The organism is Pseudomonas sp. Tav-5-1A, from assembly GCF_055755055.1.
The window spans coordinates 5,176,261-5,400,071 of the sequence record NZ_CM146901.1; the positions used below are offsets into that span (position 1 = coordinate 5,176,261).

The 223,811-nt window shown below is 64.5% G+C and carries 220 protein-coding genes, 10 tRNA genes and 1 pseudogene (2 of these 231 only partly in view); 118 read left to right on the top strand and 113 right to left on the bottom strand.

Annotated features, from left to right (window positions below; genetic code table 11):
- Positions 1-1,532, top strand: the end of a protein-coding gene (locus AC0J42_RS23690) for a DEAD/DEAH box helicase (RefSeq protein WP_473004121.1). Its footprint begins 2,755 nt before the window's first position; only the last 1,532 of its 4,287 coding nucleotides appear in the window; its start codon lies beyond the left edge, outside the window; it ends in the stop codon at positions 1,530-1,532.
- Positions 1,533-1,599: 67 nt separating this feature from the next.
- On the opposite strand, the gene AC0J42_RS23695 is transcribed toward AC0J42_RS23690, so the two are convergent.
- Complete coding sequence (locus tag AC0J42_RS23695) at positions 1,600-2,925, bottom strand: APC family permease (RefSeq protein ID WP_473004122.1); 1,326 nt, start codon at positions 2,923-2,925, stop codon at positions 1,600-1,602.
- 97 nt (positions 2,926-3,022) lie between these two features.
- Positions 3,023-3,841 (bottom strand): carbon-nitrogen hydrolase family protein, encoded by an 819-nt coding sequence (locus AC0J42_RS23700; protein WP_416426267.1) that lies wholly within the window; start codon positions 3,839-3,841, stop codon positions 3,023-3,025.
- Between the two features lie 179 nt (positions 3,842-4,020).
- Here AC0J42_RS23700 and AC0J42_RS23705 point away from each other — a divergent pair, with 179 nt between their 5' ends.
- Genes AC0J42_RS23705 through AC0J42_RS23715 form a run of 3 tightly spaced genes read left to right on the top strand, consistent with a single transcriptional unit; the run spans position 4,021 to position 6,724 of the window.
- Positions 4,021-4,812: a helix-turn-helix transcriptional regulator gene (locus tag AC0J42_RS23705; protein WP_473004123.1), complete on the top strand. Its 792-nt coding sequence runs from the start codon at positions 4,021-4,023 to the stop codon at positions 4,810-4,812.
- 33 nt (positions 4,813-4,845) lie between these two features.
- Positions 4,846-6,456, top strand: coding sequence for an FMN-binding glutamate synthase family protein (locus tag AC0J42_RS23710; protein ID WP_416426269.1), 1,611 nt, complete (start codon positions 4,846-4,848; stop codon positions 6,454-6,456).
- Between the two features lie 40 nt (positions 6,457-6,496).
- Entirely contained in the window at positions 6,497-6,724 is a 228-nt protein-coding gene (locus AC0J42_RS23715; RefSeq protein ID WP_416426270.1) for a YheU family protein, read from the top strand.
- 87 nt (positions 6,725-6,811) lie between these two features.
- Here AC0J42_RS23715 and csrA read toward each other — a convergent pair whose 3' ends face one another.
- The 3 genes from csrA to AC0J42_RS23730 form a co-directional block, all read right to left on the bottom strand.
- Positions 6,812-7,012 (bottom strand): carbon storage regulator CsrA, encoded by a 201-nt coding sequence (csrA, locus tag AC0J42_RS23720; RefSeq protein WP_416426271.1) that lies wholly within the window; start codon positions 7,010-7,012, stop codon positions 6,812-6,814.
- A gap of 179 nt (positions 7,013-7,191) precedes the next feature.
- Entirely contained in the window at positions 7,192-7,524 is a 333-nt protein-coding gene (locus AC0J42_RS23725) for a YnfA family protein (protein WP_416426272.1), read from the bottom strand.
- Positions 7,525-7,597: 73 nt separating this feature from the next.
- Positions 7,598-8,410 (bottom strand): SDR family oxidoreductase, encoded by an 813-nt coding sequence (locus tag AC0J42_RS23730; RefSeq protein ID WP_416427447.1) that lies wholly within the window; start codon positions 8,408-8,410, stop codon positions 7,598-7,600.
- 262 nt (positions 8,411-8,672) lie between these two features.
- Here AC0J42_RS23730 and AC0J42_RS23735 point away from each other — a divergent pair, with 262 nt between their 5' ends.
- Entirely contained in the window at positions 8,673-9,812 is a 1,140-nt protein-coding gene (locus AC0J42_RS23735) for an OpgC family protein (protein ID WP_473004125.1), read from the top strand.
- Here AC0J42_RS23735 and nadA read toward each other — a convergent pair.
- Entirely contained in the window at positions 9,809-10,867 is a 1,059-nt protein-coding gene (nadA, locus tag AC0J42_RS23740; protein ID WP_416426274.1) for a quinolinate synthase NadA, read from the bottom strand. The two genes, AC0J42_RS23735 and nadA, sit on opposite strands and share 4 nt — an antisense overlap.
- Before the next feature lie 462 nt (positions 10,868-11,329).
- On the opposite strand from nadA, the gene AC0J42_RS23745 reads away from it, so the two are divergent.
- From AC0J42_RS23745 to AC0J42_RS23780, 8 genes are all read left to right on the top strand, one after another.
- The gene (locus AC0J42_RS23745) at positions 11,330-12,355 is read left to right on the top strand and encodes a glycosyltransferase (protein ID WP_416426275.1); all 1,026 of its coding nucleotides are present in this window, start codon (positions 11,330-11,332) and stop codon (positions 12,353-12,355) included.
- Positions 12,355-13,479, top strand: coding sequence for an NAD(P)/FAD-dependent oxidoreductase (locus AC0J42_RS23750; RefSeq protein WP_473004127.1), 1,125 nt, complete (start codon positions 12,355-12,357; stop codon positions 13,477-13,479). Before AC0J42_RS23745 ends, AC0J42_RS23750 begins: the two co-directional genes overlap by 1 nt.
- Entirely contained in the window at positions 13,463-14,947 is a 1,485-nt protein-coding gene (locus AC0J42_RS23755) for a hypothetical protein (protein ID WP_416426277.1), read from the top strand. Before AC0J42_RS23750 ends, AC0J42_RS23755 begins: the two co-directional genes overlap by 17 nt.
- Positions 14,944-15,741, top strand: coding sequence for an NAD-dependent epimerase/dehydratase family protein (locus tag AC0J42_RS23760; RefSeq protein WP_473004129.1), 798 nt, complete (start codon positions 14,944-14,946; stop codon positions 15,739-15,741). The genes AC0J42_RS23755 and AC0J42_RS23760 overlap by 4 nt, the downstream gene beginning before the upstream one ends.
- Positions 15,732-16,574, top strand: coding sequence for a sugar phosphate isomerase/epimerase family protein (locus tag AC0J42_RS23765; RefSeq protein ID WP_416426280.1), 843 nt, complete (start codon positions 15,732-15,734; stop codon positions 16,572-16,574). The genes AC0J42_RS23760 and AC0J42_RS23765 overlap by 10 nt, the downstream gene beginning before the upstream one ends.
- A complete protein-coding gene (locus tag AC0J42_RS23770; protein ID WP_416426281.1) occupies positions 16,571-16,927 on the top strand; it encodes an EamA family transporter in 357 nt (118 codons plus the stop codon). Before AC0J42_RS23765 ends, AC0J42_RS23770 begins: the two co-directional genes overlap by 4 nt.
- Positions 16,928-16,948: 21 nt before the next feature.
- The gene (locus tag AC0J42_RS23775) at positions 16,949-17,761 is read left to right on the top strand and encodes a glycosyltransferase family 2 protein (protein WP_473004130.1); all 813 of its coding nucleotides are present in this window, start codon (positions 16,949-16,951) and stop codon (positions 17,759-17,761) included.
- 103 nt (positions 17,762-17,864) lie between these two features.
- A complete protein-coding gene (locus AC0J42_RS23780; protein ID WP_473004132.1) occupies positions 17,865-18,938 on the top strand; it encodes a hypothetical protein in 1,074 nt (357 codons plus the stop codon).
- 6 nt (positions 18,939-18,944) lie between these two features.
- Here AC0J42_RS23780 and AC0J42_RS23785 read toward each other — a convergent pair whose 3' ends face one another.
- From AC0J42_RS23785 to AC0J42_RS23795, 3 genes are read right to left on the bottom strand one after another with little or no spacing between them, the layout of a single operon-like run.
- Positions 18,945-19,826, bottom strand: coding sequence for a DMT family transporter (locus AC0J42_RS23785; protein ID WP_473004134.1), 882 nt, complete (start codon positions 19,824-19,826; stop codon positions 18,945-18,947).
- A 2-nt stretch (positions 19,827-19,828) separates the two neighbouring features.
- Positions 19,829-20,578: a 2OG-Fe dioxygenase family protein gene (locus AC0J42_RS23790; RefSeq protein WP_473004136.1), complete on the bottom strand. Its 750-nt coding sequence runs from the start codon at positions 20,576-20,578 to the stop codon at positions 19,829-19,831.
- Entirely contained in the window at positions 20,575-21,813 is a 1,239-nt protein-coding gene (locus tag AC0J42_RS23795) for an argininosuccinate synthase-related protein (protein ID WP_473004139.1), read from the bottom strand. The genes AC0J42_RS23790 and AC0J42_RS23795 overlap by 4 nt, the downstream gene beginning before the upstream one ends.
- 145 nt (positions 21,814-21,958) lie before the next feature.
- Here AC0J42_RS23795 and AC0J42_RS23800 point away from each other — a divergent pair, with 145 nt between their 5' ends.
- A complete protein-coding gene (locus AC0J42_RS23800) occupies positions 21,959-22,852 on the top strand; it encodes a LysR family transcriptional regulator (RefSeq protein ID WP_416426288.1) in 894 nt (297 codons plus the stop codon).
- A 76-nt stretch (positions 22,853-22,928) separates the two neighbouring features.
- Here the strand turns inward: AC0J42_RS23800 and AC0J42_RS23805 are convergent.
- The 18 genes from AC0J42_RS23805 to AC0J42_RS23890 all read right to left on the bottom strand — a co-directional run bounded on the left by AC0J42_RS23805 (position 22,929) and on the right by AC0J42_RS23890 (position 36,290).
- Positions 22,929-23,004 (bottom strand) — tRNA-Lys (locus AC0J42_RS23805).
- A 137-nt stretch (positions 23,005-23,141) separates the two neighbouring features.
- Positions 23,142-23,217: transfer RNA gene (locus AC0J42_RS23810), tRNA-Lys, on the bottom strand.
- Positions 23,218-23,281: 64 nt separating this feature from the next.
- Positions 23,282-23,956, bottom strand: coding sequence for a 7-cyano-7-deazaguanine synthase QueC (queC, locus tag AC0J42_RS23815; RefSeq protein ID WP_027978755.1), 675 nt, complete (start codon positions 23,954-23,956; stop codon positions 23,282-23,284).
- Between the two features lie 105 nt (positions 23,957-24,061).
- Positions 24,062-24,709, bottom strand: coding sequence for a 7-carboxy-7-deazaguanine synthase QueE (queE, locus tag AC0J42_RS23820; protein ID WP_416426289.1), 648 nt, complete (start codon positions 24,707-24,709; stop codon positions 24,062-24,064).
- A gap of 163 nt (positions 24,710-24,872) precedes the next feature.
- Positions 24,873-25,697, bottom strand: a complete 825-nt coding sequence (ybgF, locus tag AC0J42_RS23825) for a tol-pal system protein YbgF (RefSeq protein WP_416426291.1) — start codon at positions 25,695-25,697, stop codon at positions 24,873-24,875.
- Between the two features lie 6 nt (positions 25,698-25,703).
- Positions 25,704-26,201 carry a peptidoglycan-associated lipoprotein Pal gene (gene pal, locus AC0J42_RS23830; RefSeq protein ID WP_027978757.1) on the bottom strand — a complete coding sequence of 166 codons (498 nt, stop codon included), beginning with the start codon at positions 26,199-26,201 and terminating at the stop codon, positions 25,704-25,706.
- Positions 26,202-26,253: 52 nt separating this feature from the next.
- Positions 26,254-27,555, bottom strand: coding sequence for a Tol-Pal system beta propeller repeat protein TolB (tolB, locus tag AC0J42_RS23835; protein ID WP_416426292.1), 1,302 nt, complete (start codon positions 27,553-27,555; stop codon positions 26,254-26,256).
- On the bottom strand, positions 27,552-28,640 hold the full coding sequence (gene tolA / locus AC0J42_RS23840; protein WP_416427449.1) for a cell envelope integrity protein TolA: 1,089 nt from the start codon (positions 28,638-28,640) through the stop codon (positions 27,552-27,554). The genes tolB and tolA overlap by 4 nt, the downstream gene beginning before the upstream one ends.
- A complete protein-coding gene (gene tolR / locus AC0J42_RS23845) occupies positions 28,637-29,089 on the bottom strand; it encodes a protein TolR (protein ID WP_008366529.1) in 453 nt (150 codons plus the stop codon). Before tolR ends, tolA begins: the two co-directional genes overlap by 4 nt.
- Positions 29,090-29,103: 14 nt before the next feature.
- Positions 29,104-29,799, bottom strand: coding sequence for a protein TolQ (tolQ, locus tag AC0J42_RS23850; protein WP_027978760.1), 696 nt, complete (start codon positions 29,797-29,799; stop codon positions 29,104-29,106).
- Between the two features lie 2 nt (positions 29,800-29,801).
- A complete protein-coding gene (gene ybgC, locus AC0J42_RS23855) occupies positions 29,802-30,257 on the bottom strand; it encodes a tol-pal system-associated acyl-CoA thioesterase (protein WP_473004145.1) in 456 nt (151 codons plus the stop codon).
- A gap of 136 nt (positions 30,258-30,393) precedes the next feature.
- Complete coding sequence (gene ruvB / locus AC0J42_RS23860; protein WP_416426295.1) at positions 30,394-31,452, bottom strand: Holliday junction branch migration DNA helicase RuvB; 1,059 nt, start codon at positions 31,450-31,452, stop codon at positions 30,394-30,396.
- Positions 31,453-32,061, bottom strand: a complete 609-nt coding sequence (ruvA, locus tag AC0J42_RS23865; protein WP_416426296.1) for a Holliday junction branch migration protein RuvA — start codon at positions 32,059-32,061, stop codon at positions 31,453-31,455.
- Positions 32,062-32,157: 96 nt separating this feature from the next.
- Complete coding sequence (gene ruvC, locus AC0J42_RS23870; protein WP_416426297.1) at positions 32,158-32,682, bottom strand: crossover junction endodeoxyribonuclease RuvC; 525 nt, start codon at positions 32,680-32,682, stop codon at positions 32,158-32,160.
- Between the two features lie 109 nt (positions 32,683-32,791).
- Entirely contained in the window at positions 32,792-33,538 is a 747-nt protein-coding gene (locus AC0J42_RS23875; RefSeq protein ID WP_416426299.1) for a YebC/PmpR family DNA-binding transcriptional regulator, read from the bottom strand.
- Between the two features lie 196 nt (positions 33,539-33,734).
- Entirely contained in the window at positions 33,735-35,510 is a 1,776-nt protein-coding gene (aspS, locus tag AC0J42_RS23880; RefSeq protein ID WP_416426301.1) for an aspartate--tRNA ligase, read from the bottom strand.
- Between the two features lie 94 nt (positions 35,511-35,604).
- Positions 35,605-35,826: an FmdB family zinc ribbon protein gene (locus tag AC0J42_RS23885; protein WP_027978767.1), complete on the bottom strand. Its 222-nt coding sequence runs from the start codon at positions 35,824-35,826 to the stop codon at positions 35,605-35,607.
- A 131-nt stretch (positions 35,827-35,957) separates the two neighbouring features.
- Positions 35,958-36,290 (bottom strand): ribbon-helix-helix domain-containing protein, encoded by a 333-nt coding sequence (locus tag AC0J42_RS23890; protein ID WP_416427450.1) that lies wholly within the window; start codon positions 36,288-36,290, stop codon positions 35,958-35,960.
- Positions 36,291-36,887: 597 nt separating this feature from the next.
- Here AC0J42_RS23890 and AC0J42_RS23895 point away from each other — a divergent pair.
- Positions 36,888-37,490 (top strand): cold shock domain-containing protein membrane protein, encoded by a 603-nt coding sequence (locus AC0J42_RS23895; protein WP_416426303.1) that lies wholly within the window; start codon positions 36,888-36,890, stop codon positions 37,488-37,490.
- A 108-nt stretch (positions 37,491-37,598) separates the two neighbouring features.
- Here AC0J42_RS23895 and AC0J42_RS23900 read toward each other — a convergent pair whose 3' ends face one another.
- On the bottom strand, positions 37,599-37,805 hold the full coding sequence (locus AC0J42_RS23900; RefSeq protein WP_416427451.1) for a SlyX family protein: 207 nt from the start codon (positions 37,803-37,805) through the stop codon (positions 37,599-37,601).
- Positions 37,795-38,232 (bottom strand): HIT domain-containing protein, encoded by a 438-nt coding sequence (locus AC0J42_RS23905; protein WP_473004149.1) that lies wholly within the window; start codon positions 38,230-38,232, stop codon positions 37,795-37,797. Before AC0J42_RS23905 ends, AC0J42_RS23900 begins: the two co-directional genes overlap by 11 nt.
- Before the next feature lie 912 nt (positions 38,233-39,144).
- Between AC0J42_RS23905 and AC0J42_RS23910 the strand changes: the two genes are divergently transcribed.
- The 3 genes from AC0J42_RS23910 (at position 39,145) to AC0J42_RS23920 (ending at position 43,319) form a co-directional block, all read left to right on the top strand.
- Positions 39,145-40,470 carry an OprD family porin gene (locus tag AC0J42_RS23910; RefSeq protein WP_416426307.1) on the top strand — a complete coding sequence of 442 codons (1,326 nt, stop codon included), beginning with the start codon at positions 39,145-39,147 and terminating at the stop codon, positions 40,468-40,470.
- Between the two features lie 164 nt (positions 40,471-40,634).
- Positions 40,635-42,350, top strand: coding sequence for a proline--tRNA ligase (locus AC0J42_RS23915; RefSeq protein WP_416426309.1), 1,716 nt, complete (start codon positions 40,635-40,637; stop codon positions 42,348-42,350).
- Positions 42,351-42,368: 18 nt separating this feature from the next.
- The gene (locus AC0J42_RS23920; RefSeq protein ID WP_416426310.1) at positions 42,369-43,319 is read left to right on the top strand and encodes a hypothetical protein; all 951 of its coding nucleotides are present in this window, start codon (positions 42,369-42,371) and stop codon (positions 43,317-43,319) included.
- A 79-nt stretch (positions 43,320-43,398) separates the two neighbouring features.
- On the opposite strand, the gene dinB is transcribed toward AC0J42_RS23920, so the two are convergent.
- Entirely contained in the window at positions 43,399-44,466 is a 1,068-nt protein-coding gene (dinB, locus tag AC0J42_RS23925; RefSeq protein ID WP_473004152.1) for a DNA polymerase IV, read from the bottom strand.
- Positions 44,467-44,727: 261 nt separating this feature from the next.
- On the opposite strand from dinB, the gene AC0J42_RS23930 reads away from it, so the two are divergent.
- The 5 genes from AC0J42_RS23930 to AC0J42_RS23950 all read left to right on the top strand — a co-directional run bounded on the left by AC0J42_RS23930 (position 44,728) and on the right by AC0J42_RS23950 (position 49,583).
- Positions 44,728-44,804 (top strand) — tRNA-Met (locus tag AC0J42_RS23930).
- 197 nt (positions 44,805-45,001) lie between these two features.
- Positions 45,002-45,078 (top strand) — tRNA-Met (locus AC0J42_RS23935).
- 231 nt (positions 45,079-45,309) lie between these two features.
- Positions 45,310-45,386 (top strand) — tRNA-Met (locus AC0J42_RS23940).
- Between the two features lie 322 nt (positions 45,387-45,708).
- Complete coding sequence (mprF, locus tag AC0J42_RS23945) at positions 45,709-48,285, top strand: bifunctional lysylphosphatidylglycerol flippase/synthetase MprF (RefSeq protein WP_416427452.1); 2,577 nt, start codon at positions 45,709-45,711, stop codon at positions 48,283-48,285.
- Entirely contained in the window at positions 48,285-49,583 is a 1,299-nt protein-coding gene (locus AC0J42_RS23950) for a virulence factor family protein (RefSeq protein ID WP_473004154.1), read from the top strand. The genes mprF and AC0J42_RS23950 overlap by 1 nt, the downstream gene beginning before the upstream one ends.
- Before the next feature lie 163 nt (positions 49,584-49,746).
- Here the strand turns inward: AC0J42_RS23950 and AC0J42_RS23955 are convergent, their stop codons facing one another.
- Both AC0J42_RS23955 and AC0J42_RS23960 read right to left on the bottom strand, forming a co-directional pair.
- Positions 49,747-50,892 (bottom strand): integrase core domain-containing protein, encoded by a 1,146-nt coding sequence (locus tag AC0J42_RS23955; protein WP_473003419.1) that lies wholly within the window; start codon positions 50,890-50,892, stop codon positions 49,747-49,749.
- Positions 50,893-51,014: 122 nt separating this feature from the next.
- Complete coding sequence (locus AC0J42_RS23960) at positions 51,015-51,899, bottom strand: LysR family transcriptional regulator (protein WP_473004156.1); 885 nt, start codon at positions 51,897-51,899, stop codon at positions 51,015-51,017.
- Between the two features lie 102 nt (positions 51,900-52,001).
- Here AC0J42_RS23960 and AC0J42_RS23965 point away from each other — a divergent pair, with 102 nt between their 5' ends.
- The 4 genes from AC0J42_RS23965 (at position 52,002) to nhaA (ending at position 56,499) form a co-directional block, all read left to right on the top strand.
- The gene (locus AC0J42_RS23965) at positions 52,002-52,601 is read left to right on the top strand and encodes a short chain dehydrogenase (protein WP_416426315.1); all 600 of its coding nucleotides are present in this window, start codon (positions 52,002-52,004) and stop codon (positions 52,599-52,601) included.
- Between the two features lie 62 nt (positions 52,602-52,663).
- Complete coding sequence (locus AC0J42_RS23970; protein WP_416426316.1) at positions 52,664-53,341, top strand: COG3650 family protein; 678 nt, start codon at positions 52,664-52,666, stop codon at positions 53,339-53,341.
- 113 nt (positions 53,342-53,454) lie between these two features.
- On the top strand, positions 53,455-55,068 hold the full coding sequence (locus AC0J42_RS23975; RefSeq protein ID WP_473004158.1) for an NAD(P)/FAD-dependent oxidoreductase: 1,614 nt from the start codon (positions 53,455-53,457) through the stop codon (positions 55,066-55,068).
- Positions 55,069-55,326: 258 nt separating this feature from the next.
- Positions 55,327-56,499 (top strand): Na+/H+ antiporter NhaA, encoded by a 1,173-nt coding sequence (gene nhaA / locus AC0J42_RS23980; protein ID WP_473004160.1) that lies wholly within the window; start codon positions 55,327-55,329, stop codon positions 56,497-56,499.
- A 63-nt stretch (positions 56,500-56,562) separates the two neighbouring features.
- Here nhaA and AC0J42_RS23985 read toward each other — a convergent pair whose 3' ends face one another.
- From AC0J42_RS23985 to dinG, 6 genes are all read right to left on the bottom strand, one after another.
- A complete protein-coding gene (locus AC0J42_RS23985; protein WP_416426319.1) occupies positions 56,563-57,027 on the bottom strand; it encodes an outer membrane lipoprotein in 465 nt (154 codons plus the stop codon).
- A 202-nt stretch (positions 57,028-57,229) separates the two neighbouring features.
- Positions 57,230-57,877, bottom strand: coding sequence for a pyridoxamine 5'-phosphate oxidase (pdxH, locus tag AC0J42_RS23990; protein ID WP_473004163.1), 648 nt, complete (start codon positions 57,875-57,877; stop codon positions 57,230-57,232).
- Positions 57,878-57,895: 18 nt separating this feature from the next.
- Positions 57,896-58,903 (bottom strand): OmpA family protein, encoded by a 1,008-nt coding sequence (locus AC0J42_RS23995; protein ID WP_416426321.1) that lies wholly within the window; start codon positions 58,901-58,903, stop codon positions 57,896-57,898.
- A 116-nt stretch (positions 58,904-59,019) separates the two neighbouring features.
- Positions 59,020-60,165 carry a serine hydrolase domain-containing protein gene (locus AC0J42_RS24000; RefSeq protein WP_473004165.1) on the bottom strand — a complete coding sequence of 382 codons (1,146 nt, stop codon included), beginning with the start codon at positions 60,163-60,165 and terminating at the stop codon, positions 59,020-59,022.
- 189 nt (positions 60,166-60,354) lie between these two features.
- Positions 60,355-62,625 carry a beta-agarase gene (locus tag AC0J42_RS24005; protein WP_473004167.1) on the bottom strand — a complete coding sequence of 757 codons (2,271 nt, stop codon included), beginning with the start codon at positions 62,623-62,625 and terminating at the stop codon, positions 60,355-60,357.
- An 84-nt stretch (positions 62,626-62,709) separates the two neighbouring features.
- Positions 62,710-64,854: an ATP-dependent DNA helicase DinG gene (dinG, locus tag AC0J42_RS24010; RefSeq protein WP_473004170.1), complete on the bottom strand. Its 2,145-nt coding sequence runs from the start codon at positions 64,852-64,854 to the stop codon at positions 62,710-62,712.
- Between the two features lie 96 nt (positions 64,855-64,950).
- Here dinG and AC0J42_RS24015 point away from each other — a divergent pair, with 96 nt between their 5' ends.
- A complete protein-coding gene (locus tag AC0J42_RS24015) occupies positions 64,951-65,415 on the top strand; it encodes a CopD family protein (RefSeq protein WP_473004171.1) in 465 nt (154 codons plus the stop codon).
- 6 nt (positions 65,416-65,421) lie between these two features.
- Here AC0J42_RS24015 and AC0J42_RS24020 read toward each other — a convergent pair whose 3' ends face one another.
- From AC0J42_RS24020 to AC0J42_RS24035, 4 genes are all read right to left on the bottom strand, one after another.
- A complete protein-coding gene (locus tag AC0J42_RS24020; RefSeq protein ID WP_473004172.1) occupies positions 65,422-66,180 on the bottom strand; it encodes a collagen-like protein in 759 nt (252 codons plus the stop codon).
- Positions 66,173-66,451, bottom strand: coding sequence for a DUF1145 domain-containing protein (locus AC0J42_RS24025; RefSeq protein WP_473004173.1), 279 nt, complete (start codon positions 66,449-66,451; stop codon positions 66,173-66,175). The genes AC0J42_RS24020 and AC0J42_RS24025 overlap by 8 nt, the downstream gene beginning before the upstream one ends.
- 204 nt (positions 66,452-66,655) lie before the next feature.
- Complete coding sequence (locus AC0J42_RS24030) at positions 66,656-67,381, bottom strand: PA1041 family peptidoglycan-binding anchor lipoprotein (protein ID WP_473004174.1); 726 nt, start codon at positions 67,379-67,381, stop codon at positions 66,656-66,658.
- A gap of 88 nt (positions 67,382-67,469) precedes the next feature.
- On the bottom strand, positions 67,470-68,171 hold the full coding sequence (locus AC0J42_RS24035) for a PA1041 family peptidoglycan-binding anchor lipoprotein (RefSeq protein WP_416426335.1): 702 nt from the start codon (positions 68,169-68,171) through the stop codon (positions 67,470-67,472).
- 152 nt (positions 68,172-68,323) lie between these two features.
- Here AC0J42_RS24035 and AC0J42_RS24040 point away from each other — a divergent pair, with 152 nt between their 5' ends.
- Both AC0J42_RS24040 and AC0J42_RS24045 read left to right on the top strand, forming a co-directional pair.
- Entirely contained in the window at positions 68,324-68,821 is a 498-nt protein-coding gene (locus AC0J42_RS24040) for a DUF6231 family protein (RefSeq protein WP_473004176.1), read from the top strand.
- Between the two features lie 4 nt (positions 68,822-68,825).
- Positions 68,826-69,302, top strand: a complete 477-nt coding sequence (locus AC0J42_RS24045; protein WP_416426339.1) for a YchJ family protein — start codon at positions 68,826-68,828, stop codon at positions 69,300-69,302.
- Here the strand turns inward: AC0J42_RS24045 and AC0J42_RS24050 are convergent.
- Positions 69,292-69,828, bottom strand: coding sequence for a hypothetical protein (locus AC0J42_RS24050; RefSeq protein ID WP_473004179.1), 537 nt, complete (start codon positions 69,826-69,828; stop codon positions 69,292-69,294). The two genes, AC0J42_RS24045 and AC0J42_RS24050, sit on opposite strands and share 11 nt — an antisense overlap.
- Before the next feature lie 126 nt (positions 69,829-69,954).
- Here AC0J42_RS24050 and AC0J42_RS24055 point away from each other — a divergent pair, with 126 nt between their 5' ends.
- Positions 69,955-70,434, top strand: a complete 480-nt coding sequence (locus AC0J42_RS24055) for an LEA/WHy family protein (protein ID WP_473004181.1) — start codon at positions 69,955-69,957, stop codon at positions 70,432-70,434.
- An 8-nt stretch (positions 70,435-70,442) separates the two neighbouring features.
- Here the strand turns inward: AC0J42_RS24055 and AC0J42_RS24060 are convergent, their stop codons facing one another.
- Together AC0J42_RS24060 and AC0J42_RS24065 are read right to left on the bottom strand one after the other, a co-directional pair.
- Positions 70,443-70,733, bottom strand: a complete 291-nt coding sequence (locus AC0J42_RS24060) for a helix-turn-helix domain-containing protein (RefSeq protein ID WP_473004183.1) — start codon at positions 70,731-70,733, stop codon at positions 70,443-70,445.
- A complete protein-coding gene (locus AC0J42_RS24065) occupies positions 70,733-71,047 on the bottom strand; it encodes a hypothetical protein (RefSeq protein WP_473004185.1) in 315 nt (104 codons plus the stop codon). The genes AC0J42_RS24060 and AC0J42_RS24065 overlap by 1 nt, the downstream gene beginning before the upstream one ends.
- A gap of 167 nt (positions 71,048-71,214) precedes the next feature.
- Between AC0J42_RS24065 and AC0J42_RS24070 the strand changes: the two genes are divergently transcribed.
- The 3 genes from AC0J42_RS24070 (at position 71,215) to AC0J42_RS24080 (ending at position 74,786) form a co-directional block, all read left to right on the top strand.
- On the top strand, positions 71,215-71,418 hold the full coding sequence (locus AC0J42_RS24070; RefSeq protein WP_027977214.1) for an SEC-C metal-binding domain-containing protein: 204 nt from the start codon (positions 71,215-71,217) through the stop codon (positions 71,416-71,418).
- 122 nt (positions 71,419-71,540) lie between these two features.
- On the top strand, positions 71,541-72,185 hold the full coding sequence (locus AC0J42_RS24075) for a glutathione binding-like protein (RefSeq protein WP_416426345.1): 645 nt from the start codon (positions 71,541-71,543) through the stop codon (positions 72,183-72,185).
- A gap of 147 nt (positions 72,186-72,332) precedes the next feature.
- Complete coding sequence (locus tag AC0J42_RS24080) at positions 72,333-74,786, top strand: penicillin acylase family protein (RefSeq protein ID WP_473004186.1); 2,454 nt, start codon at positions 72,333-72,335, stop codon at positions 74,784-74,786.
- A 151-nt stretch (positions 74,787-74,937) separates the two neighbouring features.
- Here AC0J42_RS24080 and AC0J42_RS24085 read toward each other — a convergent pair.
- The 4 genes from AC0J42_RS24085 to AC0J42_RS24100 all read right to left on the bottom strand — a co-directional run bounded on the left by AC0J42_RS24085 (position 74,938) and on the right by AC0J42_RS24100 (position 75,444).
- Positions 74,938-75,014, bottom strand: a tRNA-Asp gene (locus AC0J42_RS24085).
- Between the two features lie 19 nt (positions 75,015-75,033).
- Positions 75,034-75,109, bottom strand: a tRNA-Val gene (locus AC0J42_RS24090).
- Positions 75,110-75,278: 169 nt separating this feature from the next.
- Positions 75,279-75,355 (bottom strand) — tRNA-Asp (locus tag AC0J42_RS24095).
- 13 nt (positions 75,356-75,368) lie between these two features.
- Positions 75,369-75,444, bottom strand: a tRNA-Val gene (locus AC0J42_RS24100).
- 162 nt (positions 75,445-75,606) lie between these two features.
- Between AC0J42_RS24100 and rdgC the strand changes: the two genes are divergently transcribed.
- The 3 genes from rdgC (at position 75,607) to sugE (ending at position 78,002) form a co-directional block, all read left to right on the top strand.
- A complete protein-coding gene (gene rdgC, locus AC0J42_RS24105) occupies positions 75,607-76,527 on the top strand; it encodes a recombination-associated protein RdgC (protein ID WP_416426349.1) in 921 nt (306 codons plus the stop codon).
- A 101-nt stretch (positions 76,528-76,628) separates the two neighbouring features.
- Complete coding sequence (locus tag AC0J42_RS24110) at positions 76,629-77,561, top strand: bile acid:sodium symporter family protein (RefSeq protein ID WP_473004188.1); 933 nt, start codon at positions 76,629-76,631, stop codon at positions 77,559-77,561.
- Between the two features lie 126 nt (positions 77,562-77,687).
- Positions 77,688-78,002 carry a quaternary ammonium compound efflux SMR transporter SugE gene (gene sugE / locus AC0J42_RS24115; RefSeq protein WP_416426351.1) on the top strand — a complete coding sequence of 105 codons (315 nt, stop codon included), beginning with the start codon at positions 77,688-77,690 and terminating at the stop codon, positions 78,000-78,002.
- Positions 78,003-78,019: 17 nt separating this feature from the next.
- Here the strand turns inward: sugE and AC0J42_RS24120 are convergent, their stop codons facing one another.
- The 3 genes from AC0J42_RS24120 to AC0J42_RS24130 all read right to left on the bottom strand — a co-directional run bounded on the left by AC0J42_RS24120 (position 78,020) and on the right by AC0J42_RS24130 (position 82,413).
- A complete protein-coding gene (locus tag AC0J42_RS24120) occupies positions 78,020-79,894 on the bottom strand; it encodes an MFS transporter (protein WP_473004190.1) in 1,875 nt (624 codons plus the stop codon).
- A 95-nt stretch (positions 79,895-79,989) separates the two neighbouring features.
- Positions 79,990-81,138 carry a TDT family transporter gene (locus AC0J42_RS24125; protein WP_473004192.1) on the bottom strand — a complete coding sequence of 383 codons (1,149 nt, stop codon included), beginning with the start codon at positions 81,136-81,138 and terminating at the stop codon, positions 79,990-79,992.
- Positions 81,139-81,228: 90 nt separating this feature from the next.
- Positions 81,229-82,413 (bottom strand): MFS transporter, encoded by a 1,185-nt coding sequence (locus tag AC0J42_RS24130; RefSeq protein WP_473004195.1) that lies wholly within the window; start codon positions 82,411-82,413, stop codon positions 81,229-81,231.
- A gap of 88 nt (positions 82,414-82,501) precedes the next feature.
- On the opposite strand from AC0J42_RS24130, the gene AC0J42_RS24135 reads away from it, so the two are divergent.
- Together AC0J42_RS24135 and AC0J42_RS24140 are read left to right on the top strand one after the other, a co-directional pair.
- Positions 82,502-83,062 (top strand): TetR/AcrR family transcriptional regulator, encoded by a 561-nt coding sequence (locus AC0J42_RS24135; protein ID WP_416426356.1) that lies wholly within the window; start codon positions 82,502-82,504, stop codon positions 83,060-83,062.
- Between the two features lie 163 nt (positions 83,063-83,225).
- Positions 83,226-86,699, top strand: a complete 3,474-nt coding sequence (locus tag AC0J42_RS24140) for a hybrid sensor histidine kinase/response regulator (RefSeq protein ID WP_473004198.1) — start codon at positions 83,226-83,228, stop codon at positions 86,697-86,699.
- Here AC0J42_RS24140 and AC0J42_RS24145 read toward each other — a convergent pair.
- Positions 86,670-88,046 carry a DNA recombination protein RmuC gene (locus tag AC0J42_RS24145; protein ID WP_416427453.1) on the bottom strand — a complete coding sequence of 459 codons (1,377 nt, stop codon included), beginning with the start codon at positions 88,044-88,046 and terminating at the stop codon, positions 86,670-86,672. The genes AC0J42_RS24140 and AC0J42_RS24145 overlap by 30 nt on opposite strands.
- A 1,204-nt stretch (positions 88,047-89,250) precedes the next feature.
- Here AC0J42_RS24145 and AC0J42_RS24150 point away from each other — a divergent pair.
- The 3 genes from AC0J42_RS24150 to AC0J42_RS24160 all read left to right on the top strand — a co-directional run bounded on the left by AC0J42_RS24150 (position 89,251) and on the right by AC0J42_RS24160 (position 91,752).
- Positions 89,251-89,472 (top strand): hypothetical protein, encoded by a 222-nt coding sequence (locus AC0J42_RS24150; RefSeq protein WP_027977204.1) that lies wholly within the window; start codon positions 89,251-89,253, stop codon positions 89,470-89,472.
- Between the two features lie 381 nt (positions 89,473-89,853).
- Positions 89,854-90,336 carry a hypothetical protein gene (locus AC0J42_RS24155; RefSeq protein ID WP_416426360.1) on the top strand — a complete coding sequence of 161 codons (483 nt, stop codon included), beginning with the start codon at positions 89,854-89,856 and terminating at the stop codon, positions 90,334-90,336.
- A gap of 144 nt (positions 90,337-90,480) precedes the next feature.
- A complete protein-coding gene (locus AC0J42_RS24160; protein ID WP_416426361.1) occupies positions 90,481-91,752 on the top strand; it encodes an OmpP1/FadL family transporter in 1,272 nt (423 codons plus the stop codon).
- Between the two features lie 51 nt (positions 91,753-91,803).
- Here the strand turns inward: AC0J42_RS24160 and AC0J42_RS24165 are convergent, their stop codons facing one another.
- A complete protein-coding gene (locus AC0J42_RS24165; RefSeq protein ID WP_416426362.1) occupies positions 91,804-92,355 on the bottom strand; it encodes a glutathione peroxidase in 552 nt (183 codons plus the stop codon).
- 132 nt (positions 92,356-92,487) lie between these two features.
- Between AC0J42_RS24165 and AC0J42_RS24170 the strand changes: the two genes are divergently transcribed.
- The 9 genes from AC0J42_RS24170 (at position 92,488) to pdeM (ending at position 102,801) form a co-directional block, all read left to right on the top strand.
- On the top strand, positions 92,488-93,495 hold the full coding sequence (locus tag AC0J42_RS24170; RefSeq protein WP_473004203.1) for a ligase-associated DNA damage response exonuclease: 1,008 nt from the start codon (positions 92,488-92,490) through the stop codon (positions 93,493-93,495).
- Entirely contained in the window at positions 93,492-95,141 is a 1,650-nt protein-coding gene (locus AC0J42_RS24175; RefSeq protein WP_473004205.1) for an ATP-dependent DNA ligase, read from the top strand. The genes AC0J42_RS24170 and AC0J42_RS24175 overlap by 4 nt, the downstream gene beginning before the upstream one ends.
- 197 nt (positions 95,142-95,338) lie before the next feature.
- Positions 95,339-96,118 (top strand): transporter substrate-binding domain-containing protein, encoded by a 780-nt coding sequence (locus AC0J42_RS24180; protein WP_416426365.1) that lies wholly within the window; start codon positions 95,339-95,341, stop codon positions 96,116-96,118.
- A gap of 66 nt (positions 96,119-96,184) precedes the next feature.
- Positions 96,185-96,913, top strand: a complete 729-nt coding sequence (locus AC0J42_RS24185; RefSeq protein ID WP_416426366.1) for an ABC transporter permease — start codon at positions 96,185-96,187, stop codon at positions 96,911-96,913.
- Entirely contained in the window at positions 96,910-97,620 is a 711-nt protein-coding gene (locus tag AC0J42_RS24190; protein ID WP_473004207.1) for an ABC transporter permease, read from the top strand. Before AC0J42_RS24185 ends, AC0J42_RS24190 begins: the two co-directional genes overlap by 4 nt.
- A gap of 9 nt (positions 97,621-97,629) precedes the next feature.
- Positions 97,630-98,748 carry a succinylglutamate desuccinylase/aspartoacylase family protein gene (locus AC0J42_RS24195; protein WP_473004209.1) on the top strand — a complete coding sequence of 373 codons (1,119 nt, stop codon included), beginning with the start codon at positions 97,630-97,632 and terminating at the stop codon, positions 98,746-98,748.
- 13 nt (positions 98,749-98,761) lie between these two features.
- Positions 98,762-99,526 carry an ABC transporter ATP-binding protein gene (locus AC0J42_RS24200; protein WP_473004210.1) on the top strand — a complete coding sequence of 255 codons (765 nt, stop codon included), beginning with the start codon at positions 98,762-98,764 and terminating at the stop codon, positions 99,524-99,526.
- A 156-nt stretch (positions 99,527-99,682) separates the two neighbouring features.
- Positions 99,683-102,121, top strand: coding sequence for a ligase-associated DNA damage response DEXH box helicase (locus AC0J42_RS24205; RefSeq protein WP_473004212.1), 2,439 nt, complete (start codon positions 99,683-99,685; stop codon positions 102,119-102,121).
- On the top strand, positions 102,118-102,801 hold the full coding sequence (pdeM, locus tag AC0J42_RS24210; RefSeq protein ID WP_473004214.1) for a ligase-associated DNA damage response endonuclease PdeM: 684 nt from the start codon (positions 102,118-102,120) through the stop codon (positions 102,799-102,801). The genes AC0J42_RS24205 and pdeM overlap by 4 nt, the downstream gene beginning before the upstream one ends.
- Here pdeM and AC0J42_RS24215 read toward each other — a convergent pair.
- Positions 102,774-102,989 (bottom strand): hypothetical protein, encoded by a 216-nt coding sequence (locus AC0J42_RS24215; protein ID WP_416426377.1) that lies wholly within the window; start codon positions 102,987-102,989, stop codon positions 102,774-102,776. The genes pdeM and AC0J42_RS24215 overlap by 28 nt on opposite strands.
- A gap of 100 nt (positions 102,990-103,089) precedes the next feature.
- Positions 103,090-103,656 (bottom strand): dCTP deaminase, encoded by a 567-nt coding sequence (gene dcd, locus AC0J42_RS24220; protein ID WP_003184751.1) that lies wholly within the window; start codon positions 103,654-103,656, stop codon positions 103,090-103,092.
- A 361-nt stretch (positions 103,657-104,017) separates the two neighbouring features.
- Here dcd and AC0J42_RS24225 point away from each other — a divergent pair, with 361 nt between their 5' ends.
- Entirely contained in the window at positions 104,018-104,227 is a 210-nt protein-coding gene (locus AC0J42_RS24225; protein ID WP_008365925.1) for a cold-shock protein, read from the top strand.
- 98 nt (positions 104,228-104,325) lie between these two features.
- Here AC0J42_RS24225 and apbC read toward each other — a convergent pair whose 3' ends face one another.
- Positions 104,326-105,420 carry an iron-sulfur cluster carrier protein ApbC gene (gene apbC / locus AC0J42_RS24230; protein WP_416426379.1) on the bottom strand — a complete coding sequence of 365 codons (1,095 nt, stop codon included), beginning with the start codon at positions 105,418-105,420 and terminating at the stop codon, positions 104,326-104,328.
- 224 nt (positions 105,421-105,644) lie between these two features.
- Between apbC and metG the strand changes: the two genes are divergently transcribed.
- From metG to AC0J42_RS24250, 4 genes and pseudogenes are all read left to right on the top strand, one after another.
- Complete coding sequence (gene metG / locus AC0J42_RS24235) at positions 105,645-107,687, top strand: methionine--tRNA ligase (protein ID WP_416426381.1); 2,043 nt, start codon at positions 105,645-105,647, stop codon at positions 107,685-107,687.
- Positions 107,688-107,775: 88 nt separating this feature from the next.
- Positions 107,776-108,307: pseudogene (rsxB, locus tag AC0J42_RS24240) on the top strand (electron transport complex subunit RsxB); the annotation flags it as partial.
- Between the two features lie 154 nt (positions 108,308-108,461).
- Complete coding sequence (nth, locus tag AC0J42_RS24245) at positions 108,462-109,100, top strand: endonuclease III (protein WP_416426382.1); 639 nt, start codon at positions 108,462-108,464, stop codon at positions 109,098-109,100.
- 107 nt (positions 109,101-109,207) lie between these two features.
- The gene (locus tag AC0J42_RS24250) at positions 109,208-109,387 is read left to right on the top strand and encodes a PA3496 family putative envelope integrity protein (protein WP_416426384.1); all 180 of its coding nucleotides are present in this window, start codon (positions 109,208-109,210) and stop codon (positions 109,385-109,387) included.
- A gap of 44 nt (positions 109,388-109,431) precedes the next feature.
- On the opposite strand, the gene AC0J42_RS24255 is transcribed toward AC0J42_RS24250, so the two are convergent.
- On the bottom strand, positions 109,432-110,058 hold the full coding sequence (locus tag AC0J42_RS24255) for a response regulator (RefSeq protein ID WP_416426386.1): 627 nt from the start codon (positions 110,056-110,058) through the stop codon (positions 109,432-109,434).
- A gap of 601 nt (positions 110,059-110,659) precedes the next feature.
- Between AC0J42_RS24255 and AC0J42_RS24260 the strand changes: the two genes are divergently transcribed.
- On the top strand, positions 110,660-111,340 hold the full coding sequence (locus AC0J42_RS24260) for a hypothetical protein (RefSeq protein ID WP_473004216.1): 681 nt from the start codon (positions 110,660-110,662) through the stop codon (positions 111,338-111,340).
- A 67-nt stretch (positions 111,341-111,407) separates the two neighbouring features.
- Here AC0J42_RS24260 and AC0J42_RS24265 read toward each other — a convergent pair whose 3' ends face one another.
- On the bottom strand, positions 111,408-112,625 hold the full coding sequence (locus tag AC0J42_RS24265; RefSeq protein ID WP_262147423.1) for an argininosuccinate synthase: 1,218 nt from the start codon (positions 112,623-112,625) through the stop codon (positions 111,408-111,410).
- A gap of 207 nt (positions 112,626-112,832) precedes the next feature.
- Entirely contained in the window at positions 112,833-113,777 is a 945-nt protein-coding gene (locus AC0J42_RS24270; RefSeq protein WP_416426389.1) for a flagellar protein MotY, read from the bottom strand.
- 131 nt (positions 113,778-113,908) lie between these two features.
- Here AC0J42_RS24270 and pyrC point away from each other — a divergent pair, with 131 nt between their 5' ends.
- From pyrC to AC0J42_RS24295, 5 genes are all read left to right on the top strand, one after another.
- Positions 113,909-114,955 carry a dihydroorotase gene (pyrC, locus tag AC0J42_RS24275; RefSeq protein ID WP_416426391.1) on the top strand — a complete coding sequence of 349 codons (1,047 nt, stop codon included), beginning with the start codon at positions 113,909-113,911 and terminating at the stop codon, positions 114,953-114,955.
- Positions 114,952-115,623 carry a ribonuclease T gene (gene rnt, locus AC0J42_RS24280; protein ID WP_416426392.1) on the top strand — a complete coding sequence of 224 codons (672 nt, stop codon included), beginning with the start codon at positions 114,952-114,954 and terminating at the stop codon, positions 115,621-115,623. Before pyrC ends, rnt begins: the two co-directional genes overlap by 4 nt.
- Positions 115,624-115,853: 230 nt before the next feature.
- Positions 115,854-116,072 carry a bacterioferritin-associated ferredoxin gene (locus tag AC0J42_RS24285; RefSeq protein ID WP_473004220.1) on the top strand — a complete coding sequence of 73 codons (219 nt, stop codon included), beginning with the start codon at positions 115,854-115,856 and terminating at the stop codon, positions 116,070-116,072.
- Positions 116,073-116,273: 201 nt separating this feature from the next.
- Positions 116,274-116,750, top strand: coding sequence for a bacterioferritin (gene bfr / locus AC0J42_RS24290; RefSeq protein ID WP_416426394.1), 477 nt, complete (start codon positions 116,274-116,276; stop codon positions 116,748-116,750).
- Positions 116,751-117,084: 334 nt separating this feature from the next.
- Complete coding sequence (locus AC0J42_RS24295) at positions 117,085-117,267, top strand: hypothetical protein (protein ID WP_416426396.1); 183 nt, start codon at positions 117,085-117,087, stop codon at positions 117,265-117,267.
- 71 nt (positions 117,268-117,338) lie between these two features.
- Here the strand turns inward: AC0J42_RS24295 and AC0J42_RS24300 are convergent, their stop codons facing one another.
- The 7 genes from AC0J42_RS24300 to AC0J42_RS24330 form a co-directional block, all read right to left on the bottom strand.
- Positions 117,339-117,878 (bottom strand): DUF2058 domain-containing protein, encoded by a 540-nt coding sequence (locus AC0J42_RS24300; RefSeq protein ID WP_416426398.1) that lies wholly within the window; start codon positions 117,876-117,878, stop codon positions 117,339-117,341.
- 25 nt (positions 117,879-117,903) lie between these two features.
- Positions 117,904-118,737 (bottom strand): nucleoside triphosphate pyrophosphohydrolase, encoded by an 834-nt coding sequence (mazG, locus tag AC0J42_RS24305; protein ID WP_416426399.1) that lies wholly within the window; start codon positions 118,735-118,737, stop codon positions 117,904-117,906.
- A gap of 131 nt (positions 118,738-118,868) precedes the next feature.
- The gene (relA, locus tag AC0J42_RS24310) at positions 118,869-121,115 is read right to left on the bottom strand and encodes a GTP diphosphokinase (RefSeq protein WP_416426401.1); all 2,247 of its coding nucleotides are present in this window, start codon (positions 121,113-121,115) and stop codon (positions 118,869-118,871) included.
- Positions 121,116-121,200: 85 nt separating this feature from the next.
- Positions 121,201-122,583: a 23S rRNA (uracil(1939)-C(5))-methyltransferase RlmD gene (gene rlmD, locus AC0J42_RS24315; RefSeq protein ID WP_416426403.1), complete on the bottom strand. Its 1,383-nt coding sequence runs from the start codon at positions 122,581-122,583 to the stop codon at positions 121,201-121,203.
- Positions 122,583-123,485 carry a cysteine synthase CysM gene (cysM, locus tag AC0J42_RS24320; RefSeq protein ID WP_416426405.1) on the bottom strand — a complete coding sequence of 301 codons (903 nt, stop codon included), beginning with the start codon at positions 123,483-123,485 and terminating at the stop codon, positions 122,583-122,585. Before cysM ends, rlmD begins: the two co-directional genes overlap by 1 nt.
- A gap of 80 nt (positions 123,486-123,565) precedes the next feature.
- Entirely contained in the window at positions 123,566-124,921 is a 1,356-nt protein-coding gene (locus AC0J42_RS24325; RefSeq protein ID WP_473004224.1) for a histidine kinase sensor domain-containing protein, read from the bottom strand.
- 1 nt (position 124,922) lies between these two features.
- On the bottom strand, positions 124,923-125,642 hold the full coding sequence (locus AC0J42_RS24330; protein ID WP_416426408.1) for a response regulator transcription factor: 720 nt from the start codon (positions 125,640-125,642) through the stop codon (positions 124,923-124,925).
- Between the two features lie 157 nt (positions 125,643-125,799).
- Here AC0J42_RS24330 and AC0J42_RS24335 point away from each other — a divergent pair, with 157 nt between their 5' ends.
- Genes AC0J42_RS24335 through AC0J42_RS24350 form a run of 4 tightly spaced genes read left to right on the top strand, consistent with a single transcriptional unit; the run spans position 125,800 to position 130,452 of the window.
- Positions 125,800-128,559, top strand: coding sequence for a response regulator (locus tag AC0J42_RS24335; RefSeq protein ID WP_473004227.1), 2,760 nt, complete (start codon positions 125,800-125,802; stop codon positions 128,557-128,559).
- A gap of 25 nt (positions 128,560-128,584) precedes the next feature.
- The gene (locus AC0J42_RS24340; protein WP_473004229.1) at positions 128,585-129,574 is read left to right on the top strand and encodes a 2-hydroxyacid dehydrogenase; all 990 of its coding nucleotides are present in this window, start codon (positions 128,585-128,587) and stop codon (positions 129,572-129,574) included.
- A gap of 42 nt (positions 129,575-129,616) precedes the next feature.
- The gene (locus AC0J42_RS24345; protein ID WP_416426413.1) at positions 129,617-130,054 is read left to right on the top strand and encodes a hypothetical protein; all 438 of its coding nucleotides are present in this window, start codon (positions 129,617-129,619) and stop codon (positions 130,052-130,054) included.
- 23 nt (positions 130,055-130,077) lie between these two features.
- Positions 130,078-130,452: an META domain-containing protein gene (locus tag AC0J42_RS24350; RefSeq protein WP_416427454.1), complete on the top strand. Its 375-nt coding sequence runs from the start codon at positions 130,078-130,080 to the stop codon at positions 130,450-130,452.
- An 88-nt stretch (positions 130,453-130,540) separates the two neighbouring features.
- Here the strand turns inward: AC0J42_RS24350 and AC0J42_RS24355 are convergent, their stop codons facing one another.
- Positions 130,541-130,996 (bottom strand): TlpA disulfide reductase family protein, encoded by a 456-nt coding sequence (locus tag AC0J42_RS24355; RefSeq protein WP_416426415.1) that lies wholly within the window; start codon positions 130,994-130,996, stop codon positions 130,541-130,543.
- A gap of 104 nt (positions 130,997-131,100) precedes the next feature.
- Here AC0J42_RS24355 and arsC point away from each other — a divergent pair, with 104 nt between their 5' ends.
- From arsC to AC0J42_RS24380, 5 genes are read left to right on the top strand one after another with little or no spacing between them, the layout of a single operon-like run.
- A complete protein-coding gene (gene arsC / locus AC0J42_RS24360; protein WP_416426417.1) occupies positions 131,101-131,454 on the top strand; it encodes an arsenate reductase (glutaredoxin) in 354 nt (117 codons plus the stop codon).
- A complete protein-coding gene (gene wrbA / locus AC0J42_RS24365; RefSeq protein ID WP_416426419.1) occupies positions 131,451-132,056 on the top strand; it encodes an NAD(P)H:quinone oxidoreductase in 606 nt (201 codons plus the stop codon). Before arsC ends, wrbA begins: the two co-directional genes overlap by 4 nt.
- Positions 132,049-132,465 (top strand): DUF2069 domain-containing protein, encoded by a 417-nt coding sequence (locus AC0J42_RS24370; protein WP_416426421.1) that lies wholly within the window; start codon positions 132,049-132,051, stop codon positions 132,463-132,465. The genes wrbA and AC0J42_RS24370 overlap by 8 nt, the downstream gene beginning before the upstream one ends.
- The gene (locus AC0J42_RS24375; protein ID WP_416426423.1) at positions 132,466-133,137 is read left to right on the top strand and encodes a DNA-3-methyladenine glycosylase I; all 672 of its coding nucleotides are present in this window, start codon (positions 132,466-132,468) and stop codon (positions 133,135-133,137) included.
- A gap of 15 nt (positions 133,138-133,152) precedes the next feature.
- Positions 133,153-133,986, top strand: a complete 834-nt coding sequence (locus AC0J42_RS24380) for an SMP-30/gluconolactonase/LRE family protein (protein ID WP_473004236.1) — start codon at positions 133,153-133,155, stop codon at positions 133,984-133,986.
- A 78-nt stretch (positions 133,987-134,064) separates the two neighbouring features.
- Here AC0J42_RS24380 and ttcA read toward each other — a convergent pair whose 3' ends face one another.
- Positions 134,065-134,889, bottom strand: a complete 825-nt coding sequence (ttcA, locus tag AC0J42_RS24385) for a tRNA 2-thiocytidine(32) synthetase TtcA (RefSeq protein ID WP_027977162.1) — start codon at positions 134,887-134,889, stop codon at positions 134,065-134,067.
- A gap of 213 nt (positions 134,890-135,102) precedes the next feature.
- On the opposite strand from ttcA, the gene AC0J42_RS24390 reads away from it, so the two are divergent.
- Both AC0J42_RS24390 and AC0J42_RS24395 read left to right on the top strand, forming a co-directional pair.
- Positions 135,103-135,702, top strand: coding sequence for a Yip1 family protein (locus AC0J42_RS24390; protein WP_416426428.1), 600 nt, complete (start codon positions 135,103-135,105; stop codon positions 135,700-135,702).
- A gap of 83 nt (positions 135,703-135,785) precedes the next feature.
- Positions 135,786-136,280, top strand: coding sequence for a SprT family zinc-dependent metalloprotease (locus AC0J42_RS24395; RefSeq protein WP_416426429.1), 495 nt, complete (start codon positions 135,786-135,788; stop codon positions 136,278-136,280).
- Between the two features lie 55 nt (positions 136,281-136,335).
- Here the strand turns inward: AC0J42_RS24395 and AC0J42_RS24400 are convergent, their stop codons facing one another.
- The 3 genes from AC0J42_RS24400 to AC0J42_RS24410 form a co-directional block, all read right to left on the bottom strand.
- On the bottom strand, positions 136,336-137,652 hold the full coding sequence (locus AC0J42_RS24400; RefSeq protein ID WP_416426430.1) for a dicarboxylate/amino acid:cation symporter: 1,317 nt from the start codon (positions 137,650-137,652) through the stop codon (positions 136,336-136,338).
- A gap of 387 nt (positions 137,653-138,039) precedes the next feature.
- Positions 138,040-139,386: an ATP-binding protein gene (locus AC0J42_RS24405; protein ID WP_416426432.1), complete on the bottom strand. Its 1,347-nt coding sequence runs from the start codon at positions 139,384-139,386 to the stop codon at positions 138,040-138,042.
- Positions 139,383-140,060 (bottom strand): response regulator, encoded by a 678-nt coding sequence (locus tag AC0J42_RS24410; RefSeq protein ID WP_268149043.1) that lies wholly within the window; start codon positions 140,058-140,060, stop codon positions 139,383-139,385. Before AC0J42_RS24410 ends, AC0J42_RS24405 begins: the two co-directional genes overlap by 4 nt.
- 193 nt (positions 140,061-140,253) lie before the next feature.
- On the opposite strand from AC0J42_RS24410, the gene AC0J42_RS24415 reads away from it, so the two are divergent.
- Both AC0J42_RS24415 and AC0J42_RS24420 read left to right on the top strand, forming a co-directional pair.
- A complete protein-coding gene (locus tag AC0J42_RS24415) occupies positions 140,254-141,045 on the top strand; it encodes a dienelactone hydrolase family protein (protein ID WP_416426433.1) in 792 nt (263 codons plus the stop codon).
- An 80-nt stretch (positions 141,046-141,125) separates the two neighbouring features.
- Positions 141,126-141,833 carry a 4'-phosphopantetheinyl transferase family protein gene (locus AC0J42_RS24420; protein WP_473004241.1) on the top strand — a complete coding sequence of 236 codons (708 nt, stop codon included), beginning with the start codon at positions 141,126-141,128 and terminating at the stop codon, positions 141,831-141,833.
- A gap of 97 nt (positions 141,834-141,930) precedes the next feature.
- Here AC0J42_RS24420 and fhuF read toward each other — a convergent pair whose 3' ends face one another.
- Positions 141,931-142,608: a siderophore-iron reductase FhuF gene (gene fhuF / locus AC0J42_RS24425; protein ID WP_473004244.1), complete on the bottom strand. Its 678-nt coding sequence runs from the start codon at positions 142,606-142,608 to the stop codon at positions 141,931-141,933.
- A 476-nt stretch (positions 142,609-143,084) separates the two neighbouring features.
- On the opposite strand from fhuF, the gene AC0J42_RS24430 reads away from it, so the two are divergent.
- From AC0J42_RS24430 to AC0J42_RS24455, 6 genes are all read left to right on the top strand, one after another.
- Positions 143,085-145,964: a ribonucleoside-diphosphate reductase subunit alpha gene (locus AC0J42_RS24430; protein ID WP_473004245.1), complete on the top strand. Its 2,880-nt coding sequence runs from the start codon at positions 143,085-143,087 to the stop codon at positions 145,962-145,964.
- A 138-nt stretch (positions 145,965-146,102) separates the two neighbouring features.
- A complete protein-coding gene (locus AC0J42_RS24435; protein WP_416426439.1) occupies positions 146,103-146,273 on the top strand; it encodes a YhfG family protein in 171 nt (56 codons plus the stop codon).
- The gene (locus AC0J42_RS24440; protein ID WP_416426441.1) at positions 146,273-146,872 is read left to right on the top strand and encodes a putative adenosine monophosphate-protein transferase Fic; all 600 of its coding nucleotides are present in this window, start codon (positions 146,273-146,275) and stop codon (positions 146,870-146,872) included. Before AC0J42_RS24435 ends, AC0J42_RS24440 begins: the two co-directional genes overlap by 1 nt.
- Positions 146,873-147,474: 602 nt before the next feature.
- Positions 147,475-148,722, top strand: coding sequence for a ribonucleotide-diphosphate reductase subunit beta (locus tag AC0J42_RS24445; protein WP_416426443.1), 1,248 nt, complete (start codon positions 147,475-147,477; stop codon positions 148,720-148,722).
- A gap of 1,060 nt (positions 148,723-149,782) precedes the next feature.
- Complete coding sequence (locus tag AC0J42_RS24450; protein WP_473004248.1) at positions 149,783-150,277, top strand: hypothetical protein; 495 nt, start codon at positions 149,783-149,785, stop codon at positions 150,275-150,277.
- Positions 150,274-150,516 carry a hypothetical protein gene (locus tag AC0J42_RS24455; protein ID WP_473004249.1) on the top strand — a complete coding sequence of 81 codons (243 nt, stop codon included), beginning with the start codon at positions 150,274-150,276 and terminating at the stop codon, positions 150,514-150,516. The genes AC0J42_RS24450 and AC0J42_RS24455 overlap by 4 nt, the downstream gene beginning before the upstream one ends.
- 112 nt (positions 150,517-150,628) lie before the next feature.
- Here AC0J42_RS24455 and AC0J42_RS24460 read toward each other — a convergent pair whose 3' ends face one another.
- From AC0J42_RS24460 to AC0J42_RS24475, 4 genes are all read right to left on the bottom strand, one after another.
- Complete coding sequence (locus tag AC0J42_RS24460) at positions 150,629-151,774, bottom strand: S8 family peptidase (protein ID WP_473004252.1); 1,146 nt, start codon at positions 151,772-151,774, stop codon at positions 150,629-150,631.
- Positions 151,775-151,997: 223 nt separating this feature from the next.
- On the bottom strand, positions 151,998-152,423 hold the full coding sequence (locus AC0J42_RS24465; protein ID WP_473004253.1) for a DUF1493 family protein: 426 nt from the start codon (positions 152,421-152,423) through the stop codon (positions 151,998-152,000).
- Positions 152,420-152,854 carry an STM2901 family protein gene (locus AC0J42_RS24470; protein ID WP_473004256.1) on the bottom strand — a complete coding sequence of 145 codons (435 nt, stop codon included), beginning with the start codon at positions 152,852-152,854 and terminating at the stop codon, positions 152,420-152,422. The genes AC0J42_RS24465 and AC0J42_RS24470 overlap by 4 nt, the downstream gene beginning before the upstream one ends.
- A gap of 126 nt (positions 152,855-152,980) precedes the next feature.
- Positions 152,981-154,189, bottom strand: coding sequence for a hypothetical protein (locus AC0J42_RS24475; RefSeq protein ID WP_473004257.1), 1,209 nt, complete (start codon positions 154,187-154,189; stop codon positions 152,981-152,983).
- A 422-nt stretch (positions 154,190-154,611) separates the two neighbouring features.
- Here AC0J42_RS24475 and AC0J42_RS24480 point away from each other — a divergent pair, with 422 nt between their 5' ends.
- Both AC0J42_RS24480 and AC0J42_RS24485 read left to right on the top strand, forming a co-directional pair.
- Entirely contained in the window at positions 154,612-155,109 is a 498-nt protein-coding gene (locus tag AC0J42_RS24480) for a hypothetical protein (RefSeq protein WP_416426450.1), read from the top strand.
- Positions 155,110-156,625: 1,516 nt separating this feature from the next.
- Positions 156,626-157,672, top strand: a complete 1,047-nt coding sequence (locus AC0J42_RS24485) for a PDDEXK nuclease domain-containing protein (protein ID WP_473004259.1) — start codon at positions 156,626-156,628, stop codon at positions 157,670-157,672.
- A gap of 438 nt (positions 157,673-158,110) precedes the next feature.
- On the opposite strand, the gene AC0J42_RS24490 is transcribed toward AC0J42_RS24485, so the two are convergent.
- On the bottom strand, positions 158,111-158,773 hold the full coding sequence (locus AC0J42_RS24490) for a UPF0149 family protein (RefSeq protein ID WP_473004260.1): 663 nt from the start codon (positions 158,771-158,773) through the stop codon (positions 158,111-158,113).
- A 123-nt stretch (positions 158,774-158,896) separates the two neighbouring features.
- A tRNA-Val gene (locus AC0J42_RS24495) sits at positions 158,897-158,973 on the bottom strand.
- Between the two features lie 124 nt (positions 158,974-159,097).
- Between AC0J42_RS24495 and AC0J42_RS24500 the strand changes: the two genes are divergently transcribed.
- Positions 159,098-159,349: a hypothetical protein gene (locus AC0J42_RS24500; protein ID WP_473004261.1), complete on the top strand. Its 252-nt coding sequence runs from the start codon at positions 159,098-159,100 to the stop codon at positions 159,347-159,349.
- Positions 159,350-159,443: 94 nt separating this feature from the next.
- Positions 159,444-160,040 carry a DcrB/PsbP domain-containing protein gene (locus tag AC0J42_RS24505; protein WP_473004262.1) on the top strand — a complete coding sequence of 199 codons (597 nt, stop codon included), beginning with the start codon at positions 159,444-159,446 and terminating at the stop codon, positions 160,038-160,040.
- Positions 160,041-160,075: 35 nt separating this feature from the next.
- On the opposite strand, the gene AC0J42_RS24510 is transcribed toward AC0J42_RS24505, so the two are convergent.
- Positions 160,076-160,255, bottom strand: a complete 180-nt coding sequence (locus AC0J42_RS24510; protein WP_473004263.1) for a hypothetical protein — start codon at positions 160,253-160,255, stop codon at positions 160,076-160,078.
- Positions 160,256-160,349: 94 nt separating this feature from the next.
- Positions 160,350-161,009 (bottom strand): UPF0149 family protein, encoded by a 660-nt coding sequence (locus AC0J42_RS24515; RefSeq protein WP_416426456.1) that lies wholly within the window; start codon positions 161,007-161,009, stop codon positions 160,350-160,352.
- A gap of 271 nt (positions 161,010-161,280) precedes the next feature.
- Between AC0J42_RS24515 and AC0J42_RS24520 the strand changes: the two genes are divergently transcribed.
- On the top strand, positions 161,281-162,894 hold the full coding sequence (locus AC0J42_RS24520; protein ID WP_416427455.1) for a methyl-accepting chemotaxis protein: 1,614 nt from the start codon (positions 161,281-161,283) through the stop codon (positions 162,892-162,894).
- Between the two features lie 116 nt (positions 162,895-163,010).
- On the opposite strand, the gene AC0J42_RS24525 is transcribed toward AC0J42_RS24520, so the two are convergent.
- Both AC0J42_RS24525 and AC0J42_RS24530 read right to left on the bottom strand, forming a co-directional pair.
- Positions 163,011-164,189 carry a hypothetical protein gene (locus tag AC0J42_RS24525; RefSeq protein ID WP_416426457.1) on the bottom strand — a complete coding sequence of 393 codons (1,179 nt, stop codon included), beginning with the start codon at positions 164,187-164,189 and terminating at the stop codon, positions 163,011-163,013.
- A gap of 30 nt (positions 164,190-164,219) precedes the next feature.
- Positions 164,220-165,212: a diaminopimelate epimerase gene (locus AC0J42_RS24530; protein ID WP_473004265.1), complete on the bottom strand. Its 993-nt coding sequence runs from the start codon at positions 165,210-165,212 to the stop codon at positions 164,220-164,222.
- Between the two features lie 101 nt (positions 165,213-165,313).
- Here AC0J42_RS24530 and AC0J42_RS24535 point away from each other — a divergent pair, with 101 nt between their 5' ends.
- Both AC0J42_RS24535 and AC0J42_RS24540 read left to right on the top strand, forming a co-directional pair.
- On the top strand, positions 165,314-166,189 hold the full coding sequence (locus tag AC0J42_RS24535) for an alpha/beta hydrolase (RefSeq protein WP_416426460.1): 876 nt from the start codon (positions 165,314-165,316) through the stop codon (positions 166,187-166,189).
- 73 nt (positions 166,190-166,262) lie between these two features.
- Positions 166,263-167,132, top strand: a complete 870-nt coding sequence (locus AC0J42_RS24540; RefSeq protein WP_416426461.1) for a formate/nitrite transporter family protein — start codon at positions 166,263-166,265, stop codon at positions 167,130-167,132.
- A 68-nt stretch (positions 167,133-167,200) separates the two neighbouring features.
- Here the strand turns inward: AC0J42_RS24540 and AC0J42_RS24545 are convergent, their stop codons facing one another.
- The gene (locus AC0J42_RS24545) at positions 167,201-168,268 is read right to left on the bottom strand and encodes an MBL fold metallo-hydrolase (RefSeq protein WP_473004267.1); all 1,068 of its coding nucleotides are present in this window, start codon (positions 168,266-168,268) and stop codon (positions 167,201-167,203) included.
- Positions 168,269-168,537: 269 nt separating this feature from the next.
- Here AC0J42_RS24545 and AC0J42_RS24550 point away from each other — a divergent pair, with 269 nt between their 5' ends.
- The 3 genes from AC0J42_RS24550 (at position 168,538) to AC0J42_RS24560 (ending at position 173,630) form a co-directional block, all read left to right on the top strand.
- The gene (locus AC0J42_RS24550) at positions 168,538-169,596 is read left to right on the top strand and encodes a diguanylate cyclase (RefSeq protein WP_473004269.1); all 1,059 of its coding nucleotides are present in this window, start codon (positions 168,538-168,540) and stop codon (positions 169,594-169,596) included.
- Positions 169,597-169,712: 116 nt separating this feature from the next.
- Entirely contained in the window at positions 169,713-172,289 is a 2,577-nt protein-coding gene (locus tag AC0J42_RS24555; protein WP_473004272.1) for a bifunctional diguanylate cyclase/phosphodiesterase, read from the top strand.
- A 165-nt stretch (positions 172,290-172,454) separates the two neighbouring features.
- Complete coding sequence (locus AC0J42_RS24560) at positions 172,455-173,630, top strand: GAF domain-containing sensor histidine kinase (protein ID WP_416426466.1); 1,176 nt, start codon at positions 172,455-172,457, stop codon at positions 173,628-173,630.
- Here AC0J42_RS24560 and AC0J42_RS24565 read toward each other — a convergent pair.
- Positions 173,627-174,112: an SRPBCC family protein gene (locus AC0J42_RS24565; protein ID WP_416426467.1), complete on the bottom strand. Its 486-nt coding sequence runs from the start codon at positions 174,110-174,112 to the stop codon at positions 173,627-173,629. The genes AC0J42_RS24560 and AC0J42_RS24565 overlap by 4 nt on opposite strands.
- Positions 174,113-174,380: 268 nt before the next feature.
- Between AC0J42_RS24565 and AC0J42_RS24570 the strand changes: the two genes are divergently transcribed.
- Positions 174,381-176,036, top strand: coding sequence for a phosphoethanolamine transferase (locus tag AC0J42_RS24570; RefSeq protein WP_416426469.1), 1,656 nt, complete (start codon positions 174,381-174,383; stop codon positions 176,034-176,036).
- A gap of 13 nt (positions 176,037-176,049) precedes the next feature.
- Here AC0J42_RS24570 and AC0J42_RS24575 read toward each other — a convergent pair whose 3' ends face one another.
- Positions 176,050-176,535, bottom strand: a complete 486-nt coding sequence (locus AC0J42_RS24575) for a GyrI-like domain-containing protein (protein WP_473004274.1) — start codon at positions 176,533-176,535, stop codon at positions 176,050-176,052.
- A gap of 139 nt (positions 176,536-176,674) precedes the next feature.
- Here AC0J42_RS24575 and AC0J42_RS24580 point away from each other — a divergent pair, with 139 nt between their 5' ends.
- Entirely contained in the window at positions 176,675-177,463 is a 789-nt protein-coding gene (locus tag AC0J42_RS24580) for a helix-turn-helix domain-containing protein (RefSeq protein ID WP_416426471.1), read from the top strand.
- A gap of 272 nt (positions 177,464-177,735) precedes the next feature.
- Here AC0J42_RS24580 and AC0J42_RS24585 read toward each other — a convergent pair whose 3' ends face one another.
- Positions 177,736-178,383 (bottom strand): LysE family translocator, encoded by a 648-nt coding sequence (locus AC0J42_RS24585; RefSeq protein WP_473004276.1) that lies wholly within the window; start codon positions 178,381-178,383, stop codon positions 177,736-177,738.
- A 249-nt stretch (positions 178,384-178,632) separates the two neighbouring features.
- Here AC0J42_RS24585 and AC0J42_RS24590 point away from each other — a divergent pair, with 249 nt between their 5' ends.
- Both AC0J42_RS24590 and AC0J42_RS24595 read left to right on the top strand, forming a co-directional pair.
- Positions 178,633-179,700, top strand: coding sequence for an NAD(P)H-dependent flavin oxidoreductase (locus AC0J42_RS24590; RefSeq protein ID WP_473006898.1), 1,068 nt, complete (start codon positions 178,633-178,635; stop codon positions 179,698-179,700).
- A gap of 27 nt (positions 179,701-179,727) precedes the next feature.
- Positions 179,728-180,915 (top strand): trans-sulfuration enzyme family protein, encoded by a 1,188-nt coding sequence (locus tag AC0J42_RS24595; RefSeq protein ID WP_473004278.1) that lies wholly within the window; start codon positions 179,728-179,730, stop codon positions 180,913-180,915.
- Between the two features lie 67 nt (positions 180,916-180,982).
- Here AC0J42_RS24595 and AC0J42_RS24600 read toward each other — a convergent pair whose 3' ends face one another.
- From AC0J42_RS24600 to AC0J42_RS24610, 3 genes are all read right to left on the bottom strand, one after another.
- Positions 180,983-181,609 (bottom strand): DUF998 domain-containing protein, encoded by a 627-nt coding sequence (locus AC0J42_RS24600; protein WP_473004279.1) that lies wholly within the window; start codon positions 181,607-181,609, stop codon positions 180,983-180,985.
- A 106-nt stretch (positions 181,610-181,715) separates the two neighbouring features.
- Positions 181,716-181,970, bottom strand: coding sequence for a DUF2790 domain-containing protein (locus tag AC0J42_RS24605; RefSeq protein ID WP_416426477.1), 255 nt, complete (start codon positions 181,968-181,970; stop codon positions 181,716-181,718).
- 213 nt (positions 181,971-182,183) lie between these two features.
- Positions 182,184-182,939, bottom strand: coding sequence for an IclR family transcriptional regulator (locus tag AC0J42_RS24610; RefSeq protein ID WP_473004281.1), 756 nt, complete (start codon positions 182,937-182,939; stop codon positions 182,184-182,186).
- 80 nt (positions 182,940-183,019) lie between these two features.
- Here AC0J42_RS24610 and AC0J42_RS24615 point away from each other — a divergent pair, with 80 nt between their 5' ends.
- The 5 genes from AC0J42_RS24615 to AC0J42_RS24635 are packed head-to-tail and all read left to right on the top strand — an operon-like array spanning position 183,020 to position 188,258.
- The gene (locus AC0J42_RS24615; RefSeq protein ID WP_416426481.1) at positions 183,020-184,540 is read left to right on the top strand and encodes an MFS transporter; all 1,521 of its coding nucleotides are present in this window, start codon (positions 183,020-183,022) and stop codon (positions 184,538-184,540) included.
- Complete coding sequence (locus AC0J42_RS24620; protein WP_473006899.1) at positions 184,531-185,568, top strand: HlyD family secretion protein; 1,038 nt, start codon at positions 184,531-184,533, stop codon at positions 185,566-185,568. The genes AC0J42_RS24615 and AC0J42_RS24620 overlap by 10 nt, the downstream gene beginning before the upstream one ends.
- Before the next feature lies 1 nt (position 185,569).
- Positions 185,570-186,967 carry an efflux transporter outer membrane subunit gene (locus AC0J42_RS24625; protein ID WP_473004283.1) on the top strand — a complete coding sequence of 466 codons (1,398 nt, stop codon included), beginning with the start codon at positions 185,570-185,572 and terminating at the stop codon, positions 186,965-186,967.
- A complete protein-coding gene (locus tag AC0J42_RS24630; RefSeq protein WP_473004285.1) occupies positions 186,964-187,374 on the top strand; it encodes a GNAT family N-acetyltransferase in 411 nt (136 codons plus the stop codon). The genes AC0J42_RS24625 and AC0J42_RS24630 overlap by 4 nt, the downstream gene beginning before the upstream one ends.
- A gap of 59 nt (positions 187,375-187,433) precedes the next feature.
- A complete protein-coding gene (locus tag AC0J42_RS24635) occupies positions 187,434-188,258 on the top strand; it encodes a class I SAM-dependent methyltransferase (RefSeq protein ID WP_416426485.1) in 825 nt (274 codons plus the stop codon).
- A gap of 117 nt (positions 188,259-188,375) precedes the next feature.
- Here AC0J42_RS24635 and def read toward each other — a convergent pair whose 3' ends face one another.
- The 3 genes from def to AC0J42_RS24650 form a co-directional block, all read right to left on the bottom strand.
- The gene (def, locus tag AC0J42_RS24640; RefSeq protein WP_473004287.1) at positions 188,376-188,915 is read right to left on the bottom strand and encodes a peptide deformylase; all 540 of its coding nucleotides are present in this window, start codon (positions 188,913-188,915) and stop codon (positions 188,376-188,378) included.
- Between the two features lie 19 nt (positions 188,916-188,934).
- Positions 188,935-189,888 carry a YihY/virulence factor BrkB family protein gene (locus AC0J42_RS24645; protein WP_473004288.1) on the bottom strand — a complete coding sequence of 318 codons (954 nt, stop codon included), beginning with the start codon at positions 189,886-189,888 and terminating at the stop codon, positions 188,935-188,937.
- 191 nt (positions 189,889-190,079) lie between these two features.
- Positions 190,080-190,259, bottom strand: a complete 180-nt coding sequence (locus tag AC0J42_RS24650; protein ID WP_416426490.1) for a CsbD family protein — start codon at positions 190,257-190,259, stop codon at positions 190,080-190,082.
- A 248-nt stretch (positions 190,260-190,507) separates the two neighbouring features.
- On the opposite strand from AC0J42_RS24650, the gene AC0J42_RS24655 reads away from it, so the two are divergent.
- Both AC0J42_RS24655 and AC0J42_RS24660 read left to right on the top strand, forming a co-directional pair.
- A complete protein-coding gene (locus tag AC0J42_RS24655) occupies positions 190,508-191,989 on the top strand; it encodes a right-handed parallel beta-helix repeat-containing protein (protein ID WP_416426491.1) in 1,482 nt (493 codons plus the stop codon).
- A gap of 128 nt (positions 191,990-192,117) precedes the next feature.
- Positions 192,118-192,498 (top strand): hypothetical protein, encoded by a 381-nt coding sequence (locus AC0J42_RS24660; protein WP_416426493.1) that lies wholly within the window; start codon positions 192,118-192,120, stop codon positions 192,496-192,498.
- 69 nt (positions 192,499-192,567) lie between these two features.
- On the opposite strand, the gene AC0J42_RS24665 is transcribed toward AC0J42_RS24660, so the two are convergent.
- On the bottom strand, positions 192,568-192,969 hold the full coding sequence (locus AC0J42_RS24665) for a DUF2177 family protein (protein WP_416426494.1): 402 nt from the start codon (positions 192,967-192,969) through the stop codon (positions 192,568-192,570).
- Positions 192,970-193,054: 85 nt separating this feature from the next.
- Positions 193,055-193,891 carry a CvfB family protein gene (locus tag AC0J42_RS24670; protein ID WP_416426495.1) on the bottom strand — a complete coding sequence of 279 codons (837 nt, stop codon included), beginning with the start codon at positions 193,889-193,891 and terminating at the stop codon, positions 193,055-193,057.
- A 317-nt stretch (positions 193,892-194,208) separates the two neighbouring features.
- On the opposite strand from AC0J42_RS24670, the gene AC0J42_RS24675 reads away from it, so the two are divergent.
- Positions 194,209-194,397: a hypothetical protein gene (locus AC0J42_RS24675; RefSeq protein WP_027977102.1), complete on the top strand. Its 189-nt coding sequence runs from the start codon at positions 194,209-194,211 to the stop codon at positions 194,395-194,397.
- A 167-nt stretch (positions 194,398-194,564) separates the two neighbouring features.
- Complete coding sequence (locus AC0J42_RS24680) at positions 194,565-195,290, top strand: TorF family putative porin (protein ID WP_416427458.1); 726 nt, start codon at positions 194,565-194,567, stop codon at positions 195,288-195,290.
- 81 nt (positions 195,291-195,371) lie between these two features.
- Here the strand turns inward: AC0J42_RS24680 and aceK are convergent, their stop codons facing one another.
- Positions 195,372-197,093, bottom strand: coding sequence for a bifunctional isocitrate dehydrogenase kinase/phosphatase (aceK, locus tag AC0J42_RS24685; RefSeq protein ID WP_473004291.1), 1,722 nt, complete (start codon positions 197,091-197,093; stop codon positions 195,372-195,374).
- Between the two features lie 228 nt (positions 197,094-197,321).
- Here aceK and AC0J42_RS24690 point away from each other — a divergent pair, with 228 nt between their 5' ends.
- Positions 197,322-198,191 (top strand): DMT family transporter, encoded by an 870-nt coding sequence (locus AC0J42_RS24690; RefSeq protein WP_473006900.1) that lies wholly within the window; start codon positions 197,322-197,324, stop codon positions 198,189-198,191.
- 96 nt (positions 198,192-198,287) lie between these two features.
- On the opposite strand, the gene AC0J42_RS24695 is transcribed toward AC0J42_RS24690, so the two are convergent.
- From AC0J42_RS24695 to AC0J42_RS24705, 3 genes are read right to left on the bottom strand one after another with little or no spacing between them, the layout of a single operon-like run.
- Positions 198,288-199,577: an NAD(P)/FAD-dependent oxidoreductase gene (locus AC0J42_RS24695; RefSeq protein WP_473004293.1), complete on the bottom strand. Its 1,290-nt coding sequence runs from the start codon at positions 199,575-199,577 to the stop codon at positions 198,288-198,290.
- 20 nt (positions 199,578-199,597) lie between these two features.
- Positions 199,598-200,686 (bottom strand): polyamine ABC transporter substrate-binding protein, encoded by a 1,089-nt coding sequence (locus AC0J42_RS24700; RefSeq protein ID WP_416426499.1) that lies wholly within the window; start codon positions 200,684-200,686, stop codon positions 199,598-199,600.
- Positions 200,687-200,726: 40 nt separating this feature from the next.
- Entirely contained in the window at positions 200,727-202,085 is a 1,359-nt protein-coding gene (locus AC0J42_RS24705; protein ID WP_416426500.1) for a glutamine synthetase family protein, read from the bottom strand.
- Between the two features lie 181 nt (positions 202,086-202,266).
- On the opposite strand from AC0J42_RS24705, the gene AC0J42_RS24710 reads away from it, so the two are divergent.
- Positions 202,267-203,169, top strand: a complete 903-nt coding sequence (locus tag AC0J42_RS24710; protein WP_416426502.1) for a helix-turn-helix domain-containing protein — start codon at positions 202,267-202,269, stop codon at positions 203,167-203,169.
- Between the two features lie 4 nt (positions 203,170-203,173).
- On the opposite strand, the gene AC0J42_RS24715 is transcribed toward AC0J42_RS24710, so the two are convergent.
- A complete protein-coding gene (locus AC0J42_RS24715; protein WP_473004294.1) occupies positions 203,174-204,034 on the bottom strand; it encodes a DMT family transporter in 861 nt (286 codons plus the stop codon).
- Between the two features lie 339 nt (positions 204,035-204,373).
- Positions 204,374-205,033, bottom strand: coding sequence for an alpha/beta hydrolase (locus AC0J42_RS24720; protein ID WP_473004295.1), 660 nt, complete (start codon positions 205,031-205,033; stop codon positions 204,374-204,376).
- Positions 205,034-205,168: 135 nt separating this feature from the next.
- Between AC0J42_RS24720 and AC0J42_RS24725 the strand changes: the two genes are divergently transcribed.
- A complete protein-coding gene (locus tag AC0J42_RS24725) occupies positions 205,169-205,573 on the top strand; it encodes a heme-binding protein (RefSeq protein WP_416426506.1) in 405 nt (134 codons plus the stop codon).
- A gap of 38 nt (positions 205,574-205,611) precedes the next feature.
- On the opposite strand, the gene AC0J42_RS24730 is transcribed toward AC0J42_RS24725, so the two are convergent.
- Complete coding sequence (locus AC0J42_RS24730) at positions 205,612-206,550, bottom strand: aspartyl/asparaginyl beta-hydroxylase domain-containing protein (protein ID WP_416426508.1); 939 nt, start codon at positions 206,548-206,550, stop codon at positions 205,612-205,614.
- Positions 206,551-206,761: 211 nt separating this feature from the next.
- Positions 206,762-207,736 (bottom strand): cysteine synthase A, encoded by a 975-nt coding sequence (cysK, locus tag AC0J42_RS24735; RefSeq protein WP_416426510.1) that lies wholly within the window; start codon positions 207,734-207,736, stop codon positions 206,762-206,764.
- Between the two features lie 124 nt (positions 207,737-207,860).
- Here cysK and AC0J42_RS24740 point away from each other — a divergent pair, with 124 nt between their 5' ends.
- The 3 genes from AC0J42_RS24740 to AC0J42_RS24750 all read left to right on the top strand — a co-directional run bounded on the left by AC0J42_RS24740 (position 207,861) and on the right by AC0J42_RS24750 (position 211,089).
- Positions 207,861-208,940, top strand: a complete 1,080-nt coding sequence (locus AC0J42_RS24740) for a DUF748 domain-containing protein (RefSeq protein ID WP_473004296.1) — start codon at positions 207,861-207,863, stop codon at positions 208,938-208,940.
- Between the two features lie 114 nt (positions 208,941-209,054).
- A complete protein-coding gene (locus AC0J42_RS24745; RefSeq protein ID WP_027977089.1) occupies positions 209,055-209,900 on the top strand; it encodes an AAA family ATPase in 846 nt (281 codons plus the stop codon).
- Between the two features lie 10 nt (positions 209,901-209,910).
- Positions 209,911-211,089, top strand: a complete 1,179-nt coding sequence (locus tag AC0J42_RS24750; RefSeq protein ID WP_416426514.1) for a vWA domain-containing protein — start codon at positions 209,911-209,913, stop codon at positions 211,087-211,089.
- 124 nt (positions 211,090-211,213) lie between these two features.
- Here AC0J42_RS24750 and AC0J42_RS24755 read toward each other — a convergent pair whose 3' ends face one another.
- From AC0J42_RS24755 to AC0J42_RS24765, 3 genes are read right to left on the bottom strand one after another with little or no spacing between them, the layout of a single operon-like run.
- Entirely contained in the window at positions 211,214-211,741 is a 528-nt protein-coding gene (locus tag AC0J42_RS24755; protein ID WP_416426515.1) for a DUF2937 family protein, read from the bottom strand.
- A 10-nt stretch (positions 211,742-211,751) separates the two neighbouring features.
- Positions 211,752-212,528: a class II glutamine amidotransferase gene (locus AC0J42_RS24760; protein ID WP_416426516.1), complete on the bottom strand. Its 777-nt coding sequence runs from the start codon at positions 212,526-212,528 to the stop codon at positions 211,752-211,754.
- Between the two features lie 18 nt (positions 212,529-212,546).
- On the bottom strand, positions 212,547-213,053 hold the full coding sequence (locus AC0J42_RS24765) for an MFS transporter (protein ID WP_473004297.1): 507 nt from the start codon (positions 213,051-213,053) through the stop codon (positions 212,547-212,549).
- A 120-nt stretch (positions 213,054-213,173) separates the two neighbouring features.
- Here AC0J42_RS24765 and AC0J42_RS24770 point away from each other — a divergent pair, with 120 nt between their 5' ends.
- Together AC0J42_RS24770 and AC0J42_RS24775 are read left to right on the top strand one after the other, a co-directional pair.
- Positions 213,174-215,228, top strand: coding sequence for a S9 family peptidase (locus tag AC0J42_RS24770; RefSeq protein ID WP_473004298.1), 2,055 nt, complete (start codon positions 213,174-213,176; stop codon positions 215,226-215,228).
- Positions 215,229-215,339: 111 nt separating this feature from the next.
- Positions 215,340-215,810, top strand: a complete 471-nt coding sequence (locus tag AC0J42_RS24775; protein WP_416426521.1) for a cyclic nucleotide-binding domain-containing protein — start codon at positions 215,340-215,342, stop codon at positions 215,808-215,810.
- Positions 215,811-215,933: 123 nt separating this feature from the next.
- Here the strand turns inward: AC0J42_RS24775 and AC0J42_RS24780 are convergent, their stop codons facing one another.
- Complete coding sequence (locus AC0J42_RS24780) at positions 215,934-216,212, bottom strand: hypothetical protein (protein ID WP_416426523.1); 279 nt, start codon at positions 216,210-216,212, stop codon at positions 215,934-215,936.
- An 83-nt stretch (positions 216,213-216,295) separates the two neighbouring features.
- Here AC0J42_RS24780 and AC0J42_RS24785 point away from each other — a divergent pair, with 83 nt between their 5' ends.
- The 4 genes from AC0J42_RS24785 to AC0J42_RS24800 all read left to right on the top strand — a co-directional run bounded on the left by AC0J42_RS24785 (position 216,296) and on the right by AC0J42_RS24800 (position 218,421).
- The gene (locus AC0J42_RS24785) at positions 216,296-216,982 is read left to right on the top strand and encodes a spermidine synthase (RefSeq protein WP_473004299.1); all 687 of its coding nucleotides are present in this window, start codon (positions 216,296-216,298) and stop codon (positions 216,980-216,982) included.
- A 157-nt stretch (positions 216,983-217,139) separates the two neighbouring features.
- A complete protein-coding gene (locus AC0J42_RS24790; RefSeq protein ID WP_473004300.1) occupies positions 217,140-217,505 on the top strand; it encodes a YajD family HNH nuclease in 366 nt (121 codons plus the stop codon).
- A gap of 6 nt (positions 217,506-217,511) precedes the next feature.
- Entirely contained in the window at positions 217,512-217,982 is a 471-nt protein-coding gene (locus AC0J42_RS24795) for an RNA methyltransferase (protein ID WP_027977079.1), read from the top strand.
- Positions 217,983-218,046: 64 nt separating this feature from the next.
- Entirely contained in the window at positions 218,047-218,421 is a 375-nt protein-coding gene (locus tag AC0J42_RS24800; RefSeq protein ID WP_416426528.1) for a YgaP family membrane protein, read from the top strand.
- Positions 218,422-218,551: 130 nt separating this feature from the next.
- Here the strand turns inward: AC0J42_RS24800 and AC0J42_RS24805 are convergent, their stop codons facing one another.
- Positions 218,552-219,001: a YcgN family cysteine cluster protein gene (locus tag AC0J42_RS24805; protein ID WP_416426530.1), complete on the bottom strand. Its 450-nt coding sequence runs from the start codon at positions 218,999-219,001 to the stop codon at positions 218,552-218,554.
- Between the two features lie 179 nt (positions 219,002-219,180).
- Between AC0J42_RS24805 and AC0J42_RS24810 the strand changes: the two genes are divergently transcribed.
- Positions 219,181-219,774 carry a nitroreductase family protein gene (locus AC0J42_RS24810; RefSeq protein WP_473004302.1) on the top strand — a complete coding sequence of 198 codons (594 nt, stop codon included), beginning with the start codon at positions 219,181-219,183 and terminating at the stop codon, positions 219,772-219,774.
- Positions 219,775-219,839: 65 nt separating this feature from the next.
- On the opposite strand, the gene AC0J42_RS24815 is transcribed toward AC0J42_RS24810, so the two are convergent.
- The 4 genes from AC0J42_RS24815 to AC0J42_RS24830 all read right to left on the bottom strand — a co-directional run bounded on the left by AC0J42_RS24815 (position 219,840) and on the right by AC0J42_RS24830 (position 222,987).
- A complete protein-coding gene (locus tag AC0J42_RS24815) occupies positions 219,840-220,772 on the bottom strand; it encodes a D-2-hydroxyacid dehydrogenase (protein ID WP_416426532.1) in 933 nt (310 codons plus the stop codon).
- A gap of 57 nt (positions 220,773-220,829) precedes the next feature.
- Positions 220,830-221,123: a YcgL domain-containing protein gene (locus AC0J42_RS24820; protein ID WP_416426533.1), complete on the bottom strand. Its 294-nt coding sequence runs from the start codon at positions 221,121-221,123 to the stop codon at positions 220,830-220,832.
- Entirely contained in the window at positions 221,120-222,253 is a 1,134-nt protein-coding gene (gene rnd, locus AC0J42_RS24825; RefSeq protein ID WP_473004303.1) for a ribonuclease D, read from the bottom strand. Before rnd ends, AC0J42_RS24820 begins: the two co-directional genes overlap by 4 nt.
- A gap of 83 nt (positions 222,254-222,336) precedes the next feature.
- On the bottom strand, positions 222,337-222,987 hold the full coding sequence (locus AC0J42_RS24830; RefSeq protein WP_416427460.1) for a class I SAM-dependent methyltransferase: 651 nt from the start codon (positions 222,985-222,987) through the stop codon (positions 222,337-222,339).
- Positions 222,988-223,242: 255 nt separating this feature from the next.
- Between AC0J42_RS24830 and AC0J42_RS24835 the strand changes: the two genes are divergently transcribed.
- Positions 223,243-223,509, top strand: coding sequence for a hypothetical protein (locus AC0J42_RS24835; RefSeq protein ID WP_416426536.1), 267 nt, complete (start codon positions 223,243-223,245; stop codon positions 223,507-223,509).
- Positions 223,510-223,609: 100 nt separating this feature from the next.
- Here AC0J42_RS24835 and yiaY read toward each other — a convergent pair whose 3' ends face one another.
- Positions 223,610-223,811, bottom strand: the 3' end of a protein-coding gene (yiaY, locus tag AC0J42_RS24840) for an L-threonine dehydrogenase (RefSeq protein WP_473004304.1). 947 nt of this gene lie beyond the right edge of the window; only the last 202 of its 1,149 coding nucleotides appear in the window; its start codon lies beyond the right edge, outside the window; it ends in the stop codon at positions 223,610-223,612.

The window sequence follows — 223,811 nt, forward strand, 5'->3', positions numbered from 1 at the left end:
GGCAAGGCTGGCTGCAGGCCCTGGCGGCGGGCGGCCGCGCAACGCTGATGGACGCCGGCAACGGCCAGCTGCTGTGGCTGGCGGTGGAGCGCCTGCCGCTGCTGCAGGCGCTGTACCCCGCCGCATACTGCACGCCGGCCTTGCAGCCGCTGCCCGGCTTCGACGAGCCCTGGGCCAACGACGCTGCCTGCCAGGAACTGCTGCGCGCGCGCCTGAGCGGTTTCGCGCCGCTGCGCCTGGGGGAAATCGCCGGGCCGCTGAACCTGCCGCTGCCCCAGGTGGAGCAGGCGCTGGCGCGGCTCGAAGGCCAGGGCTACCTGCTGCGCGGCCAGTTCCGCCCCGGGCTGCGCGACAGCCAGTGGTGCGAGCGCCACCTGCTGGCGCGCATCCATCGCTACACGGTCAAGCGCCTGCGCCGGGAGATCGAGCCGGTCAGCCTGCAGGACTTCATGCGCTTCCTGCTCGACTGGCAGCACCTGGGCAGCAGCACCCGCCTGCAAGGCCAGGCGGCCCTGGGCCAGGTGCTCGACCTGCTGGAGGGTTACAGCGCGCCGGCCGGCGCCTGGGAAAGCGACCTGCTGCCCTGCCGCCTCAAGGGCTACAGCGGCCAATGGCTGGACGATGCCTGCCGCACCGGCAAGACCCTGTGGACGCGCCTGGCCGCCAGCGGCAAGGCGCTGACCGCGACCTTGCGCAGCACGCCCATCGTGTTGCTGCCGCGGGCGCGGGCCAACCTGTGGCGCGGCCTGTCGCCGGCAGTGGGCGTGGATGAACTGTCACCGCGGGCGCGCAAGGTGCACGAGGTGCTGGGGCAACACGGCGCACTGTTCTTCGACGAACTGGGCAGCGACGCGCACCTGCTGCGCAGCGAGCTGGAAACCGCCCTGCAGGAGCTGGTGTCGGCGGGCCTGGTGAACGCCGACAGCTTCGCCGGCCTGCGCGCGCTGATCACCCCCGCCAGCAAACGCCAGGCCCGCAGCCCCCGGCGCGGGCGCGGCGCGTTCATCGGCGGCATGGACGACGCCGGACGTTGGGCGCTGCTGCGGCCAGTGGGCAACGACGAGCGTGACCCGCTGGAAGAGGTGGCCATGACCTTGCTGCGCCGCTATGGCGTGGTGTTCTGGCGGTTGCTGGAGCGCGAGGCCGACTGGCTGCCCAGCTGGCGCGAGCTGCTGCGCACCTACCATCGGCTGGAGGCGCGCGGCGAGATACGCGGCGGGCGTTTTGTCAGCGGCCTGGCGGGTGAGCAGTTCGCCCTGCCCGAGGCCATTCCGGTGCTGCGCGAGGTACGCAGGCGGCCGCTGGACGACAGCCTGGTGGCCATCAGCGCCAGCGACCCGCTGAACCTGGCCGGCACCTTGCTGCCCGGCGCCAAGGTGCCGGCCATCAGCGGCAACCGCCTGGTGCTGCGCGACGGCTTGCCGGTGGCGGCGATCGTCGCCGGCAAGCCGCAATATTGGGAACCCGAAACCCCAGCGCTGCGCGCCGCGTTGCTGCACAGTGTGGGAGCTGGCTTGCCAGCGAGCTGTTGAGGCCCGGAAAATCTCGCTGGCAAGCCAGCTCCCACAAAGCCGCGGTATTTGTCATGAACGGGGCGTGTCAAACCGCTTCCTGGAAATCCATCTCCGGCGGCTGGCGGCGCAGGCCGCCGGTCAGCACCATCAGGTACACGCAGCCCAGCGCCAACCAGCTGACGCCGAGGATGATCGCCAGGTGGTCGAGGCTGATCATCAGCCACAGGTCCGCCAGCAGGCCGATCAACGGGCACAACAGGAACAGCAGCACTTCTCGCGGCCCGCGTTTGTCGCCGTTGATCCAGTAATGGAAGATCACCGACAGGTTCACCAGGCTGAAGGCCAGGAAGGCGCCGAAGTTGATGAACGAGGTGGAGGTGGTCACGTCCATTTTCAGCGCCAGCAACGCCACCACGCCGCACAGCAGGATGCTGTTGACCGGCGTGCCGAAGCGCTCGCTGAGCCTGCCGAAGAACGCCTTGGGCAACACGCCGTCGCGGCCCATGGCAAACAACAGCCGCGAACCGCTGGCCTGGGCCGACAGCCCCGAGGCGAACTGGCCGACGATCAGGCCAATCATGAAGATCGACACGAACAGGTCGCCACCGATGTTGCGGGCAATCTCATAGGCCGCCGAGTCGACGTTGTCGAACACGAACGAGGGGTGCGCCAGCTGCACGAAGTACGACACCGCCACGAAGATCAGCCCGCCAATCAGGGTGATGAGCATGATCGCCCGCGGGATGGTGCGGCGCGGGTCACGGGTCTCCTCGGTGAGGGTGCTGACCGCATCGAAGCCCAGGAACGAGTAGCAGGCGATGGCCGCGCCGCTCATCACCAGGGGCATCTGCATGTCGCCGTTGAAGAACGGCGCCAGGGTCCACAGCGGCGTGCTGGCGTCACCGGCGACGTAGTGCACGGCCAGCGCGACGAAGGCCACCAGCACCAGGAACTGCACCAGCATCAGCAGCGCGTTGACGGTGTTGGCCAGCTTCAGGCCCACGCAGTTGATCAGGCTGGTGACGCCGATGAACGCCAGCACCCACAGCCACTGCGGCACGGCGGGGAACGCCGAACCCAGGTAGGCGGCGCCGATCAGCCAGATGGCCATGGGCAGGAACAGGTAGTCCAGCAGCACCGCCCAGCCGGCGAGGAAGCCCAGCTTGGGGCTGATGGCCTTGCGCACGTAGCTGTAGGCCGAGCCGGCCACCGGGAAGGCCGCGGCCATGCGCCCGTAGCTCATGGCGGTGAAGAACATCGCCACCAGTGCCGCCAGGTAGGCGGCCGGCACCATGCCGGCGGTGGACTGGGCGAGGATGCCGAAGGTGCCCAGGACGATGATCGGGGTCATGTAGGCGATGCCGAACAGCACCACCGAACCCAGGGAAAGGGTGCGTTGCAAACGAGCCATGTACGACTACTCCGCGAATTATTGGATTTATGGCAGAACCGAGGTCGGCAAAAACAGTGGGCGGCAGGCCTCTGCGGGCCCGCGCGCCAAGGGTGGATCAGCGTGGGATCAGCAGCTCGCGCAAGCCGTTGGCATGCTCTACCACCTCACCGGGCAGGCGCAGGCGCTGGTCGTCCAGGTAGCGGTAGTCCTTGCGCGCGGCTTGCAGGCGGGCCAGGTCCAGCTCGACGCTGAACTGCTGCTCGTCGCGCCCGGCTTCTTCAAGCAGGGTGCCGAACGGGTCGACCAGGGCGCTGCCACCGGCGAACACCAGGCCGCCGTCGCCGTTGCCGACACGGTTGACCATCAACGCGAACGCCTGGTTTTCCTGGGCACGGGCCATGATCGCGGTGCGGTGGGTGGGGCCGTAGGGGTCCATGTTGCCGTTGGTGACGATGATCAGTTCGGCGCCCAGTTGCCCCAGGGCGCGGGCGCTTTCCGGGAACTCGATGTCGTAGCAGATCAACAGGCCCACCCGCACGCCCTGCCACAGGGTGGTGGCGAAGCGGTCACCGGCGCTGAACACGCCACGGTCCGAGGCCCAGAGGTGGGTCTTGCGGTACTTGAGGGCGATGCCTTCGGGGGTGATCAGCAGCGTGGTGTTGTAGAACCTTCCCTGGTCGTGCTCGGCCACGCCAATCACCACGGCGATGTCGCGCTCGCGGGCAGCCTGCTCGATGGCGCGCACGGTGGGGCCGTCCAGCGGCTCGGCGACGGCGGCCACGGTGTGGGCGGAGGGGAAGCCCATCAGGTGGGTTTCCGGGAACACCACCAGGCGAGTATCCTCGGCGCACGCGGCAATGGCCGCCAGGGCGCGCTCCAGGTTGTACGCGGTGGCATTGTCCTGGCCAGCCAGCTGGGCAAGTTCGACCTTCATGGGTTCTCCTTGTTGAATAACGAATTCCCCGTAGCAGCGGCCGCAGGCCGCGTCACTGCCAACGCCGTGCTGGCGCCGGACGCCGCCTGGCGGCAGCTGCTACGGGATTGAGCCAGTATGCGCAGCACAGCCCCGCCAGGGGAATTACGCAGCCGGGGTAACCCGATAGGGGTAGTTGCATGAGTCTTTCGCTGGACGACGTGGCCTGGCACCGGGCCGTCGGGCAATTGATCGAGGGCCTCGACAAGGCCAATTTCTGGACCCGCCTGGTGCGCCTGCTGGGCGAGTACGTCAGCTTCGACAGTTGGGTAGCGCTGCTTTTCAGCAGCAACCAGCGGCCGGTGGTGTTCGCCGAGTGCCCGGGTGAGGACGGCAGCCCCGACCAGTTGTTCCAGGACTACCTCAAGGGCCTGTACCTGTTGGACCCGTTCTACATCGCCAGCCGCGAGCCCACGCCTGACGGCCTGTACCGCCTGGCCGAGGTGGCGCCCGAGCATTTCGAGCTGACTGAATACTACCAGCGCTACTTCCGCCTGAACGTGGTGGCCGACGAGATCCAGTTCAACTGCCGCATCGACGCCGACCGCACCCTGTGCCTGTCCCTGGGCAGCACCCAGCGCTTCGGCAATGAGCAGATTGCCCTGCTGTCGCTTGTCCAGCCGTGGGTGCTGGCGCTGCTGCGCCAGCGCCTGGCGTTCGAGGACAGCAACCCGCCCGCGGTGGCCGCCGCCCCGGACTGGCGGGTGCAGCTGGAGGCCTCGGTGCAGCAGCTCAAGGGCGCGCAGCTCACCGCGCGCGAGCTGGACGTGGGCCGGCTGATGCTCAGCGGCTGCTCCAGCAAGGAGATCGCGCGCAAGCTGGATATTTCGGTGGAAACCGTGAAGGTGCACAAGAAACACATGTACAGCAAGCTGGGCATCAAGTCGCAATCCGAGCTATTTTCCATATTCCTGCAGGCCCAGAACACCTGAGCCTGACATGTACTGGTCACCCGGGGATATTGCATGAGCCTGTCGCTGTTGAGCCGCTACGCCTTCTTTGCCGCCTGTGTCCTGTTCACCCTCGCCTGCATGCCGTTCATGCAGCACGACTGGCTGTGGCCGTTCGCGTTCGGCAGCGGCGTGCTCAGCCTGATCGGCATTTTCGACCTACTGCAGACGCCGCACGCGGTGCGCCGCAACTACCCCATCCTGGGCAATATCCGCTACCTGGTGGAGGGCATACGCCCGGAGATCCGCCAATACCTGCTGGAGTCCGACAGCGACGCCCTGCCCTTCTCCCGCGCCCAGCGCTCGCTGGTGTACGCCCGGGCCAAGAACGAGACCGCCGACAAGCCCTTCGGCACCCTGATCGACGTGTACCACCCCGGCTTCGAGTTCATCGGTCACTCCATGCGCCCGGCGCCGCTCAGCGACCCGGCCAGCTTCCGGGTGATCATCGGCGGGCCGCAGTGCACCCAGCCCTACTCGGCGTCGATCTTCAACATTTCCGCCATGAGCTTCGGCGCCCTCAGCGCCAACGCCATCCGCGCGCTGAACCAGGGCGCCAAGCTGGGCAACTTCGCCCACGACACCGGCGAGGGCAGCATCAGCCCTTACCACCGCGAGCATGGCGGCGACCTGACCTGGGAGCTGGGCAGCGGCTACTTCGGCTGCCGCACCAGCAGCGGCCTGTTCGACCCGGAGAAATTCGCCGTGCAGGCCCGCGAGCCGCAGGTGCGCATGATCGAGATCAAGATGAGCCAGGGCGCCAAGCCCGGCCATGGCGGCATTCTGCCCAAGCACAAGGTCACCCGCGAAATCGCCGACACCCGCGGGGTGATGATGGGCGAGGACTGCGTGTCGCCGTCACGCCACTCGGCGTTCTCCACGCCCATCGAGATGATGCATTTCATCGCCCAACTGCGCGAACTGTCCGGCGGCAAGCCGGTGGGGTTCAAGTTCTGCATGGGCCACCCGTGGGAGTTCATGGGCATCGCCAAGGCCATGCTGGAGACGGGCATCCTGCCGGACTTCATCGTGGTGGACGGCAAGGAAGGCGGCACTGGCGCCGCGCCCGTGGAGTTCACCGACCACATGGGCACGCCCATGCGCGAGGGCCTGCTGTTCGTGCACAACACCCTGGTGGGCATGAACCTGCGCGACAAGATCAAGCTGGGCGCCAGCGGCAAGATCGTCAGCGCGTTCGACATCGCCAGCGTGCTGGCCATCGGCGCCGACTGGGCCAACTCGGCGCGCGGCTTCATGTTCGCGATCGGCTGCATCCAGTCGCAGAGCTGCCACACCAACAAATGCCCCACCGGCGTCGCCACCCAGGACCTGCTGCGCCAGCGTGCGCTGGTGGTGCCGGACAAGGCCAACCGGGTCCTCAACTTCCACCACAACACCCTCAAGGCGCTGGCGGAAATGCTCGCCGCCGCCGGCCTGGTGCACCCCTCGCAGCTGGAAGCCAAGCACCTGGTGCGGCGCATGTCGGCCACCGAGGTGAAGCTGTTTTCCCAGCTGCATGTGTTCCTCAAGCCCGGTGAACTGCTCAGTGGCGAGGTCAGCGGCGAGTTCTACCAGCGCATGTGGGCCATGGCCCGCGCCGACAGTTTCGAGCCGAATGCCATTTGACCCGCGTGGTAAGATGCCATGACATTTTGCGAGAGCTGCCATGCTGATTCCCCACGACCAACTGTCGCCCGAGACCCTGACCCTGCTGATCGAGGATTTTGTCACCCGCGACGGCACCGACAATGGCGACGAGACGCCTTTGCAGACCCGCGTGGAGCGGGTCCGCCACGCCCTGGCGAAGGCCCAGGCCTTCATCGTGTTCGACCCCGAGAGCCAGCAGTGCACGCTGATGCTCAAGCACGATATTCCCAAGGAGCTGTTCGACTGAACAGCCGTGCCGGCCATGTGGGAGCCGGCTTGCCGGCGAGCTTTTAGCGCCTCAACAGCTCGCTGGCAAGCCAGCTCCCACAGGCTGTCAACCTGGGTGCATCACCGCCGCTGCTTCGCGCGCCGTCTGCGCCATGATGCGCCGGTACACTTCGGCACGGTGAATCTCGATGTGCTTGGGCGCCTGGATGCCAAACCGCACCTGGTTGCCCCGCACCTCGATAATTTTTACCCAGATGTCATCGCCTATGGCAATGGCCTCGCCCACCGATCGCGTCAATACCAGCATCGTCCAACCCTCACGCTCATTGAATGAACCCTGAGACTGCGCCGGGTATTGACCGCTATCAATGCTTACGGATCAAAACAGGATCGCCCTACAAGCTTTGTCGACTTTGCCTACAGAAAAGTCTGAGGAAATGCCGTAGGAACGAACCAAATCACACCAATTCGAACGCCATTCAACCCTTATGAACTGTGCAGTTTCGGGCCCCACAGGATGATGCTCGCGCCGATCACGCACAGCACCGCGCCGAGCCAGTCGCTACCGGCCGGGCGCACCCGCTCCACCAGCGCCAGCCAGGCCAGCGAGGTCACGATGTACAGGCCACCGTAGGCGGCGTAGGCACGCCCGGCGTAGGCAGCTTCAACGCGGGTGAGCAGCAGCGCGAAGCAGGTCAGGCTGAGCAATGCGGGCACCGTCCACCAGGCGCTCTTGCCCAGGCGCAGCCACATATAGAAGGCGTAGCAGCCGGCGATTTCGAAGACCGCCGCCAAAAAGAACCACAGATAGTTGAGCACAGCGCCTCCCGTGTAGAAAAAAGCCCGGGCGTCTGGCCCGGGCTTTTCAAGGATACTCAGGATAGCGCCGTGGTTACGAGCCCTGCCGCGCCTTGGCGCGCATTTTCTCCGCCATGCTCGCCATCTCGTCGTACAGCGCCTGCGGGTGCTGCTGCTTCAACGCCCAGGCCTGACGCCCCTGCTCATGGGGCAGGATCATGAACACACCCTGCGCCACCTGCTGGTAAACGTAATCGGCAATGTCGGCCGCGGTGATCGGCGAGCTTTCCAGCAGCTTGCCCACCTGCACCTTCATGGCCGGGGTAGGGCCGCGGAACGAGTCGAGCAGATTGGTCTGGAAGAACGACGGGCACACCACGTGCACCCCCACTTCCTGCTGGCGCAGTTCCACCAGCAGGCTTTCCGACAGCGCCACCACGCCCGCCTTGGCGACGTTGTAGTTGCTCATGGCCGGCCCCTGCATCAGGGCTGCCATGGAAGCGATGTTGATGATCGTGCCCTTGCTCTTCTCCAGCAGCGGCAGGAAGGCCTTGCAGCCCTTGACCACGCCCATGAGGTTGATTGCTATCTGCCAGTCCCAGTCTTCCAGCTGCAGCTCGCTGAAGAAGCCGCCCGACGCCACGCCGGCGTTGTTGACGATGACGTCGATGCCGCCCAGTTTCTCTTCGCAGGCCTGGGCCAGGGCCGTGAGCTGGCTGTAGTCGCGCACGTCGCAGCGCTGCACGAAGCCGTCGCCACCCGCCTCGCGCACCAGCTTCAGCGTTTCTGCCAGGCCCGCCTCGTTGACGTCAGCCAGCGCCAGGTGCCAGCCCTCGCGGGCCCAACGAAGTGCGATCTCGCGGCCCAGCCCCGAGCCGGCGCCAGTGATCATCATGCGATTGTGCATAGCCAATGCCCTGTGTTCCTTGAATGGTAGAGGCCAGTCTAGTGAAGGAAGCGGCCAGGCTCATGCACCATCAGGTTAGTGAATGGGTGATGCAAACATTCGTTTTGCGACGCTTTTGTGACATTCGGTAATAACCCGGTTTTGCATTCGCCGGCAAAAAACGCGACCCTCCCCGCCGCTGATCGGTCGTCATGCTTCACGCGGAACCTGCCTGCCGAATGCCTATCCTTATTCCATCACCTTTCGTTCAAGGCCACTCATCATGATCACTCGCCGCGACCACCGCATCGACTTCTATCGAGGGCTGGCGTTGATCTTCATTTTCTGGGATCACATACCGCAAAACCCGCTCGCCAACTTCACCGCGCGCAATTTCGGCTTCAGCGACGCGGCCGAGATCTTCGTGTTCCTGGCTGGCTACGCGGCGGTGCTGGCCTACGGCAAGATCGCCCTGCGCAGCGGCTACCTGATCGCCACGGTGCGCATCCTGCGCCGCGCCTGGGTGCTGTACATCGTGCACATCTTCCTGCTGGTGCTGCTGATGGGCATCATTTTCGTCGCCAACAGCCATGTCGAGACCCGCGACATGATCCAGGAGATGAACCTCAACTACTTCATCCTCAACCCCCAGCAGGCGCTGGTGGATGAGCTGCTGCTGCGCTTCAAGCCCAACCTGATGGACCCGCTGCCGTTGTACATCGTGTTGCTGGCGGGGCTGCCGCTGGTGCTGCCGGTGCTGATCAAGCACACGGGGCACGCGGTGGGCGTGTCGCTGGCGGTGTATGGCCTGACCCAGTGGTTTGGCTGGAACATTCCCGCCCACGGCAACGGCCTGTGGTATTTCAACCCCTATGCCTGGCAGGCGCTGTTCGTGCTGGGTGGCGCCGCGGCCCTGCACGCCCAGGCGCCGCAGGTGGCCGCTACCCGGCCGCTGCGCCAGCAGCCGCTATTCATGGCCTGCGCCATCGCGCTGGGCGTCAGCGCGGTGGTTGCGCTGAGCTGGAAGTGGCCGGCGTTGCACGACGCCTTCATGCCCACCTGGATCGCCGAGCGCCTGTACCCCATCAGCAAGACCAACCTGGCGCCGGTGCGCCTGCTGCACTTCCTGGCGCTGGCCTATTGCATGGGCAAACTGGTGCCGGACGGTGCGTGGGTGCAGCACTGGCTGGTGCAGAGGGTGGCGATGATGGGCCGCTATTCGCTGGAGATCTTCTGCCTGAGCGTGCTGCTGGCGCCGCTGGCGGACATGGCCAACGCACTGGGCGATGACCGCCTGCCCATGCAGGTTGCCACCGCGTTGGCGGGCCTGGGCCTGATGCTGGCCCTGGCGCAGTGGCTGGACTGGAACAAGCGGCTGACCAGCCCGGCGCCGGTGGCGACGGGCGTGCCCAGCCGGGCTTAGGCGTTGCCGGACAGTTTCATCCGCGCCGCCTGGGTGAAGTCGAGCATGCGCTTGAGCGGCCGGATGGCCTGGGGAATCAGCGCCGGGTCGACGAAGATTTCATTGCGGCCCTCGCGCAGCGCCGTCAGCGTGCGCTCCAGGGTGTTCATGGCCATCCACGGGCAGTGCGCGCAGCTGCGGCAGGCGGCGCCGTTGCCGGCGGTGGGGGCTTCGACGAAGATCTTGTCCGGGCACAGCTGCTGCATCTTGTAGAAGATGCCGCGGTCGGTGGCGACGATGAAGGTCTTGTTCGGCAGGCTCTGGGCAGCGGCGATCAGCTGGCTGGTGGAACCCACCGCGTCGGCCAGTTCGATCACCGATTCCGGCGACTCGGGGTGCACCAGGATGGCGGCGTCCGGGTACAGGGCCTTCATATCGGCCAGCTGGCGCCACTTGAACTCTTCGTGAACGATGCACGAACCGTCCCACAGCAGCATGTCGGCGCCGGTCTTTTTCTGGATGTAGCGGCCCAGGTGCTTGTCCGGCCCCCAGATGATGGTCTCGCCGTTGTCCATCAGGCTTTCGACGATTTCCAGCGCGCAGCTGGAGGTCACCACCCAGTCGGCGCGCGCCTTCACGGCAGCCGAGGTGTTGGCGTACACCACCACGGTGCGCTCGGGGTGCTGGTCGCAGAACGCCGAGAAATCCTCCACCGGGCAACCCAGGTCCAACGAACAGGTGGCGTCCAGCGTGGGCATCAGCACGCGCTTTTCCGGGGTAAGGATTTTCGCCGTCTCGCCCATGAAGCGCACGCCGGCCACCACCACGGTCTTGGCCGGGTGGTTCTTGCCGAAGCGGGCCATTTCCAGGGAATCGGACACGCAACCGCCGGTTTCCTCGGCCAGGGCCTGGATCACCGGGTCACAGTAGAAATGCGCGACCAGCACGGCGTCCTGAGCCTTGAGCTCGGCGGCGATGGCGGCACGGTAGTCGGCTTCCTGCTCGGCTGTCAGCGGCTTGGGCTGCTTGGCATCGAGGTGGGCCTGGACCAGAAGGCGTTCGGAAATCTGCGTCATTATTGTCAAGACCTGCAGGCGCTTGTGCGCGAAAGTCGAGTATACCACCCGGGCTTACGCGAGCCTGGGCGTTGTTTCCCTGGTGGTACAAACCGCCGGGCCGGGGAAGGCTACAGCCAATGATGTGATTTCCAAAGATTTTTTTACCGGGTGCGGGCACCCTTGGCCGCCGCTGACGACGGATGGTGGCAGCAGCCTGGCACTTTTCATCTTGCCCCTGTAGCCAAGGGCCCGCCACTTGCGCTAGCCTCGGCTGTAACAGGATGTTTAATCAAGGGCTCCCTGCCCTGCTGCGTTACGCCCATGACAGGCGCCCGGGCACTCCCCCGCCGCTGCGCGTCGTGGGTTGCCATGGCGGTAGCTTGCCTGCCTCGCCCTTCGCCTGCGTCCCCCCCACTCTGCCTTCGCCCAGCCCATTCCCCGGGCTGTTTTCGTCGTCCTGTCGAAAAGAGAACCTCCATCATGGCCCAGGCCCCAAGCTTCCTGTCGGTGGTGTTTGTCGTGCGCAACCACGCCGACGCACTCGAAACCTTGCTGCTGGACGCCACCGCCGTGGTCAGCACCATGGTGCGCGACTACGAGCTGATCGTGGTCGACAACGCCTCCACGGACGCCAGCATCGCCATGCTCAAGACCCTGACGGCCGAGGCCGGTATCGCCAACCTGCAGGTCTACGCCCTGACCAAGGAGGTGGACCTGGACACCGCCTCATGGGTGGGGGTAGAGAACGCCCTGGGCGACCACGTGGCGGTGATCGACCCCATGACCGATGACATTCACTATCTGCCCCACCTGTTGGACCAGGCGCGCCAGGGCGCCGACGTGGTGTTCGTCTACAACGAGCAGCGGCCGCGCCAGGGCCCGCTCTACCGCCTGGCGTTCCGGGCGTTCCACTGGTGGTACCAGCGCTTCAACGGCATCAACCTGGCCCGGGAGGCGCCGCCCTATCGATTGATGTCCCGGGAAGTCATCAACTTCATCCTGCAGCACCCCAAGCCGGTGATCGGCTACCGCCACCTGCCGGCCACCGGCGGCTTCGCCCGCGCCAACCTGCGCTACAGCGAACCGCCCAGGCCCCAGCGGCGCAAGCGCCTGCGCGACAACGTCGACCGCGGCGTGGGCCTGTTGCTGTCCACCACACGCGCGCCCATGCGCGTGGTCACCGCCTTGTCGTTGTTCGGCGCGGTGACCAACCTGATGTATTGCGTGTACGTGGTGGGCATCGGTTTCTTCAAGGCCGACGTCGCCCCGGGGTGGGTGAGCCTGTCGTTGCAGCAGTCGGGCATGTTTTTCCTGATATCCCTGGTGCTGATGGTGCTGGGCGAGTACCTGATGAACATGGCCGGGGCCGCCCAGCAGGGGCCCGTGTGCCACGTGGCGCAGGAATTCACCAGCGCGCGCATGACCCGCCGCGACCACCTGAACATCGAGGAAGCCGTGGCCGGCCCCGCCGAGAGCACCGTGGTCGTCAGCGGACGGTTTTCCTGATGGCGGGCAACGACGAGGCGTTCGATGCGGTGGTCATCGGCGGCGGTTTCTACGGTTCGGCCATCGCCGTGTACCTGGCGGCCCAGCGCGGCCTCAAGCGCGTGCTGCTGGTGGAGCGCGAGGCAGCGCTGATGCAGCGCGCCTCGTACAACAACCAGGCGCGGGTGCACAACGGCTATCACTACCCGCGCAGCTACACCACCGCCTACCGCAGCCGGATCAACCTGCCGCGCTTCGTGCAGGACTGGCCCGGCGCGGTACGGCAGGACTTCACCAAGCTCTACGCCATCGCCCGGCAGAACTCCAAGGTCACTGCGCGCCAGTTCGAACGCTTCTGCCACGACATCGGCGCGGCCATCGAGCCGGCGCCCGCGCACCTGCGCGGGCTGTTCGAGCCGCGCCTGATCGAGCAGGTGTTCAAGGTGCAGGAGTACGCGTTCGACACCCGCCACCTGGCCGATTGGGCGCTGCACGAACTTCAGCGCCAGGCCGTGCAGGTGCACTACCGCACCCGCGCCACGGCCATTGAGCGCCAGCCCGGGCCGGCCCTGCGCGTGCACTTGCACCACCACGGCGGCACCGGTAGCAGCGTGCGCTGCCGCTACGTATTCAACTGCACCTACAGCGGCACCAATCAACTGGGCGGTGACTTTCCCGGGGTGAGCACCGGGCTCAAGCAGGAAATCACCGAAATGGCGCTGGTGGCCATGCCTCCGGCGCTGGCCGGGTTGGGCATCACGGTGATGGACGGGCCGTTCTTCTCATTGATGCCGTTCCCCGCGCGCGGGCTGCACACCCTGTCCCACGTGCGCTTCACCCCGCACCTGCACTGGCAGGACCAGGCCGGGCTGGACCCCTACGGCAAGCTACACGACTACCAGGCCGTGAGCCGCGTGGAACGCATGGTGCGTGACGTGGGGCGCTACATCCCGGCGGTGTTCGACGCCCGGCCGGTGGACTCGCTGTATGAGGTCAAGACCGTGCTGCAACGCAACGAAGGCGACGACGGCCGGCCGATCCTGTTCGAACGGCACGCCACGTTGCACGGCTGCTACTCGGTGCTGGGCGGCAAGATCGACAACCTCTACGACGTGCTGGAGAAGCTCGATGACGAAATACTTTGACCTGCCCAGGGTGTGCACGCTGCTGGCCCTGCTGGTGCTGGCGAGCATCTTCCTGACGCTGGCGAGCCGCTCGGTGTGGCTGGACGAGGCGATGCTGCTGAAGAACATCATCGCCATCGACAACCCGGCCGATTTCGCCGCGCCCCTGCCCTATTACGACCAGGCGGAGCCGGTGCTGGCGTCGGTGTTCTTCAAGGCGATGACGGCGGTCTTCCATTACGACATCCGCGCCCTGCGCCTGTCCGTGCTGGGGCTGTCGCTGTTGCTGGTGGCGCCGGTGGCGCTGCTGTTTCGCCAGCAGCGCTGGGGGTTGTTCGTGTTCCTGGTGGCGCTGATCGGCAACTCGTTTTCCACCGGTTTCCACTTCACCGAGCTCAAGTTCTACTTCCTGGAAATGAGCGGCAGCTTCCTCGCCATCCTGGCGATCCGCGAGGCCGAGGAGCACCAGGACATCTACTGGACGCTGCTGGTGGCCGCGCTGGTCAGCCTGCTGGGGTTCTCCACGCTGATCATCGCCGGTGGCCTGCTGGCCTATGCCTGCCTGTGGTTCGTGACCCGCGACGACGGCCGCCAGCGCGGCTACAAGATCGGCGGCTTTCTGCTGGCCAGCGCCTGCGTGGCGCTGTCGTACCTGTACATGAAGTACCTGACCATGTACCAGTTGGGCAACTACAACAGCTACGCCGCCAGCAGCCACCTGGACGCCCTGAAGGATGTGGTGCGCGCGCTGCTGGGCGCCTACGGCAAGGCGCTGATGACGGTCTCGGTGGTGGCCAGCCTGGCCCTGCTCAGGTACGGCCAGCGCGACTACCTGTACCGGGTGAACCAGTTCTTCTGCGCCCTGGTCGTGGTGGTGCTGGTAGGCAAGGTGGCGGGCTTCTACCCTGCCGTCTACCCGCGCCACGTGATCTGGCTGGTGCCCCTGAGCCTGGTGATTTCCACCTTCGCCATTGTCCGCTTCAGCACAAGCTCGCGCCTTGGCCTGAAAGTGCTGGGCTGGGCGCTGTTCGCGGTGCTGGGGCTGCAGGCCGCCAAGGCCTGCTACAACAACCTGGAGGGCGAGAACTACCAGTACACCGACAACAACCGCCTGTACCAGTACATCTCCGGCATGCCGCCCAGCGATATCCTGGTGCACCCCAACGCCGAGCCGTCGCTGGAATACTACCGGTTGATCGACCCCGGCCTGAACCAGCAGCGCTTCATCACCAGCCTCGACGAGAGCACCCACCGCCGCGACCCCAACCAGGAGATGGTGGCCATGGCCGCCGACGTCGACCGCCTGTTCGCCGAGCGCCCCGGCGACTCGGTGTACTTCCTTACCTCGCACCTGGACCTGCAGCCCGGCGAGACCGGGGTAGGCAACCTGATGCAGCGCGCCCTGGACCGCTACCACTGCAGCTACACCTCGGTGCTCAGCGTCACCGATGCCGAGCTTCTTCACCTCAACTGCCGAGGTACTCCATGAACAGCACCCGCCACGGGCTGATCGGCCATACCGGTTTCGTCGGTTCCACCTTGCTGCGCCAGGCCCGCTTCGACGCCTGCTACCGCTCCACCACCATCGCCGATATCGAGCATGAGCAATTCGATACCCTGGTGTGCGCCGGCGCCCCGGCGCAGAAGTGGCTGGCGAACCGCGACCCCGCAGGCGACCTGCGGGCGATCGATACCTTGATCCACCACCTGTGCACCGTGCGCTGCAAGGTGTTCGTGCTGATCAGCACCGTGGATGTGTTCGCCCATCCCATCGGCGTGGATGAAGGCAGCCCGGTGGACGAGCAGGGCCTGCAGCCCTACGGCCTGCATCGGCGGCGCCTGGAGACCTTCGTGGCCGGGCACTTTCCCCGTCACCTGATCGTGCGCCTGCCTGGCCTGGTCGGGCCAGGGCTGCGCAAGAACGTGGTGTACGACCTGCGGCACGATAACAACCTGGCGGCCGTGGACAGCCGCGGGGTGTTCCAGTTCTACCCCATGGTCAACCTCTGGCACGACATCCAGGTGGCGCTGCAGGCCGGGCTGTCGCTGGTGCACCTGTGCGCCGCGCCCATCAGCGTGGCGGACCTGGCGTGGCAAGGCTTTGGCCGCGCGCTGGAGCAGCACCTGCCGCCGCCGCCGGCCCGCTACGACCTGCGCAGCCGCCACGCGCAACTGTACGGCGCCAACGGCCCCTACCCCTACAGCGCCCGCGATACCCTGCTGGCCGTGCGCGCCTATGCGCAATCCGAACCGTCCCTGGCGGTGAGCGAGGCATGCCCATGAGGCTGGCCATCTCCAACATCGCCTGGGACCGGCCCCACGACAACGCCGTCAGCCTGTTGTTGCAGCGCCTGCAGGTGGATGCCATCGACGTGGCGCCCGGCAAGTACTTTGCCGACCCGGCACGCACCAGCGAAGCCCAGATCGCCCAGGTGCGCCGCTGGTGGCGCGCCCGTGGCGTGCAGATCACCGGCATGCAATCGCTGCTGTTCGGCACCCAGGGCCTGAACCTGTTCGGCGGGCGCGACAGCCAGGCAGCGATGCTGTTGCACCTGGCGGCGGTCTGCCGTATCGCCGCGGGGCTGGGCGCCAGGCGCCTGGTCTTCGGTTCGCCGAAGAACCGCGACCGCAGCGGCCTGGACGACCAGCAGAGCCTGGAGATTGCCTGCGACTTCTTCTGCCGGCTGGGGGATATCGCCCACGACCACGGGGTGATCATCTGCCTGGAACCGAACCCCGCCTGCTACGGCGCCAACTTCATGCTCACCAGCGCCGAGACGGCGCGCGTAGTGCGGCGCGTGGCCCATGGCGCCATCCGCATGCAACTGGATACCGGGGCCCTGACCCTCAACGGCGAGGACCCGGCGCAGGTGCTGCACGACTGCGCCGACTTGATCGGCCATGTGCACGCCAGCGAACCCCACCTGCTGCCCCTGGGCGATGGCACCACCGACCACGCGCGGATGCGCCAGGCCTTGCGCACTCACCTGCCCGGGCACGTGGTGACCATCGAGATGCTGACCCAAGCCGGCGCGCCACCGCTGCCGGCGATCGAACGCGCGCTGCTGGCGGCGAGCCGTCATTACCGCCACATGGGAAACGGGGTGAGCGCATGAAATGGGCAATTTTGATCCTGGGCATCCTGTCCAACGCCTCGGCCAGCGTGCTGGTGAAGATGGCGATGATGCCACCGCGGCGTTTTCCGTCCCTGGCCGAGCCGCTGCAAGCGCTGGCCAACTGGCCGTTCTGGCTGGGCCTGGCGCTGTATGGCAGCGCCTTCCTGCTGTATGCCGCAGCCCTGGCGCGCCTGCCGTTGAACGTGGCGCACCCGGTGTTGACGGCCGGCGCGGTGGCCACAGTGGCGCTGTCCTCGGTGCTGTTCCTGCGCGAGCCTTTTCATTGGACCACCGGTGCCGGGGTCTTTCTGGTGATTGCCGGCGTGGCGCTGATTACCGCGCGCGTGGCCTGAGTCGTACAGGAGATCCACCCCATGAGTTCAGCTGAACTGATCCCCGCCGACCTGGCACCGCGGCAGGTGCCGCGCTTCGACACGCCGCTGTGGCTGGGGCGCCAGCACGCCTGGTGCGTGGTGATCCCGGTGATCAACGAAGGCCCACGGATTCGGCGGCTGCTGGAGCGCATGGCCAACCTGGCCCTGGATCGCCTGGCCGACATCATCATCGTCGACGGTGGCAGCCAGGATGGTTCGCTGTCGCCAGGCCTGCTGCAGGCCACGCGGGTGCGCGGGCTGCTGGTCAAGACCGGGCCCGGCCAGCTCAGCGCCCAGTTGCGCTGCGCCTACGCCTTCGCCCTGGACCAGGGCTACGAGGGCGTGGTGACCATCGATGGCAACGACAAGGACGACCCCCAGGCCATTCCCGACTTCATCCAGGCCTTGCGCCACGGCGCGGATTTCGTCCAGGCGTCGCGCTTCATCGCCGGGGGCGTGGCCGAGAACACCCCGGCCGCGCGGGACCTGGCCATCCGCTTCATCCATGCGCCGCTGCTCAGCTGGGCCTCGGGCTTCGCCTGGACCGACACCACCCAGGGTTTCCGGGCCTACAGCCGGCAGCTGTTGAGCGACCCCAGGGTAGCGGTCTTTCGCGATGTGTTCATGACCTACGAACTGCTGGCGTACCTGTCCTACAAGGCGCCGCGCCTGGGCTACAGCTGCATCGAACTACCCACGGTGCGCCGTTACCCCAAGGGCGAGGTGCCGACCAAGATCAGCAGCGTGCGCGGCAACCTGGCCGTGCTGGCGGTGCTGGTACGCGCCTGCCTGGGGCGCTACGACCCAACGTAACGCCGCCCCCGTACAGGTCGCGTAACGGCGCCCCCGGACGCGGCCTCGCGGCCGCTGCTACAGATCGCGTGCCCAGACGCGGCCTGGCATGAGGAACTGCATCATGAACGCCTTCCTTCCGGCCCGCGCCTTCGCAGCGCCCGGGCTGCTGGCTTTGCTCTACCTGTGCCTGTGTTTCGCCCCGCTGGGCAGCGGCCTGCCGTTCTCGGTGGTCTCCCTGCGCCTGTGGGCGCTGGCGATCGCCGTGCTGCTGGCCGCCGCGCTGGGCCAGCTGTTGGCGCCCTGGCGCGGCGCGCGCTGGTTGCTGGCCCTGGGCCTGGCAGGCCACTGCCTGGGCAGCCCGGTACTGTTCCCCGAACTGACCTTCCACCTGCTGGCGCTGAGCAGCGGCCTGCTGTTGATACTGGCGGTTGCCGCCAGCCAGGCCGGCCGGCGGATCGAGGGCGGCCTGTGGCTGCTGAGCGCGTTGTTGTCCTGGCGCTACATGCAGCCACACAACCTGGCCGACACCGACGCCCTGGCCGCCGCCATGGGCGCCTATGGCCTGCCCCTGCTGGTGATTTCGCTGGCCGCCCACCTGGCGCTGCTGGCAGGTTTCGGCCAAGGCCTGGCGCGCAGCCTGAACCGCGCGTTCGTACTGGCCCTGTGCGTGCTGCTGTTCACCCACGCAACGGGCCTGTTGCCGTTAGGCAACCCCCGGCAATGGCTATGGCTGGTCGCAATGAGCCTGGTAATCGACGCCCTGGTGATCGCCGAACTGCTGGGGCAACCGGGGCGGCTGCCCAAGCTGCTGGCCTGGACCCTGGCCGGGGTGCTGATGCTGCAAGGCTGGCCGTTCGCCGAGCACAGTGCCTACCGGCTGTCTCGCGCGCCCGGCGTGTATGAATGGCTGGCGAGCCTGCCGCCCAGCAATATCCTGGTGCAAGGCTGGGCCGCCGCGGCGGTGTCGCGCTACCGCGAGCTGGACCCAGCGCTGGCAAGGCATCGATTTTTCACCGACACCGCCGACCCGGGCCCCGCCAGCACCGCCTACCTGCTGGGCCCGCCCCTGGACCTGGCGCACAACCCCAGCGGCCTGGACGCGCCCTTGCAGCAACAGGTCGACCGCCACCGCTGCCGCTACACCTGGCAGGCGGCGATCACCGATGCCAGCGTGCTGCGCCTGTCGTGTGGATGAGCCGGCTCAGGCCACTGCCGGCGCCTTGACGACCTTCTCCGGGCGCCCGCCTACCAGCGCAGCAATCAGGATCAGGCCACCACCACACCAGGCCAGCGGAGTCAGTTGCTCGTTGAGCCACAGCACCGCGAAGCAGGCCCCGAACAGCGGCTCGGAGCCCATCAGCAAGGACGCACGGGTGGGGCTGGCGTGTTGCAGCGCATAGTTCTGGGCGAAGAAGGCGAACAGCGTGCAGAACAGCACCAGGTACACCGTGGCCGTCCAGAACGACCATTCGGTGGGCAGCGCCGGCACGCCGCCGGTGGTCACCAACAGGATCAGCAGGCTGCCGAACCCCACCACCCCGACCTGCACCGCGGTCAGCGCCAGGGCTGGCACCTTGACGTTCTGCAGCAGGTACTTGGTGGAGCAGACCATGAACGCGCGCAGGACGGCCGCGACAATCATCAGCCAGTCGCCGGTGTTCATTTCCACCTGGGACGCGCCCGTCAGCATCATCGCCCCCACCACCGACAGGCACGCAATGCCAATGGCCTCGGCGCTGGGCCTGCGGCGGAACACCGCCCACTCCACCAGCGGCGTCAGCACCACGCACATGCTGATCAGGAAGGCCGCGTTGCTGGCGGTAGTCAGGTGCACGCCATAGGTCTCGCTGAGGAAGATACCCAGCAGGATGGTGCCCAGCGCCAACCCTGGCAGCAGCGCCGTTTTCAGGTGGCCGCGAAGCGCCGGCAACAGCAGCACGAAGGTCATGATGAAGCGCACGCACAGGAAGCCCATGACCGGGTAGAACACCAGGGCGCCCTTGGCCACGCCGTAGCTGGTGCCCCAGATGCAGGCCACCAGCAGCAGCATGATTTCGGCGATGCGCGTTTTCGATAGAGACATGTTCAGCTCCCCTTGCGGGTAAAGGCAATGACCAGCGCGTCGCGATGGCCCTGGCGCCCGATTTCCAGGCTATTGATGGGGGACACTTCGTGCATGATCTGGTGGTCGTCACCCAGGATCATGTCCAGGCCATTGGCCAGCGTCACTTCGCACAGCGTCTTGTTCAGCGGCGTGGACACCCGTGTCGTGCCGCCGGTGATACCCACCCGGCGAATCAGCAGCATGACGATGTAGTCCACGCCGTCACGGTGGCGGCCCTCGGGCGTCGGCTTGCCCTGTTCCTCGTCATTGCTGACGATGCGATACGGGTGCAGGCGGATGTTCCAGTCGCAGGTGGTGCCTTCGGCGGCGTCGAAGATCCGCGCCATGCCGCTGAGCAAGGCGTTGAAGAACGGATGCTCGACCATGCCCTGTTCCAGCGGCAGGAAATGCCGCGCCACGCCACCGTTGAGGGTGTTGATGTACCTGGCCTGCTCGTAGGGTGCGTGGGGCAGCTTGTGCAGGCTGCCACCGTCCCTGAAGTCGAACTCGCTGTAGCGGCGGTAGCGGTAGGTGCCGCGGTCGGCCATGTACTCGTCCAGCACCAGGCCGTCCCAATAGCCGGCGAATTCGGCCCAGCTCTCGGCGTCGAGGTTGAAGTGCCGGGCCAGGCCGTCGCCGTCCCGGTACGCCCAGCCCTGCTTCTTGATGTCGTCGCTGATCGACTGCACGGCAGGTGCATCCAGCTCGATGTCGGCACAGACGAGGCTCATGGGTGCACTCCTTCTGCCACGCTGGCGCCCCGCAGCGGGCGGCGGCCATGCTGCTCGGCGAGGCTGCGGCTGCCCCGCTCCCTGGCAATGTCCTTTTCCCATTGGTCGCGGTCGGTCAGGTACAGCGCCGCAGGGGCCTTGATGGCAGCCAATTGCGCACTGCCCTCGCTGAGCTGCAGGGTGACCTTGCCGGTCACCGCGGTAGCCGTTTGCGCGATGAACGCGCTGGCCGCGCCATGCAAGGCGCCATACCAGCGACCCTCGATGGCCTCGCGCACCCACACCTGTTCGAGGCTGATCTTCTCGCGGATCAGCTCGGCGTCCAGCACCGCGGTTTCAAGGGTGCGATACGCCTGCAGCAGGATGGCCGCGGCAGGTGCCTCGCGTACTTCCAGCACCTTCTCGCCGCCTTCCAGGTGCTCAAGCCCGCTGTAGCGGCCAATCTGGAAACAGCCAGCCAGATGGTTGACCTGGTGGATCAGCTCGATCAGCGGCAGGATCTGCCCGTTCAAGGCAAACGGCCGGCCGCCGCGGAATTCGATTTCCAGCTGGTCGACCTCACGGGGCTGGCGAGGACGAGTCCAGCGGTAGATGTCGGGCGAGACCTTGAAGTCTTCCGGGTTGTCCAGGCTGCCCGACTCGTACTCGCGCACCCACAGGTTGGCGTCGCCGCTCATGCCACGGGACTGAAAACCGGTCAGGCCGACCTCGCTCAGTTGCGCCACCTTTTCCTGACGGCTCAGCGCCGAATATTCGTACGGGCTGCCGGTAAACCCGGTGTAGCCCAACTGCTTGATGGCACCGTTGAGGCGGCGCAGGCTGTTCTGCGACTGGTTGGCGGTGTGCAGCAGTGCCCCGCAGCCCAGCTTGTGCGCGGTCTCCACCGCGAAGCGGGCAATGATCGGACGTGACAACGACGAGCTGACCGGGTACATGCCCAGGTACTGCGCCTGGGCCTGGATGGCCGGCAACACCGCCTGTTCGACGAACGCAGAGCGGCCATCGACCACCATCAGCGTGGCCCCGAAGAAATTTGTGATGCGTTCCAGTTCCGCGTAATCTGCCCCTTCATCCAGATCCACTGCCAGTGCAGTGACCTTGCAGTCCAGTTTCGACAGGTGGTACAGCAGGTAGCTGCTGTCCAGGCCACCGCTGAACAGGGTCAGCACATGGGGCGTGCGCTCGGCGACAAACGCCAGGTCGTCCAGGCTTCGAACATCCATTTCTCGGGTCATGCAGCGGGCTCTCCTTGGGCCAATCAGTGGGAATGCAGCGAGTGCCCCGGAATTATCGATGGCCCGGTGGCTGGCTATTAGCCCACCTTTGGGGACAACAGTTTTGCGCCACGAGAACGAATCAACCAATCGGCTGATGCCGTATATGTCGGTGTTTGTGAAGGTGGTTGAGCTGGGCAGTTTCTCTGCGGCGGCCGAGCAGATAGGCCTGACGGCCTCGGCAGTAAGCCGGCAGATCGCAACCCTGGAAAGCGCACTCAGCGTCAAGCTGTTGGAACGCACCACCCGCAAGCTGCGCCTCACCGAGGTCGGCACCCAGGTGTTCGCCCGCTGCCAGGAGATGGTGGATTCGGCGCGCGCCGTGCAGGAAATAGCCGAACGCTTTGTCAGCAGCCCCCAGGGGCTGATCAAGGTCAGCGCGCCCAAGGCGCTGGGCAAGATCATCATCAGCCCGTTGATTCCGCAATTCCTGCGCCTGTACCCACAAGTCGACGTGCAGTTGATGCTCAGCGACCAGCCCAGCGCCCTGATCAGCGACGACTTCGACCTGCTGATCCGCATCACCGACACCCCGCCCCTGGGCCTGGCAGCCCGGCCGCTGCTGGACGTGCATCACGTGCTGTGCGCCACCGAGCACTACCTGGCCCAGGCCGGCACGCCACAGCACCCTGACGACCTGGCGCGCCACAGCTGCATCTACCTGGGCGAAACCCCGAGCGACAACCGCTGGCAGCTGCGCCATGGGCCCAGCGGCGAAAAGGTCACGGTGAACGTCAAGGGCCGCTTCGTCAGCAACCACAGCGAGGTGCGCCTCAACGCGGTGCTGGCCAACCTGGGCGTGGGTTGCCTGCCGTACTTCACCGCTGCCCAGGCGCTGGCGAACCAGCAGATCGTGGAGGTGCTGAGCGACTGGCGCTACGAGACCACCTACCACGGCAGGGCCTGGATCCTGTACCCGCCCAACCGCTACCTGCCGCCCAAGTGCCGGGCGCTGATCGACTACCTGGCCGAGCACATCAGCCAGCCCTCGATGCCCTAGCCTGGCAGGGCAAAAAACCGGGACGAAAAAAAGCCGGAGAGCACTGAGTGCTTTCCGGCTTTTTTCTTCTTGCATATGGTGGGTCGTGTGGGACTCGAACCTACGACCAATTGGTTAAAAGCCAACTGCTCTACCAACTGAGCTAACGACCCGCTGTGTTGGGGTGCGCATATTACTGGTTTATGGCGCGAATTCAAGGTTTTTTTTCATTGATTGCCCCGCGACAAAATCGAGGACGAAAAAAAGCCGGAGAGCACTGGGTGCTTTCCGGCTTTTTTCTTCTTGCATATGGTGGGTCGTGTGGGACTCGAACCTACGACCAATTGGTTAAAAGCCAACTGCTCTACCAACTGAGCTAACGACCCGCTGTGTTGTGGTGCGTATAATACTGATTTATAACGAGAATTCAATACCTAATTTGAAAAAAGATCAAAAATATCTGGTTGGGTCGCTGACACCAGCCGCGGCGAAGCCTTCGGCGCGCAGGCGGCAGCTGTCACATTTCCCACAGGCACGGCCCTGGTCGTCCGCCTGGTAGCAGGAAACGGTCAGGCTGTAGTCCACACCACGAGCGATGCCGGCCTTGACGATATCGGCCTTGCTGAGGTTCTGCAGCGGCGCCTGGATGGTGAATCCCTGCCCTTCCACGCCAGCCTTGGTGGCCAGGTTGGCCATGCGCTCGAACGCTTCGACGAACTCGGGACGGCAGTCCGGGTAGCCGGAGTAGTCCACGGCGTTGACGCCGATGAAGATGTCACGGGCACCCAGCACTTCCGCCCAGCCCAGGGCCAGGGACAGGAACACGGTGTTGCGCGCCGGCACGTAGGTGACAGGAATGCCTTCGGTGGGCGCCTCGGGCACGTCGATGCTGCTGTCGGTCAGGGCCGAGCCACCAATGCCATTGAGGTTCAGGCCAATGACTTTATGCTCCACTGCACCCAGGTCCTTGGCGACACGGGCAGCGGCGTCAAGCTCGGCGCGGTGGCGCTGACCGTAGTCGAAGCTCATGGTGTAGACGCTGTAGCCCTCGGCCTTCGCCATGGCGACGACAGTGGCCGAGTCCAGGCCGCCGGAGAGCAGGATTACCGCTTTTTTGTCAGTCATGTCTGGTGTCCTTGAAGAAAATCGACCTGTAGCAGCGGCCCCCAGGCCGCGTCACAGGCGCCGCGGTGCGGCCTGACGCGGCCTGACGGCCGCTGCTACGGGACCTTAGCGGCCGGGTTCGTCGTTCCACAGCAGTTTATGCAGTTGCACCTGGAAGCGTACCGGCAGGTTGTCGGCGACAATCCAGTCGGCAAGGTCGGTGGCGTTCAACTGGCCCTTGCTCGGCGAGAACAGTACATCGCTGACGCGACGGTCGAGGCCGTACTGGATCAGCTTGGAGACCGCCCAATCGTAGTCGTCCCGCGAGCAGATCACGAACTTGACCTGGTCATTGGGGGTCAGCAGTTCGATGTTCTCGTAGCGGTTGCGGTGCGACTCTTCCGACGCCGGGGTCTTGAGGTCCAGCACGCGGCTGGCGCGGGTGTCGACCTTGGAGATGTCCAGGGCGCCGCTGGTTTCCACCGACACTTCATAGCCGGCATCGCACAGCTGCGCGATCAGGGGAATGGCGTTGGGCTGGGCCAGCGGTTCGCCGCCGGTGACACAGACGTAGCGCGGCTTGAAGCCGGCCACCTGCTCCATCAGCGAATCGAGGGTGCGAATGGTGCCGCCGGTGAAGGCGTAGGCGCTGTCACAGTACTGGCAGCGCAGGGGGCAGCCGGTCAGGCGCACGAAAACCGTGGGCAGGCCCGCCGTACGAGTCTCCCCCTGCAGCGAGTAGAAGACTTCGGTAATGCGTAGTGTGTCTTGCATAGGGTCCACGGGCGTGACAGCTAAACAGGCTGACCGCCTCCGTTGGGCACTTCGATGAACCCGCAAACGCGTAGTCCAGGGAAGCGTGTTCGAATAAAAGGGCAACAATTCTAACGAAAAAACCCGCGGCAAGCGCGGGTTTCTTCAAGTTGGCAGTGCCAGCTTACATTTTCTGCAGGTCGCGCTGGGCCAACTGCGCAGCGGAAGTACCAGGGTACTGGCTGACAACCTGCTGAAGGATGCCCTTGACCCGGTCGGTATGACCCAGGCGGCGCTCGACATCGGCCAGTTTGTACAGCGAATCAGGCACCTTGGCGTGTTTCGGGTACAGCTGGCTGACCTTGGCGAAGGCCTGGCCGGCGCCTTGCAGGTCACCCTTGGCCAGGTTCACCTCACCCAGCCAGTACTGGGCGTTGCCTGCGTACTGGCTGTTGGGGTATTTGCGCAGAAAGGCGGCGAACGCCAGGCTGGCTTTGTCGAAGTCCTTGGCCTTGATCAGGTCGAAGGCGGCATCGTAGTACAACTTTTCTTTTGCCGGGTCACCCGGCTCGGTGCTTGCGGCAGGCGCCTGGGCGGCTGACGGAGGTACCGGCGAACCAGCGGCGTTGATATCGCCACCGGCTGGAGAATTCTCGGAAGGTGCGGCGGCTGCAGGTGCAGTGCCGGTTCCAATGCGACGATCGAGATCCTGATAACGCTCCAGGCTCTGCTGTTTCAGCTGCTGGATATCGTTTTGCTGGACTTCGACCTGTCCGCGCAGACGCGCGATGTCTTCCTGCATTTGTTGCAGCTGCATGAACAGCTGGCCCTGCGCGGAAACCGGGGCTTGCGCCCCGGCATCAGCGTAGGCGCCGCTCGTGCCATAACCCGATGGCGGAGTACTGCTGGTACCGTTGGTACCATCACCATCAACCACAGGAACCTCTGCCCAGGCCACGAGTGGCAGGGCAAGAGCCAGAATAGTTACAGCACGGCGGCACGTTCGCATATCGAATTACTTACGCAGTTCGACGCGACGGTTCTGAGCCCACGACTGCTCGTCGTTGCCAGTTGCAACTGGACGCTCTTCGCCGTACGAAACGATTTCCAGCTGAGCTGGCGAAACGCCTTGCAGGACCAGGTAGCGTTGAACGGCTTTCGCACGACGCTCGCCCAGAGCCATGTTGTACTCGCGGGTACCGCGTTCGTCGGTGTTGCCTTCCAGTACGACGTGAGCGCCATTGGCTTTCAGGTCTTTAGCGTGGACGTCCAGAGCGCGCATGGCTTCTGGTTTCAGGTCCGAGCTGTCGTATTCGAAGTAGAAGGTGGTGATTGCGCGCAGAGCAGCTTCTTCGCTCAGGGAGCCATCAACGGCACCGGTGTTTGCGCCGTAACCAGCGTTAGGGTCAACAGCTGCTTGACCAGCGTTGTCGCCGCCTTTCGAAGAGCAACCTACAGCTACGGCCATGGCCAGAGCCAGCGCAGCAAACTTACCAAACTTCAGCATTTCCATCGTGAAACTCCTAATGAACCCCAATGTGTTAAGTAAAACGTGTAGCGCCGCGTCAGTTCAGGTAAGGGGACCAGGACGGTTCTCTGACTTCGCCTTGAGCGGTAGGAAGCGGGAGCCTCACGCGGCCGTTTAGCGACACGAGCATCAAGACTCCCCGGCCCTGCTGGCGGGTGGCGTAGATTACCATGGTGCCGTTGGGCGCAACAGTAGGCGACTCATCAAGACTTGAATCTGTGAGGATCTTTACAGTTCCGCGTTCCAGGTCCTGCGAGGCCACCTTGAAGTTGGTGAAACCATCCTGACGGTGGATCATCACCAGGGTCTTTTCATCAGCCGACAGTTTCGGGTTGGCGTTGTAGTTGCCAATGAAGGTCACGCGAGTTGCACCACCACCGCCCAGCGACTGTTTGTAGATCTGTGGCTTGCCACCGCGGTCGGAGGTGAAGTAGATGGTCGAGCCATCCTTGCCCCAGAACGGTTCGGTGTCGATGGCCGGATCATTGGTCAGGCGGGTGAGGTTACGCGAGGCCAGGTCCATCACGTAGATCTCCGGGTTGCCGTCCTTGGACAGCACGAACGCCAGCTTGCTGCCGTCAGGCGAGAACGCCGGGGCACCGTTGAGGCCTTCGAAGTTGGTGATCTGCTGGCGGGCACCGGTGTCGACGTTCTGCACGAAGATGCGCGGACGCTTCTGTTCGAACGACACGTAGGCAATGCGCTTGGCATCCGGGGCGTAGCGTGGCGACAGGATCGGCTCGCGCGATTGCAGCAGGGTCACGGCGCGGGCGCCGTCGTAGTCCGAGCGCTGCAGGGTGTAGCGGGTGCTGTTGGTGCTGAAGCGTTCGGCAGTTACATAAAGAAGGCGAGTGGAGAACGCGCCTTTCACGCCGGTCAGCTTCTCGAACGACTGGTCGGAGATGTAGTGGGCCATGTCGCGCAGTTGGTCCACGCTACCCGACACGCTGCCGGTCAGCACGGGCTGCTGGCTGCTGACGTTGAGCAGTGCATACGACACCTGCAGGCGGCCGCCGGCGGGCACGATGCTGCCGACCATCACGTACTGGGCGCCCAGGGCCTGCCAGTCGCGCCATACCACTTCGCTTGGCTGCGACGGGGTGCTGATCATGTTCTGCTTGTCGATCGGCGAGTAGTAACCCGAGTTGCGCAGGTCGTTGGCGATGATCTGGCCCATGTCCTCGGGCAGCACGGAGCCGCCCTGGAAGCCGAACGGCACGACGGCGATCGGGGTGGCCCGGTCGCTGCCGCTGGTGACCAGAATGTTCTTTTCATCTGCCTGGGCAACGGCTGCGACGCAGCACAGTGCAACCAGCAGTCCTCGAAGAAGGTTAATCACAAGGCAAGGTCCTCAGGGGTGAATGTCATCTTGAAATTGCGGTAAGGGTTGAAATCACTGGGTTTCAGGCCCTGCATTTCGGTCAAACGACCAATGTTCTTGACCGCTGCCACTGCCGACGCATCGAACGGACCGTCACCGCTGGACTTGGCCACGGTCACGTTGGTCACGGTGCCGTCAGGCAACATGTTGATCTGCAGCACGACCGTCATGTTCTTGCGCGCGGAGGGCGGACGGGTCCAGCCTTCGGCGGCACGGGAACGGATCAGGTCATCGAAGTTGCCGGCGGTCTGGTCGCCCTGCTCGTCCGCCAACGCCTGCTGACGCTGCGGCGTATCGGACAACAGGTCGGCCAAGGCCTGCGCCTTCTTGTCTTCAGCGGCCTTGCGGGCTGCTGCCTGGGCCTTCTTCTTGGCGTCGTCGGCCGCAGCCTTCTTCGCATCCTCGGCGGCTTTCTTCTTCGCCTCTTGCGCAGTTTCGGCGGCTTTCTTGGCGTCGTCAGCGGCTTTCTTCTTGGCGTCCTCGGCGGCTTTCTTCGCAGCCTCGGCAGCCTTCTTCGCGTCTTCCTCGGCCTTTTCCTTCGCCGCTTCCTCGGCTTTCTTCTTGGCTATGTCGGCCTGCTCGGCTTTCTTGGCTTCGGCAGCTTTCTTGGCGTCGTCGGCTTTCTTGGCAGCATCCGCCGCGGCCGCCTTGGCCTCGTCGGCAGCAGCCTTCTTGGCGTCATCGGCCTTCTTGGCTTCCTGGGCCTTTTGAGCGGCTTCTTCCTGCTTTTGTTCCGCGGCCTTCTCAGCTTGCTCCTGCTTCTCCTGCTCGACCTTCTTCTGCTCCATCTGCTCGACTTCGGTCTGCTTGGCAGCCGACTTCTTGGCCTCCCCGGCAATCTTCTGATTGGTCTGGGTGGTGGCCTGGCTCTTGGACTTCAGCTGATACAGCGTAGCCTGAACGATGGGCCTGGCAGGGGGCAGATCCGGGGTCATGGCGAAGCTTACGAACAGCATGCCAAAAATCAGGATATGCAGGGCAATGGCCCAGACACTGGGCCAGAAATAGCTTTCCGAGGCGGAGGGCTCTCGTTGTCGCATCAGGGCGCCTCGGTAATCAGGCCAACGTTACCGACACCCGCCTTCTGCAACCCACCCATGGCGCCCATCACGGCGCCGTAGTCCACGGACTTGTCGCCGCGGATGAACACCTGGGTGCGCTTGCCGCCTTCGTTGCCGGCGCGAATGATCTTGGTGACGGCGTCGGTCATGGCAGGCAGGGTCATCGCCTTGTCCTGCACCTTGTCGGCGTCGACTTCGCTGCCAAGGTTCCAGTAGTAGGTCTTGTCGGCCTTGATCGAAATGGTCAGGACCTGGGTGTTGTTGTCCTGCGGCAAGGCTTCGCTGGAAACCTTGGGCAGGTCAACCTTCACGCCCTGGTTGAGCATCGGTGCGGTGACCATGAAGATAACCAGCAGTACCAACATCACGTCGATGTAGGGCACCACGTTCATCTCGGCGACCGGCTTGCGTTTCTGGCGAACTCGGGCCATGGGTAATTACCTGCTCACTCTTCGCTGGTGTGCACTTTACGGTGCAGGATGGCCTGGAACTCGTCAGCGAACGTGTAGTAACGGCTGATCAAGGTTTCGCTGCGGGCGGCGAAGCGGTTGTAGGCGATAACCGCCGGAATGGCCGCGAACAGGCCGATGGCGGTGGCCACCAGGGCTTCGGAAATACCTGGGGCAACGGTGGCCAGGGTGGCCTGCTGGGCGCCAGCCAGGCCGCGGAAGGAGTTCATGATGCCCCACACGGTGCCGAACAGGCCGATGTAGGGGCTGACCGAACCCACGGTGGCCAGGAACGGCAGGGTCTGCTCGAGCTTTTCTTCCTCGCGGGAGATGGCCACGCGCATGGCACGGCCGACGCCGTCCATCACGGCGTCAGGGTCGACGCCGGGCTGCTGGCGCAGGCGCGAGAACTCCTTGAAGCCGGCGCGGAAGACCTGCTCCACACCCGAATCCGGGTCCGGGTTGCTGCCCGCCTGGCGGTACAGCTTGGACAGGTCGATGCCCGACCAGAAACGCTCCTCGAAGGTGTCCAGGGCCCGGCGGCCGGCACGAATCAGTGCGCTGCGCTGGAAAATCATGACCCATGAAGTGACCGATGCGGCTACCAGAATCAGCATCACCAGCTGTACAACCACGCTGGCATTGCTGACCAGGCTCCACATGGAGGTATGGTCGACGACGTTAGCTTCCACGCTTAATCTCCTGCTTGTGAGTGTGTACCCGGGCCGTCTGCCGCGGCGAAGGCCGCGCGCAGAGCTTCGGGAATGGCCCGGGGTTTGAAAGTATCGGCGCGCACGCAGGCCACCAAAAACTGCCCTTCGCAGAGCAGCGTCATATCCGCTGCGCGCCAGACCTGCTGCTTGAAGCGCAGACTGGCACGGTTCAATTCAATTACTTGCGCAGTGACGAGCAACTCGTCGTCCAGGCGGGCCGGCACCAGGTAGCGCGCCTCGCTGGAATGCACCACGAACAGCAGGTTCTCGCGTGCCAGAACCGACTGCACGTACCCCAGCCCACGCAGCCTTTCGGTGCGTGCCCGCTCCATGAACTTGAGATAGTTGACGTAATAAACGACGCCGCCCGCATCGGTGTCCTCGTAATAGACGCGACAGCGATGTGCGAACGACTCAACCCCATTTTGCGCGCGCATACTCTAGTGCTTACTCCTCAGGTTGCCAATCCGGCCAGGCAACTGTTTTTTCATCGTTTTTGCGCCGTTCAGGTAGGGCAAAACACTGCTCGCACCCTAGGACCGCAAAAACTCCAATTAAATCGCCACCATGGCGTTATTCGTCAGCCGGATCGACGAACTGCTCGCTGGCCGGCATTTCACCCAGGCGGTTGGGAATGTTCAGGCCGAAATGCAGGTACGCATGACGGGTGACCACCCGGCCGCGCGGGGTGCGCATGATGTAGCCCTGCTGGATCAGGTACGGCTCCAGCACGTCCTCGATGGTGTGGCGCTCCTCGCTGATGGCCGCGGCCAGGCTGTCGACGCCCACCGGGCCACCGTCGAACTTCTCGATCATGGTCAGCAATAGACGCCGGTCCTGGTGGTCGAAGCCACGTTCGTCGACGTCCAGCAGGTTCAGCGCCAGGTCGGCGATGGGCTTGGTGATATGGCCCTTGCCCCGCACCTCGGCGAAGTCGCGCACGCGGCGCAGCAGGCGGTTGGCGATACGCGGGGTGCCGCGGGCACGACGGGCGATTTCGAAGGCGCCCTCGTCTTCCACCGGCAGGCCGAGGATATTGCCCGAGCGGCTGACGATGGTGGCCAGGTCCGCGGTGCTGTAGAACTCCAGGCGCTGGACGATGCCGAAGCGGTCGCGCAGCGGGTTGGTGAGCATGCCGGCGCGGGTGGTTGCACCCACCAGGGTGAACGGCGGCAGGTCGAGCTTGATGGAGCGCGCCGCCGGCCCTTCGCCGATCATGATGTCCAGCTGGAAGTCCTCCATGGCCGGGTACAGCACTTCCTCGACGATGGGCGACAGGCGATGGATTTCATCGATGAACAGCACGTCGTGCGGTTCGAGGTTGGTGAGCAGCGCGGCCAGGTCACCGGGGCGCTCGAGCACCGGGCCCGAGGTGCTCTTGATGGACACGCCCATTTCCTGGGCAATGATGTTCGCCAGGGTGGTCTTGCCCAGGCCCGGCGGGCCGAAGATCAGGGTGTGGTCCAGGGACTCGTTGCGCCCGCGGGCGGCCTGGATGAACAGTTCCATCTGCTCGCGCACGGTGGGCTGGCCGATGTAGTCGGCCAGGCTGAGCGGGCGAATGGCCCGGTCCTGTTGTTCTTCCCGGTCGCGGCCACTGGTGGCGGCAATCAGGCGGTCGGCTTCGATCACTTAAATCATTCCCTTCAGGGCGTGGCGGATCAGCTCTTCGCTGCTCAGGCCTTTGGTCTTGATGGCGGCAACGGCCTTGCTGGCCTCCTGGGGCTTGTAGCCCAGGGAGATCAGCGCGCTCACGGCGTCGCTCTCGGCACTTGGCACCGGCGCCGCGGTATTAGGCCCGGTAGGCATCAGTTCGAACATCGCCGGCGCGGTTTCCCAGGCCTTGAAGCGGTCCTTGAGCTCGACCAGCAGGCGTTCGGCGGTTTTCTTGCCCACGCCCGGCACCTTGGTCAGCGCCGACGCATCCTGGGCCTGCACGCAACGCACCAGCTCATCCACGTCCAGGCTCGACATCAGCGCCAGGGCCAGCTTGGGGCCCACGCCGTTGAGGCGGATCAGCTCGCGAAACAGCTCGCGCTCGCGCTTCTCGAAGAAGCCGTAGAGTAACTGAGCATCCTCGCGCACCACCAGATGGGTATGCAAAGTCACCGCTTGCCCGACCGGCGGCAGGCGATACAGCGTGGTCATCGGCACTTCCAGCTCGTAGCCCAGGCCGTTGACGTCGAGAATCAGGTGCGGCGGCTGCTTTTCCGCCAGGGTGCCGCGCAAGCGTCCAATCACGTTTCAATCCTATGTTCGATACCAGGCAAGCAATGCTCGCCATCATTGCAGGCCCGGCGGGCCATGCAAGTCAAAAATCTTCAGCAGATAATGCTATCAGAGCCGCAGGCGCCCACCGCGGCTGCGGGCGGTGCCCAGGCCGTGGGGAATCAGGCTGGAACGGGTGTGCGCGTGGGTCAGGGCAATGGCCAGGGCGTCGGAGGCGTCGATCTGCGGCTTGGCCACCAGTTTCAGCAGGTGCATGACCATCATCTGCACCTGTTCCTTGTTGGCGCCGCCAGTGCCGGCCACGGCTTGCTTGACCTGGGTGGCGGTGTACTCGGCCACTTCCAGGCCCTCCTCCATGGCCGCGACGATGGCGGCGCCACGGGCCTGGCCCAACTTGAGGGCGGAGTCGGCGTTGCGCGCCATGAACACCTTCTCGATGCCCATGGTCACCGGCCCGTAGGTCTGGATAACCTCGCGCACGCCACGGAAGACGATCTGCAGGCGCTCCTGCAGTTCGCCGCTGCCGGTGCGGATGCAGCCCGAAGCCACGTACTCGCACCCGCGCCCGGTGTCGCGCACCACGCCGTAGCCGGTAATGCGCGAACCGGGGTCGATACCAAGAATTAACGTCATAAAGCCTGCAGCTCGAAGGGTGCCGAAAAAGCAGAAACCGGAGCGGCAAAGTCGCGTTGTTCAACGCGATTCTGCTGCTCCGGCCTCAAGAGTAGAACGTGGCGCGGGATCAGCCGAGCTTTTCCATTACCTCGTCCGGGATCTGCGCGTTGGAATAGACGTTCTGTACGTCATCCAGGTCTTCGAGCATGTCGATCAGCTTGATGACCTTTTCCGCGCCATCCAGGTCCAGCTCGGCGCTGGTGCTCGGCACCATGACGATCTCGGCGTCGGTGGACTTGAAGCCCGCCGCTTCGAGGGCGTTGCGCACTGCGTAGAAGCTGGCGAACGAGGTGAACACGTCCATGGAGCCGTCTTCGTGGGTGGTCACGTCGTCGGCGTCGGCTTCCATCGCCGCTTCCATGAGCGCGTCTTCGTCGGTGCCGGTGGCAAAGCTGATCTGGCCCTTGCGCTCGAACAGGTAGGCCACCGAACCGTCGGTACCCAGGTTGCCGCCCGACTTGCTGAACGCATGGCGCACGGCTGCCGCGGTGCGGTTGCGGTTGTCAGTCATGCACTCGACCATCACCGCCACGCCGCCCGGGCCGTAGCCTTCGTAGGTCAGCTCGACCACGTCGTCGCTGGCCGCGGCGCCCGTGCCGCGCGCTACCGCGCGGTCAATGATGTCGCGGCTCATGTTGGCGCCCAGGGCCTTGTCCAGGGCCAGGCGCAGGCGCGGGTTGGAGCCCGGATCGCCGCCACCCTGACGGGCAGCGACGGTCAGCTCACGAATCCACTTGGTGAAGATCTTGCCTCTCTTGGCATCCTGACGCTCTTTGCGGTGCTTGATGTTCGCCCACTTGGAATGGCCAGCCATAACAACTCCGAAATTCTTTTTTCAAAACACCTGGAGGTGTTTTTTGTGGGAGCTGGCTTGCCAGCGAGCTTTTTGGAAAGCCCTGAAAACTCGCTGGCAAGCCAGCTCCCACAGGAACAGTGCCCCACTTTGGATGGGGAGGCAGAACCCTCTGCCATGTAAAAAGCGCATCCGAAGATGCGCTCTGGTGCAGCTCTTACTCAGCCTTGGGCTGTTCGCGCAGGCGGATGTGCAGCTCGCGCAGGGCCTTGGCGTCGACCAGGCCAGGGGCCTGGGTCATCACGCACGCGGCGCTCTGGGTTTTCGGGAAGGCGATCACTTCGCGGATCGACTGGGCGCCGGTCATCAGCATCACCAGGCGGTCCAGGCCGAAGGCCAGGCCACCGTGCGGCGGTGCGCCGTACTTCAGGGCGTCCAGCAGGAAGCCAAATTTCTCTTCCTGTTCGGCTTCGTTGATGCCCAGCAGGCGGAACACGGCCTGTTGCATTTCCTTGCGGTGGATACGGATCGAACCGCCACCCAGCTCGGTGCCGTTCAGCACCATGTCGTAGGCGCGCGACAGGGCGGTGGCCGGGTTGGCCTCCAGCTCTTCAGGCGAGCACTTCGGCGCGGTGAACGGGTGGTGCAGCGCGGTGAAGCTGCCGTCTTCGTTCTCTTCGAACATCGGGAAGTCAACGACCCACATCGGTGCCCATTCGCAGGTGTGCAGGTTGAAGTCGTTGCCAACCTTGATACGCAGCGCGCCCAGGGCCTCGCTGACGATCTTGGCCTTGTCGGCGCCGAAGAAGACGATGTCGCCATCGACCGCGCCAACGCGGTCCAGGATGGTGTTCAGCGCAGCTTCAGGGATGTTCTTGACGATTGGCGACTGCAGGCCTTCGACGCCTTTGGCGCGCTCGTTGACCTTGATGTACGCCAGGCCCTTGGCACCGTAGATGCCAACGAACTTGGTGTAGTCGTCGATCTTGCTGCGCGGCATGCTCGCGCCGCCAGGCACGCGCAGGGCAGCAACGCGGCATTTAGGGTCGTTGGCCGGGCCGCTGAACACCTTGAATTCAACGTCCTTCAGCTGGTCGGCAACGTCAACCAGCTCCAGCGGGTTGCGCAGGTCCGGCTTGTCGGAACCGTAGCGGCGCATGGCCTCTTCGAAGGTCATGTGCGGGAATTCGCCGAATTCCAGGTCCAGCACTTCCTTGAACAGGTTGCGGATCATGCCTTCGGTCAGGCCCATGATGTCTTCCTCGTTGAGGAAGCTGGTCTCGATGTCGATCTGAGTGAACTCAGGCTGACGGTCGGCACGCAGGTCTTCGTCGCGGAAGCACTTGGCGATCTGGTAGTAGCGGTCGAAGCCGGCCACCATCAGCAGCTGCTTGAACAGCTGGGGCGATTGCGGCAGGGCGAAGAAGCTGCCGGCGTGAGTACGGCTAGGCACCAGGTAGTCGCGGGCACCTTCAGGGGTGGCGCGGGTCAGGATCGGCGTCTCGACGTCGAGGAAGCCGTTCTCGTCCAGGAAGCGACGGATGCTGGTGGTCATGCGCGAACGCAGGCGCAGCTTCTCGGCCATTTCCGGACGACGCAGGTCGATGAAGCGGTAGCGCAGGCGGGTTTCCTCACCGACGTCGGAGTATTCGTTGAGCGGGAACGGCGGGGTTTCCGCTTCGTTCAGCACTTCCAGCTCGTAGCCCAGCACTTCGATCATGCCCGAAGCCATGTTGGCGTTGCCGGCACCGGCCGGGCGCAGGCGCACCTTGCCGGTGACCTTGACCACGTATTCGCTGCGCACGCGGTCGGCGGCGGCGAAGGTCTCGGCGCGATCCGGGTCGAAGACCACCTGGGCCAGGCCCTCACGATCACGGATATCGAGGAAGATAACCCCGCCATGGTCACGACGGCGGTGGACCCAGCCGCAAAGGGTGATTTCCTGACCGTCCAGGGTCTCGTTCAGTTGGCCGCAATAATGGCTGCGCATCATGATGGTGGTTTCGCTTCTCGTATTCGGTATTCGGGGAAGGCCTTGCAAGCCTTGGCTGGCCTAATAGTGCAAGACCCTGCGGGTGCAGTTCAACTCAATCGGCTTTGTCGCCACCCGCCAGATTCTTTTTGCTGCCGGTCTTGAAGTCGGTTTCGTACCAGCCCGTGCCACTCAGGCGAAAGCCTGGCATGGAGAGCATCTTCTTCAGCTCCGGGGCCTGGCAGGCCGGGCAGTCCGTCAACGGCGACGCACTGATCTTCTGGATGACTTCCATCTGGTGACCACAGGAAGCGCATTGATAGTCATACATGGGCATGGGAACGTCTCGGCAAGCAGGTACACGGCACAGGCCGCACTTTGCGGCAAAGAGCGGGATTATATCCTTATACCGCGCGCCTGTGCAGCCGTGACGACACCCCGAATGTCGCCCTCCCCCTACAAGCCCGCTCACTGGGCCCTGGCACACCGTTCGAGCAGGTGCACCACGCAGACCACGCGCACCAGCCCGCTGAAGTTCTTTACCCCACCGTGACGCAGGTGCACCTCGCGATCGACGTGGGACAGGATGGCATTGACCGAACAGCCATTGGCCCTGGCGATGCGCTCCAGCACCTTCCAGTACACCGACTCCAGGCGCAGGCAGGTGGCAAAGCCGTTCAGCCGCACCGACCGCGACAAAGGCTGCGCCAATTGCATATTGAAATCCGCAAGAAAAGGATCATGGGGTATCTTTCCCGTTCTGGCCACTGTTCGACTAATTGGAAGTATTTCGCTGGGCATATTCATCACCACATCCTTGTGTAAAACAACACTGAGAAAAAACAGTTACAGTTTTAGCAATTCCCTCTCCCCATGAAGCCCTAACTAAATATCTACAACCAGCGGAAGCGCCACTTCAAACCGTAGGAACACGCCGCCAAACACAAGTAAATTATTTACCTCAACACCACTTCAAAACCCTGCCCATGCAGCTTAAAGCCAAGCTGGCTGGTGCCTGCAGGCCGACGCCCGGCTTCGCGGCGAGCGGCTCACCACGCGCGCGCCAACCGAATGTTTTAATCGCCGACCAACAAGTAGCCCTACTGGTAAATGGCGCGCCCCCTACAACATCAGCAGCCTGTTCTTATTGCAGCGCCACACCACCCTGCAGGCAGACCGCAAACGTTTGGTGACTCGTCGTCGAAATGACCGTCCGATGCGCTGATTTGAGTACCTACCGGCTTTGCTGTTAAATAGAACACCTGTGCCACGTACACCTTCATTGCGTGCGTGCGCACAGGCTGAGCCCGCCCCGTGAACTGCGTCTCATTTTGTTCCGATGCGCACCGTGTCGTGCCAGCTCTTCCTCGTGATCCGTCTGAACGTGAGTTAAATAAAATGTTGAAAATTGTTCACCTCCTAACGGGCGCTGCAGCCTTGCTGCTGTCGTTCATACCCAGCCTGCGGGCCGAAGCCGTGCCTTACCTGCAACAACCCGAAGCTATCTACCTGGCACTGTTCGGCCTGCTCAACCTGACCCTGGCCCCAGTGATTCCCTACTGGAACAAAGGCCCTCGCCATCAGGCGCAAAACCTGGTCAGCGTGCTGCTGATCCTGGCCGTAGTGACGCAGACCGTGGCCCTGCTGGCCGAATGGCCGACCATCGCCGGCTTCCCGGCGCAACTGCCAGGCCTGGCCTGCGCGGTGCTGGCGGTGCTGGTACACCTGGCGGTCAGCTTCTACAAGTCGTCGCCTGCCGCTGCCGCGCCGTCCTACGACATGAGCAACCGCGATACCGGCACCGTGAAGTGGTTCAATACTTCCAAGGGGTTCGGCTTTATCTCCCGCGATTCGGGCGATGACATCTTCGTGCACTTTCGCGCCATTCGTGGCGAGGGCCACCGTGTATTGGTCGAAGGCCAGCGCGTCGAGTTCTCGGTCATGAACCGCGACAAGGGCCTGCAGGCCGAAGACGTGATCGCCGCCTCGCCGCGGCGCTGATCGCCAGCCACAAAAAAACCGCGCCTGGCGCGGTTTTTTTATGCCTGCAAATCCCCCCCGTAGCAGCTGCCGCCAGGCAGCGTCCCGGACACCGCGACGGGGCGGCGCTCAATAGTGCGGCGGCGGCGCCTCATGCTCACTGACACCGAACTGCCCCACCATCTCCTCCTGGCGCTTGAGCAAGGCGGCCATCTGCAACTGCAGGCGCTCCACTTGCCGCTGCTGCTGCACCAGCTCGTCGTTGAGCGCCTGGATGGTGTCATCCTGGAACGCCAGGCGACTCTCCAGCTCCATTACCCGCGCCTCAAGCGTCATCATGAGCCTCCAGGAACACGAAGTCCGCCGGCAACAGCCCTTTCAGCCGCTCGCGAATAGCCACTACTTGTTCTGCGCTGTAAGGCTGGCCAACAACTTTGCCCCAGATCGGCGCCGGCCATGCGGCATCTTCCTTGTAACGAACTATGACGTGCATATGTAACTGACTGACAACGTTACCCAGGGTGGCGACATTCATCTTGTCGGCTGAGAAATGTTGGTGAAGAAGTTTCGCCAGAGAGTTGGTTTCTTCCCACAGTTGCAGTTGCTCGGTGTCATTGAGCTGAAACAGCTCGCTGATACCGTCGCGGCGTGGCACCAGGATAAACCATGGATAGTTGGCGTCGTTGCTCAGCAGCAGCCGGCTCAGGGGAAAATCCCCGATGACGTGGGTGTCGTGCTGCAGGCGCGAATCTAAAGAAAACACCGCGAGATCTCCGGCAAGGTGAAAATTTTTTTAGCCCCATGAACCAGGAGGGACCATGCACCGACAGGATACCCGCGATCACTCCTGCGTTCACGGAGAACGTGCTGGCGCCTCCGGAGAAGGGTCGCCAGGACCTTTGAAAATCGCACCACTACAGTGCGTGACGCACCAAAAAACCACCTTCCCTTCAAGCTTTTTTGGCCGGCCCCTCACCTCCCGCCAGAGCCCGCCGCGCAATCGTTTAATTCGGAAACACTCCCGTCCGGCGGGGCGGTTTGCCAAAGTGCAACTGTGGGCTAGGCTGCCTGGGGCAACCGCTACTTTTCGCACCAAAATAGACCGGAGTGAGTAATGCCAGTGCGCCAGTCATCCGCCAAGTTCCCACTTGCGCACGACAACGGTAACGTTTCCGTCACGCCCTGGAAGCGCACCCGATCTTCACCACCGCGTCAAGTTCCCCGGCGCACCCCCGATTTCATGAGGCGGCAGGGCCCTACCGCAAAAAAAGTGAAAGAAATGTCATGCTCTGGCACGTTTGGGCGCGCTTGTTGCATTCCTACCCACCCAAGTCGGCAGGCAGCCCGGGACGGGATGACTTGCGACAAATAACAACAGCTGCACGGAAGACCAAGGAGTTTTCAGGCAGGAGCTTAGAACCATTTTTCCTATGCTCGCCCCCTTGAAAACAGCGCTGTAGTTGTGCAGCTTGTGTTACCCGAAGCTGTGGTTTGCGACACGGACGGAAGTTTTTGCGACAGGCTCGAGAAGAAGCCGGACGATTGAGCTTAGAAGTATCGCCATAAAGCGTCAGCGTGATATAAGTTCACGCCGACACAAAAAGAAAGAGCCGCCCAGATAATAAACCAGGTGGGACGGCAGTACTCTTCCTAAAAACCAAAGGAGCAAATCACGATGAAAGTGATTAAGTGGAGCGCAATCGCACTGGCAGTTACCGCAGCTAGCACGCAGCTGGCCAGCGCCGCAGCATTCGTTAGCGATCAAGCAGACTCGAAGGGCTTCGTCGAAGACGCCACCCTGAACATGCTGCTGCGCAACTACTACTTCAACCGCTACTCGTTCGGTTCCGACCACAAGTCGGCTGACTGGACCCAGGGCATCCAGGGCGTATTCACCTCCGGCTTCACCCAAGGCACCATCGGCGTCGGTATCGATGCGTTCGGCTACCTGGGCCTGAAACTGGACGGCTCCAAAGGCACCACCGGCACCAACAACCTGACCGTGGGCGAAGACGGCCCGAACGACAGCTACGGCAAGGCCGGCGCCGCGATCAAGTTCCGCGTCTCCAAGACCATGTTGAAAATCGGTGACCAGCAGCCAAGCACCGCGCCGGTATTCGCCGTGGGCGGCTCGCGCCTGACCCCGCAGACCGCGTCGGGTATCTCCCTGATGAGCAGCGAGATCAAGGGCCTGGACCTGGAAGGCGGTCACTTCTACTCGGCTTCGAGCGAAAGCAGCACCAACCGTGATGGCTCCCTCTGGGCCACCTACGCCAACGTGCCAGCCGACTCGATCGACTACGCTGGCGGCAAGTATGCGTTCAACGACAACTTCACCGCTTCGCTGTATGGCGCCAAGCTGGAAGACATCTGGAACCAGTACTACACCAACCTGAACTACGTGCTGCCACTGGCTGATACCCAGTCGCTGACCTTCGACTTCAACTACTACCGCACCACCGACACCGGTAGCGCGAAAGCAGGCACCATCGACAACAACACGTTCTCGCTGTCGGCTGCCTACTCGTTCCTGTCGGCACACACCATTACCCTGGGCTTCCAGAAGGTCAACGGCGACACCCCGTTCGACTACATCGGTGTGGGTGACAACAACCGCGGTGGCGACTCGATCTTCCTCGCCAACTCCATCCAATACTCCGACTTCAACGGCCCAGGCGAGAAATCGTTCCAGGCTCGTTATGACCTGAACATGGCTACCTTCGGCGTGCCTGGCCTGAGCTTCATGGCTCGTTACGCCCACGGTGATGACATCGACGGCACCAAGATGGCTGCTGACAGCCCTTACCGCGCCTACGGCTACGGTGAAGACGGCAAGCACCACGAGACCAACGTCGAGGCCAAATACGTAGTACAGGAAGGCCCAGCCAAAGACCTGTCCTTCCGTATCCGCCAAGCCTGGCACCGCGGCAACGCCGACCAGGCCGAAGGCAACGTCGACGAGTTCCGCCTGATCGTCGACTACCCACTGTCGATCCTGTAACCACAGGGCACTCGCCAGCGGTAACGACAGCTATATAAAGAAGCCCGGCGCACGCCGGGCTTTCTTTTGCTCGCGACACCTCATGACCGCTACCCTGTACGTCGCCGGGCGTGCACCGTACAATGCCCAGCTTCGATAAAATTCAGCAACAGACACGGCCTATCATGCGCACCAGTCAATATTTGCTCGCCACCCAGAAAGAAATCCCCAACGACGCGGTCGTCATCAGCCACCAGCTGATGCTGCGCGCCGGCATGATCCGCAAGCTTGCCTCGGGCCTGTACACCTGGCTGCCGATGGGCCTGCGCGTGATGCGCAAGGTGGAAAACATCGTGCGCGAGGAAATGGACGCCGCCGGCGCCCTGGAAGTGCTGATGCCCGGCATCCAGCCTGCCGAGCTGTGGCAGGAATCGGGCCGCTGGGAACAGTATGGCCCTGAGCTGCTGCGCCTGAACGACCGCCACGGTCGTGATTTCTGCGCCGGCCCAACCCACGAAGAAGTCATCACTGACCTGGCGCGCAACGAGCTCAACAGCTACAAGCAGCTGCCGATCAACCTGTACCAGATCCAGACCAAATTCCGTGACGAGATCCGTCCACGCTTCGGCTTGATGCGCGGCCGCGAATTCATCATGAAGGACGCCTACTCCTTCCACGCCGACCAGGCCTCGCTGCAGCAGACCTATGACCGCATGCACCAGGCCTACTGCAACGTGTTCACCCGCCTGGGCCTGAAGTTCCGCCCGGTGGAAGCCGACAACGGCTCGATCGGCGGCGCCGGCTCCCACGAGTTCCACGTGCTGGCCGAGTCCGGTGAAGACGATATCGTCTTCAGCGACACGTCCGACTACGCCGCCAACATCGAGAAGGCCGAGGCCATCCCGCGCGAAACCGTACGTGGCGCCGCCACCGAGGAACTGCGCCTGGTCGACACGCCGAACGCCAAGACCATCGCCGAGCTGGTGGAAAACTTCGGCCTGGCCATCGAGAAGACCGTCAAGACCTTGATCGTGCACGCCGCCGAAGAAGGCAAGCTGATCGCCCTGGTGGTCCGTGGCGACCACGAGCTGAACGAAATCAAGGCCGGCAACCACCCACTGGTTGCCAGCCCGCTGGTCATGGCCAGCGACGCCGAACTGCGTGACGCCATCGGCGCCGGCGCTGGCTCCCTGGGCCCGCTGAACCTGCCGCTGCCGTGCATCATCGACCGCTCCGTAGCACTGATGAGTGACTTCGGCGTGGGCGCCAACATCGACGACAAGCACTACTTCGGCGTGAACTGGGAGCGCGACCTGCCGCTGCCGGAAGTCGCCGACCTGCGCAACGTCGTCGAGGGCGACCCAAGCCCGGACGGCCAGGGCACCCTGGTAATCAAGCGCGGCATCGAAGTGGGCCACATCTTCCAGCTGGGCACCAAGTACAGCGAAGCGATGAAGTGCCAGGTGCTGGGCGAGAACGGCAAGCCGGTCACCCTGACCATGGGTTGCTACGGCATTGGCGTGTCGCGCGTGGTGGCTGCGGCCATCGAGCAGAACAACGACGCCGGCGGCATCATCTGGAACGACACCCTGGCGCCGTTCCAGATCGCCCTGGTGCCGCTGCGCTACGAAACCGAGCAGGTTCGCGAGGCGACTGACAAGCTGTACGCCGACCTGACCGCCGCAGGCTTCGAAGTGCTGCTGGACGACCGCGACAAGAAGACCAGCCCCGGCATCAAGTTTGCCGACATGGAGCTGATCGGCATTCCGCATCGCATCGTCGTCAGCGACCGCGGCCTGGCCGAAGGCAACCTGGAATACAAGAGCCGCACCGAAGGCGAGGCCCAGGCCATTCCGGTCGCCGACGTGCTGTCGTTCATCCAGGCCCGCGTGCGTCGCTGATCCAGACTCAGGGAAACCATGTACAAGCGAAGTGGCTTAAAACTGGGGAGCACCGCCTTGTGCGGTGCTCTGCTGCTGGGCGGCTGTGCCAACCACATGTCCCAGCGCAGCGAACATGACGAGCGCGTGGAGCGCAAGCTGATCGACCACAGCCTGCAGATCGACGCCGGCAGCCCGGCGGCCCTGGAGCTGCCGCAACGGCGGGTGCGCATCCACGAACAGAAGACCTTCGAAGTCACCGAATTCGAGGTAACCCGCCGTTACGATCGCTACACGCCCTACCAGCCCTGGCGCGAGTTGTACGAAGTGCCGTTGGGCGCGGTGGCGGTGGTCGCCGGCGTCGGCGCCAACGTGGTGAACGTGCTGATGTTCGGGCAACTGCCTGACAGCGTCACCAAGGACTGGATCAACTACGGTTTCGCCGGCCTCAACCCGTTCATGAACGTGCAGTCCAACGGCCGCGCGCAACAGAATCTCGCGGGTGTCGACCAGGTGCAGAAAGACAAGCGCCTGGAAACCACCAGCCTGCCCTGGAGCGAGCGCCCGGTGGACGTGCAGTCGGGCAAGCAGACCTATGAGCTGACCACCGACCGCAACGGCGTGCTCAAGATCAACCTGCTGGACAGCCCCTTCGCTGACCAGGACCTGAAGAACGTCAACCAGCTGAAGATCAGCGTCGAGGACGCCGACGACAACGTGCGCGCCGATGCGACGCTGGGGCTGGGCAGTGACCTGCGCGGCAAGCTGGTGGAGGCCCATGGCCTGATCTACGACGACCTCGAAGGCGAGGACGTGCGCCAGTGGGTGCACCGGGTCAAGCGCCTGTCCGACCTGGGCATGGAAGAGGAAGCCAGCGAACTGGAGCAGAGCCTGATCGAGCTGACCCGCAACGATCCGGAACTGCAACAGCAATTCCTGCGCTCGCTGACCCGCGACGCGGGGCGCCTGGTGGCTGATCCCGGCTTGTAGCCGGGACGCAGATGGACGCGGCCTGCGGCCGCTGCTACGGGATCACGTGTAGCAGCTGCCGCCAGGCGGCGTCCAGCCGTTACCCATTCTCACCAAACAACTCCAACTGCTCCAACGCGCCACGCAGGTCCTGCAGGCGCACGCCAATTCCCAGCAGGCGCACTGGCTTGCCGCCGCGCGCCACCGCCTGGCTCAACAGCTGTCGGTAGCTGTCCAGGTCCCTGCCCGCCCCTGCCTGCTCCAGGGTGGTCTGGCTGAAATCATGAAACTTGACCTTCACGAACGGCTTGCCCGGCTTGTAGCTGCTGTCGATGCGCGCCATGCGCGTGGCCAGGGTTTCCATCAGCTCCGGCAATTTCGCCAGGCAGGCCTCCACGTCCGGCAGGTCAGTGTCGTAGGTGTTTTCCACGCTGATCGACTGCCGGCGGCTGTCGTTGTGCACCGGGCGCTCATCGATGCCACGGGCCAGCCCCCACAACCGCTCGCCAAAGCTGCCGAACTCGCGCACCAGGGCCAGCTTGCTCCAGTCCCGCAGCTCCAGGCAGCTGCTGATGCCCAGGCGTGCCAGCTTGTCGGCGGTGACCTTGCCCACGCCATGCAGCTTGCTGACCGGCAAGGCGGCGACAAAGTCCTCCACCTCCCGCGGCGTCACCACAAACAGGCCGTTGGGCTTGCGCCAGTCGCTGGCGATCTTGGCGAGAAACTTGTTGGGTGCAACCCCGGCCGAGACGGTGATGTGCAACCGCCGCGACACCTTGCGGCGAATATCCTCGGCAATGCGGGTGGCGCTGCCGGCAAAGTGCGCGCACTCCGACACGTCCAGGTAGGCCTCATCCAGCGACAGCGGCTCGATCAGGTCGGTGTACTCGCGGAAAATGCCATGAATTTCCCGCGACGCTTCCTTATAGGCCTCCATGCGCGGCTTGACGATGGTCAGGTCGGGGCACAACTTGAGCGCGTGGCGCGACGACATGGCCGAACGCACGCCATAGGCGCGGGCCTCGTAGTTGCAGGTCGCAATCACGCCGCGCCGGTCCGCCGAACCACCCACGGCCAACGGCTTGCCGGCCAGGCTGGGGTCGTCGCGCATTTCGATGGCGGCGTAGAAGCAGTCACAGTCGACGTGGATGATTTTGCGCTGCGTCATGGCCCAAATGTGTCTGTGTATAAAGGAGGCGTTTTCGTACGAAACGCTGACCAGTATCTCACCCAGCCTGCCGCCATGGCGAACCCAAGGCGGATCCGATATTTATTTTTTTAATTGAACAGCGCCTTACGATAGGGCTGAAACCCCCGCCCCGCCTGCCTCGCAGCCTTTTTTCGGAGTGCTAAGCGCTTGAACGAAAAGACTTTTCCTGCAGCGGGCGTTTGACACGCCTGGGGAAGTCTGTAGAATCAATCCCACAGACGCGGGATGGAGCAGTCTGGTAGCTCGTCGGGCTCATAACCCGAAGGTCGTCGGTTCAAATCCGGCTCCCGCAACCAAACATCGAAGAAGGCCACTTGAAAAAGTGGCCTTTTTTGTTTCCGTTTGTTTCAAATAATACGCTCCCCCGTAGCAGCTGCCGAAGGCTGCGTTGCTCCTGGACGCAGCCTTCGGCAGCTGCTACGGGAATTATTTGGTAGTTCAAGGAGTTAACGGTTGACACACTGCCGCTGTGCTGTAGAATCCGCCCCACAGACGCGGGATGGAGCAGTCTGGTAGCTCGTCGGGCTCATAACCCGAAGGTCGTCGGTTCAAATCCGGCTCCCGCAACCAAACATCAAAGAAGGCCACTTGAAAAAGTGGCCTTTTTTGTGCGCGTGTATTTTGCATCCCGTAGCAGCTGCCGAAGGCTGCGTCGCTCCTGGACGCAGCCTTCGGCAGCTGCTACGGAGATTGATGAATTCCTAAGCACTTCAAAGACTTGCCTAAAGCGCGCCAGTTTGTCGCAGCACTGGATTAACGGTTGACACCCGGCCGCCGTGCTGTAGAATCCGCCCCCACAGACGCGGGATGGAGCAGTCTGGTAGCTCGTCGGGCTCATAACCCGAAGGTCGTCGGTTCAAATCCGGCTCCCGCAACCAAATATCGTAGAAGGCCACTCGCAAGAGTGGCCTTTTTCGTTTGCGCGCAGAAATAAAATCGGCACAAACCTGCCGTATTGTTGTCCACCCTTGCGGGACCTGCAGGTGGAAGAAACATGAAACTTCCCCTATAGATAAAGCGTCCGAGCCCGATAAAAGGTCAAACGGGTTAATATATTCCGAATTATTTTTGTATAGGGATTGGTAACTTGACTGGATACCTTCATCCTGTTGCGCACAATCCACGAGGTGATTGATGCGCCCCGACTCGCCAGAACTGCCTGAAACCGTGACTGCCCCACATCCGTTGAACCCAAGCAAAATGCGCTGGCTGGAACTGCTGAGCAAGTACCGCCAACCCATCGGCCTGGTCGTGACCCTGTTGCTGTTCGGTATCGCCCTGATCGCCTGCCGCCACCTGCTGGCGGAACTCGACATCTATGCCCTGCATGATTCGGTACTGAGCACGCCCAAGGCTTCCCTGTTCGGTGCATTGGCTGCCGCCGCCGCCGGTTTCGTCGTGCTGCTGGGCTATGAATGGTCGGCCAGCCGCTACGCTGCCGTGACCCTGCCACGCCGTACCCTGGTGCTGGGCGGCTTCACCGCGTTCGCCATTGGCAATGCCATCGGCCTGTCGCTGCTGTCCGGTGGCTCGGTGCGTTACCGCCTGTACGCCCGCCACGGCATCGGCGCCGCCGAAGTGGCGCGCATGACCCTGTTCGCCAGCCTGTCGCTGGGCTGCGCCCTGCCGCCCCTGGCTGCCCTGGCCACCCTCAGCAATCTGCCGGCCGCATCCGCCGCCTTGCACATCGCCCCCGGCGTGCTGGGCGCCATCGCGGGTGCCGTGATTGCCCTGACCCTGCTGCTGGCCGCCGGCATCTATCGCCGCCGCCTGGGCGAGCAACCGATTGCGGACAACCTGCTGGTCAAGGTCGGCCGTCGCACCCTGCGCCTGCCGGGCGTGCGCCTGACCCTGCTGCAACTGGTGATCACCGCCCTCGACGTGTTGCTGGCCGCTACCGTGCTGTACCTGCTGTTGCCCGAAGCGCCGCCGTTCGGCGCCTTCGTGCTGGTGTACCTGCTGGCCCTGGCGGCTGGCGTGCTCAGCCACGTGCCGGGCGGGGTCGGCGTGTTCGAGGCCATCCTGCTGGCCGCGTTCACCAACGAACTGGGCGCCGCGCCCCTGGCCGCCGCCCTGCTGCTGTACCGCCTCATCTACGTGATGCTGCCGCTGCTGCTGGCCTGTATCGTGCTGCTGGCCACCGAAGCCAAGCGCTTCTTCTTCGCCCAGCAGGCCATTCGCGTGGCCTCGGGCATGGCGGCGCCGATCCTGGCGCTGCTGGTGTTCCTGTCCGGCGTGGTGCTGCTGTTCTCGGGCGCCACCCCGGAAATCGATACGCGCCTGGAGCACCTGGGCTTCCTGATCCCCCACCGCCTGATCGACGCCTCGCACTTCGGCGCCAGCCTGATCGGCGTGCTGTGCCTGCTGCTGGCCCAGGGCCTGCGCCGGCGCCTGTCCGCCGCGTGGATGCTGACCACCACCCTGCTGCTGGTGGGCGCGCTGCTGTCGCTGCTCAAGGGCTTTGACTGGGAGGAAGCCAGCCTGCTGATCTTCACGGCGGGCCTGCTGGCGATCTTCCGCCGCTCGTTCTACCGCCCCAGCCGCCTGCTGGAGCTGCCGTTCTCGCCGTTCTACCTGATGGCCAGCGCCTGCGTCGTGGGTGCCTCGATCTGGCTGCTGCTGTTCGCCTACCAGGACATTCCGTACAAACATCAACTGTGGTGGCAGTTCACCCTCGACGCTGACGCACCCCGTGGCCTGCGTTCGGCCCTGGGCAGCGCCGTGCTGCTGGTGATCGTCGCCCTGACCTGGCTGCTGCGCACTGCGCGGCCGGTGATCCACCTGCCCGACAGTGAGGAACTGCACAAGGCGGCGAAGATCCTGATGACCTCCGATCAGCCGGACGGTGGCCTGGCGCTGACGGGTGACAAGGCCCTGCTCTTCCACCCCAACGATAACGCCTTCATGATGTACGCCCGCCGCGGGCGGAGCCTGGTGGCGCTGTACGACCCCATTGGCTCGACCCAGCAACGGGCGGAAATGATCTGGCAGTTCCGTGACCTGTGCGATTTCCATCATGCCCGCCCGGTGTTTTACCAGGTGCGTGCCGAGAACCTGCCGTTCTACATGGACATCGGCCTGACTGCGATCAAGCTGGGCGAGGAAGCCCGGGTGGACCTGGAACGCTTCGACCTGGAAGCCAAGGGCAAGGAGATGAAGGACCTGCGCTACACCTGGAACCGCGGTACCCGCGACGGCCTGTCGCTGGAGATCCACGAACCGGGCCAGGCGCCACTGGACGAGCTGAAGGTGATTTCCGATGCCTGGCTGACCGGCAAGAACGTGCGGGAAAAAGGCTTCTCCCTGGGTCGTTTCAGCCCGGAGTACCTGCAGCATTTTCGTATTGCAATCATTCATTTCGAGGGACGCCCCGTGGCGTTCGCCAACCTGCTCGAGACCCACAGCCATGAGCTGGCCAGTCTCGACCTGATGCGCGCACACCCCGAGGCACCAAAGCTGACCATGGAGTTCATGATGGTCGGCCTGATTCAACATTATAAGAGTCATGGTTACGCGCGCTTCAGCCTGGGCATGGTGCCGTTGTCGGGCCTGCAACCACGTCGCGGCGCACCGCTGACCCAGCGCCTGGGTTCGATGGTGTTCCGCCGTGGCGAGCAGCTCTACAACTTCCAGGGCCTGCGGCGCTTCAAGGATAAATTCCAGCCCGACTGGGAACCCCGTTACATGGCCGTGCCCGCAGGACTCGATCCGCTGGTGGCACTGGCCGATACCGCCGCCCTTATCGCGGGCGGCCTGACAGGATTGGTGAAACGCTGATGATTCGACGCAACTGGCGTAAAGGGCTGGCGGTCGTGGTGGTAGTGATCGCTGGCGCCGCGGCGGTCTACTGGTACATGAACCGCCCCGCCCCCGCGCCCCTTCTAGAACAGGTGAAGCTGGACGACGGCAACACCGTGACCCTGGTCACCCCCGGCAGCCACATCAAGGCCCGGGTCGTGCTGTCGGTGCCGGCCGAACAGGCGCTGACCGACAAGCAACTGACCGACCTCAGCAAGGACGGCTCGGCGCAGTTGGTGCAGGTACTGTTGGCCAAGTCCGACTGCGACGAGCAGGAAAACGACATCAAGGCCGCCGCCCAGCACCTGGACGGCCCGGTGACCGTGTTCGGCGGCATTGGCTCCGGCGCGGCCGAAGCCTGGTCGTGGCTGGCCAAACAGACCGACGACAAGGCCACCGCCGTGTCGGTGGGCTTCAGCCTGGAACAGCCTGGCTGTGCCACCCCGCTGCCGAAGAAGGCCGACCACGGCCACTGGATCGTCGCCTGGAACGACAACCCGGACGACGCCAGCGCCTCGTTCGTGCGCGACACCCCCAACGCCGAGACCAGCATCAGCGACTACGACGTGCACCTGCCGCAGGTGCTCAAGAACGAGCTGACCAAGCTGCTGGTGGGTGACAACAAGGACGCCCTGAGCATGCCCGTGGTGGAAGTGCCGGCTGGCCAGGCCACCGACACCGTGACCCTGTTCCTGTCCGGCGACGGCGGCTGGCGCGACCTGGACCGCGACGTTGCGGGCGAGATGGCGAAGATGGGCTACCCGGTGGTGGGCATCGACATGCTGCGCTACTACTGGCAGCACAAGACGCCTGAGCAAAGCGCCGAGGACCTGTCCGCGCTGATGCTGCACTACCGCCAGAAGTGGGGCACCAAGCGCTTCATCCTGGCCGGTTATTCGTTCGGCGCCGACGTGCTGCCTGCGACCTACAACCGCCTGCCGGCCGATGACCAGAAGCGCATCGACGGCGTGCTGCTGCTGGCCTTCGCCCGCAGCGGCAGCTTCGAGATCGAGGTCGAGGGTTGGCTGGGCAACGCCGGCAAGGAAGCACCGACCGGGCCGGAAATCGCCAAGATGCCGCAGAACAAGATTCTGTGCGTGTACGGTGTCGAGGAGGCCGATGAAACCGGCTGCACCGACAACAAGACCTACACCGGCGAGACCCTCAAGCTGCCTGGCGGCCACCACTTCGATGAAGATTACCCGGCGCTGGCCAAGCGCCTGATCGACGCCATCGAGAAGCTGCAAGGCAAGCCACCGGTGGCCAAGGCCAACTAAGGCCCTGCCCCACCGTTAAAAAAGCCTCCCTTGTGGAGGCTTTTTTGTGCGCACAACCAACTTGTGGGAGCTGGCTTGCCAGCGAGCTGTTGAGGCCCCAAAAGCTCGCTGGGTGCGAGCGGGACATCCTTTACAAAATAAACCGGAGACATCGTTTACATCTTTACAGGCTTGAGAAGCGCTTTGCACCGCGCTCAAGCCTGCCTAAACGATGATTGCACAGATACAGATCCCACACCTCATCATCAACTTCCCGCATCCCAACCGCTTCCCCGATCAAGGCCTCGCTCAGGAATAGCGATTTCCCCTTCCATTTTATGTGCCCGTTCAATCGCACCCGTCTGACGACATCCTCCGACGAGTAGTCGAACGCAGGAACCTTGCCATGGTATTGCCTAACCGAGGGTGTGTAGATTCGGGCAGGAGTCATCATGTCCAGTGCTTCGTGCGGCCTGACGTAGTTGAACTCTTCCCGGAAACGCTCAAAGGCCAGTTGCTGCTGGATCAATGTGGTTTCAGGAGCGCACAAAAGGTCATCTTTCAGGGTACGGTGCATACGCTCATGGCGCCCATTTTGATCAGGCCTTCCAAGCTGTATGAGCTCTGGAAAAATACCAAGACGAATCCACCAGACTGACAGCGACGAAAGGCGAGAAAAGCCTGTCGAGGCAAACGGCGACCCATTGTCGGTGCGAATAACATCAGGCAAGCCGAATTCGTGAAACGCCCACTCAAAGCCTTCACGTGCATTGCTGACGTCAGGCTGGGCCTTGCATAACAGCAAAAAGCGGCTGGCATGGTCAGTGATCGTCAGGGGATGGCAGCGCTGCCCGCCTTTGAGCTTGAAGCTGCCCTTGAAGTCCGCTGCCCAGGTCTGATTCGGCTCGTCTGCTGGCCGCATGGTCTTGGGGCCTGTGGAAGGCCTGTTGAACTGCCGCCTGGCCTTCACCAAGCCAAATTTCCTCAGCCACTCCCCAGCTGTACTAGGCGCCGGCACCGTCATTTCAGGATGCTCACGCTGAAGCAGGGCAACCAGCTTTTTAGGGCCCCACGTTGGATGCTGGCGCTTCTGTTCAAGAAGAAGTTGAAGGAGGTGGTCGCTGGTCTGCGCGGGACAGGAAGAGGGGCGCCGAGAAGCCTCCTTGAGGCCGTCGACACCCTGCTCGGCGTAACGAGCAAGCCACTTGTCCAATGTCGGCCGTGACAAGCCATGGCGAGCGGCAAGCTGGGTTTTTGAGTAAAGGCCGGAATGCCATTCGGCAACCAGAGTGATTTTTTGATCCATCACGGATTCTCGATTCCAGGGCATGGTCAGGACCTCCTGACCATGGTTAATAACCTGTAAACGATGTCTCCGGTTTAAAACGTAAAGGATGTATCCGGTTCACACCCTGGCAAGCCAGCTCCCACAAGGACAATTACAGCCACCGCCTACTGCGTCGACCAGGCCGCCAGGTAATCCGCCACCACCTGCACCCGGCGTGGCAAGCCACCCTGGTAAGGATGCACCAGGAAAAAAGGCGCGCTGGAGGTCTGGTACTCACGCAGCAGCCACACCAACCTGCCCTCTGCCAGGTCCTCGTGCAGCATGTATGACGGCAACCTGGCCACCCCGGCCCCCGCCAGCGCAGCTTTCTTCAGCAGGCTGTAATGGTTGCTGGCGAACGGCCCGGCCACGGCCACGCGGATCAGCTCATGCTGCAGGTGGTAGCGCCACTCCTCCCGTCCACTGTAGTGGCTGTTGAGCAGGCAGGCGTGCGCGGCCAGGTCCTGCGGGGTTTGCGGGGCCGGCCGCGCAGCCAGGTAGGCCGGGCTGGCGCAGGTAATCTCCTGCATGGTCAACAGCGGCCGCGCCACCAGGCGCTCGTCGCTGGCCACGCTCTCGCGCACCGCCAGGTCAAAGCCCTCGCGGGCCAGGTCGCGGTAGGCGTTGCTCAGGTCCAACTCCAGGCTGATCTGCGGGTAATCGCGGCCCAGCGCCAGCAGCAACCCTTCGAAAAAAGTCTCGCCCAGGGACACCGGCACCGTCAGCCGCACGGGCCCGGCCAGCTCGTCCTTCAGCTGCGCCAAAGCCCGATGGGCGCGCTGCATCTGCGCCACAAGGGCCTGCGCCTCCGGCAACAGCGCCGCGCCCGCCGCTGTAAGGCTCAAACGCCGGGTGCTGCGGTGCAGCAGTTGCACGCCGTGGCCGGCCTCCAGGGCGCTGATGCGCTTGGACAGCTGCCCCTTGCTCCAGCCCAGCTGCTCGGCGGCCCGGGTAAAGGTGCCCGCCTCGACCAGCATGGCGAAGGCCGCCAGGTCATCAAGTTCACTCATGGATTGTTTCCACACGAAAACCAAAGGTTGCCTATTAGAGGGATTATCCGCGAAAAGCAAATGCCTACACTGGTCGCACACTCTCCCCACGAGGATTCAGCCATGAAGATTCTGTTGCTGGGTGCCAGCGGCACCGTCGGTTCCGCCATCGCCAGCGAGCTTGCCCAGCGCCACGAGGTCGTTCGCGTGGGCCGCACCAGCGGTGACTTCCAGGTGGACATCAGCGACCCGGCTTCCATCCGCGCGCTGTTCGAGCAGACCGGGCGTTTCGATGCCCTGGTCAGCGCCGTAGGCAGCGTCACCTTCAAGCCACTGGGGGAAATGACCGACAGCGATTTCAGCCTCGGCCTGCACAACAAGCTGATGGGGCAGGTAAACCTGCTGTTGATCGGCCGCGAGTTCGCCAACGACGGCGCCTCGTTCACCCTGACCTCGGGCATTCTCAACCGCGACCCGATCCGCAGCGGCGCTTCGGCGGCCATGGTCAACGGCGCGCTGGACGCCTTCGTTCGCGCCGCAGCCATCGAACTGCCTCGCGGCCTGCGCATCAACGCCGTCAGCCCTACGGTGCTGGTGGAAGCCATGGGCAGCTACGCGCCTTACTTCCGCGGCTACAAGCCGGTGCCCGCCGCCGAGGTGGCACTGGCCTACGCCAAGAGCGTGGAAGGCCTGCAGACCGGCCAGGTGTTTATCGTCGGCTAGCGGGCCGCAGAATTTTCACTTCTGCTGTGCTAGGGTGCGCCCCACTGACCAGGAGGCCCCCGATGCGCGTTGCCCGTAATCTGCTGTGTTTTGCCCTGCTACCGCTGTTCGCCGGTTGCCAGCTGTTCGCCTCCGCGCCCAGCCAGCCTTCCCACGCCGACCTCACGCGCATGCAGGGCGTGCTGATGGGCAATAACGGCCACTTGCTGTTCCAGCCCTGCGGCGAACAGCGCCACTACACCGTCACCGATGTCGGCAATACCGGCGTGCTGCAGGAAGCCGCCGGCATCGTCGGCAAGTCCGGGCAGGTCTACGCCGACGTGCGCGGGCGCTTCGAGGCCAGCAAGACCGGTGGCCTGGACGGCACCATCGACCTGCGCCAGTTCTACCGCCTGGAACGCTCCACCACCGCCTGCAACGACCCCAACTTCAAGCTGCTGACCCTTCGCGCCGCCGGCACCGAGCCGTCGAAGTGGGAGCTGCGCGCCAGCGGCAAGGGCCTGGAACTGAGCCGCGCCGACCAGCCACCGCTGGCCGTGCCCTTCGTCGAGGAAACCCTGCCCGACGGCCGCCTGAGCCTGAGTACCGAGGCCAACGGCCTGAAGGTGGAATTGTGGGTGGCCCCCCAGCGCTGCGTAGACCCGACCACCGGCGGGGTGATGCAGATGAGCGCCGAATTGCGCGTCAATGACCAGCCATACCGGGGCTGCGCCTACTTCGGTGGCGCCCGCAACGACTGAAGATCTGCCGTCGGGCAGTTAAAACCTGACGGCAACCGCCTCCGAACGCTTATAATGGCCGGTTAGTGCAAAGCTGCCGGGTCAACCCTGTGGCCCGGATATTGGACCCTGTCATGTTACGAATCACCGAACTCAAACTGCCCCTGGACCACGCCGACGAGGCCCTGCGCCCGGCCATCGTGCAGCGCCTGGGGATCGCCGACGCCGATCTGCTGGACTTCACCCTGTTCAAGCGCAGCTACGACGCGCGCAAGAAGAACAGCGAGCTGCAATTCATCTACACCATCGACCTCAACGTGCGCGACGAAGCCGCCGTGCTGGCGCGCTTCGCCGAGGACCGCAACGTCGGCCCGGCGCCGGACGTCAGCTACAAGGTGGTGGGCCATGCCCCCGAAGGCCTGGAAGAGCGCCCACTGGTGGTCGGCTTCGGCCCGTGCGGCATCTTCGCCGCCCTGCTGCTGGCGCAGATGGGCTTCAAGCCGATCGTGCTGGAGCGTGGCAAGGAAGTGCGCCAGCGCACCAAGGACACCTGGGGCCTGTGGCGTAAAAGCGTGCTCAATCCCGAGTCCAACGTGCAGTTCGGCGAAGGCGGCGCAGGCACCTTCTCCGACGGCAAGCTGTACAGCCAGATCAAGGACCCGCTGCACCACGGCCGCAAAGTGCTGCACGAGTTCGTCAAATCCGGCGCGCCGGAAGAGATCCTCTACGTCAGCAAGCCGCACATCGGCACCTTCCGTCTCACCGGCATGGTCGAGACCATGCGCAAGGAGATCGAGGCCCTGGGCGGCGAGATTCGTTTCGAGCACAAGGTCACCGACCTGCTGATCGACAATGAACAACTGCAAGGCGTGGTGCTGGAGAATGGCGAACAGTTGATGTCCCGCCATGTGGTCATGGCCCTGGGCCACAGCGCCCGCGACACCTTCCGCATGCTGCACGCCCGCGGCGTGTTCATGGAAGCCAAGCCGTTCTCCATCGGCTTCCGCATCGAGCACCCACAAGGCCTGATCGACCAGGCGCGCCTGGGCAAGTACGCCGGCCACCCGAAGCTGGGCGCTGCCGACTACAAGCTGGTGCACCACGCCAAAAACGGCCGCTCGGTGTACAGCTTCTGCATGTGCCCGGGCGGCACCGTGGTAGCCGCCACTTCCGAGCCAGGCCGGGTGGTCACCAACGGCATGAGCCAGTACTCGCGTAACGAGCGCAATGCCAACTCGGGCATCGTCGTTGGCATCACCCCTGAGGTCGACTACCCGGGTGGCCCGCTGGCCGGCATCGAGCTGCAGGAAAAGCTGGAGTCCACCGCCTACCTGCTGGGTGGCAGCAACTACCAGGCGCCGGCGCAACTGGTGGGCGATTTCATCGCCAACACGCCGTCCACGGCCTTGGGTGACGTGGAACCTTCCTACAAACCGGGCGTGTCCCTGGGCGACCTGGCGCTGTCGCTGCCGGCCTTCGCCATCGAGGCGATCCGCGAAGCACTGCCGGCCTTCGACAAGCAGATCCGCGGCTTCGCCCGCCCGGACGCGATCCTCACCGGCATCGAGACCCGCACCTCGTCGCCGCTGCGCATCACCCGTGATGCCAGCTTCCAGAGCCTCAACGTCAAGGGCCTGTTCCCGGCCGGCGAAGGCGCTGGTTACGCCGGTGGCATCCTGTCCGCCGGCGTGGACGGCATCCGCATCGCCGAAGCCGTAGCCCGTAGCATGCTGGGCATCGACGCCTGATAACCCCTGTAGCAGCTGCCGAAGGCGGCGTCCGAAGCACTTGGGTGCTCAAGACGCAGCCTGCGGCAGCTGCTACGGGAAATGTCCTACATCCGAATCAGACACGTCCTATCTCCCCTGGCGTCCTTCGCTGTTAGGGTCCACTACCCTGCCTTGCCTGCCATTTTTGTTATAACAAAAACGAATATAACTTTTGTTTTAACAACTGCCGGTACGGGTTAGGGTGTCCCCCTTCGAACACCAGGATGGAGCGCGACCGTGCCTCTGCGTAGTACTTTGACACGTTTCTTTCAGTTGGAAGCGGCCAGCGGCCTGCTGCTGATCGCGGCCGCCGTGCTGGCGCTGATCATCAACAATTCGCCGCTTTCCGGCCTGTACAACAGTTTCCTCGACACGCCGGTAGTGGCCCAGGTTGGCGCCTTGCAAATCGCCAAGCCGCTGCTGCTGTGGATCAACGACGGGCTGATGGCGCTGTTTTTCCTGATCATTGGCCTGGAGGTGAAACGCGAAGTGCTGGAGGGCCAGCTGTCCAGCGTCTCGCAGGTAGCCCTGCCGGGCGCCGCAGCCATTGGCGGCATGGTGGTGCCGGCGCTGATCTTCTGGGCCCTGAACAAGGACAACCCCGCCGCCCTCAGTGGCTGGGCCATTCCCATGGCCACCGACATTGCCTTCGCCCTGGGCGTGCTGGCCCTGCTGGGCAAGCGCGTGCCGGTGTCGTTGAAGCTGTTCCTCATGACCCTGGCGATCATCGACGACCTGGGCGCCATCGTGGTCATCGCCCTGTTCTATTCGGGGGCCATCTCCAGCCTGGCGCTGATGCTGGCGGGCGCTTGCCTGCTGGCCCTGATCGCCATGAACCGCCTGGGGGTGGTGAAGCTGGCGCCCTACTTGGTGGTGGGCGCCATCCTTTGGGTGTGCGTGCTCAAGAGCGGCGTGCACGCGACCCTGGCGGGCGTCACCCTGGCCTTCTGCATTCCCTTGCGCACCCGCAACGCCGAGCCATCGCCGTCGCGCAGCCTGGAGCATGCCCTGCACCCCTGGGTGGCCTACGCCATCCTGCCGCTGTTTGCCTTCGCCAACGCCGGCGTGCCACTGGCGGGCGTGACCCTGGAAAGCTTCACCCACCACGTGCCGTTGGGCATCGCCACCGGCTTGCTGGTGGGCAAGACCCTGGGCGTGTTCGGCCTGACCTGGCTGGCGATCAAGGCAGGCCTGGCGGCACTGCCCGAAGGCGCCAGCTGGAGGCAGCTGCTGGGGGTGTCGATACTGTGCGGCATCGGCTTTACCATGAGCCTGTTCGTCGGCTCGTTGGCCTACGTGCCGGGGCAAAGCCCGTTCGCCGGCGAGGACCGCATGGGCATCCTGACGGGTTCGATCCTGGCGGCGTTCATCGGTTATGCGGTGACGGCGATGGCCAGCCGCAAAGCCTGACCTGGCCATGCGGCACAAAAAAACCCGGCCTAGGCCGGGTTTTTCGTGTGCTGCGTGCGGGTATCAGTGCGAAACGCGGCTGGTACCGTCCACGGTCATGATGCGCACACGCTCGCCGACGCGGAAGATCTCGTTTTCCTGCACCTGCTGCACGTAGGCACGCATGCTGCCGTCGTCTTCGCGCACGGTGATTTCCACGCCCTGGGCGCGGGTCATGCCTTCTTCGGCAGCGGAGCCTACCAGGCCACCGGCCACGGCGCCGATCACGGCAGTGATGATGCTGCCACGGCCGCCACCGATGGCGCTACCGGCCACGCCGCCGACCACGGCGCCGGCGCCAGCGCCGATCGGGGTCTTGGTGCCTTCGATTTTCACCGGGCGCAGGGACTCGATGGTGCCCATGCGCACGGTTTGCACACGACGTGCTTCATCACGCGAGTAGGTGTCGCCCTGCAGGTTGGAGACGCAACCACCCAGGAACAGGGACGAAGTCGTGAAGCAGGCAAGAAGCAGTGCGGATTTACGCATGAAAATTCTCCGTGGGGCGTAGGTGCCCATTAAACGCTGGCCGTCGCAGGGTGTCACGACGCCAGCTGTAATAAATTGCGTCCATTCAGCTGAAGTACAGCCGTTCTGGCGGGCTTTGGAGGGCCGACGAAATGGCACGCTTGCGTGCAATCATGCCACATCGTCTGGACAACTGAGGAGAGGAAAAGGTCTGCCGCGCCGATCAGGGGGCCAGGCGCTCGCGCTGCCAGGCCTGGTCCACCAGGCGGTAGTTGAGCCGATCGTGCAGGCGGCTGGAGCGCCCCTGCCAGAACTCGATGCGCTCGGGCACAAGGCGGAAGCCGCCCCAGTGCTCGGGACAGTGGGGCTGGGTGTCGCTGAAGCGCTGCTCGGTGGCCTTGAGCAGGCCCTCGAGTTCAGCGCGGTCGGCGATCACTCGGCTCTGCGGCGAGGCCCAGGCACCCAGGCGGCTGCCCAGCGGGCGCACCTGGAAGTAGGCGTCGGACTCGTCATGGCTGACCTTGCTCACCCGCCCTTCGATGCGCACCTGGCGCTCCAGGGTGGGCCAGAAGAACGTCATGGCGGCAAAGGGGTTGGCGTCCAGCTGCCGGCCCTTGTCGCTTTCGTAGTTGGTGAAGAAGGTAAACCCCTGGGGGTCCAGGGCCTTGAGCAACAGCACGCGGCAGTGTGGCCGGCCCTGTGCATCGACGGTGGCCAACGTCATGGCGTTGGCCTCCACGGGCGCTTGCTCGGTGGCAAGCGCTTCTTCGAACCAGCGCGTGAACAGCGCAAACGGCTCGACCGGGGCATTCGCCTCGGTCAGGCCGTCACGGGTGTAGTCACGGCGCATGTCGGCGAGTGCCTGGGTCATTGCGCGCTTCCTGGACTATCAGTTCTGGGTCTGGGCTACCGCGTCAGCCTTTTTCTTGGCCGGCGCTGCCGCCTTGGCAGGGGTCACTTTCTTCTTGGCCGCGGGTTTGGCCGGGGCCTTCTTCGCGGTGGCTTTCTTGGCCGCGGCTTTCTTGCTGGCCGGCGCCGGTGCTACCACTGGCTTGACGTCCTGGGTGGCGACCATTTCGGCCACTGGCGGCGTTGGCGAGTTGTACTTGGCAACCAGGGCCACCATGGTTTCCTGCGGTGTCAGCAGGATTTCGACACGGCGGTTCAGGGCACGGCCCTGAGCGCTGTCGTTGGCGGCACGTGGCATCAGCGAGCCCATGCCACGCATGGCCAGGCGCTTACGGTCCAGGCCGCTCAGGTGGAAGATGGCAGCCACGGAACCCGCACGCTTCTGGCTGATTTCCTGCACGTCGGCGGCGCCGCTCGCGTCAGCGTGGCCCAGGACCAGCACGGCGGTCTTGGGGTCGTTCTCGACGGCCTTGGCGATGTTGGTGATGGGGCTCAGGGTGATAGGCAGCAGCAGTTCGGGACGGCGCGGGTTGAAGCTGCTGTCGATCGGGGCGATGACCACCAGCACGTCTTCGCGGCGCTCGACCTGGAAGTTGCTGCCCTTGACCGCTTCACGCACTTTCGGCTCGTAGCTGTCGAGCCACGCCTGGGTCATCTTGGTGTCGATCTTGGGCACCACGGCAACAGCCGGGGCGGCTGGCTTGGCGGCATCGCTGCTGCCGCCGAACGGCCAGTACCAGTGCTTGCCGGTGTCGGCAGGCGCGGCAGCAACGGCAGGGGCAACTACAGGGGCGGCTGCAGACTTGGCTTCATCCTTGGCAACTTTGTCGTTGATCGCGCCGGCCACGTTCTTGTCGGCCGCGTGGTCCGCAGCACCGAACGGCCACCAGCGGAAGCCGCTGTTGTCTGCCGTGCTGTTCTGTGGAGTCTGGGCGCAACCGGTCACGGCCAGGCACAGGGCAAACGCGATGGATTTATTGGAGTACATAAGCTTTCCACAAGGATGAGGTTGATACAAAGCGGGTTAGAAAACCCGTTTAAACCGTTGATTTGATATTAGATGAATCGACCGCTTGCAACTGCCCGTCGGTCGATTCGCGCAGTTTATAGACAAGTGGCAAGTACCCGCACCAGCTTTTGTGCGCGCGGGTCCATCAGGATGTACGGGCCCAGCGTGTTGGTGACGAAACCGAAGGCCACGTCGTGCTCGGGATCGGCAAAACCAACCGAGCCACCGGCGCCAGGATGGCCGAACGCCTTGGCCCCGAGGCCGAAGGTGGCGTTGGCCAGGGCCGGCTGGTCGAGCATGCAGCCCAGGCCGAAACGGGTCGGGGTCAGCAGGGTCTTGTCCGGGCCAACGCTGTGCTCGCGGGTCAGTTCGCCCAGCAGTTCGGGCTCCAGCAGGCTGCCGTCGAGCAGCCCGCTGTAGAAGCCCGCCAGGCTGCGGGCATTGCCGTGGCCATTGGCCGCTGGCTGCTGCATGCGCCGCCACTCGGGCTTGTTGGTGCTGGTGAGTACCGACGGCGGGTTGGTGAAGGCACGGGTGCTCATGGCGGTGGGCTCGCGCATGGTGACCTGCAGCAGGCGCTGGGCGGCTTCGTCGCCCATGTTGCCCTTGCCACGGGCGATATGCGCGACGCGATGGAACTCCGAGTCGGCCAGGCCGACGTGGAAGTCCAGTCCCAGGGGGCGGGCGACCCGGGCGACGATGGACTCACCGGGGCCGCGGCCATCGGCACGGCGCAGCAGCTCGCCCACCAGCCAGCCGTAGGTGATGGCGGCGTAGCCGTGGCCGGTGCCCGGCGTCCACCAGGGCGCCTCGGCCGCCAGCGCATCGACCATCACCTGCCAGTCATACAGGGCCTCGGGCGGCAGCAGCTCGCGCAGCGCCGGCAGGCCGGCCTGGTGGCAGAGCAGCTGGCGCAGGGTGATGTTTTCCTTGCCGGCCGCAGCGAACTCGGGCCAGTAGCGGGCCACGGGCAGGTCGAGGTCGAGCTTGCCCTCGCCCACCAGTTGCAGCGCCGTGACGGCCGTGAAGGTCTTGGTGCAGGAGAACAGGTTGGCGATGGTGTCGCTGTGCCAGGCTTCCTGGCCGTCCTTGTCGGCGGTGCCCGCCCACAGGTCGATGACCGTCCGCCCGCCCACCTGGATGCACAGCGCTGCGCCACGCTCCTGGGGATCGTCGAACAAGGCGGAAAACGCCTCGCGCACCGCTTCGAATTGAAGCTCGTAATGACCCTGAATCTGCACCCAGTGACTCCTGCACGACATTGAACGAAGTGGCCGGCATTGTTTCAGCCCTTGGGGCTTTTGTGAACAGATGCCGGTCAGTTGGTGGGTATCTTTCTGCATACAGCGTGTAACTGCTGCTGCGAGGGAAATGGCCTGGACCGCAGGGCGCGGCCTTCCCGCGGATGGCCGCCCCGCCGCTGCTACAGGTTATTTGTGGGCTGCGCTGCCTTTGTCGCCTTTCTCGGCCGGGGCTGGTGCGGGCAGGGTCTTGGCCAGTTGGTCGAGGGTGTCCTGGTTGCTCTTGCGCACCGCGGCGATGAAACCCTGGTACGGCACGTCGGTGATGCCCACCAGGCCGAAGTGGCCGTTCTCGCCGTCCAGCAGGCGGCCCGTCACGGGCTGGTCGAGGTACTGGAACCAGTGCACGCCGACGATCGTCGGTTCCTGCAAGGCCGCCTTGAGGAAGCCGGCGTAGGCGTTGCCACGGTCCTCTTCCTTGGCCACTTCCATGGGGCCAGGCCAGAACGGGCCGCGGTCGCGGGAGCCGAAGGTGAACTCGGAGACCAGCACCGGCTTGTCCAACTGGCGCAGGCGGGCGAAGTCATAGCCGTCCTGGGGCTTGGGCGTATAGAAATTGAAGCTGAGCACGTCGCAGTACTGCGCGCACGAGTCCACCGCCTCGGGGCTGGACACGGCGTAGCGGCCACCCAGCAGCAGGTGGTTGGGCGCATGCCACTTCAGGGCGTCGGCGATGGTCTTGAAGTAGGTGTCGGCGAACACGCGCTGGAACTGCTTGAGGTCGGCCTCGATCTCCGGGTGTTCCGGGTTGGGCAGCGGCGCCTCGAAGCCGGGGTCTTCCATCAGTTCCCAGGCCGGCAGGCTGATGCCCCAGGCCTTGGACAGGCCCTCCTGGTTGCGGTATTTGTCACGCAGCTGCTTGAGGAACGCGCGCTTGGCCGGCACGTCGGTGGTCTGGCGCAGGGTGCCGTAGGCCAGCGCATAGCGCGATTTCGGGTCGTTGCCGGGGCCGGCCCAGGCCAGTTCGTTGTCGGCGAAGTAGCCAATCAGGAATGGGTCGTCGCGGTGGTCGCGGGCGGCGATGGCCACGGCACGCTCGGTGGCCATGGCGAAACGCGGGTCGAACGGGTCAGGCATGCGTCCCCACCAGTCCATGCCGGTGCTGATGCTGGCGTAATCGCCGACAATCGACAACGGCAGCACGTAGGGCACCCGCTGGTTGCCTTCCAGCGCCGGCGCGCTCCAGTTGCCCAACGTGTTGAAGCCCCAGGCCTGCAGGCGGTCCAGGGTGTGCTGCTGCCAGCGCATGGCATCGAACGGCTGCTTCGCGCACGGCGCCTGGGCCGTTGGCGTGCACGGCGTGGCATAGGTGCGTTGCAGGTTGGCGCCATAGAAGTCGAACCAGCGACCGCTGCCGAACCCACGGCCCACGGACGAGCCGTTGCCGTCCTGGTTGTTGCTTTGCCCGTAGTACTGGGCCTCGGGCTCGTCGGCCTTGGGCAGGTGGGTGAACATCCACTCACGGCCCTGCACGTAGGTGCGGTCGTTGTCGGCGGCCACGGCGTTCACGCCCAGGGAATAGAACGGGTGCCCTTCGGGGGTCACCAGGTACCAGCGGCCATCGCGCTTTTCGGTGCGGAAGAAGCCACTGGCGTTGAACGCCGGCCCCTGGACCAGGCCACCGAACTTGTCCAGCGGTGCCTTGCCGCGCTCGGCCAGCCAGCCCTTGAGCTGCTGCTGTTCGCGGCTGGCGGCGGCCTTGAGCTGATCGTCACTGCTGACCTTTTCCGGCCAGCGCCCACGGTTGAACTGCCCGTACTCGTCGACCAGGTCGGCGTAGGCAGCCTTCTGCAGCTCATCGCCCTCCACCACGCCGAAGCGTTCGAGCAGGATGTTCTGGGCCACCGCCGGCTTGTCCATGGACAGGGTCACCGACACCACCTGGCTGGCGGTCAGCTCGCCCTGGCTGCTGGCCAGCAGGGTGCGCTGACCGTCATGCATCCACGGCATCGGCGGGCCTGCGCGCATGCCCTGGCTGAGGGCCGAATTGGCCTGCAGCGGGATGACCAGGGTCTGCGCCGGGCCGGCCGGCAGGTCGATGCGGCTGGTCAGGGTCTTGCCGTCGTTGCTCTGGATTTTCACGTACAGGGTCACCGCCCAGTCCATGGCGCTCTGGGCACGCAGGGTCATGGCGCTGTCGGCAGACCAGTCCCAGGCCCCGGCCTGGGGCTTGAGGGTGAGGCTCGGCGCGGCCACCGGGTTGAACGTCACCCGGCGCAACACCTCCCCTTCGGCCGTCTGTTCGGCGTTGTACTGCGGCAGGCTGGCATCCGCGACCGTCACCTGTACCACATCGGCGGGACGGACGAAGTTGAACAGCGTCTGCTGCGCACCGGGGGCCGCCAACAGCGGGGTGGTGCACAGCAGTGCGAATACAGCGGGTAACGAACGGCGAATCATGGGGTTCCAGCTCTCCTTGATGGCCGGTGTCGGCCTCGGTCAGGGTTATAGACAGCAAAGCAGGGATTTTTCACCCTGCGTGCTTCAGGAAATTTCGCGACGGAATGGCGGCAGCGCGTTGAGGATTGCCTTGCCGTAGCGCTGGGTGACCAGGCGGCGGTCCAGCAGGGTGATGGTGCCGCGGTCCTGTTCGGTGCGCAGCAACCGGCCACAGGCCTGGATCAGCTTCAGGGACGCGTCGGGCACGGCGATTTCCATGAACGGATTGCCGCCCCGCGCTTCGATCCACTCGGCCAGGGCCGCTTCCACCGGGTCGTCCGGCACGGCGAAGGGGATCTTGGCGATGACCACGTGCTCGCAGTAGGCACCCGGCAAGTCGACACCTTCGGCGAAGCTGGCCAGGCCGAACAGCACGCTGGAATCGCCGCCATCGACGCGCGCCTTGTGCTTGTTCAAGGTTTCCTGCTTGGACAGGTTGCCCTGGATGAACACCTGCTTGCGCCAGTCGCGGTCCAGGCCGTCGAACACGTCCTGCATCTGCCGGCGCGAGGAGAACAGCACCAGGGTGCCGCGCGAGCCTTCCACCAGGCCGGGCAGGTCGCGAATGATGGCCGCGGTGTGCGCCGTGGCGTCGCGCGGGTCGGCGCGCAGGTCTGGCACGCGCAGCAAACCAGCATCCGCGTGGTGGAACGGGCTGGGCACTACGGCGGTAACAGCCGTCTTGGGCAGGCCCGAGCGCATGCGGAAACGGTCGAACTTGCCCAGCGCAGTCAGGGTGGCCGAGGTCACCACCGCACCATGGGCGACGTTCCACAGGTTGCGCCGCAGCATCTCGGCGGCCAGGATGGGGCTGGCGTTGACCTCGATGTCGAACATGGCGCCGGCCTCGGCCAGGGTCAACCAGCGCGCCATGGGCGGGCTGTCTTCCGGGTCCTCGGCGGTGAAAGCGGTCCACAGCTCCCAGTTGCCCTGGGCGCGGGACTGCAGGCTGCCGAACAGCGGATACCATTCCTCGGCCTGGTGGCTGGGGATGCCGATACTCTTCTCGGCGTCCATGCCTTCCTTGAGCAAGTCGGCCAGGCGGGTGAACAGGTCATTGAGACGGGCAAAGCCCTTCTTCAGCTCGATGCCCATTTCACGCATGTGCTCGGGCACCACGCCGCCGACGAAGCGATGGCGTGGGCGTTCGCGGCCTTCCATGTCCTCGCCGGCGCGGAAATCGGCCAGTTGCTCGCAGGCACTGAACATGAACTGCTGGTGGGTCTTGATCTCGCGCGCCAGCTCCGGCACCTGCTCGATCCACTTGCCCAGGTCACCCGGCAGCGGGTGCTGGGCCAGCAGTTTGGTAAGGTTCTTGGCCGTGCTTTCCAGCCAGTCGGCGGTGGAGCGCAGGCGGGTGTAATGGGCGAAATGGCCGATGGCCTTGTCCGGCAGGTGGTGGCCTTCGTCGAACACGTACATGGTGTCGCGCGGGTCGGGCAGGACGGCGCCGCCGCCCAGGGCCAGGTCGGCCAGCACCATGTCGTGGTTGGTGACGATCACGTCGACCTTGCCCATGCCTTCGCGGGCCTTGTAGAAGGCGCACTGCTGGAAGTTGGGGCAATGGCGGCTGGTGCACTGGCTATGGTCGGTGGTGACGCGCGCCCAGTCCTTGTCTTCCAGGGCGGTTGCCCAGCTGTCGCGATCACCGTCCCATTTGTTGCCGGCCAGCTTCTCGATCATGCTGGTGAACAGCTTCTGGCTGGCTTCGTCCACCTCGATGCGGAAGCCCTCCTCCTCGAACAGCTGGGCGGTGGCGGTCTGCGCGTGGCCTTCCTGCAACAGGATGTCGAGCTTGGACAGGCACAGGTAGCGCCCACGGCCCTTGGCCAGCGAGAACGTGAAGTTCAGGCCGCTGTTCTTCATCAGGTCCGGCAGGTCCTTGTAGACGATCTGCTCCTGCAGGGCGACGGTGGCCGTGGCAATGACCAGGCGCTTGCCCGCTTCCTTGGCAGCCGCGATCGCCGCCAGGCTGTAGGCCACGGTCTTGCCGGTGCCGGTGCCGGCCTCGACGGCCACCACGGCGCATTCGCCCGAGCGACGCCCTTCGTCGTCACACTCGATGTCGCCCAGTACCTTGGCGACTTCGGCGATCATCAAGCGCTGGCCATAGCGAGGCTTGAGGCTCTTGGCTTCGAGGAAACGCGTGTAGGCGCCCTGGATCTGGGTTTTGAGTTGGTTGCTGATCATGATTCTGGGGCGTGAACGCCTGGATAAATTTTCAGTGTTTCATTAAGGGCCGCTATCATACCCCGCTAAACCCTCGCGCGCTGAACGGAGATCCACATGGCTGCATATGCCCCCCTCTACACCTTGCATGTCTGGGCAGCACTCATCTGGGTGGGCGGCATGTTCTTCGCCTGGCTGGTGCTGCGCCCGGCGGCGGTTACAGCCCTGGAGGCACCTGCGCGGCTGAAGCTGTGGGTGGAAGTTTTCCGACGCTTTTTTCTCTGGGTCTGGCTGGCCGTGCTGATTCTTCCGATAAGTGGCATCGCCATGATCCAGATCAGCTTCAGCGGGTTCGAGACCGCGCCGCGCTACGTGCAGGTGATGATGGGCCTGTACCTGGTGATGGTGGCGTTGTTCATTCGCATCACCCTGCTGCAGTTGCCGACCTTCAATACGGCGGTCCAGGCCCAGGACTGGGCCACGGCGGGTACCAGCCTGGCGCAGATACGCCGGCTGGTGGGCATCAACCTGATCATCGGGTTCCTGCTGGTGGCGGTGGCCGCGGCGCGGCCACCGTTCTGACGCTGCCTACAGGCGCTGCACCGTCAGCGCGCCCGGCTGGCCGGCAATACCGGGTTCGCCCGGCTGGCCAGGGCGGCCGGCCTTGGCACCGGCAGTGCTATAGATGAAGCAGCCCTTGGCCTTGCCACCGGCACCGGCCTTGCCCGCTGCGCCCGCCAGGCCGCCGACGCCGCCGTCGAGTTGCACCTTGATGGCGTCGTTGGGATAGTCGCGTGGCACCTGCAGGCGCACTTGCGCGCCGTTGGCGCCGTCATGGCCATTGCCGCCATTGAGGCCATCGGCACCGCGGCCGGCCTCGCCCCACAGGCAGCCCGGCGCCTGGCCATTGGCGCCGTCGAGGCCGAAGTAGCCCGGCGCGCCGGCGCCACCACGGGCGTCCACCGCCAGTTGCGGGCCTTGCAGCGCTTGCAGTTGCAGCACCAGGTTGCGCCCAGGCAGCGCGGCCTTCTCGTAGGTGCCGGGGGCACCACGGGCAAGAATCTGGCTGCCTTCGCCCAGTTCGGCGCGGCGCGCCTCGATACGCAGCTCCTGCTGGCCCGGCACGATGGCGATGCGCGCCTCATGGCCCAGGCGCAGCTCGCCCACCTTCAGTTCCACCAGGTTGTCCGGCACCAGCAGGGTGGCGTAGTCCTCCACCACCAGGCGGTCGAGGGTCAGCACGCCGTCCTTGCCCGGCAGACGCATCAATGAATGAGGTTCGACACTCAGGCTTTCGGCCATCGCCAAAGGCGTGAACAACGCCGCTACCAGACACAACCTACGCATTGTTGCTCTCCTGCACCGACCGGGTCGGAATTGAACGCACATGAAATATACCCACCAGCAGGATCTGCAGGCGGTCAAACCAGGGATGGGTGCGGCCACGCAGGCTGGCCTGGAACAGCAGGACTTCCAGCACGTGCAGAAGCATCAGCGTCGCGCCGGTGAAGTTGATCAGCGTGCGGAACGGATGTGTCATGGGCATGAGCAGATTCACCAGCACCACCCACCAGAACAACACCGTCAAGGCCTTGCCCAGGGTACACCACCACGCCATGCCCGCCCCCATTGATTATTCTTTCCCCGCACAGTAACGCCGGGGTGGTGTTTGTGCCATATCTGCATGAACAAAAAATGACAGTATTGTGCTGACAATCCGTAGCCGCTGCCGCCAGGCTGCGCTGGCCGGTGTGAACCCTGAAGAACTTCAGCGCAGCACAGGACCAGCGCAGCCTGGCGGCAGCGGCTACAGCACGCGTGACTAGCGGTTGATGTGCAGCTCCACGCGGCGGTTTTTCGCCCGGCCCTCGTCGGTGTCGTTGTCGGCCACCGGCTTGCGTTCGCCGTCGCCTTCGCTGGTCACCTTGTTGGCAGGCACGCCCTGGCTGATCAGGAACTTCGCCACGCTGTCGGCACGCCGCTCCGAGAGCTTCTGGTTGTAGGCATCGCTGCCCTTGCTGTCGGTATTGCCCACCACCTTGATGCTCACCACGTCGGCGGCCTTGAGCTTGTCGAGCAAGGCGACCAGCTGGTTGCGCGCCTCCTGGGTCAGGGCCGAGGAATCGAAGGCAAACAGCACGTTGCCGGCGTCGCTCAGGGTGATCACTTCCTCGGGTACGGGGTTGGGTTCAGGGGCCTTCACGGTTGCCGGGTACTGCGGCAACGGGCAACCCATGTGGTCCACCGGGGTGTTGGGCGGGGTGCCCGGGCAATGGTCGCGGCGGTCGAACACGCCGTCGCCGTCCTCGTCGCCATCCTGCGCGTAACAGATCAAGCCACCGGTGATCGCGCCCAAAACCCCCAGGCCGCCGGCCCAGGAAGAGCTCTTGATGGCGCCTAGGCCGCCACCCACCACACCACCGATAAGGCTGCAGATAGGCCAGTTCCTATGATTGAGCGGGGCACTGCCATCACTGGTAGTGGCGCAACCGGAGAGAACACTGCTGACCAGAAGAACGGGAAGTGCTGCCCGCCAGATTAATCTCATATGAATGCTCCTGTGTCACCGGCCGGTGCCGGTAACACAGGAGTAAAGACCGGCCTGTGAAATTCACAAGCCGCGCGGGGCGAGGTTTTCAGCGGTCGATGCGGATCTCCACGCGACGGTTCTGCGCGCGGCCATCGGCGGTCTTGTTGCTGGCCACCGGCTGGGTCTCACCGGCGCCACTGATGGACACGAAGCTTGAGCGAGGAATGCCTGCGCCTACCAGGTAGTCGACAACCGAATGGGCGCGGCGGTCGGACAGCTTTTTGTTGTAGCCAGGCTTGCCGACGCTGTCGGTATGGCCGGTCACGGTCAGCTGGGTAGAAGGCGCCTCGGTCTTCAGCTTGGTGGCGACCTTGTCCAACTGCATCTTGTCAGGGCCGGTCAGCTTGGCCGAGTCGAACTCGAAGTGCACGTCACGAATGACGATGACTTCCTGCTTGGGCAGCGGCGCCGGCTCCGCGACAGGCGCTGGGGCCGGTGGCGGGAATGGGCAGCCGGTGGCATCCACCGGGGTGCCTTTAGGCGTGTGCGGGCACTTGTCGCGGCTGTCCGGCACGCCATCACCGTCCTCGTCGCCATCGCCGTGCACCCAGCAGTAGGCCGCTGCCACGCCGCCGCCCACCAGCACGCCCCAACCGGCGTAGGTGGAGTTCTGCAGCGAGCCCAGCGCCGCACCGGTAACACCCCCGACAGCCGCGCACTTGGGCCAATCGGTCTTCTGCAACCCTGCGCAACCAGTCAACACACTGGTTAGCAGTACCAAAGGTAATGCCTTACTCACTATGCTCATCAGGTCTCTCTCCAGATGGGGGGTAAATCGGCGCATGAACCGATGCATTGGGAGTAAAGACGGCACTTTGCAGATGCGCCAGCAATAAGCCATATGGCTAGGCTGCCGGCGTGAACAACGCTACCCTTGGCAGCTCTGACCGAGGACGTTCAATGACCGCACGCTTTTCTTCGCGCACGCCGCAACAAGCCCTGGCCGCCCTGCTGGACCGCTACGCCCCGCAGCGCCTGCTGGTGGTGGGCGCCAGTGATTTCCCGGCCCTGGCCGCCTTCAAGGACGCCCACCCCGACAGCGTCGTCGCCCAGGCCGCACCGGGCGTGCTGCCGCCGGAACTGGCCAGCCAGCGCTTCGACCTGGCGGTAGTGGTCGACTGCCTGGAACATGTGCCCAAGCGCACGGCCCTGGAGCTGCTGGGCGGCATCCGCAACCTCAACGCCAGCCGCCTGGCCGTGCTGGTGGACCTGGCGGCCAGCGGCTGGAGCGAAACCGACTTCTATGCCCTGGCGCTGCAGGCCAACGAACGCTTCCAGCGCGACGACCAGGTGCTGACCCTGTTCAACTACGACCTGCGTGAATACAAGCAGGTGCCTGACTGGCTCAACTCGCGGTTCTGGGCCAACCCGGAAAACTTCGGCAAGTACTGGTGGTGATGCAATGAGTACAAGCATTTGCCCGTGCGGCAGCGGCAACCTGCTGGACGCCTGCTGCGGCCATTACCATGGCGGCGTACCCGCCCCCGACGCCCAGGCATTGATGCGCTCGCGCTACAGCGCCTATGTGCTGGGGCTGATCGATTACCTGGTGGCCACCACGCTGCCAGTGCAGCAAGCGGGCCTGGACCGCCAGTCCATCAGCGACTGGAGCGCGCAAAGCACCTGGCTGGGGCTGACCGTGGAAAGCGCCGAGGTGTTTGGCGGGCAGCCGGAGCATGCGTTCGTGACCTTCGTCGCGCGCTGGCATGACCTGGGCGGGGAACACAGCCACCGCGAACGTTCATCCTTCGTACAGAACGGCGGGCGCTGGTACTTCATCGACCCGACCGTGCCGCTGAAGGCTGGCCGCAACGACGCCTGCCCCTGCACCAGCGGGCAGAAATTCAAGAAGTGCTGCGCCGCCTACGTCACGGCATAAGCTTGATATGCCCGGTGTCCGGCGCCGGCGGCGCAACGGGCGCGCGGGCCTGGCCCATGTCGCTGCCGGCCGGCGCCAGGCTGAACTGCGACAGGTTCAGGCGCGGCGGCTCCACGTCGGGCTTCTGCGGCTGCAGGTCGGCACCCGCCTCGGCCACTTCATAGCCAGGGGCCTGCACCTCGACGAACGCCGCCATGTAGCAATCACGTGGCACCCACGGCTCTACCATCTTGCTGGGCTTGCGCACAAAGCCGGGAGCGTCCGGCGGCGGTGCCATCTCGATTTCTTCCATCTGCACCGGCACCGCTTCCACCGTGACGATGATGCCCGCGCGTTCCAGGGTAGAGCGATATTTTTCCGCTGCCTGGGGGTCCAGGTCACTTTTGAGCACCAGCCGCCGGCCGCTGAACAGCGCATCGATACGCGCGCCATCGGACTGGAACAGCTTGGCCAGGTTGGCCTTCACCAGCGCCAGCTGCGCGCCGGGCACCAATTGGCCCCTGAAGACAATTTCGAACAACCCCATCCTGTGCCTCCTGCCTGACGGGCACTGGCCCACCGAGAGTAATGGCATCAGTATGGCCCATCTGCGATTTTGCCAACAAGCGAGCCGTGGCATTGGGTAGACTCAAGGCATCGCGAGGGATCAGCCATGCACACACGGACACTGCGCCAGCTCACCTTCTGCCTGTTCCTGGGCCTGGGCGGCTGCGCCAGCTGGTTTGCCGACGACAGCCAGGCCCCGCAGGTGCACCTGCTGGCCGTGGAGGTGGTAAAGGCCAAGCTGGTGCAGCAGAAGTTCATGCTGCACTTCCGCATCGACAACCCTAACGACAGCACCCTCACCGTGCGCGGCCTGCATTACCGCGTGCACCTGGCCGATATTCTGCTGGCCGACGACGAATACGACGAATGGCTGCGCGTGGACGGCCACTCCAGCGCCCGCTTCAACGTGCCGATCCGCACCAACCTGTGGCAGCACCTGCGCGACGTGGTCAAGCTGCTGCGCCACCCCGACCGGCCGATTCCCTACCGGCTGGAGGGGGAACTGAAGACCGGGTGGTTCTGGGGCGATGACGTGGTGCTGCGGCGCAGCGGGGAGATCATGCCTGGGGAGTTGATGGGTAAGTGAACCGGACTCTAACGGCGCAGCGCGGCCAGAACATGTTCCGGGTCGTTATGAATGGCACGCAATAAAGCGCGAGCCGGCCCCTCTGGTTCGCGGCGGCCTTGCTCCCAGTTCCGCAAGGTCCCCACGGCCACATCGATGGTCCGGGCAAACCTTTCCTGGGACAAACCTGTTGATTGGCGAATTTCCTTCACCTTCAATGCATCAACGTGAAACATTCGGGACGGTTCGCGGATTCCCCGATCAATTTCATCCATCTCCTGCATGCCTTGCAACAGGCGATTGAACAGTTCTTTTTCCATTATAACCAACCTCGATTCAGCGCTTTGAGCTGACGTACCTCATCCTCGCGCAAATCATCCTTGATGCCTTTTCGATAGCTCAGGATCAAGCGCAGTTGATCCTTTGGCATCACGTAATAATAGATGACCCGCACCCCTCCACTTTTCCCCCGGCCCGCAACAGACCAGCGGATTTCCCTCAAACCTCCAGTGCCAGGAATTCTGTCACCGGCTGCCGGATTACTGGCGAGAAAGACCTGAAACTCCCGGTATTGCGAGTCACTGAGATAATTAGGCAGATCCTCTGTAAAAACCCTCGCTTCGATAAAAATCATCAGGCACTCAGCTGCGTCATTGGCGTATAAAAAGCCTACGAGGTCAAGCCTCTCGCGACCATCAGCGCATTCCTGACCTTGCGCAGGACATTTCTTTTATCCCCGCCCTCCCCACCCCCCACCAGCAATGAGATAATTCCTCCCAGTTCTAATTCGGAGACACCCAGATGACCCAGCAACCCCATGTCCATGGCCCTGACTGCAACCACGATCATGACCATGATCACCACCACGACCACGGCCATGTACACGGTCCGCACTGCAACCACGAACCCCAGGAGCCTGTGCGCAACGCCCTGAAGGACGTTGGCCGCAACGACCCGTGCCCCTGCGGCAACGGCAAGAAATTCAAGAAGTGCCACGGCGCCTGATTGAATGATCCACGGCCAGGCGCCCGCGCCCTGGCCGTGGAATACTGAAATGCTTTGAAACAAAAACGCTGGCGCAGTACAACAGTCGTTCTTGATGTAGCCCCCTCAACGTGGAGCGTTTCATGATCGACCTGCATTACTGGACCACCCCCAACGGCCACAAGATCACCCTGTTCCTGGAAGAAGCCGGGCTTGAGTACCAGGTCCATCCGGTGAACATCGGCAAGAACGAGCAGTTCGCGCCGGCCTTCCTGAAGATTTCCCCCAACAATCGCATTCCGGCCATTGTCGACAGCCAGCCTGCCGACGGCGGTGAGCCGATTTCGCTGTTCGAGTCCGGGGCCATCCTTTTATACCTGGCGGAAAAGACCGGCCAGTTCCTGCCCAAGGACCTGCGTGGCCGTGAAGAAGTGCTGCAGTGGCTGTTCTGGCAGATGGGCGGCCTGGGGCCGATGGCGGGGCAGAACCACCACTTCAACGTGTTCGCTCCGGAAAAAATCCCCTACGCCATGAAGCGCTACATCGACGAGACCGCGCGCCTGTATGGCGTGCTGGACAAGCGCCTGGCCGACCGTGCCTTCGTGGCGGGCGAGGCCTACAGCATCGCCGACATGGCCATTTACCCCTGGGTGGTGCCTTACCAGCGCCAGAGCCAGGACCTCGACGATTTCCCGAACCTGAAACGCTGGTTCCTGGCCATCCAGGCGCGCCCGGCCACCGGGCGTGCGTACGCCTGGGTCGAGCGGATCAACCCGCCAAAAGCCTGATTTTCGTCGCGCCCCCGGACCTTGCCTGCAAGGCCCGGGGCACCGGCCGTCCTGCCATGCAAATAAAGCTGGCCGCCCGCTTGCGTGGCGTGTGCGCGCTCACTAACGTAGCGCCTTTTAGCCGCCAGCCCCGCAGGAGCTTCCGCCATGGCCTCGCCAGCCTTTACTCACTTCATTCCCCGGTTCGGCGCCGCCGCGACCCTGGCCGGGCTGATCAGCCTGAGCGGTTGCCAGGCCTGGCTCGACAGCCGCTACGCCGACAGCGTGCCGCCCGACAGCGGCGTGCAGCCACTCAAGGGGCTGGCCCAGAACGTCTCGGTGCGCCGCAACGCCAGCGGCATGCCGCTGATCGAAAGCAGCAGCTTCCATGACGCGCTGTTCGCCCAAGGCTACGTGGCCGCCAGCGACCGCATCAGCCAGATGGTGGGCATGCGCCTGCTGGCCCAGGGGCGCCTGTCCGAGATGGCCGGCCCGCAGATGCTGGATGTCGACCGCTTCATGCGCGCCGTCAATCTCAAGAAGAATGCCGATGAGCTGTACGCAGCGGCGTCGCCGCGCCTCAAGCGCTTCTTCGAGGTGTACGCCCGCGGCGTCAACGCCTACCTGTTCCGCTACCGCGACAAGCTGCCGATGGACCTGGCCGAGTCGGGCTACAAGCCCGAATACTGGAAGCCGGAAGACTCGGCGCTGATCTTCGCCCTGTTCAATTTCAGCCTGTCGGTGAACCTGCGCGAAGAGCTGGCGTCGCTGACCCTGGCGCAGAAAGTGGGCGTCGACAAGCTGGCCTGGCTGATCCCCACCTACCCGGACGAACCGCTGCCCTTCGACGAGACCGACAAGCTCAAGGGCGTCAGCCTGGCGCAGATCCCGGGCCTGGCCAACGTCGACAAGGTCGCCGGCGACCTGGCGGGCCTGAACCTGTCGAGCATCAGCAGCGGCGACAACTGGGCCATCACCCCGGCCCGCGCCCGCAGCGGCCGCAGCCTGCTGGCCAACGACACGCACCAGCCGCTGGCCAGCCCGTCGCTGTGGAACTACGTGCAGCTCCGCGCGCCGAAGTTCCAGGCCGCAGGCGTCTCCCTGGCGGGCATCCCCGGCATCATGGCCGGCTTCAACGGCAAGGTCGCCTGGGGCATGGCCCCGGCCATGGGCGACAACCAGGACCTGTTCCTGGAAAAGCTGCAACGCCAGGGCAACCAGCTGCAGTACCTGGCCGACGGCAAGTGGCGCCCAGCGGGCGTGCGCCAGGAGACCTTCTTCATCAAGGGCCAGGCGCCGTTGCGCGAAGCCGTGTACGACACCCGCCACGGCGCACTGCTCAACAGCGCCCTGGCCGGCGCCCCGCTCGCCAACGGCCTGGGCCTGGCGCTGCAAACCCCGGACTACAAGGACGACAAGAGCCTGGACGCGCTGTTCGACCTGTCGCGCGCGCAGTCGGTGGAAGCGGCGTCCGATGCCAGCCGTGAGGTTCGCGCCATCGCCGTCAACATGGTCTTTGCCGACGCCCAGCACGTGGGCTGGCAGGTGACCGGCCGCCTGCCCAACCGCCGTGAAGGCCGCGGGCTGGTGCCGTCGCCGGGCTGGGATGGGCGCTACGACTGGGACGGCTACGCCGACGCCATGCTGCATCCCTACGACCAGGACCCGCCGCAAGGCTGGCTGGGCACCGCCAACCAGCGCACCGTGCCGAAGGGCTACGGCATGCAGCTGTCCAACTCCTGGGACTACCCGGAGCGCAGCGAGCGCCTGGCCGAACTGGCCGGCGCCGGCAAGCAGGACACGCGCAGCATGATCGCCATGCAGTACGACCAGACCACCACCTTCGCCAACAAGCTCAAGGCGATGTTCCAGGCACCGGGCATGGCTCAGCCGTTGAAGCAGGCCATCGACGCCCTGCCCGCCACCGACCGCGCCAAGGCCCAGGAAGCGCTGACGCGCCTGCTGGCGTTCAACGGCAACCTGGCGCCGCAGTCCGCGGACGCCGCCCTGTACGAACTGTTCCTGCAGGAAAGCGCCAAGCAGACCTTCCTCGACAAACTCGGCCCGCAGGACAGCCAGGCCTGGAAAGCCTTCGTCACCGTGGGCAGCCTGTCGTACTCGGCCCAGGCCGACCACCTGCTGGCGCGCGAGGACAGCCCGTTCTGGGATGACTCGCGCACCCCGCAGAAGGAAGACAAGCCGGCCATCCTGGCCCGCAGCCTGGCGGCGGCGGTCAACGAAGGCGAGCGGCAACTGGGCGCCGACCACAAGGCCTGGCAGTGGGGCAACCTGCACCGTTACCAATGGGCCACCAAGGGCCCGCAGCTGCCCGTGCGCCAGGCCGGTGGCGACCACACCACCCTGAATGCCGCGGCCTACGCCTGGGGCGCGAACTTCGACGTCACCCAGGCGGCGTCCATGCGCTTCATCGTCGACTTCGCGCAGAACGAACCGCTGCTTGCGCAGAACAGCCCGGGCCAGTCTGGCAACCCGGCCAGCCCGCACTACGCCGACGGCATCGATGGCTGGATGAAGGCGCAGTACGTGAGCATTCCGCTGCAGTCGCAGAACTATGACCGCGCCTACGGCACCCAGCGCCTGACGCTCACGCCCGGCAAGTAAAGACGCGGCCTTCGGCCGCTGCTACAGCTCCGTAGCAGCGGCCCCAGGCCGCGTCCCACTCCCCCCACACAAAAATCGCAGACGAAAAAAAGCCTGCACAAGGCAGGCTTCTTTTTTGGTACCAGGCGTTCAGTGTTCCTGGTGCCGAATATGGCGCAGCGGACGGGACTCGAACCCGCGACCCCCGGCGTGACAGGCCGGTATTCTAACCGACTGAACTACCGCTGCGCGATACACTGTGAGCGAGTGGTGGGTGATGACGGGATCGAACCGCCGACCCTCTGCTTGTAAGGCAGATGCTCTCCCGGCTGAGCTAATCACCCTTCGTCTCTCGGTGTGGCGCGCATTCTACGGATGGATTCTGCATATGGCAAGCCGCAAAATGACAATTATTGCATCGCGCGCCCAATCATTTTCTGCAGACGAAAAAAAACCTGCACTAGGCAGGCTTTTTCGTAGGTATCAGGCGTTCAGTGTTCCTGATACCGAATATGGCGCAGCGGACGGGACTCGAACCCGCGACCCCCGGCGTGACAGGCCGGTATTCTAACCGACTGAACTACCGCTGCGCGATACACTGAGTGGTGGGTGATGACGGGATCGAACCGCCGACCCTCTGCTTGTAAGGCAGATGCTCTCCCGGCTGAGCTAATCACCCTTGTCTCTCGGTGTGGCGCGCATTCTACGGACGCACCCAGGGCCTGGCAAGCTCTTTTTTAAATTATTTTTCCAAGCCTTCCAAACACTTAGCGCAGGGTTGGCCTGCGCCCTCACACGGGACAATAATGCGCCCCTTATGTGCTGAGGAGTGATTCACCCCATGTGGTTCAAAAACCTGCTTGTCTACCGTTTGACCCAAGATATTCCTTTCGACGCCGAAGCACTGGAAACCGCATTGGCCACCAAGCCGGCCCGCCCCTGCGCCAGCCAGGAGCTGACCACCTACGGCTTCGTCGCTCCCTTTGGCAAAGGTGAGGACGCGCCCCTGGTTCACGTCAGCGGCGACTTCCTGCTGATCAGCGCCCGCAAGGAAGAACGCATCCTGCCAGGCAGCGTCGTGCGCGACGCCGTCAAGGAGAAGGTCGAAGAGATCGAAGCCGAGCAGATGCGCAAGGTCTACAAGAAAGAGCGCGACCAGATCAAGGACGAGATCATCCAGGCCTTCCTGCCGCGCGCCTTCATCCGCCGCTCGGCCACCTTCGCCGCCATCGCCCCCAAGCAGGGCCTGATCCTGGTGAACTCGGCCAGCCCGAAACGCGCCGAAGACCTGCTGTCCACCCTGCGCGAAGTGCTGGGCTCGCTGCCGGTGCGCCCACTGACCGTGAAGACCTCGCCGACCGCCGTGATGACCGAGTGGGTGAAAACCCAGCAAGCCGCGCCGGACTTCTATGTACTGGACGAGTGCGAACTGCGCGACGTCGAAGAAGACGGCGGCATCGTGCGCTGCAAGCGTCAGGACCTGACCGCCGACGAGATCCAGCTGCACCTGAGCACCGGCAAGCTGGTGACCCAGCTGGCCCTGGCCTGGCAGGACAAGCTGTCGTTCGTGCTGGACGACAAGATGGTGGTCAAGCGCCTGAAGTTCGAGGAACTGCTGCAGGACCAGGCCGAGGAAGACGGCGGCGACGAGGCCCTGGGCCAGCTGGACGCCAGCTTCACCCTGATGATGCTGACCTTCGGCGACTTCCTGCCGGCGCTGTTCGAAGCGCTGGGCGGTGAAGAACTGCCGCAAGGTATCTGATGCGGCCCTGACGCGGCCTACGGCCACTGCTACAAAAACCTGTAGCAGCGGCCGTAGGCCGCGTCATTGCCACCGCAATCCATAATAAGGAAACACCTCCCATGCGCGCCCTGGCCGCCCTCAGCCGCTTCGTCGGCAACACCTTCGCTTACTGGGTCCTGCTGTTCGCCGTGCTGGCGTTCCTGTTCCCGCAATGGTTCGTCGCCCTCAAGGTGCTGATCGTGCCGCTGCTGGGCCTGGTGATGTTCGGCATGGGCCTGACCCTGAAAATGGACGACTTCGCCGAACTCAGCCGCCACCCCTGGCGGGTGCTGCTGGGCGTGGGCGCCCACTTCGTGATTATGCCGGGCATGGCCTGGTTGCTGTGCCAGCTGTTCCACCTGCCGGCCGAGATCGCCGTGGGCGTGATCCTGGTAGGCTGCTGCCCAAGCGGCACTGCCTCCAACGTCATGACCTGGCTGGCCAAAGGCGACCTGGCGCTGTCGGTGGCGATTGCCGCCGTGACCACCCTGCTCGCCCCGCTGCTGACGCCGGCGCTGATCTGGCTGCTGGCCTCGGCCTGGCTGCCGGTGTCATTCATGGAGATGTTCTGGTCGATCCTGCAGCTGGTGATGCTGCCGATCGTGCTGGGCGTGGTTGCCCAGCGCCTGCTGGGCGCGCGGGTGCGCTACGCGGTGGAAGTGCTGCCGCTGGTGTCGGTGGTCAGCATTGTCATGATCGTCTGCGCGGTGGTGGCCGCCAGCCAGGCAAAAATCGCCGAGTCGGGCCTGCTGATCATGGCGGTGGTCATCCTGCACAACAGCTTCGGCTTTGTGCTGGGCTACGTCACCGGCCGCCTGTTCAAGCTGCCCTTGGCACAGCGCAAGTCGCTGGCCCTGGAGGTGGGCATGCAGAACTCCGGCCTGGGCGCCGCCCTGGCCAGCGCGCACTTCTCGCCCCTGGCGGCGGTGCCCAGCGCGCTGTTCAGTGTGTGGCACAACATTTCCGGGGCCCTGCTGGCGACCTTCTTCCGCAAGATGAAAGACCGCCCATAACGGCTGGCTTGCCCTTGCGCGGCAAAATGTGCACTATAATGCGCATCGACGGGACGACCCGGCGATGCGCTTTTTTATTGCCCAGGGGACGACCCCATCACTGAAACTGGATGATGGAGCGTGCTCATGTCCTGGTTGATTCTGTTCTTCGCCGGCCTGTTCGAGGTGGGCTGGGCCATTGGCCTGAAATACACCGACGGCTTTTCCCGCCCCCTGCCTACCCTGCTCACCGTTGCCGCCATGGCGGCCAGCCTTGGCCTGCTGGGCCTGGCCATGCGCGACCTGCCTTTGGGCACCGCCTACGCCATCTGGACCGGCGTGGGCGCGGTGGGCACGGTGATCGCCGGCATCGTGCTGTTCGGCGAATCAGTGGCGCCCATGCGCATCGCCAGCGTGGCGCTGATCATCACCGGCCTGATTGGCCTGAAAATCAGCGCCTGAGCCTCAACGCCTGCTGTTCAACGCCCGGCGCCGCGCAGCTCGCTCACCCGGGCGCGCAGCTGCGCCGGCACCGCGTCGTCGCCCTGCACTGGCTGCCCGGCCACCAGCACCACGCGCGACCACAAGCGGCGGAAGAAGCCCTTGGCCGGGTCGCGGCTGAAGAAACTGCCCCACAGGCCCAGCAACGCCAACGGCACCACCGGCACCGGGGTCTGCTCCAGCACCCGGGTCACGCCGCTCTTGAACTCGTCGATCTCGCCATCGGTGGTCAGCTTGCCCTCGGGGAAGATGCACACCAGCTCGCCGTCGGCCAGGTACTGGGCGATGCGCTTGAACGCCTGCTCGTAGACCTGCGGGTCCTCGCTGCGCCCGGCGATGGGAACCGCCCCGGCAGTGCGGAAGATGAAGTTGAGCACCGGCAGGCGGAAGATCTTGTAGTACATCACGAAGCGAATCGGCCGCCGCACCGCGCCGCCAATCAGCAACGCGTCGACGAACGACACGTGGTTGCACACCAGCAGCGCCGGGCCTTCGTCGGGAATGCGCTCGAGGTCGCGGTGCTCCACCCGGTACATGGAATGGCTGAGCAGCCAGATCATGAAACGCATGGTGAACTCGGGGACGATCTTGAAGATGTAGGCGTTGACCGCGATATTCATCACCGACACCACCAGGAACAGCTGCGGGATCGACAGCTTGGCTACGCTCAACAGAATGATGGAGACGATGGCCGACACCACCATGAACAGCGCGTTGAGGATGTTGTTGGCGGCAATTACCCGCGCCCGCTCGTTCTCGGCGGTGCGCGACTGGATCAGCGCGTACAGCGGCACGATATAGAAGCCGCCGAACATGCCCAGGCCGAGAATATCCAGCAGCACCCACCAGGTGTGGCCGATGCGCAGCAGGGTCAGCCAGTCATTGGCCTGGGGCGCCTGGGCGAACTCGCCCGAATGCCACCACAGCAGCAGGCCGAACAGGGTCAGGCCGAACGAGCCGAACGGCACCAGGCCGATCTCCACCTTGCGCCCCGACAGCTTCTCGCACAGCACCGAGCCCAAGGCGATGCCCACCGAGAACACCGTGAGAATCAGGGTGACCACGGTTTCATCGCCGTTGAGCCAGTCCTTGGCGTAGGCCGGGATCTGCGTCAGGTAGATAGCGCCGACGAACCAGAACCACGAGTTGCCCACCACCGAACGCGACACCGCAGGCGTCTGGTTCAGGCCCATTTTCAGCGTGGCCCAGGACTGGCTGAAGATGTTCCAGTCAAGCTTCAAGCCAGGGGTGTCGGCTGCGGCGCGTGGGATACCGCGGCTGGCCAGGTAGCCCAGCACGGCCACGCCGACAATGGCGGCACTGACCAACGGCGCGTAGTGTGCCTGGGACATCAGCACGCCCGCGCTGATGGTGCCCGCCAGAATGGCCAGGAAGGTACCCATTTCCACCAGGCCGTTGCCGCCTACCAGCTCTTCTTCGCGCAGGGCCTGGGGCATGATCGAGTACTTCACCGGGCCGAACAGCGCCGAATGGGTGCCCATGGCGAACAGCGCCGCCAGCATCATCCACAGGTGGTCGAACAGGAAACCGGTGGCGCCCACGGCCATGATCACGATCTCGCCCAGCTTGATCAGGCGGATCAGCGTGTCCTTGTCGAATTTCTCGCCAAACTGCCCCGCCAGCGCGGAAAACAGGAAGAACGGCAAAATAAACAGCAGCGCGCACAGGTTGACCCAGATGGAGCGGTCGCCGCCGATGCTCAATTTGTAGAGGATGGCCAGGATCAACGACTGCTTGAACACGTTGTCGTTGAAGGCCCCCAGGGACTGGGTGAGGAAAAACGGCAGGAAGCGCCGCTTGCCCAACAGGCTGAATTGCGAGGGGTGACTCATCGTCCTTTGCACCTTGGTGGCGCCGCTTGCGGCATAGGCTTTTGGCATTGGATGCGGCCTGCTGCCCTGCAAGCCACATCCGCCACCTAGATTACCTAAAGTTTGCGCGCCGCGATGCACGGAGACACAAACAGCTCGCCGCGCCAGGCACCGCCCAGGGTGCGCGCCATCACCACCGCCCACAACATTGCCAGGCAGGCCACCAGGCCCTGGCCGCACCAGGTGAAGAACCCCAGGTGCAGCACGTTGCCCAGGCGCAGCGTGGCCAGGGTGTACACGCCCAACGGGAAGATGAACGCCCACCAGCCCAGGTTGAACGGCATGCCGCTGCGCAGGTAGCGCACGGTGATCAGCACCGCCAGCAGCATCCACCACAGGCCCATGCCCCAGAGGATCACCGCGCTGACCACGCCCAGGCCGTCGATCATGCTGCCCACGCCGGGCAGCACGCCGGCTGCGGCGAAAATCGCCGGGGCGTCACCACCCAGCAGCAACATGCCCAAGGCGCCGGTGCCGATGGGCCCCAGGGCCAGCCAGCTCGACGCCGCCATGCTTTCATGGGGCAGTTTGTGCAGGGCCATGCGCAGCATCAGGATGGTCAGGATGGCGAACGCCACCGGCACCGAGAACGCCCACAGCACGAAGCTGGTGATAAGCATGCCGAACTGCGCCGCCGGGTCCGGCAGGTGCGGGGCCAGCAGGCCGCCGCTGGCCGCAGCCACTTCGGCGGCCACCACCGGCAGCAGCCATACGGCGGTCATCTGGTCGATGCTGTGCTGCTGGCGGGTGAACATCAGGAACGGTATACCCACCCCGCACAGCAGCGACAGGGCCACGTCCAGCCACCATAGCCCCTGCAGCCATGGCAGCGCGGCGTTGCCCACCTGGGGCAAGGCGAACAGCACGAAGCCGTTGATCAGGGTGGCCAGGGCCATGGGAATGGTGCCGATGAACATCGACACGGTGGAATGCCCGAAAATGCGCCGCGCCTCGTCGAAGAACAGCACCCAGCGCGCGCCGTACAGAGCGGTGAACACGCCAAACAGCACGGCCGCCAGCAGCCACAGGCCATGGGCCAGGCCATGCACCAGCGGCCAGCCGGCCGGCAATTGCGCCAGGGCCAGGGCCAGCACGCCGGTGCCCATGACCACGGCGAACCAGTTGGGGGTGAATTGGCGAATCGCTTCGCGGGGGTGCTGAAGCGCACTGAACGGCCGGGTGGCCAGGGGAATCGGGCGTTGCATGATGGGGTCTCCTGTCCTCGTGTGAGGTCAGGCCATGCTAGCCGTCCTTGGCTTATCTGCTAAACGGGTAGTTTCGCTATAGGTCATCGATTATGCAGATATAGCTCGCGCATCCCGGCGCAGCCACATGCCCAGCAGGGCGGCCAGGCACAGGGCAATCTGCAGCAGGCCGTAGCCTTCGCTGGTGGCCAGCAAGCCAACGCTGCGCACCAGGAAACCCGCCAGGATGGCCGGCACGCAGAACGCCAGGTAGCTGAGCACGTAGAAGGTCGACATCAGCCCGGCGCGCTCGTGGGCGTGGGCCAGGGGCAGCACGCTGCGGGCCGAGCCGAGGAAGCCGGTGCCGAAACCGGCGCCGGCGATCACCGCACCGATGAAGAACAGCATCAGCACCTGCTGGCTGGCCGCCACCAATACCAGCGCCACACCGATGGGCAGCAGCACGGTGCCCAGGCGCAGCACCTTGTCAGCGGCGCTGGCGCGCAGGGCATAGATCGCCGCCGCGCCGCTGAGGGTCAGGGTTGCCACCAGCGCGCCGCCGATCAGGTTCGAGGTGGCGCCAGTAGCGGCGCGCACCAGTGACGGTGCCAGCGACAGGAAGAAGCCCCCGGTCATCCACACCGCGGTGTTCACCGGCAGCATGCGCCACACCGCCGCGCGGGCCTGGGCGGGCACGGCCAGGCGTGGGCGCAGCGACGCCAGCGCGCCGGGCTGGGCGCTGACGCTTTCCGGCAGCCACACCAGCAAACCCGCCTGCGCTACCAGCAGCACCAGCAGCACGATGTACACCAGGCTCAGCGGCATGGGCGCGTACTGCACCAGCAGGCCGCTACCCAGGCCACCCAGCGCCATGCCCAGCAGCGGCGCCAGGCTGTTGAGCAGCGGGCCTTTCTGCCGGTCGTTGTCCAGCAGCGCAGCGCCCAGGGAGCTGGTGGCCATGCCCGTGGCGAAGCCCTGGAGGATGCGCGCGGCCAGCAGCCAATTGACGTCGCGGGCGTAGATAAAGCCCAGCATCGACACCATGTTCAGCACCAGCGCCATGCGCAGCACCGGCCGCCGGCCGATATAATCCGACAACGCGCCCACAGTCAGCAGCGCTGCCAGAAGAGCCAGGGCGTAGACGCCGAAGATCATCGTCAGCATGCCCGGCGAAAACTGCCAGGCCTCCTGGTACAGATGGTACAGCGGCGTCGGCGCGCTGGAGGCGGCCAGGAAGGTCAGCAGCACCACCGAGAGGTAGGCCAGGCTGTTTCTCGCAGAGAAGACGTTGGACATGGCGGGCTCCGTAAAGCTAATTTATTGCGTTAGTGGAGTCTGCACCTGCTTCGCGCTTAAAGCAAACGCTTTGTGTTAAGGTACATGCATGGCTATCAAAGAAGGTATTCGCACGGGCGGCCGCAGTGCCCGTGTGCAAGAGTCCGTACACGCGGCCGTCCGCGCCCTGCTGCAAGAGCAGGAGCGCGACACCCTCACCGTGCCGCTGATCGCCAGCCGCGCCGGCGTCACCCCGTCGACCATCTACCGGCGCTGGGGCGAGCTGGCCGCGCTGCTGGCCGACGTCAGCCTGGCGCGCCTGCGCCCCGACAGCGACCCTGCCGACACCGGCACCCTGCGCGGCGACCTGCTGGCCTGGGCCGAGCAGTACCTGGACGAGATGAACTCGGAGCCGGGGCGCAACATGATGCGCGACTTCATCGCCAGCGGCTGCTCGTTCCAGTGCGCCACCGTGCTGCGCGGCCAGCTGCAGACCATCATCGAGCGCGCCAGGCTGCGCGGCGACACCGCGCCCGATGCCGACCACCTGCTGAACCTGATCGTCGCCCCGGTGGTGTACCGCATCCTGTTCGCCGAATCGGCGCCCAGCATCGAGCAGATGCACGAGCTGGTGGACCTGAGCCTGGCCTGCGACCTTCGTCGCCGCTGACGCGCTGCCCCGCGCCATGCGAGACTGAACGCACCACGCTACCCCGTAGCAGCGGCCGCCAGGCCGCGTCCTGGCCCACCCGGTCTTCCTGCCCCGGCGCGTCGCCGGTGACGCGGCCTGTGGCCGCTGCTACGGGGGCCCTTCCTTTGCAACGGAGCCTTTGATGTCGCTGTCCAGCGGGCTGATCGCCGCGGTTGCCCTGGCCTACATGGCCGTCATGTTCGCCATTGCCTTCTACGGCGACCGGCGCGCCACGCCATTGTCGCCGCGCCTGCGCGCCTGGGTGTACAGCCTGTCGCTGGCGGTGTATTGCACCAGCTGGACCTTCTTCGGCGCCGTCGGCCAGGCCGCCGAGCAGCTGTGGGCGTTCCTGCCCATCTACCTGGGGCCGGTGCTACTGATGGTGTTCGCGCCGTGGGTGCAGCAGAAGATGATCTTGATCAGCAAACAGGAAAACATCACCTCCATCGCCGACTTCATCGCCGCCCGCTACGGCAAGTCGCAATCGCTGGCGGTGGTGGTGGCGCTGATCTGCCTGGTGGGCGTGCTGCCGTACATCGCCTTGCAGCTCAAGGGCATCGTGCTCGGCGTGAACCTGCTGATCGGTGCCGGCGCCGACGCCAGCGGCACCCGCGTGCAGGACACGGCCCTGGTGGTGTCGCTGGTGCTGGCGCTGTTCACCATTGTCTTCGGCACCCGCAGCCTGGACGTCACCGAGCACCACCGCGGCATGGTCCTGGCCATCGCCTTCGAGGCCCTGGTCAAGCTGTTCGCCTTCATGGGCGTGGGCGCCTTCATCACCTACGGCCTGTACGATGGCTTCGACGACCTGCTCAGCCAGGCCAGCCTGGCGCCGCGCCTGGAAACCTATTGGCAGGAGACCATCAACTGGCCGTCCATGGTGGTGCAGACCGGCGTGGCGCTGATGGCGATGATCTGCCTGCCCCGCCAGTTCCACGTCACCGTGGTGGAGAACATCGAGCCCCAGGACCTGCGCCTGGCGCGCTGGGTATTCCCCGCCTACCTGGTGCTGGCCGCGCTGTTCGTGGTGCCCATCGCCCTGGCCGGGCAACTGCGCCTGCCCAGCTCGGTAATTCCCGATTCCTTCGTGATCAGCCTGCCCCTGGCCGAATCCCACCCGGCCCTGGCGCTGCTGGCGTTCATCGGTGGCGCCAGCGCCGCCACCGGCATGGTCATCGTCGCCAGCGTGGCGCTGTCGACCATGGTCTCCAACGACATGCTGCTGCCGTGGCTGCTGCGCCGGCAGAGCGCCGAGCGGCCGTTCGAGGTGTTCCGCCACTGGATGCTGTCGGTGCGCCGCATCAGTATCGTGATGATCCTGTTGCTCGCCTACGTCAGCTACCGCCTGCTGGGCAGCACCGCCAGCCTGGCCACCATCGGCCAGATCGCCTTCGCCGCCGTGGCCCAGTTGGCGCCGGCCATGCTGGGGGCGTTGTACTGGAAAAAAGCCAACCGCCGCGGCGTGTTCGCCGGCCTTGCCGCTGGCACCTTCGTGTGGTTCTACACCTTGGTGCTGCCACTGGCGGCCCACAGCCTGGGCCTGTCGCTGCATGTGTTCCCGGGCCTGGCCTGGCTGCACGACGACGCCATGGGCCTGCCCATCACGCCGCTGACCCTGGGCGTGGTGCTGTCGCTCGCTGGCAACTTCACCCTCTTCGCCTGGGTCTCGGCGCTGTCGCGCACGCGGGTCTCGGAGCACTGGCAGGCCGGCCGCTTCATCGGCCAGGAAACCAGCGCCCGCCCCGGCGGCCGCTTGCCGCTGTCGGTGCAGATCGAAGACCTGCTGACCCTGGCGTCGCGTTTCGTCGGCGAAGAACGGGCGCGCCAGAGCTTCATCCGCTTCGCCTACCGCCAGGGCATCGGCTTCGACCCCAGCCAGAGCGCCGACAACGACTGGATCGCCCACACCGAACGCCTGCTGGCGGGCGTGCTGGGCAGTTCCTCGACCCGTGCGGTGGTGCGCGCGGCCATCGAAGGCCGCGACATGCAGCTGGAAGATGTGGTCAAGATCGCCGACGAAGCCAGCGAAGTGCTTCAGTTCAACCGGGCGCTGCTGCAGGGCGCCATCGAGAACATCAGCCAGGGCGTGAGCGTGGTCGACCAGTCGCTGCACCTGGTGGCCTGGAACCGCCGCTACCTGGAGCTGTTCAACTACCCCGACGGCCTGATCAGCGTCGGGCGGCCCATTGCCGACATCATCCGCTACAACGCCGAGCGCGGCCTGTGCGGCCCCGGCGAGGCCGAGGTGCATGTGGCGCGCCGCCTGCACTGGATGCGCCAGGGCCGTGCGCACACCTCCGAACGGCTGTTCCCCAACGGCCGGGTGATCGAGCTGATCGGCAACCCCATGCCCGGCGGCGGCTTCGTCATGAGCTTCACCGACATTACCGCGTTCCGCGAGGCGGAACAGGCCCTGACCGCCGCCAACGAGAGCCTGGAGCAGCGGGTGGCGGAGCGCACCCACGAGCTGTCGCAGCTCAACCAGGCGCTGACCCAGGCCACCAACACCGCCGAAGCCGCCAACCAGTCGAAGACGCGCTTCCTGGCCGCGGTCAGCCATGACCTGATGCAACCGCTGAACGCTGCGCGGCTGTTCTCGGCGGCGCTGTCGCACCAGGGCGACGGCCTGTCCGGCGAAGCGCAGCAACTGGTGCAGCACCTGGACAGCTCGCTGCGCTCGGCCGAGGACCTGATCAGCGACCTGCTGGACATCTCGCGCCTGGAAAACGGCAAGATCACCCCGGACAGCAAGCCCTTCGCCCTGGGTGACCTGTACGACACCCTGGGCGCCGAGTTCAAAGCCCTGGCCCAGGAGCAAGGCCTGGCGTTCCACCTGCGCTCGTCGAAGCTGCGGGTGAACAGCGACATCAAGCTGCTGCGGCGTATTTTGCAGAACTTCCTGACCAACGCCTTCCGCTACGGCAAGAGCCCGATCCTGCTGGGCGTGCGCCGCCAGGGTGACGCCCTGAGCCTGGAGGTGTGGGACCGTGGCCCGGGCATCCCCGAGGACAAGCTGCAGGTGATCTTCGAGGAGTTCAAGCGCCTGGACAGCCACCAGACCCGCGCCGAGAAGGGCCTGGGCCTGGGCCTGGCGATTGCCGACGGCTTGTGCCGGGTGCTGGGCCACAGCCTGCAGGTGCGCTCATGGCCGGGCAAAGGCAGCGTGTTCAGTGTGCGCGTGCCGCTGGCGGCCGCCGAAACCAGCGCGCCAGTCACCGCCATCGCCAGCAAGGGCCAGGACCTCACCGGCCTGCAGGTGCTGTGCGTGGACAACGAGGACAGCATTCTCATGGGCATGCACAGCCTGCTCAGCCGCTGGGGCTGCCAGGTGTTCACCGCTCGCGACCGCGCCACTTGCGGCCAGCTGCTGGCCCAGGGCATGCGCCCGCACCTGGCGCTGGTGGACTTTCACCTGGACGAAGGCGACACCGGCCCGCAGCTGATGGCCTGGCTGCGCGCGCAATTGGGCGCGCCCTTGCCGGGCATGGTGATCAGCGCCGACGGCCGCCCCGAGATACTGGCCCAGGTGCACGCCGCCGGCCTCGACTATCTGGCCAAGCCGGTGAAACCGGCGGCGCTGCGTGCCTTACTGAACCGGCACCTCAGCCGGCAGTGAGGCGCCCTCGGCGTCGGTCATGGCGCGCTCCAGCAGGTCGGCCGGCAGGCTCTTGCTGGCGCGGGCGCCCAGCAGTTTGAGCTGCTCGGTGCGGCTGACCAGGTTGCCACGGCCGTCAGTGAGCTTGTTGCGCGCCGCGCTGTAGGCCTTGTCCAACTGCTGCAGGCGGTTGCCCACCTCGTCCAGGTCCTGGATGAATAGCACGAACTTGTCGTACAGCCAGCCGGCGCGCTCGGCGATCTCCCGGGCGTTCTGGCTCTGGCGCTCCTGTTTCCACAGGCTGTCGATCACCCGCAGGGTGGCCAGCAGCGTGGTCGGGCTGACGATGACGATCTGCCGGTCGAAGGCCTCCTGGAACAGGTTGGGCTCGGCCTGCAACGCCGCCGAGAACGCCGCCTCGATAGGCACGAACAGCAGGACGAAATCCAGGCTGTGCAAGCCTTCCAGCCGGTTGTAGTCCTTGCCCGACAAACCCTTGACGTGGTTGCGCAGCGACAGCACGTGCTGCTTGAGCGCCGTCTGCGCCACCGCCGGGTCATCGGCGCTGATGTACTGCTGGTATGCCGTGAGGCTGACCTTGGAGTCCACCACCACCTGCTTGTCGCCCGGCAGCATGATCAGCACGTCCGGCTGGAAGCGCTCGCCGTCGGGCCCCTTGAGGCTGACCTGGGTCTGGTACTCGCGGCCCTTCTCCAGGCCCGCATGCTCGAGCACGCGCTCCAGGATCAGCTCGCCCCAGTTGCCCTGGGTTTTCTGCCCCTTGAGGGCCTGGGTGAGGTTGGTGGCCTCGTCGCTCAGGCGCTGGTTGAGCTGCTGCAGGCGTTCCAGTTCCTTGCCCAGGGAGAAGCGCTCGCGGGCCTCCTGCTGGTAGCTTTCCTCCACGCGCTTCTCGAACGACTGGATGCGTTCCTTCAGCGGGTCCAGCAGTTGCCCGAGGCGCTGCTGGCTGGTCTCGGCGAAGCGCTGTTCGCGCTCGTCGAAGATTTTCCCGGCCAGCTCGGCGAATTGCGCCCGCAGCTCGTCGCGCGAGCCCTGCAGGTCGGTGAGGCGCTGCTGGTGGCTGTCCTGCTGCTCGCGCAGCTCGGCCTGCAACGCCGCGCATTGGGCATCCAGGCGGCGCAACTCGCCTTCCTTGCCGCTGCGCTCGATATTCCAGGCGTGGGCGGCATCGCGGGCGTTGTCGCGCTCGATCTGCAGCAGGTCCAGCTCACGCCCCTGGGCCGCCAGCTCCGCCTGCTTGACCGCGTTGGCCTGGGACAGGTCGCTGACCTCGTCGCGGCTGGCATCGAGCTGCGCACTCAGGCCGTCCTGGGCCAATTGCGCGGTGGTCAGGCGCTCCTGCCACAGCGCCGACTCGGCGCTCAAGGCGCTCAGGCGACGCTGTATGCCCCAGGCCAGCGCCAGGCTCGGCGCCCCCGCCAGCAGCAGGCCGAGCAACAGGCTGGTGATGTCAAATGCCATTTCAAATTCCACCGCGTTCTAACAAAGGTCACAGTCTGAGCGAAGCGACGACTGGCGGCAAACCCGTACAGGTGAATGCCTCCGGTCGGGCGATAGCCGCACGTTTTTGCATCGGTTGGAAAAAAAAATATCAGCGCCCGGCCGATGAAATTTTACCCCCTCCCACCATTGACAAAATCCGCTGGCGACTTGGTAAGAAACATGAAATATCCGGGTACGCCCGTGCTAGAGCAAGCGCTCGGGACAATCCACAGAAGCTGTGGATAAGTCAGTGGACAACCGCCCTTCCCCGCCCGCAAACCCTTGTAGAATAGGGCCTCCAGTCAAACTGTCGATTTTTTCACCAGTTAAAAAAAGCGTTTTTTTTCATTGACTTAAATTTTCAATGCGGCGTAGGGGAACTTTCGGCAAGGCGTTTGCAGGGACATGACGGTTTCATTGCCACATGTGTACAACCGCCCTGAATGGAGGCACGGGGCCGCACCATTTTCGTACTCCCTGTCAAGCGTGGGGCGCGAAAAAGCGACTTCAGGGGCTTCACAGGGCGAGTTTTTGTAGGCAAACTGGTCTGCTGCTGATCTGAGGCACAAGGGTGCACCCCGGGCCGCCGGTGATACAGCAGGTGAATTGAAAAAACACTTGCAAGTCACCCAGGCTATCAGTTAGGCTTGCCACTGTTAGTACCAAGCTGAAAGTCAATTTCTGGTCGACACAGTCCTCCAGCACGTCGTTCGCAGCAAAGCGAACCCCCTGCTGAAACAGCGGACCCGACCTACTCGATGGTTTCCAGGTAAACACTTCACGAGCCGTGGCCAACGCCAGGCATCGCTGACAAGCCTCTTTACTCTGACCTAACCAACCTGCTGATTGATCAGGATCTTCACCCACGGGCAGCGAACCTTTGCCCCGGTGTGTTGCCTGTCCTCCTAAGTACCTACCGGTCAGCCCAAGCGCCACATTTTAAATGCGCTCACACTGGCTGCTTTGTTCCAGTCAGGTTCTTCGTCCGGCCAATGGTGGCCCGCGTTACTGGAACGTTTTTAGTGTGCACGGATCATATCCGTGTCTTTTGCAGGAACATCCAATAACTATGAACACTATTCATACCCAAGACGCCATGCGCACCCTGACTGACGCCTTCGCACCGCTGAACTGCCTGATCATGGCAGCTCGCAAAGGCTGCTTCAGCTTCACCGTCGTCAACGAGCACGGTATTGCCCGCCACAGCGAACGCCTGTACCCGGAGCAATACTCCAGCGCCGAGCCGCTGCAGGCCGTGATCGACCGTACGCGCCAGGCACTGGTCGCCTAAAACGCCCAGGCTGCACCCAAGGCCCCGCCATGAGCGGGGCTTTTTTATGGGTGATCACTTTATGCGCCCTGTAGCAGCCGCCGAAGGCGGCGGCCGGGTTCATCGCGGTGTGCCGGGAACAGCGCGGCGCCTTGGACGCGGCCTGCGGCCGCTCCCACAAGACAGTTGCTGCTACGTGCTGCAAGCCGGTTTCTTTATCACCTGAGGGCATATGCGCCGCCACCTCAAACGGGCAAATAATTTAAAAACAGCCCTTTACAGCACAAATATGACACTACACTTCAATTCAAGCGGCCCCAAGCCGCTTCCGGCGGAGCCATCCGATTCACTGCTGCCAAGCACCCAGGTTCCGTCGGCCAGACAGAGAGGTCGAAGGGTTTTATGGGGATCGCCGCACGGGAATTGAGCCAGTACGTGATACGCCCGACGCTGCTGTACCTGGGCCGTCACTGCGCTACCGCCGAGGCCTTGCTGTTGGGCGTGGCGGCCAGCCAATCGGCCCTGGGCACCGCCCTGCACGATCGTCGTGGCCACGGCCTGTACCGCATCGGCGCGTTGCGCCACCAGGCCTTGTGGGACCATTACCTGGCCCTGGACCCCGATTTGGCCAGCCTCGTGAGGGGGCTCGCCAGCCAGCATGCTTTTTTAAGTGGCCCGCATCAGGAATTGACCGTCAACCTTCGGTACGCCACGGCTATTGCCTGGCTGTTGATCGAAGAGCAGAAAACGCCCTTGCCACAGGCCGATGATGTTATCGGCATGGCCAGAATATGGCGCCAAACCTTCCAACCCCAGGGTCGTTTAAGGGATTTCACCGCCGCCTGGGCAAGCTGCATCACCGTTACTGACAGATTAGCCAGCTGAAGATCATGGCATAACGCCAGCTTATAAGCTTCCAGCCTGGTCGGATTGTCCTACAAAACCGCTCTATCTCCTGCGATACGGGCTATAGCGCCGCGGCGAAAATGTTGGTAGTTTTCGCTTCGGTGATCACATGGAGTTCTAATAATGAAAAAAGTAATGCTCAAGACCACAATCAGCATCGCCGTCGCACTCGCCTCTACCCAGCTGTTCGCCAGTGGCTTTGCCATCAACGAAACCAGCATCAGCGGCATGGGCACCGGCTTCGCCGGCCGTTCGTCTTCTGCCGATGACGCCAGCACCATCTACGGCAACCCTGCCGGCATGTCGCGCCTCAAGAAAGCCCAAGCCACCGTGGGCGCGGCCGTGATTGACGCGAAGACCGACATCAGCGACACCAAGGCCACCCTGGGGGGCAAAGAGGGTGGCGACATGGTGCCGGTGACTACCGTGCCCATGGGTTACTACGTACAGCCAATCGATGACCACTGGGCCTTCGGTGTCGGCTTCTACGTGCCGTTCGGCCTGATCACCGACTACCACAGCGACTTCGCTGGCCGTTACTACGCCAACAAGAGCAAGGTCTCGGTCATGACCTTCCAGCCTACCGTCAGCTATGCGTTCAACGATATCGTGTCGATCGGTTTCGGCCCGACCATCAACCGCATCGACGGCGAGCTGAGCTCCATGGTGCCCAACTCCTTCACCCCCGGCACCAACGACGGCAAGGTGAAGATCAACGGCAACGACACCGCCATCGGCTTCAACGCCGGTATCCTGGTGCAGGCCACGCCGACCACCAGCCTGGGCCTGACCTACCACTCCAAGGTGGACTACCACCTGGACGGCGACACCAAGGTCACCGGCGGCACCTTCAGCCTGCTGGGCCTGAGCGGCCACAGCTACGATGCCTCGCTGGACCTGGACACCCCGGAATCCGTGGACTTCTCCGTGACCCAGAAGCTGGGTGACGACTGGACCGTGTATGCCGGCAGCACCTGGACCCGCTGGAGCCGCCTGAAAGACATCACCGTGGAGAACAAAGGCGTGCCCGCGCTGCTGTCGGGCTCGCTGAGCACCATCACCGAAGAGCAGAACTGGCACGACACCTGGGCCCACGCCATCGGTGCCGCCTACCAGCTGAACAAGGAAGTGGTGCTGCGCGCCGGTTACTCGGTTGACCAGTCGCCTACCAACAACGTCGACCGTTCGCCACGCATCCCTACCGGCGACCGCCAGGCCGTCAGCTTCGGCGTGGGCTACACCCCCGTGGAAAACATCACCCTGGACTTCGCCTACTCCTACCTGTGGGAAGAGAGCGTGAAGATCAACGAAGTGTCGGCTACCAAGCTGGCCTACAGCTCCAAGTACAAGAACAGCGCCAGCGGCTTCGGTACCTCGATTACCTACCGCTTCTGATTCACGTACCTGCAGCACGAAAAAACCCGCCTCGGCGGGTTTTTTCATGCCTCAGGGTTTTGAGGCGATGGCTTTTTCCACCGCGGCGATCAGGTCCGGGTCGTCGGGCTTGGTGATGCTGGAAAAGCTCGCCACCACATTGCCCTGGCGGTCCACCACGTACTTGTAAAAGTTCCACTTGGGCGCGCTACTTTGCTCCGCCAGTACCTTGAACAAATGGGTGGCGTCGGCACCGCGCACGGGCGCCGGCTGGGTCATGGTGAAAGTGACGCCGTAGTTGGCGTAGCAGACCTTGGCGGTCTCGGCGCTGTCCTGGGCCTCCTGCTTGAAGTCATTGGACGGCACGCCGATCATTTCCAGGCCCTTGTCCTTGTAGCGAATGTACAGGCCTTCCAGCCCGCTGAACTGCGGGGCGAAGCCGCAGTAGCTGGCGGTGTTGACCACCACCAGCGGCTTGCCGGCAAAGCGCTGGCACAGGTCGATGGCCTCCTTGCCGCGCAGTTTGGTCATCTGCCCTTGCAGCAGTTCCGGGCAATCGGCGGCCAGCACTGGCCCACTGGCGGCAAGCATCAAGAGCGGAACCGTTATCCAGCGCAGGTTCATGGCAGCCATCCTCAGTGATTTGAACCTCCAACCTACCCTCAGTCACGTCCCTACGCAAACGCGCACAATTAGCGAACTTCCGGCGGCGGCGCAGCCTCTGACGATTAAGCCCCCTGCCACAGGCCGCCGCCCATGGACCTCGTCATTGCCCGCCCCGAAGGCCTGTACTGCCCGCCCGGGGATTTCTACATCGACCCCTGGCGGCCCGTGGAACGCTCTGTGATCACCCACGGCCACGGCGACCACGCGCGCACCGGCAACACTCATTACCTGGCCGCCAGCCCCGGCGCCGGCATCTTGCGCGCCAGGCTGGGCGCCGACATCAACCTGCAGACCCTGGCCTACGGCGCGCGCCTGGTGCACCACGGCGTTACCCTCAGCTTCCACCCGGCCGGCCACGTGCTGGGCTCGGCGCAGGTGCGCCTGGAATACCAGGGCGAGGTGTGGGTGGCGTCCGGCGACTACAAGGTGGAGGCCGACGGCACCTGCGCGCCCTTCGAGCCGGTGCGTTGCCATACCTTCATCACCGAATCCACCTTCGGCCTGCCCATCTACCGCTGGCAGCCGCAACGGGAGATCTTCGCCGAAATAGATGACTGGTGGCGGGCCAACGCCCAAGCCGGCAAGGCCAGCGTGTTGTTCGCCTACGCGTTCGGCAAGGCCCAGCGCATCCTCCACGGCATCGACGCCAGCATTGGCCCGATCCTGGTGCACGGGGCCGTCGAGCCGCTGAACCGGGTGTACCGCGAGGGCGGCATCCACATTCCCCAGACCCAGTACGCCGGCGACTTCAAGAAGACCGACCCGGCCCTGCGCCAGGCGCTGATCCTGGCCCCGCCCTCGGCCGGTGGCAGCACTTGGATGCGCCGTTTCGGCGACTACAGCGACGCCTTCGCCAGCGGCTGGATGCGCCTGCGCGGCACCCGCCGGCGGCGCGGCGTGGACCGCGGCTTCGTGCTGTCCGACCACGCCGACTGGCCCGGCCTGCTGTGGGCCATCGAGCAGACCGGCGCCGAACGGGTCATGGTCACCCACGGCTCGGTGGCGGTGCTGGTGCGCTACCTGCGCGACCTGGGGCTGGACGCCCAAGGCTTTACCACCGAGTACGGCGATGAAGACGAGGAGCAAGCCAGCGCATGAAAGCCTTTGCCGAACTCTATGGGCGCCTGGACGAAACCACCTCCACCAACGCCAAGCGCGACGCACTGCTGGCCTACTTCAGCCAGGCCGATGCTGCCGACGCCGCCTGGGCGGTGTATTTCCTTTCCGGTGGCCGCCCGCGCCAGCTGGTGCCCAGCCGCGTGCTGCGTGACATAGCAGTGCACACCAGTGGCCTGCCCGAGTGGCTGTTCGAGGAAAGCTACCAGGCCGTCGGCGACCTGGCCGAGACCTTTTCCCTGCTGCTGCCGGAAACCGCCCACAGCAGCGACCAGGGCCTGGCCTGGTGGGTGGAAGAAGCCTTGCTGCCCCTGCGCGGCCTGCCGCCGGAGGCCCTGGCCGAGCGCCTGCCGCAGCTATGGGCGCAACTGGACCGGCAGAGCCTGATGGTGTGCCTGAAGCTGATCACCGGCAGCTTCCGCGTGGGTGTGTCAAAACTGCTGGTAACCCGCGCCCTGGCGCAGTTGGCCGGCATCGACAGCAAGCGCGTGGCCCAGCGCCTGGTGGGCTACACCGACCTGTCCCACCGGCCCACCGCCGACAGCTACCGCACGCTGATCGCCGCTGAATCCGCCGACGAACACGCCCAGCGCGGCGGCCAGCCCTACCCGTTTTTCCTCGCCCACTCGCAGCAGCAGCCAGTGGACCAGTTCGACGCCCTGCTGGGGCCGGTCGACGCCTGGCAGGTGGAGTGGAAATGGGACGGCATCCGCGCGCAACTGGTCAAGCGCGACGGCCGCCTGTGGATCTGGTCCCGCGGTGAAGAACTGGTCAGCGAACGCTTCCCGGAGCTGATGGCGCTGGAGCAAAGCCTGCCCGACGGCACCGTCATCGATGGCGAGATCGTGGTGTGGAAAGCCGACGCCCAGCCCCAGGTGCAGCCGTTCGCCCTGCTGCAGCAGCGCATCGGCCGCAAGACCCTGGGCAAGAAGCTGCTGGAAGAGGTGCCCGTGGTGGTGCTGGCCTATGACCTGCTGGAATGGCAGGGCCACGACTGGCGCAGCCGGCCCCAGGGGCAACGGCGCGCCGAGCTGGAGCGCCTGGTGGCGGCCACGGCGGCGCCTGTGCTGCAGCTGTCGCCACTGCTGCATGGCGAGAGCTGGCTGGACCTGGCCCGCCTGCGCGAACAGTCGCGGCGCCTGGGCGTGGAAGGCATGATGCTCAAGGCCCGCGACGCCCTGTATGGCGTGGGCCGCACCAAGGACATGGGCACCTGGTGGAAATGGAAGGTCGACCCCTTCAGCGTCGACGCCGTGCTGATCTACGCCCAGGCCGGCCACGGCCGCCGCGCCAGCCTGTACAGCGACTACACCTTCGCCGTGTGGGACGGCCCGCCCGAAGCCAGCGAGCGCACCCTGGTGCCGTTCGCCAAGGCCTACTCGGGGCTGACCGACGAGGAAATGCGCCAGGTCGACGCCATCGTGCGCAAGACCACGGTGGAGAAATTCGGCCCGGTGCGCAGCGTGCGCCCTACCTTGGTGTTCGAGCTGGGTTTCGAGGGCATTGCCCTGTCAAAACGTCATAAAAGCGGCATTGCCGTACGTTTTCCGCGCATGTTGCGTTGGCGGCATGACAAGCCGGTGGAAGAAGCCGATAGTCTGGCTACGCTGCAAGACCTGCTGAGCTGATTGCCCACTTTTGGGGCGTGGTTTCGGGGCTGCCCGATTTTGGGCAGGCCGCCGCGCCAGAGCCTTCCGGGCGCCCCATTTAAACGCTCGTTCGGGTACTGTGGTGCGAAAATTGCTATCAGAATGATGTCTGGCATCCGCCGGTAACGAATGTCGCGTACACCTGTACGCTCTTCTCAGGTTCTAAGGACTGCACAATGAAAAAAGCATTGCTGACCCTTTCTGCACTGGCCTTATGTTTGTCTGCTGGCGCCGCGATGGCCAAGGATTACAAGGTATTGCGCTTCGGCGTCGACCCATCCTACGCACCGTTCGAATCCAAGGCCGCCGACGGCAGCCTGGTGGGCTTTGACATCGACCTGGGCAATGCCATCTGCAAAGAGCTGAAAGTGGAGTGCAAGTGGGTCGAGAATGACTTCGACGGCATGATCCCCGGCCTCAACGCCGGCAAGTTCGACGGCGTGATCTCGTCCATGACCGTGACTGACGCGCGCGCCAAGGTCATCGACTTCTCCAGCGAACTGTTCTCCGGCCCGACCGCGCTGGTGTTCAAAAAAGGTGCAGGCTACAGCACCCCCGAGTCGCTCAAAGGCAAGACCGTGGGCTACGAGCAGGGCACCATCCAGGAAGCCTACGCCAAGGCCGTGCTGGACAAGGCCGGCGTGACCACCAAGGCCTACGCCAACCAGGACCAGGTCTATGCCGACCTGACCTCGGGCCGCCTGGACGCTTCCATCCAGGACATGCTGCAGGCCGAACTGGGCTTCCTGAAATCGCCACAGGGCGCCGACTACGAAGTCAGCAAGCCGGTTGACGACCCACTGCTGCCGGCCAAGACCGCCGTCGGTATCAAAAAGGGTAACAAAGAGCTCAAGGCCCTGCTGGACAAAGGTATCGAAGCGTTACACAAGGACGGCACCTACGACACCATTCAGAAGAAACACTTCGGTGATCTGAACCTGTACAGCGGCAAGTAACAATTGGTAACGACGCCTTCTCCCGTCCGGGGGAAGGCGTTTTTTCTACCTGCACAGGCACCATCCATGTTCGACGACCTATTACAAAACCTGGGGCTTTCAGCATTCAGCCTGAAGGGCTTTGGCCCGATCCTGCTGGAAGGCACCTGGATGACCATCAAGCTGGCGGTGCTGTCACTGCTGGTGAGCGTTGGCCTGGGCCTGCTGGGCGCCAGCGCCAAGCTCTCAAGCCTTAAAGTGCTGCGGGTTCCCGCACAGTTGTACACCACCCTGATTCGCGGCGTGCCCGACCTGGTGCTGATGCTGCTGATCTTCTACAGCCTGCAAACCTGGCTGACCAATCTCACAGATGCCATGGACTGGGACTACATCGAGATCGATCCTTTCACCTCTGGTGTGATCACCCTCGGGTTCATCTATGGCGCCTATTTCACCGAAACCTTCCGTGGCGCCATCCTCGCCGTGCCACGCGGCCAGGTGGAAGCGGCCACCGCCTATGGCCTGAAACGTGGCCAGCGGTTCCGCTACGTGGTGTTCCCGCAGATGATGCGCTTCGCCCTGCCAGGCATCGGCAACAACTGGATGGTGATGCTCAAGGCCACCGCCCTGGTGTCGATCATCGGCCTGGCCGACCTGGTCAAGGCCGCCCAGGACGCGGGCAAGAGCACCTACCAGCTGTTCTACTTCCTGGTCCTGGCGGCCGTCATCTACCTGCTGATCACCAGCGCCTCCAACGTGGTGTTGCGCTGGGCCGAGCGGCGTTACAGCGCTGGCAGCCGGGAGGCCGTGCGATGATTGAACTGTTGCAACAATACTGGCGCCCGTTCCTGTATTCGGACGGCCAGCACATCACCGGCCTGGCCATGACCATGTGGCTGCTGACCGCCTCCATCGCCATCGGCTTCGTGGTGTCCATCCCGTTGTCCATCGCCCGGGTGTCCACGCACTTCTGGCTACGCTGGCCGGTGCAGTTCTACACCTACCTGTTCCGCGGCACGCCGCTGTATATCCAGCTGCTGATCTGCTACACCGGCATCTACAGCATCGAGGCGGTGCGCAACCAGCCAGAGCTGAACACGTTCTTCCGCGACGCCATGAACTGCACCATCCTGGCCTTCGCCCTGAACACCTGCGCCTACACCACCGAGATCTTCGCCGGCGCCATCCGCAGCATGAACCACGGCGAGGTGGAAGCGGCCAAGGCCTACGGCCTCACTGGCTGGAAGCTCTACACTTACGTGATCATGCCGTCGGCCCTGCGCCGCTCGCTGCCGTTCTACAGCAACGAAGTGATCCTGATGCTGCACTCCACCACCGTCGCCTTCACCGCCACGGTGCCGGACATCCTGAAAGTGGCACGCGACGCCAACTCGGCCACCTTCATGACCTTCCAGTCGTTCGGCATCGCCGCGCTGATCTACCTGACCATCACCTTCACGCTGGTGGGCCTGTTTCGCCTGGCGGAACGCCGCTGGCTGGCCTTCCTCGGCCCTGCGCACTAGGAACCGGAAATGCACCATCGCACCCATGACCTGATCAGCCCGGTGCCAGGCACCGGCCGGCAGATCCACAGCTTTCACTACGGCCCCACGGAAGGCGCCGGCAAGATCTACATCCAGGCCTCGCTGCACGCCGACGAACTGCCCGGCATGCTGGTGGCCTGGCACCTCAAGCAGCGCCTGGCCGAGCTGGAGCAGGCCGGGCAGCTGAACAGCGAGATCGTCCTGGTGCCCGTGGCCAACCCGGTGGGGCTGGAGCAGGTGCTGATGGACGTGCCCCTGGGCCGCTACGAGCTGGAGAGCGGGCAGAACTTCAACCGCCTGTTCGTCGACCTCAGCGACGAAGTGGGCACCGAGGTGGCGCCGCACCTGGGCGACGACCCGCAGCACAATGCGCGGCTGATCCGCGCGGCGCTGCGCCGGGCGCTGGAAGCCCAGGTGCCGGCCACGCAGTTGCAGTCCCAGCGCCTGATCCTGCAGCGCCTGGCCTGCGACGCCGACATGGTGCTGGACCTGCACTGCGACTTCGAGGCCGTGGCACACCTGTACACCACGCCCGAGGCCTGGCCGAAGGTGGAACCACTGTCGCGCTACCTGGGCGCCCAGGCCAGCCTGCTGGCCACCGACTCGGGCGGGCAGTCGTTCGACGAGTGCTTCACCCTGGTGTGGTGGGAGCTGCAGCAGCGCTTCAACCACCGTTTCGAGATTCCCCAGGGCAGCTTCTCGGTGACCCTGGAGCTGCGCGGCCAAGGCGATGTCGACCACCACACCGCCGCCACCGACTGCCAGGCGATCATCGACTACCTGACCCACCACGGTGCCATCGCCGGCGAGCAGCCGCCGCTGCCCGAACTGCCCTACCCCGCCACGCCCCTGGCGGCGGTGGAGCCGGTGGTCAGCGCCGCCGGCGGCCTGCTGGTGTTCCATGTGCTGCCGGGCGAGGTCGTGAGCGCCGGCCAGCTGATCGCCGACGTCATCGACCCCATCAGCGACCGCATCACCGCCGTGCGCTGCGCCCAGGCCGGGGTGATGTACGCCCGCTCGCTGCGGCGCATGGCCACCGCCGGCATGGTGGTGGCCCACGTCGCCGGCCGCGAAGCCTACCGCAGCGGCTACCTTCTTTCGCCTTGAGACCTGATTGCCCATGTACAAACTGACCATCGATGGCCTGCACAAACGCTACGGCGACAACGAAGTACTCAAGGGGGTTTCGCTCAAGGCCAAGACCGGCGACGTCATCAGCCTGATCGGCGCCAGCGGCTCGGGCAAGAGTACCTTCCTGCGCTGCATCAACTTCCTGGAAACCCCCAACGACGGCGCCATGAGCCTGGACGGCAAGCAGATCCGCATGGTGCAAGACAGCCACGGCATGCGCGTGGCCGACCCTGACGAACTGCAGCGCATTCGCACGCGCCTGGCCATGGTGTTCCAGCACTTCAACCTGTGGAGCCACATGAGCGTTTTGGAGAACGTCACCATGGCCCCGCGGCGGGTGCTGGGCGTGAGCAAGCACGAGGCCGAGGACCGTGCCCGCCGCTACCTGGACAAGGTTGGTCTGCCGGCGCGCGTCGCCGACCAGTACCCGGCGTTCCTCTCCGGCGGCCAGCAACAGCGGGTGGCCATCGCCCGCGCCCTGGCCATGGAACCCGAGGTGATGCTGTTCGACGAACCCACCTCGGCGCTCGACCCGGAGCTGGTGGGTGAAGTGCTGAAGGTGATCCAGGGCCTGGCCGAGGAAGGCCGCACCATGATCATGGTCACCCACGAGATGAGCTTCGCGCGCCAGGTGTCCAGCCAGGTGATGTTCCTGCACAAAGGGTTGGTGGAGGAGGAAGGCGTGCCGGCGGACGTGCTGGGCAACCCGAAGAGCGAGCGGTTGCGCCAGTTCCTCAGTGGCAACCTGAAGTAACCCTGTAGCCGCTGCCGCCAGGCTGCGCTGGCCCCATGCCCCACTGGAGATCTCCAGCGTCCATCATGGCCAGCGCAGCCTGCGGCAGCGGCTACACGCGTCGCAACTAACCTTCCACCGCCGCTGTCACTGGTTTAACCCCCACGGACAGCGCCCATGCCCGACCACGCCAAACCCTGGTTCGCCGCCCGCCACTGGAAGCCCTTCGCGTTCCAGAAACAGGTCTGGGCGGCCGTCAAGGCTGGGCAGTCGGGGTTGCTGCACGCCAGCACCGGCGCCGGCAAGACCTACGCCTTGTGGTTCGCCGCCCTCAACCGTTTCGCCAGGCCCGGCCCGCGCACCGCGCCGCTGACGGTGCTGTGGCTGACGCCCATGCGCGCCCTGGCCGCCGACACCCATCGCGCCCTGCAAGCGCCCCTGGACGACCTGCAACTGCCCTGGTCACTGGGCCTGCGCACCGGCGACACCAGCAGCGCCGAGCGCGCCCGCCAGGGCCGGCGGCTGCCCACCACGCTGATCACCACCCCGGAAAGCCTGACCCTGCTGCTGGCCCGCGAGCACGCCAAGACAGAATTCGCCAGCCTGGCCATGGTGGTGGTGGATGAATGGCACGAGCTGATCGGCAACAAGCGCGGCGTGCAGTTGCAACTGGCACTGGCGCGCCTGCGCCGCTGGCAGCCGGGGCTGATCGTGTGGGGTATTTCGGCCACCCTGGGCAACCAGGCCCACGCCCAGGACGTGCTGCTGGGCGCCGGCCAGGGCCTCACTGTGCAAGGCGCCGAAGCCAAACGCATCGAAGTCGACACGCTGCTGCCGGCGGCCATCGAACGCTTCCCCTGGGGCGGCCACATGGGCCTGCGCATGCTCGACCAGGTAGTGGGCGAGATCGACACCAGCAGCAGTTGCCTGGTGTTCACCAACACCCGCTCCCAGGCGGAGATCTGGTTTCAATCGATTCTCGATGCGCGCCCCGACTGGGCCGGCATCATTGCCCTGCACCACAGTTCCCTGGCCCGGGAGACCCGCGATTGGGTGGAGCGCGCGCTCAAGGACGGCCAGCTCAAGGCGGTGATCTGCACCTCCAGCCTCGACCTGGGGGTGGATTTCCTGCCCGTGGAGCGGGTGCTGCAGATCGGCTCGGCCAAGGGCGTGGCGCGCCTGATGCAACGCGCCGGGCGCTCGGGCCACGCCCCCGGCCGGCCGTCGCGGGTGACCCTGGTGCCCACCCACAGCCTGGAGCTGGTGGAAGCTGCGGCGGCCGAACAAGCCGTGGCGGCGCGGCAGATCGAGCCGCGTGAATCCCCGCACAAACCCTTGGACGTGCTGGTGCAGCACCTGGTGAGCATGGCCCTGGGCGGCGGCTTTCGGCCCGATGAACTGTTGGCCGAAGTGCGCAGCGCCTGGGCCTACCGCGACCTCACCGACGACGAATGGGCCTGGGCCCTGGCGTTCGTGCGCCACGGCGGCCACTCGCTCACCGCCTACCCCGATTACCGCCGCGTGGAACCCGACGAACACGGCGTGTGGCGCGTGCCCGACGCGCGCCTGGCGCGCCGCCACCGCATGAGCATCGGCACCATCGTCAGCGACGCCAGCCTGCAACTGAAGTTCTGGAGCAAGGGCGGTGGCGGGCGTTCCCTGGGCAGTGTCGAGGAAGGCTTCATCGCCCGCCTGCGGCCCGGCGACGGTTTCCTGTTCGCCGGGCGCCAGCTGGAGCTGGTACGGGTGGAAAACATGACCGCCTACGTCAAGCGCAGCACCGCGAAGAAGGCCGCCGTGCCGCGCTGGAATGGTGGGCGCATGCCGCTGTCCAGCGAACTGGCCGCCGCCCTGGTGCGCCAGCTGGGCCTGGCCGCGCAGGGCGAATACCAGAGCCCACCCATGCGCGCGGTGCGGCCGCTGCTGGAGGTGCAGCAGCACTGGTCGGCACTGCCCACCCCCGACACCCTGCTGGCGGAAACCCTGAAGTCCCGCGAGGGCTGGCACCTGTTCCTCTACCCCTTCGCTGGCCGCCAGGTGCACCTGGGGCTGGGCAGCCTGCTGGCCTCGCGGATGAGCCAACGCCAGCCGCTGACCTTCTCCATCGCCGTCAACGACTATGGTTTCGAGCTGCTCAGCGCCACCGCCGTGGACTGGTCGCAGTGGCTGAACGGCGCGCTGCTGAGCCCCGAGCAACTGCTGGCCGACGTGCTCGCCAGCCTCAATGCCGGCGAACTGGCGTTGCGGCGCTTCCGCGAGATCGCGCGTATCTCCGGGCTGGTGTTCGGCGGCTACCCCGGCTCGCAAAAGAGCACCCGCCAGGTGCAGGCCTCCAGCGGGCTGTTCTTCGAGGTGTTCAAGCAATACGACGCCGGCAACCTGCTGCTGACCCAGGCCCAGGAAGAAGTGCTGCGCCAGGAGTTGGACGTGCAGCGCCTGGAACAGACGCTGGTGCGCATGCAAGGCCAGCGCCTGGACCTGCACGCGCTCAAGCGCGCCACGCCGTTGGGCTTTCCGCTGATGGTGGAGCGCTTCCGCGAAAGCCTCAGCTCGGAGAAGCTGGCGGACCGCATCGCGCGCATGGTCAGCGACCTGGAAACGGCGGCGGGGCTATGAGCGGCCATCACGCCTTCGACTTCCACGGCACCACCTTGTGGCTGCTGCCGGAGAAGGCCATCTACTGGCCCGGGCAACGCGCCCTGCTGATCGCCGACGCGCACTTCGGCAAGGCTGCCGCCTACCGCCGCCTGGGCCAGCCGGTGCCCCATGGCACCACCGCGAGCAACCTGGCGGTGCTGGACCGGCTGTTGGCACGGCATGACTGCCAGCGGCTGATCTTCCTCGGTGATTTCCTCCACGCCCCCGGCTCCCAGGGGCCGGCGACCCTGGCGGCGCTGCAGCAGTGGCGTGATCGGCATGGCGGCTTGGCGGTGACGCTGATTCGCGGCAACCACGACCGCCGCGCCGGCGACCCGCCTGCCTCGCTGGCGTTCGAGGTGGTGGCCGAGCCGCTGCCGCTGGGGCCGTTCGCGTTGCAACATGAACCCGGGCCGCACCCGCGCCTGCCGGTGCTGGCCGGCCACGTGCACCCGGTGTACCGCTTGCAGGGCAAAGGGCGGCAAAGCCTGCGGCTGCCGTGTTTCAGCTTTGGGGAAGAGGTCAGCCTGCTACCGGCGTTCGGCGCCTTCACAGGGGGGCATGCGCTGCGCCCCGGCCGGGCCGACCAGCTGTTCGTGGTCGGCGACGGCCAGGTGTGGCCGGTGCGGCGTCAGGCCACGGGCGCGGGTGGGGGTTGATCGGGGATGGTCGGCTCGCCCGGTTCTTCGGGCTGCGGGTAATCGGGGTTGGGGTCGGGGTCCGGTTGGCCCGGTACGCCGCCCGCCTGGTGGGCCATGGGGTTGGCCAGCAAGGTCCAGGCAAGCACGCCAACCTGGTTGGGCTCCAGCCTGGCCAGTTCGGCGCTGATGGTCGGGTCGATTTTCATAGGCACTCCCTGGTCAATGGCCCGCTTCGCATGACGCGAAACGGAACAGTTCACCTCGATAGAGTGCCTTTTTCCCGACTAATTCCTTGCGCCGGTCGGATTATGTACGCGGCAGGGTCACGCCACGCTGGCCCTGGTACTTGCCGCCACGGTCCTTGTAGGACACTTCACATTCTTCGTCGGACTCCAGGAACAGCATCTGCGCCACCCCTTCGTTGGCGTAGATTTTCGCCGGCAGCGTGGTGGTATTGGAGAACTCCAGGGTCACGTGGCCTTCCCACTCCGGTTCCAGCGGGGTGACGTTGACGATGATGCCGCAGCGCGCGTAGGTGCTCTTGCCCAGGCAGATGGTCAGCACGTTGCGCGGGATGCGGAAGTACTCGACGGTGCGGGCCAGGGCGAAGGAGTTCGGCGGGATGATGCAGACGTCGCTTTTCACGTCGACGAAGCTTTTCTCGTCGAAGTTCTTCGGGTCCACGGTGGCCGAGTTGATGTTGGTGAACACCTTGAATTCATCGGCGCAGCGTACGTCGTAGCCGTAGCTGGACACGCCGAAGGAGATCAGCCGGTCGGCGCCTTCACCGCGCATCTGGCGCTCGACGAAAGGCTCGATCATGCCGTGCTCTTGCGCCATGCGGCGAATCCACTTGTCCGATTTGATGCTCATGGCGGGGTGTCCTGAATAGCGAGGTGGTGAAAATGTTGCCCGCATCTTACCGGACCGGGCGCCACGGCTCAAAGCACCGTGGTCATTTGTTCGGACCGCCCGGTCATTTCATGCCTTGCAGCCCGCGAAAACTGCGACTTTTCGCCACCCGCCGGCACCGTCAGTCATGATTTGTGTTATTCGCGGCGAATGGCATTGGCAGGCCCCGGAAAAAGGGTTAAGGTGGCGTCACTGTGTTGCTTGTGTCACTGAGAATCTCTACCCGATGTTTTACATCTCCATGAATTTTCCTGCTCTTTGCACTCAGTCTCGGCCAGGGCATTTCCTGAACCGCAGTTAACTTTGTCCAAGGAGACTCACCATGTCCAATCGCCAAACCGGTACCGTTAAGTGGTTCAACGATGAAAAAGGCTTCGGCTTCATCACTCCACAATCCGGTGACGACCTGTTCGTTCACTTCAAAGCTATCCAGGCTGACGGCTTCAAAAGCCTGAAAGAAGGCCAGCAGGTTTCTTTCGTCGCTACCCGCGGCCAGAAAGGCATGCAAGCTGAAGAAGTTCAAGTTATCTAACTTGTACTGAACAGTTCAAAAGAACCCCGCTCACGAGCGGGGTTTTTTTATGCCTGCGGTTTACCGTAGCCGCTGCCTGAGGCAGCGGCCACCAGCACTCAGTCGTCGCTGACGGTGATGCTCGGCATGGCCGGGGCCGCCGCTTCCTGCATCACGATGCGCGCACCCACATGGCGCGCCAGCTCCTGGTAGACCATGGCGATCTGGCTTTCCGGCTCGGCAATGGCAGTCGGCTTGCCGCTGTCGGCCTGCTCGCGAATCAGCATCGACAACGGCAACGACGCCAGCACCTCGACACCGTACTGCGCCGCCAGCTTCTCGCCACCGCCCTCGCCGAACAGGTGCTCGGCATGGCCGCAGTTGGAGCAGATGTGCACGGCCATGTTCTCGACCACGCCCAGCACCGGGATGTTGACCTTGCGGAACATCTCCACGCCTTTCTTGGCGTCCAGCAGGGCCAGGTCCTGGGGCGTGGTAACGATGACCGCGCCGGCCACCGGCACTTTCTGCGCCAGGGTCAGCTGGATGTCACCGGTGCCTGGCGGCATATCGATGACCAGGTAGTCGAGGTCGTCCCAGGCGGTCTGGGTGATCAGCTGCAGCAGGGCGCCGGAGACCATGGGGCCGCGCCACACCATGGGCGTGTTGTCGTCGGTGAGGAAGGCCATGGACATCACTTCCACGCCATGGGCCTTGAGCGGCACGAACCATTTCTGGTCCTTGACCTGCGGGCGGGTGCCTTCGGCGATGCCGAACATCACGCCCTGGCTGGGGCCATAGATGTCGGCGTCGAGGATACCCACGCGCGCGCCCTCTCGGGCCAGGGCCAGGGCCAGGTTGGCGGCGGTGGTGGACTTGCCCACCCCGCCCTTGCCCGAGGCCACGGCAACGACGTTCTTGACGTTGGCCATGCCCGGCACCTGGGCCTGGGCCTTGTGGGCGCCGATCACGCAGTCGATGCGCACGGTGGCGCGGCTCACGCCGTCCAGGCCTTCGACTGCGGTCTGCAGCACCTGGGCGAAGCCGTTCTTGAACAGGCCGGCGGCGTAGCCCAGCTCCAGTACCACGTTGACCTGCCCGCCGTCGATATCGATGGCCCGCACACACCCGGCGCTGACCGGGTCCTGGTTCAGGTAGGGATCGGTGTACTGGCCAAGTACGGCTTCGACGGCGGCGCGATTGACGGCACCCATGGGTTCTCCCGTTATAAAGACAGAGCAAGACAGACGGCTATCCTAGCGCGTCCAGCGCACCGGTGGAAAAACAATGAGCCCAACACGCGACAGGCGCCGCGCAGGCTCTGGCACCACGCATCGGCCAGGACGCAGCCTGCGGCAGCTGCTACGGGGGTTTGTCCGCACCGCGCGGGTCCTTTATAGTGGCCGATCTTGTTTTGACTTCTAAGTAGCCGAGCCCCATGTCCGAGCCCCGCAAGATTCTCGTCACCAGCGCCCTGCCCTATGCCAACGGTTCGATCCACCTTGGCCACATGGTCGAGTACATCCAGACCGACATGTGGGTGCGTTTCCAGAAGCACCGCGGCAACCAGTGCACCTACGTCTGCGCCGACGACGCCCACGGCTCGGCCATCATGCTGCGCGCGGAAAAGGAAGGCATCACGCCTGAACAGCTGATCGCCGGCGTGCAGGTCGAGCACAGCACCGACTTCGCCGACTTCCTGGTGGAGTTCGACAACTTCCACTCCACCCACGCCGAAGAGAACCGCGAGCTGTCCTCGCAGATCTACCTGAAGCTGCGTGACGCCGGCCACATCTCCCAGCGCTCGGTGACCCAGTACTTCGACCCGGACAAGCAGATGTTCCTGGCCGACCGCTTCATCAAGGGCACCTGCCCCAAGTGCGCGGCCGAAGACCAGTACGGCGACAACTGCGAGAAATGCGGCGCCACCTACGCGCCCACCGAGCTGAAGAACCCCAAGTCGGCGATCTCCGGCGCCACCCCGGTGCTCAAGGATTCCCAGCACTTCTTCTTCAAGCTGCCCGACTTCCAGGCCATGCTGCAGGAGTGGACCCGCAGCGGCACGCTGCAGGACGCCGTCGCCAACAAACTGGCCGAGTGGCTGGACAGCGGCCTGCAGGAATGGGACATCTCCCGTGACGCGCCGTACTTCGGCTTCGAGATCCCGGGCGAGCCAGGCAAGTACTTCTACGTGTGGCTGGACGCGCCGATCGGCTACATGGCCAGCTTCAAGAACCTGTGCGCGCGCCGTCCGGACCTGGACTTCGATGCCTACTGGGCCAAGGATTCCACCGCCGAGCTGTACCACTTCATCGGCAAGGACATCATCAACTTCCACGCCCTGTTCTGGCCCGCCATGCTCGAAGGCGCCGGCTACCGCAAGCCGACCGCGGTGAACGTGCACGGCTACCTGACCGTCAACGGCCAGAAAATGTCCAAGTCGCGCGGCACCTTCGTCAAGGCGCGCACCTACCTGGACCACCTGTCGCCCGAATACCTGCGCTACTACTACGCCTCCAAGCTGGGCCGTGGCGTCGACGACATGGACCTGAACCTGGAAGACTTTGTGCAGAAGGTCAACTCCGACCTGGTGGGCAAGGTGGTCAACATCGCCAGCCGCTGCGCAGGCTTCATCCACAAGGGCAATGCCGGCGTGCTGGTAGCGGAAAACGCCGCGCCAGAGCTGACCGACGCCTTCCTGGCCGCCGCGCCAAGCATCGCCGAAGCCTACGAGAACCGTGACTTCGCCCGCGCCATGCGCGAGATCATGGCCCTGGCCGACCGCGCCAACGCCTTCATCGCCGACAAGGCACCGTGGGCCCTGGCCAAGCAGGAAGGCAAACAGGCCGAAGTGCAGGCCGTGTGCGCCCTGGGCGTGAACCTGTTCCGCCAGCTGGTGATCTTCCTCAAGCCGGTGCTGCCACAACTGGCCGCCGACGCCGAGGCGTTCCTCAACGTCGCACCGCTGACCTGGGCCGACCACGCCACGCTGCTGGCCAACCACCAGCTGAACCCGTTCCAGGCGCTGATGAGCCGCATCGACCCGGTGAAGGTGCAAGCCATGGTCGACGCCTCCAAGGAAGACCTGGAAGCCGCCCAGGCCTCCAACGCCCCGGCCGGCAACGGCGAGCTGGTCAAGGAACCCCTGGCTGCGGAAATCGAGTTCGACACCTTTGCTGCCGTGGACCTGCGCGTGGCCCTGATCGTCAAGGCCGAGCACGTGGAGGGCGCCGACAAACTGCTGCGCCTGACCCTGGACATCGGTGACGAGCAGCGCAACGTGTTCTCGGGCATCAAGAGCGCCTACCCGAACCCGGCCGAGCTGGAAGGCCGCCTGACCATGATGATCGCCAACCTCAAGCCGCGCAAAATGCGCTTCGGCATGTCCGAAGGCATGGTCATGGCCGCAGGCCCTGGCGGCGAAGAGATCTACCTGCTGAGCCCTGACAGCGGCGCCAAGCCGGGCCAGCGCATCAAGTAATACCCTTGTGGGAGCTGGCTTGCCAGCGAGCTTTTTGGGACACCTCAAAATCTCGCTGGCAAGCCAGCTCCCACAATTGTTCATGGCCATGCCGGACAGAAAGATGAGCCTGACCCAACGCATCGACGCCCTGCTGCCCCAGACCCAGTGCGGCAAATGCGGCCATGGCGGCTGCCTGCCCTATGCGCAGGCGATGTCGAGGGGCGACGCAATCAACAAATGCCCGCCCGGCGGCACCGAGACCCTCGCCGCCCTGGCGAACCTGCTGCAGGTGCCGGTCATCGCCCTGGACACCAGCCGCGGCAGCGCACCACCCCAGGTGGCCTATATCCGTGAAGCCGAATGCATCGGCTGCACCAAATGCATCCAGGCCTGCCCGGTGGACGCCATCGTCGGCGCGGCCAAGCTGATGCACACCGTGATCGTCGACGAATGCACGGGCTGCGACCTGTGCCTGGCGCCCTGCCCGGTGGACTGCATCGAACTGCGGCCGTTGCCAGCCAACGCCAGCGTGGCCATCGTCGGCGGCCTGGCGCAGACCGATGGCGAACGCCAGGCCCGCACAATAAAGCGTGACCGCGCCCGCAGGCGTTTCGAACAGCGCAACGCGCGGCTGGCCAGCCTGGCCGCACGGCGCGAGGCCCAGCGCCCGGCGCCAGCCGCACAGGCGCCCGCGCCCACCGCCATCAGCGACCCGATACAAGCGGCCTTGGCGCGGATCAAGGCGCAGCAGGCCGCCACCGCCGACGCCCCGAACCCAGGACACCGTGACCGATGAACAACGTCAAACGCCGGGAAATCTTTCGCCGGCTGCATGAAGACAACCCCGAACCCAAGACCGAACTGGCCTACACCTCGGCCTTCGAGCTATTGATTGCGGTGATTCTGTCTGCCCAGTCCACGGACGTGGGCGTGAACAAGGCCACCGCCAAGTTGTACCCGGTGGCCAACACCCCGGCGGCCATCCATGCCCTGGGCGTGGAAGGCCTGTCCGAGTACATCAAGACCATCGGCCTGTACAACAGCAAGGCACGCAACGTGATCGAAGCCTGCCGCATGCTGGTGGAGCTGCACGGTGGCGAGGTGCCCCAGGACCGCGAGTCCCTGGAAGCGCTGCCCGGCGTGGGCCGCAAGACCGCCAACGTGGTGCTTAACACCGCTTTCCGGCAGCCGACCATGGCGGTGGACACGCACATCTTCCGCGTGGCCAACCGCACCGGCATCGCGCCAGGCAAGAACGTGCTGGAGGTGGAGAAGAACCTGCTCAAGTTCGTGCCCAGGGAATACCTGCTCGACTCCCACCACTGGCTGATCCTGCACGGCCGCTACGTGTGCCAGGCTCGCAAGCCGCGCTGCGGCAGCTGCCGTATCGAGGATTTGTGCGATTACAAGCACAAGACCTCCGACGATTGAAGGCTTATTGAAAAAGCTGATCAGGCGATTGAAAAAATCTTTTTTACGCGCGAAAGATTTACCGATATAAGGTGCGCCAATGGCACTGCAAGCCTGGAGTTGACTTTATGAGCACCGGTAAAGAAGAACTGGATGTGGAAGACGAGTTTGCCCCTGTCGACAACGATGAAGCCGAAGCCCCTGCGGAAACCGCAAAAACCAACCTGAGCAAGCGCCGCACCATCGACAACCTGCTGGAAGAACGTCGCCTGCAGAAGCAGCTGGCCGACTACGACTTCGATCTATAACCCTTTTTCCACCCTGTCCTTTCGCGCGCCGGCCGCGGGCCGGCTCACGCCAGGCCGTTGCGCTGTGCCAGCTCGATCAGGTCCACCAGCGACCGCGCATTGAGCTTGAGCAGCAGGCGGGTCTTGTAGGTGCTGACGGTCTTGTTGCTGAGGAACATGCCGTCGGCGATTTCCTTGTTGCTCTTGCCCCGCGCCAACTGCTGCAACACCATCATCTCGCGGCCGGAAAGGCGCTCGATCATCTGCGACTCGGAGGCGTTGCCCAGGCTGGAGCGCACCGAATGCAGGGCCTGGTTGGGGAAGTAGCTGTAGCCTGACAGCACCGCCTTGATGGCACTGAGCAGCTCGGTCAGCTCCTGCTGCTTGCACACGTAGCCCGCCGCGCCGGTCTGCATGCAACGCATGGAAAAATGCCCGGGCATCTGCGAGGTCAGCACCAGCACCTTGGTGGCACGGCGCTCGCTGCTCAGGCGCGCCATCACCTCCAGGCCGTCGAGCTTGGGAATGCAGATGTCGAGTATGACGAGGTCCGGTTGGTACTCACGGGCCATTTGCAAGGCATCCACGCCATTGTTGGTTTCGCCGACCACTTCGTAGCAGTGGCGCTCCATCAGCATGCGCAACGCCAGGCGAACCACAGGGTGATCATCCACGATCAGCACTTTATTCATGGGAAAATCCAATTTTCGCTGTTCGAATTTTTAGAGCCCGCACAATAGCCTAGTCGTCCGGCACTTTGCATTGCGTCACTGCCAGCTACCTAACGGCAAAGACAAGACCTACAACCGAGAGAGACTATTCCTACAGAAAACCTCACTCCTTGAAGTTCTCTCCAGATTTTTCCGACAATTGGTAGCCCTACATTGAAAAATATCTGACACCAAGAAGCATTGCACATCGGTTTATGAGCAGCAATTGAGTATTTGCTTACAAGCCATTCATTCTGTGTCGGACAGCCAGACGGGCACATTATCCGACCTGCGGATAACGTCGTGGGGTGGCAGATACTGCTCACTGCCGTTGTCTCTCTTTATATCGAACTGTAAATAACCTTACACCTGTCACTTCCTGCAGATCCTCCTACAGGCCGGGCCCGGCGAGGCATCCAGCGGGAAAGCCGTTCCCGCCCCGACGGAAATGACAACTGAATAAATCGATAAATTCGCAACATGCGCAAATAAAATAACTATACATAGCCGGTCGACCACCGCAGAAACTCTAGAATTCCAACGACAGATACGGCCCGGTAACAGGCCGTGCCAAGGAGTTTCCATGTCCAGCCCGCCGCCCCATACAAAGAACCCGCTGACCATCATTGCCATATTTGCCGCCATAGTCGAAGCGTCAGCCCTGGCCTCGCTGCCCTTTCTAAAGGACGACAGCCAGGACCTGTATACATGGTTCCTTATCGGCTTCCCGCCGTTCCTGACACTGTTGTTCTTTGTAACATTGAATTTCAACTACAAGGTGCTTTATTCCCCCTCCGACTTCAGCAACGAACAGGACTTCCTGGACATTGCCAAAGGCCAGCCGGCACCCGCCCAGGCTGGCAACACCAACACGCCTCCACCGCCGCTCCCGCCACCTTCGGCCGCCCCTGGCCACCCGCTGCCCGTTGCCGATGTGCCGGTGGTCCGCCAAGGCCGCAGCGAGGAGTTCCGGACCCTGTACATCCTCGACTACAGCCATTTCGCCAACGAGCAGGACCTGGACGCCATGATCAAGGAGATCTTGCGCCCGAAAGCGCCTGGGGAACGACATTTGATCATGCTGTATCGCCTGTCGCAGCTGCGCAGCCCGGTGAGCGTGGTGCTGGGGCACCTGCTGGGCAAAGCCTTCGAGCACAACGCCGAATGCACCATCAGCGCCTACGACCTGGATGAAGCCGCGCTCACCACGCTGAGCCGCCGCCAGGGCGGCCTGCCGGCCCGGCAAGCGGCGCCGCCGGCATGAAAACTGGCGCCCGGAAACGCGAAAGCCCCGGCAAGGGCCGGGGCTTTCGGGTGCAACCAGGGGGCAATCAGAACAGCTTGCGGCCCTTGTTGGCAGCGATGCGCATGCGCAGGGCGTTGAGCTTGATGAAGCCCGCCGCGTCGGCCTGGTTGTACGCGCCACCATCTTCCTCGAAGGTAGCGATGTTGGCGTCGAACAGCGAGTCGTCGGACTTGCGGCCGGTGACGATGACGTTGCCCTTGTACAGTTTCAGGCGTACCACGCCGTTCACGTTGACCTGGGAGGCGTCGATCATCTGTTGCAGCATCAGGCGCTCAGGGCTCCACCAGTAGCCGGTGTAGATCAGGCTGGCGTACTTGGCCATCAGCTCGTCTTTCAGGTGAGCGACTTCGCGGTCCAGGGTGATGGACTCGATGGCACGGTGGGCGCGCAGCATGATGGTGCCGCCAGGGGTTTCGTAGCAGCCACGGGACTTCATGCCCACGTAACGGTTCTCGACGATGTCCAGACGACCGATGCCATGGGCGCCGCCGATCTTGTTCAGGGTCGCCAGCACGGTGGCCGGGGTCATCTCGACGCCGTCCAGCGCGACGATGTCACCGTTGCGGTAGGTCAGTTCCAGGTACTGCGCGGTGTCCGGAGCGTTCTCTGGCGAGACGGTCCAGCGCCACATGTCTTCTTCGTGCTCGGTCCAGGTGTCTTCCAGCACGCCGCCTTCATAGGAGATGTGCAGCAGGTTGGCGTCCATCGAGTACGGGGACTTCTTCTTGCCGTGACGCTCGATCGGGATCGCGTGCTTCTCGGCGTAGTCCATCAGCTTCTCGCGCGACAGCAGGTCCCATTCACGCCAAGGGGCGATCACTTTCACGCCTGGCTTGAGGGCGTAGGCGCCCAGCTCGAAACGCACCTGGTCGTTGCCCTTGCCGGTAGCGCCGTGGGAAATGGCGTCGGCGCCAGTTTCGTTGGCGATCTCGATCAGGCGCTTGGCGATCAGCGGACGGGCGATGGAGGTACCCAGCAGGTACTCGCCTTCATAGACGGTGTTGGCGCGGAACATCGGGAACACGAAGTCACGCACGAATTCTTCGCGCAGGTCGTCGATGTAGATCTCTTTCACGCCCATGGCTTGCGCCTTGGCACGTGCAGGCTCTACTTCTTCGCCCTGACCCAGGTCAGCGGTGAAGGTCACCACTTCGCAGTTATAAGTGTCCTGCAGCCACTTGAGGATCACCGAAGTGTCCAGGCCGCCGGAATACGCCAGAACGACCTTGTTTACGTCCGCCATGCCATCACTCCACGGGGTTGTACGGAAAGCCGATTAGTCTACCGTTCAAACCCGCAGAATTACAGAGGCGCGACAGCAAATGACGATGAAGCGACAATAACTTTCACCTCGGCGACCCCGTAGCCGCTGCCGACAGGCTGCGCTGGCCCCTTCATACACTGGAGTTTTCCGGCGAGGCATAGGGCCAGCGCAGCCTGCCGGCAGCGGCTACAGTTGCGCGGGAGGCTTGGGTTGCGCCGGGCCCGGCTGGGCGGGCGCCTGCTGCACCGCTTCAGGCGGCACCGCTGGCTTGTCCGCCGCGGCCACCCGCGACAGCTGGATGTTCACCCGGCGGTTGAGCGCCCGGTTGGCGGCATTGGTGTTCGGCGCTACCGGGAACTGCTCGCCATGGAAGCGCATGACGATGTCGGACTCCGGCACGCCGGCGGCCTTGAGGTAATCCATCACCGCCAGGGCGCGGCGGCGCGACACGTCGCGGTTGGTCAGGCGGTTGCCGCTGTTGTCGGAGTGGCCGTCCAGTTCCACATGGTTCACCGTCGGGTCGGCCTTCATGTAGGCCAGGATGGTGTCCAGGCGCCGCTTGGCGGCCGCGTCCAGGTCATTGCCGCCGCCGGGGAAGCCCACCTGGGTGCGGCTGACCTGGTCGAAGTTCATCGGCAGCAGCTTGGTGGTGCAGGCCTGGAAGTCGCTGTAGCCCTGGCTGAACTTCACTGGCAGCACGCGCACTTCGGTGGGCCGCCCGGTAGTGCCGGAAAAGGTGCGGATGACGGTGCTGCGGCCCTCGATCAAGCCGCCGATCAGGCGGCTGGCCTGGCCCTGGGAGCTGCTGAACAGCGTCGCGCCGTCACCCATGCGCACCGCCCCCAGGTTGATGTCGCCACGCCCTGGCTGCCACGGCGCGGCGGCGGCCAGCAGGGTCGCCGAGCCACGGCCGAGCAGGCGGCTGCTGGACTTGAGGCTGAACACGGCGCCCTCGCCCGCGCGCTGGACGAACTCACCCGAGCCGAAGTCGGTGATCGGCTGGACAAGACGGCATTCGAACTGGTCGCCCTCGACCTTCCACTCGACGTTCTCCAGGCGGGTCTGGAAAGTGATAGCCATGGCGGGCAGGCTGGCGAAGATACTGAACAGGGCTAGATAACGCTGGCGCACGGGAGGCTCCACAGATTTGTACCACATACCCTCGGGCTATCGGACGTCATCGGCAAAACTTGATAGCGAGTGCCTGCCGAGGCCATTTGCGGTAGCATTCCCCCGAGTTCGAACCGCCTGGAACCCCCCCAATGTCCGACCGCCTGACCCTCCTGCGTCCCGATGACTGGCACATCCATCTTCGCGATGGCGCCGTGCTGCCCCACACCGTCGGCGACGTCGCGCGCACCTTTGGCCGCGCGATCATCATGCCCAACCTGGTCCCACCCGTGCGCAACGCCCAGGAAGCCGACGCCTATCGTCAGCGCATCCTGGCCGCACGCCCGGCCGGCAGCCAGTTCCAGCCGTTGATGGTGCTCTACCTCACCGACCTGACCACCCCCGACGAGATCCGCGCCGCCAAGGCCAGCGGCTTCGTGCACGCCGCCAAGCTGTACCCGGCCGGCGCCACCACCAACTCCGACTCGGGCGTGACCAGCGTCGACAAGATCTTCCCGGTGCTCGAAGCCATGGCCGAAGTGGGCATGCTGCTGCTGGTGCACGGTGAAGTGACCCGTGGCGAAGTCGACGTGTTCGACCGCGAGAAGCAATTCATCGACGAGCACATGCGCCGCGTCGTGGAACGCTTCCCGACGCTGAAAGTGGTGTTCGAACACATCACCACCGGCGATGCCGTGCAGTTCGTCAACGAGGCCTCGGCCAACGTGGCGGCCACCATCACCGCGCACCACCTGCTGTACAACCGCAACCACATGCTGGTGGGCGGCATTCGCCCGCACTTCTACTGCCTGCCGATCCTCAAGCGCAACACCCACCAGGTGGCGCTGCTGGACGCGGCCACCAGTGGCAGCCCGAAATTCTTCCTGGGCACCGACTCGGCGCCCCACGCCCAGCACGCCAAGGAATCGGCCTGCGGCTGCGCCGGCTGCTACACCGCCTATGCGGCGATCGAGCTGTACGCCGAGGCCTTCGAGCAGCGCAACGCACTGGACAAGCTGGAAGGCTTCGCCAGCCTGTTCGGCCCGGCCTTCTACGGCCTGCCGGTGAACACCGACACCATCACCCTGGTCCGCGAAGAGTGGACTGCCCCGGCCAGCCTGCCGTTCGGCGAGCTGTCCGTCATCCCGCTGCGCGCCGGTGAAAAACTGCGCTGGCGCCTGCTGGAGCAAAACGCGTGAGTGAAGACCAATTCGACGAAGACCTGGACAGCGGCAGCAGCGCGTCGCGCCACCCCATGGCGGCGCGTTTCCGCGGCTACCTGCCAGTCGTGGTCGATGTCGAGACCGGCGGCTTCAACAGCGCCACTGACGCCCTGCTGGAGATCGCCGCGACCATCATCGGCATGGACGAGATGGGCTTCCTGTACCCCGAGCACACCCTGTTCTTCCGGGTGGAGCCGTTCGAGGGCGCCAACATCGAGGCCGCCGCACTGGAGTTCACCGGCATCAAGCTGGACCACCCGCTGCGCATGGCGGTGAGCGAGGAGTCGGCGCTGACGGAAATCTTCCGCAGCATCCGCAAGTCGCTGAAGTCCAACGGCTGCAAGCGCGCGGTGCTGGTCGGCCACAACGCCAGCTTCGACCTGGGGTTCCTCAACGCCGCCGTGGCGCGCAACGACCTCAAGCGCAACCCGTTCCACCCCTTCTCCAGCTTCGACACCGCCACCCTGGCGGGCCTGGCCTACGGCCAGACCGTGCTGGCCAAGGCGTGCCAGGCCGCCGACATCGACTTCGATGGCCGCGAGGCCCACTCGGCACGCTACGACACCGAGAAGACCGCCGAGCTGTTCTGCGGCATCGTCAACCGCTGGAAGGAAATGGGCGGCTGGGAAGATTTCGATCATTGATTGCGCCTCTCTGATCACTTCGTGATCATTGTGGGAGCTGGCTTGCCAGCGAGTTTTTGCCTCTGCAAAGCTCGCTGGCAAGCCAGCTCCCACATTTTTTTCCCCATCCAGCCTCCCTGAATGACCGCTCATCGACCCTCACGCTTTATAGAGCGAAGTTGTTTTGACAAGCATTCTCATTACGATTAGTCTCACCGCACCAAGACGACACAGCGACGGTGTGTACCCCTATGTATGTTTGCCTCTGCCAAGGTGTGACCGACGGTCAGATCCGTGACGCGATCTATGAAGGATGCTGCAGCTACAAGGACGTCCGCCAGGCCCTGGGCGTGGCCTCGCAATGTGGCAAATGCGCGTGCCTGGCCAAGCAGGTGGTGCGTGAAACCCTCACCGAACTGCAAGCCACCCAGGCCGCCCTGCCCTACCCGGTAGAATTTACCGCCGCCTGATTCACCGAATTCAAAGGAACCGGACCCAGTGTCCGGTTTTTTTATGCCTGCAATTCAAGTAGTTACGCGCTGGATGCAGAACTCAAACATTCTTATTCCGATTAATTTTTATATATTATTCAATAACTTAGGTTTGACAGCCGAAGTTGTCGGGCTCAAACTTCCTGAATTGGCACACTTCAACCAGGACAGGACCCCACCATGAAAGGCGATATCAGCGTCATCCAGCATCTCAACAAGATCCTCGGGAACGAGCTCATCGCCATCAACCAATACTTCCTGCATGCGCGCATGTACGAAGACTGGGGCCTGAACAAGCTGGGCAAGTTCGAGTACAAAGAGTCCATCCAGGCCATGAAGGACGCTGACAAGCTGATCAAGCGCATCCTGTTCCTGGAAGGCATCCCCAACCTGCAGGAACTGGGCAAGATCCTGATCGGCGAGCACACCCGCGAAATGCTGGAATGCGACCTGAAGATCGAGCGCAAGGCCCACGGCGACATCAAGGCCGCCATCGCCCACTGCGAAACTTCTGGCGACTACGGCAGCCGCGAAATGCTGGAAGACATCCTCGAAGACCAGGAAGAGCACATCGACTGGCTGGAGACCCAGCTGGGCCTGATCGACAAGGTCAGCCTGGAGAACTACCTGCAGTCGGGCATGGGCGACGACGAATAAGTAGCCTCGCCATTTGCGATGTGGGAGCGGGCTCTGCCCGCGAACGGGCCACCGCGGTGTTCTTTTCGCGGGCAGAGCCCGCTCCCACGTCGATGAAGAGCCCCGCCTTCGCGGGGCTTTTTTTGTTCCATAAAACAATATGAAGATACTTTCATGAATCCCGAGCAGGGTGCGACAAACCGCCGCAGGCCGCCTGGGCCGGGGCTTTCGGCCATTCGCGCAGTTCCTGCAAAAAACCCTTGCAGAAATCGAGTGTTTACTTAGGAAGCTAACCAATTCTATAAAAGAGTCATGCAGAGCCTTGCTGCATAACTTGAGAAATTGGAGCTTTCAAATGACTGTAAAAGTAACCGAACGCGACGATTCACATATGTCTCACGAAGGCGTGGCCGCTGGCATCCGCATCTGGGACGTATACCAACAAGACCTGCTGGTCGGCATGTTCCACAACGAGAACGACGCCCACAGCTATAAGGCCGAACTGGAAAACCTGGAAGCGCAACGCACCCAGCAGTAAGTCACCTTTCCAACTTTACTGCCTTCAATAAAAAACCCCGCCTCGGCGGGGTTTTGTTTAACGGGCGTGGCTTACCACATCAGGTCATCCGGGATGACGTAGGCGGCATACGGGTCGTCCGCGTCCGGCTCTTCGGTCACCACGTTCAACAGCACGATACGCTCGGGCGCGCGCTCCTGGATCTTCAGGGCCGCCTCGCGCGGGATCACTTCGTAACCGCCGGCGTGGTGCACGATGGCCAGGGAGCCGGAGCTCAGCTTGGCGCGCATCAGGGTGTTGACCGACAGGCGCTTGACCTTCTTGTCGTCGACGAAGTTGTAGTAGTCCTCGGTGTTCAGCTTGGGCAGGCGCGACACCTCGATCAGCTGCTTGACCTGGGCGGCACGGGCCTTCTGCTCGGCCTTTTCCTGCTGCTGGCGGTTCAGCTCCTGGTCACGCTTGACCTTCTCGGCCATGGCTTCCTTGGCCAGGCGCTGCTGGGTGTCGTCGACTTCGACCTGGCCCTTCTGCTCCAGGCGTTTCTGTTTCTGCTGGGTCTTGCTGGCTTGCTTGACCTGTTTCTGGTTGACCAGACCGGCTTTCAGCAATTGGTCACGAAGAGAGATGCTCATGTACGGGCTCACTTATGCAACGGGCTCAGCCACAGCTGGGCAGGTTCTTTTCCTGACGTTTGGCCTCGCCCCACAGGGCGTCCAATTCTTCCAGGGTGCAATCTTCAATGGGACGGTGGGTGTCGCGCAATGCCTGTTCGATAAAACGGAAGCGCCGCTCGAATTTGCCGTTGGCGCCACGCAGGGCGTTTTCCGGGTCGACCTTGAGGTGCCGCGCCAGGTTGACCACGCTGAACAGCAGGTCGCCGACCTCCTCGGCCACCGCGGCCTGGTCGTCGCCGGCCATGGCCTCCAGCACCTCGTCCAGCTCTTCGCGCACCTTATCCAGCACCGGCAACGCTTCAGGCCAGTCGAAGCCAACGCCGGCGGCGCGCTTCTGCAGCTTGGCCGAACGGGCCAGGGCCGGCAAGGCGTGGGGCACGTCGTCGAGCAGGGATAGCTGCTCGGGGGCCGTGGCCTTCTCGGCGCGCTCCTGGGCCTTGATCTCTTCCCAGCGGTGCTTGACCTGCTCCTCGCTCAGGCGCGGGGTGTCCAGGGGCGCATAGAGGTCGCCGGTGGGGAACACGTGAGGGTGGCGACGGATCAGTTTGCGGGTGATGCTGTCGACCACGCCGTCGAACTCGAAGCGCCCTTCCTCGCGGGCCAGCTGGCTGTAGTACACCACCTGGAACAGCAGGTCGCCGAGTTCGCCCTGCAGGTGTTCGAAATCGCTGCGCTCGATGGCGTCGGCGACCTCGTAGGCCTCCTCCAGGGTGTAGGGCACGATGGTGGCGTAGGTCTGCTTGATGTCCCACGGGCAGCCGTGTTGCGGGTCGCGCAGGCGGGCCATGAGGTGTAGCAGGTCTTCAAGTGAGTACATCAATCAGCCTCGGTACATGCCCTGTGGGAGCTGGCTTGCCAGCGAGCTTTTGGGGGCCTCAAAAGCTCGCTGGCAAGCCAGCTCCCACAGGTGTTCTCAAACCCTGACAGGTTCAGTGTCAGGATCGTAACTCATGGGGTACGGTTGCGGCGGGTCTCGATGATGTTCGGCAACTGCGAGATACGCCCCAGCAGGCGCCCCAGGGCGTCCAGGCCGGGGATCTCGATGGTCAGCGACATCAGCGCGGTGTTGTCTTCCTTGTTCGAGCGGGTGTTCACCGCCAGCACGTTGATGCGCTCGTTGAGCAGCACCTGGGAGACGTCACGCAGCAGGCCGGAACGGTCGTACGCACGGATGATGATGTCCACCGGATAGGTGAGCACCGGCACCGGGCCCCAGCTGACCTGGATGATGCGCTCCGGCTCGCGGCCGGCCAGTTGCAGCACCGAGGCGCAGTCCTGGCGGTGAATGCTCACGCCGCGGCCCTGGGTAATGTAGCCAACGATGGCGTCGCCCGGCAGCGGCTGGCAGCAGCCGGCCATCTGCGTCATCAGGTTGCCCACGCCCTGGATCTGGATGTCGCCGCGCTTGCCCGGCTTGTAACCGGTGCTGGACTTGCGCGGTATCAGTTCCAGCTGCTCGTTGCCGCGCTCCGGCTCCACCAGCTGCTGGGCCGAATTGACCAGGTGCGCCAGGCGCAGGTCGCCGGCACCGAGGGCGGCGAACATGTCCTCGGCGGTCTTGTGGTTGGCTTTCTCGGCCAGCTGCTCGAAGTCCACCTGGGGCAGGCCCAGGCGGCTGAGTTCGCGCTCCAGCAGGGTCTTGCCGGCCGCCACGTTCTGGTCGCGGGCCTGCAGCTTGAACCAGTGGACGATCTTCGCCCGGGCGCGCGAGGTGGTTACGTAGCCCAGGTTGGAGTTCAGCCAGTCGCGGCTCGGCGTGCCGTGCTTGCTGGTGATGATCTCCACCTGCTCGCCGGTCTGCAGGCTGTAGTTGAGCGGCACGATGCGCCCGTTGATCTTGGCGCCACGGCAGTTGTGGCCGATCTCGGTGTGCACCCGGTAGGCGAAGTCCAGCGGCGTGGCGCCCTTGGGCAGGTCGATGGCGTGGCCGTCGGGAGTGAAGACGTAGACGCGGTCAGGCTCGATGTCCACGCGCAGCTGTTCGGCCAGGCCGCCGATGTCGCCCAGTTCCTCGTGCCATTCCAGCACCTGGCGCAACCACGAGATCTTCTCTTCGTAGTGGTTGGAGCCCGACTTGACGTCGGTGCCCTTGTAGCGCCAGTGCGCGCACACGCCCAGCTCGGCTTCCTCGTGCATGGCGTGGGTGCGGATCTGCACCTCCAGCACCTTGCCTTCGGGGCCGATCACGGCGGTGTGCAGCGAGCGGTAGCCGTTCTCCTTGGGGTTGGCGATGTAGTCGTCGAACTCCTTGGGAATGTGCCGCCACAGGGTGTGGACGATGCCCAGCGCGGTGTAGCAGTCGCGCATCTCCGGCACCAGCACGCGCACCGCGCGCACGTCGTAGATCTGGCTGAACTCCAGGCCCTTGCGCTGCATTTTGCGCCAGATGGAGTAGATGTGCTTGGCGCGGCCGCTGATGTCGGCCTTGACGCCGGTGGCCAGCAGCTCGTTCTGCAGCTGGGTCATCACGTCGCTGATGAAGCGCTCGCGGTCCAGCCGCCGTTCGTGCAGCAGCTTGGCGATCTGCTTGTACTGGTCGGGCTCCAGGTAGCGGAAGGACAGGTCCTCCAGCTCCCACTTGATGTGGCCGATGCCCAGGCGGTGGGCCAGCGGCGCGTAGATGTCGAACACCTCGCGGGCCACGCGGTTGCGCTTCTCCTCGTCGGCGTTCTTCACCGCGCGGATGGCGCAGGTACGCTCGGCCAGCTTGATCAGCGCCACGCGCACGTCGTCGACCATGGCGACGAGCATCTTGCGCAGGTTTTCCACCTGGCCCTGGCTGCCCAGCACCAGCGACTGGCGCGGGCTGAGGCTGGCGCTGATGGCGGCCATGCGCAGCACGCCGTCGATCAGCTTGGTGACCACGGCGCCGAAGCGCTCGCCGACCTCGGCCAGGGTCACCCGGCCTTCGCGCACGGCGCGGTAGATGACCGCGGCCACCAGGGTGTCCTGGTCCAGCTTGAGGTCGGCGAGAATTTCGGCTATTTCCAGGCCGGCCTGGAAACACGACGTGCCGTCGGCCCAGGAATGCTTGGCCATGTTGCCTTGCTGCTCGGCCTGCAGGGCGAACTCGCACGCCGCCTTCAGGGCCTCACGGTCCAGTGCCAGGTCGACACTGACAATGTGGTCCAGCCATGCATCGAGATTGATACTGCCGTCAGTGTTGATCGGCTGGTGTGCTCTCACCTGTACCATCTTGTTTACCTTCCCTATGACACGTTGCTAACGCATCAACAGATCGCTGGCTTTGACCTTCGCTGGGCCGGCGAAGGACTTGCTTTCAAGCACCAGTCGGATTAGACGGACCGTCCTGGTCCGCTTCAAATAACGCCATCGCCTCGACATGCGCTGTCTGGGGGAACATGTCGAGGATTGCGGCACGTTTTAACCGGTAGCCCTGCTTGATCAATTCGACCGCGTCGCGAGCCAAAGTTGCCGGGTTGCAGGACACATACACCAATCGCTTGGCACCCAATGCCGGCAGGTTCCTGACCACCTCGAACGCACCGTCGCGCGGTGGGTCCAAGAGTACCGCAGAAAAGCCCCCGGCGGCCCAGTCGGCGCCAGCCAGCGGCTGGGACAGATCGGCCTGAAAAACCTTCACGTTATCCAGCTTGTTGCTCTGGGCGTTGGCCTGCGCGCGGTCCACCATGGCCTGCACGCCTTCCACCGCCACCACCTCGGCCACCCGTGTGGCCAGCGGCAAGGCGAAGTTGCCCAAACCACAGAATAGATCCAGCACGCGCTCCTGGGGTTGCGGCTCGAGCCAGGCCAAAGCCTGTTCGATCATCGCGGTATTGACCCCTTCGTTCACCTGCACGAAATCGCCCGGGCGGTATGCCAGGGTCAGGTCCCACGGCGCCAGGGCAAAACCCAGCGTGGCGTTGGTATCCACCGGTTGCGGCGCGCCTTCGCCTTGCAGCCACAGCTGCGCGCCGTGCTGGGCGCAGAACGCCAGCAGGGCTTGCAGGTCGGCGTCGGGCAACGCTGCGGTATGACGCACCAGCACGCACAGCGCGGTGCCGGCGAACAGTTCCACATGGCCGATGGCCTGGGGTTTGTTCAAGCCGGCCAGCGCCGCGGGCAGGCCGCTCATGATCGGTTGCAAGGGCTGTACCAGCACCGGGCACTCATCGATGGCGACGATGTCCTGGCTGGCGGCGGCGCGGAAGCCGACGTCGAGCTTGCGCGCCTTGATGTCCCAGCGCACGGCCACGCGGGCACGGCGGCGGTAGGCGAATTCGGGCCCGGTGAGGGGCGCGTCCCACTGCAGCGGGGCGATATTGCCCGCACGCTGCAGATGCTCGGCGAGCATGCGCTGTTTCAGCGCCAGCTGCTCTTCGCGGGGCACGTGCTGCACACTGCAACCGCCGCAGCGGTCGGCATGCTTGCAGGATGCGGGGCGGCGCATGGCGCTGGCCTTGAGCACCTTTTCGGTGCGTGCCTCCACCACCTTGCCGTGGGCGTTGAGCACCCGGGCTTCCACCTGCTCGCCCGCCAGGGCGCCCAGCACGAACCAGGTGCGGCCTTCGAGGAAGGCGATGCCGCGGCCATCGTTGCTCAGGCGCTCGATGTCCAGGCGCTGTTTCTTGCCGGTAGGGACCTGCACGGCGCGCTGCCCGCCCGTGGGCTGGAAGCGCAGGCCGACGTTCTTCTTAGCCATCAGTTGGTCGCATCGAAAATGCCGCTGGACAGGTAGCGGTCGCCGCGGTCGCAGATGATCGCGACGATGGTGGCGTTTTCCACTTCCCGGGACAGGCGCAGCATGGCCGCCACGGCACCGCCCGAGGACACGCCGCAGAAGATGCCTTCCTCGCGCGCCAGGCGGCGAGTGACGTCCTCGGCTTCGGCCTGGGCCATGTCGACGATACGGTCGACGCGGTCGGCCTGGTAGATTTTCGGCAGGTATTCGGTGGGCCAGCGACGGATGCCAGGGATGGCCGAGCCTTCCATCGGCTGCAGGCCGACGATCTGCACGTTGGGGTTCTGCTCCTTGAGGTAGCGCGAAGTGCCCATGATGGTGCCGGTGGTGCCCATGGAGCTGACGAAATGGGTGATGGTGCCGTTGGTCTGCCGCCAGATCTCCGGGCCGGTGCTCACGTAGTGGGCCTCGGGGTTGTCGCCGTTGGCGAACTGGTCCAGCACCTTGCCGCGGCCTTCGGCCTGCATGCGCTCGGCCAGGTCGCGGGCGCCTTCCATGCCCTGCTCACGGGTCACCAGGATCAACTCGGCGCCGTAGGCGGTCATGGCCGCCTTGCGTTCGGCGGTGGAGTTGTCGGGCATGATCAGGATCATCTTGTAGCCCTTGATCGCTGCCGCCATGGCCAGGGCGATGCCGGTGTTGCCGGAGGTGGCCTCGATCAGGGTGTCACCGGGCTGGATCTGGCCACGCGCTTCGGCACGGCTGATCATCGACAGCGCCGGGCGGTCTTTCACCGAACCTGCCGGGTTGTTGCCTTCGAGCTTGAGCAAGAGAATGTTGCTGGTCTCACCGGCCAGGCGCTGCAAGCGCACCAGCGGCGTGTTGCCGACGCAATCGGCGATGGTTGGGTACTGCAGGGTCATGGCGTCTTCGCAATCCGGACTGCGGGGGCGCCTATCATACCGGCAAACGCCCCAAGGCCATATCACGCAAAGTGCGCGGCTTATTCCATTGAACTATAAGCAGCCGGCACGCGCAGGTTCAGGCGCAGGCCCACGCCGGTGTTTTGCGCCCACATTGCCCCACCCTGGCGGGCCAGGGCATTGCGCGCGATGCTCAGCCCGAGGCCGAAGCCACCGTCGCCGGGGCGCGAGCCGTCCAGCCGAATGAAGGGGTGGAAGATGCGCTCCAGGTCACGCTCGGCCACGCCGCCGCCCTGGTCATCCAACCACAGCAACCATTGGTCGCCTTCGCGACGGCCGTGCAGGCTGACCACGCCGCGCGGCGGCGAATGGCGGATGGCGTTGCGCAGGATGTTCTCCAGCGCCTGGGCCAGGGCGTTGAGGTTGCCCTGCACCCAGCAGTCGGCGCTCACCGCGCAGTGCAGCTGGCTGCTGGGCCAGCCGCTCTCGTAGCAGGCGTTCTCGGCCAGCATGTCCCACAGTGCCTGCACCTGGATGGGTTCCAGGGCCGGGGCGTTGCGCTCGGTGTCCAGCCAGGCCAGTTGCAGGGTGTCGTCCACCAGCCGCTGCATGCCCTGCACCTCGCGCTGCACCCGGTCGCGCAGGCGCGCGCAGTCCTGTTCGCTGTCGCCGGCCACCCGCAGGCGGCTCAGGGGCGTGCGCAGTTCATGGGACAGGTCGCGCAGCAGCTGGCGTTGCAGGGCCACGGTGCTTTGCAAGCGCTCGGCCATGTGGTCGAAGGCGCGCCCCAGCTCGCCCAGCTCATCGGCACGGCTGGTGGCCTGGGCGTTCAGGCGCCCTTGCAGCGGGTCGGCGCGCCAGGCGTTGGCCTGTTCGCGCAGGCGGTTCAACGGCGCGATCAGCAGGCGGTACAGGCCCACGCACAACAGAAAGGTGAACACCCCGGGGATGATGCCGGTGATGGTCAGGTGCCACAGCAGCGCGTAGCGGCCGGGCATCAGCCGTTCGGGCAACTCGATCACCAGGCTGCCGGCGCGGGGGTTGCCGGGAAACGGCACGCGCAGCCACGGCAGGCCCATGCTGCGCCGGCTCACGGGCCAGTCCAGGCCGCGCAGGAAGGTCATGCGCTGGGCCTGGGCGTCGGTCAGGGGCTGGCTGCCCAGCGGCTGCAGGTCGTGGCCAATCACGCCCATCCAGCCCTTCTCGCGGCGGGCCATGGTCGCCAGCCAGGCATCCACCCCGGCGCTGCCGCCCTGCTCCCAGGCCCGCTCGGCGTCTTCGGCGTAGTCGGCCAGCAGCGCCTTGGCGTCGCGGGAGAGGAAGGCGTTCTGGGTCTCCATGTAGCGCCCCCACGACCAGCTCAGCCAGATCATCAGCAGGCAGAAGGCGACCAGCAGCACCACCAGCTTCCAGAACAGCGACTGACGCCCCGGCACCTCAGACGTCCTCGTTGGCGGTGAACACGTAGCCCTTGCCCCACACTGTGCGCACCTGGCGCGCCAGGTAGCCCACGGCCTTGAGCTTGCGGCGGATCTGGCTGATGTGCATGTCCAGGCTGCGGTCGTGCTGGGCGTAGCCGCGCTGCAGCACGTGCTGGTAGAGGAAGGCCTTGGTCAGCACCTCGTCGGCGCTGCGGTTGAGCGTGTCCAGCAGGCGGAATTCGCTGCGGGTGAGGCCGGCGGCCTTATCGCCGAACGTCACGTCGAACAGCGTGTCGTGGAAGTGCAGGCCGTCGCCCTCGCTGCGCTGAGGCACCTGGCTGCGCCGCCGCTCCAGGGCCACGCGGCGCAGGATGGCCTCCACCCGCGCCTGCAACTCGTCGACGCTGAACGGCTTGGGCAGGTAGTCGTCGGCGCCACGGCGGAAGCCGGTGATGCGGTCGGCCTCGGCGCCCAGCGCCGACATCAGGATCACCGGCGTGGCCGAGTGCTCGCGCAGGTGCTGCAGCACGTCCAGGCCGTTCATGCCGGGCAGGAGGATGTCCATCAACACCACGTCGAAGCCTTCGCCGCGGGCCAGGGCCAGGCCGTCGCTGCCGTTCTGGCACCAGGTCACCTGGAACCCGCAGCGGCCCAGCTCCTCGTGCACGTAGGCGCCCAGCACCGGGTCGTCTTCGATGGCGAGGATGTGGCCGACACAACTGATTGCAGGATTCATTGGCATCTAGAAGTGATTATCAATAACTAATTATTCAGGATGTTTCATCTTCTAGGCAACCATTGCCCGACACAACGGCAGGTATGAAGTGCATAAGTGGCGCTATCGAGGTATTTTCCCCGGGTAAACCACCACGGCCCTGAAGGGAGAAACAGGCGTGCTGAAACGACTCGGGATCCGCGGCCGCGTGCTGTTGCTGGCGCTGCTGCCCGCCACCTTGATGGCGGTGCTGCTGGGCGGCTATTTCAGCTGGATGCAGCAGGCCGAACTGCAGGCGCAGCTGCTGCGCCGGGGGCAGATGATTGCCGAGCAGCTGGCGCCGCTGGTGGCCCGCGGCATGGCCCGCAACGACTCGCCGCTGCTGGAGCGCATCGCCGCCCAGGCGCTGGAACAGGCCGATGTGCGCGCGGTGTCGTTCCTGGCCGCCGACCACACGCCCCTGGCCCACGCCGGGCCGAGCATGCTCAACCCGGTGCCCATCGGCAACAGCACCCACCTGCTGCTGCGCAGCGGCAACGACGCCACCCGCTACCTGCTACCGGTGTTCGGCCACCATCGCGACCTGGCCGGGGAAGTGGTACCCAGCGAGGCCGACCTGCTGCTGGGCTGGGTGGAGCTGGAGCTGTCCCACGACGGCACGTTGCTGCGGGTGTACCGCGGCCTGTTCGCCAGCCTCATGCTGATTGCCGGCGGGCTTTTGGCCACCGGCCTGCTGGCCATGCGCATGAGCCGCGGCATCAACGGCCCCATCAGCCAGATCAAGCAGACCGTGGTGCAGCTCAAGGACGGCAACCTGGAAGCGCGCTTGCCGGCGCTGGGCAGCCACGAACTGGACGAGCTGGCCGCCGGTATCAACCGCATGGCCGAGACCCTGCAAGGCGCCCAGGAAGAACTGCAGCACAGCGTCGACCAGGCCACCGAAGACGTGCGCCAGAACCTGGAGACCATCGAGATCCAGAACATCGAGCTGGACCTGGCGCGCAAGGAGGCCCTGGAGGCCAGCCGCATCAAGTCCGAGTTCCTGGCCAACATGAGCCACGAGATTCGCACCCCGCTCAACGGCATCCTTGGCTTCACCCACCTGCTGCAGAAAAGCGACCTCACGCCGCGCCAGCTGGACTACCTGGGCACCATCGAGAAATCCGCCGACAGCCTGCTTGGCATCATCAATGAGATCCTCGACTTCTCCAAGATCGAGGCCGGCAAGCTGGTGCTCGATAGCATTCCGTTCAACCTGCGCGACCTGCTGCAGGACACCCTCACCATCCTCGCCCCCGCCGCCCACGCCAAGCAGCTGGAGTTGGTGAGCCTGGTGTACCGCGACACCCCCATCTCGCTGATCGGCGACCCGCTGCGGCTCAAGCAGATCCTCACGAACCTGGTGAGCAATGCCATCAAGTTCACCCGCGAAGGCACCATCGTCGCCCGCGCCATGCTGGAGGATGAAAGCGACGACGGCGTGCAGCTGCGCATCAGCGTCAAGGACACCGGCATCGGCCTGTCCAGCCAGGACGTGCGCACCCTGTTCCAGGCCTTCAGCCAGGCCGACAACTCCCTCAGCCGCCAGCCCGGCGGCACCGGCCTGGGCCTGGTGATTTCCAAGCGCCTGATCGAACAGATGGGCGGCGAGATCGGCGTCGACAGCACCCCCGGCGAAGGCTCGGAGTTCTGGATCAGCCTGCGCCTGCCCAAGGCCCGCGACGACGCCGAGGACCTGCCCGGCGAGCCGCTCAACGGCCGCAGCATTGCCGTGGTCGAACAGCACGAGCTGGCGCGCCAGGCCTTGCAGCACCAGCTGGAAGACCTGGGGCTGAACGTGGTGACCTTCCCCTCGGTGGAAAAACTGATCACCGCCGCCGACGCCGCGCACCTGGCCGGCCAGCCCATCGACCTGGCCGTGCTGGGCCTGACCAGCTACGACGTCGGCCCCGACCGCCTGGCCCAGCAGGTGCGCGACGTGGAGAAATCCGGCTGCCGGGTGCTGGTGCTCTGCCCCACCACCGAGCAGACGCTGTTCCACCCCGCCGTGCCCAACCCGCACAGCCAGCTGCAGCCCAAGCCGGCCTGCACGCGCAAGCTGCGCCGCGGCCTCAGCGACCTGATCAACCCCAAGCGCCTGCGCCACGACAGCCCCGACGGCAGCGAACCACTGACCAACCGCGCCCCACGGGTGCTGTGCGTGGACGACAACCCGGCCAACCTGCTGCTGGTGCAAACCCTGCTCGAAGACCTGGGCGCCGAGGTGCTGGCCGTGGACAACGGCGCCAGCGCCGTGCGCGCCGTGCAAGAGGAGCGCTTCGACCTGGTGCTGATGGACGTGCAGATGCCGGGCATGGACGGCCGCGAGACCACCGAGAAAATCCGCCTGTGGGAAGCCGCGCAGCCGGGGCCGGCGCTGCCCATCGTGGCGCTCACCGCCCACGCCATGGCCAACGAGAAACGCGCCCTGCTGCAAAGCGGCATGGACGACTACCTGACCAAGCCGATCAGCGACCGCCAGCTGGCCCAGGTGGTGCTCAAGTGGACCGGCCTGGTGCTGCGCACGCGCACCAGCGAGCGCGGCGAATGGGTGCAGGAAGACGACGTGCTGCACGTGCTCGACCCCGACGAAGGCCTGCGCCTGGCCGCCGGCAAGGAAGACCTGGCCGCCGACATGCTGGCCATGTTGCTGGCCTCGCTGGAAGAAGAGCGTCAGGCCATACAGGCCGCCCGCAAGGACGCCGACCACACCCTGACCATCGAACGCGTGCACCGCCTGCACGGCGCCACCCGCTACTGCGGCGTGCCGCAACTGCGCGCGGCCTGCCAGCGCAGCGAAACGCTGCTCAAGCAGAACGACAGCGAGGCGCAGGACGCACTGGATGAGCTGGATGCCGCCATCCTGCGCCTGGCCGAGCACGCCCGAATAGCCGTGTAGCTACTGCCCCCAAGGAAGCCCGACCATGCGCACCCTCCTGTTCAGCAGCCAGCACTACGACCAGGACAGCTTCCTGGCCGTGCCTCGCGACCTCGATATCGACCTGCACTTCCAGCCCGCGCGCCTGACCCCGGACACCGCGCCGCTGGCCGCCGGCTTCGAGGTGGTATGCGCGTTCATCAACGATGACCTCGGCGCCGCGGTGCTGGAGCAACTGGCCGCCGGCGGCACGCGCCTGATTGCCCTGCGCTCGGCCGGCTACAACCACGTGGACCTGGCTTGCGCCCGGCGCCTGGGCCTGGCCGTGGTGCGCGTGCCGGCCTATTCGCCCCACGCCGTGGCCGAGCACGCCGTGGCGCTGATCCTGGCGCTGAACCGCCACCTGCACCGCGCCTACAACCGCACCCGCGACGGCGACTTCACCCTGCACGGGCTAACCGGCTTCGACCTGGTGGGCAAGACCGTGGGCGTGGTCGGCACCGGCCAGATCGGCGCCGCCTTCGCGCGCATCATGCACGGCTTCGGCTGCCAGCTGCTGGCCTACGACCCCTACCCCAACGACGCGGTGCTGGCCCTGGGCGCGCGCTACCTGCCGCTGGACGAGGTGCTGGCGCAGGCGCAGATCATCAGCCTGCACTGCCCGCTCACGCCCGCCACCCAGCACCTGATCAATGCCCACAGCCTGGCGACCCTGCAGCCCGGCGCCATGCTCATCAACACCGGCCGTGGCGCGCTGGTGGACACCCCGGCGCTGATCGACGCGCTGAAAAGCGGCCAACTGGGCTACCTGGGCCTGGACGTGTATGAAGAGGAAGCCCAGTTGTTCTTCGAGGACCGCTCTGACCTGCCCCTGCAGGACGACGTGCTGGCCCGGCTGCTGACCTTCCCCAACGTGATCATTACCGCGCACCAGGCATTCCTGACCCGCGAGGCCCTGGCCGCGATCGCCAGTACCACCCTGGCCAATATTTCCGACTGGGGGCGTGGTTGCCCGCAGAATCTGGTCGAGGCTTGACCCGCCGCCCGTGCTAGCATGTCGCGCAGATTTGGAGGACCCATGGTCGAACACGATTTTCGCTACAGCCTGCTCAACCCGCACCACACCCTGATTGAATGCCGCGCCCTGGCGCCAGGCCGCTATCAGGTCACCGGCAACGGTGGTTCGATTCACAACGACGACGTTCTGCTGGTGACCCTCAAGGGCAGCAAGACCCTGTCCATGCGCCTGACCATCGAAAAAGTCCGCCACCTGATCAACCCGCCGGGGCAATGGGTAGCCGTGGCCCGTGGCCCGGTGTTCGGCGAGCTGGCCATTCACCAGTGGCACGTGCAGTGCGACGCCTGTGCAGCGGACCTCGAGTTCGAATTCGCGGTCGACGCCAAGCTGGGCACCAAGGCGCAGAAGCCTGCCGCCACGGCGCGCATCGCCGAGCTGGGCTGGAGCACCGAGGGCGACAAGCACCTGTGCCGCAAATGCCAGGAGCCGCGCCCGTGAAACAAGCCCTGCTGCTGGCGGCAATGACCGCCACCCTCGCGGGCTGCGCGTCCGGGCCCAAGCTGCAACAGGAACAGGCGTACACTCTGGAGTGGATCGGCGACAAGCCGCTGATGGACTACAGCCACATCAGCCTGACCCTGGGCGAAGACGGCCGCGCCTACGGCAACGCCGGCTGCAACCACTGGTTCGCGCCGTACACGCTGTCGCATCACCACCTGACGTTTGGTGCGGTGGGCAGCACGCGCCGCCTGTGCGACCCGGCCACCATGGAGCAGGAACAGCGCTTCCTGCAGGCCCTGGGTGGCGTGCAGCGCTGGAGCGTGTCCAAGGAAGGCCAGATTCGCCTCTGGCCCGAGGAAGGCAAGCCGCTGCGCCTGTGGCCTGACGAAGGCTGACCTTGTGGGAGCTGGCTTGCCAGCGAGCTGTTGAGGCGTTAAAAGCTCGCTGGCAAGCCAGCTCCCACAAAGGCCGCGTCCGGCGCCCTCACGAACTCTTCAACTTCGCCAGCTTCTCGCTGATCCCCGCCGCCGTCTGCTCCCCCACCAACTGCTCGCGCACCTTGCCCTTGGCATCGATGATGTAGGTGATGGGCAGCGCGTCATTCTGCGGCAGGTCGAAACGCGGCGCCGGGTCGTCGGCCAGCACCGTGAAGGTGATGCCCAGCTCCTGGGCGGCCTTCTTCAGGTCATCGCCGTGCAGGCCGTCGAAGTTCACCCCCAGCACCGCGACGCCCTTGCCCTTGAGCTGCTCGGCCAGGGCGTTGAGCTGTGGCACCTCGCTGCGGCACGGGCCGCACCAGTCCGCCCAGTAGTTCACCACCAGCCACTGATCCTGCAACTGCCGCGCCTTGACCAGCTTGCCGTTCTGGTCCACCCCGTAGTCCGCCCCGCACCCGCTCAACAACACCAGGGCCAGACACACCGCCACACGCCATGCCATGATTGCTACCTTCCTTAAAGTGCTGCCAAAAAGGTGGCGAGCGGTTAGACACCGCCCGCCACAGGGTTAGAATAGCCCCCACTTGACTCAAGGTGCGACCGCAAATGACCGACCTGACGCTTTATCACAACCCGCGCTGCTCCAAGTCCCGTGCCGCGCTGGAACTGCTGCAGGCCCGCGGCCTGGAACCCAACGTGGTGAAATACCTGGAAACCCCGCCTGACGCCGCCGCCCTCAAGGCCGTACTGGCCAAGCTGGGCCTGCACGCACGGGCCCTGCTGCGCACCGGCGAAGACGAATACAAGGCCCTGAACCTGGCCGACGCCACCCTGGGCGAAGACCAGTTGATCGCGGCCATGGTGCAGCACCCGCGCCTGATCGAACGGCCCATCCTGATTGCCGGCGACAAGGCCGCCATCGGCCGCCCACCGGAGAAAGTGCTGGAGATCCTGTCGTGACCCAGCCGTACATCCTGGTGTTGTACTACAGCCGTGGCGGCGCCACGGCGCAGATGGCCAAGCATATCGCCCGCGGCGTGGAGCTGAGCGGCATCGAGGCGCGCCTGCGCACCGTGCCGCCGGTGTCTGCCGACCACGAGGCCAGCGGCCCCAGCATTCCCGAGCACGGCGCGCCCTACGCCAGCATCGACGACTTGAAAAACTGCGCCGGCCTGGCCATGGGCAGCCCTACCCGCTACGGCAACATGGCGGCGCCGCTCAAGTACTACCTGGACGGCACCAGCAGCCTGTGGCTGAGCGGCGCCCTGGTGGGCAAGCCGGCCTCGGTGTTCACCTCCACCGCCAGCCTGCACGGCGGCCAGGAAACCACCCTGCTGTCGATGATGATGCCGTTGCTGCACCACGGCATGCTGATCAGCGGCATTCCCTACAGCGAATCTGCACTGCTGGACACCCGCGGCGGCGGCACGCCCTACGGCGCCAGCCACCACGCCGGGGCGGACAGCAAGCGCGCCCTGGACGAGCACGAGATTGCCCTGTGCCGCGCCCTGGGCCAGCGCCTGGGCGGCATCGCCCAGAAACTGGAGCCGGCGCGTGGCTAAACGCGCCAGGGTGCTGCCCGGCGTCGACTGGTTGCAACCGCGGGTGCGGGCCGCGCGCTGGGCCAGCCTTGGCTGCTTCCTGGGTTTCATCGCGCTGCTGTGCGGCTACTACCTGCTGGTGGCCGACCTGCACGGCGCACGGCCCTGGGTCATCCTGCTGATCGAGCTGGTGCCGCTGTTGCTGCTCACCCCGGGCATGCTGCTGGGCAGCCCACGCGGGCATTCGTGGACCTGCTTTGCGGTCAACCTGTACTTCATCAAGGGCGCCCTGGCCGCCTTCGACCCCAACCGCCAACTGTTCGGCCTGCTGGAAATGGCCGCCAGCCTGGCGGTGTTCACCAGCGCCCTGCTGTACGTGCGCTGGCGCTTTCAATTGAATCGGAAACTGGCCGGAGAGGGCCTGGTGTGAATGCAGGACTACAAGTGGCTACACGAATACTGCCTTAACCGCTTCGGCTCGGCGCAGGCACTGCAAGACCATCTCCCCGACGCGAAAACCCCGGCACAACTGCGCAAAATCCCCGCTGACCGCTACCTGTCGACCATGGCCCTGCGGGTGTTCCGTGCCGGCCTCAAGCACAGCCTGGTGGACGCCAAGTGGCCGGCCTTCGAGCAGGTGTTCTTCGGCTTCGACCCGGAGAAAGTGGTGCTGATGGGCGCCGAGCACCTGGAGCGGCTGATGCAGGACACGCGCATCATCCGCCACCTGGGCAAGCTCAAGAGCGTGCCGCGCAACGCCCAGCTGATCCTCGACATCGAGCACGAACACAAGAGCTTCGGCGACTTCATCGCCGACTGGCCAGTGACCGACATCACCGGCCTGTGGCAGTACCTGGCCAAGCACGGCAACCAGATGGGCGGCCTGTCGGCACCACGCTTCCTGCGCATGGTGGGCAAGGACACCTTCATCCCCACCTGGGACGTGGTGGCCGCGCTCAACGCCCAGGGCATCGTCGACAAGGTGCCCAGCAGCAAGCGCGACCAGGCCAAGGTCCAGGAAGTGTTCAACCAATGGCAGGCCGAGAGCGGGCGCCCCATGTGCCAGCTGTCGGCAATGCTGGCCTACACCGTCAATCACTAACCGCATGGAACGCTGATGAAACTCAAACCGCTGTTGTTGCTGGCCGCCGTCCCCGTTGTCGGGGCACTGGGTTTTCTGGGCTGGCAGCATTACTGGCCGGTGCAGGCCGCCTCCGGCTGGAGCACGCGCCTGGTCTACGACAAGGTCGAGAAGGCCGCGGGCCTGGGCCTGGACGGCGCCAACGTGTTGGTCACCGAGGAACTGCGTGACGACAAGGGCCGCCTGAGCAGCATCGCCCCGGACGGCACCCGCACGGTGATTGTCGACGGCCTGACCAAGCCCGACGGCCTGGCACCCTTCCTGGGTGGCCACGCCTTCAGCCAGGAGTTCGACAACAAGCCAGTGCAGTTGCTCAAGGACGGCAAGGTCACCCAGCTGTTCATGGGCCGCGACGTGCAGGGCCTGAAGGCCGACGGCGACAAGCTGTACGCCATCGAGGACCGCCACGACGACGGCCGGCTGATGCGCTACGACGCCGCCGACGGCTCGCTGACCGTGCTGCGCGACAAGCTGGCGCAGACCGAGTCGGTGGAGATCTGCCCCGGTGGCAAGCTGCTGTACACGGTGAAAAAGGAAGGCGTGATCCGCCAGTTCGACGAATCGGGCAAGGACCCGGTATACGTGGACGGCATCACCAACCCCACGTTCATCCTGTGCGACAAGCGCGGGCTATGGATAGTGGAAGACCAGACGCACCTGGCGCGGCTGTGGCTGCGCACGCCGGATGGCAAGCTGCAGGTGATCCTGTCGCACCTGCGGGCGCCGCAGGAGTTGCTGCCTACGGGCGACAACACGTATCTGCTGGCCGAGGGTGGGCGTAATCGGGTGATCGAGCTTAAGGCGGATTGATCTGTGGGAGCTGGCTTGCCAGCGAGTTTTGGGGGGCGCCCGAAAAGCTCGCTGGCAAGCCAGCTCCCACTGAAACGATCAGATATTCAACACGTTCAACACGCGCGAAGGCGCGCTTTCGTCGATCGCCAGGTTGACGAAGTCGAACAGGTTGCGGTCCGCCAACTGCGACGGCACCACGTTCTGCAGGCCGCGGAAGATGCTCTCGGTGCGCCCCGGGTGCTTGCGCTCCCACTCCACCAGCATGTCCTTGACCACCTGGCGCTGCAGGTTCTCCTGGGAGCCGCACAGGTTGCACGGGATGATCGGGAACTGCTTCAGGTCCGAATACGCCTGGATGTCCTTCTCGTTGCAGTACGCCAGCGGGCGGATCACCACGTTGCGGCCGTCGTCGGCGCGCAGCTTGGGTGGCATGGCCTTCATGCTGCCGTTGAAGAACATGTTCAGGAAGAAGGTCTCGACGATGTCGTCGCGGTGGTGCCCCAGGGCCATCTTGGTGGCGCCGATCTCGTCGGCGAAGGTGTACAGGGTGCCACGGCGCAGGCGCGAGCACAGCGAGCAGGTGGTCTTGCCTTCCGGAATCAGCTCCTTCACCACCGAGTAGGTGTCTTTCTCGACGATGTGGTATTCCACGCCCAGCTCTTTGAGGTAGGCCGGCAGCACGTGCTCGGGGAAGCCAGGCTGCTTCTGGTCCATGTTCACGGCGACGATATCGAACTTGATCGGCGCAACCTTCTGCAGGTGCAGCAGCACGTCGAGCATGGTGTAGCTGTCCTTGCCGCCCGACAGGCAGACCATGACCTTGTCACCGTCCTCGATCATGTTGTAGTCGGCGACGGCTTCGCCCGCCAGCCGGCGAAGGCGTTTCTGCAGTTTGTTCTGGTTGACCGAAAGGGTGCCCATGGCGCTTGAAATCCGCGTGGTGAGACGAAAAGCCGGGCATTTTACCTGTAAAGAAGGCGCCGGGGTACGGTATCTGGTCAACTCACCCACCCGCCCGGGCAAATACTGCAAAGTCATTACAGCCCGCCCCTACAGCGCGATTTGCTCTAAAACTGCCGACATCTGCGCCCTATACTCCCGTGTGAGGCTGTAACTACCGTAGGAGTGACTGGCATGATCCATCACGTCGTGGGGTTGTTCACCCATCCCGATCAAGAATGGCACCAGATCCGTGGCGAAGAAGAATCCATCGGCCACATGTACCTCACCCACACCCTGATATTGGCGGCGATACCGCCCATATCGGCGTTCATCGGCACCACCAAGGTGGGTTGGGTGATCGGCAACCGGGCGCCGGTGATGCTGACCCTCGACAGCGCCATCTGGATGACCATCATGTCGTACATCGCCATGCTGGCCGGCGTGGCGGTGATGGGCGCGTTCATTCACTGGATGGCCCGCACCTACGACGCCAGCCCCAGCCTGGCGCGCTGCATTGCCTTTGCCACCTACACCGCCACACCGCTGTTCATTGGCGGCCTGGCGGCGCTGTACCCGCACCTGTGGCTGGGCATGATGGTGGGCACTGCTGCCATCTGCTACACCGTGTACCTGCTGTACGTGGGCCTGCCCACCTTCATGAACATCCACGCCGACGAGGGCTTCCTGTTCTCAAGCTCGGTGCTGGCGGTGGGCCTGGTGGTGCTGGTGGCGATCATGGCGTTCACGGTGATCATCTGGGGGCTGGGCGTAGGCCCGGTCTACACCAACTGAACAGCGCTGGCCGCCCGGCGACGGGCGGCTCGGCATGCCCCTGTGGTTGCGGCATAATCGGCACATATGGAGTGTCGTCTAGCATGCCCGAAGTACTCAATTCCCGCGTCGAATCCTGTTTCCAGCAAGCCGAAGCCTTCTTCAAACGCTCCTTCGCCCGCCCCCAGGTGAGCTTCAAGCTGCGCGGGCAGAAAGCCGGCGTTGCCCACCTGCACGAGAACCTGCTGCGCTTCAACCCGCAACTGTACCGCGAGAACAGCGAAGACTTCCTGCGCCAGACCGTGCCCCACGAGGTGGCCCACCTGGTGGCGCACCAGCTGTTCGGCGACCGCATCGCGCCCCATGGCGAGGAGTGGCAGCTGATCATGCGTGGCGTGTACGAGCTGCCGCCCAACCGCTGCCACACCTACGAGGTCAAGCGCCGGCGGGTGACGCGCTATATCTACCGCTGCCCCTGCGCCGACAGCGACTTCCCGTTCAGCGCCCAGCGCCACAGCCTGGTGCGCCAGGGCCGGCGGTACCTGTGCAGGCGTTGCCGGCACACGCTGGTGTTCACCGGCGAGACCCGCGTCGAATAACCCGCAGGCATAAAAAAACCCATCCGAAGATGGGTTTTTTCTTTTGCGCCAGCGCTTAGCGCGGGGCGTCGACTGCCACGGCTTCGTGGGCTTCAGCCACTTCGATGGCGGTAGGGCCTGCGGCCAGTTGCGCCTTCATGGTGTCTTCGTCCAGCTCGCCGACCCACTTGGCAACCACCAGGGTGGCCACGGCATTGCCGACCAGGTTGGTGAGGGCGCGGGCTTCGGACATGAAGCGGTCGATGCCCAGGATCAGCGCCAGGCCAGCCACCGGCAGGTGGCCAACGGCCGACAGGGTGGCGGCCAGCACGATGAAGCCGCTACCGGTAACGCCGGCGGCGCCCTTGGAGGAGATCAGCAGCACGGCCAGCAGGGTCAGCTGGTGGAACAGGTCCATGTGCGTATCGGTGGCCTGGGCGATGAACACCGCGGCCATGGTCAGGTAGATGGCGGTGCCGTCCAGGTTGAACGAGTAGCCGGTAGGAATCACCAGGCCAACCACCGACTTCTGCGCGCCCAGGCGCTCCAGCTTCACCAGCATGCGCGGCAGGGCCGATTCCGACGAGGAGGTACCCAGCACGATCAGCAGCTCTTCACGGATGTAGCGCACCAGCTTGATGATGCTGAAACCGTGGAAGCGCGCGATCGAGCCCAGCACCAGCAGCACGAACAGGATGCAGGTGATGTAGAAGCAGATCATCAGCTGGCCCAGTTGCACCAGCGAGCTCACGCCGTAGGCGCCGATGGTGAAGGCCATGGCACCCAGCGCACCCAGGGGGGCCAGCTTCATGATCATGCTGATGATGTTGAACATCACGTGGGCGAACCGGTCGATCAGGTCCAGCAGCGGCTTGCCATAGGCGCCCAGGCGGTGCAGGGCGAAGCCGAACAGCACGGCGAACATCAGCACTTGCAGGATGTCACCGGTGGCGAAGGCGCCGACAATGGTGTTGGGGATGATGTTCAGGAAGAACGCGATCACGCTCTGGTCTTTACCGGCGGCCACGTAGGTGGCGACCTTGGAGGCGTCCAGGGTGGCGGGGTCGATGTGCATGCCGTTGCCCGGGCCAACCACGTTGACCACGACCAGGCCGATCAGCAGGGCGATGGTGGAGACGATCTCGAAGTACAGCAGCGCGTAGCCACCGGTCTTGCCCACGGCCTTCATGCTTTCCATGCCGGCGATGCCGCTGACCACGGTGCAGAAGATGATGGGGGCGATGACCATTTTGATCAGTTTGATGAACCCGTCGCCCAGTGGCTTCAGGGTTACCGCGGTGTCAGGGTAGAAGTGCCCCAACGCGATACCGATGATGATCGCGATGATCACCTGGAAATACAGCGATTTGTACAGTGGCTGACGAGTCGTCATTGCAAGTTCCTCAAGTGCATCGCCTGGCATCCATTCCTGTGATGCACACGACACCTAAAGCACGAACCCTCCTGTACTGGAGGGATTTATTGTCGAGCTGCGCGCGGCAGACCTTGCGACTTGTATCGCAAGGGCCGTGCCAGGTCGCGCGCCAAGGCGAACGGTCAATGATTGTGGGGGTTGGGTGCCATCATGTTAGCCACTATTGGGGAACTTGCCTGGCGGAAATCCGCCATTTCCCTGGAACAACTTCCGCCACATGGCGGATTTCCGCCGCAAAGTCGGGTAACGGCTGGACGCAGCCTGGCGGCAGCTGCTACACATTTCCCGTAGCAGCGGCCGAAGGCCGCGTCACCGGCTACCACCTACCTAAAGGTATAGCCCACTTCAGAGCGGTTTAAAGCGCACCCGGAACGCCGCCCCACCCAAGGGCGAATCATCCAGGATCAGCTGCGCGTCATAGCTTTCGATGATGTCCTTGACCACCGCCAGGCCAATACCCTGCCCCGGGTTCTGCCGGTCCAGCCGCTCACCCCGTTGCAGGATACGCGCGCGCTGGCTCTCGGGCACGCCCGGGCCGTCGTCCTCGATGCTCAGCTGGGTGCCAAACTCGCCAGAGGCCAGGCTCACCCGCACCTCGCCCAGGCACAGGCGGTAGGCGTTCTCCAGCAGGTTGCCGAGCATTTCCAGTAGCGCGCCCTCCTCCATCGGCACCTGGGCCGAGTCAGCCACATGGAAACTGACGTGCACGCGCTTGTCGCGGTACACCTTGGCCAGGGTGCTGCAGAGGCTGTCCAGCAGCGGCATCAGCAGCACCTGGTGGCGCACCAGGCCACTCTTGCGCAGGCTGGCGCGCTGCAGCTGGTAGCCGATCTGCTGGCTCATGCGCTCGATCTGGCTTTGCAGGATGCGCGCCTGCTCGATGTTCTCCGGGCGCTGGGCGATGGTCTCGCTCACGCCCTGCAGCACCGCCAGGGGCGTCTTCAGGCTGTGGGCCAGGTCGCCCAGGGAATCACGGTAGCGGCCGCGCTGCTCGCGCTCGCTGCTGAGCAGGCGGTTCAGCGAGCCGGTCAGGCGCAGCAGTTCGCGCGGGTGGGTCTCGCTGAGGCTGTCACGCTGGCCGGATTCGATCTGGTCCAGCTCCAGGCTCAGCTGGCGCAGGGCGCGCAGGCCCCAGGTCAGGCCGGCCCACAGCAGCACCAGCAGGGCCAGCAAGGCGGCGCCGAAGCCCAGCGAGAGCTTCTCGCGCAGGCCCGAGAGAATCATCTTGTAGCCCTTCACCGATTGCAGGGCGACGATGCTGTAGGCCGCGCTCTTGCCGCCCAGCAGCTTCACCTCCACGTCGTAGACGAAGTACTCCTCGCCATTGGGCTCGTGGATGTGCGCGAACTGCGCACCCATGCCGTCATAGCGCGGCTTGTAGTTGATACTCTGTTCGGTGGTGGCCCGCGAGCGCCATACCAGCTCGCCCTCGCGGTTGTAGATGTAGCCCAGCAGGCGGCTGTCGGGCAGGTTGTAGCGCTCGTCGGGCAGCAGGTCGGGCATCTGCAGCTTGCCGTTCTCGACCCGGGCGGCAGAGATCAGGGTGGTCACGTCCGACGCCAGGCGCTGCTCGATGGACTCGCGCAGCGCCAGGCTGAAGGTGCTTTGCAACGCTGGCAGCAGGCCGATCATGAACAGCACCGACAGCAGGAAGGCCGCCAGCATCAACCGTACGCGCAGCGATCGAATCATTTACACCGCTCGGTGAACAGGTAGCCCAGGCCGCGCACGGTCTCGATGGGCTTGAAGCCGTTGGTGCCTTCCAGCTTGCGGCGCAGGCGGCCCACCAGCACTTCGATCACGTTCGGGTCGCGCTCGTCGTCGTCCGGGTACAGCTGTTCCATCAGGCGGTCCTTGGCCACCACCTGCTGGTGATGACGCATGAGGTATTCGAGAATGCGGTATTCGTAGGCGGTCAAGGCCAGGGGCTGCTCGTCCAGGCTCGCCTGCTTGCGGTTGAGGTCCAGCAGCAGGGGGCCGGCGACGATGGTCGACTGGATGAAACCGCTGGAGCGGCGCAGCAGGGCGTTGAGGCGCGCTTCCAGCTCTTCGAACTGGAAGGGTTTTACCACGTAGTCATCGGCGCCGGTAGCCAGGCCTTCGACCTTGTCCTGCCAGTTGCCGCGGGCGGTGAGGATCAGCACCGGGAAGGCCTTGCCATCGGCGCGCAGGCGCCGAATCAGCTCCAGGCCACCCATGCCGGGCAGGCCCAGGTCGACCACGGCCAGGTCATGATTGTACTGCGAGGCCTGGTACAAGGCTTCCTCTGCATTGGCCACGGCCTCCACCACATGACCGCTTTCGGTCAGGCGGGTATACAAGTGGTGCCGCAACAGCGCCTCATCTTCTACCACCAGCAGTTTCATAGTGCTCCCCGGTTGGTGCCCTGCTTTGCGGGCCGCCGTGTTACCTCGTCCGTATGACGGCACCGGGCGCTTGCACGAACAAGCCCCGGCGCCAAGAGTGTACCTGTAACAAGCTTAGTCAGGCAGCGCTGAACCCTTACTGAACCAGCCATGGTCTAGGCTGAGCTGACTGCTTATACGAGGAGCCACGAACATGCGTGTACTGTTGATGTGCCTGCTGCTGGCGGCCAGCACCCTGGCCCAGGCCGAAATCAAGACCCAGGAACTGCACTACAAGGACCTCAACGGCACGCCGCTGGTGGGTTACTTTGCCTACGACGATGCCATCCAGGGCCCACGCCCCGGCGTGGTGGTGGTGCACGAATGGTGGGGCCTGAACGACTACGCCAAGGGCCGCGCCCGCGCCCTCGCCGCCCTGGGCTACAGCGCCCTGGCCATCGACATGTACGGCGATGGCAAGAACACCGAGCACCCGAAAGATGCCATGGCCTTCATGCAGGAAGCCTCGGCCAACGCCCAGGTCTCCAGCGCCCGTTTCGACGCCGGCGTGCAACTGCTTAAAAAGCAGCCGCAGACCAACCCGGCGAAAATCGCCGCCATCGGCTACTGCTTCGGCGGCACCGTGGTGCTCAACGCCGCGCGCCATGGCGAAAGCCTGGCCGGTGTGGTGAGCTTCCACGGCGGCCTGGCGGCCAAGACCCGGGCCACCAAGGGCAGCGTGAAAACCCCGATCCTGGTGGAGCACGGTGAACTGGACAGCATGAGCACGCCCAAGGACGTGGCGGACTTCAAGACCGAGATGTCCACCGCCGGGGTCAACTACCAGTTCGTGGTGCAGCCCGGCGCCAAGCATGGCTTCACCAACCCCGACGCCGACCGCCTGGCCCATGGCGATCATGGCGGCCCGGACATTGGCTATAACAAGGCCGCCGACGAGAAATCCTGGGCGGACATGCAGGCGTTCCTGAAGAAGGTATTCGGCTGACCCGGACGCGGCCTGTAGCAGCGGCCGCAGGCCGCGTCCCGCCAAACCTGCGCGGTAAACATTTATGGCAAACTACCGCCATGAACGCGCCCATCGCCTGCTGCACCGCCCCCCACGCCCACTGGCCCCTGCCCTTCGCCCTCCCCGGCGTGGTGTTGGTCAGCAACCGCTTCGACCCCAAGGCCCTGGCCGCCGACGATTTCGTCCGCGCCGGCATCCAGCCGCCCGCCAACATCCAGCGCTCGGTCGCCAAGCGCCAGGCCGAATTCCTCGCCGGCCGCCTGTGCGCCCGCAGCGCCCTGCAGCAGTTGGCCGACATCGATCACGTGCCCGCCATCGGCGAGGACCGCGCGCCCATCTGGCCAGCCGGCATCAGCGGCTCCATCACCCACGGCACCGGCTGGGCCGGCGCCGTCGTCGCCCGCAGCGGCGTTTGGCAAGGCTTGGGCCTGGACATGGAAACCCTGCTGGGCGACGACCGCGCCGCGCGCCTGGCGGGGGAAATCCTCACCCCAGGCGAGCTGGCGCGCATGGACCCGGCCCAGCTGTCACTGACCGTGACCCTGACCTTCTCCATCAAGGAAAGCTTGTTCAAGGCGCTCTACCCGATCGTCGGCCAGCGCTTCTATTTCGAGCATGCCGAGGTGCTGGGGTGGGACGCCGCCGGCAGGGTGCGCATGCGCCTGCTGACGGACCTGTCAACGCTGTGGTGCCATGGACGCGAGATCGAAGGGCAGTTCGGGCTGGAGAACGATCACCTGCTGAGCCTGGTGGCGATACAAGCCTGACACCGATCCCGTAGCCGCTGCCGCCAGGCTGCGCTGGGCCGTGTGAACCCTGGATATCTTCAGCGAGGCGCAGGGCCAGCGCAGCCTTCGGCAGCGGCTACGGGCCAACCAACGGGCAATGCTCGCAATGCCCCACCCAACCAACCTTGTACGCCAGGCAGCAACTGCGCCGCTGGCGCTTGCCATCGGGCAGGTAGCGCACCGGCTCATATAAAGGGTTGCCACGGCCATCCGCCGCCTTGCGCGAATGCAGCAGCGCCAGCGCCGGCCCCACCGCCACGCCCAGCGCCTGCAGGCGCACCGTGGCCTGCTCCAGGTAATCGCCGGCGTTGCCCCACAGCACCGCCGTCGGCACCTCGCCATAGGCACTCAGGCGCTCGATGAACGGCCGCAGGCTGGCCTGCACCACCGGCTCCAGCGACTCATCGGCCTCGCCCGGCTCGCCCTCCTCCAGCAGCTTCACGCCCAGCGGCAAGCCACGCTCGTTGAGCACCAGCCCCAGCTGGTCCAACTGCAGCGGCAGGTACCAGCCACGCACCAGCTGCGTCACCAGGATGGCCGGCCACCAATGCATGAAAAAATACTTCGACCATTGGGAAACCAACACCGGCTTCTGCTCATCGAACAGCGGCTGCCCATAGATGCGTAAAAGTGCCGCATCCAGCTCGGCCGCCTGCAGGGCCTGGTGCAGGGGCTGCGCCGGCCGTGGGTCGTCCATGGGCAACAGGCCCTGTAGGAAAGCGGCGTAGGGACCAGTGGTCCAGTCGTGGTTCATCGGGACTCCAAAGGGCGCTGCGGGGAGCCGTCGAGCGCTTGAAACAACAGCATGCCAAAAACGTGTCGGTGGCTGTGTTTTTTTGTGTTAGGGTGCGCGCCCGCAAAAAACCGGGCGCCATTTTCGGGGCTAAAAAAAGCCGGACAAATGGTCCCAAGGGTGTGGGACGCGGCCTACATGGGCTACGCAGGTTCTCCCACAAATTACTCACAAGTTATCCACAACCCTAGCGTGTTGCAAAGTTGCCGGAGGGGCCTTATCTTGTATCGATTGCTCGCCGAACCACTACATGTTGGGTTTTTGGCGCATTGCCAACCACATTTTTTACGCTAATCTCAAGCCCGTTCTACCAATTTTTTTTTCTTGAAACCGTACATTTTTGCTCTTTAACACTCCCGAACGGATCCAGCACGACCCAGGGTCGATTGCTGGATTTTTCCGTTTGCGAGTCAAGACTTTTCCTCATGGAGAAACCGATGCAGACCGACACAACTCGCGAGAACCCAGCGGGCAAGGCGCCCCAGGCTACAGAGTCCAACCTGGACCTGAACGCCACCGCGCCGGGCCAACTGCGCGTGATCAAGCGCAACGGCACCGTCGTCGCCTACACCGACGACAAGATCACCGTCGCCATCACCAAGGCATTCCTCGCAGTTGAAGGCGGCACCGCTGCTGCCTCGTCGCGCATCCACGACACCGTGGCGCGCCTGACCGAACAAGTCACCGCTACCTTCAAGCGTCGCATGCCTTCGGGCGGCACCATCCACATCGAGGAAATCCAGGACCAGGTCGAACTGGCCCTGATGCGTGCCGGCGAGCAGAAAGTGGCCCGCGACTACGTGATCTACCGTGACGCCCGCTCGAAAGAACGCGCCGTGCGCACCACCGCCGAAGCCCCGGTCGATGCCCACCCAAGCATCCGCATCACCCTGGCCGACGGCTCCCTGGCGCCGCTGGACATGGGCCGCCTGAACACCATCATCACCGAAGCGTGCGAAGGCCTGGCCGAAGTCGACGGCGACCTGATCCAGCGCGAAACCCTGAAGAACCTGTACGACGGCGTGGCCCTTAAGGACGTCAACACCGCCCTGGTGATGACCGCCCGTACCCTGGTAGAGCGCGAGCCGAACTATTCGTTCGTGACCGCCCGCCTGCTGATGGACACCCTGCGCGCCGAAGGCCTGGGCTTCCTGGAAGTGGCCGACAGCGCCACCCACCACGAGATGGCCGACCTGTACGCCAAGGCGCTGCCTGCCTACGTGGCAAAAGGCATCGAGTTCGAACTGCTGAACCCGGTACTGGCCGAGTTCGACCTGGTGAAACTGGGCAACGCCATCAACCACGAGCGCGACCAGCAGTTCACCTACCTGGGCCTGCAAACCCTGTACGACCGCTACTTCATCCACAAGGATGGCGTGCGTTTCGAACTGCCGCAGATCTTCTTCATGCGCGTGGCCATGGGCCTGGCGATCGAAGAGAAGCAACGCGAAGACCGCGCGATCGAGTTCTACAACCTGCTGTCGTCCTTCGACTACATGGCCTCGACCCCGACCCTGTTCAACGCCGGTACCCTGCGTCCACAGCTGTCCAGCTGCTACCTGACCACCGTGCCGGATGACCTGTCGGGCATCTACCACGCCATCCACGACAACGCCATGCTGTCCAAATTCGCGGGCGGCCTGGGCAACGACTGGACTCCGGTCCGTGCGCTGGGTTCGTACATCAAGGGCACCAACGGCAAGTCCCAGGGCGTGGTGCCGTTCCTGAAAGTGGTGAACGACACCGCCGTGGCCGTGAACCAGGGTGGCAAGCGCAAGGGCGCTGTCTGTGCCTACCTGGAAACCTGGCACCTGGACATCGAAGAGTTCATCGAACTGCGTAAGAACACCGGTGATGACCGTCGTCGTACCCACGACATGAACACCGCCAACTGGATCCCTGACCTGTTCATGAAGCGCGTCTTCGATGACGGCAAGTGGACCCTGTTCTCGCCGAACGAAGTGCCAGACCTGCACGACCTGACCGGCAAGGCCTTCGAAGAGCGCTACGAGTACTACGAAGCCCTGACCGAGTACAACAAGATCAAGGTGTTCAAGACCATCCAGGCCAAAGACCTGTGGCGCAAGATGCTGTCGATGCTGTTCGAGACCGGCCACCCATGGTTGACCTTCAAGGACCCATGCAACCTGCGTTCGCCGCAGCAGCACGTGGGCGTGGTCCACAGCTCGAACCTGTGCACCGAGATCACCCTGAACACCAACAAGGACGAGATCGCCGTCTGCAACCTGGGCTCCATCAACCTGCCGAACCACATCGTCGACGGCAAGCTGGACACCGCCAAGCTGCAGCGCACCGTGAACACCGCAGTCCGCATGCTCGATAACGTTATCGACATCAACTACTACTCGGTGCCACAGGCCAAGAACTCGAACTTCAAGCACCGTCCAGTCGGCCTGGGCATCATGGGCTTCCAGGACGCGCTGTACCTGCAGCACATCCCGTACGGTTCCGACGCTGCCGTCGAGTTCGCCGACAAGTCCATGGAAGCGGTGAGCTACTTCGCCATCCAGGCTTCCTGCGACCTGGCCGACGAGCGCGGCGCCTACGAGACCTTCCAGGGTTCGCTGTGGTCCAAAGGCATCCTGCCACTGGACTCGCAACAGATCCTGATCGAAGCGCGTGGCCAGAAGTACATCGACGTCGACCTGAACGAATCGCTGGACTGGGCCCCGGTCCGTGCCCGCGTGCAGAAAGGCATTCGTAACTCGAACATCATGGCCATCGCACCGACCGCCACCATCGCCAACATCACTGGCGTGTCGCAGTCGATCGAACCGACCTACCAGAACCTGTACGTGAAATCGAACCTGTCGGGCGAATTCACCGTGATCAACCCGTACCTGGTACGCGACCTGAAGGCCCGCGGCCTGTGGGACGCGGTCATGATCAACGACCTGAAGTACTACGACGGTTCCGTGCAGCAGATCGAGCGCATCCCGCAAGAGCTCAAAGACCTCTACGCGACCGCCTTCGAAGTGGAAACCAAGTGGATCGTCGACGCCGCCAGCCGTCGCCAGAAGTGGATCGACCAGGCTCAGTCGCTGAACCTGTACATCGCCGGCGCCTCGGGCAAGAAACTGGACGTGACCTACCGCATGGCCTGGTACCGTGGCCTGAAAACCACCTACTACCTCCGTGCCCTGGCCGCGACCAGCACCGAGAAGTCGACCATCAACACCGGCAAGCTGAACGCCGTGTCGAGCGGTGGTGACAGCGCGCCTGTACAGGCAGCGGGTCCAGCGCCAGTGCCTAAGGCTTGCGCGATTGACGAGCCGGATTGCGAAGCTTGCCAATAAGGCTTAGCTAGCAGCACGAAAAGGCCAACCTTCGGGTTGGCTTTTTTGTGCCTGCCTGCAACCACCATCGCGCCCTGCGTAACACCTCGTACGGCCGTTTCCGCTACAATACCCACATCTACAGTTCCAGGAGGCGTTATGGAAACCCTGTCTTTTCAAGCCAAGAAAGCCTATTACGCCAAAGTTCGTCGCTCCAACTACACGGCTAGCCTTCGCCTGGAAGGTTTTGACGTTACGCGGGAGGATGCCGAGCGCCCCCTTCCCACCCGCGAATCCGTCATCAACCGCTATCGCAAGAAAGCTGACTGATGGTCGACAAGTACGGTGTAGGGCAAGACCCGTACTGCTACCCAGGCACTCACATCCTGCGCAACAAGCTGAATATTCGATGCGAGGCTGAACTGGACCAGGCGGAGCGCGAGCTTTCCGATATCGCGGCCAGCCAAATCGAATTCTGCCTCCCTCCTTACGACCTCACCTACCTAAGACAAATCCATCGTCGGCTTTTCTGCGACCTTTACGATTGGGCAGGTGAAATTCGGAATGTAGACATATCAAAGGACACTACTCGATTTTGCAGAGCCGACAGAGTGGTCCCAGAAGGCGAAAAACTGCTCGCCCAATCTGCCAAAGCCCGGTGGTACGAAGGCCTTCCATTGCCCGAATTCATTAGCGCATGCGCCGAGATATTCGGAGACCTGAACATGGTTCATCCTTTCCGTGAAGGCAACGGAAGAACGCAGCGAATTCTCTTCGAACACATCATCGTGAATGCCGGCTACGAAATCACCTGGTGGGAGGTCGACGCTGCTGAGTGGGTGCAGGCAAACATTGCCGCAGTCCACTGTGATTACTCCCTGCTCAGGGAAATCCTTGCTCGATGCATCGGTTTACCGATCGCTCGGTAGCCGCTGCCGCCAGGCTGCGCTGGCCCATTCAGACGCGCATCTCCCCTACAGACGAAAAACAACCCCGTGGGACCAGGCCCTGCCCGGGAAGAAGCCACCCATCCCCACGTAAAACCCAACCGCGACACACAGCCACACACCCCGGAAACACCCCGAAATCCGCCTTGCGATTCCGCCACCAAAACACTATATTTAGTGCCTGCAAACGCAAAGAAACACCACATACGCGATTAGCCCGCCTATTCAGGCAAAACCCGTTTGCAAACAAAGGGCTCCATGACGCCCTATCCAAAATAGCGAATTGATTGCGCCACGATGAACACGGACGCTGCAATATTCCGTATAATCGCGTCCCCCAACACAGGGCAAAAACCATGACGACTTGCATACCTGACTTCGGCCTCAACCCCGCCGTTCACCGCAAGCGTCACTGCTGATTCCGATCATGCGCAGCGGTCGCCACGAAACGTAGCGGCCGGGCAATCCGAACAATTTAGCAATGCCAGCCGTCCAGCCTTCGTGCGCTAAACGGCCAATGGCAACCTCATCTTAAAATCCATCCGGTCGCCCGCGGGCAGACCCAAGCAGGAGCCTTCATCACCATGCTGAGCTGGGACGAATTCGACAAAGAAGACGGCGAACAACCCGCCAAAGGCGCCAACGCCGGCCACGCCGCTGAAGCAGCCATGGACAAACTCGACAGCGCCGGTGCCGGTGCTGCCCAGGAAGCCCGCGCCGTCACCGCCAACGACTCCGCCGCCGTAGCCCGCGCCAAGGCCGCCCTCGACAAGCTCGACGTCGCCGAAGGCCTGGCCGAGCTGGAAGGCTCGGCCGCCCGCGTCGCCGTTGACGAAAAACGCATGATCAACTGCCGCGCCGACCTCAACCAACTCGTACCGTTCAAGTACGACTGGGCCTGGCAGAAGTACCTGGACGGCTGCGCAAACCACTGGATGCCGCAAGAAGTCAACATGACCGCCGACATCGCCACCTGGCGTAACCCGGAAGGCCTGACCGACGACGAGCGCCGCATCGTCATGCGCAACCTGGGCTTCTTCAGCACCGCCGACTCCCTGGTTGCCAACAACCTGGCCCTGGCCGTGTACCGCCTGATCACCAACCCGGAGTGCCGCCAGTACATCCTGCGCCAGGCCTTCGAAGAGGCGATCCACACCCACGCCTACCAGTACTGCATCGAATCGCTGGGCATGGACGAAGGCGAAATCTTCAACATGTACCACGAGATCCCATCGGTCGCCAAAAAGGCAGCCTGGGGCCTGAAGTACACCCGCGCCATCTCTGACCCGGAATTCAACACCGGCACCCCAGAGACCGACAAGGAACTGCTGCGCAACCTGATCGCCTACTACTGCGTACTGGAAGGCATCTTCTTCTACTGCGGCTTCACCCAGATCCTGTCCATGGGCCGCCGCAACAAGATGACCGGCGTCGCCGAACAGTTCCAGTACATCCTGCGCGACGAGTCGATGCACCTGAACTTCGGTATCGACGTGATCAACCAGATCAAGATCGAAAACCCGCACCTGTGGGACGCCGAGCTGAAGGAAGAAGCTTCGCAGATGATTCTGCAGGGCACCCAGCTGGAAATCGAATACGCGCGTGACACCATGCCTCGCGGCGTGCTGGGCATGAACGCGGCGATGATGGAAGACTACCTGAAGTTCATCGCCAACCGTCGCCTGTCGCAGATTGGCTTGAAGGAAGAGTACCCAGGCACTACTAACCCGTTCCCTTGGATGAGCGAGATCATGGACTTGAAGAAGGAGAAGAACTTCTTTGAGACTCGGGTTATTGAGTATCAGACTGGTGGGGCGTTGAGCTGGGATTGATTTCCACCTTACAACCCAATCCAACTTAAAAAAGCCCCCAGCAAGGGGCTTTTTTAATTTCCAGCATGTACGACAGCACTCATCTCAAACACTTTTTGATACGCAGCATTACGAGCGCACGGGCCTCTTGAGCTTTAACCAAGTGACTAGAATGAAGCCTCGAAACGATCACCCCTCTAATCTCGCATGGTGATATATAGTCAAACGTGGGCGTCTCCGGACAACCATTACCCTTCCACAGCTCAAATTCAGTCAAGACAATAGACAACCTTGATATCTACTGAATACAGCTGACTGTTACGTCCCGCAACAACTTTCGGAAAGCTCGTACACCGGTATGATTGTGCCCGACAGATACAACATTTACCCTGGTTTCGCGCCTAAGAAACGCCTCAAGTAGCGGCCAACCCGCTCCCGAAAATGCGGCATTTTGTGCCTGCGGCCCCCGGCTGCACGTCTCAAAAGCTCTGCTATGTCGGGGGTGGACTAATACAAGACCCGCAAGGGGAATACGTCCGGCCTTCTACTTGAGGTTTCTTAACCCCCGACACCTAGCCCTAAGAAAGCTATCAAGTAGAGGTAAATGGACATGCCAACCCACGAAACCGGAGGCCATCGAAGGCCCAGCAGCGAACGAGTGCACCAATCCAGCGACACTCCTCACACACCAATCGTCTTCACCCGCCACAACCGCCCGCTCCACGTCCTCTGGCTAGAATCGCAAATCTGGTTCTCGGCCCAAGACCTAGGCCGACTCATCGGCCGGCACCTGGAATCCCACGCCCTTCGCAAGCTAGACCCCGACCAAACTAACCCCGCCCCCATGGGATTCAGCTTTGTGTGGAATCGTTTGTGGGGTTAGGCAGTAAGGTGGGGAGCTCCCTGACGCGGCCTTGCGGCCGCTGCTACAGATGGGGTGGTGGTCGCTCTACAAAACACTCCCAGACTTTGCGAGAGTTCGGCGTAGCTGCCCTCGCCCGGACACCCACAGTCACACTTCATCAGTTGCCGCGCCTCCCCCTGATGCGCAAACTCGCCCGACCTCAACGGGAAACGAGCCATGCGATCCCAAGCCAGCTTTCAACATATGGGCCATCACGGGATGGTGTTTGATGTGAATCGCTACGTAGTGACTGAGCATAATCGCGGCCAGTTGCACGTCATCCGGTTACCCTGGGCGCCAGCCGCGCGCCAGGAGGTCGTGCGCTTCGTTACTGACAGCTACTACCACATGCAGGCAAAGCAGCGCAGTTGCACAATCGTGCTCGCCATCTCTCGGCCATTGACCCGCGAGCAAGGTGATCGTTTGAACGGCCAGCGTGCCAGTGTTGCCCTGAGCATCGACACAGCGTTGGGCGCGTTATCGAGCGCGCTCACTGCGAGCGCTTTTATAGGGGCCATGACTGGAACCGCAACGCGAAATGGCGTGTTTTCGAAGCTGCCCACCTACCACGCCGGGGATATCATCGTGGCTGTGAGCCTCGAGGTTAGCGGTGGAATCGGCCCACAGCGTAGCCAACGCTCAATCATCATCCCATCAGGAAAAAGCGGGTGAGTTTTCTGCTGGAGATGACCATCGCGCTGGGCACGTTCCTCATCGTCAACCAGTGTGTTCGGCGTCGCAACTTCAGGAAGTGGACTGGATTGCTGGCTTGCATGGGAGGGTGTGGACTGATGCTTATCCCTCACCCCTACCGGTTGAATGAGAGCGTGCAGGCGGTTGCGTTCTACAGCGCCATCTTTGGATATTGTGTATTCCACAGCCGAAGCAAGTTCGAGACGGGCGATGGTTAAAGGCGAAGTCATTCACCTTTTCCTGTGCCCGTCGCGACGCAAGTTGCGGTCAGTTAAACCGACATTCTGCCTCTACACGAAAAGCCAGTTCGGCAGCGGCTACGGGCCCGTTTTAAGGCGCCACCACTACCCCCTGCCCCACATCCACCTCATCCAGCTTCTCGAACCGGCTTACCTGCGCAGTCCCCACCAGCTTGGCCCGCACGTTGCGCGCATTGGCCTTCTTCCCCGTGGCCGCGATCGCCTCCCACCACAGCGCTGCCACGCCTGCCACGTGTGGGCAGGCCATGCTGGTGCCGCTCAGGGTCTTGAGACCGCCGCCGGGCCAGGCGGAGGTGATGTCGACGCCTGGCGCGCAGAGGGTGGCGAAGCAATTGGAGAAGTCGGCGACGCTGTAGTACGCGCCGTCACGGCCGATGGCGGCGACGGACAGCACGTCGTCGGCGGCGGCCGGCAGGGAGGCGGCGATGCGGTATTCCGGGTCGGTTTGGCGGCGGCTTTCATTGCCGGCGGCGGCGATGACCAGGGTGCTGCTGCCGAAGGCGGCGCGGGCCTTGGTCATGGCCATGAGGGCGTCGAACATGCGCAGGTTGGCGCGGTAGGTTTCCAGCGCGTTGGAGGTCGCTAGTTGCACCGGCCAGCCGTTGCCCGCCAGGGTCTTGACCATGCCGGTGAAGTCGAACCCCAGGGACAGGGAGACGATGTCGGCGCGTTGGTCCAGCGCCCACAGCAAGCCGTCGAAGACCATTTCCGAGCTGCCGCTGCCGTCGTTGGCGAGCACTTTGCCGATCAAGGCACGGCTGACGCCTGGGGCGACGCCGATGCGTTCGCCCAGGCCGCTGCCAAAAATCGTGCCGGCGCAATGGGTGCCATGCCCTTGGACGTCCCCGTTGCCGTCGCCGCTGAAGTCCTTTTCCAGCAACTCCAGGCCGGCGAAGGCTGGATGCGTGGCGTCGATGCCGGTGTCCAGCACGGCCACGCTGACGCCAGCACCGGTGTACTGGCTGGCGGTGGCCCCTACTGCTTCGGCGCCCCAGCAGGGCTTGTGGCGGGTGGCCCGGGAGTTTTGGGGGGCGATCAGCCGGGTCGGCATTTTCGGCGCGACCAGGGCCACGTCGGGCTCGGCGTTGAGCTCGGCCAGGGCGTGGGCGGGTATACGTTCAAGGGATAGGCTGGGCTCGGCGTCCTTGCTGGCCAGGCTGGCGAAGCCGGTGCTGCCTTGGGGGGCTTCGCGGCGTAGCACGATGTACTCTCTCATGGTGACGGTCCTTGTGGTCGGGATGGCGATGCCATCGGGACCTTAGGCGGCCGGTACCGCACCACGGCAGAGGGAAAGCCGCTTACAGGTAGCCTTGGGTGCAGGCACTTATATGCCCTCCGATTACCCGCTCGGATCGCAGCTCCATATCTGCACACACTCTGCAGTCTTTTCCATTTGAAAAAGCTACGCAGTGAAGGGCCCGCGCAGCCTTCGGCAGCGGCTACGGACGAATTGCATAACCCGCCACGGGTAACACGTCCCCCAGCCTGTACAGCGGCTCGGCGCTCCAGACTCGGCCTTCCAGCAACTCCGTATCCCACTTTCCGTTTTCGATCGCGGACAGCACCATGCCGATCGTCAGCGGCTGGTTGCCGCGGCGATTTTTATTCTTGCTGAACCAAAACAAATCGAACCCTTCACCCGCAAAATATCGGTAAGGGTCGTAGTCATCCACGTTCACGCCGTAGTCATGAAACAACATCGGCAACAGTTCATTGGCGTCGTCGCCGTCGATGCCAAGGTCGGCCGCAAAAGAGGTCGCAAGGCTCAGCATTTCGAATGCCCGCTTGGCCAGGCCCGTTTGCGCATGTACTCGGCGAAGGATGTCATCAAGCACGTCTCGATCGGTTGTGTGCGGTTCCTTCATTGGAGAATCCTGTCCTCGTCATCGACGATGGCGTTATAGGCTTTCAAGGTTTTGTACCCTACAACAGCCAACTCCCCTGCGGTGTAAGCCCATCCCACCACCGGAATGGCGCGCCCCATGAACCCGCCGATGCTATGGGTCCAACGAATTTTTGGTGGCACGATGCCGGTTAGCGTCGGTAAGCGGACGCCAGGCGGAAGCTTGATCTTGCGCAAGGCCCTTCGGGACAGCAATGATGCGATTGAAGTGTTGGGGCGTGCGCCGCGAAACTTTGCGCGAGTGGGGATGATATTCGCACCGGAGACGATCGCCAGTGCCGCAGCAATATCAGTGATGCCAAACTCGTCCATGGCCGTTTCAACCGCGATCAGTATGATCAAATGGTCTTTATCCAGACCACAGTCGCCGTCGTAACAATAACGTCGAGGCATTTACCCTCCTGAACATCCGTGTGAACCAACCATAATAAGGGCGCGACGACCACCGCGCTATTCGGGCGGCGTTTCCCTGGCCAGAAAGATGATACGGCAGCAGCCAGCCCTGAGCCTCGAGCTCCGTTATAGGTACCCCTGCGTACAAGCACTCGCCACAATCAGCAACCCAATAAACGGCACGATCAGCAGCGTGCTAATGGCCATGGACACGACATTCGCCACATAGGGATGTACCCACCGAGGCAGCTTCTGCGCCAGCCCGTCCGCCAACGGCGCCGCCACCAGGGCACCGAGCACGGCGCTCAGCGCCACCACCAGCGCGCTGCCGCCGTGGGTAAGCACCGCGGCAGGCACCACGGAGACGATGGGGATGTAGGTGGGGTACCAGCCCTTGGCCATCCAATGCCCGCGCCACAGGTAGATGCCGATGGCCGAGCTCAGCGCCTGGCCGATGAGAATCGGCAGCAGCAGGCCTGTGCCGTAGACCGGGCTGGCGGGGTTGAGCCACCAGGCCAGCAGCACGCCGCCGAGCAGGCCGAGGCTGGCCAGTTCGTTGCCAAAGAACGGCGCTTCGGAGAAGTCGGCGAGCACGCGGCGCAGCCCCCAGACCAGGCCGTGTTTTTGCGCAGGCGCGGAGGGCACAGTGACGGCTGCCACGCTGCCGGGCTTGACCAGGGCCGGGAACCATTTGCACAGCAGGAACGCGACGATACTGGCCAGCGCCATGCCGGACACTGCTCCCACCACTGCCGGAATTTTCCACGGCACGCAGACGTAGTTGACCAGCGCCAGACTGGCCGGGGTGACCAGCAACGCGCCGAACACTGCACCGGTGACGGTGATGCGCCAGCCGGGGCCATGCATCAGCACCAGGGCGGCGGGTACGGAGACGAAGGCGACGAAAGTGGGCTGCCAGGTGTCGGCGTCCAGGGTCCAGCCCCACAAGAGGTTGCTCAGCACCAGGTTCAGCAGCGAACTGGTCACCAGCCAGGGCCACAGGCCGCTGCCGTAGGCGATGGCGAAGCCCTGCCAGCGCTTGCCGGTGCTGTTGGCCCACCAGGCCAGGCCGGCGCCGGCCAGCAGGCCGATGGCGGCGAACTCGTGTTTGTAGAAGGCGAACTCGCTGATGTCGCCGATCCCCCAGCGCAGCCAGGCGCCGGGCTGGTCGAGGTTGTTGACGATGTCGTTGTAGGTGGGCCAGTTGGCCTCCAGCACCAGGCCATGGGACAGCAGCAGCCCGGCAATGAAGCTGAGCGCGGCCACGGCCAGCAGCAGGCAGAGCACCGGACGGGCCTGGATGGGCAATGTGGGGCTGATGGTGTCGCGGGGCATGGGAGGTCCTGTTCATTCACCTGGATGGTTTCCCAATCAGAAACCAATCGTTCAGGTGTAAAAAATCAGCCGTTTCCGGTTAGTGCGTAGGACCTTTCCCAATAGCGGCTTTTGCTGCATAAACCGCGCCGATGCGCGTATGCCGGGCGGTACACGCATTCATGTTCGGGACAGGTGAAAAGGATTACTGTTTAGGTAGGCCCTGGCTGGCGTGGCAGGGCTGCGGTGCCTGGGGCGGGTGTGCCACCGGGCGCCTGACCGGCTTGGGCATCGGACTTGGGCTATTATCAAGTGGGATGCACGGGTGTTTTCCGGCCACCGCGGCGGCCGGATGACCTGGACGCGATTGTCCACTCCCCACGGGAGCGAAGCTCAACCGCCCACGCGAAAACCGCCGTAGGACTTTTCATCTGGCAGGCATCATGAACATCAATCGGATCAAACGCAGTGTGCTTATTGGCGTACTCGCTGCTGCAACCGGGCTGTCGGCCCCGGCGTTCGCCGGCCCTCATGGCGGCGGATGGCATGGTGGTGGAGGCTGGCATCGCGGTGGGGGCTGGGGCGGTGGCGGCTGGTGGGGGTTGGGTATCGGCTTGGGCCTGGGGTATACCGCAGCGGTGGTAGCGGATTCCTACTACTACCCGCGCACGACCTATTACTACCCTGCCACCAACTATTACTATCCAGCGTACGGCTACTATGCGCCGGCGCCGGTGTACCAGGCAGCCCCCGTGTACCAGGCAGCGCCAGTTTACCAGCAGGCCGCGCCGGTACAGACCTCGGCCGTACCGCCACCACCCGCCCAGGCGAATTCGGACTGGTATTACTGCCGGTCCAGCCAGGCGTACTACCCCAACGTGCGCACGTGCAGCGTGCCATGGCAGCAGGTACCGGCCACCCCACCGGGAAACATCCGCTGACAGCCCTGTAGCAGCGGCCGCCAGGCCGCGTCTGGGCCCCTGCGCAGTATCGGATGCAACGCGTGCGGCCTGACGCAGCCTGGCGGCAGCTGCTACGGGGAGTCGTTTTTCGGGCAATAAAAAACCCGCCGAAGCGGGTTCTTTGTGGCCTTCCAACATCCTGTCGGAGCGCGTTCCGTGCTGGCCTGTCTTCCGTGACTGAGCGCGTCCTGCGCATCACCTGTGTAGCTAGATTAAGCCTGGATCCGAGTCGGCAATAGAGGAGATCGCTGGCACCGCGTGTAAGCCTTTCGCCATGCCCTATGTAACCTCCGTTTATCACCGGCAACAAAAAACCCGCCGAAGCGGGTTTAGTGTCCTGGCCATTCCAACCTCCCTGTCGGGCTGCGTCCTTTCAATGGCCAACCATCCTTGGCGCTGAAGCACTTCCTTGGCTTCAGTTGTTGGATCCAGAATATCGATACACCGCCCCCGACGAAAGAGGAGATTCCTGCGCCCACGTGTAAGCCTTTCGCCATAAGCTCACCAAACACACCCCCGTAGCAGCGGCCGCAGGCCGCGTCCCAGCCGCCAAACATGATTTCAAAGGCAATAAAAAACCCGCCGAAGCGGGTTCTTTTGCGGCCTTCCAACATCCTGTCGGAGCGCGTTCCGTGCTGGCCTGTCTTCCGTGACTGAGCGCGTCCTGCGCATCACCTGTGTAGCTAGATTAAGCCTGGATCCGAGTCGGCAATAGAGGAGATCGCTGGCACCGCGTGTAAGCCTTTCGCCATGCCCTATGTAACCTCCGTTTATCACCGGCAACAAAAAACCCGCCGAAGCGGGTTTAGTGTCCTGGCCATTCCAACCTCCCTGTCGGGCTGCGTCCTTTCAATGGCCAACCATCCTTGGCGCTGAAGCACTTCCTTGGCTTCAGTTGTTGGATCCAGAATATCGATACACCGCCCCCGACGAAAGAGGAGATCCCTGCGCCCGCGTGTAAGCCTTTCGCCATAACCTCACCAAACACACCCCGTAGCAGCGGCCGCAGGCCGCGTCCCAGCCGCCAAACATCATTTCAAAGCCAATAAAAAACCCGCCGAAGCGGGTTCTTTCGTGGCCTTCCAACATCCTGTCGGAGCGCATCCGTGCTGGCCTGTCTTCCGTGACTGAGCGCGTCCTGCGCATCACCTGTGTAGCTAGATTAAGCCTGGATCCGAGTGGGCAATAGAGGAGATCGCTGTGCCGGCGTGTAAGCCTTTGGCTATGGGCGGTGTAACACGACGCTGAGCCTGGTGAAGGGCGCGGCCGAGTTGGCTGGTTTCCATTTCCGGTATTGCTGAAGGACGCTTCCTACCTATGTGAATGAGTTTTCGCATGGCTTGGCGATAGCCCCAGGCTAGAGGGTTTGTCTTATCCGATGGTTGGCCAACCTGAGTTATCGAAGCGCGGTGGTGGCACTGGCCGGTGCGTCGACTCACTGCCCACCTACCCCTATTGTCGTTGGTCTTTTCTGACCATCGAGCAGCGACTGATCATGACCAAGACTTCAAACGACCCAGGCTTGCAGACCAGCTTTACCGAGGTGGCCTTGCTGATTTCAGGGGCACGGCAACGGGCGGCACAGGCGGTGAATACGCAGTTGATTGAGCTGTATTGGCAGGTGGGGCAGTACATCTGCAAGAAGCTGGAAAGCGCCGAGTGGGGTGAAGGTGTAGTAGCCGACTTGGCGGCTTACCTCGCGAAACATCAGCCAGGCCTCCGCGGGTTCACCCGCGCAAGCTTGTTCCGCATGCGTCAGTTTTACAAAACGTACCATCAGGACGAATTAGTCGCACCACTGGTGCGACAACTGCCATGGACCCACAACCTGATTATCCTCGGCCAAAGCAAGCGGCCTGAAGAACGTGAGTTTTACCTGCGGATGGCGATCAGGGAACAGTGGTCCAAGCGCGAGCTTGAACGCCAATTCAAAACCGCTCTCTTCGAACGCACCGTCCTGGAGCCCGCCAAATCCACCCCCTCCATCGCCACCACCCACCCCGCCGCTCTCGACGTGTTTCGTGACGCTTATGTAGTGGAGTTTCTCGGCCTGCCCAACAAGCATGGCGAAGCCGACCTGCACGCTGGCCTCCTCCTGAGGCTCAAGGACTTCCTGGCTGAACTGGGCCGCGACTTCTGCTTCGTCGGCTCACATTACCCGTTGCAGGTAGGCCACCGCGATTTCACCCTGGACCTGCTGTTCTTCCACCGCGGCCTCAACTGCCTGGTGGCGCTGGAGCTCAAGGTCGGCCGCTTTGAACCGGAATATCTGGGCAAGCTGGAGTTCTACCTGGAAGCCTTGGACCGCGACGTGCGCAAGCCCCATGAGAACCCGGCGATAGGCGTGCTGCTGTGCGCCAGCAGTGATGATGAAGTGGTGGAGTACGCCTTGAACCGATCACTGTCGCCGGCTTTGATCGCGGAGTATCAGACGCAGCTGCCAGACAAGCGCCTGTGGCAGGCCAAGTTGCAGGAATTCTTTAACCTGGATGCCCCCTGCGCCGAACCCCAGGCAACAAAAAACCCGCCGAAGCGGGTTTAGTGTCCTGGCCATTCCAACCTCCCTGTCGGGCTGCGTCCTTTCAATGGCCAACCATCCTTGGCGCTGAAGCGCTTCCTTGGCTTCAGTTGTTGGATCCAGAATACCGATACACCGCCCCCGACAAAAGAGGAGATCCCTGCGCCAACGTGTAAGCCTTTCGCCATAAAACCACCAAACACGCCTCCGTAGCAGCGGCCAAAGGCCGCGTCCTAGCCGCCAACCATCATTTCAAAGCCAATAAAAAACCCGCCGAAGCGGGTTCTTTTGTGGCCTTCCAACATCCTGTCGGAGCGCATCCATGCTGGCCTGTCTTCCGTGACTGAGCGCGTCCTGCGCATCACCTGTGTAGCTAGATTACCCAGCCAACCGGGGGCGCAACAGAGGACATCGCTGGCAGCGCGTGTAAGCCTTTCGCCATGGCGGCTGTAAACGCCGCGATCAGCGCCCGCAGCACTGCTTGTATTTCTTGCCGCTGCCGCACGGGCACGGATCGTTGCGGCCCACTTTCACTTCGTTGCGCACGGTCTGCAGGTCGATCGGCTCGTCGCCGGTGCGCTGCTCGGCCCAGTAGGCGTGCAGCTCGCGGGCGGCGTTGGCCAGGGCGTCTGGCAGGTCGGCGGCGGGTTTGCCGGCCTGCTTGTCGGCGTCCAGCTGGCTGAAGATGAAGTTCAGCGCGGCGGTGGGTGCCTCGGGCATCTGGCTCCAGCCACTGACCAGGGTGGTGGCGCCGCGCAGGTAGCCCACGCACCAGTCCAGCACGTCCAGGCCTTCGCCATCTTCGGCCTGGTTGAAGATGGGGTGGTAGTCGGCCGGCTGCTCGACCAGCAGCATGGAGATCTGGTTCAGGTGCTGGATCAACGCGTCGAAGAAGCGCTGGTAGGTGTCCTCGCTCTTCCATTTCGGCAGGTCGCCGCCGCCCCAGAACGACAGGTACCAGGCGTCGAACGGGATGTCGCTCTTGTAGGACATGACGGCGGTCAGGTAGCCGTCCATTTCCGACACCGTGCGCACGCCGGACTCGACCGCGAACGCGTCCAGCTGAGCCTGGATGAAGTCGAACTGCTCGGGGGTCAGGGGGTCGTTGCTGATGGTGTAGGCCATGGCGGGTGTCCTGTAGGGCAAAGGGTGCACAATCAAGGGTATCAGGGTGAAACGTCAGGCAACAAAAAAGGGCGACCCTTTCGGATCGCCCTTTTCTCACCGCCCAGCAGAGCGGATTTTGTTTGGTAGGCGCGATTGGACTCGAACCAACGACCCCCACCATGTCAAGGTGGTGCTCTAACCAACTGAGCTACGTGCCTGCTGTGGGGCGGCATTCTACGGATTTAACGCGGGCTGTCAACACAGGCGTGCGCAATTGTGACAACTGCGCCAGGCTGGGGGCTACACTGACTACCTGGAATGTTGAATCAGGGAGGCTGTCTCGTGAAAAGAACAACGCTGTCACTTGCCCTTTGCTCTGCCCTTCTCGCGCTTTGCGCCTGCTCGCCCGACCCCAACGCGCCCAAGGTGGACTACCGCAGCCTGCTCACCGCCGACCAGCAACTGGACCCGGCCAAGGTGCAGGACGCCCGCGCCAAGTGCGCCGCCATGCCCGCCAGCCAACAGAACGACAACGACTGGTGCGCCGCCGTGCGCAAGGCGGCCGATTGCGCCAAGGAAAGGCTCTGCCCCTGACGTGCTGCACTTGCGCGCAGGATGAGCTTGCAGCACCCTTGCTTCCCCGCGCCGTGCCCCACCCCCCGGTGGCGCGGCTGTCCAGGAGCAACCGATGTTTCGTACCCTTTCCCACGCCGCGCTGATCGCCGCGGCCCTGGCACTGGCCGCACCGGCCATGGCCCAGACCCACGCCCATGCCAAGCACGCTGCACCCGCGAAAAAGCCTGCGCCCACCGGGCCGAAGGTAGCGACACTCAAGGGCAAGTTCAGCTTCACCCTGCCGGCCGGCTACGTGGCCAGCAGCATGGATGCAGGTGATGAAAAGGACGGCACCACCGGCGCCAGCGGCACCCTGTACCAGAGCGAGAAAGAAAAGCGCGTGGTGATGGCCAGCGAAGGCCCGACGCCGCAGCAGGCCAGCGTCAGCGACTACGACCCCGCGTTCCTCGACGCCGCCGTGCAGGACTTCGTCAAGCAGCAAAGCGCCGGTCTGCCGGACTTCAAGAAGACCGGCGAGAAGGAATTCACCATCAAGGGCCTGGGCGTGCGGGAAATCGACAGCACCGCCACCCAAGGTGGTGGCCGCACGCTGTCGAGCACCTTCCTGGCCGGGTCAGGCACCAGCATGTCGATCGTGCAGGTGATCTCGCGGGCGGATGACCAGAGAGGGCATGAGGCGTTGGTGAAGAGGATTACATCCGGAAAGTAATCTGGCCCCGCAGCCTTCGGCAGCGCTACGGAGCGTCAGGATTCCGAGGTGATCGCACCGCTCAGGAGTTCTTCAGCCACTTCCTCAGAGGCGGCTTCGAACTGATCGGATATCACCAGGCGCCCCTTTAAGCGCCCCGGTATACGTAACACGCTATCACTCTGGTGATGGCGCTCACTGTCTTCAGCATCATGATTGACGGTGGGGTCGCGCATGCTGGGTAGTCCTGTCGTCTAAGGGCGACCATTCAACCACTAAATACACTTCACCAATTCCGAAAACCGTGTGAGCATTTTCCTGCGCTTAGCCTCAATGCAAACAGCACTGCTTGAACTTCTTCCCGCTCCCACAAGGACAAGGGTCATTGCGCCCCACCTTCTCCCCTGCCCGCACCGGCTCGCTCGGCTTGCGCTGGGCCAGCCAGTAGGCGTGCAGGGTCAGCGCGCCGATGCAGACCATGTCGGCCGCTTCTTCCGGGTCGATTTCTTCCTCTTCGGTTTCGTCGTCGTAGGTGTGGATGAGGATGCCGGCCAGCAGCTCCTGTTCCTCTTCAGGCAGGCCCGGCCAGCCGTCGCCCATGACCACGCCGCGCTCGTAGCCAAAGCACCAGTCTTCGACGCTGAGGGTGAAGTGGCCGTCTTCGTGCTCGTCTTCCATGAAGATGGGTGAGAACTCTTCGGCATTTTCGATCAGCTTGCCGGCGATTTCGTTCATGTGCTGGATGACCAGGCTGATGAAGCGCTCGCACTGCTGATCGCTTTCCCACTTGGGCAGGAATTCGACGCCGCCCCACAGCGCCTCGAACCACTCTTCGAACGGGATCACCACCGGGCCGGACACCAGCGCGGTCAGGTAGCCGTCAAGCTCCGAGGTGTTCCAGACGGAGGTTTCGCTCTTGTATTGCTCAAGCATCGACTCGATGAAGTCCCATTGGGCATCGGTCAGGGGTGCAGCGCTTGGAGTGGTCATGGGTTTGGGCCGTGGGGAGATAGATAACAGTGTAAGTCGATTTACCGCGCAACGTAGTCCGCTGGGCAATAGCTGGGCGGCATTATGACGGCTTGCCGTGGGAAGCACGGCTTGGATGACAAATTTATTTCGCAAAAGTGATGGAGTGTCATAAAGCCATCATGCGCAACTGTTACAACCGCTGGCGTCGTTTTCAAATGAGTCAACCGCCGTGAACCTTCGTTTTTCCCTGCGCCGCACGCCTTCCTCCCGCCCTGCCCTGCTGCGCCGCATGAGCATCGGCAAGCGCCTGCTGGCCAGCTTCGGCCTGTGTGCCCTGCTGCTGGCTGGGCTGGGCGGCCTGTGCCTGGCGGCGATGCAGCACATTCGCCACCAGGGCGAACTGATTGAACAGGGGCCACTGTCGAGCATCGCCCAGGCCGATGCCATCGCCATCGACCTGGGCAAGATGCGCACCGAGGCCGCGCTGCTGCTGGTGTACGCCAATGACCCGGCCGAGCTGGTGAACCGCAAGATCAACCTGCAGCAGCTGAGCACCGAGGTGGACCAGGGCTTCACCCAATACCTGGCCAAGGTACCGGAAGGCACCGAGCACGACTCGATCAAATTGCTGCAGGACGCTTCCCAGCAGTTTGTCAGCCTGTTCAAGCAGGCCATCGACCTGGTGGAACAGAAGCAACTGAGCGAAGCCACTAACCTGTCCAACAACGGCCTGGCCAACCAGGGCGCGCTGATGGACATGCAGGTGCAGTTGCTGCGCGAACTGAACAAGCAGACCAGCGCCCAGGCCCTGGAAAACACCGCCAGCACCTTCGGCAAGGTGCAACTGGTGCTGCCCATCGCCATTGCCGTGGCGCTGGCGTTGATGCTGCTGCAGGCCTGGCGCCTGAGCGTGAGCATCACCCGGCCGCTGCGCCAGGCGTTGCAGGTGGCCACCACCGTGGCCAACGGCGACCTCAGCCAGCCCGTAGTCGCCCACGGCCAGGATGAGGTGGCGCAACTGCTGCAGGCATTGGGGCACATGCGTGACCAGCTGCACGGGGTGATCCAGCAGATCGGCGGCGCCGTGGGCCGGCTCAACTCGGCCACCCAGGAAATGGGTGCGATCATGCACGACAGCGCCCAGGGCCTGCAGCAGCAATACAGCGAGATCGAGCAGGCCGCCACCGCCGTGACGCAGATGAGCCAGGCGGTGGAGGAAGTGGCCGGCAATGCCGTGGAGACCTCCACCGAGTCGCGCAGCTCCAGCACCGCCGTGCGCGAAGGCCAGCAGCAGCTGGACGAAACCATGGCCGACATCGGCGCCCTGGCCGACCAGGTGGAGCAGGCCAGCCTGCGCGCCCAGGCCCTGGCCACCGAAACCCTGGGCATCAGCAAGGTGCTGGAGGTGATCCGCAACGTCGCCGACCAGACCAACCTGCTGGCGCTGAACGCCGCCATCGAGGCGGCGCGCGCGGGCGAAGCCGGCCGTGGCTTTGCCGTGGTGGCGGATGAGGTGCGCGGGCTGGCCCATCGCACCGGCGCCTCGACGCGGGAGATCGAGCAGATGATGGCAGGCATTCACACCGGCACCGGCCAGACGGTGCAGGCCCTGGCAGAAAGCGCAGCCCAGGCCGGCCGCACCCGTGAGCGGGCGCAGGTGGCCAAGGACGTGCTGGGCAGTATTTCCAGGTCGGTGGCGGGTATCGACGAGCGCAACCAAGTGATTGCGACTGCGGCCGAACAGCAGGCGCAGGTGGCGCGCGAAGTCGACCGCAACCTGGTGCGCATCCGCGACCTGTCGATGCAGACCGCCAGCGGCGCGGCGCAGACCAGCACCGCCAGCCAGGAGCTGGGCCGCCTGGCGGTGGAACTGGACGGGATGCTGGGGCGGTTTTCGCTGTAACCTTGTAGCCGCTGCCGCCAGGCTGCGCCGGCCCTATGCCTCGCGGGAGATATCCAGCGGACGCCAGGGCCAGCGCAGCCTTCGGCAGCGGCTACACAGTAGCGGTAGCGCCGGGATCAGTTCGCCGGCAGCGCCAGCTTCACCCCACCCGGGTGCTGCGCGATCACGCCATAAGGCAGCACCGACCACTCCGTGCCCTCGCACATCCGCGCCACCCGCGCAAAGCTTGGGCCGAAGGCGATGCCTTTGTCAGTGAAGTGCCAGGTGGGGAAGTTCCACACCTGGGGGTCGCTGTAGTCGCAGTCGTTTTCATCCGCCGGCTTTTTCATCTCGTTGGGGTACAGCTGCTTGAACTGTGCCACCAGCCACGGCGCCAGGGATTTCTCCCGGTAGTTGGAGAATTTGTCGAAGTCCACGTCAGCCTCTTCCGACTGCTGCGCGCCTTCGCGGTCGTCGTAGTGGAACGCCGGGCCCTCGCCCACCCACAGCACATCTTCCAGCGACAGCGGCTTGCCGTGATTGACGTCAAAGTTGATCGGCGCATCGCCGAAGTCCGGGTGCGCGCCGCCGCAGTAATAGCTGGTGTAGACGCTGACGCTGACCACCGCGGGCGACAGGAAGGTGGGCGTCACGGTCTGGTCGTACTCGCCTTCGCCGAAGCGGGTGCTGCCCAGCATGCACTCGTGGTAGCTGACCACCTCGCTCCACAGCCGCGCCCGCAACGCCTGGTTGACCCGGGTCAGTTGCGGCTCGGGGTAGCCGGACGCCACTTCGAACAGCTGGATCTTCGAGTTGGGCTCGCCGCGCCACTGCAGCGGGTAGCCCATGAAGGTGTCGCGCTTGCCATTCACCAGCGGCAGTTGCAGCAGGCGCAGGTAGTCATAGGGGGCGTTGTCGTGCAACTGCACCCAGAATGGGTCGGCGCCGGCGGCGGTGTCGGGTACCTGCGCCGGCTTGAGCTGGACCTTCAGCGCCTTGCCGCCGCTCTTCTGCCACTGGCCCTCCCAGCCGTCGTCACTGGCGTGCTGCAGCTGCAGGCGCGGGCGCGGGGTGTCGCTGTTGTCGTCGAGGCCTTCGTCCAGGGTCAGCTGGTCGTCGGCCAGGGTGCCGGACAGGGCCAGGTCGCGGTGGTATTTCTCGTAGAAATAGCGCCCGCTGACCTGCTCGGGGTTGGTCATGTCGAGGTCAACCACCACCGGCATGCCTCCCAGGGTACCGGTGTACACCTGGGCTTGAACCGCGCCGGCCACAAGGCTCAGCGACAACACACAAGGCCGCAGCCATCCATTGGTCATGGAGAAAATCCTTACAGGGCAATACGCCGATTATGGCTGAAGGCTGGCGGTACCGAACAGCTGCACCGCCACCAGTTCGCCCTGCTGCTCCTGCAGCCGCAGGGGCGCGGTGCCGCCGGGCATCTGCACCCGCACCTGCCCGGCCTGCACCAGGCCCACGCGCCAGGCCGCGCAGGCCACGGCGGTGGCGCTGGTGCCGGAAGATTCGGTGGCGCCCTCGCCGCGCTCGAACACCCGTGCCTCCAGGTGCTGCGGGCCACGCCAGGCGGCCCATTGCAGGTTGATGCCGGCCGGGCACGGCAGGCCCTTGCCCTGGCCACCGCTGCGCGAATAGGCAATGGCGGTCAGCGCCGCGTCCAGGGCCGGGGCGCGCAACTGGGCCATGCTCGGCAGGGCCTCGGCGCTGTCGAGCCATGTCACGCAGTGGGGGTTGCCGATGCGCACGAAGACGCTGCGCTGCCAGTGCTCGTCGATGGCCGCCAGGCTCGCCACGGCAGCCACCGCGTGGCCGTTGAACGTGGCCGCCTGTACCTGCTCGGCGCCCACGGCCTGGGGCCCGAACGCCGGCGCCCCCAGGTCCAGCCAGAAGCCCGGCACGCCCTCGACGCTGGCCGGCTCGACGCTGACCGGTACTGGCGACAGCGCGTCGGTTTTGTCATGGTGCACGTTGAGGGTGCAGGCCTGCCCGCCGCTGACCTGGCCCTGGTCGCTCAAGGCCTGGGAAAAGATGGTCAGGCCGTTGCCGCTGCGTTCGGCCAGGCTGCCGTCGGTGTTGACGATCAGCAGGTCAAACGGCGCCTGCGCCTGGAAGGGCCCCACCAGCAGGCCATCGCTGCGATGGGCCTTGGCGCCAGCCGGGCGCGCGCCTTCGGGCCAGTCGCACAGGGCGGCGACGGCGGCCTGGGTCCACTGCTCGCGCGTGGCGGCGGCCTGGGCAGCGCTGGCCGGCACGTCGACGCCCAGGCGGCGCAGGTGTTCGGGGGAGCTCACTACGTAGCGATTGCCACGTGCGTCATACAACATGGGGACAGCCTCGCAATGACTGGAAATACACCGACCTTACCGGGAATCGCTGCCGCTGAGTACACTCGTGGCCTTTGCCTTCCAACCCCAGGAGCGGCGCCATGCCCTCGCTGATCCGTCGCCGCTGGCGCGCCCTGAGCCTGCTGGTGCTGATACTGCTGGCCCTGCCCTACGGCTGCTCGCGCCTGGCCTACAAGGAGCGCGAGCTGCTGTACAGCATCGAACCGGGCACTGCCAGCTGGTTCAACGGCGTGCCCGCGGGCGTGCAGCAGATGAACATCCCGCTGGACAACGCCCAGCACCTGCACGCCTGGTGGTGGCCGGCGCCGGGCCGGCACGCGCCCACGGTGCTGTACCTGCACGGCACGCGCTGGAACCTCACCGCCCAGGTGCGGCGCATCACCGAGCTGCGCAACCTGGGCTTCTCGGTGCTGGCCATCGACTACCGCGGCTTCGGCGACAGCCCCGGCGGCCTGCCGTCGGAGGCCAGCGTGTACGAGGACGCCCAGGTGGCCTGGCAGCGCATGAGCCAGCTGCAACCCGACGCCGACAAGCGCTTCATCTACGGCCACTCGCTGGGCGGCGCCATTGCCATCGACCTGGCCCAGCGCCTGACCCGGCAACCCGAACCCCAGGCCGCCGGCCTGATCATCGAGTCCACCTTCACCGACCTCGGTGACGCCGCGGCGGCGGTGATCCACACCTCGTTGCCGGTGCGCTGGATCATGTCGGAGAAGTACGACTCCATCGACAAGATCGGCAGCGTCGGCCTGCCGGTGCTGATCGTCCACGGCACCGACGACCGCTACGTGCCGCCGCGCTTCAGCCAGGCGCTGTACGACGCCGCCCACGGGCCCAAGCAGCTGCTGCTGGTGCCCGGCGGCACGCACCTCAACAGCATGACCCTGGGCAGCGCCGACTACGCCCGTGCGCTGCACCAGCTATTCGGCCTGAAGGCCACGCAGGGCGCTGGCTGACGCAACTTTCGGGGGCCGCGCGGGGTCATCTTCATAGGCATCCGCCGGTCCCGTGAACGCAGTCAGGAGCCCCATGGACAGTCAACAAGGCAAGACCCCGGGCCTGTCGCCCGACGAGGAACAGGAAGTCCATGAAAACCAGCCGCCGCGCGCGGCCGTGCTGCACGAAATCATCCGCACTCAGGGCGAGCACGAGCTGTCGCGCAGCGTCGCCGCGCTGTGGTGGTCAGCGCTGGCCGCCGGGCTCACCATGGGCCTGTCGCTGATGGCCATGGGGCTGTTCAACTCGCGGCTGCCGGACGTGGAAGCCAGCAAGGTGATCGCCAGCCTGGGCTATTCGGCCGGGTTCCTGGCGGTGATCCTGGCGCGCCAGCAGCTGTTCACCGAGAACACCCTGACGGCAGTGCTGCCACTGATGAGCCACCCTACCCTGGCCAACGCCGGCAAGCTGCTGCGGCTGTGGGCAGTGGTGCTGGTGGGCAACCTGGTGGGCGTGCTGTTGGTGTCCTACGTGATGCTGCACCTGCCGATCTTCGACACCCAGACCGACAAGGCTTTCCTGGAGATCGGCCGCAAGGTGATGGAGAACGACGTGTCGCAGATGTTCGCCAAGGGCATCGTCTCGGGCTGGATGATCGCCACCATGGTGTGGATGATCCCGTCCCAGGAAAGCGCGAAGCTGTGGATCATCATCCTCATCACCTACCTGATGGCGCTGGGGGACTTCACCCACATCGTCGTCGGTTCGGCGGAGGTGTCCTACCTGGTGTGGGCCGGCGAGCTGGGCTGGAAGGAGTTCTGGCTGACGTTCGCCGGGCCTACCCTGGCGGGCAACATCATTGGCGGCAGCTTCATCTTCGCGCTGATCAGCCACGCGCAGATCCGCAGCGACAGCGGCACGCCGCCGCCGGACAAACCGAATGCAAAACCTGGAGAAACGTAACCTGTGGGAGCTGGCTTGCCAGCGAGCTTTTCAAAAACTCGCTGGCAAGCCAGCTCCCACAAGCACTATCAAGCGCTGGTAGCTACATCGGCAGCACCGGTTGGTAACCCCTCCCACCACGCCGCGCCCTGCTGCGGCGCAAGCAGGTTCACCCGCTCACCCATCTGCGGCGTGCTCACCGGCACGCCTTGTGCCCGGGCCAGTGCCACGATGCGCTGGAACGGCTCTTCCCAGTTGTGCGAGGACAGGTCGAAGGTGCCGTTGTGGATGGGCAACAGGCAACGCCCGCGCACGTCCAGGTGCGCCTGCAGGCTTTCCTCGGGTTGCATGTGCACGCTGGGCCAGTTGACGTTGTAGGCGCCGGTTTCCATCAGCGTCAGATCGAACGGCCCGTACCGCTCGCCAATCTGCTTGAAGCCGTCGAAATAGCCCGAGTCGCCACTGAAGAAGATCCGCAGGTCAGGCTCCATGATCACCCACGACGCCCACAGGGTGCTGTTGCTGTCGAACAGGCTACGCCCGGAGAAGTGCTGGGTGGGCGTGGCGGCGAAGCGCGTGCCGGCCACCTCGGTCTCCTGCCACCAGTCCAGCTGGCGTACCTTCGCGGCCGGGATGCCCCATTCGATCAGGCGGTCGCCCACGCCCAGGGTGGTCAGGAAGCACTCGGTCTTGTCGGCCAGCTGGCGAATCGCGCTTTCGTCCAGGTGGTCGTAATGGTCGTGGGAGAGGATGACCGCGGTGATGGGCGGCAGCTGCTCGATACCCAGCGGCGGCTGGTGGAAGCGCTTGGGGCCAGCCCATTGCACCGGCGAGGCGCGCTCGGCGAAGACCGGGTCGGTGATGAAGAAGCGCCCGCGCAACTTCATCAGCAAAGTGGAATGGCCCAGACGCCACAGGCTGGCATCGGGTGATGCAAGCAACTGCTGTTTGTCCAAGTTGTGTACAGGTATTTCCTGATGCGGCCGGGTGCCCGGCGGCTTGCGCAGCAGCAGGTACTTGAAGCCGATGCGCAGCTTCTTGAGAAAACCGTCACGGGGCAGCACCGTGGCGTTGCGGAACTGGCCGCCCACTCGCCGGGAGGCGTTAGCTTCCCCGGTGGCAGCGACTTCGGCGGCGTTCAATGACGATTGACTCATGATAACCAGTACTCCGAGGATCGGGGCGGCCACCAGGCCGTCCATTGCAGGCGCCCCACGGCTGTAGAGAATACCCCTACACCCGGGCCGGGGAAGCCCCTAGGTGTTACAACGCGTGTCCCAGTGCCACTACGGAACGAATAACCGTTGAAATGGCTTGCAAGGCCACTGCCAATGTCCACATTATTTATGCGATAAACCGCACAAACTCTACAAAATCCAACACCCTGTACAAGAATACGGCTGCAATCAGCCCGGTAACTCGACTTATGGAAAACCGCACGGGCAAGGGGTTGTCGTTTGCCAAACGCATTTATGCACCGCGAGTACTGGGCACCGCCCTCTGCCTGATCAGCGTCCTGGCAGACGTGTACCCGCTGGCACCACCCACCTGGCTACTGGCCCTGCTGGCCGTGAACGGCCTGGTGTGGCCGCACATTGCCTATCAGCTGGCGCGCAACGCCCAGGCGCCGTTCGAGGCCGAGCGGCGCAACCTGCTGTGCGACGCCCTGTTCTGTGGATTTTGGGTCGCCGTGCTGCATTTCAACCCGCTACCGTCGATTACCCTGCTGTCCATGGTCACCATGAACAACGTCGCCGGCGGCGGCCTGCGCCTGTTCCTGCATGGCCTGGGGGCGCAGTTGTTGGGGATGCTTGCCGCGGTGACGCTGTTCGGCCTGGGCTGGGCGCCGCAATCCACCCCCGCCCAGGTGCTGGCCTGCCTGCCCATGCTGACCCTCTACCCCCTGGCCGTGGGCTGGGTGTGCTACCGCCTGGCCATCCAGCTGTCGGAACACAAGCGCACTCTCAGCGCCCTGAGCCGCACCGACAGCCTCACCGGGCTGCTCAACCACGGTGCCTGGAAAGATGCGCTCAGCACCAAGTTTCGCAAATGCCAGCGCGACCACACCCCGGCGGTGCTGGCGCTGATCGACATCGACCACTTCAAGGACATCAACGACAGTTTCGGTCATATCGTCGGCGATGAGGTGTTGCGCCACCTGAGCCTGCAACTGCAACGCAACCTGCGCGACACCGACCTGGCCGGCCGCTACGGCGGCGATGAGTTCTGCGTGATTCTGCCCGGCGTCACCATTGCCCAGGCCTGCGAAGTCATGGAGCGCCTGCGCCTGGTGTTCCACGCCTACCGCCACCATCAGCTGGAGCCGCTGCGCGTCAGCCTGAGCATCGGCCTGGCCGCCTGCCGCCTTGACCTGGGCGACGCCGCCGCCTGGCTGGACGAGGCCGACAAGGCCCTGTACCTGGCCAAGAACACCGGTCGCAACCGCGTGAATATCTGCGCCGCCGACCTGTTATTGCTGACCTGACCCGACAATCGGACGATCGGCAGGAACAAATCTGGATCCAGCTGCTTCTATAGATCAGGACGTCTTCATGCTGTGCGCCCTCGCCCCGGCATGTGCCACAAGGATGCGCCTGATCCATGGACAGCACACTCGCAGCGCCGCGACACCAGGTGTTTACCCGTAAGCTGCTGGCCATTGTGGCGTGCCTGTTCGCGCTGACCTTGCTGGCGGCCATGGGCATGTTGATTGAAATCGCCAACGGCTTGAATGCCGACCAGCAGCAGAAGTCGACCTTCTACGCACAAAAGGCCCTGGACACCCGCCAGGCCAACTCGGCCAACCTGGTCAGCAGCCTGGCCGTGTGGAACACCGCCTTCCAGCACCTCAATGGCCCGGTCGACCGGCAATGGGCGTTTGGCGAACGCAATCTGGGCCCGGCGCTGTTTGGCCAGCATGGCTACGACGGCGTGTTCGTGGTGGACAGCCGCGGCACCAAGTACGCCCTGTACCAGGGCCAGCTGAGCAACGCGGCCATCAAGGACTTCATCGCCACGCCACTGCACGACCTTATTCAACAGGCCCAGGCCGCCGTGCCCGGTGCGCCGGCCGTCAGCGCCGTGGTGATGTTCAACGGCTGGCCTGCCCTGCTCAGCGCCTCGCCCATCCTGCCCGACGACGACAGCCCACAGCCGGCCCCCGCCGACACCTCGGTGCTGCTGTTCGCCGACCTGCTGACCCCGGCCAAGCTGCGTCCCCTGGGTGACAGCTATGGCCTGCAGGGCCTGTCGATCCAGAGCCACGCCACCGGTGCACTCGACCAGCCCCGGCTGGCCCTGGGCGACACCGGCTACGACCTGACTTGGACCGCGCCACGGCCAGGCAACCAGCTGCTGTGGCAGGTGCTCCCCACCCTGGTGGCCGCCTTCGTGGTGCTGGCCCTGTTGATGGCCTGGTTCTTCCGCTATGCCCTGCGCACCGCCCGCCAGATCGAGGACGGCTACACCCGGCTGCACCGCACCAACCGCGCCCTGGAAGCCAGCGAAGAGCGTTTCCGCGCCGTGGCCGAAGCCGCCTCGGACTGGATCTGGGAAACCGACCAGCACTGCCACATCAACTACCTGTCCGCACGCTTCGCCGCTGTCACCGGCTACACCAGTCAGGACTGGGTGCATCGCGCCATCGACCAGCTGCTGCAGTGCGAGACCACGCCCCTGCAAGGCTGGTTGCACAGCCTCGACGACACCCCCGCCGCCACCAGCCTGCGCTGCGCCTACCGCGACCACGGCGGCCAGTTGCGCTATTGCCGGCTGGCCGCCCGCGCCATCATCAGCGACCACCAGGTTGTCGGCTACCGCGGCACCGCCAGCGACATCACCGACGAGGTAGCGGCCCACGCGCAGATCCAGCACCTGTCGATGCATGACCCGCTCACGGGCCTGGCCAACCGCAACCAGCTGGCAGGCTACTTCGACCAGCTGCGCAGCCAGCCCGGCCCGCTGCTGGTGACCCTGCTGGTGCTGGACCTGGACAGTTTCAAGCCCATCAACGACGCCTTTGGCCACCTGGCCGGGGACGCCGTGCTGCTGGAGGTGGCCGCGCGCCTGCGCGACTGCACCCGCGAGCGCGACCTGGTGGTGCGCCTGGGCGGTGACGAGTTCGTGCTGGTGCTGAACGGCATGAGCACCCACCAGGAAATCGATCGTTTCTGCGCCCGCCTGGTCGACAGCCTGCACCAGCCTATCGACTACCAGCAGCAGCCGCTGCACGTGGGCGCCAGCCTGGGCATCGCGCAATCGGCGCAGCAGGGCCTGGACCCGGACGAGCTGATCCGCTGCGCCGACATTGCCCTGTACCAGGCCAAGGCCGACGGCAAGAACACCTGGCGCTATTTCTCCGCGCACATGCGCGAGCGCATCCAGCACCGCCGCCAACTGGAACAGGACCTGCGCCTGGCGGTGAAAAACCAGGAGTTCGTGCTGCACTACCAGCCCCGCTACCGCCTGTGCGGCATGGAGATCGTCTCGGTGGAAGCGCTGGTGCGCTGGCAGCACCCGGTGCACGGCCTGCTGGCCCCCGACACGTTCATTGGCCTGGCGGAGGAAACCGGGTTGATCGTGCAGATCGGCCGCTGGGTGCTGCGCGAGGCCTGCGATGCCGCCCGCCACTGGCCGGCGCCGCTGATGGTGTCGGTGAACCTGTCGCCGGCGCAGTTTGCCCGCAGCGACGTGGTGCGCGAGGTGCGCGACGCCCTGGTGCAGACCCAGCTACCGGCCCACCGCCTGGAACTGGAGGTGACCGAAAACGTGATGATGCACGACATCGAGAACGCCCTGGGCACCCTGACCGCCCTGAAGGAGCTGGGCGTGAAGCTGAACATGGACGACTTCGGCACCGGCTATTCCTCCCTGGGTTACCTGCGCACCTACCCCTTCGACAGCCTGAAAATCGACAAGCGCTTCATCGCCGCCCTGGAAAGCACCGACAGCGACCGTGCAGTGGTGCAGGCGATCATCAGCCTGGGCAAGGCCATGGGCCTGACGGTGACGGCCGAGGGCGTGGAAAACGAGCAGCAGTTGCAGACGCTGTGCAATGACCAGTGCCACGAAGTACAGGGTTACTTCATGAGCCGGCCCATCGACCGGCAGGCGCTAACGGCGCTGCTGGGCATCGGCGCCCTGCCAAGCAGGACCCCACGGGTACCCGAACTCCCCTGACCGTAGCAGCGGCCGCCAGGCCGCGTCGGCGCCACACCTCACACACCGCGCCGGCTGTGACGCGGCCTGCAGCCGCTGCTACGGTGAAAATCGCTCGACTTGCCGGCCAGACTTTGGGAAATTCAGCGCTTCCTGAGTTTTTGCTCATCTATCAGTGGAACCGCCATGGCGAATACTCTTGCTGCCGACATCGCCACCATCGGCCGCATCAAGGCCGTGCCCGCCATCCTGCAGGTGATCTGCGAGAGCACCGGCCTGCGCTTCGCCGCCGTGGCGCGGGTTACCGACAGCCACTGGACCGCGTGCGCAGTGCGCGACGACCTGGGCTTTGGCCTGGGCGTGGGCGGTGATCTGGACCTGACCACCACCCTGTGCCACGAGATCCACAGCAACCACCAGGCCATCGTCATCGACCAGGCCAGCGCCGACCCGCAGTACTGTGACCACCACACTCCGCGCCTGTACCAATTTGAGAGCTACATCTCGGTGCCGCTGTTCCGCACCGACGGCAGCTTTTTCGGCACGATTTGCGCCCTCGACCCGCGCCCGGCCAACCTGCGGCAAAGCCCCATCCAGGCCATGATGGAGTCCTTCGCCCGAGTGGTGGCGTTGCAGATGGAAAACGATGACAGCCACCAGCAGACCGAGGCGGCGCTGACCCATGAGCGGGAAATCGGCGATTTTCGCGACCAGTTCATCGCCGTGCTCGGCCATGACCTGCGCAACCCGCTGTTCGCCATCGGCGCAGGTGCCGAGCTGCTGTTGCGCAAGACCCAGGATGAAAAAAGCCGCGGCATCATCCAGCACATCCTCACCGCCGGCCAGCGCGCCGCGCAGTTGGTGGAAGACGTGCTGGACTTCGCCCGCGGGCGCCTGGGCAACGGCATCACCGTGAAGCTCGAACAGCGGCCGGATCTGGCGCAGGCCTTGGCTCATGTGGTGAATGAGGTGCAGCGAGTGCACCCGCAGCGCCGGATCGACCTGCGCATCGAGCAGGCCCTGGACGTGCGCTGCGACCGCGACCGGGTGGCGCAGTTGCTGTCGAACCTGGTGGCCAACGCCATCTACCACGGCGCCGAAGACGCCGTGGTCACGGTCAGCGCCGAGCTGCGCGAGCAGCACTTCGTGCTCAGCGTGCATAACCACGGTACGCCAATCGACGCGGCCATCATGGCCCAGCTGTTCCAGCCGTTTTCACGCCGGGCCAGCGGCTCGCCACAAAGCGGCCTGGGCCTGGGCCTGTACATCGCCAACCAGATTGCCCTGGCCCACGGTGGCCAGATGCAGGTGCACTCCAGCGCTGCGGCCGGCACCCTGTTCAGCTTCCGCATGCCGGTCTAGACCAGGCGCGACACCACCTCCACCATGCGGTCCAGGCTCTGCCCCCAACCATCGTGAAAGCCCATCTGCTCGTGGGCCTCGCGGTCGGCCGCGCTCCAGTGCAGGGCGCGGGCGGTGTAGCGGGTCTTGCCGTCGATGTCCTCCAGGCTGATGACCGCAGTCATGAACGCCCGCGCCGAGGGCACCCAGCCGGGCTTGAAGGCGTCGGTGAACACCAGGCGGTGGGGTGCGTGGATGTCCAGGAACACGCCTTCGCTGGGGTATTCAGTGCCGTCCGGGGCGCGCATTACGGTGCGGAACAGTCCGCCCACCCACAGCTGCATCTCGCACACCGGCGTGGTCATGCCGTGGGGGCCCCACCATTGGCACAGCAGGTCGGGCTCTACCCAGGCGCGAAACACCACGCTGGGCGGCGCATTGATCAGGCGGGTGATGGACAGTTCGAATTCAGCCGGCGGCGTGTCCAGGGGGTGAAGGCTCATTTTATTATTCTCCTTCGTCGGCAGGCGTTTACGCCCGGAACCGCCACTATGGCGGCAAACCCGTCAAAGGGCGAAAGCGCAATTAGGAATAATATTCCCGCTAGTAAGACCCAAGCCCGTGCGATCATCGCCAAAACAGGAGCAGCGTTGAACCGCAGCTGAATCAGCACGCATATTCACGTTTTTTTGACGGTTCGACGGCTAGATTTTCCCGCCCGCATGGGCACACGTTTTGTAACAGCACGGCAAAAGGCGAGGAGCAGTGAAGATGGTGGCAAGTCAGGGCAGACGGTTTCAGATCAGTTCAACACGGCTGGTATTGTTGTTTTCATTGGCCATGGTGCTGTTCTACAACCTGGCGACCTGGGAGGCACTGGCCAACCTGATTACCCTGGAAGGCCCCAAGCGCGTGGGCTTCTACCTGTCCTTCGGGCTGTTCCTGTGGGCCACCTTCACCCTGCTGCTGACCCTGGTGTCGTTCCGCCCGCTGCTTAAGCCGGTGATCACCATCGTGGCGCTGGCCTCGGCGGCAGCGGCGTACTTCATGAACGACTACGGCATCGCCATCGACACGGTGATGATCCAGAACGTCATCGAGACCAACCCGGCTGAAGCCAAGGCGCTGCTGAGCCCGAAAATGTTCGGCTACCTGCTGGTGCTCGGCGTCATCCCCTCGGTGCTGGTGTGGTGGCTGCCGGTGCAATACCGCCGGTTCTTCCCCGGCCTGCTGAACAAGGTGCTGGTGGCCGTGGCCTGCCTGTTGGTGGTCGCGGTGTCGGTGGGGGCGTTCTATTCCACCTACGGGCCTATTTTCCGCCAGCCGGACAAGCTCACCCACTTCATCAACCCCAGCAACTACATCTACGCGGTGACCAAGCTGGCGAAGTCGCGCTACTCGGTGAAAGAGAACGTGGTGGTGCAGCAAGTGGGCACCGATGCGGTGATGAGCGCAGCGGCCAAGGCCCAGCCGAAGAAGAACCTGATGATCTTCGTGGTCGGTGAAACCGCCCGCGCCGACCATTTCTCGCTCAACGGCTACGAACGCGAGACCAACCCGGAACTGAAGAAGCAGGACATCCTCAACTTCACCCGCGTGCACTCGTGTGGCACCTCCACCGCGGTATCGGTGCCGTGCATGTTCTCGATGTTCCCGCGCAGCGACTACAGCGACAAGAAGGGCAAGACCTACGAGGGGCTGCTGGACATCCTGCAACGTGCCGGCGTGCAGACCGTGTGGCTGGATAACAACAGCGACTGCAAGGGCACCTGCCTGCGCATCCCCAACCACGACATTCCCAAGGACCAGAAGAGCCCGTTCTGCGACGGCACCAACTGCCTGGATGAGTCGCTGCTGGTGGGCCTGCAGGACTACATCGACGGCCTGAAGGACAACGCTATCATCGTCCTGCACGCCGACGGCAGCCACGGCCCGGAATACTACGACCGCTACCCGAAGGACAAGGAAGCGTTCCAGCCAGTGTGCCGCACCAACCAGCTGGGTAGTTGCACCCACGATGAGCTGGTGAACGTGTACGACAACACCATTCTGTACACTGACTTCTTCCTGTCCAAGGTCATCGACCTGCTCAAGCAGAACCAGGACAAGTACGACACCTCGATGATCTACGTGTCGGACCACGGTGAGTCGCTGGGCGAGAACGGCATGTACCTGCACGCCGCGCCGTACAGCATTGCCCCGGAGACCCAGATCCACGTGCCCATGGTGATGTGGTTCGGCAAGGACACCCTGGCCCAGGAAGGCATCGACCGCGCCTGCCTGAAAGCCAAGCAGGACGAGGGCGACCTGAGCCACGACAACATCTTCCACTCGGTGCTGGGCATGTTCCAGATCCAGACGGGCGTGTACCAGTCGGGCCTGGACATGTTCCACGACTGCCGCCGCGCGCTCACCGCCGGGCAGTGAGCGCCACTGCCGGTCAGTCCTTGACCGGCAGCCAGATTTCCAGCCGGCCATTGCCCGTGGCCGGCTCGTAGTCATCGCTGTAGCGCTCGAACTCGGGCGCATCGGCCGCTTCCAGGCCGGAGTTGGGCAGCCACAACTGCCAGATGGCCTGGAAGGTCTGGCCCAGCCCGGATATATGCCCCTGGTGCTCGAACACCGCATAGCGCTGGGGCGCCAACTTGATCCAGCGGAAGTCCTGCGGCAGTTCCCGCTCGGTCTCCACTTCCACCCCAGCGATGTATTCGAAGCCGCCCACCCCGTCGGGGTTGCAGCACACGCCGTAGCTTTCATGGCCCAACTGGCCGGGCACCTTGCCCAGGAACGGCACGAACTCGCGCCACAGCGCCTCGATGCCGCTGGTGGTGTCCTGGGTGAAGCGGTCGGACAGGCCGGCGATGATCATCGCCCGGCCCTGCTCGTAGCGCACCGGCTCGATACCGGTGGGTTCAATGCCTGTCATGAATACCTCGCATCCTGAGTGTGCAATGACTGTAGCAGCGGCCGCGAGGCCGCGTCACAGCCCCCCACGAATCCCCCGCTTGCGGGCCAATTCCCCCTTGCGTTAACGTTCAGACCTCCCGCGCCCCGGAAAAGTCGGCATGAACCTGATCACCGAAGACTGGCACGCCGGCGCCGTGGTCGAAGCCTGCTGGGTTCGCGCCGAGGCCGCCAGCTTCCCCCGCCACACCCACGACGAATACGTGCTGGGCACCAACCTCACCGGCGTCGAGCACATCTGGCTCGACGGCCGCGCCCTGGAAGCCCCCGCCGGCGCCATCACCCTGTACAACCCGCAGGCCATGCAGGCCTCGCAGTTCAGCCCGCAGGGCGTGGAATACATCAGCCTGCACCTGGCACCCGAGGCGGTGGAACAGGTGGTGCGCGACAACAACCTGGCCGGCAGCAGCTTCGAACAGGGCGTGTTTCACCACGCCGGGCTGCAACGGGCCATCCTCGACTTCGCCCGCACCCCCGGCGCCCACCGTGCCGAGCAGGAAGAAGCCTTCATCCACCTGCTGTGCCAGTGGCTGCAGCCAGGCCCCGGCAAGGCCGGCGAACAGCATGCCAGCGTGCTGCGCAGCCTGGAATACCTGCAGGATAACCTGGGGGAGAAGGTGGACCTGGAAGTGCTGGCCGGCGTGGCCGGCCTGAGCAAGTACCACTTCGTGCGCTGCTTCAAGAAACAGACCGGGCTGGGGCCCCTGCAGTACCAGATGCAACTGCGCCTGCTGGAAGCGCGCAAACGCCTGCGGCGCCAGCAGCATTCACTGCAGATAGTGGGTGAGTTGGGGTTTTACGATCAGAGCCACTTCATCAATGCGTTTCGCAAGGTGATGGGCGTGACGCCGCAGGCCTATGCCCAGGCCTTCAAGACAAGCCGCCTGTAGCCGCTGCCGCAGGCTGCGCTGGCCTGTCTCCACACCGAAGATCTCCAGCGGGGCAAAGGGCCAGCGCAGCCTGGCGGCAGCGGCTACAGGGGGATCAGTGGCCGAAAATGTTCGACTTCTTCGCGCGTTTTTCAGCGCGTTTCTCTTCAGCGGTACGGGTTGGTTTTTTCTTCGCCGCTTTTTTCGAATCCATGCCTTTCATGCTATGCACTCCCCTGTTGGGTGGATGGTTCTAATAGGTATAACACCTGTGCCAGCGGCGTGCGGACTATTTAAACCGCCGCCTGGCCAAGGATGAACTCCTGGTAACCCGAGCCGATCACATAGGCTGCAAACCAGGCGAAAATCCCTGCGGAGGCCAGGTAGGAATAGCGCAGCAGCTTGTCCCCCAGCAGCTTGCCGCCCTGGCTGGCCGCCGTGCAGATCGCTACGCACCACAGCACACCGGCGCAGAAGAACCCCGCCAGGAACTGCCCGGCGCTCAGCAGCCCGCCGCCGCCCGAACGGGAAATCAGCGTGCCACCCACCGCCGCGAACCAGAGGATGGCGCTGGGCGAGGACATGGCCAGGAAGATGCCCCGGGCAAACTCCTTAAATCCCGAGCGGGCGGTGGCGACATCGTTGGCCTGCAAAGCGCTGTCATGGCGCCAGGCGCTGAGCAGCATCTTCACCGCGAAATACACCAGCAGCAGCGAGCCGCCCACCCACAAGCCCCAGCGCACCCAGCTGTACTGCAGCAGCACGGTCATGCCCACCAGCGCCAGGATCGCGTAGGCCAGGTCGCCGAAACAGGTGCCCAGGCCCAGCCAGAAGCCTTGCAGGTAGCCACGCTGCATGGCCAGGGTGATCATCGCGATATTGGCCACGCCAATGTCCAGGCACAGGGAAAGGCTTAACAGGAAACCGCTGGAGAACTGCATGTAACGTGTCCACAAGGCAGGTGAAAGAAGCCGCCATTGAGCCAGAAGCCTGCGCCCCGGTATTGGACAAAATTGCGCTGTGGGAGCTGGCTTGCCAGCGAGCTTTTCGGGCCCCAACAGCTCGCTGGCAAGCCAGCTCCCACAGGTGATATTCCCAGGGTTCATGTCAGTTAGTGGCGCGAGCGGGTTTATTAATAACTGCGCGGCTTCTAGGATGCTGGCATGCATACACCACTGGAGGGCCGCATCATGACGGACGCACGCACGCTGTTGGGTATCCGCACCCCCATCATCCAGGCACCCATGGCCGGCACGGCCACGCCGCAGCTGGCGGCACAGGTCAGCAATGCCGGCGGGCTGGGGTCCATTTCCATTGCCGCGGTGGATGCCGAGGCGGGGCGCACGATGATTCGCCAACTGCGCGCACTGACCGACCAGCCCTTCAACATCAACGTGTTCTGCAACCGGCCGTCGACGCCCGACAGCACGGTGGAAGGCGCCTGGCTCGAGCACCTGCAGCCGTTCTTCGCCGAATTCGGCGCCCAGGCGCCTGCCGCGTTGCATGACATCTACAGCAGCCTGTACGACGACGAAGCGCAATTGCAGGTGCTGCTGGACGAACGCCCGCCCATCGTCAGCCTGCACCTGGGCCTGCCACCGCAGGCGCGCATCGACGCGTTGAAGCAGGCCGGCATCGTGCTACTGGCCAGCGCCACGTCCTTGGAAGAAGCGTTGCGGGTGCAAGCCGCCGGGATCGACGCGGTGGTGGCCCAGGGCGCCGAGGCCGGCGGCCATCGCGGCATCTTCGACGAGCATGGCGCAGACGAGGAACTGGGCACCCGTGACCTGGTGCGCCTGTTCCGCGAGCACCTGCACATGCCGATCATCGCCGCTGGCGGCCTGATGGATGGCGCCGACATCGCCGAGGTGCTGGCCCTGGGCGCGGTGGCGGCGCAACTGGGCACCGCGTTCGTGCTGTGCCCCGAATCCGCCGCCAACCCGGCCTACCGGCAGATGCTCGGCAGCGCCCGGGCCGGGCGCACGGCGTTCACCCGGGTGATTTCCGGGCGGCCGGCACGGGGCATCGTCAACCGCTTCATGCTCGAGGTGGGCGCGCCGGGCCATCCGCCCGTGCCCGGCTTCGGCATTGCCTACAACGCGGGCAAGAAGCTGATCGAAGCCGCCGCCAAGGCAGGCTCGCCGGAGTTCGCTGCGCACTGGGCCGGCACCGGTGCCGCCAGGGCGCGCGCCTTGCCCGCCGCCGAACTGCTGGCAGCGCTGACGGACGAATACCACGCCGCGCGGTCTACTCTCTGACAGGACAACGTCTTGAAGGAGCCAGACATGGCCAAGGACACCGCGCGCACCCTGGGGATCCGCACCCTCGCCGTCCACGCCGGGCAAACGCCCGACCCGAGCACCGGCGCCGTCGCCACGCCGATCAGCACCGCCTCGGCCTATTCCTATGGTGACTTCGACACCGGCGAGCAACGCTTCAGCGGCGAGAGCCCGGGGTTCATCTACAGCCGCTTCGCCAACCCGACGGTGGCCGCGCTGGAGGGCAAGATGGCCGCGCTGGAGGGTGGCGAAAGCGCCGTGGCCTTCGCCAGCGGCATGGCGGCCATCTGCGCCAGCGTGCTGGCCCTGGTGTCCAGCGGCGACGAACTGATCCACGTCGGCACCCTGTACGGCGGCACCGAAGGGGTGATGCGTAACCTGCTGCCGCGCTTTGGCGTGCGTTCCCTGCACGTGGCCACGGTGGCCCAGCTGGAAGCGGCGATCACCCCCAAGACCCGGTTGATCTTCGCCGAAACCCCGGACAACCCCATGCTCGGCATCGTCGACCTGGCGCAGGCCGCACGCATCGCCCGCGCCCACGGCATCGTCACGGTGGCCGACAACACCTTCGCCACCCCCTGCCTGACCCAGCCGCTGAGCCTGGGCATCGACGTGGTGGTGCATTCCGCAACCAAGTTCATCGGCGGCCATGGCGATGCCACCGGCGGCGTGGTGGTGGCCAGCCGGGCGCTGGTGGAGAAGATTCGCGGCGTGGGCCTGAAGCAGTTCGGCGGTTGCCTCAGCCCCTTCGAGGCGTCATTGCTGATCCGCGGCCTGAAGACCTTGCCGCTGCGGGTGGAAGCCGCGTCGCTGAGCGCCGAGCGCATCGCCCGGCTGCTGGACGCCCACCCGGCCGTGACCACGGTGTTCTACCCTGGCCTGGACAGCCACCCCGGCCACGCCGTGGCCCGGCGGCAGATGAGCCGCTTTGGCGCGCTGATGGCCTTCGAGCTGAAGGGCGGCAAGGCCGCCGCGCGCACCTTCCTCGACAGCCTGACCCTGGTGACCCAGGCGGTTTCGCTGGGCGACACCGACTCGCTGGCCTGCCACCCCGCCTCCACCACCCACAGCGCGGTGGCCGAGGACATTCGGCGGCAATATGGGGTGACAGAAGGATTGGTGCGCTTGAGCGTGGGAATCGAAGACGTCGAGGACCTGGAACACGACATCACCCAAGCCCTGAACACCCTGTAGCAGCAGCCGCAGGCCGCGTCCCGCACCACTACGGTGCCATGGACGCGGCCTGCGGCCGCTGCTACGACTACGCTTTGCGGCGTAGCAGGACGACCGCGAAGATGGCGGTCCAGATGGCCGAGGCGAAGGTGTTCACCCGCTCGTACAGGCCGTGCCCCACGAGGTTCTTCGCCGAAATGGCCACCATCGGCAGGGTCACCAATGCCACCAGGGTGAATGCCATGGAAAGGAACGCCAGGCCACGGAAGCCTTCCAGGCGCAGGCCCAGGCGCACCCAGATGGCGCCGGCAGCGATCAGGCTCCAGGCCATGACCAGGCCGGCAATATGGTGAACCTGCTGGGCGGCCGACGGATCGTCAAGGCTGCACCCGGCATCACAGGCAAAGTCACCGGTGACAAAACTGGCCAGGCCATGCAGCACAATCAACAGGCCGCTGACACGGCCCCACGCCGATTGTGGAAATGTCTTGTAAACACCAACCCCAAACAAAATGAATAACAAACCAAGCGGAAAGTTATTAATGATCGGCGCAATAAAGTGTGTCGGCGCATCCACCGCACCCAATACACTCATGGACTGTTCAAACTGGCTGTAGTCCGGGTACAGGCTGCCCAGGATCAGCAAGGCAACTGCCAGCCAGAAAGGCGTCAGCAGGCCAGCCACATACAGCGGTTTCAAGGGAAGGGATTTCAAGCGAACACTCCGCGGGCAATAATTGGCGTGGACCTTACTACACTGGGCACGGCCACGTCACGGCCCGCTGCCCCCGCTCACTGCGCGAGGGCTCGGCGGCCAGGCATCAGTTGTTCTCGCAACCGTTGCCCATCACCCGGTATTCGATGGTGTGGCGTTCGCCCTGGTGGTCCAGGTAAGTCATCTTCGCCGGTACCACTTCGCACACGTCGGGAATCGAAGTCATGCTCACCACCTTGGCGATATCCAGGTGGGTACCGTAGGTATATTCCTGCACACTGTTATTGCTGGCAGCAGGCAAAGTGGCAGCGCCGGCAACAGTCGAGAACGCGACCAGTGCGGCAATCACAAGAGTTTTCATGGTAAAGGGCCTTTAAAGCAATCACGCTGATTGACTTCATTTGCCGGGTTGGGGCTGGAAGAAGTTGTTACACAATATTTTGAACTCATTGCGTAACACGAAGTACCTGTCACCGCTGTTTCATGTTTCAGCGGGGACATATATAGAATACAACTTCCCCAGCGGGAATAAACCTCAAGGGCTGACAAGCACTGTTGCCGAAGTTGCAATAATTCAGCCCTTGCTGTGCAGCGCGTTGCTCAGTTCGTCACGCACGCGCCCCAGCGCTTCGCGAATACGCGCCTGGTGCTGCTCGATGCGCCACGCTGGGCCCACCACGGTCATGGCGTAGTTGCCTTGGGGCGTGTCCAGCAAAGTGGCGATGCCGCCCACGCCCTGCACATGCTCCTGGCGGTCGTAGGCGAAGCCCTCGGCGCGAATCTGCGGCAGTTGCGCCAGCAGTTGCTCAAGGTCGAGGGTGGCCGGGGTCAGCTGCTCCATCTGCCCTTGCAGCAGCTCGCGCACCGCCTCATCTGTTTTACGGGCCAACAGCACCTTGCCGCCGGATGACGCGTGCATGCGCAGGAAGTTGCCTGTGCCCGGCGACACCCGCAGCTCGCTCGCCGAGACCACCGAATGCAGCAACAGCAGGTCGGCGCCACTGGCGTGCAGCAGCACCGCGGTCTCGCCGGTCAGCCGCGACAAGTCTTCCATGAACGGCCGCGCCAGCTGCGAAATGTCCACGTGGCTGTGAGTGGCCAGGCGCATCAGCGCCGGGCCCAGGCACACGCCGCCGGCGCCGCGCACTTCCAGCAGCTGCTCCAGCGCCAGGGCGTCCACCAGGCGCTGCACGGTGGAGCGCGGCAGCTCGATGCGCTTGGCGATGGCGCCCAGGCTCAGGCCCGCTGGTTCGTTCTCCAGGCAGCGCAGGATGGCCGCAGCGCGGGAGATCACCTGAATGCCGGTGCGGTCGTTGTCTGTCGTGGTCACTGGATTGCCTCTTGTATCGCTGCTCAGTACACTGTACCAATTATCGCACTCTTACTCGCTCGCGTCTCGGGAAATCTTTCGTGTCCGCACCTGCTCCTCCACCCGCCCCCACGCCGTTCGGTTGGCGCCTGGCCATCGGCCTGGTCGGCGTGCTGATCGCCGCCCTGACCTCGGGCATCAACGACCGCGCCACCGACATTGCCCTGGCCGACGTGCTGGGCGTGTTCGGCCTGGGCCACGACGAAGGCACCTGGATCAGCTCGGCCTACAGCGCCGCCGAAGTCTCGGCGATGCTGATTGCGCCGTGGCTGGCGGTGACCTTCTCGCTGCGCCGCTTCGCCATCGTCGTCACCTTGCTGTTCAGCCTGTGTGGCGCCCTGTGCCCGCTGGCGCCGAACCTGGAAAGCCTGCTCACCCTGCGCGTGCTGCAAGGGCTGGCCGGCGGCTGCCTGCCGCCGCTGCTGATGACCGTGGCGCTGCGCTTCCTGCCGTGGCACATCAAGCTGTACGGGCTGTCGGCCTACGCCCTGACCGCCACCTTCGGCCCCAACGTGGCCATGCCCCTGGCCTCGCTCTGGACCGAAAACGCCGACTGGCGCCTGCTGTTCTGGCAGATCATCCCCGCCGGCCTGGTCGGCTCGGCCTGCATTGCCTTCGGCCTGCCGCAGGACCCGTTGCGCCTGGAGCGCTTCAAGCAGCTCGACTGGCGCGGCGCCCTGCTGGGCTGCGGCGGCATCAGCATGCTGGTGGTGGCGCTGACCCAGGGTGAACGCCTGGACTGGCTGGACTCCAGCCTGATCTGCTGGCTGCTGCTGGGCGCCGCGGTGTGCCTGCCGCTGTTCCTGCTCAACGAATGGTTCCACCCGTTGCCGCTGTTCAAGCTGCAGTTGCTGGAACGGCGCAACTTCGCCTTCGGCATCACCACCCTCACCCTGTTCATGTTCGTCAGCCTGGCCGGCAGCGCCATTCCCGCCGCCTACCTGGCCGGCGTGCACGGCTACCGACCACTGCAGACCATGCCCCTGGCCCTGAGCATCGCCCTGCCGCAACTGCTGCTGGCGCCGCTGGTGGCCACGGTGATCAACCGCAACTGGGTGGACGCCCGCTACGTGATCGCTGCCGGCCTGGCCATCCTGACCGTGGCCTGCCTGGGCGGCGCGCTGCTGACCGGCGCCTGGATTCGCGACGACTTCTACTGGCTGCAAGCGCTGCACGCGGTTGGCCAGCCGATGATCGTGGTGCCGCTGCTGATGCTCGCCACCGGCGTTATCCACCCCATGGAAGGGCCGTTCGCCTCGGCCATGGTCAACACCCTGCGCGCGCTGTTCTCGGTGCTGGCCGCGGTGGCCCTGGAAAACTTCGTCACCGCCCGCGAACACCTGCACTCCAACGTGCTGCTCGACCGCCTGGGCAGCGTCCGCCAGGGCCTCGAGCCGCTGCTGGACGCCACCGGCCTGGCCCACCGCGTGCACGCCCAGGCCCTGGTGCTCACCGCCAGCGACGCGTTCCTGGCGCTGATCGCAGTGATCGCCGTGCTGCTGCTTGTCTTGCTGACCCTGCCCAAACGCGCCTATCCACCGCAACCTCCGGTATCCCCATGAAGCATAGAACCGCCATTTCGCTGATCACCGTCGCCATCTTGCTGTGCGGCACTTACGGGGCCTACCGGTTGCTGAGCCACGGCTCGCTGGAAAGCACCGACGACGCCTACATCAACGCCGACTCGGTGCTGGTGGCGCCGCGCGTGGCCGGCCAGGTCACCCAGGTGGCCGTGGCCGACAACCAGGCGGTGCGCACCGGGCAGCTGCTGGCGCAGATCGACGACCGCGACTACCTGGCCGCCCAGGCTGCGGCCACGGCCAACGTCAACGCCGCCCAGGCGCAGCTGAAGAACCTGGCCGCCGGCATCGAGCGCCAGGGCGCCGAGATCGACCAGGCCACGGCGAAAATCCGCGCCACCGCCGCCTCGCTGGCTTTCGCCCAGGCCAATGCCCAGCGCTATCGCAACCTGTCCAACGCCGGTGCCGGCACCCAGGAAGAACGGCAGAAGGCCGAGTCCGACCTGCAGGGCTGGCAAGCCGCCCGCGACCGCGACGACGCCGCCAAGGTGGCCGCGCAGAAGACCCTCGAAGTGCTCAAGGCCCAGCGCGAAGTGGCCGAGGCACAATTGGCCAAGGACCAGGCGGCGCTGCAACAGGCCAACCTCAACCTGTCGTACACGCGCATCACCGCGCCCCAGGACGGCATGGTCGGCCAGCGCTCGGTGCGCGTGGGGGCCTACGTGGCGCCCGGCAAGCCGCTGCTGGCGGTGGTGCCGTTGAAGGACGCCTACGTGGTGGCCAACTTCCGCGAGACCCAGCTGGCGCACATGCACCTGAACCAGACCGTAAGCGTGCACGTCGACAGCTTCCCCGACCGCACCTTCACCGGCCACGTCGACAGCGTGGCACCGGCCACCGGCCTGTCGTTCTCGGCCATCGCGCCGGACAACGCCACCGGCAACTTCACCAAGGTGGTGCAGCGCATTCCGGTGAAAATCATCTTCGACGCCGGCCAGCCCGAGCTGGAAAAACTGCGCGTCGGCATGTCGGTGGTCGCCAGCATCGACACCGCCCAGGAGCAGCATTGAGATGAAACGCCCCTTGCTTGCGCTGGCCATGGCCAGCCTCGGTGCCTGCAGCGTCGGCCCCGATTTCCACACGCCGCAACCACAACTGCCCGCGCAGTGGCAGCAACAGGCCCAGGCCGCCGCCGCAGTCGACAGCCAGTGGTGGCAGACCCTGGGTGACCCGCAGCTGAGTTCGCTGGTGCAGCGCGCCGCCAAGGCCAACTTCGACGTACGCGTGGCCAGCAACCGCCTGGAGCAGAGCCGTGCCATGCGCCAGGTCAGCGGCGCCGCGCAGTTGCCCGGCGTGGCCCTGGGCGCCAGCTACCAGCGCGAACGCAACAGCGCCGTCAGCCTGCTCGACCCGTCCAACCTCAGCGGCAAGGCGCCGTTCGAGCTGTGGAACAGCGCCGCCGACGCCAGCTGGGAGGTGGACCTGTGGGGCCATGTGCGCCGCGCCGTCGAGGCGGCCGACGCCGAGGTCGACCTGAGCCAGGCCCAGCGCAACGGCGTGCTGCTGAGCATCAGCGCCGAGACCGCCAGCGACTACCTCAAACTGCGCGGCGTGCAGACGCAACTGCAGGTGGCCCGGCAGAACCTCGATATCGCCAAGCGCAGCCGCGACCTGACCCAGACGCGCCTGGAAAACGGCGTGACCACCCACCTGGACACCGCCAACTCCGCGGCCCAGGTGGCCAGCATCGAGGCGCTGTTGCCCATGCTGCAGGCCCAACAGGACCGCCTGATCAACGCCCTCAGCTACCTGCTGGGCGAGGCTCCGGGTGCCCTGGCTGGCGAGCTGCAAGCGCCGAAACCGCTGCCCGCCAGCGCACCGGACGTGCCGCTGGGCCTGCCCTCGGAACTGGCCCAGCGGCGCCCCGACATCCAGGCCAGCGAAGCCGCGCTGCACCGCGCCACCGCCGCCATCGGCGTGGCCAAGGCCGACTTCTACCCGCGCATCAGCCTGGGCGCCAGCTTCGGCTTCCAGGCCCTGGACGGCTCCAACTTCGGCGCCTGGAACTCGCGCCAGTGGAGCTACGGCCCCAGCCTGTACCTGCCGATCTTCCAGGGCGGGCGCCTGACCGGCACCCTGCAACTGCGCAAGCACCAGCAGCAGGAAGCGGCGCTCAACTACCAGAAGACCGTGCTGGGCGCCTGGCATGAAGTGGACAACGCCCTCACCGACTACCGCGCCGAACAGCAGCACCATGCGGCCCTGGCCGAAGCCGTGCGGCAGAACGACATGGCCCTGAACGTGGCCCAGGAGCGCTACCGCCAGGGCGCCATCGACTTCATCAACGTGCTCAACGTGCAGCGCATTCGCCTGCAGAACCAGAGCGAGCTGGTGAACAGCACCACCCAGGTGGCGCTGGATCGCGTGCAACTGTACCGCGCCCTGGGCGGTGGTTGGCCGGCCACATGAGCATTGACTACGCGCCCCTGGCGCCAACGCTGTGGCCGTTGCTGAACAAGTTCTACCGCGAGCAGCGTTCGGCCATGCGCGGCGACAAGGCGGCCCAGGCCTGGGTGGCGCGCGACGGCGAGATCATTGCCGCGCTGAACCTGACGCCGGTGGCCGACGGCCATTGGCTGACCGGTTTGCTGGTGGCCGACGCCTGCCGCGGCCAGGGCGTGGCGCGGCGGCTGGTGACGCAGGCAGTGGCCAGCGTGGCCGGGCCGGTGTGGCTGTTCTGCGACCCGGGGCTGGCGGGGTTTTACCAGCGGCTGGGGTTTGCGCTGGCGAACGATCTGCCCCAGGTGCTGGCGGAACGGTTGGTGCGCTACCAGCGCAACAAGGCGTTGATCGCGATGACCACGCCGGCCCCGTGACGCGGCCTGGCGGCCGCTGCTACGCTGTGGGGATCGTCTTTTCGCCTACAGGGATTGTCATGAAACGTTCGTTGCTCGCGGCTATTGCCCTGGCGTGTGCCGCCCCCGCCTTCGCCTTGACCCTGGCCGCCGTGGCCCCGCCCTCCACCATCAGCGACAAGACCTTCGCCAGTGTGCTCAAGGGCAGCTGGCGCGACCCGGCCAACAGCGCCCGCGACCGTTACCGCCACCCGCGCCAGACCCTGCAGTTCTTCGGCCTGCGCCAGGACCAGACGGTGATCGAGATCACCCCCGGCACCGGCTGGTACAGCGAAGTGCTGGCGCCGCTGCTCAAGGACCACGGCAGCTACATCGCCGCCGTGCAGTCGTCCGGCAGCTTCGACACCCTCAAGCGCAAGTTCGACGCCGACAGCGCCCACTACGGCAAGGCCAGGCTGGTGACCTTCGATCCCAAGGCCCCCACCTTCGGCCCGGACGCCTCGGCCGACGCCCTGCTGACCTTCCGCAACGTGCATAACTGGGTCATGGCCGACAACGCCAAGGCCATGTTCCAGGGCTTCTACCAGGTGCTCAAGCCGGGCGGCACCCTGGGCGTGGTGGACCATCGCGGCAAGCCGGGCGAGACCGTGGAGCAGATCAAGAGCAGCGGTTACCTGCCTACTGAATACGTGATCAAGCTGGCCACCGACGCCGGCTTCACCCTGGTGGGCCAGAGCGAAATCAACGCCAACCACAGGGACACCAAAGACTACCCGCAAGGCGTGTGGACCCTGCCGCCCACCTACAAACTGGGTGCCAAGGACAAGGCGAAATACCAGGCCATCGGTGAGTCGGACCGCATGACGTTACGGTTCATCAAGCCGGTGGCAGTGGCCAAGGATTAGTGGCGGCCGCTTACGACGTTGTTGTGGGAGCTGGCTTGCCAGCGAGCTGTTGAGGCCCTAAAAGCTCGCTGGCAAGCCAGCTCCCACAAAGACAGTTGCCGCTACACGAAAAATGCGTTAATCGTCGGACGCCGGATCCAGCCCGGGGAACAGCACCTCGGTAAAGCCAAAGCGGCTGAAGTCGGTGATGCGCGAGGGGTACAGCCGGCCGATCAGGTGGTCGCACTCGTGCTGCACCACCCGCGCATGAAAGCCCTGGGCCACGCGCTGAATGGGTTGGCCCTGGGGGTCGAAGCCCTCGTAGCGGATGTGCGTGTAGCGGTCCACCACCCCACGCAAGCCCGGCACCGACAGGCAGCCTTCCCAGCCTTCTTCGGTGGCCGGGCTCAACGGCGTGATCAAGGGGTTGATGAGGATGGTCTGTGGCACCGCTTCGGCGTCCGGGTAGCGCTCGCTGCGCTCGAAGCCGAAGATCACCAGCTGCAGGTCGACGCCGATCTGTGGCGCGGCCAGGCCCACGCCACCGACGTGTTCCATGGTCTGGAACATGTCGGCGATCAGCTGGGTCAGCTCGGCGCTGCCGAACATGTTGGCCGGCACTGGTTGGGCCACGCGCAGCAGGCGCTCGTCGCCCATCTTGAGGATGTCGTGAATCATGAGGCGGTCCTTCTCCCGGTCAGGCCTGCTCGGCGTCCGGTTTCAGCGAGTGATCGCGGCCCAGACCCGAAACATGCTTTTTATCATCTTGCGCCTCGTCTTCGGGAAATTCCTTGTGGCCCGGGTCCTTGCCCTCTTCCGACATGTGCTCGATCACTGCATTCATCTCGGCGCCCAGCAACAGCACCGCCGAGGAGATGTAGAAATACAGCAGCAGCACGATGATCGCGCCGATGCTGCCGTACATGGCGTTGTAGTTGGCGAACGTTTTAACGTAGAAGGCAAAGCCCAGCGAAGCGATGATCCACACCACCACGGCCAGCACCGAGCCTGGGGTGATGAAGCGAAACTTCTGCCGCACGTCCGGCATCACGTAGTAGATCAGCGCCACGGCGATCATCATCAGGATCACGATCACCGGCCAGCGGGCGATGGTCCACAAGGTCACGATGAAGTCTTCCAGGCCGATCTGCCCGGCCAGCCAGCCCATGACCTGCGGGCCCAGCACCATCAGCGCGGCCGCCGCCAGCAGCATGCCGGCGATGCCCACGGTGTAGAAGATCGACAGCGGGATGCGCTTCCATACCGGGCGCTCCTCGACCACGTCGTAGGCAGCGTTCATGGCGCTCATCATCAGCCGCACGCCGGCCGAGGCGGTCCACAGGGCGATGACGATACCGAACGACAGCAGCCCGCCCTTGGATTGCTGCAGCTGGTCGATCACCGGGTTCACCGAATCCAGCGCCTGGGGCGGCAACACCAGTCCGGCCTGCAGGCGCAGCCACGAGAAGAAGTCGGGCAGGTGCAGGAAGCCGATCAGGGCAATCAGGAACAGGATGAAGGGAAACAGCGAGAACAGCATCTGGTAGGCCAGCGCCGAGGCATAGGTGGACATCTCGTCATCGATGAACTCCTTCACCGTGCGCATCAGCACGGTCTGCAGGCTCAGTTCACGCAATTCCGGAAAAATCATTAGCGTCTCCTTTCGCCGCCATGGGGAGGGTTACAACGAGTGAAACGCCGGACCTGGCCACACTCGGGGGCACAGGTTTTACCTCAATGTAGCGTGAAACACGAACCTGGAACGGTTACCGGCAATGTCCAGACAGCACAGCGGCCATCCGAGGATGACCGCTGTATTGGCTCAGACCGCGCGAACACCGTTTAGTGCTTGCTCAGTTTGTCCTTGGCTTCGCCAATGGTTTGCTGGACTTTGCCCTTGGCCTTGTCCGCGGCGCCTTCGGCACGCAACTTGTCGCTGCCCACCAGTTTGCCGGCGCCTTCCTTGACGTTGCCCTTCGCTTCGTTAGCCATTCCTTTCACTTTGTCTTTAGTGCCACTCATGGTATTTCTCCTTTCAGGAAAGTACAGGTGTCTAAAGTCGACATAAGGTTGACTGAACGCTTCGCCCCAGAGTTTCAAAAATTTCTCGGTAATTATCTTTACCCGATGAACTGCACTGGGCGAATATCGACCGCAACCACCCGCACCGCCCACACATCGCGTTCTGCATCTACTAGACTCATGCCGCGTTTTCGCCACCGAGCCGGCGAACGTGAAAAAACAACAGTGTTTTCCCGGAATCGATACTCATGCGTGTTTCCCCCGTACTGGCAGCCCTGCTGCTGGCCCTGCCCGTGGTGACAGCCCACGCGGACGAGCCGACCCCGACCACGGATGCGCCGCAGACCCTGGTGGTCAACAGCTACGCCGACGACGGCAAGGATGGCACCCTGCGCTGGGCCATCGAGCAGAACAACCAGAACCCCGGCCATTACCGCATCGAGATCCAGGCGGTGGGCAGCGCGCCCTTCGTGATCAAGCCGACCTCGGCCCTGCCTGACATCAAGGGCCCGGTGGTGATCGAGGGTTCGGCGTGGAAACACAGCGGCGACTTCATCGCCATCGACGGTTCGGCGTTCGTCCAGGGCGACACAGCCAAGGCCTGCCCAGGCGCGGTGGCCGGCCAGTCGGGCGCCAACGTGCGCACCTTGAGCAACCCCGGCCTGAGCGTGCGCGACACCCAGGGCGTGGACATCAGCGGCCTGGAAGTGCGCAACTTCTGCATCGGCATCCTGCTCAACCGCGCCGGCAACAGCAGCGTGCACGACAACCGCATCGTCGCCAACCGCGGCGGCGCCGGCATCATGCTGACCGGCGACGACGGCCAGGGCAACGCCACGGTCAACACCACCATCAACAACCGCATCATCCGCAACCAGCTGATCGACAACGGCGACGGCCTGGAACTGAGCCGCGGCGCGGCGTTCAACCTGCTGGCCGACAACCTGTTCCGCGCCAGCAAGCTGACCCCCGAGGCGTCCCAGGGCGTGGAAGTCTTCCAGGCCAGCGACAACACCCTGACCCACAACCGCTTCGAAGGCTACTCCGACGGCGTGCAGATCAACGCCGGCGACCGCAACTACCTGGGTGGCAACGTGCTCATCGGCAACTCCATTGGCATCAGCGTCACCGGCGCCGACAACCTGCTGGACCGCAACGTGATCCACGGCAACCGTATCGGCGTGGCCCTGCGCCCCGAAGCCGTGAGCCACAACACCCGCCTGACCGCCAACCGCATCTGGGACAACAGCCAGGACGTGAAGCGTTGCCAGAGCGGCGGCTCGTGCATCCCCACCCAGCGCACCGGTGCCATCGTCTTCGGCGTGCCGGGCCCGGACAACGCCAGCTTCGTGGGCAACCGCGGCGCCGGCGTGGAAGCCGGCAAGGCGGTGATCTGCGCGGCCAAGGGCGCGCCGGTGGTGGACTGCCAGCAGTTGCCCAACCACAACCAACCGGCACCCAAGCTGCGCGCCATTGCCGCTGGCCGCCTGCACGGCGAAGTCACCGGCGAGCCCAACAGCCGCTACCGCGTGGAAGTGTTCGGCAACGCCAAGCCGACTGAAACCGAGGCTGCCAACTTCCTCGGCGAGGTGTATGTGTCCACCAACGGCCGCGGCGTGGCCAACTTCAGCTTCCCGCTGGACGTGAAGGAGCCCAACCGCTCGTTCACCGTCACCGCCACCAGCCCGGACGGTGCCACTTCCGAGCTGAGCAAGGCCCTGCCCCGCTGAGCCAATACCGCGCCCTGCCCGCTTTTGGCGGCAGGGCGTCAGGTTTGCCTTTATGTTTGCGCGTTTTACCCCGAGAATGCACCGCGTATTCAGCCACGGCGCTGACGCTTCATTTGCGTAGGACTTCTATGAAACTCGACAAACCCCTGGCCATCGCGCGCCGCAACAAAGAACTCGGCGGCGCGGTGCTTGGTGTCAACAACTGCCATTTCACCCTGCACGACGCCCGTCGCAACATCTTCTGGTTCGACATTCCGGTGGGTCGCCTGGCGGTTGGCCAATATGAGTGGATTCACATGCTCATGCACACCCCGGCCACCGACCAGCTGCTGCACCTGAAGGTGCCCACCGCGTTCTTCCGCGAGCGCATGGAAGGCCTGACCGTGCGTAACGCCGGCAAGCGCAAGTCGACAGTGAGCCTGGAGCTGAGCGCCGACAAGGATTCGTTCCTGAAAGACGTGCGCCCCACCGGCACCGGTGTGAGCTTCGCGCAGTTCCTGCAGGGCTGAAATCGCTGACGCGGCCTGGCGGCCGCTGCTACGGGACGTGTAGCAGCGGCCGCCAGGCCGCGTCCAGCCTCACGCCCATTTGCTGGTTGCCCACACCCCAACGGCCGCCGCCAGCGCCGACACCACGATGCCCCAGAAGATATCGATGAACACCAGCAACGGCGGCCAGCCCACCAGCGTGGCCCAGTTGGTCAGGTCGTAGGTGCCGTAGGCCACCAGCCCGAGCATCGCCCCTACCCCCAGGCCGCGCCAGACGCTGCCCGCGTTCACCCCCGGCCACACCGCCAGCACCACCACGCCCAGCGCATACAGCAGGTAAAAGGCTGCCGCCGGCCCGAGCAAGGGCTTGTCGCGCATCAGCGAGCCGAGCATTTGTTTGTAGGTAGGACTCATGAGCACGCCCAGCCACAGGGCGTCGAGTACAAGGATGACCAGAAGGGTGCTGACGTAGGCGATCAGGGCTTTTTTCATCGGTACACTGCCTCGAAAGGGGTTCGTACAGTGTAGGCCCAGGCCCGGCGCGAAAAGTTCACGCCGGGTGTCTAGCTCAAGGGCTTCAGGTCAATTCGATGCGGTCGGCATGAATCACCAGCTTGCCTTCCTTGTAGAGGGCACCGATGGCCTTCTTGAAGTTGCCCTTGCTCACGCCGAACAGGCCGCTGATCACGGCCGGGTCGCTCTTGTCGCTGACCGGCAGCACGCCATTGTTGTCGCGCAACTTGCCGAGGATCTGGCTGTGCAGGCTGCTGGTCAGTTGCTCACCCACCGGTTGCAGGCTGAGGGCAATCTTGCCATCGCTGCGCAGTTCCTTGATGAAGCCTTTTTCCTGCTTGCCCGAACGCAGGAACTTGAACACTTCGTTCTTGTGAATCAGGCCCCAGTGCTTGTTGTTGATGATGGCCTTGAAACCCATGTCGGTTTCCTCGGCCACCAGCAGGTCGACTTCCTGGCCAACGCTGTAGTTGGCGGGCAACTTGTCCAGGTAGCGGTCCAGGCGCGCGGTGGCGGTGATGCGCTTGGTGCGCTTGTCCAGGTAGACATGCACCACGCAGTAGTCACCCTGCTTGAGCTCGCGCTTCTCTTCCGAATACGGCAGCAGCAGGTCCTTGGGCAGGCCCCAGTCCAGGAATACGCCGATGCTGTTGATTTCGACGACTTTCAGGCTGGCGAACTCGCCCACCTGAACTTTTGGCTTTTCCGTGGTGGCCAGCAACTTGTCTTCGCTGTCCAGGTACACGAACACATTCAACCAGTCTTCATCTTCACTGGGAATATCTTTCGGAATATAACGGTTGGGCAGCAGTATTTCGCCGTCGGCGCCACCGTCCAGATATAAACCGAAGTCCGTATGTTTAACCACTTGCAAACTGTTGTAGCGCCCGACTAAAGCCATTTCAAAAAACCCTCGTTACGTGGGCGCATTCTACCCCAGATCCCCGGCTGCCGCTGCCCCGGCGCGCCAAGCCTTGATTTTCAAGGGCTTGGCGCCCCGTTCGTCAGGCCATTGGTCGCCTGGCCTGGCCAAGGCCTGTGCCCGACGGCCGTTTCAATGCAAACTTTCCATTTAAAACAAACGCTTAGGGCCGACAAATTAAAATAAAACGAACGATTGACAAATTACTATTAAGCTATTTCCAGGCCAATATTAGCCCAACAATTAAAGCCCCCTTGCGGTATAATCGCCGGCCGTATTGAAAATTGCACAGGTGAATGGCAGCCATGCGTGTTAAAGCCTCCAACAGCAAAGCCAAGCCCGCTCCGGCCGTGGAAACCAGCGAATCGATCAACGACCAGATCGCCGCCTTCCTCAAGTCCGGTGGTGAAATCCAGCAGATCGCCAAGGGCGTCAGCGGCCAGACTTTCACGCCGTCGCGCCACATCAGCCTGGGCAAGAAGTAATACCCCTGAGGCTCGTGGGCTGCCTGGCCCACCGCCTCCGCTTCACCTCCCCGCGTAGCCTTTCTGCCCATCGGCGCAGGTAAACCCGACGAACGGTATCAAACCAGCTTCGTTGCCCGGTATGCTTCACCCCTCTAGATCAAGCCTTCCAGCCCGGGAGGAGCATGATGCTCAAGCCCAGCCTACTTTTTGCAGCCACGTTGCTGGCGGCCCAATGTGCGAGCGCGCAACCGGTGCAGTTGCAGCGTGACCTGGGCGACTACAGCCTGCAGATCGGCACCAACCCGGCGCGCAGCATGGCCCAGGGCCTGGTCAAACCCGCGACCTCCGACACCGTGCACGGCGGCGTGGACCTGAGCAGCGACAGCGGCTGGTATTTCGGCCAGTGGTCGCCGAGCATGGGCCTGACCGCGTCCACCAGCATGGAAATCGACACCTACACCGGCTTCAAGAGCTCCTTCACCCAAAGCCTGGGCTACGAGGTGGGCGTGATTCACTACACCTTCCCCGACCTTGCCACCAACGACAGCCACGAGGTGTACGCCGGCCTGACCGTGCTCAGCACCCGTTTCGGCGCGGCCTTCAGCGATGACCCTGGGCGCCACGACAGCACCCTGTTCGCCGACTTCGGCCACGTGCCGCTGTTGGACTTCGGCGTGCGCGTGAAGGTCGGCGACCACCAGCTCGACACGCCCTACACCATCGGCGACGGCAGCGAAGTGCGCGGCTTCAGCGACTGGTCGGTGCAGCTGTCGCGGGCGTTCATGGGCGTGGACTTGAACCTCATCTACAGCGGCTCCAGCCTGGGCGGCGCCAGCTGCGAGGCCTACTCGGGCCAGAACAGCTGGTGCGACGGCACCCTGGTACTGCAGGCCCAGCGCTCGCTGTTCTAGACCTTGTGGGAGCTGGCTTGCCAGCGAGCTGTTGGCGCCTCAAAAAACTCGCTGGCAAGCCAGCTCCCACACCGAAGACGTTTATTCGTTATCCCGCTGCTGGCGGCGGTAAGGGAACACGTCGATCACCTTGCCGTCCATGATCGCGCCCTGCAGGCCTTTCCAGTAATCGGCGTCGTACAGTTCACCGTGCAACTGGCTGAACAGCTTGCGCTGGCCCGCATCGGCGAACAGGAACGGCGGAAACTCCTCCGGAAACACGTCGTGAGGGCCGATGGAATACCACGGCTCGGAGGACATCTCGTCCTCGGGAAAACGCGGCGGCGGGATGTAGCGGAAGTTCACCTCGGTGAGGTAGCTGATTTCGTCGTAGTCGTAGAACACCACGCGGCCGTGACGGGTGACGCCGAAGTTCTTCAGCAGCATATCGCCGGGGAAGATGTTCGCCGCTGCCAGTTGCTTGATGGCCAGGCCGTAGTCTTCCAGGGCCTCGCGCACCTGGGGCTCGTTGGCGCTTTCCAGGTACAGGTTCAGGGGCGTCATGCGCCGTTCGGTCCAGCAGTGGCGGATCAGCACGGTGTCGCCCTCCAACTGCACGGTGGATGGCGCCACCTCCAGCAGCTCGGCCAGGCACTCGGGGTCGAACTTGCTCTGGGGGAAGCGAAAATCGGCGAACTCCTGGGTGTCGGCCATGCGCCCCACGCGATCGACGCTTTTCACCAGTCGGTATTTCTCGATGACCGTGTTGCGGTCGACGTTCTTCGAGGGCGAGAAGCGGTCCTTGATGATCTTGAACACCGTGTTGAAGCCCGGCAGGGTGAACACCGACATGACCATGCCGCGCACGCCGGGGGCCATGATAAAACGGTCGTCGGTCTTGGCCAGGTGACGGATCAGTGCGCGGTAGAATTCCGACTTGCCGTGTTTGTAGAAGCCGATGGAGGTGTACAGCTCGGCGATGTGCTTGCCCGGCAGGATGCGCTTGAGAAAGCCGACGAACTCGGCCGGCACCGGCACGTCCACCATGAAGTACGAGCGGGTGAAGGAGAAGATGATCGACACCTCGGCCTCGTCGGTGATCAGCGCGTCCACGCGCACGCCCTGCCCTTCGCGGTGCAGGAACGCAATCGCCACCGGCCACTGCTCGTCGTGGGTATACAGGCGGCCCACCAGGTAGGCGCCCTTGTTGCGGTACAGCACCGAGGAAAACAGCTCCAGGCACAACTCGCTGTCCTTGCACACCCAGTCGGGCAGGTGCTCGCGCAAATGACCCGGCAGGCGCTGGATATCGCCCTCTAGGTCGGCGTAGGGCACCTCGAAACGGTAGTCGCGGAACACCTGGGCGAGCATATTGCCCAGTTGGCCGTTGGGCTTGTAGGTGCGCGTCTGCGGTGCGCGCTCGCCGCGCAGGCTGGGGCGCGTGGTGTGGATGAACATGCAGCCGTCGGTGATCAGGTCATGGCTGAACAGGCCGCAGAAGATCGAGTTGTACCAGGTCTCGGCCAGTTCATCGTCGAAACGCAGGTCAATCAGGCGGATATAGGCGCTTTTCACCAAGGGCCACAGGCTGACGTCCATCAGCACCGGGTGTTCGAAGCCCTCGCGCAGGGCGCCCACGGTCTGCGCCACCTTTTCTTCATACAGGTTGATGCGCGCCGCCGACGCCTGCTGGATGTCCTGCCAATGGGCCTGCTCGAACCGCGCGCGGGCGCCGTCGGTGATCAGCCGGAAGTGTTCGCGGTAGTCGTCGAAGCCGTCGAGGATGGTGCGGGCGATCTCGGCGGCCGGCCATTGTTGCGCCATGGGTGAAGCCTCTGCGAAGGGGGCGAACCCCAAGCGTAGCAACCATTGTTTGTAGCCGCTGCCGAAGGCTGCGCTGGCCGGTGTGTACACTGGCGATCTGCAGCGGGGCACAGGGCCAGCGCAGCCTTCGGCAGCGGCTACGAGGGTGGTTGCCAACGCAGGCGTGCTCTAGGAGACTTGCCGCCCTGCCCACCGGATCTGGAGATCCCCTTGAAACCTGCCTCCCTCATGAACATGTTGCTGCTTGCCGCCGTCTGGGGTGCCAGCTTCCTGTTCATGCGCGTCATCGCCCCGGTGCTGGGCGCGTTCCCCACCGCCTTCTTCCGCGTCGCCATCGCCGCCACCGGCCTGCTGGTGATTCTGGGCCTGATGCGGGTGAAATGGGATTTCCAAGGCAAGCTCAAGACCTGCCTGCTGCTGGGCATGATCAACTCCGGCATGCCTGCCACCCTGTACTCGGTGGCTGCCCAGGTGCTGCCGGCCGGCTATTCGGCGATTTTCAACGCCACCACGCCGCTGATGGGCGTGTTGATTGGCGGCCTGTTCTTCCATGAGCGCCTGACCCCGCTCAAGCTGCTGGGGGTGTTCGCCGGGCTGTTTGGCGTCGGCATCCTCACCCGTGCCGGCCCCGTGGCCTTCGACCTGCAACTGGCCCTGGGCGCCGTGGCCTGCCTGCTGGCCACCACCTGCTACGGTTTTGCCGGTTTCCTGGCCCGGCGCTGGCTGGACCAGCAAGGCGGCCTGGACCCGCGCCTGTCGGCCCTGGGCAGCATGCTCGGCGCTACCCTGCTGCTGACGCCGCTGTGCGCCGCCAGCGTGGCCATCGCCCCGCCGGCCAGCTGGGGCGGCTGGGAGGTATGGGGGTCGCTGCTGGGGTTGGGCCTGGTGTGCACGGCGTTTGCCTACATCCTGTACTTCCGTTTGCTGACCGACATCGGCCCGGTGAAGTCCAGCACCGTGACCTTCATGATCCCGGCGTTCGGCGTGTTGTGGGGGGCGTTGCTGCTGGGCGAGCCGCTGTCGTGGGCGCACCTGTATGGCGGGGTGTTGATTGGCTTGGCGTTGTATTTCGTCCTGAAACCCACCAAATCCCCGTAGCAGCGGCCGTAGGCCGCGTCCCGCAACACCGCCCCCCATAAGGGATTACGCGGTGCTTCTGGACGCGGCCTGCGGCCGCTGCTACGGGGATGGGTGTCAGCCCAGCATTTCCTTGAGGCGGTACCACGCCATGCCCAGCGCCAGCAGCGGCGAGCGCAGGGCCTTGCCGCCCGGGAAGGTCATGTGCGGCACCTTGCTGAACACGTCGAAGCCGTGGCTGTGGCCGGCCTGGATGGCCTCGGCCAGCAGTTTCGCCGTCCAGTGGGTAACGTTCACCCCATGCCCGCTGTAGCCCTGGGCGTAGTACACGTTGGGGTGCTGGTTGAGCCGGCCTACCTGGGGGAAGCGGTTGGCGGTGATGCCGATCATGCCGCCCCACTGGTAGTCCAGTTTCACGTTGGCCAGTTGCGGGAACACCTTGAGCATCTTCGGCCGCATGTAGGCGCCGATGTCCGCCGGGTCCTTGCCCGAATAGTGACAGGCGCCGCCGAACAGCAGGCGGCGGTCAGCCGTGAGGCGGTAGTAGTCCAGGCCCACTTTCTGGTCGCACAGCGCCAGGTCCAGCGGGATCAGGCTCTGCGCCACCTCGCGGCTCAACGGTTCGGTGGTGATGATGTAGCTGCCGGCGGGCAGCACCTTGCCGCTCAGGCGTGGCTCAAGGTCATCCAGGTGGGCGTTGCAACCCAGCACCAGGTGGCCGGCGCGTACCGTGCCGCCGGCGCAGCGCACCTGCACGGTGCTGCCGTGGATGATCTCCAGCGCCGGGCTGTGCTCGAAGATGCGCACGCCCTGGGCCTGGGCCAGCCGCGCCTCGGCCAGCACCAGGCGCAGCGGGTGCAGGTGCCCCGAGCCCATGTCGATGAAGCCGCCGGCGTACTGGTCGCTGGCCACCACTTCGCTCATCTGCCCCGGGCCGACGATGCGGGTTGCATGGCTGTAGCCGATGTCCCCCAGCCAGCGCTGTTCCTCGGCGAACGCGGCGAACTGCGCCGGGGTGTTCGCCAGTTCGCAGAAGCCCCAGCGCAGGTCGCAGTCGATGTTGTTGGCCTCGATGCGCTCGCGCACCACCGCCACCGACTCGATGCCGGCCTGCTCCAGGTAGCGCACGCCGTCGTTGCCCACGTAGCGGGCGAAACCGTCCACCGCGTGGCCGATGCCACGGATCAGTTGCCCGCCGTTGCGGCCACTGGCGCCCCAGCCGATTCGCCGCCCTTCCAGCAGCACCACCGACAAGCCACGCGCGGCCAGTTCAAGGGCCGTGTTGACGCCGGTGAAGCCACCGCCTATCACGCACACATCGGCGACCAGGTCCTCCCCCAGGCAGGGGTAGTCAGGCATCTGGCCGGCGGTTGCCGCGTAGTAGGAACGGGCATGTTCTGAATGCATCACCATCACACTTCTCGCTGTCAGCGGTTTGACTTGATGTCGGTCCAGTCGCGGGTCATCAAGCGCATGATGGCCGGCGTCGGGGCGGTGGAAATGTACAGCTTGTCCAGCACTTCCTGGGGCGGGTAGACCTCAGGATTGCTCAGCAGCTCGGGATCCATGTACTGCTTGGCCTCCACGTTGGGGTTGGCGTAGCCCACGGTGGCGCTGACCTTGGCGATCACCTGCGGGTCGAGCAGGTTGTTGATGAAGGCATGGGCCTCTTTCACGTCGGCGGCGTCGGCGGGGATGGCCAGCAGGTCGAACCACAGGTTGGCGCCTTCCTTGGGAATCGAGTAGGCGATGTGGATGCCATTCTTGGCTTCCTTGGCGCGGTTGGCGGCCTGGAACACGTCACCCGAGTAGCCGAAGGCCACGCAGATATTGCCGTTGGCCAGGTCCGAGACGTACTTGGACGAGTGGAAGTAGGTCACGTACGGGCGCACGGTCTTGAGCTTGGCCTTGACCTTGGCGTAGTCCTCCGGCTTGTTGCTGCGCGGGTCCATGCCCATGTAGTTGAGCACGGCGGGCATCACTTCGTCAGCCGAGTCCATCATCGACACGCCGCACTTGGCGAGCTTCTTCATGTTCTCGGGCTCGAACAGCACGGCCCAGGAGTCGATGTGGTCGACGCCCAGCACCTGCTTCACCTTGTCCACGTTGTAGCCAATGCCGTTGGTGCCCCACAGGTACGGCACCGAGTGCTCGTTGCCCGGGTCATTCTTTTCCAGCAGGGCCATCAGTTTGGGGTCCAGGTTTTTCCAGTTCGGCAGCTGCGAGCGGTCCAGTTTCAGGAACGCCCCGGCCTTTACCTGGCGCCCCAGGAAATGGTTGGAGGGCACCACCACGTCGTAGCCGGTGTGGCCGGCCAGCAACTTGCCCTCCAGGGTCTCGTTGGAGTCGAATACGTCGTACACCACCTTGATGCCGGTCTTGGCGGTGAAGTCCGCCAGGGTCGTTTCACCAATGTAGTCGGTCCAGTTGTAGACGCTGACAGAGCCTTCGGCATGGGCGCCGGTGGCGCACAGCAGCGCCAGCGCCGCGGGTAACATGGATTTCAGTAAACGCATTCGACTCACTCCGTTGGTACTTTTCTAATGGTTTTTTTGCTTACACGCTCAGCAGCAGGAATTCACGCTCCCAGGAGCTGATGACCCGCTTGAAGTTTTCATGCTCGGCACGTTTCACCGCCACGTAGCCGCGGACGAACTTCTCGCCCAGGTACTTGATCACGGTGTCGCACTCTTCCATATGCGCCAAGGCGTCCTCGATGGTGATCGGCAGGCGCAGGTTGCGGCGCTCGTAGGCGCGGCCTTCCACCGGCGCGCTCGGCTCGATGTGCTCGACCATGCCCAGGTAGCCGCACAGCAGGCTGGCGGCGATGGCCAGGTAAGGGTTGGCATCGGCGCCCGGCAGGCGGTTTTCCACGCGCATGGCTTCGGGGCTGGCGTCCGGCACGCGCAGGCCCACGGTGCGGTTCTCTTCGCCCCACTCCACGTTCACCGGTGCCGAGGTGTCCGGCAGGAAGCGGCGGAACGAGTTGACGTTGGGCGCGAACATCGGCAGCAGCTTGGGAATGTACTTCTGCAGGCCGCCGATGTGGTGGAGGAACAGCTGGCTCTTGCTGCCGTCTTCGTTGACGAAGATCGGCTTGCCGGTGGCGATGTCGACCACGCTCTGGTGCAGGTGCATGGCGCTGCCCGGCTCGTCACCCACCGGCTTGGCCATGAAGGTGGCGGTGACGTTGTGCTTGAGCGCCGCCTCGCGCATGGTGCGCTTGAAGATGGTGATCTGGTCGGCCAGGTCCAGGGCGTCGCCGTGGCGGAAGTTGATTTCCATCTGCGCCGGGCCGTCTTCGTGGATCAGCGTGTCCAGGTCCAGGCCCTGGGCTTCACACCAGTCGTAGACGTCCTCGAACAGCGGGTCGAATTCGTTGGCGGCGTCGATGGAGAACGACTGCCGGCCGCTTTCGGCGCGGCCCGAGCGGCCCAGCGGCGCGCGCAGGGGCAGGTCCGGGTCTTCGCAGCGCTGGGTCAGGTAGAACTCCATCTCGGGCGCCACGATAGGCTGCCAGCCCTTGTCGGCGTACAGCTTGAGGACTTTCTTCAAGACGTTGCGCGGCGACAGCTCGACCGGGTTGCCCTGCTTGTCGAAGGTGTCGTGGATGACGATGGCCGTAGGCTCGATGGCCCACGGGATCACGTAGATCGACGAAGGGTCGGGGCGGCAGATCATGTCGATGTCCGCCGGGTCCAGCAGGTCGTAGTAGATGTCGTCGTCGACAAAATCCCCGGTTACCGTTTGCAACAGCACGCTTTCCGGCAGGCGCATGCCGCGCTCGTGCAGGAATTTGTTGGTGGGTGCTATCTTGCCGCGGGCGATGCCGGTCAGGTCGCTGACCACACATTCAACCTCGGTAATCTTGTGATCTTTCAGCCAACTGGACAGTTGGTCGAAGGGGGCATTCATAAAGACCTCGTCGTGGATGATGTGAGCGCCGGTATTGTATGTTTTTTCCCTCACCGGAATGAGGCTTGGGGTGTCTCTTCCCCTTGGGCGCGTTCCCTTATATCTTGCGCAAGCGGCTTATAACCATCTATCCATTTTACGCACGCCGAAATGCACCATTATGGTGCGCCAAGGTCATCGCATGAAAGAGCCTTTTTCGCTTAACGTCCAGGCCTTCGACACCGGCAGCTTTGCCGAGCAGATCCAGGTCACCCCCGGCTGGGTGCAGGACTACCAGCAGATGTCGCCCGGGCATTTCCGCGGCCGCATCCGCTACCTCGACCTGCAGGGCGTGGAAATTTACGAAGAAGGCATGAACACCCGCGTGGAGCAGCATTTCAGTGCGCCCAAGGGCTCGCTGGCGTTCTGCTTCGACCTGAGCGAGCAGTCGCTGTATTTGCTCAACGGCGAGAGCCGCAACATCTGGATCACCCCGGAGAACTACCGCGAGGTGGCCGTGGTGTTCGGCCCGCAGTTCGTCCGTGAGCACGGCCTGGACAGCGCGCGCCTGGCCGGGCTGTTCATGGCGCCGCTGAGCTGCGGCCAGAACGCGCTGTTCACTCGCTGGCTGAGCAGCACCCTCACCCGCCTGGCCCAGGCCGAGCACGCCCCCGACCGCGAGGCGCTGACCGCGCAGCTGCTGGACGACTGCCTGTTCATCCTCGACCACGCCTCGGTGGGCCTGGACGGCAGCGCGCTGCAACGCCGCGCTGCGGAACGGCGGATCATGAAGCGGGTGTTCGAATGGGCAGCCGATGTGCCGGACGAGACCTTGAACCTGGTAGAGCTGGCCAGCGTCGCCGAAGTGTCGCTGCGCCAGCTGCAGCAGGCGTTCAAGGCCTACACCGGCATGGCGCCGGCGCAGTGGCTGCGCTTGAAGCGGCTGAACAACGCACACCGCGAACTGCTGAAGGCCCAGGGCAGCGCCACCACGGTGGCCGAGGTGGCGATGCACTGGTCGTTCTGGCACCTGGGGCGCTTCTCCAGCAGCTACCGGGCGCTGTTCGACGAACTGCCCAGCGAGACCCTCAAGCGCAAGCGCTGAGGCCCTAGGCCTTGCGGAACACGAACACCAGCCCCAGCACGATCAGGCCCATGCCCGCCACGCTCAGCAGCGCCAGGCGGTTGCCGAAGATCAGCCAGTCCATCACCGCCGTCACCGCCGGCACCAGGTAGAACAGGCTGGTGACGTTCACCAGGTTGCCGCGGGCAATCAAACGGTACAGCAGCAAGGTCGCCAGCACCGACACCACCAGCCCCATGTACAGCACCGGCACGTAGAACGACAGGCTGTGCTCGATGTGGAACGGCTGGCTGGGCACGAACAGCGCACACAGCAGCATGCCCGCCGCGTACTGCACCGGCAACGTGCCCAGCGGGTCGGTGCTGATGCGCTTCTGCATGATCGAGCCCAGGGTCATGCTGAGCATGGCCAGCAGCGCGAAGGCCATGCCGGCCATGGACATGCCGGCGATGCCGATGCTCTGGAACACCACCAGCACCAGCCCTGCCAGCCCCAGGCACAGGCCGAACAGCCGGGTGAAGGAATGGCGACGCTCCACCAGCACGGCGGTGAGGATCGGCTGCACACCCATCACCGTGGCCATCACCCCGGGGGTGACCTTCAGGCTCAAGGCCAGGATGTAGAAGATCTGGTAGGCGCCCAGCAGCACCAGGCCGGTGGCGATGGCGTACAGCACGCCTTGCCGAGTGCCGGGCAGGCGCAGCTTGAGCACCGGTATCAGCAGCACCAGCGCCACCAGAGCGATGGCGAAACGGCACAGCAGGAAGGCGAACGCCGAGGCGTGGGCCAGGCCCCATTTGGAGAAAATGGCGCCACTGCTCCACAGCAGGACGAACAGGATGGTCGAGGCCGCCGAGGCCACGGAGTCTTTCGAAAAGGCAAACATGTATGCACCTGTCATTCGGGCCAATCAAGGCCAGCACGGCTAAACAGCCGGGTTCAGTGTTTTGATGTGCGGGTCAGACCGCAGGAACAACGCCTGGAGGGGGTGCAACGACTGCACACACGGGCGTCTGAACGACAGGAGGGGGATATTGACCGAGCATGGCGGGCTGCTGGTCCACGCGCGGCACGCCGACAGCGTGAGCTGTGCGAGGTTTGCCGGTGGGGAAGCAGGAGGTGGCCATGGGGTGCTCGTTTGCAAGTGAAGGCCGACTATAGCAAGGGTTGGATCGCGTTGCCAGCGGACGCGGCCTTCGGCAGCTGCTACGGGTAGCGTCGCGGGTTACGCTGGAATCAGTGCGTTCAACCACTCGACGAAATCCGCTACCACTGCGCCGCTCAGCTCATGGCCGATGGGGTACAGCTTGAGCTCGTGGCGCACCCCCAGTTCGTTGAGGAACTGGTCGGCGCGCTCGGCCCAGCTGACCGGCAGCTTGTTGTCGTGAATGCCGTGGGCGACGAACGCCTTCAACGCCGACAGCTCCAGCGGACCGGCCAACCGCACGGCGATCTCCGGGAGGATGCGGCCGCTGAGCAGGCCGAAGCCCTTGAACAGCGCTGGCGCGGTGAGGCCGCTGCTGGCGCTCATGATGCCGCCCTGGCTGAAACCGGCGATCACCGTGGGCAGCGGCGGCAGCGCCTGCGCCAGCAGCTGGCGGCGGCTGGCTTCGGCCTGCTCGGCGTTGATCACCGGGCCCTGCTCGCCGAACTGCACGTTGAACCAGGCAAACTGCTGCGGGCCGATCGCCAGCGGCCCCTGCACCGCCAGCACTTCAAAGTCGCCGGGCATGTGCTCGCCCAGCGCCACCATGCCGCGCTCGTTGCTGCCCACCCCGTGCAGCAGCAACAGGCGCCCGCGCACCGGGCCGCTGGCCGGGCTGAGACGGTAGTGGAGGTGCGAAACCGGGTCGTGTTGCAGGTCACCGAAGGTGCGAGTGGTCATCAACGTGGTCCTTGAAGGCAATGGCTCTAGCCTAGGCCATCGGCGCCGTTCTGATAAGTCGCCATTGATGGGACAAAGCATCCCGCCGCGTGTGAAGATAACGGCAGTTGCCCCACCCAATAAAAGGACTGATCGATGCGCACCAAAGCCGTACTGGGCCACACCGAAACCACCCGAATCATGGCCGCCGCCCGCGCCGAAGCGCTGCAGAACCACTGGGCCGTGACCATCGCCATCGTCGATGACGGCGGCCACCTGCTGGCCTTGGAGCGCCTGGACGGCGCCGCCTCCAGCACCGCCTACCTGGCCCCCGAGAAGGCCCGCACCTCGGCCATCAGCGGCCGCGAGTCAAAGTATTACGAAGAGCTGGTGAACAACGGCCGCAACTCGTTCCTGTCGGTGGACATCATGACCTGCCTGGAAGGCGCGGTGCCGATCGTCCACGACGGCCAGGTGATCGGCGCCATTGGCGTGTCAGGGGTGAAGTCGGAGTTTGACGCGCAAATTGCCCGCGCCGGCGCCGCCGTGCTGGGTCAATAAGGCAGCAGGGCCCCGGCCGAGCGGCCGGGGCACGGGGCTTAGCCGAACAGCCAGTAGCCCAGGGCAGTCAGCACCACCACCGCCAGCACCGGGCGCATGACGCGGTAGGCCTTGGGGTTGGCGCGCTTGAACTTCTTCACCTTGCCGGCGATGCCGTCGCTGAAGCGCTTGCTCCAGGCGTAGGCCTGGTTGATGCCGCCCACGCGTTCTTCATCGACGTTCTGCGGTGCCGTGGCGCGGCCCAGGAAGGCGCTGACGCTGCGGTTGATGCGGCCCATCAGGCGGCTGCTGAGCGGGCGCTCGATGTCGCAGAACAGGATCACGCGGGTGAAGTCGGTCTCGTTCTTGACCCAGTGCACGTAGGTCTCGTCGAACATCACGTCCTCACCGTCGCGCCAGGCGTATTCCTGGCCATCGACGAAGATGCGGCAGGCGTCGGAATTCGGCGTCGACAGGCCCAGGTGGTAGCGCAGGGAGCCGGCGAACGGGTCGCGGTGCGGGTTCAGGTGGCTGCCGCCGGGCAGCAGCGCGAACATCGCGCCCTTGACGTTGGGAATGCGGCTGACCAGCTCGACGGTCTTGGGGCACAGGGCCACGGCCGATGGCAGCGGCTGGTCGTACCATTTGAGGTAGAAACGCTTCCAGCCTTTCTTGAAGAACGAACCGAAGCCGGCGTCGTTGTTCTTCTCGGCGGCGCGAATGTAGCCCTCGTCGAACAGGTGCATGGCTTCTTCGCGGATGGTTTCCCAGTTGTCCTTCAGCAGGTCCAGCTCGGGGAACTTGCTGCGGTCCAGGTAAGGCTTGGACGGCACGGCAGAGAACAGGTACATCAGCGCGTTGTACGGCGCGAAGAAGGCGGAGTGGTTGACGAACTGGCGCAACACCGGCAGGCGCGCCTTGCCGCGCAAGTGCACGTAAAGGATGCTGCAGACGAACAGCATCAGCACCGCAAGCTTGACGGTGAGTGAAAGGGTCATGCAACAACTCCTTGAATGGGCAGTCCGCCATGATAAACCCTGGGAGGCCAGCTAAACAGCCGCTCCGGACGAGATTCATTATTGCGTGGCGCGCAAGGACGGGCGTTGAGGCAGATCAACGAGCGCGATTATCCTTGTGGGAGCTGGCTTGCCAGCGAGCTTTTGGGGCTTTCAAAAGCTCGCTGGCAAGCCAGCTCCCACAATTTTCAGCTTACTGCTGGTTCTCGGCCTCGGTGAACAGGTCGGCGAACAGCATGCTCGACAGGTAGCGCTCGCCCGAGTCCGGCAGGATCACGACGATAGTCTTGCCCTGCATTTCCGGCTTCTCGGCCAGGCGCACGGCAGCGGCCATGGCGGCGCCACAGGAAATGCCGCACAGAATGCCTTCTTCCTGCATCAGGCGCAGGGCCATGGCCTTGGCCTCGTCGTCGCTGACCAGCTCCACGCGGTCCACCAGCGACAGGTCGAGGTTCTTCGGCACGAAACCGGCGCCGATGCCCTGGATCTTGTGCGGGCTGGGCTTGATCTCTTCACCGGCGATGGCCTGGGTGATCACCGGCGAGCCGATGGGCTCCACCGCCACTGAAAGAATCGACTTGCCCTGGGTGTGCTTGATGTAGCGGGAAATACCGGTGATGGTGCCGCCGGTGCCCACGCCCGCCACCAGCACGTCCACGGCGCCGTCGGTGTCGTTCCAGATTTCCGGGCCGGTGGTCTTCTCGTGAATGGCCGGGTTGGCCGGGTTGCTGAACTGCTGCGGCATGAAATAGGTGTCGGGGTTGGCCTTGGCCAGCTCCTCGGCCTTCTCGATGGCGCCCTTCATGCCCTTGGCCGGCTCGGTCAGCAGCAGCTCGGCACCCAGGGCCTTGAGCACCTTGCGGCGCTCGATGCTCATGGAGGCCGGCATGGTCAGCACCAACTTGTAGCCACGGGCGGCAGCGACGAACGCCAGGCCGATGCCGGTGTTGCCCGAGGTGGGCTCGATGATGGTCATGCCTGGCTTGAGCTTGCCGCTGCTTTCAGCGTCCCAGATCATGTTGGCACCGATGCGGCACTTGACCGAATAACCGGGGTTGCGGCCTTCGATCTTGGCCAGCACGGTCACGCCGCGCGGGGCGATGCGGTTGATCTGCACCAGCGGCGTGTTGCCGATGGAATGCGCGTTGTCAGCGAAAATGCGGCTCATGGCAGGAGGTCCTTATGCACCAGCGTAAAAATTCAAGGGTAAGCCCGGGGGCCTGGCGAGTCCAGTGCGAACGGATGCGGTGGCCGCAGGTCAATGCCTGTATACGGTCCCGGACATGCGCATCATGAAACGTCGCTACAGCTGGCCCTTGTGGACGGTGGCAGTCATTGTGCTGTTGCTGATCGTGGTGCACGTCGCCCTGCCCTACGTGGTGCGCAATTACCTCAACGACAAGCTGGCCGACATGGGCGCCTACCGCGGCCACGTGGCCGACGTCGACCTGGCGCTGTGGCGCGGTGCCTACAAGATCAATGGCCTGGAGATCGTCAAGGTCGACGGCAAGGTGCCGGTGCCGCTGCTGACTACGCCACTGATCGACCTGTCGGTGAGCTGGTCGTCGCTGTGGTACGACCATGCCGTGGTGGCCAAGGTGGAGTTCGTCGACCCCGAGCTCAACTTCGTCGACGGCGGCGCCAACAAGCAGGCCTCGCAGACCGGTGCCGGCACCGACTGGCGCGCGCAGATGAACAAGCTGCTGCCCATCACCCTCGACGAAGTGCGCATCGACAACGGCACCATCACCTTCCGCAACTTCAGCTCCAAGCCGCCGGTAAAACTGTCCGCCGACCAGGTCAACGCCAGCATCTTCAACCTCACCAACGTCGCCGACAAACAGGGCAAGCGCAACGCCCGCTTCGAAGGCCACGCCCAGCTGTTCGGCCAGGCACCGCTGGAAACCACCGCCACCTTCGACCCGTTCAGCAATTTCGAGGACTTCCAGTTCCGCCTGCGCACCACCGGCATCGAACTGCGCAAGGTCAACGACTTCAGCAGCGCCTACGGCAAGTTCGACTTCAACGCCGGCACCGGCGACGTGGTCATCGAAGCCACGGCGAAAAAAGGCCAGCTGACCGGCTACATCAAGCCCCTGCTGCACAACGTCGAAGTGTTCAACTGGCAGCAGGACGTGGAAAACAAGAACAAGAGTTTCTTCCGCTCGGTGTGGGAAGCCATCGTCGGCGGCACCCAGACCCTGCTCAAGAACCAGCAGAAAAACCAGTTCGCCACCCGCGTCGACCTCAGCGGCAGCGTGCACCGCCAGGACATCAGCGCCCTGGAAGCCTTCTGGGAGATCTTGCGCAACGGCTTCGTGCAGGCGTTCAACGCCAGATACGAGCAGGCACCGCCGAAAGAAGGCGGCTGATTGCCCCTGGCGTGTTCATTCAGCGACTGAATAGTGGTGCTGCGTTCACATTCGACCGGGCCGCGCGTTATAGTCGCAGCCATAACAAACTCTCGGCATAGAGGACAGGCACACATGAAGTTCGAAGGCACCGCGGCATACGTCGCCACAGACGACCTGAAACTGGCGGTGAACGCGGCCATCACCCTGCAGCGCCCGCTGCTGGTGAAGGGTGAGCCGGGCACCGGCAAGACCATGCTCGCCGAGCAACTGGCCGAATCCTTCGGTGCGCGCCTGATCACCTGGCACATCAAGTCCACCACCAAGGCCCACCAGGGCTTGTACGAGTACGATGCAGTGAGCCGCCTGCGCGACTCGCAGCTGGGCGTGGACAAGGTGCACGACGTGCGCAATTACCTGAAGAAAGGCAAGCTGTGGGAGGCCTTCGAGTCCGAGGAGCGGGTGATCCTGCTGATCGACGAGATCGACAAGGCCGACATCGAGTTCCCCAACGACCTGTTGCAGGAACTCGACAAGATGGAGTTCTACGTCTACGAAATCGACGAGACCATCAAGGCCAAGCAGCGCCCGATCATCATCATTACCTCCAACAACGAGAAAGAGCTGCCGGACGCCTTCCTGCGCCGCTGTTTCTTCCATTACATCGCCTTCCCCGACCGCACCACCCTGCAGAAGATCGTCGACGTGCACTACCCCGACATCAAGAAAGAGCTGGTGAGCGAAGCCCTGGACGTGTTCTTCGACGTGCGCAAGGTGCCAGGCCTGAAAAAGAAGCCCTCCACTTCCGAGCTGGTGGATTGGCTGAAGCTGCTGATGGCCGACAACATCGGCGAAGCGGTGCTGCGCGAGCGCGACCCCACCAAGGCCATCCCGCCGCTGGCCGGCGCCCTGGTGAAGAACGAGCAGGACGTGCAACTGCTCGAGCGCCTGGCGTTCATGAGCCGACGCGGCAACCGCTGAGGGGCCTGCCATGCTGCTCAACCTGTTCAACGAGATGCGCGCCGCCAAGGTGCCGGTCTCGGTGCGTGAACTGCTGGACCTGATCAATGCCTTGCAGGCGCGGGTGACCTTCGCCGACATGGACGAGTTCTATTACCTGTCACGGGCCATCCTGGTGAAGGACGAGCGCCATTTCGACAAGTTCGACCGCGCCTTCGCCGCCTACTTCAACGGCCTGGAAAAGCTCGACGACCACCTGCAGGCGCTGATTCCCGAGGAATGGCTGCGCAAGGAATTCGAACGCAGCCTTACCGACGAGGAGCGCGCGCAGATCCAGTCCCTGGGCGGCCTCGACAAGCTGATCGAAGAGTTCAAGAAGCGCCTGGAAGAACAGAAGGAACGCCATGCCGGCGGCAACAAGTGGATCGGCACCGGCGGCACCAGCCCGTTCGGCTCCGGCGGTTTCAACCCCGAGGGCATCCGCGTCGGCGACGCCGGCAAGCGCCAGGGCAAGGCCGTGAAGGTGTGGGACCAGCGCGAGTACAAGAACCTCGACGACCAGGTGGAGCTGGGCACGCGCAACATCAAGGTGGCCCTGCGCCGCCTGCGCAAGTTCGCCCGCCAGGGCGCCGCCGAGGAGCTGGACATCGACGGCACCATCGACCACACCGCCCGCGACGCCGGCCTGTTGAACATCCAGATGCGCCCCGAGCGGCGCAACACCGTGAAGCTGCTGTTGCTGTTCGACATCGGCGGCTCCATGGACGCCCACGTGAAGATCTGCGAGGAGCTGTTCTCAGCCTGCAAGACCGAGTTCAAGCACCTGGAGTACTTCTACTTCCACAACTTCGTCTACGAGTCGGTGTGGAAGAACAACATGCGCCGCACCTCGGAACGCACCGCCACCCAGGACCTGCTGCACAAGTACGGCCCGGACTGGAAGGTGATCTTCGTCGGCGACGCGGCCATGGCGCCGTACGAAATCACCCAGCCGGGTGGCAGCGTCGAGCACTGGAACGAGGAAGCCGGGTATGTGTGGATGCAGCGCTTCATGGAGAAGTACAAGAAGCTGATCTGGATCAACCCGTATCCGAAGGACACCTGGGGTTATACGGCGTCGACCAACATCGTGCGCGAGTTGATCGAGGACCAGATGTACCCGCTGACGCTGCGCGGGTTGGAAGAAGGGATGCGTTTCCTGTCCAAATAACCTTTGCGGCAGCCGCTACAGGAACCGCGTAGCAGCTGCCGAAGGCTGCGTCCGAGGCCACCCGCAAAACCGCGGTGCCCATGACGCGGCCTGCGGCCGCTGCTACGGGAACTGCGCGTCCGGCCTAGCGCCAGTGCTCGGGCACTTCGCCCTTGTACTTGCGCACGCCGTACAGGGTCCAGGCCGGCAGCATGATCAGGCATTCCAGCACCAGCGCCAGCACGAAGGCCACGCCCACGCCCCAGCCGATGGCTTCAGGCACCAGCAGCACCTGGTAGGTGTAGCCGTTGAGGGTTTCCTGGCTGATCTGCGGGTCGGCGGCGGTCAGCACGTGCCAGTCGCGGGTCCACCAGGGGCCCTGCAGGGCCATCCATTCGCTGTCCAGCGCCTGGTGGCGGTTGATCAGCGTGCCCAGGCTCTGGCTGTCGCTCTGGAACACCGGGTCGGTGCTTTCGCGGTAGTGGGCGATCAGCGCCTGCAGGTCACCGTTGAAGAACTTGTCGGCAGTGTCCTGGAAGCCGCGCAGGCTCTGCTGCGCCTCCATCAGGTGGGCTTCCACGCGGTGGGCGTAATCGTTGATCAACCCGGGCACTTGCACGCCCAGCAGCAATCCGACGGCGAACAGCACCAGTCGCAGGTAACTTCGCAGCATGTGTGGCTTCCTAGTCGGTGGTGCCCTGGAGCACGCACTCGCCGCGGCGCCAAAGCGCCCATTGGCCAGGCTCGTAGCGGTTCCAGGTTTCGTTATCGGTCAACGGTTCGGTGGTAATCACCGACACCACGTCGTTGGGGGTGGTCTCGGCCTGGAAATCGACGGTCACGTCCACGTCCTTGAGCCGGGCCGGGCCGAACGGCGCACGCCGGGTGATATGGGCAAGTTTCGTCGAACAGAAGCAGAACAGCCAGTCGCCGTCGCTGAGCAGGCCGTTGAACACGCCCTTGGAGCGGTAGTGGGCGCAGGCCTCGACCAGGGTGGGCAGCAACTGCTCGACCTCTACCGGCTCCGGGAAGGCTTCGCGCACGCGGTTCAGCAGGTCGCAGAAGGCCGCTTCGCTGTCGGTGTCGCCCACCGGCCGGTAGAAGGTGGCCGCCGGGTTGAAATCGGCCAGCTGGCCGTTGTGGGCGAAGCACCAGTTTCGCCCCCACAGCTCGCGCACGAACGGGTGGGTGTTGGACAGGCAGACCTTGCCGACGTTGGCCTGGCGAATGTGGCCGATCACCACCTCGCTCTTGATCGGGTAGCGCTGCACCAGTTCGGCCACCTGCGATTCGCTGCTGGCGGCCGGGTCCTGGAACAGCCGCAGGCCACGGCCCTCGTAGAAGGCAATGCCCCAGCCGTCGCGGTGCGGGCCGGTGCGGCCGCCGCGCTGCATCAGCCCGGTGAAGCTGAAGACAATATCGGTCGGCACGTTGGCACTCATGCCCAGCAATTCACACATGGCGGCTCTCTTGATGGCTTACAGGCGCGGCTCGACCCGCATGCGCCCGGCCGGGCTCGGTGGCGTCGGGGTTGGCGGCGTGCGGCCATAGCGGTCGCCGGCACCGAACGGCTCGTCCGGCTCGTCGCGGCGCTGGGCGTCGGCCTTGGCCAGCGCTTCGTCGCGGGCCGCCTGTTCAGCGCGGCGCGCGCGGCTGCTGCGCTCGATGGGCCAGCGGATCAGGGCGTAGATCACGTACAGCACCAGGGCGATCAGGCTGTACATGGCCAGGTCGGACATGGCCGGCAGCGCGTGCCCGGCGTCCTTGAACAGGATGTCCAGGGCCGTCATGGCCACGGCCGGGGCGAACATGCCCTTGCCGGGGTCGACGATGGTGGGGGTGAACAGCAGCACTGCCATCACGATGCGCAGTGGCTGGCGCAGCCAGCGCCAGATCCAGGTGGTCAGGCGCAGCCATACCATCAGGCAACCGAAGGCGGCGAAGGCGTAGATACCCCAGGCGAGGAAATAGTCGTTCTCGGTCATGGTGTCCGTGGCAAGGCAGGCAAATAGGCGCTTATGATAACGACTTTTCGCCGTGCAGGCGCCCCCCATGCCAAAAGGCCCGCCGGGCGCCGCCAAAACCTACTGCAAAGTGAGCCGCCCATGCCCCCATCAGCCACCGCCCCACGCGCCCCGATCGCCCGCAAGGCCGACGGCGCCGACCCGTACGCCTGGCTGCAGGAACGCGACAGCGACGAGGTACTGGATTACCTGAAGGCCGAAAACGCCTACCAGGAAGCACAACTGGCCGACCAGGCCGAGCTGCGCGAACAGCTGTTCGAGGAAATAAAGGGCCGCATCCGCGAGACCGACCTGTCCCTGGCCTCGCCCTGGGGCCCGTACCTGTACTACACCCGCACCACCGCCGGCGACGAATACGCCCGGCATTACCGCTGCCCGCGCCCGGCCGACGACAGCCCCACCGTGGATGAAAGCCGCGAAGAACTGCTGCTGGACCCCAACGCCCTGGCGGCCGGCGGCTTCCTGTCCCTGGGCGCGTTCAGCGTCAGCCCTGACCACCGCCTGCTGGCCTACAGCCTGGATACCAGCGGCGACGAGATCTACCGCCTGTACGTGAAGGACCTGACCAACGGTAGCGTCAGCGAACTGCCCTTCGACGACTGCGACGGCAGCATGACCTGGGCCAATGACAGCCAGACCCTGTTCTTCGGCGAGCTGGACGACACCCATCGCCCGCACAAACTGTACCGGCACCGCCTGGGCAGCGACGCCTGCGAGCTGGTGTTCGAGGAAACCGACGGCCGGTTCTTCCTGCACTGCTACCGCGCCAGCTCCGAGCGCCAGCTGATCCTGCTGCTGAACAGCAAGACCACCAGCGAAGCCTGGGTGCTGGACGCCAACCACCCCGAACAGGCCTTCCAGTGCCTGGCGCCACGGGTGGAAGACCACGAGTACTACCCCGACCACGGCCAGCTCGACGGCCAGTGGACCTGGTTCATCCGCAGCAACCAGGACGGCATCAACTTCGCCCTGCTGCAGGCCCCGGACGACGGCCAGGTGCCGACCCGCGAGCGCTGGCAGCCGCTGATCGGCCACCGCGACGACGTGATGCTCGAGGGCGTGACCCTCAACGCCCACGCTTTCACCCTGAGCCTGCGCGAGGGCGGCCTGCCGATCATCGAGGTGCACCCACAGGGCCTGGCGAGCTATCGCGTGCAGTTGCCGGACGCGGCCTACAGCCTGCACGTGTCCGACAGCCTGGAGTTCGTCAGCGCGCGCATCCGCCTGCGCTACGAGGCGCTGAACCGCCCGGCCCAGGTGCGCCAGTTGATCCTGGCCACGGGTGAGCAGCAAGTGCTGAAGGAGACCCCGGTGCTGGGCCCGTTCGACGCCGATGCCTACGTCAGCCAGCGCCTGTGGGCCACCGCCAGCGACGGCACGCGCATTCCCATCAGCCTGGTGGCCCGCCGTGACACCCTGGGCCAGCCCACGCCGTTGTACCTGTACGGCTACGGCGCCTATGGCGAAAGCCTCGACCCGTGGTTCTCCCACGCGCGCCTGAGCCTGCTGGACCGTGGCGTGGCCTTCGCCATCGCCCACGTGCGCGGCGGCGGCGAGCTGGGCGAGGCCTGGTACCGCGCCGGCAAACAGGAACACAAGGGCAACACCTTCAGCGACTTCATCGCCTGCGCCGAGCACCTGATCGCCCAGGGCCTGACCAGCAGCAACCAGCTGGCCATCAGCGGCGGCAGCGCCGGCGGCCTGTTGATTGGCGCGGTGCTGAACCAGCGCCCGGAGCTGTTCAAGGCGGCCATCGCCGAGGTGCCGTTCGTCGACGTGCTCAACACCATGCTCGACCCCGACCTGCCGCTGACCGTCACCGAGTACGACGAATGGGGCAACCCAGAAGAACCGGAGGTGTACGCGCGCATCAAGGGCTACGCGCCCTACGAGAACGTCAGCGCCCAGACCTACCCCGCCACCCTGGTGGTGGCCGGCTACAACGACAGCCGCGTGCAGTACTGGGAAGCGGCCAAGTGGGTAGCACGCCTGCGGGCTACCCGCACCGACGACAACCTGCTGCTGCTCAAGACCGAGCTGGGCGCCGGCCACGGCGGCATGAGCGGCCGCTACCAGGGCCTGCGTGACGTGGCGCTGGAATACGGGTTCGTGTTCAAGGTGCTGGGCCTGGCCTGAACGGGAACTTTGCCTTGCCCTGATGTCTGAGTGACATCTTTCACATGCCAGCCGGTTCCTGCCGCCTACACTGGGAGGCAGGAACCGTGCGTATAACAAGACCGTGATGCCATGCCAGATCCGACCTACCTGAATAACGAAATCCGCGACATGCTGATGGACTGCGGGCTGTTCAATACCCTGCTGCCGGCCGACTGTGCCGCCGCGGCAGGCTATTTCATCATCACCAGCATCCAGCAGGGCGAGGAGATTTTCCACGAGGGCGACGCCGGCACCTTCATGTGCATCATTCACCGCGGCCTGGTGACGGTGCAGAAGACCGGCAACGGCGACCGGCCGGTGCCCGTGGCCACCTTGCGCAAGGGCGCCTTCGGCGAGATGGCGGTGCTCGACGGCGAGCGCCGCTCGGCCACCTGCGTGGCGGCCAGCGACTGCGTGCTGCTGAACCTGGGCAAGGACTCGCTGGAGAAGATGCTCAACGACTCGCCGAAAGTCGCCGCCAAGATCATTCGGGCCCTGGCGGTGGCGATGTCCAAGCGCTTGCGCATGGCGGATGGGCAATTGTTGTCGCAGAACCCTTGACACGCTTGGCTACGTAGCCGCTGCCGCAGGCTGCGCTGGCCGGTGTGAACCCTGGGAATCTCCAGCGAGGCACAGGGCCAGCGCAGCCTGGCGGCAGCGGCTACGCAGGTGATGGGCCCGGAGTTATGGCGACGGCGGCTTGTTCGGCGATTCCATCGTTGGCAACGGCGCGTCCTTGGGCGGGCCCGGCAGCTCGATCGGCGGCAGCAACGGCGCGGTGCCGTTGCCGCCACCGGCCTTGGGCGTGATCGGCGTGCTGACCTGCGGGTAAGGGGTGGGCGTGGGCGTGCCCGGGGCACCGCTGCTGGGGGTGAGCACGTTGCTTTGCACGTCTTCCAACGCCTGGGCGCTGCCAATTCCCAGCGCAAGGGCGGCAATGCCCGATACAATAAGCGACTTCATCGATGGCGCCCTGCCTGTGGCTTGTCATGCCGCCAAGGCTACTCCCTGGCGCGCCCGCTGTCCCCTCCCCCTGCGAGATCCCCATGAAACGTTTTGTACTGCTGGACACCACGCCGATCCCTGACAACGGCGGCGCCCTGTGCCTGTTCGAGTACGGCGAGGATTTCGTCATCAAGATCCAGGGCGGCGACGGCGGCCAATTGATGAACACACGCATGCACGGTTCCGAAGACGCCCTGGCCGAGATCCCCTGCCGCAAGGTGGCCGGGCGGCCGAACTCGCGGGTGCTGATCGGCGGCCTGGGCATGGGCTTCACCCTGGCCTCGGCGCTCAAGCACCTGGGCAAGACTGCCGAGGTGGTGGTGGCCGAACTGGTGCCCGGCGTGGTGGAGTGGAACCATGGCCCGCTGGGCGAAAAGGCCGGCATGCCGGTGCTGGACCCACGCACCACTATTGTCCAGGAAGACGTGGCCAAGGTGCTGCAGGCCGAGCCCCAGGGCTTCGACGCGATCATGCTCGACGTCGACAACGGCCCTGAGGGGCTGACCCAGAAGGCCAATTCCTGGCTCTACTCCATTGGCGGCCTGGCCGCCTGCGCCAAGGCGCTGCGGCCCAAGGGCATCCTGGCGGTGTGGTCGGCCAGCGCCGACCGCCAGTTCAGCGAGCGCCTGCGCAAGGCCGGCTTCAAGGCCGAAGAGGTGCAGGTGTTCGCCCACGGCAACAAGGGCACCCGCCACACCATCTGGATCTGCGAAAAGCTGAAGGGCTGAAGCGCCGTAGCCGCTGCCGCCAGGCTGCGCTGGCCCGGTGGTTCACTGAAGATCTTCAGGGCTCACACCGGCCAGCGCAGCCTACGGCAGCGGCTACGCGGGACTGGTTTTCGCGGTAGAATGCGGGCTGACCGTCATTATTTCCTGAGGTGAACCCATGAGTTCGTCCACGCCCCATACCGCCAAGCTCGACCGCATCCTGGCCGACGCCCAGCGCGAGCGCGAAAGCGGCTACCGCGACAAGGCCCTGAAGATGTACCCGCACGTGTGCGGCCGTTGCGCCCGCGAGTTTGCCGGCAAGCGCCTGAGCGAACTGACCGTGCACCACCGTGACCACAACCACGACAACAACCCCCAGGACGGTTCCAACTGGGAACTGCTGTGCCTGTACTGCCACGACAACGAACACGCCCGCTACACCGACCAGCAGTACTTCGGCGACGGCTCCCTGAGCACCCCGACCATTGCCAAGGCCACCCACAACCCCTTCGCGGCCCTGGCCGGGATGCTGAAGAAGGATTGACCCGGCGTGGCCAACAAGCGTTACAGCTGCATCGGTCTGTTCAACCCCAAATCCCCTGAAAACGTCGGCTCGGTGATGCGAGCCGCCGGCTGCTATGGCGTCAATTCGGTGTTCTACACCGGCAAGCGCTATGAGCGCGCACGGGATTTCGTCACCGACACCAAGCGCATCCACTACGACATTCCGCTGATCGGCATCGACGACCTGCAGAAGATCATCCCCCTGGGCTGCACGCCGGTGGCGGTGGAACTGGTGGAAGGCGCGCGGCCGTTGCCCGAGTACACCCACCCGGACCGCGCCATCTACATCTTCGGCCCTGAAGACGGCTCCCTGGACCAGAGCGTGCGCGACTGGTGCGAGGACACCATCTACATTCCCACCGAAGGCTGCATGAACCTGGCGGCGACGGTCAACGTGGTGCTCTACGACCGCATGGCCAAGGGCCTGAACACCCGCTCGGGGCCAAAATTCAAGTAAGCCGAGGGAACAGCGGCGGGCCGTGCCGGTCTGCTACTGAACAGCGCCCATCAGGAGAAGCATCATGAGCGACAACCAGCACCTGGAAGTCTTCGACACCATCGCCCGCCCTACCCCGTCCGCCGAGCACAACGTGCATGGCTGGGAACGTGCAGGGTCGGTGGCTACCGGCATCGTCATGGTGGGCAAGGGGCTGCGCCGCGGCGGGCTGTTCGGCCTGATCCAGGTGGCCATCGGCGGCGTGGCCCTGGCCCGCGGCCTCACCGGCCACAGCGCCACCAAGGCGCTGATCGAGCACAGCCGCCAGGAGTTCGATGGCGTGCGCGCGAAGATCGAACGGGCCGGGGAAGAGTTGAGCAAGCTGCAGGAAAACGCGGTGAAGGCCACCAAGACTGCGACCATCACCGGCGACACCGAACTCAAGTCTCCGAAGGCCTGACACCCACCTCGCTGGGGATTTTCCGTGCAGGTGATGGCCAGCGCAGCCTTCGGCAGCGGCTACGGGTGGTGTAGCCGCTGCCGCAGGCTGCGCTGGCCGTCATGAACACCACGAATGCCCAGCGTACACGTCAGCCGGCGCGGAAGATCAGGTAGTCTTCCCAGTCATCCTCGTCCACGTCCTTCTCGCTGATCATCCGGCCGGACTGCGAGATATGCTTCTTGTGCACCTTCTTGCGGTCGCCGCTGACCAGATGGTGCCAGTTGGGCAGGTCCTTGCCTTCGCTGACCAGGCGGTAGCCGCAGGTCGGCGGCAGCCATTTGAATTCGTCCGCCTGCCCCGGCGTCAGCTGGATGCAGTCCGGCACCTTGGCCTTGCGGTTGGGGTAGTCGGTGCACTGGCAGGTCTTGAGGTCCAGCAACTGGCAGGCGATGCGCGTGTAGTAGACGCTGTTGTCTTCCTCGTCCTCGAGCTTCTGCAGGCAGCACAGGCCACAGCCGTCGCACAGCGACTCCCATTCAACCGGGTTGAGCTGGTCGAGGGTCTTGGTCAGCCAGAAGCGATCGACGTTTGCGGGCATGGAGCGGTTTTCCTGTCTCTGAATTCATTTCCACCGGCAGCCGATGGAAAACGCCGCCAGTCTAGTGCCGCGCGGGCCCCAGGCCAAGCGCGGACGACATCCGGTCAACACTTCACTTGTCAGCCGGGCCCGTGGCGCAGTAGTTTCGCTGTTTTCCGCACACTTCACAGGAAGCGTCCATGAGTGCCAACCCCCGTATTGCCGAGCTCGGCATCAACGAGCAGTTTATCAACCGCTGGTCACCGCGCGCCTTCAGCGACGAGACCATCTCCGAGGAAACCCTGCTCAGCTTCCTCGAAGCTGCACGTTGGGCGCCGTCGGCCTACAACTCGCAGCCATGGCGCTTCCTGTACGCGCGCCGCGGCACGCCGAACTGGGAACGCTACCTGGGCCTGTTGAACGAGTTCAACCGCAGCTGGGCGCAGCACGCCTCGGCGCTGGTGGTCATCATCTCGAAGACCACCTTCACCGCCCCGGGCGCCAGCGAGGAAACCCCGGCGCTGTGGCACACCTTCGACACCGGTTCGGCCTGGGGCCACCTGGCGCTGCAGGCCAGCCTGAGCGGCTGGCACACTCACGGCATGGCCGGTTTTGACAAGGAACTGACCCGCAAGGAACTGAAAGTACCGGAAGGCTACGAGCTGCATGCGGCCATTGCCATCGGCAAGCTGGGCGACAAGGCCAGCCTGGCCGAGCACCTGCAAGCCCGTGAAACCCCAAGCCCGCGCCGCCCGCTGAGCGAGCTGGCCGCTGAAGGTGACTTCACCCTTTAAGCAGTGTGAAGCGGACGCGGCCTGGCGGCCTGTAGCAGCGGCCGCCAGGCCGCGTCCGCAGCCACTCAATACCCGCGGGTGAAGTCCACCTCACCACGCAACGGCTGCTTGCCGTTGTACGCCGCCAGGTTCTCGACAAACAACCGCACCATCGCCTGCGGCGAAGTGGGCGCCGAGCTGTGCCCGGTCAGCAACAGGCCCCAGGCCGTCCAGAACGGATGACGCTGCGGCAGCGGCTCCTGCCGGCACACATCGATCACTGCACCGGCCAGGTGCCCCTGTTTCAACGCCTCCACCAGGTCGGCATCGACCACCGCCACGCCGCGCCCGGCGTTGATGAACAACGCCTCGGGGTTGAAGCGTGCGAACAGCGCCGCGTCATAGATATCCTGGGTAGCCGGGGTGTCGGGCAGCAGGTTGAGCACGTAGTCCACCTGCCCCACCTTCTCGCCCAGCGCCTCCATGCCCAGCACTTCGACGAACGGTGCCTGCTGCCGCGGGCTGCTGGCGATGCCATACAGGGTCACGCCAAACGGCCGCAGGAACTCGGCCACGCGCTGGCCGATGTCACCGGCGCCAACGATCAGCACCCGCCGGCCTTCCAGGCTGTGGCCAGGGCGTGGGTCCCACTTGCGCTCGACCTGGCTGACCAGTCGCGCCATGACCTCGCGCTCGTGGCCCAGCATGTAGGTCAGCATGTACTCGGCCATCACCTGGCCAAAGATGCCCACCGCGCGGGTCAGGCGGTAATGGCGTGGCAGCCCGTGCATCAGCAGCGGCGTAATGCCCGCCCAAGTCGACTGCAGCCACTGGGGCTTGTGCCCCTGGCGCAACAGCGTGGCCAGCAGGTCGGGCTGGCCCAGCCACACCGGGCAATCGGCAGCCAGCTTCGACAGTTCGGCGGAGTCGCCGCTGGTCAGCACGTCCAGCTCGGGCGCCGCTTCACGCAACAACCGTGCGTAAAGGGCATGATCCTGTTCGGCAATCAGAACACGCATGCTAGTAAAACCCTTGAAAACCCCACCTGCGCCAGGCGCGACTGCGGGGTGTAGCGGTCAGACCGGATCGTTGCGACGCAACAGCTCTTCGGGCAGGTGCTCGATGTATTCCTCTTCGGGCGGCGGCATCTGCAGGTGGTAACCCTGGCTGTCGAGGTTGGCCAGCACCTGGGTGATGTCCTCGCGGGCCAGGGCGCGCTCGGGGCTCAGCACCAGGTCGAAGGCGTGCACGGGCTTGCCGAACACGGTCAGCAGGCCCTCGGGCACGCGGGCCAGGGCGTCGCTCTTGAGCACGTAGAGGTACATCTCGTTCTTGCGCGGGCTTTTGTAGATGGAGCAAATGCGTTTCATGGTGTCTCTCCTGCGCTGGCCAGGGCCTGGAGCAGGGCCGGGCCCATGAGCTCGCGACGCCAGCCGCGCAGTGTGTCGGGCAATTGATAGGGACCGTTGGGGTAGCCGCTCTTGAGCAGCGCTTCCAGGGTCTTCTTGCGCAGCATTACCTCGGGGGCAATGCCCAGGCGCTCGCCTTCGGCCTGGCCGATGGCACGCAGCTGCTTGAGGATGCCGGCGGCTTCCAGCGGCAGAGGCTCGGGCAGGGCCGGCGGCCACTGGTCGGGCGGCACGCTGCCGGCGTCCTTGATCAGCTTGAGCAGGAACTCGCCGTCCTGGCGCACGGTGCGCGGGTGCATGTCCTCGATCTTGGCCAGGGCTGCCAGGTTATCCGGCTGGGTGCGGGCCAGGGGCCACAGGGAATGCTCGCGCACGATGCGGTTGCGCGGCAGGTCGCGGGCGCGGGCCTCGCGCTCGCGCCAGGCGCACAGCTCGCGCAGCACGGCCAGCTGCTGGCGCGACAGCTTCCAGGCCAGCTTGGCCTCGCGGTAAACCTCGTAGGGGTCCACTTCGCGGCGCAGCTGGGCGACCAGCTCGCCGCCGTCTTCCAGCACCCAGGCGTACTTGTCGTCGGACAGCTGCGGGCGCAGCTTTTCGTAGACCTCGGCCAGGTGCACCGCGTCTTCGGCGGCGTAGCTCACCTGGGTCTCGGACAGCGGGCGCTGCAGCCAGTCGGAGCGGGTCTCGCCCTTGGGCAGCTCGATGTCGAGCACCGCCTGCACCAGGCGCGAGTAGCCCATGGAGAAGCCCAGGTTCAGGTAGGCGGCGGCCAGTTGCGTGTCGAACAGGGGCGCGGGCAGGCTGCCGGTCAGGCGCAGCAGCACCTCCAGGTCTTCACTGCAGGCGTGCACCACCTTGATCACGTCGGGGTTTTCCAGCAGCTGGGCCAGGGGCTGCCACTGGGTGATGGTCAATGGGTCGATCAGCCACGCGCACGCGCCATCGCCGATCTGGATCAAGCCGGCTATCGGGTAAAAGGTGTCGACCCGCATGAACTCGGTGTCGAGTGCAACGTACGGCAGACGCTGCCACTCGGCGCATTGCCGGGCCAGGCTGTCGTCGTCGCGAATCCAGTGAATATCGATGGCCACAAGGCTCTCCCCTGAAGAATGGCGCGCAGTATATATCGACCCCGACGTTTACTGGGCATTCCATCGATGCAGGAAGCGACCTTTCAACCCTTGCGCAGCACGTAGGTGCGCCACATGGCGATGCCGGGGATCAGGTCATGATGGGCCACTATCTCGAAACCTGCCTGGCGAAACTCGTGCTCGATCTGCGCCCGCGCCACCACGAAGCGGTGCTGGCGCGCCGGCCCCGCACGCCGCTGCTCCATGCGCCGGCGCCGCCAGGCACGGTAGTTGCCGTCCACCCACAGGGAGATGATCACCGTGTCGCGGCTGACCCGGTGGAACTCGCGCAGGATGCCCAGGCGCTGCTCGTTGTCCGACACGCGGTGGAACAGGCCCATGCAGAAGATGCAATCGACGGCGTTGCTGCCCAGGGTGATGGCGTCCACCGACGCCTCGAGCGGCGTGATGCGCGCCGCCAGCGCCGGGTCGAAGGCGCCCATGGCGCGCCCCAGGCCTTCGGCGTTGTGGCCGCCCGCCAGGATCACGCGGTTGGCGTGCTCGGTCAGCACCGGCCAGAACCGCCCACCGCCGCACGGCAGGTCCAGCACCAGCCCCGGCTCGCCCGCCGAATGCAGCGAATGGCGCACCAGCTGCGCCTCGCGCCAGTACGCCAGGCGCGCGCCCAGGCTGGCAGGCGCGGGGCGGCCCAGGGCCAGGGAGAGGTCGCGCTCAGCAGGGGTCGAGGGTGGCAAAGGCATGAAGCGCAACTTCCCGAAGGGATAAGGTAGGCCTGTACGTTAAGGGTGGACCAGTTAAAGTCCGGTCAACCCATTGTGAAAAAAATGTCACGAAATGAAGGTCTGTCGATTGCTTCAGTGCTTCGCGACTGCCTGCGTCGTTGTAGTGTTTTTGAAACACCTGGCCCCCTGCCGGGGTCGTACCTGTGAATCGAGGCTATTCTCTAGAAGTCTCAACCTAGGCCCACTACCCCTGCGGAGATGACGAACATGCCGGTCAAACACAATCTGTTCGAGGACTTGAAACTTACACGCGAAGAGGTCGAAACCCGCAGGAAAGGCGATGACAGGCTCAGCAAGCTGCTGGACGACTACCACGCCATCGATGCAGACGTGCTGAAGGCCGAATCCGCCGCCGCGCCGGACGACGATGTGAAGAAGCTCAAGGAAAAACGCCTGCTGGCCAAGGACCGCATCGTCCAGCAGCTGGAATACCCCGGCACCCAGGGCGCCGGCAACGGCTTCGACAAAGCCTGACTTCCCCTCCCCCGTAGCAGCGGCCCCAGGCCGCGTCCGAGCCACCACGGTGCCCGGGACGCGGCCTGGGGCCGCTGCTACGTAGAACGGTGCCTTCCTCTTACATCGCCGTGCGGAAAATCTCCTCGATCTCACCTTGGCTCGCCGTGCGCGGGTTGGTGAAGCCGCACGCGTCTTTCATGGCGTTGGCCGCCAGGGTGGGGATGTCGTCGGCCTTGGCACCAAGCTCGGCCAGGCCACGGGGGATGCCGATGTCGGCCGACAGTTGGCGAATGGCGGCGATGGCGGCGGCCGCACCCTTT

Coding starts and splice junctions, on each gene's coding strand:
- AC0J42_RS23695 (WP_473004122.1), bottom strand. CDS start 2,925: ATGGCTCGTTTGCAACGCACCCTTTCCCTGGGTTCGGTGGTGCTGTTC.
- AC0J42_RS23700 (WP_416426267.1), bottom strand. CDS start 3,841: ATGAAGGTCGAACTTGCCCAGCTGGCTGGCCAGGACAATGCCACCGCG.
- AC0J42_RS23705 (WP_473004123.1), top strand. CDS start 4,021: ATGAGTCTTTCGCTGGACGACGTGGCCTGGCACCGGGCCGTCGGGCAA.
- AC0J42_RS23710 (WP_416426269.1), top strand. CDS start 4,846: ATGAGCCTGTCGCTGTTGAGCCGCTACGCCTTCTTTGCCGCCTGTGTC.
- AC0J42_RS23715 (WP_416426270.1), top strand. CDS start 6,497: ATGCTGATTCCCCACGACCAACTGTCGCCCGAGACCCTGACCCTGCTG.
- csrA (WP_416426271.1), bottom strand. CDS start 7,012: ATGCTGGTATTGACGCGATCGGTGGGCGAGGCCATTGCCATAGGCGAT.
- AC0J42_RS23730 (WP_416427447.1), bottom strand. CDS start 8,410: ATGCACAATCGCATGATGATCACTGGCGCCGGCTCGGGGCTGGGCCGC.
- AC0J42_RS23735 (WP_473004125.1), top strand. CDS start 8,673: ATGATCACTCGCCGCGACCACCGCATCGACTTCTATCGAGGGCTGGCG.
- nadA (WP_416426274.1), bottom strand. CDS start 10,867: ATGACGCAGATTTCCGAACGCCTTCTGGTCCAGGCCCACCTCGATGCC.
- AC0J42_RS23745 (WP_416426275.1), top strand. CDS start 11,330: ATGGCCCAGGCCCCAAGCTTCCTGTCGGTGGTGTTTGTCGTGCGCAAC.
- AC0J42_RS23750 (WP_473004127.1), top strand. CDS start 12,355: ATGGCGGGCAACGACGAGGCGTTCGATGCGGTGGTCATCGGCGGCGGT.
- AC0J42_RS23755 (WP_416426277.1), top strand. CDS start 13,463: ATGACGAAATACTTTGACCTGCCCAGGGTGTGCACGCTGCTGGCCCTG.
- AC0J42_RS23760 (WP_473004129.1), top strand. CDS start 14,944: ATGAACAGCACCCGCCACGGGCTGATCGGCCATACCGGTTTCGTCGGT.
- AC0J42_RS23765 (WP_416426280.1), top strand. CDS start 15,732: ATGCCCATGAGGCTGGCCATCTCCAACATCGCCTGGGACCGGCCCCAC.
- AC0J42_RS23770 (WP_416426281.1), top strand. CDS start 16,571: ATGAAATGGGCAATTTTGATCCTGGGCATCCTGTCCAACGCCTCGGCC.
- AC0J42_RS23775 (WP_473004130.1), top strand. CDS start 16,949: ATGAGTTCAGCTGAACTGATCCCCGCCGACCTGGCACCGCGGCAGGTG.
- AC0J42_RS23780 (WP_473004132.1), top strand. CDS start 17,865: ATGAACGCCTTCCTTCCGGCCCGCGCCTTCGCAGCGCCCGGGCTGCTG.
- AC0J42_RS23785 (WP_473004134.1), bottom strand. CDS start 19,826: ATGTCTCTATCGAAAACGCGCATCGCCGAAATCATGCTGCTGCTGGTG.
- AC0J42_RS23790 (WP_473004136.1), bottom strand. CDS start 20,578: ATGAGCCTCGTCTGTGCCGACATCGAGCTGGATGCACCTGCCGTGCAG.
- AC0J42_RS23795 (WP_473004139.1), bottom strand. CDS start 21,813: ATGACCCGAGAAATGGATGTTCGAAGCCTGGACGACCTGGCGTTTGTC.
- AC0J42_RS23800 (WP_416426288.1), top strand. CDS start 21,959: ATGTCGGTGTTTGTGAAGGTGGTTGAGCTGGGCAGTTTCTCTGCGGCG.
- queC (WP_027978755.1), bottom strand. CDS start 23,956: ATGACTGACAAAAAAGCGGTAATCCTGCTCTCCGGCGGCCTGGACTCG.
- queE (WP_416426289.1), bottom strand. CDS start 24,709: ATGCAAGACACACTACGCATTACCGAAGTCTTCTACTCGCTGCAGGGG.
- ybgF (WP_416426291.1), bottom strand. CDS start 25,697: ATGCGAACGTGCCGCCGTGCTGTAACTATTCTGGCTCTTGCCCTGCCA.
- pal (WP_027978757.1), bottom strand. CDS start 26,201: ATGGAAATGCTGAAGTTTGGTAAGTTTGCTGCGCTGGCTCTGGCCATG.
- tolR (WP_008366529.1), bottom strand. CDS start 29,089: ATGGCCCGAGTTCGCCAGAAACGCAAGCCGGTCGCCGAGATGAACGTG.
- ybgC (WP_473004145.1), bottom strand. CDS start 30,257: ATGCGCGCGCAAAATGGGGTTGAGTCGTTCGCACATCGCTGTCGCGTC.
- ruvC (WP_416426297.1), bottom strand. CDS start 32,682: ATGACGTTAATTCTTGGTATCGACCCCGGTTCGCGCATTACCGGCTAC.
- AC0J42_RS23875 (WP_416426299.1), bottom strand. CDS start 33,538: ATGGCTGGCCATTCCAAGTGGGCGAACATCAAGCACCGCAAAGAGCGT.
- aspS (WP_416426301.1), bottom strand. CDS start 35,510: ATGATGCGCAGCCATTATTGCGGCCAACTGAACGAGACCCTGGACGGT.
- AC0J42_RS23885 (WP_027978767.1), bottom strand. CDS start 35,826: ATGCCCATGTATGACTATCAATGCGCTTCCTGTGGTCACCAGATGGAA.
- AC0J42_RS23890 (WP_416427450.1), bottom strand. CDS start 36,290: ATGCCCAGCGAAATACTTCCAATTAGTCGAACAGTGGCCAGAACGGGA.
- AC0J42_RS23895 (WP_416426303.1), top strand. CDS start 36,888: ATGTTGAAAATTGTTCACCTCCTAACGGGCGCTGCAGCCTTGCTGCTG.
- AC0J42_RS23900 (WP_416427451.1), bottom strand. CDS start 37,805: ATGACGCTTGAGGCGCGGGTAATGGAGCTGGAGAGTCGCCTGGCGTTC.
- AC0J42_RS23910 (WP_416426307.1), top strand. CDS start 39,145: ATGAAAGTGATTAAGTGGAGCGCAATCGCACTGGCAGTTACCGCAGCT.
- AC0J42_RS23915 (WP_416426309.1), top strand. CDS start 40,635: ATGCGCACCAGTCAATATTTGCTCGCCACCCAGAAAGAAATCCCCAAC.
- AC0J42_RS23920 (WP_416426310.1), top strand. CDS start 42,369: ATGTACAAGCGAAGTGGCTTAAAACTGGGGAGCACCGCCTTGTGCGGT.
- dinB (WP_473004152.1), bottom strand. CDS start 44,466: ATGACGCAGCGCAAAATCATCCACGTCGACTGTGACTGCTTCTACGCC.
- mprF (WP_416427452.1), top strand. CDS start 45,709: ATGCGCTGGCTGGAACTGCTGAGCAAGTACCGCCAACCCATCGGCCTG.
- AC0J42_RS23950 (WP_473004154.1), top strand. CDS start 48,285: ATGATTCGACGCAACTGGCGTAAAGGGCTGGCGGTCGTGGTGGTAGTG.
- AC0J42_RS23955 (WP_473003419.1), bottom strand. CDS start 50,892: ATGCCCTGGAATCGAGAATCCGTGATGGATCAAAAAATCACTCTGGTT.
- AC0J42_RS23960 (WP_473004156.1), bottom strand. CDS start 51,899: ATGAGTGAACTTGATGACCTGGCGGCCTTCGCCATGCTGGTCGAGGCG.
- AC0J42_RS23965 (WP_416426315.1), top strand. CDS start 52,002: ATGAAGATTCTGTTGCTGGGTGCCAGCGGCACCGTCGGTTCCGCCATC.
- AC0J42_RS23970 (WP_416426316.1), top strand. CDS start 52,664: ATGCGCGTTGCCCGTAATCTGCTGTGTTTTGCCCTGCTACCGCTGTTC.
- AC0J42_RS23975 (WP_473004158.1), top strand. CDS start 53,455: ATGTTACGAATCACCGAACTCAAACTGCCCCTGGACCACGCCGACGAG.
- AC0J42_RS23985 (WP_416426319.1), bottom strand. CDS start 57,027: ATGCGTAAATCCGCACTGCTTCTTGCCTGCTTCACGACTTCGTCCCTG.
- pdxH (WP_473004163.1), bottom strand. CDS start 57,877: ATGACCCAGGCACTCGCCGACATGCGCCGTGACTACACCCGTGACGGC.
- AC0J42_RS23995 (WP_416426321.1), bottom strand. CDS start 58,903: ATGTACTCCAATAAATCCATCGCGTTTGCCCTGTGCCTGGCCGTGACC.
- AC0J42_RS24005 (WP_473004167.1), bottom strand. CDS start 62,625: ATGATTCGCCGTTCGTTACCCGCTGTATTCGCACTGCTGTGCACCACC.
- dinG (WP_473004170.1), bottom strand. CDS start 64,854: ATGATCAGCAACCAACTCAAAACCCAGATCCAGGGCGCCTACACGCGT.
- AC0J42_RS24015 (WP_473004171.1), top strand. CDS start 64,951: ATGGCTGCATATGCCCCCCTCTACACCTTGCATGTCTGGGCAGCACTC.
- AC0J42_RS24020 (WP_473004172.1), bottom strand. CDS start 66,180: ATGCGTAGGTTGTGTCTGGTAGCGGCGTTGTTCACGCCTTTGGCGATG.
- AC0J42_RS24025 (WP_473004173.1), bottom strand. CDS start 66,451: ATGGCGTGGTGGTGTACCCTGGGCAAGGCCTTGACGGTGTTGTTCTGG.
- AC0J42_RS24030 (WP_473004174.1), bottom strand. CDS start 67,381: ATGAGATTAATCTGGCGGGCAGCACTTCCCGTTCTTCTGGTCAGCAGT.
- AC0J42_RS24035 (WP_416426335.1), bottom strand. CDS start 68,171: ATGAGCATAGTGAGTAAGGCATTACCTTTGGTACTGCTAACCAGTGTG.
- AC0J42_RS24040 (WP_473004176.1), top strand. CDS start 68,324: ATGACCGCACGCTTTTCTTCGCGCACGCCGCAACAAGCCCTGGCCGCC.
- AC0J42_RS24045 (WP_416426339.1), top strand. CDS start 68,826: ATGAGTACAAGCATTTGCCCGTGCGGCAGCGGCAACCTGCTGGACGCC.
- AC0J42_RS24050 (WP_473004179.1), bottom strand. CDS start 69,828: ATGGGGTTGTTCGAAATTGTCTTCAGGGGCCAATTGGTGCCCGGCGCG.
- AC0J42_RS24055 (WP_473004181.1), top strand. CDS start 69,955: ATGCACACACGGACACTGCGCCAGCTCACCTTCTGCCTGTTCCTGGGC.
- AC0J42_RS24060 (WP_473004183.1), bottom strand. CDS start 70,733: ATGGAAAAAGAACTGTTCAATCGCCTGTTGCAAGGCATGCAGGAGATG.
- AC0J42_RS24065 (WP_473004185.1), bottom strand. CDS start 71,047: ATGATTTTTATCGAAGCGAGGGTTTTTACAGAGGATCTGCCTAATTAT.
- AC0J42_RS24070 (WP_027977214.1), top strand. CDS start 71,215: ATGACCCAGCAACCCCATGTCCATGGCCCTGACTGCAACCACGATCAT.
- AC0J42_RS24075 (WP_416426345.1), top strand. CDS start 71,541: ATGATCGACCTGCATTACTGGACCACCCCCAACGGCCACAAGATCACC.
- AC0J42_RS24080 (WP_473004186.1), top strand. CDS start 72,333: ATGGCCTCGCCAGCCTTTACTCACTTCATTCCCCGGTTCGGCGCCGCC.
- rdgC (WP_416426349.1), top strand. CDS start 75,607: ATGTGGTTCAAAAACCTGCTTGTCTACCGTTTGACCCAAGATATTCCT.
- AC0J42_RS24110 (WP_473004188.1), top strand. CDS start 76,629: ATGCGCGCCCTGGCCGCCCTCAGCCGCTTCGTCGGCAACACCTTCGCT.
- sugE (WP_416426351.1), top strand. CDS start 77,688: ATGTCCTGGTTGATTCTGTTCTTCGCCGGCCTGTTCGAGGTGGGCTGG.
- AC0J42_RS24120 (WP_473004190.1), bottom strand. CDS start 79,894: ATGAGTCACCCCTCGCAATTCAGCCTGTTGGGCAAGCGGCGCTTCCTG.
- AC0J42_RS24125 (WP_473004192.1), bottom strand. CDS start 81,138: ATGCAACGCCCGATTCCCCTGGCCACCCGGCCGTTCAGTGCGCTTCAG.
- AC0J42_RS24130 (WP_473004195.1), bottom strand. CDS start 82,413: ATGTCCAACGTCTTCTCTGCGAGAAACAGCCTGGCCTACCTCTCGGTG.
- AC0J42_RS24135 (WP_416426356.1), top strand. CDS start 82,502: ATGGCTATCAAAGAAGGTATTCGCACGGGCGGCCGCAGTGCCCGTGTG.
- AC0J42_RS24140 (WP_473004198.1), top strand. CDS start 83,226: ATGTCGCTGTCCAGCGGGCTGATCGCCGCGGTTGCCCTGGCCTACATG.
- AC0J42_RS24150 (WP_027977204.1), top strand. CDS start 89,251: ATGAACACTATTCATACCCAAGACGCCATGCGCACCCTGACTGACGCC.
- AC0J42_RS24155 (WP_416426360.1), top strand. CDS start 89,854: ATGGGGATCGCCGCACGGGAATTGAGCCAGTACGTGATACGCCCGACG.
- AC0J42_RS24160 (WP_416426361.1), top strand. CDS start 90,481: ATGAAAAAAGTAATGCTCAAGACCACAATCAGCATCGCCGTCGCACTC.
- AC0J42_RS24165 (WP_416426362.1), bottom strand. CDS start 92,355: ATGAACCTGCGCTGGATAACGGTTCCGCTCTTGATGCTTGCCGCCAGT.
- AC0J42_RS24170 (WP_473004203.1), top strand. CDS start 92,488: ATGGACCTCGTCATTGCCCGCCCCGAAGGCCTGTACTGCCCGCCCGGG.
- AC0J42_RS24175 (WP_473004205.1), top strand. CDS start 93,492: ATGAAAGCCTTTGCCGAACTCTATGGGCGCCTGGACGAAACCACCTCC.
- AC0J42_RS24180 (WP_416426365.1), top strand. CDS start 95,339: ATGAAAAAAGCATTGCTGACCCTTTCTGCACTGGCCTTATGTTTGTCT.
- AC0J42_RS24185 (WP_416426366.1), top strand. CDS start 96,185: ATGTTCGACGACCTATTACAAAACCTGGGGCTTTCAGCATTCAGCCTG.
- AC0J42_RS24190 (WP_473004207.1), top strand. CDS start 96,910: ATGATTGAACTGTTGCAACAATACTGGCGCCCGTTCCTGTATTCGGAC.
- AC0J42_RS24195 (WP_473004209.1), top strand. CDS start 97,630: ATGCACCATCGCACCCATGACCTGATCAGCCCGGTGCCAGGCACCGGC.
- AC0J42_RS24200 (WP_473004210.1), top strand. CDS start 98,762: ATGTACAAACTGACCATCGATGGCCTGCACAAACGCTACGGCGACAAC.
- AC0J42_RS24205 (WP_473004212.1), top strand. CDS start 99,683: ATGCCCGACCACGCCAAACCCTGGTTCGCCGCCCGCCACTGGAAGCCC.
- pdeM (WP_473004214.1), top strand. CDS start 102,118: ATGAGCGGCCATCACGCCTTCGACTTCCACGGCACCACCTTGTGGCTG.
- AC0J42_RS24215 (WP_416426377.1), bottom strand. CDS start 102,989: ATGAAAATCGACCCGACCATCAGCGCCGAACTGGCCAGGCTGGAGCCC.
- dcd (WP_003184751.1), bottom strand. CDS start 103,656: ATGAGCATCAAATCGGACAAGTGGATTCGCCGCATGGCGCAAGAGCAC.
- AC0J42_RS24225 (WP_008365925.1), top strand. CDS start 104,018: ATGTCCAATCGCCAAACCGGTACCGTTAAGTGGTTCAACGATGAAAAA.
- apbC (WP_416426379.1), bottom strand. CDS start 105,420: ATGGGTGCCGTCAATCGCGCCGCCGTCGAAGCCGTACTTGGCCAGTAC.
- metG (WP_416426381.1), top strand. CDS start 105,645: ATGTCCGAGCCCCGCAAGATTCTCGTCACCAGCGCCCTGCCCTATGCC.
- nth (WP_416426382.1), top strand. CDS start 108,462: ATGAACAACGTCAAACGCCGGGAAATCTTTCGCCGGCTGCATGAAGAC.
- AC0J42_RS24250 (WP_416426384.1), top strand. CDS start 109,208: ATGAGCACCGGTAAAGAAGAACTGGATGTGGAAGACGAGTTTGCCCCT.
- AC0J42_RS24255 (WP_416426386.1), bottom strand. CDS start 110,058: ATGAATAAAGTGCTGATCGTGGATGATCACCCTGTGGTTCGCCTGGCG.
- AC0J42_RS24260 (WP_473004216.1), top strand. CDS start 110,660: ATGTCCAGCCCGCCGCCCCATACAAAGAACCCGCTGACCATCATTGCC.
- AC0J42_RS24265 (WP_262147423.1), bottom strand. CDS start 112,625: ATGGCGGACGTAAACAAGGTCGTTCTGGCGTATTCCGGCGGCCTGGAC.
- pyrC (WP_416426391.1), top strand. CDS start 113,909: ATGTCCGACCGCCTGACCCTCCTGCGTCCCGATGACTGGCACATCCAT.
- AC0J42_RS24285 (WP_473004220.1), top strand. CDS start 115,854: ATGTATGTTTGCCTCTGCCAAGGTGTGACCGACGGTCAGATCCGTGAC.
- bfr (WP_416426394.1), top strand. CDS start 116,274: ATGAAAGGCGATATCAGCGTCATCCAGCATCTCAACAAGATCCTCGGG.
- AC0J42_RS24295 (WP_416426396.1), top strand. CDS start 117,085: ATGACTGTAAAAGTAACCGAACGCGACGATTCACATATGTCTCACGAA.
- AC0J42_RS24300 (WP_416426398.1), bottom strand. CDS start 117,878: ATGAGCATCTCTCTTCGTGACCAATTGCTGAAAGCCGGTCTGGTCAAC.
- mazG (WP_416426399.1), bottom strand. CDS start 118,737: ATGTACTCACTTGAAGACCTGCTACACCTCATGGCCCGCCTGCGCGAC.
- relA (WP_416426401.1), bottom strand. CDS start 121,115: ATGGTACAGGTGAGAGCACACCAGCCGATCAACACTGACGGCAGTATC.
- rlmD (WP_416426403.1), bottom strand. CDS start 122,583: ATGGCTAAGAAGAACGTCGGCCTGCGCTTCCAGCCCACGGGCGGGCAG.
- cysM (WP_416426405.1), bottom strand. CDS start 123,485: ATGACCCTGCAGTACCCAACCATCGCCGATTGCGTCGGCAACACGCCG.
- AC0J42_RS24330 (WP_416426408.1), bottom strand. CDS start 125,642: ATGAATCCTGCAATCAGTTGTGTCGGCCACATCCTCGCCATCGAAGAC.
- AC0J42_RS24340 (WP_473004229.1), top strand. CDS start 128,585: ATGCGCACCCTCCTGTTCAGCAGCCAGCACTACGACCAGGACAGCTTC.
- AC0J42_RS24345 (WP_416426413.1), top strand. CDS start 129,617: ATGGTCGAACACGATTTTCGCTACAGCCTGCTCAACCCGCACCACACC.
- AC0J42_RS24350 (WP_416427454.1), top strand. CDS start 130,078: ATGACCGCCACCCTCGCGGGCTGCGCGTCCGGGCCCAAGCTGCAACAG.
- AC0J42_RS24355 (WP_416426415.1), bottom strand. CDS start 130,996: ATGGCATGGCGTGTGGCGGTGTGTCTGGCCCTGGTGTTGTTGAGCGGG.
- arsC (WP_416426417.1), top strand. CDS start 131,101: ATGACCGACCTGACGCTTTATCACAACCCGCGCTGCTCCAAGTCCCGT.
- AC0J42_RS24375 (WP_416426423.1), top strand. CDS start 132,466: ATGCAGGACTACAAGTGGCTACACGAATACTGCCTTAACCGCTTCGGC.
- AC0J42_RS24380 (WP_473004236.1), top strand. CDS start 133,153: ATGAAACTCAAACCGCTGTTGTTGCTGGCCGCCGTCCCCGTTGTCGGG.
- ttcA (WP_027977162.1), bottom strand. CDS start 134,889: ATGGGCACCCTTTCGGTCAACCAGAACAAACTGCAGAAACGCCTTCGC.
- AC0J42_RS24390 (WP_416426428.1), top strand. CDS start 135,103: ATGATCCATCACGTCGTGGGGTTGTTCACCCATCCCGATCAAGAATGG.
- AC0J42_RS24395 (WP_416426429.1), top strand. CDS start 135,786: ATGCCCGAAGTACTCAATTCCCGCGTCGAATCCTGTTTCCAGCAAGCC.
- AC0J42_RS24400 (WP_416426430.1), bottom strand. CDS start 137,652: ATGACGACTCGTCAGCCACTGTACAAATCGCTGTATTTCCAGGTGATC.
- AC0J42_RS24405 (WP_416426432.1), bottom strand. CDS start 139,386: ATGATTCGATCGCTGCGCGTACGGTTGATGCTGGCGGCCTTCCTGCTG.
- AC0J42_RS24410 (WP_268149043.1), bottom strand. CDS start 140,060: ATGAAACTGCTGGTGGTAGAAGATGAGGCGCTGTTGCGGCACCACTTG.
- AC0J42_RS24415 (WP_416426433.1), top strand. CDS start 140,254: ATGCGTGTACTGTTGATGTGCCTGCTGCTGGCGGCCAGCACCCTGGCC.
- AC0J42_RS24420 (WP_473004241.1), top strand. CDS start 141,126: ATGAACGCGCCCATCGCCTGCTGCACCGCCCCCCACGCCCACTGGCCC.
- fhuF (WP_473004244.1), bottom strand. CDS start 142,608: ATGAACCACGACTGGACCACTGGTCCCTACGCCGCTTTCCTACAGGGC.
- AC0J42_RS24430 (WP_473004245.1), top strand. CDS start 143,085: ATGCAGACCGACACAACTCGCGAGAACCCAGCGGGCAAGGCGCCCCAG.
- AC0J42_RS24435 (WP_416426439.1), top strand. CDS start 146,103: ATGGAAACCCTGTCTTTTCAAGCCAAGAAAGCCTATTACGCCAAAGTT.
- AC0J42_RS24440 (WP_416426441.1), top strand. CDS start 146,273: ATGGTCGACAAGTACGGTGTAGGGCAAGACCCGTACTGCTACCCAGGC.
- AC0J42_RS24445 (WP_416426443.1), top strand. CDS start 147,475: ATGCTGAGCTGGGACGAATTCGACAAAGAAGACGGCGAACAACCCGCC.
- AC0J42_RS24450 (WP_473004248.1), top strand. CDS start 149,783: ATGCGATCCCAAGCCAGCTTTCAACATATGGGCCATCACGGGATGGTG.
- AC0J42_RS24460 (WP_473004252.1), bottom strand. CDS start 151,774: ATGAGAGAGTACATCGTGCTACGCCGCGAAGCCCCCCAAGGCAGCACC.
- AC0J42_RS24465 (WP_473004253.1), bottom strand. CDS start 152,423: ATGAAGGAACCGCACACAACCGATCGAGACGTGCTTGATGACATCCTT.
- AC0J42_RS24470 (WP_473004256.1), bottom strand. CDS start 152,854: ATGCCTCGACGTTATTGTTACGACGGCGACTGTGGTCTGGATAAAGAC.
- AC0J42_RS24475 (WP_473004257.1), bottom strand. CDS start 154,189: ATGCCCCGCGACACCATCAGCCCCACATTGCCCATCCAGGCCCGTCCG.
- AC0J42_RS24480 (WP_416426450.1), top strand. CDS start 154,612: ATGAACATCAATCGGATCAAACGCAGTGTGCTTATTGGCGTACTCGCT.
- AC0J42_RS24485 (WP_473004259.1), top strand. CDS start 156,626: ATGACCAAGACTTCAAACGACCCAGGCTTGCAGACCAGCTTTACCGAG.
- AC0J42_RS24490 (WP_473004260.1), bottom strand. CDS start 158,773: ATGGCCTACACCATCAGCAACGACCCCCTGACCCCCGAGCAGTTCGAC.
- AC0J42_RS24505 (WP_473004262.1), top strand. CDS start 159,444: ATGTTTCGTACCCTTTCCCACGCCGCGCTGATCGCCGCGGCCCTGGCA.
- AC0J42_RS24510 (WP_473004263.1), bottom strand. CDS start 160,255: ATGCGCGACCCCACCGTCAATCATGATGCTGAAGACAGTGAGCGCCAT.
- AC0J42_RS24515 (WP_416426456.1), bottom strand. CDS start 161,009: ATGACCACTCCAAGCGCTGCACCCCTGACCGATGCCCAATGGGACTTC.
- AC0J42_RS24520 (WP_416427455.1), top strand. CDS start 161,281: ATGAGCATCGGCAAGCGCCTGCTGGCCAGCTTCGGCCTGTGTGCCCTG.
- AC0J42_RS24525 (WP_416426457.1), bottom strand. CDS start 164,189: ATGACCAATGGATGGCTGCGGCCTTGTGTGTTGTCGCTGAGCCTTGTG.
- AC0J42_RS24530 (WP_473004265.1), bottom strand. CDS start 165,212: ATGTTGTATGACGCACGTGGCAATCGCTACGTAGTGAGCTCCCCCGAA.
- AC0J42_RS24535 (WP_416426460.1), top strand. CDS start 165,314: ATGCCCTCGCTGATCCGTCGCCGCTGGCGCGCCCTGAGCCTGCTGGTG.
- AC0J42_RS24540 (WP_416426461.1), top strand. CDS start 166,263: ATGGACAGTCAACAAGGCAAGACCCCGGGCCTGTCGCCCGACGAGGAA.
- AC0J42_RS24545 (WP_473004267.1), bottom strand. CDS start 168,268: ATGAGTCAATCGTCATTGAACGCCGCCGAAGTCGCTGCCACCGGGGAA.
- AC0J42_RS24550 (WP_473004269.1), top strand. CDS start 168,538: ATGGAAAACCGCACGGGCAAGGGGTTGTCGTTTGCCAAACGCATTTAT.
- AC0J42_RS24555 (WP_473004272.1), top strand. CDS start 169,713: ATGGACAGCACACTCGCAGCGCCGCGACACCAGGTGTTTACCCGTAAG.
- AC0J42_RS24560 (WP_416426466.1), top strand. CDS start 172,455: ATGGCGAATACTCTTGCTGCCGACATCGCCACCATCGGCCGCATCAAG.
- AC0J42_RS24565 (WP_416426467.1), bottom strand. CDS start 174,112: ATGAGCCTTCACCCCCTGGACACGCCGCCGGCTGAATTCGAACTGTCC.
- AC0J42_RS24570 (WP_416426469.1), top strand. CDS start 174,381: ATGGTGGCAAGTCAGGGCAGACGGTTTCAGATCAGTTCAACACGGCTG.
- AC0J42_RS24575 (WP_473004274.1), bottom strand. CDS start 176,535: ATGACAGGCATTGAACCCACCGGTATCGAGCCGGTGCGCTACGAGCAG.
- AC0J42_RS24580 (WP_416426471.1), top strand. CDS start 176,675: ATGAACCTGATCACCGAAGACTGGCACGCCGGCGCCGTGGTCGAAGCC.
- AC0J42_RS24585 (WP_473004276.1), bottom strand. CDS start 178,383: ATGCAGTTCTCCAGCGGTTTCCTGTTAAGCCTTTCCCTGTGCCTGGAC.
- AC0J42_RS24590 (WP_473006898.1), top strand. CDS start 178,633: ATGACGGACGCACGCACGCTGTTGGGTATCCGCACCCCCATCATCCAG.
- AC0J42_RS24595 (WP_473004278.1), top strand. CDS start 179,728: ATGGCCAAGGACACCGCGCGCACCCTGGGGATCCGCACCCTCGCCGTC.
- AC0J42_RS24605 (WP_416426477.1), bottom strand. CDS start 181,970: ATGAAAACTCTTGTGATTGCCGCACTGGTCGCGTTCTCGACTGTTGCC.
- AC0J42_RS24625 (WP_473004283.1), top strand. CDS start 185,570: ATGAAACGCCCCTTGCTTGCGCTGGCCATGGCCAGCCTCGGTGCCTGC.
- AC0J42_RS24630 (WP_473004285.1), top strand. CDS start 186,964: ATGAGCATTGACTACGCGCCCCTGGCGCCAACGCTGTGGCCGTTGCTG.
- AC0J42_RS24635 (WP_416426485.1), top strand. CDS start 187,434: ATGAAACGTTCGTTGCTCGCGGCTATTGCCCTGGCGTGTGCCGCCCCC.
- def (WP_473004287.1), bottom strand. CDS start 188,915: ATGATTCACGACATCCTCAAGATGGGCGACGAGCGCCTGCTGCGCGTG.
- AC0J42_RS24645 (WP_473004288.1), bottom strand. CDS start 189,888: ATGATTTTTCCGGAATTGCGTGAACTGAGCCTGCAGACCGTGCTGATG.
- AC0J42_RS24650 (WP_416426490.1), bottom strand. CDS start 190,259: ATGAGTGGCACTAAAGACAAAGTGAAAGGAATGGCTAACGAAGCGAAG.
- AC0J42_RS24655 (WP_416426491.1), top strand. CDS start 190,508: ATGCGTGTTTCCCCCGTACTGGCAGCCCTGCTGCTGGCCCTGCCCGTG.
- AC0J42_RS24660 (WP_416426493.1), top strand. CDS start 192,118: ATGAAACTCGACAAACCCCTGGCCATCGCGCGCCGCAACAAAGAACTC.
- AC0J42_RS24665 (WP_416426494.1), bottom strand. CDS start 192,969: ATGAAAAAAGCCCTGATCGCCTACGTCAGCACCCTTCTGGTCATCCTT.
- AC0J42_RS24670 (WP_416426495.1), bottom strand. CDS start 193,891: ATGGCTTTAGTCGGGCGCTACAACAGTTTGCAAGTGGTTAAACATACG.
- AC0J42_RS24675 (WP_027977102.1), top strand. CDS start 194,209: ATGGCAGCCATGCGTGTTAAAGCCTCCAACAGCAAAGCCAAGCCCGCT.
- AC0J42_RS24680 (WP_416427458.1), top strand. CDS start 194,565: ATGCTCAAGCCCAGCCTACTTTTTGCAGCCACGTTGCTGGCGGCCCAA.
- aceK (WP_473004291.1), bottom strand. CDS start 197,093: ATGGCGCAACAATGGCCGGCCGCCGAGATCGCCCGCACCATCCTCGAC.
- AC0J42_RS24690 (WP_473006900.1), top strand. CDS start 197,322: ATGAACATGTTGCTGCTTGCCGCCGTCTGGGGTGCCAGCTTCCTGTTC.
- AC0J42_RS24695 (WP_473004293.1), bottom strand. CDS start 199,577: ATGCATTCAGAACATGCCCGTTCCTACTACGCGGCAACCGCCGGCCAG.
- AC0J42_RS24700 (WP_416426499.1), bottom strand. CDS start 200,686: ATGCGTTTACTGAAATCCATGTTACCCGCGGCGCTGGCGCTGCTGTGC.
- AC0J42_RS24705 (WP_416426500.1), bottom strand. CDS start 202,085: ATGAATGCCCCCTTCGACCAACTGTCCAGTTGGCTGAAAGATCACAAG.
- AC0J42_RS24710 (WP_416426502.1), top strand. CDS start 202,267: ATGAAAGAGCCTTTTTCGCTTAACGTCCAGGCCTTCGACACCGGCAGC.
- AC0J42_RS24715 (WP_473004294.1), bottom strand. CDS start 204,034: ATGTTTGCCTTTTCGAAAGACTCCGTGGCCTCGGCGGCCTCGACCATC.
- AC0J42_RS24720 (WP_473004295.1), bottom strand. CDS start 205,033: ATGACCACTCGCACCTTCGGTGACCTGCAACACGACCCGGTTTCGCAC.
- AC0J42_RS24725 (WP_416426506.1), top strand. CDS start 205,169: ATGCGCACCAAAGCCGTACTGGGCCACACCGAAACCACCCGAATCATG.
- AC0J42_RS24730 (WP_416426508.1), bottom strand. CDS start 206,550: ATGACCCTTTCACTCACCGTCAAGCTTGCGGTGCTGATGCTGTTCGTC.
- cysK (WP_416426510.1), bottom strand. CDS start 207,736: ATGAGCCGCATTTTCGCTGACAACGCGCATTCCATCGGCAACACGCCG.
- AC0J42_RS24740 (WP_473004296.1), top strand. CDS start 207,861: ATGAAACGTCGCTACAGCTGGCCCTTGTGGACGGTGGCAGTCATTGTG.
- AC0J42_RS24745 (WP_027977089.1), top strand. CDS start 209,055: ATGAAGTTCGAAGGCACCGCGGCATACGTCGCCACAGACGACCTGAAA.
- AC0J42_RS24750 (WP_416426514.1), top strand. CDS start 209,911: ATGCTGCTCAACCTGTTCAACGAGATGCGCGCCGCCAAGGTGCCGGTC.
- AC0J42_RS24755 (WP_416426515.1), bottom strand. CDS start 211,741: ATGCTGCGAAGTTACCTGCGACTGGTGCTGTTCGCCGTCGGATTGCTG.
- AC0J42_RS24760 (WP_416426516.1), bottom strand. CDS start 212,528: ATGTGTGAATTGCTGGGCATGAGTGCCAACGTGCCGACCGATATTGTC.
- AC0J42_RS24765 (WP_473004297.1), bottom strand. CDS start 213,053: ATGACCGAGAACGACTATTTCCTCGCCTGGGGTATCTACGCCTTCGCC.
- AC0J42_RS24770 (WP_473004298.1), top strand. CDS start 213,174: ATGCCCCCATCAGCCACCGCCCCACGCGCCCCGATCGCCCGCAAGGCC.
- AC0J42_RS24775 (WP_416426521.1), top strand. CDS start 215,340: ATGCCAGATCCGACCTACCTGAATAACGAAATCCGCGACATGCTGATG.
- AC0J42_RS24780 (WP_416426523.1), bottom strand. CDS start 216,212: ATGAAGTCGCTTATTGTATCGGGCATTGCCGCCCTTGCGCTGGGAATT.
- AC0J42_RS24785 (WP_473004299.1), top strand. CDS start 216,296: ATGAAACGTTTTGTACTGCTGGACACCACGCCGATCCCTGACAACGGC.
- AC0J42_RS24790 (WP_473004300.1), top strand. CDS start 217,140: ATGAGTTCGTCCACGCCCCATACCGCCAAGCTCGACCGCATCCTGGCC.
- AC0J42_RS24800 (WP_416426528.1), top strand. CDS start 218,047: ATGAGCGACAACCAGCACCTGGAAGTCTTCGACACCATCGCCCGCCCT.
- AC0J42_RS24805 (WP_416426530.1), bottom strand. CDS start 219,001: ATGCCCGCAAACGTCGATCGCTTCTGGCTGACCAAGACCCTCGACCAG.
- AC0J42_RS24810 (WP_473004302.1), top strand. CDS start 219,181: ATGAGTGCCAACCCCCGTATTGCCGAGCTCGGCATCAACGAGCAGTTT.
- AC0J42_RS24815 (WP_416426532.1), bottom strand. CDS start 220,772: ATGCGTGTTCTGATTGCCGAACAGGATCATGCCCTTTACGCACGGTTG.
- AC0J42_RS24820 (WP_416426533.1), bottom strand. CDS start 221,123: ATGAAACGCATTTGCTCCATCTACAAAAGCCCGCGCAAGAACGAGATG.
- AC0J42_RS24835 (WP_416426536.1), top strand. CDS start 223,243: ATGCCGGTCAAACACAATCTGTTCGAGGACTTGAAACTTACACGCGAA.